The organism is Halorussus marinus (assembly GCF_004765795.1).
Classification (GTDB): domain Archaea; phylum Halobacteriota; class Halobacteria; order Halobacteriales; family Haladaptataceae; genus Halorussus; species Halorussus marinus.
This window is the reverse complement of the sequence record NZ_SBIV01000005.1, coordinates 110,792-310,881: the sequence shown is the minus strand read 5'-3', so window position 1 is coordinate 310,881 and position 200,090 is coordinate 110,792. Positions and strand designations below refer to the sequence as shown.

Here is a 200,090-nt window from a genome sequence, read left to right as displayed (position 1 = left end):
AGTTCGATAGACTCGGGATGTACGCGCCGAGGCAACGAGGCGTTGAGTCCGCGAGCACTAACAGGTCGAAGCCACACACTCATTTGACTCGCACTGGGATCCGGATTACTCGGATCCAGGCGTAAACTGGATTGCACGTACCATACGGTTGTTAGGAATCGTCGAATCACCGACTGTGGTCAGTTGGTCGCGGTTCGATTCCGCGAGTCGGCGTTAAGGCGGCCAGAGCGGCGGGGCGACACCCGTACCCATCCCGAACACGGAAGTTAAGCCCGCCTGCGTATCGAGGAGTACTGGAGTGGGCGACCCTCTGGGAAATTCGATTCGCCGCCTGCCATTCATAGGTGTTAAGCCCGCACGGACACGGTGTCCGTGCGGGCTTTTTTCATATCGATCGCGAGCCACAGCAGCCGTCACACAAGCAGATCGTACGACGTTTCAATCGCGAATTTCCGGCCGGGAATCACTCACGACCCAGTCGGATCGCGAAACACAGCACGCTCACGAGCAACAGCGCGACCGCGAGGCGTGCCCGCCACGCCGGTACCGAGATCGACACCGATCCCATGACGAACCCGGTCAGCGTCGCGACCGCGACGCCGGCCGCACCGACCAGCAGGCTTCCGACGGCGTGGGTCGCCTCGCCCGCCCGCGTCTCGGCGACGGGCCCGATCTGGGTACCGAGCGCGACCGCGTTCGAGCCGACGTCGAGCACTGCGAGCGCGCCGGCTACCGCCGTGAACACTGCGAGCGCGGACGCACCGCCGTGCGCCGCGAGGAGCGCGGCGACGACGAGCGCGGCCGCGGCGGCCGCAAACCCGGCGGCCGCGTCGCTCTCGATCCACGGCCGGACGAGTCGGCCGATGACGGCCTGTCCGACCGCGACGGCGAACAGCGTGACCGCGACCCCGCCGGTCAAAATCGGCGTGACGCCGACGGCGGCGATTGGCTCGCTCCATGCCGGGCCTGCGGCCGCGGCGACGACGTCCGCGAGCGGAGACGCGCCCACGATCGCGGCCCCGACGAGCGCACCGACGCCGCCGGCGGCGTGCGAGAGCGCCCGGGGCGGATCGCGACCCGCCCACGCGACGAACAGCCGCTGGAGCCCCCGCCCGACCAGCACCGCGGCCGAGAGCGCCACCAGCACGCCGGCCGCCCCGTGCAGGACGCCCGACCGGAGCACCAGTCGGACGCCCGCCCCGAGCGTCGACAGCGATTCGAGAAAGCGGTCGAACCACCGCGGTCCCCACGCGGTGAGCGCGAGCGCGAACTGGAGTCCGAGAAACAGCCAGTAGCCTCGCGGCAGGTCGGCGATCCGGTACTCGAGGCGCCCGAGGGTCGCCGCTCGGTGTTCGCGCCGGTCGGGGAGCCAGTCGTCGAGCACCGGCACCGCCCAGTGGAGGAGTCCGAGACCGACCAGCAACTCGATCTGGAAGGCGAGCAGACGCGCGAGGTCGTGAGCGGTGGTGAGCGCCCAGACGTGTCCGGCGAGCATCCGCCCGAACGCGCCGAACGCTCCGGTCGAGAGGCCGGCCGCGAGCATCGACCCCGCCACGAGCACGGACGCCGATCGCGCGACCGTTCGACCGATGGGACGGGCGACGTCGGCGTCGAGCGAGACCGTCGCGTTGACCGCGGCCGCTCCGACGGCGAGGCCCGCGAGGAGCGCGACCGCGCTCTCGCCGACCGCCGCGACCCCGGCGACGACGAGCGCGCCGGCGACGATGCCCGCGCTCCCGGCCGCCCGCCGGTCGTTCGATCGGGCCTGAGATGCCCGGACGCCGAGCGCGGCGATCCCGGCGCCGAGCAGGCTCGCGACCGTCGCCCACCGGGCGCCGGCGGCCGCTCCGACCCCGAGGCCCGCGAGCGCCGCGACGAGGACGGCGACCGTCGCGCTGAACGCGGTCGCGCGCCGCGCCGGAGCGCTCACCGTGACCACCTCGCGGTCGCAGTCGAGACGGCCGTCCGGATCGGCTCGTCGGGCGACCAGCTAACGACCCGGACGTCGCCGCCCCGGACGGTTGCGACGCGGTCGTCGCGCTCGATGCGCTCGACCGCGCCGCCGGGGGTGTCGGTCTCCGTCACGTCGGGGCTGACGACGGTCACCGCGTGGCCGTACGCCCGGAACCGCCTCGCGACGTCGGCGGCCCGATCGTCGGCCAGCGGCGAGAGGAAGACGATCTGTGCCGAGTCGGGGAGGCGCCTGCGCAGGGCGTCGAACCGCGCGTCGTTGGCGCGTTCGCGCCGCTGTTCGCTGAACAGGCCGACCTCGCGTTCGCGGGACTCGGGGGTCGAGTCGAGCGCCGCCCGGATTCGGGCGGCCTGCTCGTCGCCGCCGGCCGGCCGGAGGTACCGCTCTGACGGGCCGTAGAACCCGAGTCCGACCCGGTCGTTCCGATCCAACAGCGCGGCGGCGAGTCGCTCGGCGGCGTACTCGCTCAGGATCACCGCGTCGGGCTCGCCGTCCCGCCGCGCGACGTGGGCCGCGGTCCGGGCATCGACCACGAGCACGACCGTCGCCGCCCGCGTCTCGCGGAACTCCACGGTACTGAGTTCGCGGGTACGTGCGTAGCGCTTCCAGTCGATCCGGCTCAGCGGGTCCGAGGGGTGGAACTCACGGGTGGCGTAGAACTCCACGCCCTCGCCGCCCGAGTCGGTGGTGACGTGGCCCGGATACGACGACGTGTCGGCCGGGAGCGCGAGCGTCTCGGTCAGAGTCTCGCACGCGATCGAGTCGTCGACGCGGACCTCGAAGCGACGCTCTGTGGCGCCCGCGAGCGACCGGACGACGAGCGTCGTCGGCCCGAACTCGTGGCTTCCGCGCCGGGCGCGGACGGCGTAGGAGAACGAGACCGTCTCGCCGGGTCGGACGCTCGTACAGTGGCGCGGCGACCCCGACACGACCGCGAGGCGCTCGGGGACGCCGTCGACGATCCGGAGGTCGGGCAGCGACTCCTCGCCCTCGTTGTGGATCGTGACGGTCACGGTCGCCGTCCGACTCGGGAGCGGCGAGCGGTCGTCGATCTCGCGGTCGACGGCCAGCGCGGTGTCGGGCGCACGCGAGGCGTACCGGTACGCGGCGTAGGTGAACCCGACCGCGCCGGCGAGAAACGCCGCGGTGGTTCCGGTGAGCACGCCGACCGCGCCCGCGAGCAGCGCCACGGTGACCCCCGGGTCCCACCGCGACCCGGCGGCGACGCTTTCGTCCTCGCCGGACGCGGCGCGGTCGGCGTCGGCCGCGTCGGGAGCCGACTCGCGATCTGACTCGCGGTCCGGGCCGTCGGCCGATCGGTTCCGGCCCAGCGCCGGCTCGAAGTCGACGATCCGGTCGCTCATCGGCGACCCTCCCCGTCGGCCAGCGACTCGGTCTCCGCGACCGCCCGGGTCGCCCACCGCTCGAAGCGCTCGCCGCTCGCCCAGTCCCGGATTCGGAGCCCGAGCGGGGCGTGTGTCGCCCCCCCGAGGAACGCCGCGGCTCGCGGGTCGTCTGTCCACGTCCCGGCGTCGACCCGTTCGGCGGCTCGCTCGCGATCACACCGCTCGGCGGCCGCGATCGCTTCGATGGCTCGCTCGCGGATGCGTCCGCGCGCGACGGTCCGCTGGTGGGCGAGTCGCTCTCGCTCGTCGGCGTCTGCCTCCGGGTCGACCGCCAGCGCCGAATCGATCGCACTGCCGGTGGTCCGGTGGTCGTCGTAGTGGGCGCGCTCGGGAACGCGTTCGGGGACCCACGTCTCGGCGCGGCTCTCGCCGGTCGCCTCCCGCCCGAGCGCGAGCGCGCCCAGCCCTCCGGCGGCGAGGCCGAACAGGGCGACGAGCGCCGGGGCGGCCGCGACGTCCGCGACCGGCCGGAACACCGACGCGACGAACAGTCCGGGGAGAAAGACCACCCCGAGCGCCAGCGCCAGCGCGAGACCCCCGACCAGCGAGAGCGTCCGCGGTCGGCCGAGACGAGCGCTCGCGCGCCCGAGCAGTCGCGGAATCATTCGTCGTCGCCCTCCCGGTGGCTCCGGATGCGGTCGAGCGCCGATCGGGCGATGGACGTGCGGTCGGTCCGCGCCAGGTCGCCGTACCGCACCTCGCGGAAGGCGTCGGTCAGTCGCCCGACCGCGTCGTCGGGGTAGCCCCGCTCGACCGCGGCGCGGGCGAACTCGCCGGGCGTCCGGGCGTCCGGGTTCCGAAGTCGGACTCGCTCGGCCATGGCGAGCCACGCCTCCTCTACCGACGGCGGGCCGGCGTCCCCGCCGTCGGCCTCGGAACTGGCGACCGTCCGTGCGGTGTCGTCGCGCTCGCGGCGGTCGAGACCGAGGCTCCCCAGCCCCGATCCGCCGATCCGCGAGAGGAGGCTCGCGCCGCCCCCGAGGCCCGCGAGCGCACGCGGGACGGCGACGGCGATCGCGGCTAGCCCCGCGGCGCCGACCCGGAGCGCGCCGGCGGTCGTGCGAGCGAGCGCGCCCGTCGCGGTCGAGAGGCCGCGGGCGACCTCGCGGCTCAGCGCGGCGGCGTCGTCGACGATTCGGGGCACCGACGCCGAGAAACCGACCACGAGCGCCATCGTCCGAGCGGGGATCGCGCCGATCAGCGAGCCGATCGGAGTGTCGCCGACGGTGATCGTGATCGGGATCGCGCCCGCGGTCGTCGCGGTGACCGCGAGCGCGCCGGTCCAGAGCCCGACCGCGGTGATCGCGCCGAAAAGCGCGAACACCGCGCCGAAGAGGGCGCCCGCACCGGGACCGCTGGCTCCGTTCGCGGGGTCGGTGGCGGCCGCGGCGGTCGTCGTCTCGGTCGCGGTCGGTTCGGCCGTCGTCGCGGGCTCCGAGTCGGCGGTGGTCGTCGTCGAATCGGCCGGGGCGCTCGCGGTCGGCGAATCACTCGCGGGGTCGGGGGCCGGCCCGCCGGCGGGCGCGTCGGGGCTCTCGCCGACTCCGACGCCCGCGGGCTGGCTTCCGAACCCGCCCGCGGGGAACAGCGAGGCGGCGAGGGCGACCGCGAACACGCAGAGGGTGGCGAGGGCGGCGCGGCGGCGTGCGCGTTTCACGCCTAACATGATAAACCGTTCACCAAATATATCTTGGCTCTCCACGTAGCCCGCCACGTCTCCGCGACTATGATACGAACCTCCGCTCGGTCTCGGCGCGTCGCTCTCACGCTCGCGGGGTTGCTCGCCGCCGACGCCGCCCTTGTCGCGGTCCTCGCGTACCTCCTCCGACCGTGGCTCGGGCCCGTCGTCGGCGATCGGGCCGGCCTCGTCGCCGCCGCGGCGGTCGTTCCCGCGACGGCCGCGCTCGCGGCGGGTCAGCTCCGGTACGCCAGACGCGAGACGCTGGCCGCCGCGGACGCCAGACCGCTCGACGACGGCGAGCGCCCGGAGCTTCGCGCGCGACTGGCTCGACTGGCCCGGACAGCCGACGCCCGGGTGCCCGAGCTCGCGATCGCCGAGACCGACGCGCCGAACAGCCTCACCGTCGGCGGCCTCGGGCGGGCCACGGTGGTCGTCTCCACCGGCCTGCTCGATCGGCTCGACGGCGACGAACTCGACGCGGTGTTGGCCCACGAGATCGCCCACCTCCGGAACCGCGACGCGACCGTGATGACGCTTGCGACCTTCCTGCCGGCGCTCGCCAGCGAGGACCGCTCGACGCTCTCGGCCCTCGGCGGGCCGGTCGAGCGCCGGCTGGCGGTCGGTCTCGCGCTGGTCGTCGGCTACGCGGTCAGCAGTTCGCTCGCGTCGGCGCCGCCGTTCAGCCCCGCCTCGGTGCTCGCGTTCGGCGGACTGGTCGCGTTCACCGCGCTGTTCGGCGGCGTCGCGCTCGGGGTGCTCGCGATCCCCGCGGTCGTCCTGAGCGGTCGGCTCTCGCGCGAGCGGGAGTTCGCCGCCGACCGGGCGGGGGCGCTCATCTCGGGCGAGCCCGCGGCGATGGCGTCGGCGCTGGAGCGACTCGACGCCGGGGCGGACGGTCGGCCGTCGGTCGATCTCCGGGCCGCGGGGATCCGCGAGCTCTGCTTTCTGCCCCACGGCCTCGGCGACCGCCGGCGGGAAGCCGACGACGGCGGCGGCCTCGGCGCGGGCGACCCGCTGGCGGAACTACCGCTGGCCGTGGGGACCCATCCGCCGACCGAGGAGCGAGTGGCTCGACTCCGAGACGTAGCGGCGCGAGGAGAAGCGGCGTATCAGCGTTCGTGAGTCGGTTCGGAGCGGCGCTCGATCACTTCGGCGTCGGGCGGTCGGGATCGCGGCCGAACAGTAACGCCGCGAACGCGATGGGCGACAGCAGTCCGAGCAGGATGCTACCGCCCGCGGCCGCCGTCCACGGGTCGCCGAGCACCGAGCCGAGGAGTCCGCCCGACTCCGACGCGCCGCCGATCTCGACGTCACCGACCACGAGCGCGCCCTTCATCCCCATGGTCTTGTGGGGCGAACAGGCGTACGTGACGATCCCCGACTCTTCGGGCGTATGCTCGAAGGTGTGGCCCGTCTCGTCGGTCAGCTCGCTCTCGAAGTCGCCGTTCTCGGCGACGACGTTGTGGCTACCGCCGTCGCCGGTCCACTCCCAGACGACCGTCGTTCCGGGGTCGACCCGAACCGCCGCGGGGCCGAACGCGAACCCGCCGCCGTTGCCCTGCGCGCCGACCGAAATCGTCACCTCGTCGGAGCCGGTCTCGTCGACGACGCCGTCGTAGTTGCCGACGTCCTCGAACCACGCCGAGAGGTCGGCGTCCGACTGGGCGGTCGCTCCGCCCGCGGCCGCGCCGGCGCCGACGGTCGCCGCGGTCGCCGTCGCCGCGCCTTTCAGGAAGTCGCGTCTCGTGGTGTCTGACATCGTCGATTAGCCCTCGTAGCCGGCGTAGTCCATCAGCTGTGCGAAGATGTCGGTGTCCATCACCGACTCGTAGACGATGCCGGTGAGCATCCCGCCGGGGTACGACCGGCCGTTCATGACGTGATTGACCTTGTGGCAGTGCATCAGGTAGGCGCCGGGGTCGGCGTCGGCCGTGAACTCGATGGTGTGGCGCTCGGCGGGCGCGATGTTGGTCACGTCCTCGGGGTAGCGGGCCGCCTCGGGGATCGTCCCCCCGTCCTTCGCGGTCAGCTGGAACCGGTGGTTGTGGATGTGCATCGGGTGGGACATGTAGCCGGCGTTCACGAGGTGGAGCCGGACGTCGTCGCCCTCCTGGACGATGATCGGCGAGCCCTTCTCGGGGTGGAGCGTGCGGGGCGCGCTCTTGCCGTTGACCGTGAACACGTCGGGGCGGCGGTTCCGCGGGTTGTAGTTGACGTCCTCGCCGGCCATCTGGCGGGGGAGTCGCGAGTCCCAGTCTTTGAACGTCAGGAAGTGCTCTTTGTCGGCCTCCTCGTAGCCTTCGGGGTCGACTCGGAGGATGCCGTACATCCCCATGTCGATGTGACGCTGGGTCTGGAAGTGGCAGTGATAGAGGTGCGTGCCGGCCACGTTGGCGGGGATGTCGTAGGTGTGTTTCTCGCCGGGCTTGACGGTGATCCCGGTCGTGGTCGGGACGCCATCGTTCTTCCACGTCTTCGTGACGCCGTGGAAGTGGATGGTGTGGGCCCGCTTGCCCTCGGTGTTGTCGAGCGTTACCTCCATGTCCTCGCCCTTCGTGGTTCGGAGGATGGGACCGGGGACGCTCGGGTCCAGATCGTCGGCCTGGAACGCCCACACTCGCGGCAGTTCGACGGGACCGCCCATCGACTCGCCGGGGTGGACGTCGTGGCGCGCGGGGAGGGTCTTCATCGTCACCTGTCCGCCCTGTTCGTCGACGTTGACGATCTGGGGCGGGCTCGTGGTCGGAAGCGAGTCGTCGCTCTGCATCGCTTCCTGTCGGGTCGTCTGTGCGGTCTGTTCGTTCTGACTCGGGGCTGCACAGCCTGCGGTCGCCGCGAGGCCGCCAGCACCGGTCGCCTTCAGAAAGTCGCGTCGAGACGGTCCGTTTCCGGGGGCGCCGAAAGTGGTCATGATGCAATTGAACCTTGGACACCACCACTTAAACGTTGGCGAAGCGATTCCCACGAAATGAAAACGGATCCGAACGGGTTCGCCCGCGCTCCGGACCCGAACCGGTTCGGTCGTTAGCGCCTCGCTCCGGGGTCGGCCCAGGTCGAACGTATTATGTGTCGGGTGGGGCAAGGTCAACTTGGATGGTACGAGACCCGGTGGGAGCCGAGGAGGACCCGGATCTCCAGGCGGTCCTCGACGCACTCGACGACCCGGACTGCCGGGCCATCGTCAAACAGCTAGACGAACCCATGACAGCCAGCGAACTCGCGGAGGCGACCGACATCCCGCTCTCGACGGTGTACCGGAAGCTGGACCTGCTGAGCGACGCCTCGCTTCTCAGAGAGCTCACCGAGGTCCGGAGCGACGGTCACCATACCACCCGGTACGACCTCGATTTCGAGGACGTGACGCTGGCGGTCACCGACGCCCGGGAGTTCGACGTCACGGTCTCCAGACCCTCTCGGTCGGCCGAAGAGCGACTCGCGGACATGTGGTCGGAGGTGCGCAAACAGACATGACTCACGAGGCTACTCCACTCGTCGCCACGCTCGTCGTCGTCCTCAAGACCGTCACGCTCATGCTGGGCGGCCTCATCAGCTACTTCGCGTTCAAAGCCTACCGCCGGACGGCGTCGCCCGCGCTCCGGGCTCTCTCGATCGGGTTCGCCGTCGTGACCCTCGGGGCGTTCCTCGCCGGCCTCGCGGATCAGGCGGTCGGACTCGACCGGAGTTTCGTCTTGGTCATCGAGAGCGGGCTGACCGCGGTCGGGTTCGCGGTCATCACCTACTCGATGTACGTCGACTGAGCGGCCCGTCCCGCGCGCTCTTTATATCGTGGCGCTCCGCTCGGCGACGACGAGCGTCTCGCCGCCTTTGACCGCGACGACGGTGACCGCCACCCGGTCGCCGTCGTCGAGGTTCGGATCGTCCCACGCGCGGACCGCCCCCGAGTTCACGGTCACGCCGCCGTGGTCGACGACGACGCTGTCGCCGACCGCCTGCAGACTCACCGTCCGGCGGTCGTCGCCGACCCGGACCGTCACCCGGAGGCGATCGGCGTTCGCGTTCGCCATCCAGGTCGCGCTCACTCTGTCTTCGGCGGGTTCGTGGCTGACCGAGGCGCTGGCGAACGCGCCCTGGGTCGCGCTGTCGGCGAGGCTGAACATGCCGGTGCCGGCGGCGGTCGCCAGCAGGACCGTGACGCCGACCAGTAGCGTCGCGCCGATCGCCGGGGACGTGGCGCGCTCGTCGGGGAGGGCGGCCGCGAGTCGTCTCATTACTCGGCCGGAACGTCGGATTTCCACTTTGTTATACGCGGAATGTCTCGGCTCAGCCCGCGACTGTCCCGATTCTCGGGCCGACTACGCGACGGTAACAGCGACCTACTATCACTGTGAGACGATAACGAACCCCACAATTATTCGGCGCCCGACGCCCGGCGTTCGAACGTCGACGACATCGCCCGCAGGCCGCCAGAACCCACTTGTATTCGAGCGGTGTACGCCAAACACGCACGAGTGCTGTCTAGTTTTACCAATCACCATGTCCTACACGATAAATAATTAGATACAAATGTGCGTTCGTCGTCTCTTCGTTGGGATGTCAGAGAAATCCAACATGTCCCGCCGTCGCTTCCTCGAAGCGACGGGCGGGGTCGCGACGGCGACAGCGCTCACGGGCACCGCCGCGGGCCAAGAGACCACGACCGAAGGGGGCGACGGGCAAGACGGGGGTGGGGACGGCGGCCAGCTCGATCTCATCAACCGATCGATGACGACGATGGACCCGGTCGCCGCGACCGACACCGCCTCGGGGACGGTGATCCAGCAGGTCTTCGACCCGCTGATGAACTATCCGGACGCCGCGCTCGAAGTCGAACCGCTACTCGCGGCCGACTATCAGCAGTCCGAGGACTTCACGACGTACACGTTTACCGTTCGGGAGGGCGCGACCTTCCACAACGGCGAGGAGGTCACCGCACAGGACTTCGTGTACGCGTGGGAGCGGCTCGCGGCCTCCGAGAGCTCCCGGCGCGCGTACTTCATCCTCGATTCGATCGGCATCGAACACGAGACCGACGACGAGGGCAACTACGTCCCCGGGAGCATGGCGGTCGAGGCCGTCGACGACTACACCATCGAGATGACGCTCTCGGAGCCGTTCCACGCGACGCTCCCGATGCTCGCGTACACGTCGTTCGCCGCGGTCCCCGAGGGGCTGGTCGGCGACATCGAGGGCTACGACGGCGAGATCACTCAACAGGAGTTCGGGACGAACGACCCCGTCGGCGCCGGCCCGTTCGAGTTCGAACTCTGGACGACCAACGACGAGGCCGCCGTCACCCGGTACGACGACTACTACGGTGAGACCGCGAACGTCGAGCGGGTCCACTGGGCCATCATCTCGGACCCAAACGCCCACTGGACGTACGCGATGAACCAGAACGCCGACTACTTCAGCATCCCGACGCAGTTCTACGACCCGGCCAACCTCAGCGTCGAGAACACCGACGACAGCGGGGTCCAGACCGGGACGTACGGTCCGGTCCGGAACGGCGAGACGCTCAACTACGTCGGGGTCCCGACGATCAACGCCTTCTACGTCGGATTCAACACCGATCAGGTCGAGAAGGCCGTCCGGCAGGCCGCCGCGTACGCGATGAACCAACAGCAGGTCGTCGAGCAGATCTTCAAGGAGCGCGGCGAGGCCGCCTACCACTTCACGCCGCCCGCCATCTACCCCGGCGGCCCCGACGCCTACCAGCAACACGCCGAGGAGAACTACCCGTACGGTTACAACGAGACTCGCCTGGATCAGGCCCGACAGGTGATGGAAGAAGCCGGCTACGGGCCGAACAACCGCTACGAGTTCACGTTCACTGCCTACCAGTCATCTGACACTTGGGCGAGCGTCGGACGACTCCTGCGCGACCAGCTCGCGAGCGCGCACATCGACATGAACATAGAGCGCGCGCCGTTCTCGACGCTGCTCCAGCGCGGCCGGAACGGCAACCTCGAAGCCTACACCCTCGGGTGGGTGATGGACTGGCCCGCACCGGACAACTTCCTCCAGTTGCTCAATCCGCCCCAGACCGACACGTCCCAGCCCGCGCCGATCTCGTACGTGAACTGGTCCGAGACCGACGCGGCCAACCGGGCCGAGGAAGCGTGGCAGACCGTCGAACAGAACGCCGCGCCGACCGACGAGGCCGAGCAGGCCCGCAACGAGGCGTACGTCGAGATCGAGGAGGCGAACTGGGAGGACGTAGTGTTCCTCAACACGTACCACGAACTCGACGAGCGGTTCTGGTACCAGGGTCTCGACATCCCGGCGTACGGTGCGGCCGGCCCGAGCCGACAGATGTACAACGGCGCTCGGCTCGAATAGCGCGCGTCGGTACGCGATCGCATCCTTTTTTCCCGGTGGTCGCCGACCGCCGAGAAACGAAACGAATATTGATACAATAACCGGTTTATTTAAGTCCGAGACGGGTCTTGGCCGGCACATGGACCGAGCACTCGCGGTCGTCGACGCCAAAGAGTCCACCAAAGCACTCGTTCGAGAGGCGGGCGAACTCGTCGCCGCAGTCGGCGGGGAGCTCGTACTGTTGCACGTCACCACCGACGAGGAGTACGAGAGCAAGCGCCAGGCGATGGAACAGATCCCCGAGAGCGGGGTCCAGTACTCCGCCCAGCAGGTCGAGGGCGGCGCCGAGCAGTTCGCGGCCGACGTGGGTCGGGAGGCCCTCGACGGGATCGACGTCTCCTACGAAGCGGTCGGCGCGCTCGGCGACGAGCAAGAGCAGATCCTCAAGACGGCCGACCGACACGACTGCGATCACCTGTTCATCGCGGGCGAGAAGCGCTCGCCAACCGGGAAGGCGCTGTTTGGCGACCTCACCCAGTCGGTCATCCTCAACTTCGACGGGCCGGTGACGGTCGTCACCGAGTGAGCGCGCGGTACCTTTTCGTCCCCCGCCCGCGAACGATCGGCCATGAGTTACTACGATCGACTCGCGGACCTGCCGGTGACCGTCGACGCCGTCGACTACGAGCGTCGCGAGCGCGAGACGCCGGCGTTCACCCGGGCGACCACCGCGGTCTCGCTGTCGGGCGACGGCGAGGTCGGCCGGGGCGAAGACGTGACGTACGACGCCGACGAGCACCCGATCTCCGACCGATTCGACCTCGTGGGCGAGTACACCGTCGACTCCTTCTCGGAGACGCTGGCCGACCGCGATCTGTTTCCGGATAGCGACCCCGACCACGCGGTGTTTCGAAACTACCGCCGGTGGGCGTTCGAGAGCGCCGCGCTCGATCTGGCGCTCCGGCAGGCCGACACCCACCTCGGGGCCGCGCTCGACCGGAGCTACGACCCGGTTCGGTTCGTGATCAGCCCCTCGCTTGGCGACCCGCCGAGCGCCGACGCGCTCGATCGGTTCCGCGAGCGCGACCCCGACGCGGCGTTCAAACTCGACGTCGGCGACGACTGGACCGACGAACTGCTGGCGGCGCTGGCCGACGCGGGCGTGCGGACCGTCGACTTCAAGGCCCACTACGAGGACAGCGAGGTCGCGGGGAGCGTCGACCCCGACCGATACCGACGGGTGGCCGAGGCGTTCCCGGACGCCGTCCTCGAAGATCCGGCGTGGACCGACGAGACCAGCGCCGCGCTCGACGCCGCCCGCGATCGCGTCTCGTGGGATTACCCGATCACCGACCTCGCGAGCGTCCGGGACCTCCCGTTCGAGCCCGCGTGGCTCAACGTCAAGCCCTCGCGGTTCGGGTCGATCGAGTCGCTGCTCGCGGTCGTCGAGCACTGCGAGGAGCGCGACGTTCGGATGTACGGCGGGGGTCAGTTCGAACTCGACGCGGGTCGGCGACAGATCCAACTGATCGCGTCGGTGTTCTACCCCGACGCGCCGAACGACGTCGCCCCCGGCGGCTACAACGACCCCGAGCCGCCCGCCGACCTGCCGACCAGCCCGCTCTCGATCTCGGACGTCGAGGGCTTCCGGTAGCTACCCCGTCGTTATCTCGAACCGGACGCCGCCGGCGTCGCCGTCGCGGACCGCGACGTCCCAGCCGTGGGCGTTGACGATGTCGTCGACGATGGCGAGCCCGAACCCCGAGCCGTCCTCGGCGGTGGTGTAGCCCCGCTCGAACACCAGTTCGCGCTCGGACTCGGTGATCCCCGGCCCGTCGTCGACGACGTAGAAGCCCTCGGCCGGCCGGTCGGCGGCCGCGGGCCCGCAGAGCGGTCCGACCTCGACGGTGACGTCGCGGCCGGCGTGGTCGATCGAGTTGCGAAACAGGTTCTCGAACAGCTCGCGGAGGCGGTTCTCGTCGGCGTCGAGCCGGCCGAGTCCGTCCGCCACGACGAGGTCGGCCTCGCCGGTCGAGACTACCGCCCACGCGCGCCGAACCACCGATTCGAGGTCGAGGCGCTCGGTCTCGTCGACGTCGTGGCCCTGTCGGGCGAGTTCCAACAGCTCCCCGGTGAGCGACTCCATCCGGTCGAGCGCCCGCTCGGCCTTCTCGAAGTGCTCGGGGTCGCCGGTCTCGCGCGCGAGGTCGAGGTAGCCCTGCGCGACGTTGAGCGGGTTCCGGAGGTCGTGGCTGACGACGCTGGTGAACTCCCGGAGCTGTTCGTTTTGGCGCTTGACGGTTCGCTCGCGCTCGCGGCGGTCGGTCACGTCCCGAGCCGATCCGAGGTACGCCGTGTCGTCGCCGTAGCTGATCGTCTGAACGCTCACGTCGAGGTGTCGGACCTCGCCGCGGTCGGTTCGGATCCGAATCTCCTCGTGGGGCGCCCCGTCCTCGCTCTCGGTGCCCTCGAAGAACTCGCGGGCCCGCTCGCGGTCGTCCTCGTGGACGAGCTCCCAGACCGACAGCCCGAGCAGTTCCTCGCGGTCGTAGCCGGTGAGCTCGGCCACCCGGTCGTTGACGAACTCGAACGACCCGTCGCCGTGGATGAAGATCGCGTCGTGGCTCCCCTCGACTAGCGTCCGGTACTTCTGTTCGCTCTCGCGTAACGCCGCCTGAGACTCGATCCGGTCGACCCCTTCGCCGACGTGGGACATCAGCAGTTCCGCGAGCCTTACGTCGTCCTCGTCGAACGCGTCGGTCTCCCGGGACCCGGCCTGAAAGACCCCGCGGTCGCCGACCGGGACGCTCAGGATCGAGCGGTACTCGTCTTGGATCGGCTCGGCCGCGTCCATGGCTCGCACGTCGGGGATGGAAAACGACTCGCCGCGCCGGTACGTCCGGCCGGCCAGCCCGGTATCGGTATCGATCGTGTCGTACCCGTCGGCCGGCATCTCGGTCGACGTCGCCTGCGGGACGAGCGAGCCGTCTTCGACCTCGTCGATCCCGCAGATGTCGAACTCCAGGATCTCCTCGGCGGCCTCGACGCCGAGGCGGTACGCCTCGGGCTTGGAGTCGCAGGCCTGCATCCGGGAGGCGACCTCGTGTAGCTCCTCTATCTTCCGGTTTTCGTCGCGTAGCTCGTCGGTCATACCTTCGTGTCGTGTTGTGCGGCGGCGGTCTCGGTCGACTGACTCTTCGCGGCCCGCGGTACGCTCTGGGTCCGGGCTGGCGGTCATCCCGCAGAGGTCCCGCGGGTCGGAACGCTCGGATCGGCCCGGCGTGCGAATGATGTTTTGATTAACATATATTCGAAGTTATTTAAATCTGCATGTCGCCCCGGCGATCGCCGGCTCTACGTGTCGGTGCGCGGGGATGCGATGTCGACTCGAACGGCGTTGAACTCCGTGGTCGACCGTACGGGGTCGACGACGAAAGCATCTACGGTGTGGGCGGCCGACTGATCGGGCCGTCGGTTCGACCGCGATCGCGGCGTCGGGCCCAGAAACAGAGGGGCAACCGCGTCCTGCCGGCTCACCGCAGCAGGTGACCGGCGACCCGGTCGAGGGTCCACAGCGCGCCGAACACCGCGCCGGTGACGACGAGGTGGTTGCCGAGCAGGCTCGTCACGAACCCGATTCCGCGGGCCGCGCTCACCAGTTCGGGGCTCGGCAACGCCCCGAGCGCCCACTTGCGGCCGTACCACGCCGCCATCGCGAGCGCGCCGACGTGGGGCGCGTGCCGGACCGCGGCCGCCAGTCGCGTCGATCCGTCGAAGTCGGCGAACGCCTCGGCGCCGAACACGAAGGGCACGTAGATGAACACCAGCGCGTACACGAAACTCGACCCGAGGACGTGTTCGGCCCCCTCGGCGTACCGGCTGGCGATGACGAGCACCACCGAGACGGTCAGCGTGACGAACGAGTACATGAACACCGCGTAGCCGAACACGAGCAGGTACTCGCCGTGCTCGCGGGCCCGCTCGGTGCACCGATAGGAGTTCCTGACGGCGAGGCCCGACGAGACCAAAAAGAGCAACAGCACCGCGCCGACCGAGCCGCGGGCGGTCGACGCCGACGCCTGAAACTCCATCAGGTACACCGAGAGCGCCCCGAACATCCCGATGATGGTGAACAACTGGTGGTTCGACTCGATGAACGCCTCCAGCGACGGCGGTCCTCGGTCGGCGTCGCGGTCGTCGTCGCCCGCCCGTCCGGCGAGCGCACCCCATCGTCCCATGGCGGGAAACGCCGAGGCCACCGCATAAAGCCGGCGCAACCGACGGGTGACAGGTCGGCGCGCCGACCGGTGGGAGTCGCCGGCCGCGCCCGTGGGGCCGCCGAGTCGGTCGCGCGCCGGATTTAAGCCGTCCGGAGTGCCATCTGGTAGCATGTCATCCCCCACCGACGTCGGACCGGTCGGCCTCGACGACTACCGGGAGTCGCTCGGGATCGACGCGCCCGACGACCCCGTCAACGCCGCGCTGGCCGACGACCTGCGGGCGGCCTGCGACGGCGCGGTCCGCTTCGACGAGTACACCCAGATCCTCTACGCGACCGACGGGAGCGTCTATCAGGCCCGGCCCGCCGGCGTCGTCTTTCCGACCGACGCCGGCGACGTGCGGGCCGCGATGTCGGTCGCGGCCGACCACGGAGCGCCGGTCCTGCCCCGCGGCGCGGGGTCGTCGCTCGCGGGCCAGTCGGTCGGTCCGGGCTGTGTGGTACTCGACTGCTCGCGGCACATGGACGCGATCCTCGACGTCGATCCAGACGCCGAGCGCGCGACGGTCCAGCCCGGAGTCGTTCAGGACGACCTCGACGCCCGCCTCGCCGAGCACGGACTGAAGTTCGCGCCCGACCCAGCCTCCTCGAACCGCGCCACGGTCGGCGGCGGAATCGGCAACAACTCCACCGGCGCTCACTCGGTCCGGTACGGCATCACCGACGCGTACGTCGAGTCCTGCGAGGCGGTGCTGGCCGACGGCACCCGGATCCGGGCCCGCGAGGTGGTCCTCGACGGCCCCGAGTGGGAGGCGATCGTCGCCCGCGACGACCGGGAGGCCCGCGTCTACCGCACCGTCCGGGGGCTCGTCGAGGACAACGCCGAGGAGATCGACGCCCGCTATCCCGAACTCAAGCGGTCGGTGTCGGGGTACAACCTCCACAAGTGCGTCTACGAGAACGACGCGGGCGAGCGGTGTCTGAACCTCGCGAAGCTGTTCGTCGGCGCGGAGGGGACGCTGGGCGTGGTCGTCGAAGCGACCCTCTCGCTGGTGTCGGTGCCCGAGGAGACCGCCCTCGGGCTCTACTGCTTCTCGGATCTGGTCGAGGCGATGGCGGCGGTGCCCGACGCGCTCGATCTCGACCCCAGCGCGGTCGAACTCATGGACGAGGCGGTGTTCCGGCTCGCCCGCGAGTCGAGCGAGTACGCCGCGTACGCCGAGCCGATCCCGGCGGACGCGGCCGCGGCGCTGATGGTGGAGTTCGACTCGGAGGGCCACGACGACCTCGAGGCCGCGGTCGCGGACGCCGCCGCCGAGTTCGTCGACTCCGGGGCGGCGTTCGACGCGCTGGCGGCCCACGACGACGCCCAGCAGGCCCGGCTCTGGAAGCTCCGGAAGGCCGCCATCCCGCTGTTGATGAGCATGGAGGGCGACCCAAAACCCTACCCGTTCATCGAGGACGCGTCGGTCCCGCCAGAGGAACTCGCCGAGTACGTGCAGGGCTTTATGGGCGTGCTGGAGGCCCACGACACCTCGGCGGCGTACTTCGCCCACGCCGGGAGCGGCACCCTCCACATCCGCCCCGTGTTGAACCTCAAAGACGACGAGGGGATCCAGAAGATGCAGTCGATCGCCGAGGACGTGACCTCGCTCGTGCTCGACCACCGCGGATCCTTTTCGGGCGAGCACGGCGACGGCCTCGCCCGGACCCAGTTCAACCCGAAGCTGTACGGCCCGGAGCTCTGGACGGCGTTCAAGGAGCTCAAGACCGCGTTCGACCCCGACTGGCGGCTCAACCCCGGCAAGGTGGTGTTCCGCGAGTCGCCGGCGGACGTCGGCCCGGACGCCGACCGCGGGGTCGGGGCCGATATGCGCGAACACCTCCGGTACGGGCCCGCCTACGCCTCGCTCGAACCGTCGACCGAGCAGGAGTTCTCCGAGGAGGGCGGCTTCTCGCACCTCGTGGAGCTGTGTAACGGCTGTGGCACCTGTCGCCAGACCGATTCGGACGTGATGTGTCCCTCCTACCGGGGGATGGACGAGGAGATCGCGACCACCCGGGGCCGGGCGAACATGCTTCGGGCGGCCATCTCGGGAGAACTCCCGCCCGAGGAGATCTTCACCGAGCGCTTCCAGCGGGAGGTGTTAGACCTCTGCCTTGGCTGTAAGGGGTGTCAGAGCGACTGCCCGACTGGCGTCGACCTCGCGAAGCTCAAGGCCGAGGTCAAACACCGCTACCACGAGCGGGAGGGCGCGGGGCTCCGCGAGCGGCTGTTCGCCGAGGCCGACCGGCTGTTGCGGGTCGGGTCGGCGCTCGCGCCCGTCTCGAACTGGCTGGCGAACGCGCCGGGGACGGGGCTGATCGCCGAGAAGGTCGCCGGGGTGGCCCGCGAGCGCGACCTCCCCGAGTTCGCCGACCAGTCGTTCGCGTCGTGGTTCGGGTCCCGGGGCGGCCCCCGAATCGCGCCCGAGGACGCCGTCGACCGGGTGGTGCTCGTCCCCGACACGTTCACCAATTACGTCTACCCCGAGACCGGGCGGGCCGCGGTCGCGGTCCTCGAAGCCGCCGGCGTCCGAGTCGCGGTCCCAGACCTCGCCCCGAGCGGTCGGGCGGCCTACTCGGAGGGGTTTCTGGACCTCGCTCGCGAGCGCGCCGAGGCCAACGTGGGGGCGCTCGCACCTCGTGTCCGGGAGGGCTGGTCGGTCTGTTACGTCGAGCCCTCCGACGCCGCGATGACCCGCGACGAGTACCTCGATCTGATCGACGACCCGGACGCGGACCGGCTCGCCCGGAACGCCTACGGGGTCTGTGAGTACCTCGATCGCGAGTCGGCCCTCGACCGACTCGATTTCGAGGCGCCCGACGACCGGCTGGCCTACCACGGCCACTGCAACCAGAAGGCGCTCGGCACCGACGGCCACGCCGCCGAGGTCCTCCGGCGGGCGGGCTACGAGGTCGAGGCCGTCGACTCGGGGTGTTGCGGGATGGCCGGGAGCTTCGGCTACCGCGCCGAGCACTACGACCTCTCGCAGTCGATCGCGGGACTATTGAGCGATCAGCTCCGGGACGCCGACGCCGACGCGGTGGTCGCGCCCGGCGCGTCGTGTCGGACTCAGCTCGCCGACCGGCGGCCGGCCCACCCGATCGAGCGGCTGGCGACCGCGCTCGATCGCTGATTATCCTCGCTGATACCGCCGGATAGCTTTAACAGGCTGTGTTGAGTAGGCTCAGGGGACCGAATGCAACCGATGGAAATCGTCTACGTCGCTCTCAGCGCCGCCCTCGTCGTCGTCGGGCTCACGCTCGTCGCGAAGGCGGCCCGCGCGTACGTCGAGACCGAGCGCCGGTCGATGTTGCTGCTGATGGTCGGCTTCTCGCTCGTCGTCGCCGCCGCGGCCGCCACCACGTTCAGCGCGTTTCTCACGGACTTCTCGAACAGCAAAATCCTGCTGACGGTCAACTACGCGGTCACTACGGTCGGGTACCTGTTCATCGTCGCCAGCGTCCGGGCCGACTGACCGCTGTCGCCTGCCGGCTCGCAAACCTACTTGCCGCGGGCCCGCGACGATAGGTCCGTGACAGAGTTCAAACGCCGGCTCCGGCGGGGCGACCCCGTCACGGGCCAGTGGCTCTCGATCGGCGATCCCACCGTCGCGGAGCTCTGCGGTCGGGACGCCGACTTCGTCGTGATCGACACCGAACACGCCCAGACCGACGTCGAAGCCGTCGCCGACGCGGCCCGCGCGGTCGAGGCCGCCAGCGACGGCGCGGCCGCGACGCTCGCCCGCGTGGCGTGGAACGACCCGGTCCGGGTCAAGCGCGTGCTAGACACCGGCGTTTCCGGTGTCCTCGTCCCGATGGTCGAGACCGCAGAGGAGGCTCGCGAGGCCGTCGAGGCGGTCCGGTATCCACCCGAGGGCGTCCGGGGAATCGCCGGCTCGCGCGCGAACGACTACGGCCGAGACCTCGCCGCGGCGGTCGAGGACGGCGGCGAGGAACTGGTGACGGTGGTGCAGGTCGAGACCGAGCGCGCGGTCGGGAACGCCCGCGACATCGCGGCGGTCGAGGGGATCGACGCCCTGCTCGTGGGTCCGGCGGACCTCTCGGCGTCGCTCGACGTGTTCGGGGCCTACGAGTCCGCCCGGTTCCGCGAGGCGGTGACCGAGGTGCTCGATGCGGCCCACGGCGTCGACACCCCGGTCGGGACGCTCGCGACGACCGTCGAGGAGATCGACCTATGGGCCGACTACGGCTACGACTACCAGCTCGTGGGCGTCGACGCCGGTTACGTCGCGGCGGGCGTCGAACGCGCGACCGACGCGTACGAAGACGCGATGGGTGAATGACGCGGCTCGTCTGCTATCGCTGCGGCGAGACCGCCGCGTTCCCCGAGCGCAAGCGGTGTGGGTGTGGCGAACCGCTGTGGTTCGACACCGACGGCGCGGCCGCGGGCTTCGCGTGGCCAGACGAGGACGCCCCGGGACGGACCGGCGGGCCGTGGCGCTACGCAGACCTGCTACCGGTCGAGCGCCGCGACGGCGTCGGCGCCGGCGCGGGCGACACCCCGCTGGTCCGGGCCGCCGGCCTCGACGACGACGCGGGCTGTCGGCTCTGGCTGAAAGACGAGAGCCAGAATCCGACGGGGAGCTTCAAGGACCGCGGGAGCGCTGTCGGGGTCGCGTGGGCCGCCGCGAACGACCGCCCGTGGGTCGGCACGGTCTCGCACGGCAACATGGCGATCAGCACCGCGGCCCACGCCGCGGGCACCGACGCCGACTGCGTCGTGTTGGTCCCCGACGACATCTCGGCCGAGCGACTCGCCGCGATCGCGCAGTACGACCCCCGAATCCTGCGGGTCTCGGGCGACTACGGCCGGCTCTACTACGACGCGCTCGACGCCGACGTCCCGGTCGAGTTCGTCAACTCCGACACCCCGCTCCGGGTTGCGGGCCAGAAGACAACCGCGCTCGAAATTTGTGCGGCGTTCGCGGCCGGCGCGGGCGACCCCGACCGGACGGCGCCCGACGCGATCGTGTTACCGACCAGCAGTGGCGGCCACGCCAGCGCGTCGTGGAAAGCGCTTCGGGAGCTCGAAGCCGCGGGCCTGCTCGACGCCGACTCGCTCCCGCGGCTCTGTCTCGTGCAGGCGGCGGCCTGCGACCCCATCGCCGAAGCCTACCGCGAGGGCCGCGAGGAAGTGACCGCCGTCGACGCCGGCGAGACGGTCGCCTACTCGATTGCCAACGCCGACCCCCCGAGCGGAACTCGGGCGCTCGCCGCGGTCCGCGCGACGGGCGGGGCGGTCGTCTCGGTCCCCGACGAGGAGATACTCGACGCTCAGTCGACGCTCGCGGCCGAGGCCGGCTTCTGCGCGGAGGTCGCCTCCGCGACGACGCTCGCGGGGATCCGGCGGCTCTCGGCGGCGGGCGAACTCGCGGCCGACGACGCGGTGGTCGCGGTGCTGACCGGGACCGGGTTCAGGGAGCTCGACGCCGACGGCGAGACGCCCGCGGCGGTCGATCTCGGGGCCCTCCCCGAGCGCCTCCGGGCGCTCGCGGGGTAGCTCGCCCGGAGACGAGTCGGCCGCTTCTCCTCACTCGTCGGCGAAGACGATCTCCTCGATCTCGCGGCGCTCGCCGTCGGCGTCGTCGCCGTCGTACTTGTAGACGGTCTCGGCCGCCTCGTCGTCGGTCGCGCGGTGCGAGCCGTCACAGAAGGGGTACTCCCCCGACAGGCCGCACAGACAGACCGCGACGTCTCCTTTCTCCTCGTCGAGGTCGCTCTCGTCGAGCTTGAGCGGGCCGGTCGCCTCGTGGGTGATCTCGCGGGCCATGGCGGCGATTGGACCGCCCGTCACCTAACGCTGGCGTCCTCTCGCCTACGGGTCGCCTCCGGGGCGAGCGCGTCGCTCCCGTCGGCCTCGACCGCCGACCGGTTCGTGCGCTCACTCCTCGCGCGCGCCGGTCTCGGCGTCGCCCGGCAGTTCGTACGCGCCCGCCCGATCGAGTTCGCCCCGCTCGGCCAGCACCGCGGGGGTCCGACAGACGCCGCGGGCGCCGGTCGCCTGCGGGACGGTGCAGTTGTTGCAGTTCTCGCAGACCGCGCCGGCGTCGTCGCTGTCGAGGATGCGGGCGGGGAGTCGCGGCTCGGCGTAGAAGGGCCGGCCCATCCCGACCGCGTCGCAGGCCTCGCCCACCAGCCGGTCGATCTGCTCGCGGTCGCGGATCCCGCCTTCGAGCAACACCGGGATCGAGACGCGCTCGCGCACCCGTCGAGCGAGGTCGGCGTTCCACCCGGGCTCGAAGTCGTAGGCGAGCGCTTCGAGCCGGTTTGCCGCGGCCACCGCCGCGGCCCGCCACCGGCCGCCGAACGCCGCGGCGTACCCCGACCGGAAGCGGTCGTCGCGCCACGCTCGCTCGGGGAACTCCCCGCGGACGATGCTCATGTCCCAGAACGTCGAGGCCGTCACGGGCACCACGGCGTCGTAGCCGATCTCGTCGAGGCGGGCGCAGATCTCGACCGCGTCGTCGGCGCCGAGTCGCCTGCGGACGAACGGCGGCGCCTCGGTCTCGGCGGGCACCTTCGCCATCAGCGCCACGTCGCCGGCCCGCGCCCGGATCTCGTCGTGGACGACCGACAGGAACCGGACGCCGTCGGCGAACTCGTCGTCCCGACGGTTGTAGAACGGCGAGAGGAACTGCTGGACCAGCCCCATGTTCGCGCCCGCGATGTGGACCCCGTCGTAGCCCGCCTCGACCGCGGACGCCGCCGCGCGCCCGAAGTCGGCGGCGAGGTCGTACACCGCCTCCGTGGTGAGCACTTCCGGGTCGTAGCTGAGAAACCCGAGCCGGTCGAGCGCCCGGAGGACTCGGGGCGGCCGCGAGACCGCGAGCTGGCGCAGTTCGGGGTGTTCGCGGCGGTACTCGGCGTGCCACGTCTCCATGCTCCGGAGCCCGCCGTGTTCGAGCTGGACGAAGATCCGGCCGCCGTGGTCGTGGATCGCGTCGGTCAGCCGGGCGAGCCGGGCGACGAACTCGGGATCGGCGACGCTGGTCATCCCCGGGGCGGCACAGCCGCCCTCCTCGCGGACGATGGTCGCGCCCTGACAGACGAGGCCGGCGCCGGCCGCCGCGGCGGGTTCGAGCTCCCGGATCAGGGTGTCGACCGCGTCCGGACCGTTGCCCGCACATTCGAGCAGTGGCGCGCGGTAGAGCCGGTTCGGCAGGCGGAGTCCCCCGATTTCGAGGGGGTCTTCGAGCGCTGACACGACGAGGCGTTCGACGGCCGGTGAGGAAAGCGTTGTCCCCCCGCGTCGGGTATCCGGCGTGACAGCCGCCCTCGCTGGCGGGGTCGGCTCCTCGCGGGACGTTCTCGCTGGCCGCCGCGGCGTCGGCGGGCGGCGCCGGGACTCGCCCGCGCCCGACTCCGAACGCTTGGTCTCACTTCCACTTGATCGAACAGCCCCGCGAGGGCATGAACTCCAGGTCCACGTCCCCGCCCGCCAGCACCGCGTCGATGGCGTCCCGGACGTACACTTCGGTCGCCTCGTCGTCGGGGTTGAGCGCGTCGTCGAGCCGGCCGTGGTACGCTAGCGTGAAGGTGTCGCCCTCGTTGCGCAGGACGAACGGATCGGGAGTACAGACCGCGCCGTAGGCGTCGGCGACCGCCTGTGTCTCGTCGCGGAGGTAGGCGTCGTACCGGATCGTACCGTCCTCGACGTATTCGACCATCTTCTCGAACGAGTCGTCGGGGTACTCCTCGGCGTCGTTGGGGTTGACCCCGACGACCGCGGCGTCGTCGTACTCGGCGGCCACGTCGTTGAGCAGTTCGAACTTCGCCTGCGCGTACGGGCAGTGGTTGCAGGTGAACACCAGCAAGACCGCCTCGTAGTCGGCGAACGACTCCAGCGTGTACGTCTCGCCGTCGGTCCCCTCCAGTTCGAAGTTCGGCACCGGATCCTCGCGCTCCAGTTCCGTCTCGGACTCTTTCATCACCATGCGCGGCGTTTGGGTGGCCGTCCCAAAGTAAATTGCTCTACTCGGCCCGCCAGTCGGCGCGCAACAGCCCGTACCACAGCATATCGCGGTACTCCCCGCGGAACCACGCGGCCTCGCGCAACCGGCCCTCGCGCTCGAAGCCGAGCGACTCCAGCAGGCCGATCGAGGCGTCGTTGAACGCCCCGACCCGCGCGCTCGCCCGCCGGAGGTTCAGATCCTCGAACGCGTACCGGACCAGTTCGGCGACCGCGTCCGAGCCGTACCCGTTTCCGTGGTGTTCCGGGGCGACGTAGTAGCCGATCTCGGCGGCCCGCGACCGATCGGTCGCGCCCGGCCCGTACTCGGTGCCGGTCAGCGAGACGACCCCGACCGGCGCGTCGTCGTCCCAGATCAGACAGTGGACGTGATCCTCGTCCGAGAGCACGTCCTCGAAGAACTCCGTTCCCTGTTCGCGGTTCATCGGGGTCGCGTCGAGCGCGGGCCGCCAGACGCGGGGGTCGTTCATGCAACGCTGGACGAACTCGACGTCCGCGGCCTCGACGGGCCGAAGCGTCACCGCGTCGGCCTCCAGAAAGACGGGTCCCGGCATGGCCCGGGCTTGTCCGGCGGCCGAAAAAAAGCCACCGCGAGCCGAGCCGCGGCGGGGCCGCCGGCTCCCACGACCGGGGATTCTAAGCCCCGCTCTCCCGATACGTGTGCTGGATGAGCGGTAGCGACGACCCAGAGGCGGTCGACGGCGCGTCGGAGCTCGAACGCACCATCGGTCTCCCCGGCGCGATCACCATCGGCGTCGGGACGATGATCGGGGCGGGAATCTTCGTCTTCCCGGGGCTGGCCGCCGGTCGGGCCGGCCCCGCGGCGACCGTCTCGTTCGCCATCGGGGCGGGCGTCGCGCTCCTCGTCGCGCTCCCGACGGCCGAGTTGGCGACCGCGATGCCCGAGAGCGGCGGCGGCTACTACTTCGTCTCCCGCGGGCTCGGCGGCGTCTTCGGGGGGACGGTCGGCGTCTCGCTGACTTTCGGACTCGTGTTCGCCGCGGCGTTCTATCTAGTCGGGTTCGGCGAGTACGCGGTGGCGGCGCTCGCGGAGGCTGGCCTTCGGGTGGCGATCCCGGCGGCGATCGGACCGCTCTCGGACGTCTACGCGCTCGCCATCGGGGCCGGACTCGCGCTCACGGCGCTGGGGATCGTGGGAACCGAGAACGCCGAATCGCTCCAGAACGCCCTCGTCGGACTACTGGTGGCGATCCTGCTCGTCGTTCTGGCTCGGAGCGCGCTCGACGTGTTCGGACTCCTGGGCGGCTCCCGGGTTCCGGAGGAGTTCGTCCCGTACGGCTACGGGGCGGTGTTCTCGACGGCCGCGCTGGTGTTCACCTCGTATCTCGGGTTCGCGCAGATCGCCACGGTCGCGGGCGAAATCGTCGAGCCCGACCGGACCCTCCCGGTGGCGCTGGTGGGTTCGGTCCTGTTCGTAGGGGCGCTGTACGTCGTCACCGTGTTCGTCGCGGCCAGCACCTTCGAACCGGCCGCGCTCGTCGAACTGGGCGAGACCGCGACCGCCGAGATCGCCCGCGCGTATCTGGGGCCGGTCGGCGCGATCGCGGCGCTGGTCGCGGGGTTTCTCGCGACGCTTTCGAGCGCGAACGCCTCGCTGTTGAGCGGTTCGCGGACCGTCCACGCGCTCAGCCGGGACGGACTCGCGCCCGAGCGAACCGCCCGCGTGAGCCAGCGGTACGGCACGCCCCACTTCGCGCTGTCGCTCGTCGGCGGGCTCGCCGTCGCGCTGGTCGTCGTCGGCCCCATCGAGACGCTCGCGGAGGTGGCGTCCTTTCTCCACCTCCTGATGTACGGGCTGATGTGCGTGACCCAGATCCGCCTGCGGCGCTCGGACCCGGCGTGGTACGAGCCGACGTTTCGGTGTCCGGCGACCCCGTGGGTTTCGATCGGCGGTGCGGTCGCGAGCGCCGGACTGCTGGCGTTCATGCAGCCCCTCTCGCAGGTCGTCGGCCTCGCCGTCACCGGCTTCGGAACCGCGTGGTACTACGTATACGGCTCGCCTCCGGAGATGTGAGCGGACTGTGAGTAATGAGACCGCCCCTCAAAGCGGTCGTTCCGGTTGCGGTTCTCGAAGGCGAGAGCGTTCCGGACGCGCTCGTCGAGGTGCTGGTCGTTCGTCGACCTCGCGACGCGTGGGCCTCCGAGTGAGCGCGCCGAACTCCTCCGACCCGGGGCCGCTCACCGTCCGGGGTCGACGAGCTGGACGGGGTGGCGCGACGGTCGCGAGAGCAGCGAGTCGAGCTGTTCGAGACACGAGGTGCCGCTGGCGACCACCGTCCGGTCGCGGGCGTCTGGCTCGCGGAACTGCTCGCCGAGGTCCTCGCCGACCGCCCGGCTCAGATCGTAGTATTCGGACTTGTAGCCGAAGCTCCCGGCCATCCCGCAACACTCCACGTCGGAGGTGAGCACGTCGTAGTCGAGCGCCTCCAGCACCGCTTCGGTGTGGCCCGCCAGCCCGAGGGTGCGCTGCTGGCAGTGGCTGTGGTAGGCGACTCGCTCGCCGTCCCCGCCCGCCAGCGCGTCGCCGGGCGCGCCGTTCTCCAGCAGGCCGTAGACGTACTCCATCACCTCGTAGCTGGCGTCGGCGAGTCGCTCGTGGGCGGCCTCGGGGAGCAGTCGCTCGTACTCGCGGTGGAACATCGCGAGGTCGCTCGGCTCGATCACCACGACGTCCCGACCCGCGTCGACGTGCTCGGCAAGCGCCGCGTAGGTCTCGCTCGCCAGCTCGTCGGCGGTCGCGACCATCCCCTGCGAGAGCGGTGCGCGCCCGCTCTCGGGGGCTTCTGGCACCCGGACCCGGACGCCCAGCGCCTCCAGGGTCCGGACCGCGGCCTTCCCGCGCTCGGTCTGGATGTGGTTGGTGTACACGTCGGGGTACAGCACCGCCTCCCGGTCGGCCGCCTCGGGGCCGACCCGCGGGCCGCGGTCGGCGAACCACTCGACGAGCGTCTCGCGCTCGAACGACGGGAGCTCGCGCCGGCTGTCGATCCCGACGAACCGCTCTAACAGCCGACGCGAGGCGTCGGCGCTCGCCAGCCAGTTCGAGAGCGGCGCGGTCGCGCTCCCGAGCTTCGCGAGGGTGCCGAAGTTGCCGAAAAAGCGCTTCTGGATGTCCAGCCCCGACGGCTCCGCGTCGGGCGAGAGCCCGTCGACGAGGAACTCGAACTCGCTGGGGGCGCCCTCGCGGTTGAGCCGGTCGCGCACCACCGTGTTGATCCACGGGATGTCGATCTTCACCGGACACTGGTTCACACAGCGCGAACAGCCCGTACAGAGGTCGTTGAACTCGCTGGCGCTGTCCTCGCCGTGGACGCCGGCCTCCCACCCGGTGGCGATGCCGCCCGAGTAGGTCTCGCCGCCGAAGGCGTGGCCGCCGACCTGCTGGAAGTTCGCACACGAGTTCGCACAGGCGCTACACCGGATGCAGTACAGCGTCTCGCGGAGCTGGTCGTCCTCGCGCATCGCCATCCGGCCGTTGTCGAGCAACACGAGGTGGAACTCCCGGTCGGCGTCCTGCTCGGAGAGGGGCGCCTCGCCGTCGAACTCGACGGTCGGCGACTCGCCGGGCGGCGAGAACAGCGAGATGTAGGAGGTGATGTCCTGGCCGGTCCCCGACCGGCCGATGAGTTCGACGAACGGGTGGAGGTCCCGGAGGTTCGGCACCAGCTTCTCGACGCCCGCGACCGCGACGTGGGTGTCGGTCGCCTGAACGGTCTTGCGGGCGTTGCCCTCGCTCGTGACGAGCGCGAGGGTGCCGGTGTCGGCCGCGACGAAGTTCGCGCCGGTCATCCCGACCTCGGCCTCCTCGATGCGCTCGCCGAGGTACTCGCGGGCGAACTGGGTCAGCTCCTCGGCGGTTTCGAGGGGCTCGTCGGGCTCGAAGTGGGCGTTGAACAGCTCGGCGATCCCCTCCCGGGACTTGTGGATGGCGGGCGCGACGATGTGGCTCGGGGCCTCGTCGGCGACTTGAAGGACGAACTCCCCGAGGTCGGTCTCCCAGACGTCGGTCCCCCTCGCCTCGAGGTGGTCGTTGACCTCGATCTCCTCGGTGGTCATCGACTTGCTCTTGACCAGCGTGTCGGCGTCGCGGTCCGCGACGACCTCCGCGATGTAGCGGTTGGCGTCCGCGGCGTCGTCGGCGAGGTAGACCGTCCCGCCGTTGGCCTCGACGCTCGCTCGGACCTGCTCGATCAGCTCCGGGAGCCGTTCGATGGCGTCCTCCTTGATCGCCCGCGCTCGCTCTTTCAGCCCCTCGTAGTCGTCGAGGCCCCCGACCGACTCGTACCGGCCCTCGTTGAACCCCTTGGTGTTCGCGGCGACCGCCTCGCCCTCCGCGGCGAGGGTCTGGCGGATCTTCGCGGCCTTGGCCGCCCGTGACTCGGAGCTCATCGGTCCTCCAGCACGACGACGTGGACGTCTTTCGGCCCGTGGGCGCCCTTCACGAGCGAGCCCATGTCGGCGGTCGCGCTCGGCCCGGTCGCGATGATGGCGTCGCCGGCCTCGTCGGTCATCGCGTCGGCGAGCCGCCCGAAGGCGGTCTCCATGTCGGGCACTACGTCGCTCTCGGCGAGCACCGCGACGTGGCGCTCGGGGTAGAGTGCGACCGGCTCGGTGCCGGGCGCGTCCGGTCGCAGGACGACCGACCCGTAGTCGGCGATGGCGAACTCGGCGGCGGTCACGCCCGTCGCGGCCGCGTCGAGTTCGGCCGGCGTCGGGTCGCTGGTCACGTCGGTCCCGGCCAGCGAGACGCCCTCGAACGGGAGGCCGACACCGACCGCCGGCCCGGTGACGGCGTCCGCGAGCGTCGCCTCGAAGGCCGCGGCCGTCGTCCGCGACCACGTCACCCCGAGTCCCTCCAGCGATTCCTCGAACTCGTCGGTCGCCTTCGCGCTCATGGCCGGATCTTGTGAGGGGATCCAATTAGGTATTGTGTCACCGACCGCCCCTCGTCGGCGGCTCGACGGCTCGAACGGCAGGAACGCTCCGGGAAAATAATTATTTTTAATTAGCTTTATGTAGAAAGTTACTTACCGACATTATCGATCGGTTAAAACATGGAGGCACGCCAATGGTAAGCGTCGCTGTGCTCGCGCTCGCTGGAGCAGTGCCCATCGGTGCCGCGTTCGCCCTGCTCGTCGGCCTCAGGTGGTCGGCGGCCCGGGCGATGGGCGTCGGATGGGTGCTCGCGACGGTACTGGGTCTGACCCTCTGGGGGATGGAGCCGACGTGGTGGGCCGCGTCGGCGATCTACGGCGCGCTCCAGGCGGTCAGCATCATCCTCATCGTCTTCGGGGCGATACTCCTGATGAACTACCTCGACGGGAGCGGGGCCATCTCGACGATCAGGTGGTACTTCACCCAGATCGCCGAGGACCGCCGCATCCAGTTGCTCCTGATCGGGATCGGCTTCGAGACGATCATCGAGGGCGCGGCGGGCTTCGGGACGCCCGGCGCGCTGGCCGCGCCGCTGTTCATCGGTCTGGGCTTCCCGCCGCTGGCCGCCGCGGTGTTCGGCCTGCTGTTCAACGCCCCGAGTCCGCCGTTCGGCGCCGCGGGGACCCCCGTCCTCGGCGGCGTCGGGTCGGTCATCGGCGCGGAGTCGCTCCCGGCCGGGATGTCCCAGATCGAGTTTCTGAATCTGGTGTCTGCGTGGACCGGCGTCGTCACCGGGCTCACCTTCGCGTTCTGGGGCGTTCTCGCGGTCGTGTTGCTCGGCTACTGGTTCGGCGACGAGGACGAGCGCTCGTTCGCGGGCGCGCTCCGAGTCGCGCTCCCGGCGGTGCCGTTCGCGCTCGTGCTCGGCGTCGTCGCGGGCGTCTCGCAGGCCGCGGTCGCGTGGTTCCTCGGCCCGGCACTGCCCGACATCGCCTCCGGGTTCGTCGCGCTCGGCGTCGGGGTGCTCATGGCCAACCGCGGAGTGCTGGTGCCCGACGACGACTGGGAGTTCCCCGACGAGGAGTCGTGGACCGACTCGTGGCGCGGCGGCCTCGACCTCGACGAGATACAGACCGACAGCCCGCGCAAGGAGATGTCGGTGGTGCTCGCGTGGACGCCCTACCTGCTCGTGGCGGGGGTCCTGCTCGTCACGCGGTGGCCCGGCCTCGGCCTGCTCGACGCCATCCAGCAGTACACGGTCGGGATCGACAGCATCCTCGGCACCGAGCTCTCGTTCTCGATCCGGTATCTCTACCTGCCGGGGACGATGCCGTTCATCCCGGTCGCGATCCTGACCGGGGCGCTTCACCGGATGGACGCCGACGAGATGGTCGACGCGTGGCGCGACTCCATCTCGCAGGTCTCCTCGGCGGCGGTCACGCTCGTGGTCGCGGTGTCGATGAGCCAGGTCATGATTCAGTCGGCGACCAACCCCAAGGGCGTGATCGGGATGATGGAGGCGCTCTCGCGGGTGCTCGCGCTGGGCGCGGGCGAACTCCTGCCGATGGTCTCGCCGTGGATCGGCGCGCTCGGATCGTTCATGACCGGGAGCAACACCTCCTCGGACATCCTGTTCAGCGCGCTCCAGTTCGACGCCGCGGGCGACGTGGGCATCTCGCGGGTCGTCGTCGTCGCGCTCCAGAACGTCGGCGGCGGCATCGGTAACATGGTGTCGGTGCTGAACGTCGCCGCGATCTGCGGGGTCGTCGGTATCACGGGCCGGGAGGGCGACATGCTCCGCAAGACCGTCGTCCCGACCGCGATCTTCGCGGTGGTCGCCGGCCTGCTCGGGATGGCGTTCGCCTACGTGCTCGTTCCGGGGCTGTTCTGAGCCCGCCGGCCCTCGTCGCCGGCCCCGAGCCGGCAAACCGGTTCGGGATCGCGGCGTTTTATCCCTCTCAACTCCCAATACTCCGACATGGCCAGCAGACCGACCGGCTCCCGCGACCCCGCAGACGGCGGGGACTACGACTACCGTAGCGACGACGTCGATCGCCCCGGCTTGGTCTCGGATCTCGACGCCCGCGTGGCGGGCGACGTGCGCTTCGATTCGTACACCCGCCAGCTGTACGCGACCGACGCCAGCATCTACGAGCAGACTCCGATCGGCGTCGTGTTCCCGACCTCGACCGACGACGTGGCCGCGGTGATGACCTACTGCGCCGAGCGGGAGATACCGGTCCTCCCGCGGGGCGGGGGCACCAGCCTCGCGGGCCAGACCGTCAACGAGGCGGTCGTGCTCGATTTCACCCGCCACATGGACGGGCTGGTCTCGTTCGACCCCGACGAGGCGCTCGCGGTCGCCCAGCCGGGCATCACGCTCGGCGAACTCAACGCCGCGCTCGCACCCGACGGCCTGAAGTTCGCGCCCGACCCGGCGTGGGGCGACAAGAGCGTCCTCGGCGGCGCGATCGGGAACAACTCGACGGGGGCTCACTCGCTGAAGTACGGCAAGACCGACGCGTACGTCGAGTCGTGCGAGGTCGTCTTGGCGGACGGCACCGTGACGACGTTCGGCGAGGTCTCGCTCGACGAACTCCGAGCCCGGGCCGACCCGGAGGCCGTGGACCTCGAAGCCCGCATCTACGCCGAACTCGTCCGTCTCATCGACGAGGAGGCCGACGAGATCGAGGCCCGGTTCCCCGACATGAAGCGCAACGTCTCGGGGTACAACCTCGACGTGCTCGTCGAGGAGGCCCGCGAGGCCCAGCGCGGCTCGGAACGTGCGAGCGGTGGCGCCGCGAGCGACGGTGGCTCGATCAACCTCGCCAAACTGCTCGCCGGGAGCGAGGGCACCCTCGGAATCGTCACCGAGGCGACGGTCTCGCTCGAACCCGTCCCCGAGACCAAGGCGGTCGCGCTCCTCGCCTACGACGACGTGATCGACGCGATGGAGGACGTCGCCCCGATCCTCGAACACGACCCGGCGGCCGTCGAGGTGATGGACGACGTGTTGCTCGACCTCGCGGCCGAGACCGACGAGTTCGCGGACGTGGTCGCGATGCTCCCCGACGGGACCGACTCGGTGTTGCTCGTGGAGTTCTACGCCGAGGACGACGCCCACGGCCGCGAGCAGGTCGCGGACCTCGTCGCCGATCGGGTGCCGGACGCGACCACCGCGGCCGCCCCGAGCGACGGCGCGGCGGCGACCACCGACGCGGCCCGGCGGGCGGTCGCGGCGATGGAGGCCCACGCCGACGACGAGCGCGCCCGCTTCTGGAAGATGCGCAAGTCCGGGCTCCCCATCCTGCTGTCCCGGACCGGCGACGAGAAGCACTTCGCGTTCCTCGAAGACACCGCGATCCCGCCCGAGAACCTCCCGGAGTACGTCGCGGAGTTTCAGGGAATCCTCGACGACCACGACACGTTCGCGAGCTACTACGCCCACGCCGGGCCGGGCGTGCTCCACATCCGACCGCTGGTCAACACCAAGACCGACGACGGGGTCGAGACGATGCGCTCGATCGCCGACGCGGTGACCGACCTCGTGGTGAAATACGACGGGAGCGTCTCGGGCGAGCACGGCGACGGCCGCGCCCGGACCCAGTGGAACCGCAAGCTCTACGGCGAGCGCCTCTGGCAGTCGTTCCGCGATCTCAAGACCGCGTTCGACCCCGACTGGCTTCTCAACCCCGGGCAGGTGTGTGGCGACGTCGACATGACCGAGAATCTGCGATTCGACCCCGACTACGAGTTCGACGCGCCGTTCGACCCGGCGCTCGACTGGGACAACGAGAACGGCTTTCAGGGGATGGTCGAGCTCTGTCACGGCTGTGCGGGCTGTCGGGGCGAGCAGGAGACCACCGGCGGCGTGATGTGTCCGACTTACCGGGCCGCCGACGAGGAGATCACCTCGACCCGGGGCCGGGCGAACATGCTCCGGCGCGCGATGACCGGCGACCTGCCCGACGAGGAACTGTTCTCCGAGGAGTTCGCCGACGAGGTGCTGGACCTCTGCATCGGCTGTAAGGGCTGTAAACACGACTGTCCGAGCGGGGTCGACATGGCGAAGCTCAAAGCCGAGATCGAACACGAGAACCACCGCCGGGACGGCGTCTCGATCCGCGACCGGCTGTTCGGCGACCCCGAGACGCTGCTGTCGCTGGGGAGCGCGTTCGCGCCCCTCTCGAACTGGGCGACGAAGCTCCCGGGCGCCCGGACGCTCGTCGAGAAGACGGTGGGCATCGCGCGCGACCGGACGCTCCCGTCGTTCGAGCGCGAGACGTTCCGCGAGTGGTTCGCCGACCGCGGCCCGCGGGTCGACCCCGAGGCGGCCGACCGGAAGGCGCTGCTCGTCGCCGACCCCTACACCAACTACAGCCACCCCGAGGTCGGGAAGGCGGCGGTCAGGGCGCTCGAAGCCGCGAACGTCCACGTCCGCGTCCCCGACGACGTCACCGATAGCGGTCGCCCCGCGTTCTCGAAGAGCCTCCTCGACCGGGCGCGCGAGACCGCCCGCGAGAACGTCGCCGCGCTCGCGCCCCGCGTCGCGGACGGCTGGGACGTGGTCGTCGCCGAGCCCTCCGACGCCGTGATGTTCCAGTCGGACTACTTCGACCTGCTCGGCGACGACCCCGCGGTCTCGGGGTCGGACCTCGACGCCGTCGCCGCCAGCGCGTACGGCGTCTGTGAGTATCTCGACGCGTTCGGGCTCGACGAGAACGCCGCGTTCGAGGCCCCCGGCGAGTCGCTTTCCTACCACGGTCACTGCCACCAGAAGGCGACCAAGAAAGACCACCACGCGGTCGGGGTCCTCCGGCGGGCGGGCTACGAGGTGGACCCGCTGGACTCGGGGTGTTGCGGGATGGCCGGGAGCTTCGGCTACGAGGCCGAACACTTCTCGATGAGCGAGGCCATCGGCGAGATCCTGTTCGAGCAGGTCGAGGACAGCGACGGCGACGTGGTGGTCGCGCCCGGCGCGTCGTGTCGGACCCAGCTCGGCGACCGGGATGGCGACGCCCCCGAGCCGCCCCACCCGATCGAGAAGGTCGCCGAGGCCGTCGCGGAGTGACTCCGCGACCGGCGCCGTCGCGCGCCGGACGGCCGACCGCGGGGCCGGGCTCGGGGTGTTCGAGCGATACAGTTATCCGGACGCCGCCCAATCGCAATCGCGAGCCATGAACCGGAGCGAGCTCGACGAGTTGCTCTCGTCGCTGACGCCCCACGAGTCGGCCGACACCGTGAACACGTACCGGAACACGGTCAGCATCGCGTGTCCGGCCTGCGAGGAGCCGTTCGACGATCTGGTCGTCTGCGAGGGCGAGTACGACAGCCTCGAACTGAGTCAGGTGCTCGACCTCTGCGTGACGACCGCCGACGACGACGTGTTGCTGTTCACCCACCAGCACTGACCGCGTTCGGCCCCGGCCCTCGTCGGATGCGGCCGGCGGTCACGCGCCGTACCGCGCGATCACGTCGTCGAGGTCGGCGTCGATCCGCTCGATCTCGCCGGCCGCCCGCATCGCGCTCGCGGCGTCTTTCAGCCCGTTGCCGGTGAGGACCGCCACCACCGACTCGCCGGCCTCGACGATACCCTTCCGGCGGGCCTTCCGAAGCCCCGCGATCGGGGCCGCTCCCGCGGGCTCGGCGTACAGGCCCTCGGTCCGACCGAGCGTCGCTTCGGCCGCCAGTATCTCCTCGTCGGTCACGAGCACCGAGTCACCGCCGCTGTCTTCGAGCGCCCGGCACGCCTTGACCGTGTTCCGGGGGCGCCCGACCGCGATGCTGTCGGCCACCGTGTCGGCGACTTCGTCGGCGTCGTCGGTCTCGCGGAACGCGTCGTGGATGGCGCTTGCGCCCTCGGCCTGGACGCCGAGCATTTTCGGCGTCTCGGCCACCAGATCGAGCTCCGCGAACTCCCGGAACCCCTTCCAGCCGCCGGCGATCGTACAGCCGTCGCCCATCGAGAAGACGAGCCAGTCGGGACAGTCGCCCCGAGTCTGCTCGGCGAGTTCGTGGCCGACCGTCCGCTTGCCCTCGACCTGAAACGGATTGATCGCGGCGTTGCGGTTGTACCACCCGAACTCCTCGGTCGCGTCGAGCGAGAGGTCGTAGGCCTCGTCGTAGCTTCCCGCGACCCCGAGCACGTCGGCGCCGTAGACGAGCGGCTGGGCGAGCTTTCCCTCCGGGGCGTCCTCGGGGACGAAGATCCGACAGTCGAGCCCCGCCCGGGCGGCGTACCCGCCGAGCGACGCCGCCGCGTTCCCGGTCGACGCGCAGGTGACGACCTCGCGGCCGGCGGCCTTCGCCTTCGTGACCGCGACGCTGGTCGCGCGGTCTTTCAGCACGCCCGTGGGGTTGCGCCCGTCGTCTTTGATCCGCAGGTCGACGCTCAGTTCCGCGCCCAGCCGGGGTGCCTCGAGCAGGTCGGTGCCGCCCTCGCCGAGCGACACCGGGTCGACGTCGTCGGCGACCGGCAAGAACGCGCGATACTTCCACTGGTCGGGAATCGCGCCGTCGAGGTCGGCGTCGAACCGCTCGCGGACGACGTCGTAGTCGTAGGTCACTTCGAGGATCCCGCGGACTCCCTCGTGGTTCGGGCAGGTGTAGACGACCCGTTCGGGGTCGTAGGTCTCGCCGCACAGCGTACATTCGAGCGCCGTGACGTGGTCCATGTGGGACCACTCCGCCTCGCGGGATATAATAGCACGCCCCGATCGCCGCCGGATTCATGACGTTCGACTCCTAAGCACCGCTAATGAGCTCCTCACCGCCGGGGCCGAGCGGAGAACCGCTGTTCGGCAGTAGCCGCCGATACGCCCGCGATCCGTTTCGCTTCCTCTCGGCGTGCGAACGGGCCTACGGGAGCGTCGTGCAGTTCGACCTCGGGCCGCTGAACACCTACCTCCTGACCGACCCCGCCGACGTCGAGCGGGTGCTGGTCTCGGAGGCCGACCAGTTCCGCAAGCCCGACTTCCAGAGCGACGCGCTCGGCGACCTGCTCGGGAAGGGGCTGTTGCTCAGCGAGGGCCAGACGTGGCGGAAACAGCGCCAGCTCGCCAACCCCGCGTTCGACATGGGTCGGCTGATGGGGTTCGCCGACCGGATCGTCGACCACCACGACGACCTGCTCGCCGACTGGGCCGACGGCGCCGGCGTCGACGTCGAACAGGAGATGACGCAGGTGACCCTCGCGGTCATCGTCGACCTGATGCTCGGCACCGACCTCGACGACGAGCGGGTCCGGACCATCCGGGAGTCGCTGGTACCGCTGGGCGCGCGGTTCGAGCCCGACCCCGTCCGGTTCGCCGCCCCGCGGTGGCTACCGATGCCCGGCGACGGCGAGTACGACGCCGCCGTCGGGACGATGGAGTCGGTCATCGACGACATCGTGACCGAGCGACGCGGGACCCACGGCGACGCCGCCGCCGACGAGGGCCCCGACGACCTGCTGTCGATCCTCCTGCGCGCGCAGGATCGGGGCGAGCAGTCGAGCCGCCAGATCCGCGACGAGGTGATGACGATGCTGTTGGCGGGCCACGACACCACCGCGCTGACCCTGACCTACGCGTGGTATCTCCTCTCCCAACACCCCGAGGCCGAGCGCCGGGTCCACGCCGAGGTCGACGAGGTGCTCGGCGACGACCGGCCCACGATAGACGACGTGGGCGACCTCGCGTTCGTCGAGCAGGTGGTCGACGAGTCGATGCGGCTGTACCCGCCGGTGTACACCATGTTCCGCGAGCCGAAGTCGGCCGTCGAACTGGGCGGGTATCGCGTCCCCGAGGACGCCGCGATCATGCTCTCTCAGTGGGCGATGCACCGCTCGGAGCGCTACTGGGACGAACCGGACGCGTTCGACCCCGACCGGTGGGACCGCGACGTCGACCGCCCGCGGTTCGCGTACTTCCCGTTCGGGGGCGGTCCCCGCCACTGCATCGGCAAGCACCTCGCCAAACTCGAGGCCAAGCTCATCCTCGCACGCACCGCCCAGCGGTACAGCCTCGAGTACACCGGCGAGGAGGGTCTCGACCTCCTGCCGTCGCTGACGATGCACCCGCGAAACGGGATGCCGATGCGCGTCCGCGAGCGGTGAGCCCCCGACTGTCGCCCGATCAGTAGTCGCCGAGGACCCCGAGCCGCCGGGCCCGCCGGGTCGCGTACTCGAACACCAGATAGCCAAGCGCCACGTAGCCGACCGCGACCCCGACCAGCACCGCCAGATCGGCCGCGGGGAACTCCCACAGCCGGGTTCCGTCGATCATCGCGCGCTGGAGGAGCGCGCTACCCTGCGCGAGCGGGAGGTACTTCGTCCACCCGAGGTCGAACGCCGGCGCCGAGATGAGCACGATGAACCCGAACTGGAGCAGATTGAGCCAGTTGCCCACCCGCTTGTAGAGGACGGTGATCCCGCCGGCCGCAAAGCCGAGCCCCAGCACCGAGGCGATGCTGAGCACCGTGACCGGGACGACGGTGAGGACGTTCAGTTCGAGGGTGGTCCCGGTGAGCACGAGCATGACCGCCAGAATGATCGCGGAGGTAACGAAGGTCCGGATCACCTTCGCGACGCCCTTGAGGAAGGCGACGGGCGCGAACCCGAACGGCGTCATGACGTGGCGTTCGAGGGTCCCCCACTGGACTTCGCTCCCGATGTCGTTGGAGATGGCGCTGTAGGCGCCGACCGACAGCGTCCAGAGGAAGTATCCGACCACGATCCCCTCGATCGAGTCGGTCAGCGCCCGGCCCGCGAGCATCCGGCCGCCGTAGAACAACAGCCCGAAGAAAAACAGCGAGACCACGATGCCGCCGATCGCGTTCGCGGGGTAGCGCACGAAGATCAGATACTCTCGGTAGAGGACCGCCTTCGCGAGCTGGCGGTAGCCCGCGCGTCGCCGATCGGTCGCGTCGCCGGCCTCGCCCGGGTCGGTGGCGACCGGGTCCGATCGGCGGGCGGTCACGGCTCACCTCCGCCGGCCGCCCCGGCGTCGCCCGTCATCTCGACGAACGCCTCCTCCAGATCGGGCTCGACCGTCTCGACCGAATCCAGCGCCACGTCGCGCTCCCGGAGGTGGGCGGCCAGCGCGTAGAAACCGTCGCTGTCGGTCGCGACCTCGATCTCGGTCTTCTCGCCGACGCGCTCGCGGTCGGTCACCTCGAACCGCTCGCGGACGCCGGCCACCACCTCGTCGGTGAGATCCGGGCTCGCGAGCCGGTAGCCCCGCGTCTCGAAGCCGTCGAGGAGCGCCGGGACGGTGTCGTCGGCGACGATCCGGCCCTCGCTCATGATGATCACTCGGTCACAGACCGCCTCGATGACGTCCATGTCGTGACTGCTGACGACCGCGGTCAGGTCACGCTCGTCGACGATCCGGCGGAGTTCGCGCCGGAGCGTCCGGGAGCTCTCGACGTCGAGGCCAAGCGTCGGCTCGTCGAGAAAGACCACGTCGGCGTCGCTCGCGAGCACGCTGGCGAGCGAGACCTTCTGTTTCATCCCCCGCGAGAGGCTCCGGACCGGCTCGTCGGCCTTCGCCGCGAGGTCGAGCTTCTCAAGCAGTCGGTCGTGGCGGTCGGCGACCGAGTCGGGATCGACCCCGCCGATCGTCGCGAAGTACCGGAGGTTCTCCCGGACGGTGAGCCGCCAGTAGTCGTTGCGTGCGCCCTCCAGCATCGCGTCGACGCGGGCGTAGGCCTCGCGCGGGGCCTCGGCCACGTCGTGGCCGTGAATCCGGACCGTGCCCGCGTCGGGGAGCACCATCCCGAGAATCGACTTGATGGTCGTCGTCTTGCCCGCGCCGTTCGGCCCGAGCAGTCCGACGACAGATCCCGGCTCGATCTCGAACGAGAGGCCGTCGACCGCGGTGACCGCGTCGGGGCCGGTCCCGAACCGCTTGACCAGCCCGTCGACCGCGATCGCGGCCGGCGGCGCGTCGTCGTCGGTCGCGCCGCCGGCCGCGTCGGCTCGACCCGACCCCTCCCGATGTCGCTGGGCAGTCATCACTCGCCGTAGGGGTTTGACGCGTAAAAACACAGCTACCGTCGCCGTCCGGACAGTCGGGCCGGCGCGCTGACGAAGTACTTCGGCGCGGTCGCCGGCGAGGACGCGTACAAGTACCGCGCCATCGAGTGTCGCCAGCGACCCACCCCGGCGTTCGTGACCGACGTCCAGCGCGCGCTGATCGCGACGTTCGACGAGGCTCGCTCGCCCGAGGCGGTCTGCGATCGGCTCGGGCGGGCGCTCGACCGACTCCGAGCCGGCGAGGTCGACCCCGTCGCGCTCGCGCGACCGGGTGGCGTTGGCCGACGAACTCATCCGGGCGGCCGAGAGCGTGCTCTCGCCGGTCGGCTGGCGCGAGCGCCGGATCCGGCGCTATCTGGCCGACCGAACGAACGCGAGCCTCCGGCGGTACGCTGACACCGTGCCCGAGTAGCGCGCGACGATCATCGGCCCGCGAGCGCCGCCGCCCGAGGAGTTTTCCGCGTCGGCGTCGTCCCGGGCAACCGCGCATGGCGACCGACGAACGGTGGTACGACGACGCGGTGTTCTACGCCGTCGACGTCGAGGCGTTCGCAGACGGGAACGGTGACGGCGTCGGCGACTTCCCGGGACTGATCGACCGACTCGACCACCTCGACGCCCTCGGGGTCGACTGCGTGTGGCTCCTCCCGTTCTACCCGTCGCCGAACCGGGACAACGGCTACGACGTGGCCGACTACTACGGCGTCGACGACCGCCACGGCACGCTCGGGGACTTCGTGGCGTTCGTTCGCGCGGCCGACCGTCTGGGGATCCGGGTCCTCGTCGACCTCGTGGTCAACCACACCTCCGACCAGCACCCGTGGTTTCGGCGCGCCCGCGAGGACCCAGACTCGCCGTACCGAGACTACTACGTCTGGGTCGACGACCCGCCCGAGTGGCCCGACCCCGACCGCGGCCCGGTGTTCCCCGGCGAGGAGGACACCGTCTGGAGCTACGACGAGGCGGCCGAGGCGTTCTACTACCACCGGTTCTACCACTTCCAGCCCGACCTCAACGTCGCCAACCCCGACGTGCGCGCGGAGATCCGCAACGTCATGGACTTCTGGCTCCGGCTCGGCGTCGACGGCTTCCGGGTCGACGCCGCCACGCTCATGATCGACAACAAGGGCGGGCTCGAATCGACGCGGCTCGACGACCCTCACGGCGTCATCCGGGACCTGCGGCGGTTCGTCGCGCGCCGGGGCGACGACGCCGTGCTCCTCGCGGAGGCCGACGACGAGCCCGATCGGCTCGCCGACTACTTCGGCGACGGCGACGAGTGCAACGTCCTGCTGAACTTCCTGCTCGACGCGTACCTCGTGGCCGCGCTGGCCGAGCGCCGGGCCGACCCCCTCCGGCGGGTCCTCGACCTCCTCCCGGCGATCCCCGAGGAGGGCCAGTGGGCGAACTTCCTGCGCAACTACGACGAACTCAACCTCGGGCGCCTGCCGACGGCCGATCGGGAGGCCGTCTTCGAGGCGTTCGCGCCCGACGAGGCGATGGGCATCTACGGCCGGGGGATTCGGCGGCGGCTCGCGCCGATGCTCGGCGACCGCGACCGGATCGAACTCGCGTACAGCCTGCTGTTCTCGCTCCCCGGCGCGCCCCTGTTGGTGTACGGCGACGAGATCGGGATGGGAGAGGACCTCTCGTTGCCCGGGCGAGACGCCGTCCGGACGCCGATGCAGTGGGCCGACGAGCCCAACGGCGGCTTCTCGCCGGCCGACGCCGACGACCTCGTCCGGCCGGTGATCGCCGGCGGCGGGTACGGCTACGAGGCGGTCAACGTCGCCGACCAACGTGAGGACCCCGACTCGTTGCTCCGGTGGTTCGGCCGGCTGATCCGGACCCGCCACGCGTGTCCGGCGATCGGCACCGGCGCCTGCGAGGTGCTCGACGTCGACGATCCCGCGGTGTTCGCCCACCGGATCGCCGGCGACGACGGCGCGGTCGTCGCGGTCCACAACCTCGACGACTCGCCGACGGCGGTCTCGATCGCGCTCGACGGCGACCCGACCGTGGCGTTCGGTCGGGACGGAGCGTCGGTCCGGCCGGCCGACGACGCGACCGACGGGAGCGAACGAGCGCGCGCGTGGCGGTTCGACCTCGACGGCTACGGTTACTGCTGGGTGCGCCCCGACTGAGCGTCACTCGCTGGCGCCGAATTCCTCTTCGAGAATCGAGACGTTTCGCTTGTTGGCCTTGAACACCGCGTCGAAGATCGTGCCGATCGCCGGGATCGAGCCGACGGCCGCGTCGACGCCGATGTTGACGAGCATCTTCGCGAGCGTCTCCCGGGAGGCGCCCATCTGGGCGGCCTCGGCGACGATGTACAGCGAGATGGCCGCCGAGACGCTGTCACCGCCGACCGGCAGGATCCCCAGAATCGGGTCGAGTCCGATCTCGTACCCGATCCCCGGGATCTCGAACGCCTCGTCGAGCAGGTCGCTGATCGCTCGGACTCGCTCCATCCCCGGCGGTTCGGCCGCGACCGATACGTCGACCGGCTCTCCGTCGATGTCTGTACCCATACGACGACGTAGCACGTCGGCGGCCAAAAGGTCGCTGGCCCGCCGGCTCGGAGGTGTCGAGGGCGGTCGGCGGGGCGGTCGCTCGGGTGGGCGCTCAGACCTCGCCGTTTACCGCGGCGGCGACGCGGTCGCGGTCGAACAACTGCTCGTCGGCGGGGATTTCGGGGTAGGGCTCGCCGTCGGTGTACCCGGGCCACTCGCCGAACGCCTCGGGGTAGAGCTGTTTGGCGGTCATCTCCAACTGGAAGAGGTTCATGATCGGGCCCTGATACCGCATTCCGTGGGCGTACACGCGGTCGTTCCTGACCGCCGAGAGCTGGCTCCCCACAGGGTGGTCTCGCAAGGTCCGGCGGGCCTCGCTGGTCGCGTACCGCGGGGTCATCCCCCAGAGGTGGAGGATGACGTCCGGGTCGGCCTCGGCCATCGCCTCGTGGCCGACCGTACCCCAGAGATTCGACCACTCCTCGTCGGCGAAGGCGTCGGTCGCGCCGAGCGGCCGGGTGTCCGCGAGCCAGTACCCCGGCTCGTTGAGGTGATAGGTGTAAAACTGGTCCTCGCTCACCGTCACCCGCACGGCGGTCGGCCGGTCGTCCTCGGGCGGGAGCCGCTCTTCGATCGTCGCCAGCAGGTCGGCGTGGACCGATTCGAGCGCCCGATAGCGCTCTCCTTCTCGGAACACCGCGGCGACCTTCTCGAACAGGTCCCACAGGTCGTAGTACTCGTAGACGTCCCGATAGCCCGGCGGCTCGGCCCGGGTCCCGCTGTAGAAGTTCCCGAACCACGGCCCAACGTCCTCGGCGACGTCCTCGACGTCGCTCTCTGCCCAGTTCGAGTCGCTGACGGCGTAGGCGGGGTCGAGGAAGTGGACGTCGCTGTCGAGGTCGTAGAGCTCCTCTTTGTTCAGCCCGTCCGCCAGCGGGTCGACGAGCCCCTCCCACTCGAAGGAGACGCCGTCGAGGTGGTGGTAGTAGTGGTTCATCGTCGTCCCGGACATCTCCGGGACGTAGACCGTGTTGACGGCGTCGCCGTGGCCGAGCGCCACCGCCATGTCGGCGTACTGAGGGAACGCGACGAACGCGCTCTCGGGCGGCGCGTCGAACGTCACCTCGCCCATCGGCGCCATCGTCACCGAGTGAGATTCGTCCGCGGTCGTGGTCGTCTCGTCGGTCGTCGTCTCGGTCGCCTCCGACTCGGTCGCGGTCGACTCAGCGTCCGTCTCGCCCGTACAGCCGGCGAGCAGTCCCGTCCCGAGGAGCGTGGCGCCGCCTTTCAGGTACTCGCGCCGCGTCGCCGGATCCAATCTCGCTCCGTCCATGTTTTAGGCAAACCTAAACAATGGGTTATTCCTTTCGGTACGCCGCGAGCGGACGGGGCCCGCCGACGGCCTGCCGGCGAACCCACCTTTATACGCCCCGCGAGCGACCGTTCGCGCATGGAGTACACCACGCTCGGCGACACGGGGACGACGGTGAGCCGGCTCTGTCTGGGCTGTATGAGCTTCGGATCGAGCGACTGGCGGCCGTGGGTGCTCGACCCCGAGGAGGGCGAAGAGATCATCGACCGCGCGATCGAACTGGGGATCAACTTCTTCGACACCGCCAACATGTACTCGAACGGCGAGAGCGAGCGCGTGCTCGGCGACGCGCTGGAGGGGCGCCGCGAGGAGAACGTCGTCGCCACCAAGGTGTACTTCCAGATGGACGACGACGACCCCAACTCCGGCGGGCTCTCGCGGAAGGCGATCGAACAGGAACTCGACAACTCCCTCGACCGGCTCGGGATGGACGCCGTCGACCTGCTCCAGATCCACCGGCTCGACCACGAGACGCCCATCGAGGAGACGTTGAAGGCGTTAGACGACGCCGTCCGCCGCGGCAAGACCCGGTACGTCGGGGCGTCGTCGATGTGGGCCCACGAGTTCGCCGACGCGTTGCACGCCAGCGATCGGCTCGGGCTCGAACGGTTCGCCACCATGCAGAACCACTACAACCTCGCGTACCGCGAGGAAGAACGCGAGATGCTCCCGCTCTGTGAGAACGAGGGGATCGGGGTGATCCCGTGGAGCCCGCTCGCGCGGGGGTACCTCACCCGGCCCCACGAGGAGATCGACGCGACCACCCGGGGAGACACCGAGGAACACATGTACGAACACCCCTACCGGGAGGGCGGCGGCACGGAGATCAACGAGCGGGTCCAGGAGCTCGCGGCCGACAAGGGGGTCACGATGGCCCAGATCGCGCTGTCGTGGCTCCTCCACAAGGACTGGGTCGACGCGCCGATCGTCGGCACCACCAGCGTCGAGCACCTCGAAGACGCGGTCGAGGCGCTCGACATCGACCTCACGTCGGGCGATCTCGCGTACCTCGAAGAGCCCTACGAGCCCGTTCGGGTGTCGGGCCACGAGTAGCGACGCCGACCGATCGGGTCGACCGCGTTGGCGAATCCTGATACGTCGGGCGCCCCAACGCCTCGGCATGAAGCCACACGCGGACGCGTTTCCGGCGCGAGTCGGCCCGGATTCGCTCTCGGCGCTGTCGGCGACCGTCCCCGCCGGCGACGACCGGCCCGGAATCGAGGTCGAGGCCCCCTACTCGGGCGCGCCGATCGGCGAGATCCCGGCCTGCTCGCGCGCGGACGTCGACGCGGCGGTCGAGCGCGCTCGCGACGCCCAGCCGTCGTGGGCCGACCGCTCGGCGGCCGAGCGCGCCGAGGTCGTCTCGCGGTTCCACGACCTCGTGCTGGATCGCCGGGACGAACTGCTCGACGTGATCCAACTCGAAAGCGCCAAGGCCCGGATCGACGCCTTCGAGGAGGTCGCTGACGTGGCCTCGACCGCGCGCCACTACGCCGACCGGGCGCCCGAGTACCTCGCGTCCGAGCGCCGGAAGGGCGCCTTTCCGCTGATGACTCGCACCGTCGAGCACCGCCGTCCGGTCGGGGTGGTCGGCGTCGTCTCGCCGTGGAACTACCCCCTCACGCTCGCGGTGTCGGACGCGATCCCCGCACTGCTCGCGGGCAACGCGGTCGTCCTCAAGCCCGCGAGCGAGACGCCGTTCGCCGCGCTGTCGATCCGCGATCTGCTCCGGACGGCGGGCGTCCCCGAGGCCGCCTTCGAGGTGGTGACCGGCACCGGGAGCGAGGCCGGCGGGGCGCTCGTCGACGCGGTCGACTACGTCTGTTTCACCGGTAGCACCGAGACCGGCAGGGCGGTCGCGCGCCGGGCGGGCGAGAACCTCGTCGACTGCTCGCTCGAACTCGGCGGCAAGAACCCCCTCCTCGTGCTCGGCGACGCCGACCTCGACGCGGCCGCGGCGGGGGCGGTCAGGGGGTGTTTCGCGAACGCCGGCCAGCTCTGTCTCTCCATGGAGCGCCTCTACGTCCACCGCGACGTGCGCGACCCGTTCCTCGATCGGTTCGTCCGGCGGACCCGCGCGCTCGACCTCGCGGCGGGCTACGACTGGACGCCGGACGTGGGCAGTCTCGTCGGGTCGGATCAGCTGGAAAAAGTCGAGGCCCACGTCGACGACGCCGTCGAGAAGGGCGCCGACGTGGTCACCGGCGGCCGGGCGCGCCCCGATATCGGGCCGTACTTCTACGAGCCGACGGTGCTGACCGGGGTGACCGAGGAGATGGCCCTCGCCCGCGAGGAGACGTTCGGGCCGGTGGTCGCGGTCACGGCGGTCGACTCGGCCGACGAGGCGATCGAGCGCGCCAACGACTCCGAGTACGGGCTCAACGCGAGCGTCTGGACCGAGGACGCCGAGCGCGGCCGGCGGCTGGCCCGCCGGATCGACTGCGGGACGGTCAACGTCAACGACGCCTACGCCGCGGCGTGGGCCTCGACCGACGCCCCGATGGGCGGGATGAAGGACTCGGGACTCGGTCGACGCCACGGTCGGCAGGGCCTGCTCCGGTACACCGAGTCCCAGACGGTCGCCGAACAGCGCGCCGGGTCGCTCCACCCGCCCGAGGGCGTCCCCAAGGGGTGGTACGCCAAGGGGATGACGCTGGCGCTCCGGGCGATGGCGCGCCTGCCGGGGGTCCGGTGATGGGGTCGGTTTTCCTCACGGGCTTCCCGGGGTTTCTGGGCTCGGCGCTAGTCGAGCGCCTCCTCGATCGGTTCCCCGCGGACGCCCGGATTCGGTGTCTGGTCCAGCCGAAGTACCGCGCCGCCGCCGAGTCCCGGGCGGTCGAGATCGCCGGCGACGACGTCGACCGGATCGACCTCCACGAGGGCGACGTTACCGACCCGGACCTCGGGCTCGGCGACGACTACGAGGACCTCCGAGCCGACGCGACCGAGGTGTACCACCTCGCGGCGGTGTACGACCTCGGGGTCGCCCGCGAGGTCGGGATGGCGGTCAACGTCGCGGGGACCCGGCACGTCCTCGACTTCGCCGAGGGCGTTCCGGATCTGGATGGGTTCCACTACGTCAGCACCTGCTACGTCAGCGGCCGCCACGACGGCGTGTTCACCCACGAGGACCTCGACGTGGGCCAGTCGTTCAACAACCGCTACGAGGAGACCAAGTACCTCGCGGAGGTCGAGGTCCAGCGCCGGATGGACGAGGGGCTCCCGGCGACGGTCTACCGCCCGGCGATCACCGTCGGCGACAGCCGGACCGGCGCGACCCAAAAGTACGACGGGCCGTACAACGTCTTGAGACTGCTAGCGCGCCAGCCCCGCCTCGCGGTGGTGCCGCGGTTCGGCGACCTCGACGCCGCGGAGGTGAACGTCGTCCCGCGAGACTTCGTGATCGACGCGATCGACCACCTGAGCGCCCGCGAGGACTCGGCGGGCGAGGTGTACCAGCTCTGTGACCCGAATCCGCCGACGGCCGGCGGGATGCTCCGGGCGTTCGGCTCGGCGCTCGACAAACGCGTCCTCACGGTGCCGGCTTCCCGGCGGGTCGCCCGCCGGGCGCTCGACTCGCTCCCGGGGGTCGCCGACGCGCTGGGCGTCGAACCCGCGGTGCTCGATTACTTCGTCCACCCGACGAGCTACACCGCCGCGAACGCGATCCGGGACCTCCGGGGATCGGGGGTCGCGTGCCCGCCGTTCGAGAGCTACGTCGAGGAACTGGTGGCGTACTTCCGCGAACACCCGTCGGTCTCGGCCGAGGCGATGGTCTGAGTCGCCGGCGGTCGCACCGTCGGCTCCGGGGATCGCCGACTCGCAGAATCGGGCGTCGGGCGGGCGGCCGGCTACGCTTCGACCTCGTCCCACTCGGACGCGTCGTCGTCTTTCAGCAGTTCTGGCTTCCCGAGCGGGAGCGATCCGAACAGGGCGTAGTGGACCGCGAACCCGACCGCGAGCAGTCCGACGAGACCGTACAGGCCGCGTTTGAGCGTGGAGGCCATACTCGAATCTACGCGCTACGGGCAAATGAGGACACCGATTCGGCCGACCCGCGCGTGCGACCGAAACCATTTGGGAGCCTCTCCCGTACTCGCACGCATGTCCGACGACGACACCGCTCTCCAGCGAGCGAGCGACGCGCTCACCGAGGCCCGCGAGACGACCGACGACCCGGCGGCGAGCGAGCGGTTGGCGACCTACGCCGAGCAGGTCGAGTCGATGGCCGCGGCCGCCCGGGGCCCGGACCACGGCCGACTGGCGCGCTTCGAGCACGGCCTGCACGACGTTCGCGAGGGCCTCGACGCCGAGGCGGCGTCGCTGGTCGACGAGGCACTCGCGCGCGTCAGGGCGTACCGCGAGACCGTCGAGGGCGTATAGCGGTCCGGGGTCGTCCGGCCCCGGGGCGGCGACTGCCCGAGGCCGAACTATCAGATTCGCTACAATCGAGAACCACGCGGCGGGGCGGCGCCGTCACGGAAACTACCCCCGGCTTCGAAGGTTTCATTATCCATTATGACAACCTGTCGGTGTGTCTTTCGTACCCGGCGTCCCGACCTGGGTCCTGCTCGCGGTCTCGGTGCTGAATCTGGGACTCGCGACCATCGCCGTTCGGCGTCGCGAGGTCCGGGGGGCGATCCCGTTCGCGGCGATCCTCGTCTGCGTCTCGCTGTACGCGCTGGGCAACGCCGTCCGGGCGGGCAGCACGACTCTCGCGACCTACCGGATCGGCTCTCTCATCAACTACGTCGGCTTTCTCGGGCTCCCGCCGACGCAGTTGTGGTTCGTGCTCGGGTATTCGGGGCGCGACTCGCTTCTCGACCGGCGGTTCGCCGCCCTCCTGCTCGTCGAACCGCTCGTCGTCTTCGCGGTCGTCCTGACCGCGCCGGCCCACGACCTGATGTGGACCCTCGACGGGTTCACGCGAGCGGCGCCGCTCGCGATCGCCGACCGCACGAACGGCCCGGTGTTCTGGCTCAACCTCGCGTACACGTACGGGATGATACTCGCGAGCTACTTCCTCCTCGCGCTCGTCGGGATCAGACGCCACCGCCGGTATCGGGTCCAGGTCGGGCTGATGCTGATCGGCGGGCTCGTGCCGCTGGTGTCGAGCCTGCTCCTCGTGTTCGGGTTCGCGCCGCTCGATGCGCTCGACCTCTGGATGCTCGACGTCGCACCCCGGGGGTCGGCGGACCCGACGTCGTTCGCGTTTACGGTCTCCGGCATCGTCTTCGTGATCGCGCTGTTCCGGTTCGACCTCCTCGATCTGATGCCCGTCGCGAGACACACGCTCGTCGACGAAATCACAGACCCGATCTTCGTCGTCGATCTCGACGGACGGCTCGTCGACGTGAACCCGGCCGCGACCGACCTGCTCGACGCCGAGGAGGCCGCGATCGGCCGGCCCGCTTCGGAGGTCGTCCCGTCGTACGGCTCGGTCGCGGACGACGGGAGCGGGTCGGGCTCGGACGTGGTCGTCGAGACCGACGACGGCGAACGCTACTTCGACTCCAGCCGAACCACGCTGACCGACCGGGCCGGGTCGGCGGTCGGATCGCTGCTCATCTATCGCGACGTGACCGACCGCCACATCGTCGAGGAGCGGTTCCAGCGACTCATCGAGCGGTCCTCGGACCTCGTGACCGTGCTGGACGAAGACGGCACCATCACGTACGTCAGTCCGTCGGTCGAGAAGGTGCTCGGCTACGAGCCCGAGGAGCTGATCGGCGTGAACCTCGTCGAGCACGTCCACCCCGACGACCGGGAGGACATCCTCGCCGAACTGTCCGAGCACGTCGACGACTACAGCTACGCGGGGAGCCACGCCGCGAGGATCCTCGACGCGGCCGGCGACTGGCGGATCATGGAGGCCCGCGCGGCGAACTTGCTCGACGACCCGTACGTCGAGGGGATCGTCCTCAACTCCCGAGACGTGACCGAGCGCCGGCGGCGCGAACGCCGACTGGAACACCAGAACGAGCGCCTCGACCGGTTCGCCGGCATCGTCGCCCACGACCTCCGGAACCCCCTGAACGTCGCGATCGGCCGGGCCGACCTCCTCGAGGCGAGCATCGACGACGAGCACGCGGAGTCGGTCGAAAACGTCAGCCACCAGCTCGAACGGATGGAGGCGATCATCGAGGACGCCCTCACGCTGGCCCGGTCGGGCGAGACGATCACCGAGACCACCGAAATCAGGCTCGAAACCGTCGCCCGCGACGCCTGGGAGAGCGTCGACACCGGCGAGGGGATCCCCGAAGACGAGCGCGAGAAGGTGCTCGAACAGGGGTACACCACCAATCAGGAAGGGACAGGTTTCGGTCTCGCCATCGTCGAAGACATCGTCAGAGCCCACGGCTGGCGGCTCTCGGTCGCGGAAAGCGACGAGGGCGGCGCCCGGTTCGAGGTCGAGTGTTACGAGACGCCGGTCGAGAAGCAACCCGGCGCGGTGTGAGCGTCGACCGCCGTCGCGTGCGGCCGTCGTAGCAGTCGGTGACGGCTACGCGACCGGCCGGAGCGACGCGCTGAAGTGGCGGAGCTCGGCCATCTCGGGCTCGTCGACGATTTCGAGGCCGGAGATCTCGCCGGCGTCGCGGCGCTCGGCGACCGCCCCGAACGTCTCGGCGACGTGTTCGAGGTGGTCGGCGCCGTAGGTCCGCCGGGGCAGGGCCAGCCGGACGAGTTCGGGGCGGTCGGTGTCGGGGAACGCGAGGCTCCCGAGTTCGACCGCGCGTACGCCGCCCTCCCGGTAGAGTTCACAGACCAGCGCCTGCCCGGGGAACCGCTCGGCGGGAATCTCGGGCAGGAAGGCCCCGGCGTCGACGTACACCGCGTGGCCGCCGGTCGGTCGGACGACCGGCACGTCCCTGTCGGCCAGCATGTCGCCCAGCCGCCGGACCTGCCCGATGCGGTCGTCGAGGTACGACGATTCGACGGCCTCTCGGAGCCCGACCGCCATCGCGGCCACGTCCCGGCCAGCCATCCCGCCGTAGGTGGTAAAGCCCTCGTAGAGGATCGCCCGCTCGCGGGCGCGTTCGAAGAGGTCGTCGTCGCCCGGTCGCAGGCCGACGAACCCGCCGACGTTGACCAGTCCGTCTTTCTTGCCGCTCATGACGACAGCGTCGGCGTACGAGAGTTGCTCGCGCGCGATCTCGGCGATCGAGGCGTCGGCGAACTCGGGTTCGCGCTCTCGGACGAAGTAGGCGTTCTCGGCGAACCGGCAGGCGTCGACGACGAGCGTCGCGTCGAGGTCGTCGGCCGCGTCGCGGGCCGCCCGGAGGTTCTCGACGCTCACCGGCTGGCCCGCCAGCGAGTTGTTGGTGATCGTCACGACGATCGCGGGGATCCGGTCGGCGCCGACGTCGTCGGCGAGATCCCGGACCTTCCCCACGTCGAGGTTCCCCGCGAACGTTCGGTCGCCCGAGAGCGCGCCCTCGACCGGACAGTCGACTGGCTCGGCGCCCGCGTTCGCGATGTGGGCCCGCGTGGTGTCGAAGTGGGTGTTGTTCGGGACGTAGTCGCCCTCCGAGACCAGCGCGCCGTAGAGGACGTTCTCGGCGCCCCGGCCCTGATGGGCGGGGAGGATGCGATCGAAGCCCATCACGTCCGAGACCGCCGCTTCCAGTTCGTCGAAGCTCTCGGAGCCGGCGTACGCCTCGTCGCCCCGCATCATCGCGGCCCACTGGTCCTGGCTCATCGTTCCCGTCCCGCTGTCGGTCAGCAGGTCGACGAACACGTCGGCCGAGTCGAGTTCGAAGGCGTTGTACCCTGCTCGTTCGAGGTTGGCCGCCCGCTCCTCGCGGTCGGGGAGTCGGATCGGCGCGACGACTTTCGACTTGTAGGCTCGCATGGTCGGACCGTCGGCGCCCCGCGACATATCGCTGTCGCGACAGTTCGGGGGGATGGTGGCCGCTCGCGGGGGATTCGGGACGGAACTGCACAGCGACGGACGAGGCTGTCGGCGGGCCGCTCGGAACGCCGTTTGCGTTTACGTAAACGAAAATGGGTGGTCCAGCCACGCCGGCTTCGCCGGATCGGCGCGGCTCTACCCCCGCCGGATCGGGGTCGTCATGCAGTGGATGCCGCCGGCGCCGTTGGTGAGCGCGTCCCGGGGCAGGCCCTCGCCGTCGGGCAACACCGTCACGCCCACCTCCTTCATCGCCTCGATCGTGGGGTTGTCCTCCGGGCGGTACGCGCCGTCCTCGTCGGGTTCGTACAGCGGGACGACGACGCCGTCGTCGACCGCGAGGAAGTTGGTCGGCCAGCGTTCGCCCCACGAGACGTCGATCACGTCGAACCCCTTCTCGTCGCGGACGTATTCGAGGGTGTTCGTCGAGTGGTCGAACTCGTAGCCGTCGCCGCGTCTCGCGTACACGTCGACCTCGGCCGCCCGCGCGAGGTCCTCGTCGAGGATCGCCAGCCCCTCGGCGGCGATGTTGAACCACCCGAGCAGGTGCATTACCCGCGAGCCGGCGTCGTGCTTTTCGCGGAGCCGGCGGTCGGCCTCTAGTGGCGCCCGCACCAGCCCGAACTCCTCGTAGCCCACGGCGCCGTCCGCCATGAGGCGCTCGCCCGCGCCGTAGCTCGTTCGAATCACCTTCTCCTCGCCGTCGACCTCCGCGGAGACGCCGAGCAACGCGAACTCGCCGGCGGGCATGAACTCCCCGCCCTCGACGGGCTCGCCCGTCATCTCGTAGTGGATGTCGGCGCCGACGCCGTCCCACGCCTCCCGGACGATGGGGATCTCGGGCCGGCGGACCGGCTCGTACATCTCACAGAGTATCGGGCCGCGGTCGCCGAGGATGGTGGTGTCGCGCTGGAAGTAGACGTTCGAGATCGGCCGGTCGATCCGCAGTGAGGTCGCGGGACTGCGGTCGCGGTCGGCGGCGCCGCCCGGCACGCCGTCGCCGGACGCGCCGGTCTCGGCGTGGGGCTCCATCGTGACCCGCGCGAGCGCGAGCTGGAGCTTCTCGCGGGCGTCGAACGACGACAGGACGCCCTCGACGTCGCCCGGCTCCTCGCCGTCGTCGGTCCGGACCGACACCGACTCGCGGACGAGGTCCTCGAGCGCGTCGGCGGCCGCGAGGTCGTCCGCGAGCTGGTGGACCTCCACGCCGGCGTCCTCCAGCGTGGCGACGATGCGCTCGTGCTCGGCCCGGGCCTGATCCGGCGGGACGTGGTTCTCGAAGAGGTTCGGTCCCGGGTCGAGGCTCCCGCTCCACAGTTCGATGCCGGGAGTGTGGACCCGGACGGACTCTAGGGGCTCCCACTCGGCGCGCACGGCGTTGTCGGTCATCGAGTCGGGGGTCTCCCGCGGCCGACTAATAGCTGTCGGGCCGACAGGTCGCGGCCGTCGGATCGACGCGGCGCCGGCTTGCCGGTCCCGCGACACTGATTACCCGTGGCTCCGTGGGCCTGCGCATGAACGTCGACAGCGAGCGACTCCGCGCCGACATCGAAGCCAACGCCGAGTTCGGCGACATCGACGCCGAGGAGGGCCGGGGCCGGACGGTCCTGACGGGGACCGAACCGAACCGCCGGGCCCGCGAGCACTTCGTCGAGCGACTCGAAGACGCCGGGCTGGACGTCCGGATCGACGCGGTCGGAAACGTCTCGGGGCGGTGGACCCCCGACAGCGCCGACCCCGACGCCGCGCCGGTCGCGGCCGGGAGCCACCTCGACTCGGTGCCCGAAGGCGGCATCTTCGACGGGCCGCTCGGCGTGTACGCCGCGCTCGAATCGGTCCGGGCGATGCAGGACGCCGGCCTCGACCCCGAGCGACCGATCGAGGTCGTCTCGTTCACCGAGGAGGAGGGCCAGCAGTTCGCGGGCGGACTGCTCGGCTCGTCGGTCGCGGTCGGCGACCGGTCGGTCGAGGAAGCGCTCGCGCTCGAAAACGACGCGGGGACCACGCTTGAGTCTGCGCTGGACTCGATGGGCTTTCGGGGCGAGGGCCGCCTCGACGCCCGCGAGTGGGACGCGTGGTTCGAACTCCACGTCGAGCAGAGCGAGCGCCTCGAAGACGCCGGCGTCCCGGCGGGCGTCGTGACCGCCATCACGGGCATCACCCACTGCGAGGTGACGATCCGGGGCGAGGCCGACCACGCCGGCGCGACCCCGATGGACGACCGGACCGACGCGCTGGCAGCCGCGAGCGAGTTCGTCCTCGACGTAGAGCGGGCCGCCAACGAGGTCGTCGCCGACGCCAGCGACACCGCGGTCGGAACGGTCGGCAAGCTCGACGTCCGGCCGAACGCGACCAACGTCGTCCCCGGACGGGTCGAGACGGGCGTCGACGTCCGGGACGTCGAGTACGAGTCGATGGAGGAGATCGTCGCCCGCGCGCGCCGGAGCCTCGCGCGCCTCGAACGCGAACGCGGGGTCGAGACCGACTTCGACCGGCCGTTCGACCTCGAACCCTCGCCGATGACCGAGCGCACCCGGCGGGCGGCCCACGAGGCCGGCGACCGGGCGGGTATCGAGACGATGGACCTCCACTCCGGGGCGGCCCACGACACCCAGCGCATCGCGGGCGTGACCGACGCGTCGCTCCTCTTTGCGCCCTCCCGGGACGGTATCTCGCACAACCCCCGAGAGTGGACCGACTGGGACGACTGCGCCGCCGCGACGCGGGTGATGGCGGGCGCGCTCGCCGATCTGGCGGGCGCTCGGTGAGGACGGGGCCGATAAGCCGGGCTTACGTCCGCAGTTGTCGGGCGTTACGCGGGTGAAACGCTCAGAACGGTTTGGTTCGTTTATCCGGCGTCGCACCGACTGTCCGGCCGAGAATGTCACGAAACGAGACGCTCGGCGCCGTCGCGGTCGCACTGCTCGTCGCGCTGGCCGGGCTGGCCGGGCTCGCCGTCGGGGCCGACGGCGTCGCAGAATCGAACGACGGAGCGCCGCTCGCCCAGGAGACGACGACCGCCGGAACGACGACCGACGCGTCCGACGATTCTCCCACCGGGACCGCGTCGGTCGCGTTCGGCGATCAGACCTCGAACGGATCGACGGTAGTCGTCGACGAGGCGAACCTCTCTTCGGGCGGATTCGTCGTGCTCTACTCGCAGGGGGGCACCGTGCTGGGCAACTCCTCGTACCTCGATCCCGGGACGAGCCAGAACGTGACGGTCGACCTCTCCGAGCCGCTGAACGGCTCGCAGGTCGTCGTCGCGGTCCCGCACATGGACACCAACGAAAACGAGACGTTCGACTTCAACACGAGCGCCGCCCAGGAGGCCGCCACCACGATCGAGGAGGGCGGAGACGTCTCGGTGACCAACGTCACCGACGCTCCGTACACCCAGAACGATCTCCCGGTGAGCGCCATCGCGTTCGTCACCGTCGAGGCCGACGCCACCGAGACCACGGCCGCCGATCGGTCGGCGGTCCGGCCGTAGCCGGCTCGGACGAGTCCGCCCCGACGCCAACGGTTAACTGCCTCTCGTGCGTTCGATTCGCCATGTTCGAGCTACTGCCCGACGAGACCGAGCGGTTCGTGACCGCGATGGTCGGCGACCGCGACGAGACCCTCGCCGAGATGGCGGCCCACGGCGACGAGATCGGCTTCCCGACCGTGGGACCGGAGGTGGGCGCGTTCCTCCGGCTCGCGGCCCAGATGGTCGACGCCCGACGGATCTTCGAGTTCGGCTCGGGGTTCGGCTACTCGGCGTACTGGTTCGCCGAGGCCCTGCCCGCCGACGGCGAGATCGTGCTGACCGAACACGACGACGACGAGCTCGAATCGGCCCGCGAGTACCTCGAACGCGGCGGCTACGCCGACCGCGCGGCCTTCGAGTCGGGCGACGCCCTCGACACCGTCGAGCGCTACGACGGCCCGTTCGACGTGGTGCTGATCGACTGCCACAAGAGCGGCTACCCCGACGCCCTCGACGCGGTCCGGGAGAAAGTCGCCGACGGCGGCGTGGTGATCGCCGACAACGCGATGGAGAGCGGCGCGCAGGACTTCGAGGCGATCCTCGACGCCGTCGAAGGCGCCGACCAAGCGGCCCTCGACGCCGATACCCGCGGGGTCGCCGACTACCTCCTCGAGGTGCGGGACAGCGACGACTTCGAGACCGCGGCGGTCCCGCTCGGACAGGGACTGACGGTCAGCTACAAGCGGGCGTGACGCTCGGAAACGAGACAGATGTCCGAGCAGTTCGGCACAATAAGATATTTGGGGTACTCGGCGCAACGGCGTGATGAACGGTCCCCGCCGTTCCTCCGCTGCGGGCGACCGCCTCAAAGATGTCTCACACGCCCTCCAGACCGTCCGGCCATCCCGATCTCACGCCCTCGATCGACGCCAGTTCGGAGGGGATCCTGGCGCGATGAGCCTCGGCGGCATGCTCTCGTCGGCGTTCTTGCGGCCGCTTGGCCTCGCCGCGCTGGCCGCCGCTGTTCCCCTCTTGCTCTTGTATCTCCGCAAGCCCGACCCCACCAGAGTCGCGTTTCCCGCCGTCGAATTCCTGCTGGGCGACCGCGAGGAGCGGCGGTCGCGGCCGGCGTTCCGCCGCTTCCGTCGCAACGCGGTGCTAGTCATTCAACTGTTCGCGATCGGCGCGCTCGCGGTGACGCTCGCGGCGCCGTACGTCCCGGTCTCGGAGCAACGGACCGTCGAAGAGACCGTCCTCGTCGTCGACCGGAGCGCGAGCATGGCGACCCAGTCCGAGGGCGCGACCAGATTCGACCGGGCGGTCGACGCCGCGAGAGACGACGTCTCGGCGGAGACCTCAGTAGTCCTCTCGGGGGCCGCGACCGAGATCACCGTCCGGCGGGCGCCCGCCACAGCGGCTCGAGAAGCGCTTGGCGACCTCGCCGTCACGGGCGCGCCCGGCGACCTCTCGGAAGCGATCGAACGCGCGGTCGCGGTCGCGGGCGAGGACGCCCGCATCGTGGTCGTGAGCGACTTCGCCGACGCGGGCTGGCGGACCGCGGTGTCGGCGGCCCGCGCTCGGGGTTACTCGGTCGACCTCCGCCAGTTCGACGGCGGCGGGTCGACCAACGTCGGTGTCGTCGACCGGTCGTTTGCCGACGGGGCGATGTCGGTGCGAATCCGGAACTTCGGCGACTCGCGGACCGAGCGCCGCATCGAACTCGGCGACGCCTCGCGCTCGCTGACCCTCGCGCCCGGTGACGCGGCCGAGATCGCGCTCCCGGTTCCGGTGGGCGGCGGACGACTCCGGCTCGCGCCGAGTGACGACTTCGCGCTCGACGACTCGGTTCCGATCGCGGCGCCAGACGATCCCGAGATCGACGTACTGGTCGTGACCAACCGCGAGCGCCGTCCGCTGGTGGCCGCGCTCTCGGTGATCCGTGGCACCGACGTGACGGTCACGCGCCCGCCGGCATCGGTGTCGGGCGAGTACGACGCGGTGGTGTTCAGCGTGGTCGAACCGGGCCGGCTCCTCGACGGCACGCTCCGGGTCGCTCGCGAGACGCTCTCGCGGGGCGGCGGCGTCGTAATACAGGCTCAGCCGAACCTCTCGGCCGTCGGTTACGGCGATCTGCTCCCGATCGAACCGAATGGAACCGCGACCGACCCCGCGGTCGGTCGGGCCGCCGAGAGTCGCCTCACCGAGGGCGTGACGTTCCCTGCCCCCGAATCGTACGTGACGGCCGACCTCCGGGCCGGGCGGGCGCTCCTCCGGACGGCTAACGGTACGCCGCTGCTCGCAACCGCGAGTATCGACGGCGGACGGGTGCTCTACTACGGCTATCCCGCAAACGGCTCGGCGTTCGCGCACAACTACCGGTATCCGGTGTTCTGGAAGCGCGCGCTCTTCGATCTCACCGGCCGACGGCCCCTCGCCGACCTGAACCGCGAAACCGGCGACAGGCTCCAGTTCGAATCGGTGACGACCGTCGGGACGCCCACCGGAACGATCGAGGCCGAGTCGGTCACGCTCCGGCGGGTCGGCGTCTACGCGGCCGGCGGGGAGCGCTACGCCGCATCGCTGGCGAGCCGCGCGGAGTCGAATGTGAGTGCGCCGCCGGTTTCGGGCGGCTCGCCGGGCGCGGGTACGGAAACCGAGTCCCGGACCGTACCGCTCGAACTCACGCCGGTCGCGGCCGGAATCGCCGCGCTGGCGGCGCTCGCCGAGCTCGCGTTCCTACGCTATCGAGGTGATCTGTGATGCTTCCAGGAACCGACGCATCGGTCTCGTTTGCCCGTCCCGCCGTCCTGGCGGGGCTGCCGATCGCGGTGGCCGCCCTCTGGATCCTGATCTTTCACCGGCGAGACGGCGACGCCGGCCGGCGCGCTCGCGCCGTCCTGTTTGCGACCCGGTTCGCGGTCGTCGCGTGCCTCGTGGTCGCCGCCGCCGGACCGGTGGCGGTCACGACCGCGCGCACGCCAAGCGACCCGCGGGTCACGCTGATCGAGGACGAGTCGATCAGCATGGAGGTCTACGAGTCGGTCGCCGACGACCTCGCGGCCGGTATCGAAGCGGAAGGCGTCGCTGTCGAGCGGGTGGCGGTCGGCGCCGGGAACCGATCGCGGCTCGGCGACGGACTGCTCGCCAACCTCCGATCGAACGGAAGCGTCCTCGTTGTCTCGGACGGGCAGGTGACCGGCGGCGCGTCGATCGGCCGGGCGGCCGACCTCGCCCGGTCACTGAACGCGACTGTCAACCGGGTCTCGCTCTCGTCCGCCCGGAGCGACGCCAGAATCTCGGTTTCGGGACCCGCGAAGGCGAGCGTCGGGGTCGAAACCGAGTTCGGCGTCCGGGTCGCGGGCGTCGAATCGGTGCCCGACGGCGTCGAGGTGACAGTGACCGTCGACGGCTCGACGGTCGCGAGTCGGGCGGTCCCCGACGACGGGACGGTCGCGGTCTCGCACACCTTCTCGTCGGTCGGCCCCCACCGGGTGACCGCCCAGCTCTCGGGGGAGGACGCGTTCGCGGTCAACGACGTCTCTCGCCGGACCGTCCGGGCGGTCGAACAGCCGGAGGTGCTCTACGTTGCTCGCGGGGACTACGCTCTCGAATCGTCGCTTCGGGAGCTGTACGACGTGACTCGCGCTGAATCGGTGCCAGAGGATCTCGACGACTACTACGCAGTCGTCGTTCAGGACGTGGCGGCCGACGATCTCGGGGCGGTCAGTGCGCTCCAGGACCACGTCATCGACGGCGGCGGTCTGGTGGTCGCCGGCGGCGAGAACGCCTTCGAGAAGGGGGGCTACGAGAACTCTCGGCTCTCGTCGCTGCTCCCGGTGCGGGTCGGCGGCTCGACCGGCCGGAAGTCGAACGTCGCGCTCGCGGTCGACGTCTCGGGGAGCGCCGAGTCCGGGATGTCCGTCCAGAAGGCACTGGCGCTCGACGTGCTCGCCCAGCTCGGGGACCGCAACCGGGTCGGGCTAGTCGGGTTCAACGAAAACGCCTACCGGGTGGCCGACCTCGCGGCGCTCGGCGACTCGCGGGGTGACCTGAAGACCAAAATCCGGCGCCTCGAAAGTGGCGGCGGCACCGACCTCTCGGCCGGTCTGCTCGGGGCGGCTGAGACGCTGGGCGAGGGGGGCGGCACCGTGGTCCTGCTCAGCGACGGCCGGGACGACCCTCAGTCGTCGCTCGCCGCGGCCGACCGCCTCGCCGAGCGCGACGTTCGGGTCGTGACGGTCGGGGTCGGGAGCCTGAACGCCGAGGTGCTCCGGGGAATCGCCGAGCGGACCGGCGGGTCGTACCTTCCGGCCGACGAGACCGACCGGCTCCGGGTCCGGTTTGGCGGCCCCGATCGCCAGTACAGCGGCGACGGCGCGGTCGTCGTCGACGACGGTCACTTCGTCACCCGCGGGATCGACCTCGCGGCCTCGCTTCCGGGTGCCAACGACGTCGGCGTCAAGTCCGGCGCCGACCTGCTGGTCGCCACCGGATCCGGCGCGCCCGCGCTCGCGACGTGGCGGTTTGGCCTCGGACGAGTCGCCACGATCACCGCCTACGGCGCTGATGGGGGACTCGGGGACCTCCTGACTCGCCCGGACTCGCGGTTGATCTCGCAGTCGGTGAACTGGGCGATCGGAGATCCCCGCCGGAAAGAGACCGGGATCGTGGCGGCGCCCGACACCCGAGTCGGCGAGCCCACCACGATCGTCTACGCGGGCGAGCGCCGGCCCACCGTCGACGGTTTGTCGTTCTCGGCGGTCGGCGACGCACGGTACGAGGCCCGGACGGTCCCCACCGAGCCGGGCTTCCGGGAGGTGCTCGGCAGTTCGTACGCGGTCGACTACCGCGCGGAGTACACCGCCCTCGGTGTTTCTCCGGAACTGGAACGGGCGGTCGAACGAACGGGCGGCCGGACGTTCCAACCCGACCAGCCAGCCGCCGTCGCGTCGGCGGTCGCGCGCCAGACGACCCATCGCCGGGAAATCCAGCGGCCGTGGGACTGGGCGTTCGTCTTCGCGGCGCTGGTCGTCTACGTCGCCGAGGTCTGTGCCCGGCGGCTCCGTCGCCACCGCGGTCAGGGAGTGATACCATGAGCCAGATCGGAACCACGATCAACGTCGCGCTGGCCCTGTTCGTCGGACTGTCGGGGATCGGCCTCGTCGGCACGACGCTGTACTATCAGGAGTCCGTGGAGGAGTTGCGCTCGCAAAACCAGGCGCTCGCCGACCGCGGCGAGCGACTGGAATCGGAGCTCGCCGACCGCGACCGCCGGATCGAGGAGCTCAACGAGACGCTCGCGGCGCTCAACGAGTCGCTCCAGACCCGACGCTCGGACGTCGCGGCGGTCTCCGACCGGCTCCGGAAGACCGAGCGCGAACTCAACGCTACGCGCCGCGAGCTAAACGAGACCGAGCGAGAACTCGGGCGCGCGAACGACCGGGTCGAAGCGCTGCGCGAGCGGGTTGCCGAACTCGAAACCCGTCGCGACGAGCTCGAAGCCCGTAAGACGGAACTGGAAGCCGAGCTCGAACGCGCCCGCGAGCTCGGTGACGAACTCAACGAGACCCTCGACCGTCGGGCGGAGTTGCTGGAACGGAAAAACGAGACGCTGGCCGACCGGAAGCGACTGCTCGACAAGAAGAACCGGACGATCGAACGGCTCCGCGAGCGGATCGCGGCACTCGAAGGCGACTCGGAGGTCCAATGAGCCAAGAGAGTCCCGACGAGGTTCGACGGGCGCTCGCGGCCGTCCGTCGCGAGCAGTACAAGGCCGCGTTCGTCCACGCGAGCCTCGAAGCCGTGACCGTCGCGCTCGGGGTCCACCTGCTCGCCGGCGTCGCCGGGCTCCCGACTCTGGACGCTGAGGTGTTCACCGCGGCGTTCAAGCCGACCCAGATTCCGGCACCGGACGTCGGCGCGGTGCTTGCGGTGGTCGCGGGGCTCATCACCGCCCTCACGGGGTTCGGAATCCGGGCGCGCCGCCCCGCCGCAGAGGCCTTCGAGACCGCCAACCCCGAGGTCGCGACGGCGCTCCGAACCGCCCGCGACGCCGTCGGCGACGACCGGGACGATCCGATGGCACGGGCGCTGTACGGCGACGTGCTCGACTCCCTGACCGAGACTTCCAGTGTCAGACTGTTGGACCGCACCCGGATCGTCGCGGCGGTGGCGGTCGCGTTCGCGCTCAGCCTCGCGTCGGTCCAGACCGCGGTCGTCGGTCTTGACCTCGCGGGTCCGCCGTCGGACGCGACCGGCGTCGGTGACGGCTCGGTGACCGACCGGACGGCCGTCGACGACCCGTCGTCGACGGTGCTCCGTGACGGCGACGAACTGCTCGGGGAGCCGACCGACGTCGAGGCCGGGTCGGAGAACCTGACGGCCTCCGTCGGTTCCAGCCCTGGCGGTGAGGGCGAGTCGGTCCGCGACTACGACCGCGACGCTGGAGCCGATCCCGACGCCGGCTCGGTCGACGCTGTACGCGCCGACTACGCCGCGCCCGAGCGCGTCGAGGAGGCGGAGCTCGTGCGCCGCTACGCTCGCGAACTCGGAGGCAACGATACCGATGTCTGATAGAACACCTTCCATCGACGACGTGACGAACCGCGTGCAGGCGATTCGCTCGGCGGTCCGACGCCGGATCGTCGGTCAGGAGCGGGTGGTCGACGACGTGCTCGCTTGCATGCTCTGTGACGGCAACGCCCTGTTGGAGAGTACGCCCGGGCTCGGCAAGACCCTGCTGGTCCGGACGCTGGCGGAGGCGACGGGCCTTTCGTTCTCCCGTATCCAGAACACCCCCGATCTGATGCCCTCGGACGTTATCGGGACCGAGATGGTCCGTGAGACTGATTCCGGCCGGCGATTCAGCTTCGAGAAGGGGCCGGTGTTCGCCAACCTCGTGCTCTCCGACGAGATCAACCGCGCGACCCCGAAGACCCAGTCGGCTCTACTCGAAGCTATGGAGGAGGGACAGGTGACCGCCGGCAACGAGACATACGACCTGCCCGAGCCGTTCTTCGTGCTCGCGACCCAGAACCCGATCGACCAGGAGGGGACCTACCCGCTCCCGGAGGCCCAGTCGGATCGCTTTCTTCTGAAAGTCGTCGTCGACTACCCGTCGGCCGACGCCGAGCGCGAGATCGTCGACCGGTACACCGGCGACGTCGACGCCTCGGTCTCGGTCGACGAGCAGGTCTCGGCCCGCGAGCTCCGCCGGATGCAGCGGCTCACCCATAGGGTCCCGATCGCGGACGACGTTCGGGATCTGGCTGTCGGCCTCGTTCGAGCGACCCGGGCTCACGAGGATCTCGAATACGGCGCCAGCCCGCGCGCGAGCATGTCACTGGTGCGAGCGGCGAAGGCTCGGGCGCTCATGGAGGGTCGGACTCACGTCGACGCCGCCGACGTGACCGCGATGGCGAAGCCGGTGTTGCGCCACCGGATCGTGGTCGACTTCCGGGCCGAGCGCGAGGGAGCGACTCCCGACGACGTGATCGAGCGACTCGTCACAGAGAGATGATCACACCGGAGTTTCTCGCCGAACTCGACCGGTTCGAGGCGGGACGAGACCGGCGGCCCCGGTCCGAACGCCCCGGCGAGCGCACGACCGAGGCGGTCGGCGAGGGACTGACGTTCGCGGACTACCGCCGGTACGAGCCCGGCGACGAGCCCCGGTTCATCGACTGGAATCTCTACGCCCGGACCGACGAGCTCTACGTCAAGCAGTTCGAGGCCGAGCGCAACTTCACCGTCCATGTCCTGATCGACGCCAGCGCGTCGATGGACTTCGGCAACGGCGACGCCCACAAGTTCGAGTACGCCGCCAAACTCGGACTCGGGTTCGCCTATCTCACCGCTCGCGAGCACAACGACTTCCGGTTCGCGGTGTTCGACTCGGCGGTTCGTCGGCTCGACCGCGGGCGCTCGAATCGCGGTGAGGTGCTCGGGCTGGTCGAGGAGTGCAACGCGGTCGATCCCGACGGCGTGGCCGCGTTCGAAACCGCGCTGACTGACTACGCCGCAACAATCGACTCGAAGGCTTTGGTAGTCGTCTGCAGCGACTTCCTTGAGGACGCCGACGCCGTCGGGGCGGGGCTGGAAGCGCTCGCGTCGAACCAGCTCGTGGTCGCCCGCGTCGTCGCGCCCGGCGAGCGCGACCTGCCGACCGCAGGCGACACGCTGTTCGAGGCACTCGAGTCCGAGGAGTCTCTCCGTGCGTACGTCGGGGAGCGGTTCGAGCGCGGCTACCGGGAACGATTCGACGACCACGCCGACGCCGTCGAGGAGGTCGCCCGAGACCGCCGGGCGCGCTACGAGCGCGTCGACACCGACGCGCCCGTCTTCGACTCCTTCGGCGACCTCTGGTTCGAGTGAGCCGTTGGGCCGGTATCGGAGCCCCGCTGTGTGGCCCGCCTAGGCGTGCGATTCGTCCGTCTTGCTCACCGCGCCCACTCGACCAGCCACGCCACGACGCCCGCGCCCATCAGGAAGATGCCGATCGCCGAGGTGGCGGGCTCGGGGAACAGAAAGAGGACGAGACCGACGACGAGCGCCAGCGAGGCCAGCTCTCGTTCCCACCAGCTCTCGTCGGCGTCGGCGGTTCCCGCCTCGCCGTACACGCCCCCGTCGAACTCGTCGTCGCGCCGTCGGTCGGCGGCGCCGGCGCGGTCGCGGTTCGGATCGTGGCTCATGCCCACCCGATCGACGGCGGAGAGGGTATGCGTTGGGGCCGAGGCCGGCGCTACCGCCGGCTCCCGGGCTGGGGGTCGACGTGGGGCTTGGCCATCAGGTCCTCGAACTGCCGGTCGTCGATCCACGCCAGCAACTGGGCCAACTGGTCGCTGGCGGCCTCGAAGAGGCGCTCGCCCTTCTCGGGAGTGGCGTCGGTCTGGTCGCCGAGCACGCCGTTGTCGGTGTTGTCGATCGAGTCGTAGAAGTTGCGCGCGCCGTGGACGTACGTCTCGGAGTCGGGCCAGTCGGCGGCCCCGCCGTCGCGGGCGTCGGTCAGTTTCTCCTCGCGCACGAGGTCGGGGTCGATGTGCATCATCATCGCGGTCTCCTTCGGGCCGCCGTGGGGGCCGTTGGTCTCGAAGACCTCGTCGACGAGGTCCGGAATCGACTCGTCCCACATCCACTCGATCGCGTAGGCGACCTCCTCGCGCCGGAGGCGCCGGCCCACCTCCCGGAGGTGGGTCTGGTTGCCGCCGTGGGCGTTGACGTAGACGATGCGGTCGATCCCGTGGTACGCGAGGTTCCGCGAGAAGCTCTCGACGTAGTCGCGGAACTCTGGCGGGTCGGCCCACATCGTGCCGTGGAACTGCTTGTGGTGGGGGCTGACTCCGACGTCGACCGTCGGGGTGCAGAGATAGCCCGTCCGGTCGGCGGCCTCGCGGGCCAGCGACTCGGCGATGCGGTGGTCGGTCGACAGCGGGAGGTGCGGGCCGTGCTGTTCGGTCGAGCCAAGCGGGACGATCGCGAGCGACTCCTCGGCGACGTAGTCGCCCAACTCGGGCCACGTCTGGTCGGCAAGGTACATATCGGATAACCGGGACGAACCCGCTTAGTTCTTCTCAAGCCGGAACTGCCTTCGATTCGGCGGCGTCGCGAACTCGCCCGCCACTGCCGTCACGGGGTTACCTCGCGGTAACCTCGTTTCACCAGGGTTAGCAAACGTATAATTGGGTGGCGCGTCACGTTGGAGACGAATGACTGAGTGTCTCGATCCCGAAGCGCCGCCCAGCGCAAAGCTCATCGTCAAGGTACTGGAGTACGCCGACGATCCGCTGACACAGCAACAGATCGCCGATCGGACGCGGCTCTCTCCGCGAACGGTCCGGAGTTCGATCAAGCGACTCAAAGACGACGACGTGATCGAGGAGCGCGTCTACATCCCCGACGCGCGCAAACAGCTCTATCTCCTCTCCGAATCGGTCGAGGAGTGCCTGCAGGCCGGCGAGGCCGGCGTCGAGGGCGTCGAAGCGGTCTGATCGCGGCCGACCGTCGGCGCCGCGGTCGCCCCGTCGATCAGTCGTCGGCCGAGGGGTACTCCACGTCGAGATCCAGATCGACCTCGTGGGCGCCGGTCGGCGGCCGGTTCGCCTCGGCCGCCCCGGAGCCATCGAGGTCGGTCTCGTCGCTGATCGCGTTCATCTCGCCGTCGGCCTCGCGGGCGTCCTGATCGATGCGCATCGAGCAGAACTCGGCGCCGCACATCGAGCAAAAGCGGGCCTCCTTGTAGTTGTCGCCCGGGAGCGTCTGGTCGTGGTACGACCGGGCGCGCTCGGGGTCGAGCGCCAACTCGAACTGGCGCTCCCAGTCGAAGTCGTACCGGGCCTCCGAGAGGGCGTCGTCCCAGTCGCGTGCGCCCGGCCGGTCGTTCGCCACGTCGGCGGCGTGGGCCGCGATGCGGTAGGCGGCAAGCCCCTCCCGAACGTCCTCGGCGTCCGGAAGCCCGAGATGTTCTTTCGGCGTGACGTAACAGAGCATCGCCGCGCCCGCCCGGGCGGCTTCGGTCGCGCCGATGGCGCTGGTGATGTGGTCGTAGCCGGGCGCGACGTCGGTCACCAGCGGCCCGAGCACGTAGAACGGCGCGCCGTCACAGACCTCCTGTTGGCGCTCGACGTTCGCCGCGATCTGGTCCATCGGGACGTGGCCCGGCCCCTCGACCATCACCTGCACGCCGCGGTCCTGTGCGACCCGAGTGAGTTCGCCCAGCGTCTCCAGTTCGGCGAACTGCGCCTCGTCGCTGGCGTCGGCCAGACAGCCGGGCCGGAGCCCGTCGCCGAGCGAGAACGTCACGTCGTACTCCGCGAAAATCTCGCAGATGTCCTCGAAGTGGACGTACAGCGGGTTCTGCTCGCCGTTCTCCTCCATCCACTCCGCGAGGATCGACCCGCCCCGCGAGACGATGCCGGTCTTGCGGCCGTCGGTCAGCGGGAGGTGTTCGGCCAGCACGCCGGCGTGGATCGTCTGATAGTCGACGCCCTGTTTGGCCTGCTTTTCGATCACGTCGAGGAGCAACTCCGGGGTGATGTCGGCGACGCTCTCGGCGCGCTTGACCGCCTCGTAGATCGGGACGGTGCCGATCGGTACCGGCGACCGGTCGACGTTGGCCGTCCGGATGCGATCGAGGTCGCCGCCGGTCGAGAGGTCCATCACGGTGTCGGCGCCGTAGTGGACCGCGGTGTGGAGCTTCTCTACCTCCTCGTCGACTCCGCTGTCGGTCTCGCTGTTGCCGATGTTGGCGTTGACCTTCGTGGCGAACTCCCGGCCGATCACCATCGGATCGAGCCGGTCGTGGTTGACGTTGGCCGGGATCACGGCCCGCCCGTCCGCGACCGCCTCGCGGACGAACTCGGGGCTCACTCGTTCGCGCTCGGCGATCCGCTCCATGGCTTCGGTCACTGTTCCGCGTCTGGCGGCACGTAGTTGCGTCATCAATTACCTAGTAATACTACTTGGTAATAACTCTGTGGGCGTCGAGTCTCGTCCCGAACACGTTTAACGGGGGACTGAAAACCCAAACCCGATGAACTCGTGGCAGCGCAGAACCGCCTCTTATCTCGCCACGCTCGTGGTGATCATCCTGAGCTTCGCTGTCGTGTACGACTACGGGATGGCCGCCTTCGAGGGGCGGCCCCAGCCGTTCTATCACTCGCTTCAGGTCGTCGTCGAGACGTTCACGACGACCGGCTACGGCTCGAACGCGCCGTGGACGAGCCCGGAGATGACCGCGCTCGTGGTGGTGATGGACCTCACCGGCGTCGTGCTCATCTTCATGGCGTTGCCCGTCTTCGTCGTGCCGCTGTTCGAGGAAGCCGTCTCGACAACGGTCCCGACCGCCGTCGAGGACCTCGAAGACCACGTCGTCGTCTGCACGTTCTCCCCGCGAGTCGAGACCCTCGTCGAGGAGTTTCGCTCGTGGGGCGTCGACTACGTCGTGATCGAGGCCGACCGCGAGCGCGCGATCGACCTCTACGAGTCGGGCTACGAGGTGATCTACGGCGACCCCCAATCGGTCGAGACGCTACGGGCGGCCGGCGTCGGGGAGGCGACCGCGGTGGTCGCCGACGCGAGCGACGAGGAGGACGTCGGGATCGTGCTCACGGCCCGCGAGGCGTCCGCCGACGTCCGGGTGGTCAGCGTGGTCGAGGACCCCGACCTCTCGGCGTACCACGAACTCGCCGGCGTCGACGCGGTGCTGTCGCCCCGCGAACTCCTCGGCGAGAGCCTCGCCGACAAGGTGACGACCGGAGTCAACGCGGAGATCGACGGCGGCGTCGAGATCGGCGAGGACTTCGAGGTGGCCGAACTCCCGGTCCAGCGCGGTAGCGACCTCGTGGGCCGGACGCTCGCCGAGAGCGGGATCCGCGAGCGGGCGGGCGCGAACGTGATCGGCGCGTGGGTCCGCGGGGAGTTCGAGACGCCCCCGCCGCCCGACGCCGAGATCGACGCCGGGACCATCCTGCTGGTCGCGGGCCGAGAGGACAGGCTCGAACGGCTCAAGGCGCTGACGCGCTCGTCGGTCCGACCGTCCCGCCGGGGCAACGTGCTCGTGGTCGGCTACGGCGAGGTCGGCTCGACGGTCGCCGCCGAACTGGCCGCCGCCGACGTGCCCTACACCACCGTCGACGTCGAGGACAACCCCGGCGTCGACGTGGTCGGCGACGCGACCGACCCCGAGACGCTTCGGGCGGCCGGCATCGAGAACGCTCGGACGGTCGTGCTGTCGCTGGCCGACGACACCCTCACCAGCTTCGCCACGCTGGTGGTCCGGGACCTCGACGCCGACGTCGAGATCCTCGCGCGCGCCGAGGAGACCGAGAGCGTCCGGAAGATCTATCGGGCGGGCGCCGACTACGTCCTCGCGCTCTCGCGGATCTCTGGCCGGATGCTGGCCTCGACCATCCTCGAAGAAGAGGAGGTCATCTCGATGGACAAACAGATCGAGGTCGTCCGGACCACCGCGCCCGCGCTCGCCGGCCAGACCCTCGCGGGGGCCGACGTGCGCGCCCGGACCGGGTGTACGGTGGTCGCCGTCGAGCGCGACGGCGCGGTCATCACCGACCTCGACCCGGACTTCCGTCTGCGGGACGGCGACGACGTCGTGGTGGCGGGCACCGACGAGGGGGTAAACAGGTTCACGACGCTCGCGAACTGATCCCCAGAAGTTAGGAGCCTCTCGGTCGAACGCGGACGTATGACCGACGAGTCCGCGATTCGGAACCGGGCGGCGCTCGCGGGAACGCCCGCCCGAGCGCTCGCGCTCGAGTGCCTCGACGCCGGGATCGCGGCGGCCGACCCCCGTCGAGTCGTCCGCGAGGCGGTCGGGATCGACGGCGATGTCCTGACGGTCGCCGGGACGCGCTACGATCTGGGCGACTACGAGGAACTCGTCGTCCTCGGCGGCGGGAAGGCCGCCCGGGGCGTCGCGGCGGCCCTCGAAGCCGCCCTCGGCGACCGGATCGACCGGGGCGCGGTGGTGACCGACGGCGCCGACGACGCCGACCCCCTAGAACGCGTCGACGCGCTCGCCGGCGACCACCCCGTGCCGAGCGAGCGCGGCGTCGAGAGCGCGCGCCGCGTGCTCGAACTCGCCGACGGCGCCGCCGACGAGACCCTCGTGCTGGCGCCGATCACCGGCGGCGCGAGCGCGCTGTTGCCCGCGCCCGCCGACGGAATCTCGCTCGCCGACCTCCGAGCGACCACGGACGCCCTGCTGGACAGCGGCGCGGCCATCGGCGAGATAAACGCCGTCCGCAAACACCTCTCGGCGCTGAAGGGCGGCCGGCTCGCCGCCCGGGCGGCCCCGGCGACCGTCGTCGGACTGGTCCTGAGCGACGTGGTCGGCGACGACTTCGGCGTCGTCGCCAGCGGTCCCGTCGTGGCCGACGACTCGACGTACGAGGACGCGCTCGGCGTGCTGGACCGGTACGACCTCGACGCCCCAGCGAGCGTTCGCGATCGGCTGACCGCGGGCGCGCGCGGCGAGGTCGCCGAGACGCCTTCCGTGGGCGATCCGGTCTTCGAGCGCGTGTCGGTCCACCTCCTCGCGAGCGCGCGGACCGCACTCGACGCCGCGGCCGAGACCGCCCGGGAGGCGGGCTACGAGCCGCTGATCTTGTCCTCGCGGGTTCGCGGGGAGGCCCGAGAGGCCGCAAAGACCCACGTCGCGGTCGCCGAGGAGAGCCTCCTGACCGGCGATCCCGTCGCTCCGCCCGCGGTCGTGCTCTCGGGCGGCGAGACGACGGTGACAGTCACCGGCGACGGCGAGGGCGGGCCGAACCTCGAGTTCGCGCTGTCGGCCGCCGCGTCGATAGACGCCTCGGGGGTCGCGATCGCCAGCCTCGACACCGACGGCCGCGACGGGGGGACCGACGCGGCGGGCGGCATCGTCGACGCCGAGACGGTCGGCGACCGGCTCTCGGCCGACGACGCCCGCGACGCGCTCGCGGACAACGACGCGCTCGCGGCGTTGGACGCCGCCGACTGCGCGGTCCGGACCGGCCCGACCGGAACGAACGTCAACGACCTGCGCGTGCTCGCGATCGCGGACCCGAGCGAGCCCTCGGAGTAGTCCGCGGTCGGCGGTCGGCGCTACCGCGCGCCGCGGACGATTATCTCGGCGCCACAGTCGGGACACCGTCCGCGGCTCGCCTCGAAGTCCGAGCCACAGAAGTCACAGACGTGTTCGTCGTCGCGGTCGGTCGCGTGCGAATCGCGTTCGGGGTCTCTCGTCGGGGGCTGGTCGTCGGGTGCCGATTCGGGAGCCGGACGGTCGGTGTCGTTCGGCGCCTCGCGGTCGCCGCGACCGCCCAGTCCCTCGGTGATGCCGTTCAGGAAGTCCATGCGTCACCGTACCGTCCGGTCGGCCTATCTATTGTTATGTCGGGCCTTCGGACGCGTACGGAGCGCCTATAGTCGTCTCGCCCCGCGGGCCGCGGGTCGACTTACTCGACCGCGACGAGCGCTCGGCTCGCACCCCGAACCGCGGCGAGTGCGAGCGCGAACGGCGCGACGACGCCGGCGGCCGTCAGGACGACCACCGCCAGCGGGTGAGCGGAGGCGACGGCGAGCGCCGCGGCGGCGCCGACGGCGAACGCGACCAGACCCGCGACCGTCCCGGCCAGCGCGCCGATGACGGCCGCGGCGCTGGCGGTCAGTCGTCGGGTGGTCTCGGCGGTGAGTCGGGTCGATGCGTGGCGTCGCGTGGATTCGGTGTGTCGCATGGTCTGGTGTCAGTGGGCGACGGTGGGTCGTCGCCCGTTCGCGTCGGTCGTCGGCTGTGCGTTCGGGTCGCGGCCGTCTCAGGCCGAGCGCGCGGGTTCGATCTCGGTCACCTCGCGGACGCCGAACTGGTCGGTGACGGCGTCCCGGACCGCGGCCCGCGCGTCCTCGTCGGCGTCGGCGCGGACGCGCAGTCGGACCGAGGCGTCGACCCGGAGGTCGTTCAGCGTGGGCCTAACGCCCGAGATGGCCACGACTTCGGTTCGGTCGACCGCGGCGCTTCGGGCGAGGACGGCGGCGATGCCCTCCTGTAAGGTACCGTCGCCGCCGCGGGGAACGTGCAGTTCGAGGTCGGCGGTCGCGTCGATTGTGGAGTCCGTCATTGGTGGCTGTGGTGCCCCCCGCGGGTCGGTGCCCGCGTCGGGAGCGGAGCGTCTGCTGGTCGGTTCGAACCGCGAGACGCCGCGCCTCGCCGGGAGATGCGCCGGAGAAGTGGTCGCTCGGACCGCCTCGACCGGCACACGCCGCCGGCTTCCGGGTGTGGTGACACGCAGGAAACGAGCGGCCCCGGCGTCCGCCGAGGGGCGAACCCCGTCGGCGTCGGCGGACGCCTTACGCGGCCGGAGCGGTCCGAGTGAGGTGATAGATACTCTCACCCATGGCGTCCACCCGCCCGGCGAGCGCACACCGAGCAGAACTCCCGGAGCCGACGCTGTCGGACTGGGCGCCGACCGCGTCGAACCGGTTGCGTGGACGTTTCATGGGGTTCACCTCGCGCCCGGTCGTGCCGGGCGACTGACGTACCCGTCCGTTCAGCGGGTTGAGTATTAAAATTGGTTGAGCAGTGATACCGTTCGTCACACTCTCGACGAGCCAACCTTTATGGTTGTTAATATCTAACACGACTGCGTCACGGAGTGGCTCAGATGGTCGAATCCGCATACGTCGCGAGCGCGCTCGCGACCGGCGCCCTCCTCGTCGCGGTCTGGGTGGGGCTGGCACGGACGGGCGAACGCCCCCGGTACGAGGTGGGCGACGACCACGACTACGAGCGCGACGCGACCGACGGCGACTCGATCGCGGCGTGGGCGGCCGGATTCTTCGGGCTGTTGCTCGCCGGTGGCGGCGTCGCGGTGGCGTCGGTCAGCGACGTGTCGGTGCCCGCCGCGATCGGTCCGGCCGCGTTCGTCGGCCTGTTCGGCGCGTTGCTGGTCGGCTACCTGCTGTGGGGGACCTACCAGTCGGCGCGGGTCCGCGGGCTCCGGAGTTCCCAGGCCGCGCTCCTGAGCGCGTGGCTGTTCGGGACGCTCGTCCTCGCGGCGATCGTCGCCGACCTCGTAGTGGGGTGGTGAGCGTGGCCGTCTCCGAACGCGACCTCCGGGTTCCCGACGCCGAGACGCCCGCCAGATGTCCCCACTGCGGCCGACCCTTCCGGAGCGAGCGCCTCCGGGCGCTCCACCTCGGCGAGTCCCATCCCGAACGCTGTTCGGCCGACGAGCGGGCGGCGTACGAAACCGCCCGCGAGGCCGAGGCCGACGACCTGTTCGTCTACCACCTCAAGGTGGTCGGCGCGCTGGTGGGGCTGTACGCCTTTTTCGTGTTCTCGTACATGGCGGTGGCCGCGGTCCAGGCGCCGGGGTGAGCGCCCCGCGTGCTACGTGATCGAGTACGACGACGCGACCGTCAGCGCGAGCGCCGCCAGCAGTCCGACCAGCAACACGAACGAGATCGACCGGGGTTCCCACCGGAGGTGCTGGTAGTAGCCCGCGACGATCGCGGCCTTCAGGAACGACAGGCCGACGATCGTCCAGAGGCCGACCCAGTAGTCGAGGCCCGCGAACTCCACGAGCGTCTGGGCGGTCGCGAGCCCGAACAGCACCACGTAGATCGCCGTGTAGAGTCTGAGCTTGCTCATTGTCACAGGATGTAGAACAGCGGGAACAGGAACAGCCACACGATGTCGACGAAGTGCCAGTACAGCCCGAAGTACTCGATGGAGCGCTCGTCGTCGAGGTACGCCCCGTTCCACGCCCGGGCGACGAGGTACAGCGCGATACACAGCCCGCCGATTACGTGGAGGCCGTGGAGCCCGGTCGTCAGGTAGAACGTCGAGGCGGCGACGTTCGTGCTGGGCACCCAGCCGTTCGCGAACGTCTCGCCGTGGACGTGGAACAGGTGTTGCCACTCCATCGCCTTGTTGACGAGGAACGCGACCCCGAGCCCGAACGTGAGCCCGAGGCTCCCGACAAGCCCCCATCGGCTCTCGCGCTCGGCGGCCACCAGCGCGACCACGACCGCGAAGCTACTGGTGAGAAGCAGGTAGGTGTTGACCAGTCCGGGCGTGACGACGTGGGCTTCGGGGACGAGCTCGTGCCAGTCGGTCCAGCCGTGGGCGACCCGGATGAACACGTACGAGCCGATGAACGCCCCGAACAGCACCACGTCGGACGCGAGGAAGATCCAGACGCCGAGCTTGGTGTTCTCGACCGCCTCGAACGGCCAGCTCTCGCCGAACGGCCCCGACGGGCCGACGAACCGCTCGCGGGCGAGCCGGACCAGCGTCCACCCGAGCGCCGCGAGCCCGACCCCGGTCGTCGCGACGTAGAACCCGCCCTCGACGCCCGACGGGAAGCCGCCGCGCTGGAGCCCAGAGAGCCCGAGCAACAGGACGAACGACGCGACGCCGACCGCGAGGGGCCACGGGCTGGCGTGGTCCTCCTCGTGGTCGGCGGCGTCGGTCCCGGCCGCGTGGGCCGGCCCGCCGTCGGGCGCGGGCTCCCCGCCGCCGTCGGCGATCTCGACGGCCGACCGGTCGCCCGCTTCCGCGGATCGGAACTCCAACGCGCCGCTGGCGAACGTCGGGACGCCGGGGAAGTTCTCGATCGGCGGCGGGGAGGGGAGCGCCCACTCGGTGGTCGTCGAGAACGCCCACGGGTTGTCGTCGGCCGCCTCGCCCGCGACCAGGCTCTTCGCGAGGTTGTAGAACATCACCAGAAACGAGATCCCGAGCACGAATCCGCCGACCGTCGAGAGCTGGTGCCACGAGACGAACGCCTCGGGGTAGACGAAGTCCCGGCGAGGAGTCTCCCACGAGAGGAACATCGGGAAGTACAGCAGATTGAACCCGACGAAGTAGAGCCCGAAGTGGAGTTTGCCCAGAAACTCGTCGTACATCTTCCCGGTCATCTTCGGGAACCAGTAGTAGAGGCCGCCAAACAGCGCGGTCACGCCCCCCACCATCACGTAGTGGAAGTGTGCGACCACCCAGTAGGTCCCCCGGAACTCGTAGTCGAGGACGACCGCCCCGAGGAAGACGCCGGTGATCCCTCCGATGATGAAAAGCACCAGCGCGCCGAACGAAAACAGGAAGGGAGTGGTGAACCGGATCCGACCCTTGATGAGGGTGTAGATGAGCGCGAACACCATCAGATCGAACGGCAAGGAGATGCCGATGGTGGTCGCCATGAACAGCGTCTTGATCTCGAGGTTGATCGAGGTCAGGAACATGTGGTGCATCCAGACGACGAAGCTCTGGAGGGCCACCAGCACCATCGCCGCGATGAACCACTTCCGGCCGACGAGCCGCTGGCCGGTGAACGTCTGGAAGCACTCGGCCATCACGCCAAGCGCCGGGAAGAAGACGATGTACACCTCCGGGTGGCCGAAGAACCAGAACAGGTGGGCCCACAGTAGCGACCCGCCCGCGCCCGTCGCGGCGAAGTACTGGGTGCCGAGCAGTCGGTCCGACGAGAGGATGAGCAGGGCGGCCAGCAGCGCCGCGAACGCGAACAGCATCATCCACACCGTGAGCAGGATGGTCCACGAGAAGATCGGCATCCGCCGGAGCGTCAGCCCCTCGGCGCGCATCCGGTGCATCGAGGTGAGGAAGTTGACCGACGACACCGTCACGGAGACGACGAAAAGCACCAGCGCCAGCACCGCGGTGCTCGCGCCGATGTCGGGGGTGTAGACCGGGACGTTCAGCGGCGCGTACATCGTCCACCCGCCCGCGAAGGTGGCGCCCTGGAAGAACGACACCGCGAACAACAGCCCCGAGAAGAGATAGAGCCAGTACGACAGCGCGTTGAGTCGCGGGAACGCGAGGTCTCGGGCGCCGATCTGGAGCGGGACGACGTAGTTCGCGAACCCGAACGCGAACGGCGAGAGGAACCAGAACACCATGATGAGCCCGTGGGCCGAGACGGCCTGATTGTACGAGACGGCTTCGAGAAAGCCCGCGCCCGGCGTCCAGAGCTGGATCCGCATCAACAGCGCCAGCACGCCCCCGAACACGAGGAAAAACAGGGCCGTGACCGTATAGAGGATGCCGACGTCCTTGTGGTTGGTCGTGACGAGCCACCGCGTTATCGTCGAGGAGTCCGGCAGGCCGTGATCGCCGCCGGAGTCGGTTTCGGCGCTCATCCGACCACCCCTCGGGCGGCGACCGTCGCGGGCCCGCCGGGCGTCGCGGGCGCGCCGATTCGGTCTTCGTCCCGGGCGCCGATCGCCTCGCTACCGGCCTCTCCGGTCGTGTTCGCGTACCACGCCTCGTACTCGGCGGGCTCCATCACGATCACCTCGGCGGTCATGTACGAGTGGCCGGCCCCGCAGAGTTCGAAACACCGCGCCCGGTAGGTGGCGGTCTCCTCGGCCCGGAACCACGAACTCGTGTACTGGCCGGGGATGCTGTCGGTCTTCACCCGTAGCTCGGGGATCCCGAACGTGTGGAACACGTCCCGTGAGGTCACGGACAACTGAACGGTCTCGTTGCGCGGGACACGGAGCGCGTTCGCGGTGTGGCCGTTCGGGTAGACGAAGTCCCACCCGAAGCGGTAGCCGACGACCTCGACCTCGATGCCCTCCGCCTCGGAGGGAACGTCCTGTTCGACGTACAACAGCGTTCCGTACGACCACGCCACAAGCGAGATCACGATGAGGGTACTCGCGCCGAACGAGTAGAACAGCTTCCGCCCGCCGTCGCCGCCCCCGGGGAGTTCGCCGACTCGCGTCGACCGGTCGGGATCGGCCCGCGCGTCGCCGTCGCGATACTTGTAGGCGTTGTACAGCATGTACCCGATGACGACCGCGCCCACCAGCGTCCCCAACGCGAGAAACAGCCAGAAGATCTGCTCGAACACGTCGACGCGGGTGCCCCGCGGGACGAGCCCGCCCCCGGACTGGGCGAGGCCGACGGCGCGGGCGAACTGCTCGACCCCCCAATTCATGCTACGCGTCAACAACGCCCACACACTTATCCGTTGTGCAGAATTACCCGGGCGCTGTGGCGAACGTTTTTACCTCGTTGAGTGGTACCAATAAACATGGATGGGGAGGAACGGGACGTCACAGTCGAGATGCCCGAGGAGCGGGCCGAACCGGCCGAACCGGACTTCGACCACCTGAGCGGGATCGTCACCGACGGGCTCATCGGCGCGGTGGGCGGTCTCGTCGGGACGGGCGCGCTGACCGTGGGGTTGCTCATCGCGACCTCGTTCGGCGCGTTCCGGCTCAGCAGTTTCGGGACGCTGACCGAACTCACGGGGCTGGACTTCCTGTTGCCGCTGAGTCCGACCGCCGTCGGGTACATCCTGTTTTTGCTGACCGGGATGGTGATGTGGCCGCTGTTGTTCGCGTCCATCGGGTCGTACCTGCCGGGCGAGAAGTACGCCACCAAGGGAGTCCCGTTCGGGTTCGCCCTCTGGACCGGGTTCGCGCCCGCCTTCTACGAGGGCTACACCGGACTGGCGCTGGTGCTTTACCTCGTGGTGACGCTGGGCGCGCACTTCTCGTACGGGTTCACGCTCGGGGCGGTGTTCGACTACCTCGGGAACCGGCCGTCGACGCTGGTGTAGCGCGTCCCGATCGGGACCGGCTACTCGGCGGCGACCGAACCCAAGCATTAACGTAGTGTTGTTCGCCTGTCTCGAACATGGTCCCGCTGACGCGACGACGCCTCCTCCAGGGAGCGACGGCCGCGATGGCCGGACTCGCCGGCTGTGGCGAGTCGGTGACCGACACCGCGACCGACAGCGCGTCGGTCCCGCCCGAGGACGGCGATCGAACGATCCCCGACCACCGCACGGTGCGCAACGCCGAGAACCGACCGCCCGTCTGGTTTCGCGACGTGGACGCTACGACCGAGACCGCGTCGGACGACGACCCGCCGACCCACCGCGACGGACGCGGCTTCGTCGCCGGCACCGAGGACGCCGACCGACTCCGATACGCCGACGTGGAGGGCGCCGAGGCGGCCCGGCAGTTCGTCGCGGACACCGACTTCGGCGAGGCGACGGTGTACGTCCTCGCCCGGCCGGTCCGGGAGTGTCTCACGCTCGAACTGTGTAACGTCTCGTGGTCCGAGCGCGACGTCGAAGTCGACTTCGGGAGCCGCCACCGCGACGCCGACGTGTCGTGTCGCGCCGACGCCCACGACGGCGTCTCGGTGCTGATCCGGATCCCCGAGGCCCTCGACCCCGACGAGGTCAACAGCTACGGCTCCTCGTGGGGCTCCGGGCCGTGTCGTGTGAGGCGGCGACCGCCCGACGGCGACGGAACGACGACCGAGGCGCCGGACTACGGGCCAAAGACCCGGACGAACGCGACCGAGACGACGGAGGCCGAGCGATGAGCCCCGAGGCCACCGACCGGACCCGGCGAGGCGCTCGCGCCCGGACGACGAGGCGGGGATTCCTCGCGCTCGCGGCGAGCGCCGGGCTCGCGGGCTGTAACGGGTTCGGCTACTTCTCGGACGACAGGGGCCCGACGGTCGAGGGCGCGGCGCTCTCGGAGGTGGCCTCGACCGACCCGCCGACGGTGACCGAGCGGTTCCCGGTCGAGGTCGAGCAGTCGTACCTCGACGAGGCGGCCGCGACAGCCCGCGAGCACCTCTCGGCGGTGCCGGCGCCGCTCGACGAGAGCGACGTGCCCAACGGCGTGATACGACAGGAGGTGAGTCGGCTCTACGAGGAGGCGACCGAGGCGCTCGCCGACGCCGCCGAGGCGACCACGACCGCCGACGCGATGGGCCGGCTCCGGGACGCCCGCGAGGACGCCAGGGCGGCCGCGGCGGCGTGGGCCGCCATCGACGGCGACCTCGATCGCGAGGCGGTTCGGGCGTCGATTCCGACGGTCCGTCGGGCCCTCGAGGAGTTCCAGTTCCGGTGGCGCTACGTGGGACAGGCGCCGGTGCGCGCGGTGCTCGCCCACGCCCAGATCGAAGAGCGGGTGGGGTTCGCGGGCCGTCGGCTCCGGGGCGCCGGCGAACACCACCGCCGGTATCGTCGGCGTCCGGACAACCCGCTCGCGATCGGCGAGTTCGCGGGCGAGGTCGAGTCCGCCCGGGCCGCGATCGACGACGCCGCGTACGTCTACGATCGGTACGTGGCGTCGCTGGGCGACCCGCGGCCGATCGGCGAGGGGCTCCGGGCTGTCGGCGAGTCGCTGGTCGAGACGCTCGACGAGCGCCGCGAGGCGCTACCGGGCGAACCCCACGCCGAGGCCTCGTCGCTGGTCGACCGAGACGTCGAGGGGACGCCGATCGCCGAGGCGCTGACGGGGCTCCGGGACGCGGAGTACGCCGACGGACTCGACGACGAACTGGCGACCGGGCGGCGGGCGAGCGTCGTCCTCTCGGTCCACGACACGCTGGCGCAGGTCCGCGCGTTCGAACGGTTGCGCGAGCGGGTCGCCGACGGCGAGTTCGTCAGGGTCGAGACGATCGAGGACGTGCGAACGATCCGGGACGCGGCCGTCGACGCCGTCGCGGCGGCCGCCGACTCGGAGCGCCACTCCCGTCTCGACCGCCGCCTGTTGGCGTCGCTCGGCGACTTCGGGTATGCGGACCGCCAGATAGAAGAGTACGCCGACAGGGACCAAGTGCCGGTCGACTGGCTCGTCCCGGACCTCAGTTACTACGTGGCCATCGAGGCGAGGGCCCGCGAAGTTCCGGCCGCGAGCGCGACGGTCGCGGAGGCGATCGGGTCAGAGCTCTGAGTTCCGGGATCGGAGGCCGCTCTCACTCCGCGTCGGCGGGCGTGTCGAAGTCGTGGTAGTGTTCGCCCTTCTCGTTGCTCAGGATGTCGAGCGCGGCCGCGCCACCGTCGCCGGCGGAGATGACCGCCTGCCACTCCTGATTCCGGATCAGCGCGCCGGTGGCGTAGGCGTTCTCGACGCTGGTCTCCATCGAGAGGTCGACGTCCACGAGGTCCTCGTCGGTGAACGCCGCGCCGAGGTCTTCGAGCAGGTCGGCGTCGGTTCCGGTGGCGAAGATCACGTACTCGGCGTCGTACTCGCCGTCGTCGGTGGTGACCGCAAAGCCCTCGCCGTCGGCCTCGACGGCGGTGACTTCCTCGCCGACCCGGAGGTCCGCGCCGAACCCCTCGACCTGCTCGCGGCTCTGTTCGGTGAACTCGGTGCCGTCGATCGACTCGATCCCGAGGTAGTTGAACAGGTGGGCCTTGTGCATCCACGTCTCGTCGGTGTCGAACACGACGGTGTCGAGGTCGTTTTTCGCGGTGAACAGTCCGGCGCTCAGTCCGGCGGGGCCGCCGCCGATGATTGCGACTTTCGGCATACCACCGCTTTCGCCGACCAGTCAGGTAAGTGTTCGCCGGGCCGGCCGGTCCTGCCGCTTTCTCTCAGGCTCCGGCCGGCGTCCCCGATTTCCGTCTCCAGCCACACCGCCGTTTCCGGTGTCTTCCCCGGTCGGCGACGGGGTTTTGGGCGTCGGCCGCGTCGACGGAGACGGATGCTCAGACTCCCAGTCCGGCGGTGTCCCGACTGCTGGTACGTCGGTCCGACCCGGCGGTTCGCGGCGGGCGACGGCCGTCGGTACGTCTGTCCCCGGTGTGGAACCGAGATCGAGCCCCCGGACCCGCGGCTCGCGTGACCCCGGCGTTTCCGCTGTCTCGCGCCCGGACCCGGAACGGGTAAACGATCGCGGTCCGAACGGTCGTGCATGACGTTCGCCGACGAGTGGACGCTCGTGGTCGCCCACGCCGGCGGCGGGCCGTCGCCGGAACTGATCGTCCTGCTCGGCCTCGCGGCGCTCGGGTCGACGCTGGTGCTCGCGCTGGCGCTGGCCGCGCTCGTCCGGCGGCGCTCGCGGTCGTACCTGCTGGTCGCGCTCGCGCTCTCGACGCTCCTCGCTCGGACCGGGGTGGCCGCGCTGTCGGCCGCCGGCGCGGTCGGCGCCGAGTCCCACCACGTCCTCGAACACGGTCTCGACGCCGCGATGGCCGCGCTCGTGATCGCCGCGGTGTACGACGCCCGGAGCGTCCGGAAGGCGGCCCGCGACGACGGCTCGCGGGGTGGGGAGTCGTGAACGCGACCCGCCGGACGATCGCCGACCACGTCCGAGCCAACCCCGGCGTCCACTTCAACGCGGTGGTCCGCGGCCTCGACCTCGCGCCGGGACAGGTCCAGTACCACCTCCGCCGGCTCCGGGACGCCGAGTCGGTCGTCGCCGAGGAGATCAACGGCCGGACCCACTACTACCCGCCGGGGTACGGCGACTGGGAGCGGACCGCGCTCGCGATGTTCCGCCGGGAGACCGCCCGGGACGTGCTCGCGCACCTGCTCGCGGCGGGCGAGACGACGCCCGCGGCTCTCGCGGCCGACCTCGACCTCGCCCGGAGCACCGTCGAGTGGCACCTCGACAACCTCGTCGCGGCCGATCTGGTCGAGAAGCGCCGCGAGAACGGCCGCGTGTTCCTCGAACTCGCCCGGCCCGGGGCGACCGCCGACCTGCTCGCCGAGATCACGCCCTCGCTACCGGAGCGACTGGTCGATCGGTTCACCCGTCTGGTCGACGGCTTCGTCGAGGAGTGAGTCCCGAGGCGGGCCCCGCCGGCGACCGGCCGGCCGAACCGCCTCGCCGAAGCAGTTACCACTCGGGTTGTTGTCGCTGTCCCCATGTCGAACTCGGACGTGCTCAGAGTCGGCGCTATCGGCGGCGGCTACATCGGCACCACGGTGGGACGGCAGTTCAATCAGCATCCGCGCGCGGCGGTGACCGCGCTGGCCGACATCGACCCGGAGACCCGCCACACCGCGGGCGAGAGCCTCCACGTCGGCGAGGGATCGCAGTACCACGACTACGCCGAGATGCTCGACACCGAGCGCCTCGACGCGGTGCTCGTCGGCACGCCCCACACGCTCCACTACGAGCAGGTCACGGCGGCGATGGACCGGGGACTCCACGTCTTCTGTGACAAGCCGCTCGCGACCGACCTCGACGACGCCCGCGAACTCGCCGACCGCGCCGAGTCGAGCGACCGCGTGCTGATGGTCGGCTACCAGCGCCACCTCAACCCCGCGTTCATCCGGGCCCGCGAGCGGTGGGCGGGCGATCTCGACCCCGACTACGTGAGCGCCGAGATCACTCAGGACTGGATCTCCCGGTTCGCCGACGAGTGGCGGACCGATCCGGACCTCTCGGGCGGCGGGAACCTCTACGACACCGGAAGCCACCTCGTCGACGGCGTGCTCTGGACGACGGGGCTGGTCCCCGAGGCGGTCAGCGCCGAGATGGTGTTCGCCGACGAGGCCTCGCGGATCGACGAGCGGGCCATCCTGACCGTGGAGTTTCACAACGGCGCCCACGGCACCATCGCGGTCCACAGCGACGCGCCCTGCGTCCGAGAGCACGTCCACGTCTGGGACGAGGAGGGCGCGGTGTACCTCGAAGGCCGCCAGTGGGAGCCCCGCGAGATCAGCCGCGTCGAGTCCGACAGCACGACGGTGCTCCCGTACGTCGACCGCGACCAGCGCCGCGACAAGGCCGAGGCGTTCGTCGACTGCGTCGAGACCGGCGAGACGCCGCCCGCGACCGCCCGGGACGCGCTGGCGGTGACCGCGCTGACCGAGGCCGCCTACGAGTCGGCGCGGAGGGGCGAACGCGTCGCGGTCGAACTGGAGTGACCCGATTTCGGCCGCGATCGGGGCTCAGCCCGTCCGGTTCGGATCGAACGCGTAGTAGACGACGGTCATCGTCGCGCCCAGCGTGACGGCCTCGACCGCCGTCGGTTCGCCGAGCACCGCGCCGACCGCCAGCGCCGTCATCGCGGTGATGACGCCGGCCAGCAGGGCGTACTCGAGGCGCGACCGGGCGCGGGTCCACTCGTCGAGGCGGCGGTAGAGCCCAGACATGTCGTTCGTCTCTCAGGCTGTGGGGGAGGCCCATTACGTTTCCGACCGCCCGGGAAGCGGCCGATTCAGTCGGCCGAGAGGTCGCCGACGACCGACCGGACCGCGCGCTTGGCCTCGACTCTGCCGTCGAGGCGCCCGCGTTCGCCCCGCACGTCGAAGACGTCCCGCCGGACGCTCCCGTCCATCTCCTCGGGGACCGGCACGTCGAGTAGCGAACAGGCCGTCGGCGCGAAGTCGGGGAGCTCGACCGTCACGCCCGACTCGTCTCTGGCGGGCCCGCCCCACGCGTAGAAGATCCCCTGCATCTCGTTCATCGAGGTGTGCGAGCCGGTCTTTGGCGGCTCGCCGAACACCCGGTCGGTCTTCATCGTCTGGGGATACTGGATCTGGTAGCCCGGCGCGGGCATGCAGACCAGATCGGGCCGGGTGGCGTCGTACTCGTCGCCGTAGACGTCCTCGCCGTACAGCACCGAGTCGATCACCCGGTCGCCGCGCTCGGGGTGTTCGATCGCGAGCAGTTCCTCCCGCAGACGCTCGCGCACCGCCTCGTACCGTCCCGGCGGGATCGCGCCCTCGTCGTGGTCGTCGGTGTTGAGGTAGATCTGGCCGCCGCTGGCGACGGTGAACGCCGCCGTCTGGCTCCAGTCGACGTCCTTCCGAGAGATGGTGAGCAACTCGGCGAGGTCCGGGCCGGCGCCGTCGCCGCTGGTCCGAGCGACCCCCATCTTGAGCTTCGAGAAGAGGTTGAGGTCGCTCATCACCGACTCGACCGCGTCGTAGACGTGGTTGTAGCCGAACTGCTTGAGCCGGGTCCACGGCCGCGATTCGAGGTCGAGGTAGCCGGCCTGATAGAGCCAGGAGTTGAGGTTGATCGTCCGGTAGATCGGGCCGTGACCGTGGTCCGAAAGCACCATCAGGGCGTCCTCCTCGTCGATCCGGTCCATCACCCACCCGACGAACTCGTCGTACAGCTCGAGCAGTTCCATCGGCTTGTCGCCGTAGCGCTCGGCGAGTTCGGGATCGTGCTTGGGGTGGGTTTCGTCGAGGACGTGGCCGAGGACGTGGAGGACGTTGTCCGGGCCCTGAAACACCAGCGAGTAGAACTCACAGGGGTACTCGGCGACCAGTAGCTTCGCCACCTCGATCCGGTTGCGCTCGATCTCGAAGAAGTTGTCGAGCAGTCCCCGGAGGCTGTCCTCGTCGGTGCCGTCGTCGTACCCCTCGTAGGGGTCGATGTCGTAGCCGCCGACCCGCTCTTCGATGTCGGTCTGCAACTCCTCGGGGAACGCGTACGACCCCGTCGAGGGCGTGGTGATGTTGTCCGAGATGTGGAACCCGGCGGTCTCGGAGGGCGGGTACCCCGGCATCACGTTCATCACGCCCGACCGTCGGCCCTCGGCGTCGAGGTACTCCCAGACGGGGACCGACTGCTCGCGGAGGGTGTCGGCGTTGACGAACTCGGTGCCGTACTCGCCCTCGCCCTTGAGCATGAAGTTGTAGACGCCGTGGTTGCCGGGGTTGCGCCCGGTGGCGAACGAGCTCCACGCGATCATCGACAGCGGCGGCACCGTCGAGCGCGTGGTGCCGTCGGTGCCCTCCTCGGCCATCCGCGCGAAGCTCGGCAGTCGGCCGGCGTCGATGCCGCGCTCGACCAGTTCGGGGGGCACGCCGTCGAGCCCGAAGACGTAGACCGAGCCGGTCATTTTTCGAGGTAGCCAAGCTGTTCGAGGCGGTCTTCGACCACGCCGTCGTCGGCGCTGTCGGCGGCGTCGCCGACGCCGTCGCCCCGTTCGAGCTCGGCGGCCGCGCCGTCAAGGACGTATCGGGCGAGCGACTCGGCGTCGTCGAAGCCATCGAGGTCGTCGGCGAGCAGTTCGTAGCGGTCGCTGATGTCGGTGGGGAGTTCCAGAGTCATGGTATCAGTTCCTCCCCGAGCGGGAGGCGCTGGGACGGCGTCGCCGCGCGAGGCGCGCGAGAAACACCATCACGGCGAGGCCGTGCTTGACGGGGTTGTACGTCTGTCCTTCGAGGTCCTCGTAGCGGGCGTCGATTGCGCGCTCGGTCATCGCCAGCCCCTCGCTGGTCGCGGAGTCGATCATCTCGGACTCGACGCCCATCCCGTCGGTCGTCAGCGAGAGGCGCTCGAGGGCCTCGGGCGAGAACGCTCGAAAGCCGCTCTGGGTGTCGGTCAGCTCGGTGCCGGTCACCTGCGTGGTACAGTAGTCGAGGACGACCTGCCCGACCCGGCGGTAGACCGGCGTCTCGTCGACGTCCTCCGGGGCGAGATACCGGCTCCCGATCACCATGTCGGCCTCGCCCTCGACCACCGGCTCGGCGAGCGACGGGATGTCGGCGGGGTCGTGCTGGCCGTCGGCGTCGAGCACGACCAGCACGTCGCATTCGAGGGACCCGACGTGTTCGAACAGCGTCCGGATCGCGGCTCCCTTCCCGCGATTCCGGTCGTGGCGGAGCACCGTCGCGTCGGTCTGGTCGAGAAGTTCGGGCGTCCGATCCGTGCTTCCGTCGTCGACGACCACCACGTCGTCGGCGTATCGCTGGACGCCGAGGACGGTGCTTCCGACCGCGTTCTCCTCGTTGTACGCCGGCACGCCGACGACCACTCGGTCGGTAGCGAGGGAGTCGGCGGCGTCGGCGGCCGGCGCCACGCGCCCGTCCTCCGGGACCTGGAAACTCATGATTTGTTCGCGTTATTGGTCCGTTTCCGGTCCCTTTGTTCTCCATCCCCTATACGTCGGGTAGACGGCGTCTGTGCCGGTATAAGCCGACCGTGCGGCTTGGGTGCGGCTCACCCTACGGGGACAGCGTCGGCTCGTCGAGCAAAGGAGTCGGTTCGTCGACCGCGGTTGGTGGCGCGTACGCCGCCCACAATCCCGGGCTAACGGCTACTCGTCGGCGGGTTCGACCCCGGAGAACTCGAAGCGCGCGCCGCCGTCGGTGCTGTCGGTCAGCGAGATGTCCCAGCCGTGAGCCGCGGCGATCTGCTTGACGATCGCGAGCCCGAACCCGGTGCCTGACTCGCCGGTCGAGTACCCCGACTCGAACACGGCCTCGCGGTCGTCGGCCGGGATTCCGCGGCCGTCGTCGGCGACGTAGAACCCCCGACCGACCGGAGCGGGCGCGTCGTCGCACCGCCCGGTCCCGGCGTCGAGCAGTCCCACTCGGACCGTCACGTCGCCGTCGTCGGCGGCGTGCTCGATCGCGTTCGAAAAGAGATTTTCGAGTAGCTGTTGGGTCCGGCTCTCGTCGGCTTCGAGGCCGGCCGACTCCTCGATCCGGAGGTCGGCGTCGCCGGTGTCGACCATCTCCCACGCCGACTCCGCGACCGACGTGAGCGACACCGCCTCGGTCTCGGGGTCGTCCCGGCTCTGGCGGGCCAGCGTGAGCACGTCGTCGATGATCTCGTCGATCCGCCGGAGCGATCGGTCGATCCGGTCGAAGTGGTCGTCGTCGCCCGTCTCGCGCGCCATGTCGAGCGACCCTTGGGCCACGTTCAGGGGGTTGCGGAGGTCGTGGGAGATGACGCTCGTGATCTCCTCTAACTGCTCGTTGTGGCGCTGGAGCTCCTCCTCGCGTCGCTTGCGCTCGGTGATGTCCCGGCTGTTGACCACGAACCCCTCGATGTGGGGGTCGTCGAGGAGGTTCCGACCCCGGGATTCGAGCACCGGCCACGAGCCGTCGGGGTGTTTGAACCGAAACTGGACCACCGGGCGCTGGTCGGGGTCCTGGACCGACTCGAAGAACCGCTCCATCGCCTGCTGGCGGTCCTCCGGGTGGGCGTAGTCGAAGATGTACTCGCCGACCATCTCCTCGGGGTCGTAGCCCAGGATTCGCTCGGCCGACGGCGAGAGGTACTCGAACCGGGCGTCGGCGCTGATGATCGAGATGACGTCGGTGGAGTTGTGCACCAGCTTGTCGAACCGCTTGCGGGTGTGTTCGACCGCCCGCTTCGCCCGGTACTGCTCGACGGCGTTGGCGATGCGGTTCGCCAGCACCGAGTACTGACCGGTGTCCGACCCCTTCTGGAGGTAGTCGGTCACGCCGGCCGAGATGGCTTCCGAGGCGATCTCCTCGTTTCCCTTGCCCGTGAACAGCACGAACGGGAGGTCGGGGTATCGGTCCCGGACCGCGTCGAGGAACGTCAGCCCGTCCATCCCGGGCATGTCGTAGTCGCTGACCACGCAGTCGATCCGGTCGTCTTCGAGTCGATCGAGCGCCGGAGCGACCCCGGTCTCGGTCCCGACGTCGAAGTCGTCTCGGGCGCGTTCGAGGTACGTCGCGGTCAGCTCCGCGAGGTCTTCGTCGTCGTCGACCACGAGGATCGCGATCGGGTCGTCCTGGGCCGACGGCTCGGCGCCGTCCGTATCGCGCTCGCCCGGCGAGGACGTGAACTCAGACATCGTCGTGGCCCCTCAGTATCCGCTCGAAGTACGGCACCATCGTCCGCTTTGCCTGTCTCCAGCGGTCCGCCGAGTGCATGTCGTGGAGTTCGACAGCCAGCGCGTACCGGCTGGGTTCTGGACCGAACCCCGACTGGCCGTGGCGTGGCTTGTGGGGGTACTCGGGGTCTCCGATCGCCGCCCGGAGCTCGTACATCTGGGCGCGCTGGATCGGCGTCCAGTAGTCGCCGCCGATCTTGTGGTTCTTCCAGGCGCGCGTGCTCGCGTCGGCGTACGTCGGGTCGATCCCGGCGATCGAGGCCCGATCGCGAAATCGCGAGTAGACCGGCTGCCAGTCGGCGTCGGCCAGCGACGACCGGTCTATCGCTTCGCCGTCTGAGTGGGCGCGTTCGATCTCGTCTTTCGCCCAGAGGGCGTCGACGTACGCGACCGCGGCGCGGCGGGCGGTCTCTCTGTCGAGGTGCGGGAACTGTCGCGAGTCGACCGTCCAGAAGGCCTCGATCGCCTCCTCGCGGTCCCCGCGATCGTGCGCCCGAAACCCCGCACAGAGTTGATCGGCCATGCGCGTGGCCGCTTCGTCGGGAGTCCAGTCGTCGAGTAGCTCGGTCATAGTGGGTCGAACAGCGTGTCGGTCGGCGAACGGTCCGTGTCTCGCTTCGTTTCAGTCGTCCCAAGAATACCATTTACGGTATAAATATGTTCGGTAGAACGGTCGGCGGCGTCGCCGCGGCGCTCGTCGAGGCCCGGGGGGCGTCCGCCCGGCTACAGCACCGACTCGTAGACGGTCTCGATGCGCTCGCCCATGCGTTCGAGGCTGATCTCGCGCGCCGCCGCTCGGCCGTCGGAGGGCCGCGGGTTCGCGAGGACGTCGGCCAGTCCCGCGATCAGTTCCTCGTCTGCGTCGCTGACCGTCGCCGGCGAGACGCCGTCGAGGCGCTCGCGCACGTCGCCCACGTCGGTCGAGACGACCGGGAGGTTACAGCTCATCGCCTCCTTGACCGCGTTGGGCGAGCCCTCGCGCTTCGAGGTCAACAGCAGGGCGTCGGCGGCGTTCATGTAGGTCGCCACCTCCGCGTGGGGGACGCCGTACACCACCTGCAACTCCACGGGGGCGTCGACCCGGTCGCTCGCGCGCTCGACGACGCGCTCGGCGCGGGGCAGATCCTTCACGTCGTCGGAGGGCGGGTACGGGAAGAGGACGTGTCGGGCGTCCCGGTCCCAGCCGACCGCCTCGCGCGCCGCCGCGGTCGGTTCGGGGGCGAACCGGTCGGTGTCGACGCCGTGGGGGATCACGTAGCACGGCGCCTCGAGCTCCCGGGCCATCTCGTCGGTCATCACGATGACCGCGTCGCAGAACCGCGCACAGGCCTTCGAGAGCCAGCCGTACTCGCCCATCAGGTCCGTGCCCCACAGCGAGAGCACCACCGGGAGACGGACCTGCGCGAGCGCCATCGGCGCGGTCAGCCCGTAGTTCGCGTGGACGAGGTCGTAGCCGTCGAGCGACTCCCGGACCGCCAGCGGGACGAACCGGAGGTAGTCGGCCGGCGACCGCTCGGTCACGTCCTCGCGTGCGCGGTGGTCGCCCGGCGGCGTCGTCACCTCGCAGTCGACGCCCCGGGCTTCGAGCGCCGCGGTCTGCTGTTCGAAAAACCGGGCGTCGGCGTTCGAGACGAGGTTGAGGACGTTCATCGCTCGCCACCGTCGCTTCGGACCCGCTCGGGGTCGAACGGGAGCGGGCTCTCGCGGGCGCCGCCGCGGTGGGTCAGGTCCCCGACCCGCTCCAGTCCGCCGACCGCGGCCGTCTCGAGCCGATCGAGGTTCTCGGCGACGCCGACCACGATCGCGGTGAGGTTCACCTTGTCTTCGAGGTAGTCGTCGCGGATCCGCCGCCAGCGCGCGGCCGTGTCGGGGTCGTCGAGCAGGTCGGTGGCGGCCGCCAGCACCGCGTCGAACTCCCGGAGGTTGTAGACGAGCCCGTGGCGTTCGAGGTCGACGAAGTTCCCCATGTCGTCGTCGCCGACGAAGGAGTTCGATCGGATCGCCGGCGTCCCGAGCAGGGCGGCCTCGGTCACCATCGTCTGGGTGTCGGCGACCAGCAGGTCGGCCTCCGCGAGCGCGTCGTGGAGCAGGGCTGGGTGGAGGTCGTACGGGCGGGCCGGAGTCTCGGCGAGGTCCATCTCGCCGCCCTCGTCGGAGACGAACACCGTCGCGCGCTCGGCGAGCGCCTCGACGAGTCGCCGGCGCTGGTCGGGGCCGAACCCCTCGCGGCCCACGTCGTGGTGCGAGCCGAAGGCGTTGAGCCGGACGAGGACGTACGGCTCGTCGTCGCCGACCCCGAGCGCCTCGCGGATGTCGGTCTGGGGCTCGTAGGTCTCGGGGTGGAGGTAGGCGAGCTCTTTGAACCCGCGGAACTCGTAGTGGTTCTCGCCGAGGTCCTTCTCGAAGGTGTGGGGCGTGAGGAAGGCGTCGGTGAACGGCTTCGAGACGGCGTGGTCGAGGTCGGTCGTCTCCGAGTCGTCGACGAGGACGACCGGGGCGCGGGCGACCGCCCCCGCCAGCGCGGCGTACGACCCGCGACCGAAGACGCAGTCGGGGTCGTACCGCCGCGCCGCGACCGCGATCCGGGCGTAGTGTTTCGGGAGCTGGCGCAACAGCGAGAACTTCGCGGTCTCGGCGCTCCCGTAGCGCTCGTAGGGCACGTCGTAGTAGTCGAGAAGCGATTCGGTACAGCCGTACTCCCGCGCGAGGACCAGCACCTCGTGGCCGCGGTCCCGGAGCTCCGCGACCGCGTTGCGGTACTGGTGGACCTGCGCCGGCGTGTTCGTGAAGAACAGGTACTTCATGGTGGACTCGTGAGTGGTCGCCGGACGTTCCGGCTCCGGCAGTTCCTACCAGCGACGACACCACAGCGGGGTATTGTTATACGGTGCCTGAACGCTCGGCCCGCTCCCGGTCGCGGCCGTCGGGCGCGCGCCGCGGTCGGCGTCGCTCCCCTTCGTCGAGCCGACTCGAACAACAGATTTTAACGGCCGTCAGGTTTATAATTATACGATTACTAATACGAATTGAGACATCATGTACGACCTGACGGGCTTCCAGCGCGACCTGTTGTTCGCCGTCGTCGGCAAAGACGAACCGCACGGGCTCGCGATCAAAGAGGAACTCGAGACCTACTACGAGAAAGAAATTCACCACGGCCGGCTCTACCCCAACCTCGACACGTTAGTCGACAAGGGACTGGTCGAGAAGGGCCAGCGCGACCGCCGCACCAACTACTATGCGCTGACCGAACGCGGCCACCGCGAGATCGAGGCCCGCCGCGAGTGGGAAGACGACCACCTCGAAACCGCCTCGTCGGTCTCCGCCTAGGGCGGTCAGATCCGTTCGCGCGCCCGTGAAGCCTAATGTGTTCCGGGCCGATTACCTCGTATGGCATATCAGACGACGGTCGGCTGGTCGTTGCTCTCCTCGGGCATCGTCACCCTCCTGCTCAAGGTGCTCCCGTACGACTCGCTGTACTGGGGGCTCCTCTTCCTCGTGGCCGGGATCGCGATCCTGTACGTCCGCCAGTAGCGTTACTCGACGTGGACCCGCGTGACGTGGCCGCCACAGCCACACTGCTCGACGTACTCCCAGTCGAGATCGGCCTCGGCCGCGTCGAGGGCCTCGTAGAGGTACGTCTCGGGGTGGCCGTGGTCGCCGTGGGTCACGAGGTTGACGTGGTGGCCCGGCGCGGTGTGCTCGATCGCCGACAGCGCCTGCTCGACGAGCAGGCCCCGGCTCTCGGCGTGGCGGGGATGCTCCAAGTTGGCCGACCACGAGTTGTCGTGGACCGTCTGGGTTATCGGTTCGACGCCGTCGTGGTCGTGCTCGGTCGTTCCCATACGTCCCCTACGAGCGCCGTCCCCGAAAGCACACGCCCGAACACGTTCGGTCGGTCGCGGGCGCGCCGGCGGCGAAAGCGCTACCCGTCCCAGTAGATGCCGGCGGCCTCCTCGCCGCCGTCCGACCGGGCAAGCGCCTTCACCTTTCGGCGGTCGATCTCCTCGACCAGATCGAGCGCCTCCGCGACCCACGCGTAGAGACCGACGGTGAGGCGTTCTCGCACCTCCTCGACCTCGACCGGCGAGTAGACGTGGACGTAGCCGCCGCCGGTCAGCAGTCGCTGGCGCTTGTCCAACAGGCCGATCTCGACTAGGTGGTTGAGCTGTCTCGCGACGGTACTGCGATCGAGATCGAGCCGATCGGCCAGTTCGGCGGCGGTCGAGTCGCCCGCCTCCATCAGGCAGACACAGATCGTGAGGCCGGTCCGCGAGACGCCGAACACCTCCCGGAGCACGACCGCGAGCTCCGGGTGCTCGACCGGCGTCGCGTCGGCCGAGACCATCTCGGCGCCACAGCAGGTCGTCTCCGAGTCGCCCAGCGACACCGACCCGCACTCGCGGCATTCGAACACCGTCGCGTTCGTGGTACTCTTCCCCATGGATTGGGGTTCGGCCCGGACCTACAAGACCGTTCGGTGAGCCAACCGAGCCGACCCCGGCGTGAATCGGGCGCTCGGAGACGCGGCGGTCAGCGCCGGCCGACGAGCGCCGCGACGACGAGCGCGAGCGCGCCCGCGATCACGAGGGCCACGGGACCGAACCCGGGCGTCGACGCGCTGGCGACCTCCTCCTCGGTGGTCGTCTCCTCGGCGGCGTCGGCTTCGGTCGTTTCTTCTGCTTCGTCATCGGCTTCGGTCGTCTCGTCTTCCGGTTCGGTCGTCGCCTCAGCTTCGGCGTCGGCTTCAGTCGTCTCGTCTTCCGCTTCCTCTGCTTCGGTCGTTTCCTCTGCTTCGGTCGTTTCCTCTGCTTCGGTCGTTTCCTCTGCTTCGGTCGTCTCGTCTTCCTCACCGTCGGCCGCGGTCGTCTCCGTCGCGTCTTCGTCTTCGGCCTCGGTGGTCGTCTCCTCGGCGTCGGCGTCAGCGTCGGTCACGACGACACCGGTCGCGTTTGCGGCCGGCTCGTCGATCGTCGCGGTGAACTCGGTGGCGTTCGCGACCCCCGAGAGATCGAAGGCGGCCTCCCACGCGCCGTCCGGGCCGACCTCGACGGTCTGGCGGTCGAAGAAGGGCTCGGCGCCGACGCTCTCGACCGCGACGGTCAGCTCGGTGCCCGGTGCGACCGTGCTACTACCGGTGACGGCGGCGTCGCTCGACGCCGACACTCGGACGGGCTCGTCGAACGAGGCGGTCCGCTCGACGACGCTGAAGTTGGCGGTGTACGAACTCGCGTTCTCCGCGGAGACGTACGGGTTCCGCTCGGTCACCGTGAAGTTCGCCGTGTAGCTGGCGCCCTCTTCGAGCCGGGTCGTGTCGAACACCAGGAACAGCTGATCGGTGTCCTCGTCCCGGATCAGGGTCGCCCGATCGAGCGACACCTCGGTCTCGGGGACGTTCATCTCGACGCCGCGCGTGAGCGCCATCGAGAGCCCCGTCTCCTCGTTGTTGAGGTCCGAGACGTTCTCGACGTACCCCCCGATCCCGGAGGCCCGGAGCTCCACGATCGCAAAGTCCTGATAGGCGATGTCGTCGTCTTCGGCCACGACGTCGGTCAGCTGTGAGGCGCTCTCGATCTCGCCCACGTCCGGAGCGGTCCACACCCGCACGCCGTCGACCGACGCGGTTTCGAGGATCATCGTCCCGACACCGGTCTGCTGGCCGCCGACGTACGTCCGGATCGGATACGTCGCGGCGTCGAGCCGGCCGGGGATCGGATCGGTCTGAAGCTCGTAGCCGGTCACGTTGTCTTCGCCGACCGCCGAGACGCCAGACTGGTTCTGCTGGCCCGCGAGATAGGTGTTGAGGTCGACCGCGACCTCCCCGTCGTCGTCCTCGTCGACGACGCCGAACCGAGCGAGGTAACCGAGGTCGCGCGAGCCGACCGTGACGGTCGCCTCGTCGGTACCGTCGAGCGTGACGTTGAACCGGGCCACGTCGCCGCGCTGTTCGACGACGGTCGCGTTCGCGAGCGACGCCGAGCCCTCGACCGGCTCGGAGACGACGATGCCGGCGGTGTCGCGCGCCGAGGCGTCGGCCGCCGCCACCGTCACGTTGTACGTGCCGGCCTCGACGCCGCTGAAGTTCGCGTCGAAGGCGGTGTCGTCGCCGACCGTCCGGGTGGCGACCGCCTGTCCGTCCCGCACTTCGACGTTGGCGAACACGTCAGCGAGCTCCTCGGCGCTCATGTCCTCGGAGAAAAACCGGAGCGGGTACTCCGCCCGGTTGGACTCGATCTGCAGGTCGGCTCTGGCGTCGTCGCTGTCGTCGTTGCGGACCGTCGTCTCGTCGAAGGTGGCGTTGAGCGTCTGGACCGCGACCTCCCAGTCGGCGCCGCTCACGTCCGTCCGTCCGACGGCGGTGCCGTTCTTGAAGGCGACGGGCTCGCCCTGCTCGTCGACGACCACGTACTGGCCGTCGAGCCCGCTGGTGCCGAACGTCGCCGAGCCCGAGTCGTCGAGCAAGACCTGCGTGACGAGTCCGCCGACCTCGCCGTCGTCGACGTTCCGCACGGACCACACTTCGCTGGCGTTCGCCTCCCCGGCGCTCAGCTCCAGGAACTGGCCCTGCCAGAACACTTCGTCGGATTCGACGGCCACCTCGTCGGCGTCGTCGTCCTGCGCCTGATACCCGATTCCGGCACTCGTTACTCCCGCCGTCAGCGACGCACCGACGAGAAGCACCGTCAACAGTACACTCGTTCGTGTTCGTGTCATGAAATTCCCCACTCCCCCGCGCGACCCCCCGCGCGGAATCTCGTGGGAACGTTCGGCGAAATCGGCTAAGTATCTTTTGACGGTAGTGACGGCTTGCGACCCGACAAAGAGTGCCTATCACCCGAGTCCGCGGAGAAACGTCGGCCACCGAGCGCGGTCCCGACGCCGCCGCAGTTCCCGATCGGCCGGCAGTCGCCCCAACGCTTATCCCGGTCACCCGACAACACTGTGACAGGTCGTATGAAGACCGTTCTCCTCTCGCAGTGACCGGGTGCATCCGTGGCTCCGAGGCCCGAGCGCCGCGTCCGTGACTTCCGTCGAGTCGCTCGCGTGGCGCCGTCGCCTCCCCTCGCGGACCCCGGTCTGAGTCCGCAGGTCCAGTCGGTCGTAGCGAACTGTCGGGGTAGCGACGAGCGAACGCCACCGCACACCACACATCCATGCAATCACGAGACGCAGTCGTCGCGAAGCGCGCAGACGCCGGCACCATCGACACCGACGAGATCCGCGGGCTCGCCCGGACGGCGGGCTACGCGGTCGTCGCCGAACTGACCCAGCGCCGCGGGTCGGACTCGACCTACGAGTTCGGGCGCGGCAAGGCCGAGCGGTTGGCCGAGACGGTCGCGGCGACGGGCGCCGACACCGTCGTCTTCGACAACGAACTCACGCCGACCCAGACGGTCGAACTCGCCGCGCTGTGCCCCGAGGGCACGCGGGTGCTCGACCGCCATCGGCTCGTGCTCGACATCTTCGAGGCGCGGGCCGGCGACAGGCGTTCGACCCTGCAGGTCGAGCGCGCCAAACTGGCGTGGCGGCTCCCGCGCATCCGCGAGCGAAGCGACGAACAGGCGATGAACCGACGCACCGAGTCGGGCACCCGGTACTACGACGTGCTCGACCGACTCGACGAACTGACCCGGAAGATCGAGGCGCTCGGAGACGAGGCGGCCGCGCGCCGCGACCGGCGCCGCGAGGCGGGGTTCGAGTACGTCGCGCTGGCGGGCTACACCAACGCCGGCAAGTCGACGCTGTTCCACCGGCTCGCCGACGACCTCGATTTTTCGGCCCGCGACCCCGACCACGCCGACCTCGACGCCACGGCCGAGATCGAAGACCGGCTGTTCGAGACGCTCGACACCACGACCCGGCGGGCGACGATCGACGGCCGCCCGACGCTGGTGACCGACACCGTGGGGTTCGTCGAGGGACTGAGCCACGAGCTGGTCGAGTCGTTTCACGGGACGCTGTCGGTGACCGCGAGCGCCGAGTGCGTCGCGGTCGTCGCCGACGCCGGCGACCCGCCCGCCCGGCTCCGCACGAAATTAGCGACGACCTGCGACCGCCTCGCCGACGCCGACGGCGAACTCGTCGCGGTGCTGAACAAGGCCGACCTGCTCGATCCCGACGAGCTGGCCGCGCGCCGCGAGGCGGTCGCCGAGGTGGCGGCCGCGTCCGACGCTCCGCTCCCGGCCGACCCGGTCGCGGTGAGCGCAATCGAGGGCCAGAACCTCGACGCGCTCGGGGCCCGGATCTCCGAAGCGCTCTCCGAGCGCCGATCGGTCGAGATCGCGGCGCCGAGCGGCGACGACGCGATGCGACTCGTGTCGTGGCTCTACGAGCGGGCGTCGGTCGACGACGTCGACTACCGCGGCGACGAGGTCCGGATCGCGTTCACGGCGCCGGCGTCGATCGCCGCGACCGCCGAGTCGCGGGCGGCCGCGCTGGACGCCGACCGCTGACTCACTTGAGGGGCACCTCGATCAGGGTCGTCTCGTCGCCCTCGACCCCGGCTCCGAGGGCCGCGGTCAGCCCCGGCCAGTCGTCGGGGCGGTAGACCTCGACGCCGAAGCTCTCGGCGAACGTCCGGAAGTCGGGGTTGGCGATCCGGGTGCCAAAGTGCTCGCCGCGGTGGGCCTCCTGCTCGGGGCTCGAACGGCCGACGGAGCTTTACCCGGATCTGTAATACACTGAGAGAAAAATGGCCACCTACGCAATCGTCCAGATACTCGTAGGGCTCGCGGTCCTCGGCGCCGTCGTGTTGCCGCGGCTCGTCTCCGACAAGCCGCTGTCGTTCCCGATCCTCTACGTGATCGCCGGGATGGTGCTGTTCGCGCTCCCGATCGGGGTCCCGGCGCCCGACCCGGTCGCGAACCCGGCGGTGACCGAGCGGCTCACCGAACTCGTGGTCATCGTCGCGCTCATGGGGGCCGGGCTGAAGCTCGATCGGCCGTTCAGCTTCCGGTCGTGGGGGCTGACCTGGCGGCTCCTCCTGATCGTGATGCCGCTGACGATCTTCGTCACGGCCGCGCTCGGGCTGTGGGTCGTCGGAACTCTCCCCGCGACCGCGGTCCTGCTCGGGGCGATCGTCGCACCCACCGACCCCGTGCTGGCCTCCGACGTGGGCGCGACCGAGCCGACCGAGGAGACCGACGACGAGATCGATCCGGGGAACCAAGAAGACGAGGTCCGGTTCGCGCTCTCCTCGGAGGCGGGGCTCAACGACGGGCTCGCGTTCCCGTTCACCTACCTCGCCATCGCGATGGCGGGCGCATCGGGCACCGCGTCGCTGGGGTGGCTGGTCGACTGGGCGGTGCTGGCGGTCGCCTACGAGATCCTCGTCGGCGTCGTGATGGGCTACGTGCTGGGACAGCTACTGGCCCGGGTCGTCTTCGGGACCCAGACGGACCTCGAACTCACCACGACCACCGACCTCGCGGACGTGATGGCCGGCGCCGAGGCGCTCACCGCGACGCTGGTGACCTACGGCGTCACCGAGATCCTCGGCGGATACGGCTTCATCGCGGTGTTCGTCGCGGCCCTCGAACTGCGCCACTACGAGTGGGAACACGACTACTACGTCGATCTCCACGACTTCGGCGTGATGATCGAGCGACTGCTGATGGCGGTGGTGTTGGTGCTGTTCGGCGGGGCGATCGTCGGCGGACTGCTCGACCCCCTGACGCTCACCGACGCCGGGGTCGGGCTGGCGATCCTGTTCGTGGTCCGGCCGCTCGCGGGGCTCGTGGGCCTGCTCGGCGCGTCGGTCCCGTGGAGCGAACGGCTGGTCATCTCGTCGTTCGGCATCCGGGGGATCGGGTCGTTCTACTACCTCGCGTACGCGCTGAACGAGGCGTCGTTCGGCGAGATTCAGCTCCTCATCGCCCAGGAGAAGCTCTGGGCGATTCTGGGGTTCGTCGTGCTCACGTCGGTGTTCGTCCACGGCATCGCGGCTTACCCCGTGATGGAGTTTCTCGACCGGCGCCAGTCCGAGCCGGCGTCCGAGGAGCCGGCCGAGCCCGCGACCGACTGACCGCCGGCGACCGACCCGGGCGACAGAGCTACGGCCGGGGCCGGCGTAGCGGTCGCATGCCAGAACTGTACGGCGCCTTCGACGGGGAGGCCGATTCGCAGTACGCCGCCTGCGTGGGGTGCGGCGAACTCACCGATCTGTTCGAGGCCCACCCGATGTTCCGCGAGGACGCGGTGAACGAGTTCGGCGACGTGACGGCGACGACGTACCACTTCTGTAGCGACGGCTGTCTCGACTCGTGGCTTCGACAGCGAAATACGGGGGAGTAACGACCCGCCGGCGGGCGGCTACGCGAGCCGCTCGCGAACGCCGTTCGTGATGCGATTACGGTTGTAGAGCAGTTCGGCCAGCCCCCAGCCGACCAGCAGGAGGGCCGCGCCGACCACGCCCACGAAGTCCCACGGTCCCATCCAGACCGGCCGGATCCACGGCGCGATCTTCGACCAGCGGTTCGCGAACGCGTCGACCGGGCCGCTGACGGCGGTGCCGGCGAACGAACTGCTCATCCACTGTGAGAAGGTCAGCCGGTCGCCGGTGCCGGGGGTCAGTCCCGCGCTCCCGTTGACGGTGTACTCGCCTTCGGCGTCCTGATCGGCGATGGTCGGGCCGTCGGGCTCGTCGCCCAGATGCATGCGCTCGGCGTCGTAGGGGGCCCACGGCGCGTAGAACTCCCAGACGACCTCGCCGGTCGGCGTGACCTCGATGATGCGTTGGTTGTTCGAGTCGACGACCAGCGTGTTCCCGTTCGGGAGCCGGTCGGCGTCGCGGGGCCAGTTGAACACTTGACTCGACCCCAGCTTCCAGGTCTCTTTCCACTCGCCGTCGCGCTTGGCGTACTCGACGATCCGGTCGTTCTCGCTGTCGGCGACGGTGATGGTCGGCGTCCCGTTCTCGCTTTCGAGGTACTTGGGGTTGTGCTGTTCGTGCATCACGTCGTAGTCGTCGTCGCTCCCGAGGCGCATGTCGATCGCCTTGGTGGAGCGGTTGATCACCATCACCTGATCCATGTTGCGCGGCGAGATCAGATACTGGCCGTCGTCGATCTTGTCGACGTCGTTGACGTGGGTCCAGTCGTTGTTCGGGGCCTCGGCGGCGTACGTCCCGCCCTGATCTTCGGTCCAGTCGGTGTGGTCGTCGAACTGCCACTCCCACGTAATCTCTCCTTGCTCGCGGTCGTAGATGAAGATCCGATCCTCGTTGGTCTCGCTGGTCGTGTTGTAGTTGCGCATGTTCGCGACCAGCAACTCGGTGCCGTTGTTGATGAGGTCGGCGTCGTGGGTGTCGTGAACGTCGTCGAAGCGCTCGGCCCAGACCCGCTCGTCGGTCTCGGGGTTGTACTCGTAGATGGTGGTTCCGCCTTTTCTGGTGCCGGTGACCAGCAGGTTCCCGTTGTCGAGCGGGTCGACGTCGTAGAACCACGTCACGTCGTTGTTCGACCCGTTGTGGATCCACTCGACGTCGCCCTGCGGCCCCACCCCGACGAGGCGAGCGGGCTTCTTGCCGTTCGACTGCCCGGCGAACTTGAATCCCTGTATCGAGATGACGGTCGTTCCGTCGGCCGGCGATTCGATCGTTCCTTTCTGGAGGTTCGTCGGTTCGTAGGTGAACGCGGAGACCGCGGAGGGGGCGATCAGCGACACGATGAGAACCAACACCACGCCGCGTACCAACCACGCCCGCGAGAACCCGGTCTGGTCAGACGCCATGCACTCGTGTACATCGAATTAGGTTATATGGGTTTTGTCCTCTCGACGGCCACCAGCGTCGCCAGCACGCTCAGATTTATGCGAATCGGTACCGCGACACACGATAGGATGTTCCAGAACCGAACCGACGCTGGACGGCGACTCGCAGACGCGCTCGCCGACCGCGGCGTGACCGCTGACGTGGTGCTCGGAATCCCGCGGGGCGGCGTCCCGGTCGCGCGCGCCGTGGCCGACGCGCTCGGGGCGCCCCTCGATGTGGTGGTCGCCTCGAAGATCGGCGCCCCGGACGACCCCGAGGTCGCGCTCGGCGCGGTGGCGAGCGACGGCACCGCGTGGCGCAACGACGATCTCGTGGCGGCGGCCGGCGCGACCGACGCGTACTTCGAGCGCGAGCGCCGCCGGGAAGCCGAGCTCGCCCGCGAGAAGCTCTCTCGCTATCGGGGAACCGACGAACTCCCGGATCTGGACGGCCGGCGCGTCCTCGTGGTCGACGACGGCCTCGCGACGGGGGCGACCGCGATCGCGGCGCTCGGGCAGGTCCGGGCGGCGGGGGCCGACCGCGTGACCCTCGCGGTTCCGGTCGCGTCGCCGCGCTCGCTGGCGACGGTCCGGGCGGAAGCCGACGAGGTCGTCTGCGTCGAGTCGCCGCCGGAGTTCGACGCCGTCGGTCGGTTCTACCGGTCGTTCGAGCAGGTCTCGGACGAGGCCGCGATGGCGTCGCTCCGCGACGAGGGGTAGTTTTGCAAAAATATTGCACAACTGCGTTCGGGATTCCGAGGACGGCCGACTCAGAGATACCGGCCTGAACTGCCTCTAAATCCCGAAGTAATCCGCCACGACGCCGGCGTCTCGCGGGTCCGATACTGTGCGCCACTCACACACATGGGCGAAATCTTTAAGTAGTTGTCGCCCTTACTGAGAGTTAGGAAGCAGGACTCCCGGAGATTCTTCAGGGTTTCTCCTCCTCCCGGTAGTCCCCGCCCACCCATCACCACCATGACGAGTACACGCATCCAGAGCTACAGCGAGCAGACCGACGTATCGAACGAGGAACGAACCGACGAGGAGCGGGCCCCCGAGCGCGAGGACACCTGTCCGGAGTGTGGCGGCGATCTCGTCGCCGACAGCGAGCACGGCGAGACCGTCTGTGGGGCCTGCGGCCTCGTCGTCGAAGAGGACTCCGTCGACCGCGGCCCCGAGTGGCGGGCGTTCGACGCGGCCGAGAAAGACCAGAAGAGCCGGGTCGGCGCCCCGACCACGAAGATGATGCACGACAAGGGGCTGTCGACCAACATCGGCTGGCAGGACAAAGACGCCTACGGCAACTCGCTGGGGAGTCGCCAGCGCGAGAAGATGCAACGGCTCCGCAAGTGGAACGAGCGGTTCCGGACCCGCGACTCCAAAGAGCGCAACCTCAAGCAGGCGCTCGGCGAGATCGACCGGATGGCCTCCGCGCTCGGCCTTCCCGAGGACGTTCGGGAGACCGCCTCGGTCATCTACCGGCGCGCGCTCGACGAGGATCTCCTGCCCGGCCGCTCGATCGAGGGCGTCGCCACCGCGTCGCTGTACGCCGCCGCCCGACAGACCGGGACGCCTCGGTCGATCGACGAGGTCGCGAACGTCAGCCGGATCGACGAGATGGAGTTCAAGCGGACCTACCGCTACATCGTCCGCGAACTCAACCTCCAGATCCAGCCGGCCGACCCCGAAGACTACGTCGCGCGGTTCGCCAGCGACCTCGGCATCTCCGACGAGAGCGAGCGCCGGGCCCGCGAGCTCCTGCGCAACGCGAAGCGAAAGGGGCTCCACAGCGGGAAGTCGCCGGTCGGGCTCGCCGCGGCCGCCATCTACGCGGGGCCGCTCCTGACCAACGAGAAGGTCACCCAGGCCGAGGTCAGCGAGGTCGCGCAGGTCAGCGAGGTCACGATCCGAAACCGCTACCACGAACTGCTCGAAGCCGACGACGACGCCTACGCGGCGGCCTGAGCTGTTCTCTCGACGGTGGTCGGCGGTCGGCGGCGCTGTCCGTTTTTTTCGAACGATAGTCCGCGAGCGACCGCTCCGTTCCGGAAGGTCCTAACCGACCGTGCCCGAATCGCGGGTATGCGAGTGGTCCTCATCACGGGCGCCGCGTCGGGCATCGGGCGAGCGACCGCGCGGGCGTTCCGCGAGGCGGGCTGGCGGGTGTACGCGACCGACGTCGACGCCGAGGGGCTGGCGGGCCTCCCGGACTGCGAGACGTTCCGGCTCGACGTCTCCGACCCCGAGGCGTGTCGCGACGGCGTCGAGCGCGTGGTCGAGGCCGCCGGTCGGCTCGACTGTCTGGTCAACAACGCGGGCTACGCCGCGCCGGGGCCGATCGAGGACGTCCCGGAGGCCGCCGCCGTCCGGCAGGTCGACGTGGTGCTCCACGGCCCGCGCCGGATGGCCCGGGCGGCGTTGCCCCACCTCCGGGCGACCGGCGGGACGATCGTGAACGTCTCCAGCGTGGTCTCGCGGTCGGCGTTCCCCGGGCTCGGCGCGTACAGCGCCGCCAAGTTCGGGCTTCGGGGGCTGACCGACGCGCTCCGGATGGAGACCGACGCGGTCGGCGTGGCGGCGGTCGAACCGGCGTGGGTGTCGAGCGACTTCGCGGCGGCCGCCCGCGACCGGCTCCCCGACCCCGACGACCGCACCGCGGAGTACGCCGGGACGTACGCCGTGCTCGAACGCGGCGTCGGGGTCGGTAGCGAGCGGTTCGCGGTGACCCCCGAGCGGGTCGCCGCCGAGATCCTCCGGGCGGCGACCGACGCCGACCCGAGGGCCCGGTACCCCGTGGGTCCGATCGCGCGCTTCGTCGCCTCGGCCCGGTACTTCCCCGATCCGATCGAGGACCGGCTCAAGCTCCTGTTCGGGCGGCTCTCGGTGGGGATCGGTCGGCTGGCGCGGTGGCTCTCCGGACGCGGCGGTGACCGGCGATAGCTATTATGTCCTGTGGGTGGTAGTACCTGTCACTATGTCCGGCAAGCGGCTACTGATGATCGTCGGCGACTACGGCGAGGACTACGAGATAATGGTGCCGTTTCAGGCGCTTCAGGCGGTCGGCCACGAGGTCGAGGCGGTCTGCCCCCAGAAAGACGCGGGCGACACGGTCAAGACCGCGGTCCACGACTTCCGGGGCGACCAGACGTATGTCGAGTCGCGGGGTCACGACTTTCGGGTGACCGCCGCGATGGACGAGATCGACCCGGCGGCGTACGACGGACTGGTGTTGCCCGGCGGGCGCGCGCCCGAGTACCTCCGGACCCACGACGAGGTGCTGGGGACCGTCCGCCACTTCTTCGAGGCCGACAAGCCGGTCGCGGCCATCTGTCACGCCGCCCAGATCCTCGCGGCGGCCGACGTGATCGAGGGTCGGACCTGCTCGGCGTACTCCGCGCTCGAAGCCGACGTGGAGGGCGCGGGCGGCGAGTACTACGACGGCGTGACCACCGACGGTAACCTCGTCACCGGCCGGGACTGGAGCGACCACGTCGAGTGGCTCTCGCAGTTCCTCGACGTGCTCGGCACCGACGTCGAACACGGCGAGCCCGCGGTCGCCGAGGCCGCCGAGGACTGAGCCGGCGGGTCGGCCCCGGCGCCGAGACGGCGGGCTACTCCTCGGTCGACTCGCTCGTTCGCACCGTCAGGACGGGCACGTCGGCGGTCCGAACCACCTTCTCGGTCACGCTTCCGAGGAGGTAGCGATTCAGCCCCGACCGGCCGTGAGTCCCCATCACGATCATGTCGACGTCGTGGTCGTCGGCGTAGTCGAGGATCGTCCGGTGTGGCGTGCCGTGGATCACTTCGGTCGCCACGTCCTCGACGCCGGCGTCGGCCGCCCGTTCGGCGATAGCCTCGACCGCCACTTCGCCCTGTTCTTCGAACGACTCGATGACCGCCGGCGTGTGTATCTCGGTCGACAGCGACGCGAGGTTCACGACGTTCACCGCGTGGAGCTCCGCGTCGTACGTCGACGCGAGGTCGATGGCTCGCTCGACGGCGGGGTCGACCGCGTCGCTTCCGTCGGTCGGAATGAGTATGCGTTCGTACATACTAGATCGTTCGTCTCCCGCTCGGGAAAACGATTCGGGCGTTCTCGGTCGTCGAGAGCCGTAACCGGGCTTTATACCGGTTTACCGTCGCCGTCCCGACCTCGACCTGCCGCCACGCCTTTCACCCCGACAGTGGTACCGGGACGCATGCAGTACAACGAGTTCATGGGGCAGGTCCAGAACCGCCTCGAACTGCCCGAGCAGAGCCGAGCCGTTCGGGCGACGCGAGCCGTGCTGACCACGCTGGGCGAGCGCCTCCAACCGGGCGAAGCCACCGACCTCGCGGGCCCGCTCCCGATGGAGGTCGACTACTACCTCGAAGCCGCCGACTCGGGCCAGCGCTTCGACTACGGCGAGTTCGTCGAGCGGGTCGCCGACCGCGCGAACGTCGACGAGTCCGACGCGGCTTACTACGGCCGCGTGGTGGTCGGGCTGGTGAGCGAGCTCGTGGCCCGCAGCGAGCTCGAACAGGTCCGGGCCCAGCTCCCCGACGACTACGACGATCTGTTCCAGTTGGTCGACGCCGAGGAAGTCGAGGAATGATCGTCCGGACCGACCGGCGCGAAACAGTCAAAAGGCTATCACCCGAATGACCCTCCATGTACGAGACAGTTCTGTTCCCGACCGACGGTAGCGAGGGGACCGAGGCCGCCCTCGAAAACGCGCTCAACATCGCGTCGACGTACGACGCGTCGGTCCACGCGCTGTACGTCGCCGACACAAACCAGTACAGCACGACCACGCTCGACGACGGTGCTCGCGACGTGCTGGTCGAGGAAGGCGAGGACATCGTCGGCGACGTCGTCGAGCGAGCCCAGGCACGGGGCGTCGACGTCGAGGACGTGGTGTTGCAGGGCGACCCCTACGAGACGATCCTCGACTACATCGAGGAGTACGGCGTCGATCTGGTCGTGATGGGGACCCACGGCCGCCGCGGGGTCGAGCGGTATCTCATCGGGAGCGTGACCGAGAAGGTGGTTCGGACCGCCGACGTACCCGTCCTGACGGTGCCGCTGGCCGACGAGTGAGTTCGGTCGGCCGGGCTCACAGCACCGTCTCGATCGACGCGAGCGAGTCGAGCACGTAGTCCGGTTCGACCGTCGCCTCCCGGAGGTCGGCCTCGTCGGTCACGCCGGTCAGCACGAGGACCGTCGTCATGCCGGCGCGCTCGCCCATCTCGATGTCGGTTTCGAGCCGGTCGCCCACCAGCAGGCAGTCGCCCGGGTCGGCCTCGAGCAGGTTCGTCGCGGCGGTCATCGCAGTCGGCGAGGGTTTGCCCGCGACCGCGTCGAGTTCGCGGCCGGTGACGCCCTCGATCGCGCCGATCATGCCCGCGGCGTCCGGGATCTCGCCGTCCGCGACCGGGCAGGTCCGGTCGGGGTTGGTCGCGACGAACGCGGCGTCGCCGTCGAGGGCGTTCATCGCCGCGGTCAGCGTCTCGTAGTCGAACGACCGATCCATCGAGGCGACCACGACCCCCGCGTCGGCTGGCGTCTCGGTGACCCGGACGCCGGCGGCTTCGAGGTCGGCGACCAGCGGCGCCTCGCCGACCACCAGCGCCGCGCGGTCGGGGTACTCCCGGGCGAGCAGGTCGGCGGTCATCGCGCCGGAGTTGAGCACCTCTCCGGGCTCGGTCGGGACGCCGAGGTCGGTGAGCTTCCGGGCGTAGTCCGCGCGCCGCTCGATCGCCTTGTTCGAGACGAACGCGACGGCGGTCCGGCGCCGCAACGCCTCGATACCGATGTCGGCCCCGGCGAGCAGGTCGCCGCCCCGGTACACCGTGCCGTCGAGGTCGATCACCGCACCGTCGTAGGTCATGGGGAACTCCCGTCCGTCCCCGAGTGGTCGCTCATTCGTTGGGCCACCGGTACGGGTCGCGAGTGGATAAGCGTTCGGCGCGCCGGTCCCGACCGCGCTCCGCGTCCGGGGTTAGATTCGGCCCGGTCACGAAACTATGAATTAATAATTACTTTTATCGGCGACGGCGTAGCTCGGGCGTCATGCTGGGGAAAATACAAGAACTGTCCCGACGGACGTTCCTCAAAGTGACGGGTGCATCTCTCGTGGGTGGAGCGGCGAGCGCTACGAGCGGGGCCGACGAGTCGACGGACGCCGAGCGACGGCCGCCGACCCAAGGCGGCGCGGACGCCGCGTCGCTCGTCGCCCACCGCGGGTTCGCCGGGCTCTACCCGGAGAACACCCTCGGGGCGATCCGAGGGTCGGTCGCCGGCCAGTCGCCGCCGACCGCCGACCGGGTGAAGGCCGACATGATCGAGATCGACATCATGCCGTCGGCCGACGGCGACGTGATGGTGTTTCACGACGACACGCTCGGGCGGCTCACCGATGCCCCCGAGAGGATGGCCGACCAGTACGTCTGGGAGACCCCGACCGATCGGCTCCGCGAGCTCCGGGTACTGGGAACCGACGAGCCCATCCCCAGACTCGGGGAGGCGATGCGGGCGATCCCGTCGGAGGTGGGCGTGAACATCGAGTTCAAGAACCCCGGCTCTGCGGATATCCGCTTCGCGGAGAACCTCGACGGCGAGGCGCTCGAGACCCAGACGGAACTGTGGATGGACCTCGCCGAGGACGCGCTCGCGATCGCCGCGGACCACGACAACGAGGTGCTCGTCTCGTCGTTCCAGGAGGGCGCGCTGGCGGCGGTCCGGGAGGTCGACGACGGCGTCCCGATCGCGTTTCTGTTCTGGGACTCCATCGAGGAGGGGCTGGCGATCACCGAGGAGTACGACTGCGAGGCGCTTCACCCGCCGCGCAACATGATCCGGGGTACCGACTTCTTCGGGAACGAATACTACGACGGTCAGGAGCCCGAGACGTTCGCCGACGTCGACCTGATCGCGGAGGCCCACGACGCCGGCCGGGCGGTCAACGTCTGGACGGTCCAGACGTGGCGGCAGGCCGAGCAGTTACAGGAGGCCGGGGTCGACGGGCTCATCGCCGACTACGACGGGCTTCAGCGATACGGCGCGGGCGCGGTCTGAGTTCCGCCGGCCCGCGAGGGGCCGGGGACCGAGTCCGGGGCGGTCTCGCTATCGGACCTTCCGGCGCATGTACGCCGAGAAGACCTCGCTGAAGACGACCACGCCGAGGATCGCGATCAGGATCGTCAGCACGTTGTCCCACGCGAAGGAGTTGATGCTGGTCGTGAGCGCTACTCCGATGCCGCCGGCGCCCACGAACCCGATGATGGTCGAGGCCCGGACGTTGATGTCCCACCGGTAGGTCGAGACGCCGACGAACGCGGGCTTGATCTGGGGCGCGATGGCGTACATCAGCACCTGAAACGGGCTCGCGCCGGTGGCCCGGATCGCCTCGACCTGCCCGTGGTCGATCTCCTCGATTCCCTCTGCGATGAGCTTCGCGGTGAACCCGATCGACCGGACCGCGATCGCCAGCACGCCCGCGAGCGCGCCCGACCCGAACAGCACCACGAAGATGAGCGCCCAGATGATGACGTTCACCGACCGGGTGAACGACACGATGAACTTCCCCAGGTAGTAGGTCGCCCGGTTCGGCGAGGTGTTCTCGGCCGCGAGGAACGCGATCGGGAGCGAGATCAGGACCGCGAACGCGGTCCCGAGGATCGAGATGTGGATCGTCTCGATCAGCGGCGGGAGGATCTCGGTGACGTACCCGAGGTCGGGCGGGTACATCCGGCTGAGCAGATCGTAGGTCTCCCGCGGCGCGGTCGCGGCGTACTCGTAGTTGATGTCAAGCGCCCGCCACGAGACCACGAAGGCGGCGACGGCGAGTCCGACCCCGAGCGCGCGGAGCGCCCGCTGGGTCGGCGAGAACCGCCGCCACTCGCGGTCGTCTGATTCTGCGGCCATCACTGGACCCTCCTGCGGACGATCGCGCTGACGGCCTCGCCAACGAGGACGATCGCGACGATCGCGAGGATGATCGTGAGGCTGAAGTCGTAATCGTACTTCTGGAAGGAGTTGAGCAGGGTCACGCCGATCCCGCCCGCCCCGACGATGCCGACCACGGTGCTGTGGCGGATGTTGATGTCCCACCGGTAGATGCTGAGTCCGACGATCCGCGGCAACACCTGCGGGAGGACGCCGTACAGCAACACCTGAAACCGGCTCCCGCCGACCGCCCGTATCGCGTCGAGTTGGCCACTGTCGATGTCTTCGAGCTCCTCGGCGAGCAGTTTCCCGAAGAACCCGATGGTCTTGAACGACAGCGCGATCACGCCCGCCAGCGGGCCGAACCCGACCGCCTTGACCGCGACGATGGCGACGATGAGCTCGTGGAACGACCGCGAAATCGAGATCACCCCGCGGCTAGCGTAGTACACCGACGACGGCATCAGGTTCTCGGCCGCGAGAAACCCCACGGGGAGGCTGATTAGGATGCCGATGACCGTCGCCACGATCGACATGTTGATGCTCTCGACGAGCCCCTCGACGAGGAGTTCGCGCTTGCGGGGCGTGAGCTCGGGCGGCACCATGTTCTGGACCAGATCCACCGCGGCGTCGATCCCCGCGACGAACCGGGCGAACGAGATCCGGATGTCCCACATGCTCCAGACCACGAACACCACGATGAGTCCGTAGATGACCCACTTGATGTACTTGTTGTAGAAGGCGCTCGGACGCTCCCACGAGCCGTACTCGGTCGACGTTTGCTCTTCGAGCGACATCCCATCACTCCCGTTTCTCGGTGGTGAGCGAGTCGGTCGTCTCGTCGGGCGCCGCCCGGCCGACTCGCGACTCCCCGCCGCGGTAGATCACGTCCCGACCCTCCTCGTCGAGCGCCTCGGGCGGCCCCTCGAAGACGATCTCGCCGTCCGAGAGCCCGACGATCCGGTCGGCGTAGTCGATCGCGAGATCGATCTCGTGGATGTTGATCAGTACGGGGATGTCGTCGTCGGTCGCGATGTCGGTCAGTAGCTCCATCACCGACCGGGAGGTCTCGGGGTCGAGACTGCTGGTGGGCTCGTCGACCAGCAGTATCTTGGGGCGCTGGATCACCGCCCGCGCGATGCCGACCCGCTGGCGCTGGCCCCCCGACAGCTCGTCGGCGCGGCTGTTGTCGTACCCCCCGAGCCCGACTCGATCGAGGATCTCGTAGGCGCGCTGGACGTCCTCGCCCGCGAACTTCCGACGGAGCGCCTTCCAGTTGCTGGTGTAGCCGAGTCGCCCCGAGAGGACGTTCTCCATCACGGTGAGCCGCTCGACGAGGTTGAACTCCTGAAAGATCATCCCCATGTCCCGCCGTGCCTTCCGGAGTTCGGCGGTGTCGAGGCCCGTGATCTCGGTGTCGTCGAGCCACACCTCCCCGGCGGTCGGCTCGGTCAAACGGTTGATACACCTGATGAGCGTGCTCTTTCCGGCGCCGCTCGGGCCGACGATGGCGACGATCTCGTTTCCCGACACCTCCATCGAGACGCCCCCGAGCGCCTCGTCGCCGGTCTCGTAGGTCTTGTGTAAGTCACTGACAGTAAGCATGCGTCCACTCCCCCGCTCCCGATACGGCTCTCGGCAGCTACCGAAACGTAATGCTCTTCTATGATAAATAAGTTGCATCCGTCGCGGCCGGGCCTCGGCCCCGACCGCGGTGGCCGCCCGGCGGTCACTCGCCGATCTCGCCCTCCTCGTACTCGACCTCGTTGGCCTCCTGGATCGTGAGGATCACGTCCCACGCGCTGGCGTAGTCGACGTCGATCCACTGGCCCCGGCCCTCGAACTGCTCGGCGATCGAGGTATCGGAGTAGTCGTACTCGAGGAACGCCGCCCGGATCCCCTCCTGAAGCTCCGGCGTGAGGTTGTACCGGTAACAGAACCCCGTGGTCGGGAACGGCCGGCTCGCGAACACGCACTTGATCTGGGTCGGATCGATCTGGTCGGCGTCGACCACGCGGGCGTAGCAGGTGCTACACACCGGCGCGCCGGCGTAGTCGTCGTTCGCGACCCCGAGCGCGCTCTGCTGGTGACCCCCGGAGAACTCGACCTCGTAGTCCTCGCCCGGCACGACGCCGAACTGGTCCTCGAAGATCGCCCGCGGCGCGAGGTTGCCCGAGTTCGATGTGGGTTCGGTGTGGGCGATGGTGTTGCCCGCGTAGTCCTCGACGCTGTTTATCTCGTCGTTGTCGGCCTGCGTGATGGCCCAGAGCCGATAGCCGAAGTCGCCCTCGTCGGACACCTGGATCGAGAACGGCACCGCGCCCGCGAGGTTCACCGCGAACGGCACCGTCCCGGTCGAGAACCCGCCGATGTGGAGCCGTTCGGACCGCATCGCCTCCACCTGTGCGGCGTAGGAGTTCAGCGGGAAGAACTCGACGGTCTTCCCGGTCTCCTCGGCGATGTTGTCGAGCAGCGGTTGCATCGTGTCCTGATACACCGCCGGGTCCTCGGTCGGCGCGAGCGAGAACGTCAGCCGGTCGGGATCGATGAGATCGCCTTCGGACTCGGGCGTCTCCTCGACCGGCCCGCCGTATCGCGGCTCCTCGCGCTCTTCCATCCGTTCGAGATCCTCGATGTTCCCGGTCTCGAACCCCTCGTCGAGAAGCACGTCTGTCGTCACCGGGAAGTCGAACTGCTGGTCGGCGCCGTCGCCGGTGGTGGTCTCTTGGCCCCCGGCGGTGGTAGTCTCTTGGCTCGTTGTCGCCCCGGCACGCCCCGTCAGAAACGCCGTCGCCGCGGTCCCCGTCCCCACGAGGAACGCGCGGCGCGTGGTGTCGTTTGGCATCGGAACCCCCACCGGGGTTGCAATGAATGTGCAATTTCTTCTTTTCTTATAGGCAAATATTGCCTATTTATTGGCGCCCGTCCGAGCCGAGACCGCCGGCGTCGCCGCGCCCGGGTCGGTTCGGCCATCGACGCCGGCGCGAGACGCGGTCATATCCAGAGACGACTACGCCGAACGCCTACCGATCAGGCTTCGAGCGTCAGGTCCATCTCGGGCATGTCGATGAACGCGGTCTCGTAGCCCTCGTGGCGCGCGACTCCCGGCGGGGTGTTGACCGCCAGCGCGAGCGAGTCGCCCGACTCGACGGCCTCGACGCCCGCGCCGTAGTGATAGCCGATCTCGGGACCGACCGCGGGTTCGAATCTGTCCTCGAACAGGGTCTCGCCGCCCCGCGAGAGGGTCCCCGCCAACCCCATGAACGGCAGCGGATAGCGGTTGTACGGCGTCCGGGGCGACACCGCGAGGTACGCCCCGCCGTCGACGAACTCGGGGGCGTCGTCCGGGCGGAACGCGACGAACTCGGCGTCGCCGCTGGTCGCCGATCCGAGCACCGTCCCGGGGAGCGCGTCGGGTTCGGGGACCTGCGCGATCGGGGCGTCCATCTCCGCGGGATCGAGCGCCCCGGCGTTCCCCTTCTCGTCGGGGAACTCCTCGTAGGGCAGGTCGCCGATCGTCGAGCGCTCGTGGTCGAACTCGACCTCGATCGTCGCCCCCTCGTCGAAAGCGTCCCGGAGCGCGCCCAGTCGGCGGGCCTGCATCGCGCCCACCTCGATCCGGGCGGTGTAGGTGCCGTCGCCGTCGAGGACCATGTTGTCCCCGAAGTGATACCCCATGTTCTGCGAGAGCATCGGCCAGAGGCTCCGCGAGTCGACGGTCTCGCCCCCCTTCAGCACCTCCGCGGAGACGTTCGCGCTCGGCAGGACGGTGCCGGTCTCGTCGTCCCAGACGGTCGCCATCAGGTGGACGGTCTCCTCGTCGCCCACGTCGGCGCGGTTGGTGTCCGAGCCGGTAATCGTCCAGAAGGCGTGGGCGTAGCTGTACATCAGCCCGAGCCGATACCGGCCGTTGGTGCCCGATCCGATCATCGTCATGCCGTCGCTGTGGGTGGGATGATACACCTGCGGCCCGCGGTCCTCGACGGTCGTGAACTGCCCGCGCCGGGCCGATTGGGTCTCGAAGAGCCCGGCACAGCCGGCGAGCCCCGCTGTCCCGAGCGCCGCGCCGGCGGCCAGTAGGTCGCGTCTGTCCATCATCCGAGCGTAGCGGCCTCGGGGAAATACGGATTCTGGTACGCGCGTCGAAACCGGATGAGTTCGGGAAGTTACTTGGGCGCCCGACCACCGTCGTTCGAACGTGCCCGCCGAACGCCGCCTCTCGACCCTCCAGCGAGACGCGCTCCTCGCGATCCTCGCGCTCGCGTTACTGACGGCGCCGCTGTGGCTCACCGCGACGAGCCTCGGCGCGGAGACGTACGTCTACGAGCGCGCCGAGGTCGTGATCGACGACGAAAGTGGAATCGCGTACGCGAACGACACGGGCGTCCCGCTCGGGGCGTCTGTCAGCGACGAGATCGCCTGCACGACCGCGTGGGCGGTCCGACCCTGCGTGTTCGAGCAGTACCTCGCGTCGAACAACACGGTCCCCTCCGAGATCTACACCAGCAATCCGGGGACGAGCCACTCGGTCCCGATAGAGCCATACGGCTACGCGCAGGCCGACGGCGTCGTCTACGAGACCGCCTACGTCGCCAACCGGTCGGCGCGCAACGAGGACGGGATGTATCGGCTCGACCTCGCGCTCGAACCGGTCGGAGCCGAGGAGGCGCTCCGGAGCGTCTCGATCGACGCCTCGACCGAGCGCCCGGACGCCCCCTCGGTCGCGGTCGAGGCCGCGCAGGAGGGACGCGCCGTCGCCCCCCGTGAGATCGAAGTCCCGCAGACGCCGATCCGGGTCGACGACGGGCGCTACTATCGGGTCTACGGGGCGCGGACGACCGAGCCGAACCCGTTCGGGCGACTGCTCCGGACCGGGCTCTCGTGGCTCGGTCCGCTGGTCGGCCTGCTTCTGAGCTACCGGCTCTGGGGACGAATCGAGGTGTCCTACGCGGGGAGTCGGCGCTGACCGACGGGCGTGGGTCGCCGGCTCACTCCGAGCGCACGCCGTGGCGCAAGGTCCCGACGCCCTCGACTTCGACCTCGACCTCGTCGCCGTCCGACAGCGGCGCGACCCCGGCGGGCGTCCCGGTCGAGACCACGTCGCCGGGTTCGAGCGTGAGGTAGGTCGTGATCTCTTCGAGGAGTTCCGGGACCGACCAGATGAACTCCGCCCGCGAGGACGACTGGCGGGTCTCGCCGTTCACCCGGAGCTCGACGCTCGCGTCGTCGGGCACCTCGTCGGGGGTCGCGAGGACGGGGCCGAGCGGCGCGGAGTTGTCGAACGCCTTCCCGCGAACCCAGTTTTGCTCGCGGTCCTGATCGTCGCGGTTCGAGACGTCGTTCATGCAGGTGAACCCCTCGACGTACGACATCGCCTCGTCGGCGTCGACGTTCCGGGCCTGCTCGCCGACGACGACCGCGAGCTCGGCCTCGTGGTCGACGCGCTCTTTCCCGTCGGGGAGCGAGACGGTGTCGCCGTGGCCCGACAGCGCGCTCGGCGGCTTGAGAAAGAGCAGGGGCCGGTCGGGCACGTCCTTGCCGCGCTCGTCGGCGTGGTCGTGGTAGTTCAGCCCGACGCAGACGATCTTCGAGGGCTCGCAGGGCGGGAGGATCTCGACCTCGCTCTCGTCGTACGTTCGGCTTCCGAACGCGACGCCGTCGTCGGTCCGCTCGCCGGTCCGGACGCTCCCGGCCGGGTCGCGAAATCGCACTTTGCGCATGAGGGTGCGTGGGAAGTCCGGGGATAAAGAGGTTCGGCGTGCGGCCAATGTGTCCGGATGGTGGGGACGCCGGACGGCTCACGCCGGTCGCGCCGGCGGCAACGCACGCAGTTGTCGGGGCGGGACGAGGTAGTTCCCGCGTCGGAGCACCTCCATGTACTGGAGGATGCCGTTGTTGTTCTTCTGGCCGACCGCCGACTCGTCGGCGATGTCGGTGCCGTTCATCGCCTCGCGGGTGTCCACGAAGTCGGCGATCGAGCGGTGGAGCGAGACGAAGTGGAGACCGGCCTCGTCGTCGTCGGTCGAGTCGAAGTCCCGCCGGAGGATGATCGGGTCGCCGTCCTCACGGGCGCGGGCGGACTTCTGGGAGTGGCCGACCATCCCCTTCTCGCGGGCGTGGTCGGTGGCGTGGGCGGGACAGCCCCGCTCGTCCATCCCGGCGGAGGTACCGAGGTTGTCGCCCGGCCCCTCCACGAGGCCCTCCTCGGCGTGGACCGGGCAGAACATCTTGCCCACGCGCTGGTCCCGGCTGTCTTGCTCGTACCACTGCTGGAGCTGGAGCCGGATCCGGGAGGCGTGCATCGTCGTCCCGCCGGCGAACGGCCCGGACTCGATCGTGACCCGGTCCTCGGAGGCCTGAGACTTCTCGAACCCCGACTTGAACCCCATGTAGAGCGGCGAGTCCTCGGGCACCGGCTCGGAGTCGGGGACGCCCCGGACGTCCTGATTGTCGGCGGGCAGGCCGTCGCCGACGAACCCCGTCCGGCGGTCGCCCCGGTCGAACACCCCCGAGAGGTCGGCGGCCATCTCGACGCCGTTGGCCGACGACGCCTCGCCGACCAGCGCCTCCTCGGCCGCCAGCACGACCGACGGGTGGTCGCTGGCGAGGTGGACCGCGGCGTCGCGGGTGTCTGGTTCGGGGTCCTCGAACGGGGCGAGCGGTCCCGGTTCGGGGAGGTCGACCGACTCGGGGAGGTCGGTGTCGAACCGCTCGAAGTACGACGGCGAGTAGCCGACGGTGAAAAGCAGGCCGTCGTGGCGCCGGGCGTAGGCGCGTTCGAGGCTCTCGAACGCCGACGCGGCCGTCTCGCGGTCGGCGTCGGTCGGCTCGCCGTCGCCGGCGTAGTCCAGCAACAGCAGGACGTGGTGGCGCGGCGGGCGGTCGTTGCCGTGGTCGTCGGTCGCCAGCGCGTCGCTCCACGCGTGCTGGCGGGCGGGCACCGACGAGAGGTCCTCGGGGCCGGCCGGCACGTCGGGCGAGTCCGAACGGCTCAGACACGCCGAGAGCGCCGACGCGCCGCCGATGGCGACCGCGGCCTTGGCGAACTGCCGCCGGGAGAGGCGTCCGGTGTCGTCCATCGCCCGACCCTAGGGACCGGAGGTGAAAGGGGATTCTGGTTCGTGCGTCGAAAGGTCGACCCCAACGCTTTCCCCGCCGGGGCGGGAACGTGTTAGCATGGAGTCACGAAATGCGGTCGGGATCGCGCCCCTCCTCACCGGCCTCGCGCTCCTCGGGACGACGGGCGAGTCGGCGCTCGACGCGCTCGGGACCGGCGTCGGATCGGTCGCCGACCTCGCGGCGCTCGCCGGCGCGGTCGGGTCGCTCGCCGCGATCGGGATCGGCGCGGGGATCCTGCTCGGGTGGCGGTCGTTCGGGACGGACGGCGACCGCGAGCCGAGTCGCGACGGTGCGAACGCCCGCCTCGTCGCGCTCGCGGCGGTCGCGTTCGCGCTCGGCGTCGCGGGTGCGATGCTGTAGCCCGCCCGCCAACGCCCTCAGAACGGGAAGCCGCCGTACCGGAGATACACCATATCGAGGATGAGAAGCAACTGGAAGAGCCCCTGGACACCCCCGAGCATCGCGTTTTGCTTGCCGATAGCGGCGATGATCGAGGGGTCGGGGTTCGCCGACTTCATCTCCCGGTACATCCGGAGTTCGCCCGGCATCAGGAAGCCAAAGCCCTGAACCGAGAGGATCGTCACGATGCCGAGCGCGACCGCGATCGTCGGGGTGGTCATCTGGAGGTCGCCGACGGTGACCCCGACCCACGAGAGCGATCCGACCGCCGCGAGCGCGAACGCCGCCTGCCACCGCCGGTCGCCGTAGGCGTCGAGGCGCCGGCCGAGCAGTAGCAGGATCGGGAGGAGGTTCGCGGCGGTGAACAGCGCGAGCCACGGCTCGGCGTGGGGGAACATTCCGATGCGCTGGGCCAGCGTGATGCCGCCCGCGATGGTGACGAACGCCAGCGACGGGAGCAAGAACGCGGTCTTTGGAGTGAGCCGCCGGAACACCGCGGCGCTTTGCTCGTCGTCGAGGCCGCCGACGACCGGACCCAGCACCGCGCCGATGAAGATGTCGATGCCGGTCCAGAGCACGCCCGTCATGACGTGGACGTAGGTGTGTTGTTGGATCGATGCGACCGTCACGGCGTAGCCGAGCGCCGCCAGCGGGACGAAGACCACCGCCACCGCAAAGGCGGGGTTCGCCCGCCGGCCGAGCCCGGAGATGGTACCGCGGATCGTCGCCGTCGACATGTATCCCACCAGTTGTATTTACAACTTAGATATGTATCTTCCGGCAAGCGAGGCCGCTTTGCGGGTCTGCAGGCGTCGGATCGATCGCCGTCCGGCAGGTCCCCGATCCGGACGACGGTCCCGCAAGCCGGACGGTCGGCAACAACGCACTTGCCCGACGCCGACGAACGGGTCTGTATGGCTACGATTCTCGGCGTCGAAGTGGACGGGGGCGCGGTCCTCGCGGGCGACCGGCTCCGGAGCGAGGGCGGCACCGTCGAGACCGAAAACGAGCGCTACGTCTTCGACTTCGACGAGGTCGGGGCGGCGGCCGTCGGCGACGGCGGTGACGTCGAGGAGTTCGAGCGCCGGCTCCGGTCGGAGGTACGCGACCACGAGACCCGGGACGGCGACCCCATGGCTCTCACCCGCCTCGCCAGCGTCGCGTCCGACCTCGCCGGCGAACTCGGCGTCGAGGCGGTCGTCGCGGCCCGCGACGAGGACGGCGTCCCCCGGATCCGGGCGATCGGCGCCGACGGCGGCGTCCGCACCGATCCGACGGCGGCGCTCGGGAGCGGCGCGCAGTTCGCGGTCGGCATCCTCGACGGCGCGGACCGGAACGTCGATCTCGACGCGGGCGAACGACTCCTTCGGGACGCGCTCGACACCGCGGCCGAGCGCGACACGGGGACGGGCGAGGAAGTCGACGCGTACCGACTCGGCGACGGATAAGCCCCGCCTACGTCCGATCCGAGGTCCCACTGGCGGGCGCAACGCGAAGCCGGCGGTCGGGCGGCCGGGGCGAGCCGCGGCGTCGGTCGACCGTCGGCCGACCCTACTCGGGTTACGTCGGACCTGTGAGACGGCGCCCCGGCTCGCGGGGCAAAACCGTACTGAGGATTTATACCGCGGGGCGTGGTCCCGGAGTTCGGGGGCTACGGAATGAGTATCACTCAGTACGGGGCGCGTGTATCGACCGCAGGCGGCGTCCACCCGATCGACAGGAGTCCGTTGACCGCGCGGGGGTGGTCGGCGTGAAACTCGCGATGATCGGCTTCGGGCAGGCCGGCGGGAAGATCGTCGACAAGTTCATCGAGTACGACCGACGGACCGGGAGTCAGGCCGTCCGTTCGGCGGTCGCGGTCAACACCGCGAAGGCCGACCTGATGGGACTGGAGTACGTCCCCGAGGACAATCAGGTCCTGATCGGCCAGTCGCGGGTGAAAGGCCACGGCGTCGGCGCCGACAACGAACTCGGCGCCGAACTGGCCGAAGAGGACATCGACGAGGTCCAGAGCGCCATCGACAACGTCCCGATCCACGACATCGACGCGTTCCTGATCGTCGCGGGGATGGGCGGGGGCACCGGGTCGGGCGGCGCGCCCGTCCTCGCGAAGTACCTCAAACGGATCTACACCGAACCTGTGTACGGGCTGGGCGTCCTGCCGGCCCGCGACGAGGGCGGCATCTACACCCTGAACGCCGCCCGGTCGTTCCAGACGTTCACCCGCGAGGTCGACAATCTGCTGGTGTTCGACAACGACGCGTGGCGCGAGTCCGGCGAGAGCATGGGGTCGGGCTACGACCGGATCAACGAGGAGATCGTCCGACGGTTCGGCATCCTGTTCGGCGCGGGCGAAGTCGGCGACGGCGGCGAGGTCGGCGAGAGCGTCGTCGATTCGAGCGAGATCATCAACACGCTCTCGACCGGCGGCGTCTCGACCGTCGGCTACGCCGCCGAGGCGGTCGACAACGACACCGGCCTGCTCTCGCGGTTCACGAGCGACGACGGCGTCGACGCGACCCACGCCACCAACCGGCTCACCAGCCTCGTCCGGAAGGCGGCGCTCGGTCGGCTCACCCTACCCTGCGAGATCGAGAGCGCCGAGCGGTCGCTGTTCGTCGCCAGCGGCCCCTCTCGGTACCTCAATCGGAAGGGGATCGAGAAGAGCCGCAAGTGGCTCGAACGCGAGACCGAGTCGATGGAGGTCCGGGGCGGCGACTACCCGGTCGGAGACGCCGACCACGTCGCGGGCGTCGTCTTGCTGTCGGGCGTCTCGGAGGTGCCGCGGGTCGACGAACTCCAGTCGGTCGCGATCGAGGCCCAGGACAACATCGACGAGCTCCGGGCCGAGAGCGACGAGCAGACGACCGACCTCATCGAAGACGAGGACGGCGAACTCGACCCGCTGTTCTGAGCGCGGCCGCGCGCCGCCGTCACGCCGGGCCGCCGCCGTCGGCGTCGTCCAGCGTCTCGAAGACGATGACGCCGTCGTTCTCGAAGACGATCTCGTAGCGCGGCGAGAGATGCATCGACATCGCCAGCTGGCTCGTTCGCTGGAACTCCATCCCACGGACCGTAAACCGGCCCTTCGGGAGGTAGACGTAGTCGGGGCTCACCCCCGCGGTCGACAGCGTCGCGGTCATACACTGGGCGCTGTTGCACGAGGAGACGTCCCGAAACAGCTCCAGCTGTCGGGTGTAGGGCTCGTCGCCCTTCCACTCGACGCCCCACGGCCCGACGAGCATCGTCCGGTGTGTCTGCTGGGGGAACCACTCGGCGGCGTCGCCCTGCACGACGAAGGTGGCGTCGGGGGCGGTCGAGCGCTCGACCCACGCCATCGCCGCCTCGTCGGTCCCGTCGACGAACTGGGGGAGCGAGGGACTGCCCGAGTGAGCGTTCACCTCGCCGGAGACGTACATCGCGCCGGACGCGACCCCGACCGCCGCGAGCACGACGAGCGCGACCGTGACGACGCTCCGACTCCCGACCGCGGGTCCGGAGCCGCGAGCCAGCCATCCGCCGACGCCCTCGATCAGGAGCACCGCCACGACGAACGCGCCGACGAGTAACGAGAACCGGGGCTTACCGAGCGTCACGGTGACCCCGAGGAACCACGCCGGCAGGAAGTACCGACGCTCCCGGAGCAGGTAGAAGAGCCCCGCGAGCGGAATCGCCTGCCAGAGCATCTCCACCATCGATATGTCGACGCTCATGAAGTCCGACACCGTCGGCAGGCCGCCGCCGATGCCGCCGTGGGTGCCCGCCGCGCCGGTGAACACCCCGACGCCGTGGGCGGCCATCACCTGCGTCCACCACGGGGCGGCGAGGGCGACGCCGCCGACTCCGACGATTAGCCCGCGCTTGAGCCCCCACGCGGTCCGGTCGAACCGCAGGTACAGCAGGACGTACGACAGCGCGAAGAACACGGTGTAGACGGGATGGGTCAGCGCGGTCAGCGCGAACAGCGCCAGCGACGGGACCGCCCACCGACTGTCGCGGTCGCGGTAGAGGCGCAGTCCCGCGTAGAGTCCCGACAGCGCGAACAGGAAGGCGGGCGCGCGGACGATGCCGCCCGCCGAGATGTGCCACCGGAGCACCGGCGGGCTGACCGCGACGATCAGCGTGGTGACCGCCGCCTGCGGCCGCGACTCGAGCAGGTCTCGGGCCAGCAGATACAGCGGCACGAGATACGCGACGGTCACCACGCCCGGGATCACCCGGCTGATCGCGAACGGACCGGCGCCCGACAGCTCCCGGATCACCGCGGTCACGTAGAACATCAGCGGCGGGTACGCGAACGGGACGCCCTCGTCGGTGTAGTAGGGGATGGTCTCGGGCAGTGCGTACCCGTTCTCGGCGATCCGTTCGGCGATGAGCATGTAGAGCCCTGCCCCGAACGAGGGGTACGGGTGGGTCTCCAGATAGACGACGACGAGACAGACCGCCGACAGCACCGCGGGCGCGAGCCAGAACAGCTCGCTCGCGACGCCGCGCTCTCGCACCGTCGTCTCGCCTGCGAGGTTCTGTTCGGTCATGGGAGGTGGTCCTGCGTCCGAGTCGGACGCGCGCTCTCGGTGGCGATTGGTCGCGGCCGGTCTTTGTTATCCAGTGGTTACGCCGACCGTTCGGCGTCGCGTCGTAAACGGTTGGTGACCGTTCGGGGTCGGGTCACTCGTAGCGGAGCGCGTCGATTGGGTCTGTTTTCGAGGCGTCCCACGCGGGGTAGAGCCCGGCGAGCACGCCGACGACGATGCCGACGAGGACGGCCGCCGCGAACCACACCGGCTGGAACGACAGCGGCAGTCCGATGGCGCGCGCGCCCAGATACCCGCCGAGGAGGCCGACCGCCGCCCCGAGCGCGGACCCGAGCACGCCGAGCAACACCGCCTCCAGCAAGAACAGCTGGAGGACGTCGCGCTTCTGGGCGCCGACCGCCTTCATGATCCCGATCTCGCGGGTCCGCTCGGTCACGCTCACCAGCATGATGTTGGCGATCCCGATCGAGCCGACGATCAGCGAAATGAGCGCGATCCCGGTGATGTAGGCGGTGAAGGTGCTGGTGAGCTGTTCGACCTGCTTGATGATCTGGTCCTGTGTCGTGACTCGGAACTCGTAGGTGTCGGGCTTGTGGCTCCGGGCGTCGGAGCTCTGGCCGAGGTAGCTGTACACGCGTCCCTGAACGGCCTCGACGCGTCGCGTCGAGTCGGCCATCACGAGGATCCGGCCGAACACCTGCTGTTGGTCGCGGACGTTCGGGCTGTACGCCGTCCGGATGTAGTAGGGATCGCTCGGCGCGAAGATCTGGGGCTGGGGCCCCTGTTGAATTCCGAGCACGCTCCCGCCGCCGGTCGGCTCGATGATCCCGGCCACGGTCGCGTTGAGCACTTCGCCGTTGGCGGCGCGCGTGAAGCTGACGTTCTCGCCGACCGAGACGTTGCCGCCGCCGAACATCCGGGCGGCGGGGCGGTTCAAAACGACCTCGCGCTCGCCCTGCCTGAACGGCCGGCCCGCGACGAAGTCGAGGCCCCGGACCCGGAAGTAGCCCGGCGAGGTGACCGTCACCCACTGGCGGGCGACCGAGGAGTTGTTGTAGCTCATCGAGGCGGCCGCGATGCCGCTCTCCGGGACCGCGACGGCGACGCCGTCGAGCGACGAGATCCGTTCGACGTCGTGTTCGGTGAACACTACCTGTCCGGCGCCCCCGAGCGAGGGCACCTGACTGTCGCCGGGCGACTGGGCGCTCACGTACATCGTCGCGGCGTTCCCGCCGGCGACGGTGCTCACGATGTCCTGCTGGAGGCTCGCCCCCAGCGTGACGAACGTGATGACGGCCGCGACGCCGATGATGACCCCGAGCGTGGTCAGCGTCGAGCGGAGTTTGTGCTCGCGGATGTTGCGCCAACTGATTCGAAAGCTCTCCAAGACGTTCATCTACGTCCCCGTCCCCGTTGGCCGGAGTACCGCGTCCAGCGACAAAAACCCACGAGCCGAAACGCGTCGTTACCGGGGTCGTTCGGGCGCCCTCGGCGGGGTTTGTCGGCGTCCCGCCCCGAAGCTACAAGCCGGCGGGAGGCGTACCACCGTGGCTCATGGACAGAATCAACCCCGCGACCGGCGAGGCGCTCGACCCGGTCGCGAACGACGACGCCGAGGCCGTTGACGATGCCCTCGATCGCGCGGTCGAGACGTTCGCGGAGTGGCGGACCGTCCCGATCGGCGAGCGCCAGCAGTTGCTCGCGGCCGCCGGCGAGGTGCTCCGGGAGAACGTCGACGAGTACGCCGAACTGATGACCACCGAGATGGGAAAGCCCGTCGCGTCGGCCCGGTCGGAGGTCCAGAAGTGCGCGTGGGTCTGTGACTACTACGCCGAGCGCGCGGCCGAACACCTCCAAGACGAGCGGCTGGGGAGCGAGCCGTTCGCCGAGACGTACGTCTCCTACGAGCCGCTGGGACCGATTCTGGCGGTGATGCCGTGGAACTTTCCGTTCTGGCAGGTGTTCCGGTTCGCCGCGCCCCACCTCACCGCGGGCAACGTCGGCCTGCTCAAGCACGCCTCGAACGTGCCGGGGTGTGCCGAGGCGATCCAGGACGTGTTCGAGAAAGCGGGCTACCCCGCGGGGGTCTTTCAGTCGTTGCTCGTCGACTCCGAGCGCGCCGAGGGCGTGATCGAGGACGACCGCGTGGTCGCGGTGACGCTGACCGGGAGCGCCGCCGCGGGCCGATCGGTGGCCGAGACCGCGGGTGCGGACCTCAAGAAGTCGGTGCTCGAACTCGGCGGCTCGGACCCGTTCGTCGTGCTGGAGGACGCCGACCTCGATCGGGCGGCCGAGACCGCCGCGGTCGCCCGGACCATCAACGGGGGCCAGTCGTGTATCGCGGCCAAGCGATTCGTCGTCCACGCAGACGTCTACGACGAGTTCGTCGACCGGTTCGTCGACGAGATGGAGTCGCTGACGGTCGGCGACCCGACCGACGAGGACACCGACCTCGGGCCCCAGGCCCGCGAGGACCTCATGGCGGGCGTCCACGAGCAGGTCGAAGCCACCGTCGAGGCGGGCGCGACCCTCGAGCTGGGGGGCGAGCCGCTCGACCGCGAGGGGTTCTACTACCCGCCGACCGTGCTGACCGAGGTCCCCCGCGACTCGCCGGCCGCGACCGAGGAGGTGTTCGGCCCGGCGGCGGCGGTGTTCGAGGTCGCCGACGAGGACGAGGCGGTCGAACTCGCCAACGATCACCACCTCGGGCTCGGGGCCTCGGTCTGGACCGACGACCTCGACCGGGGCAAGCGGGTCGCCCACCGCCTCGAAGCCGGGATGACGTTCGTCAACGAACTGGTCAAGTCGGACCCGCGGCTCCCGTTCGGCGGCGTGGGCGACTCGGGGTACGGTCGAGAGCTCTCCCGACACGGCATCCGGGAGTTCGTCAACGCGAAGACGGTCTGGGCCCAAGAGGCCGGCGCGAGCGAGGGCGACGTCGACGACGTGACCGAGTGAACACCCACCGCGTGGCGGTGGCCCGCCCCGAGTTACGCGAGTCCTACCCGGCCCGTAACCCCGATTGCCGACGTTCGGGCGGGGACGACTGGCCGGTCGCTCGCCACACGGCCGCGCTTCCCGACTCGCCGATGACCCGCCTACGGCGAGTGACAGGTCAGTACAGCGTCCCGCCGACCGGAACCGCCTCGTCGGGTCCGACGAGCACCGGGTGGCCGTCCGCGTCGGGGACGCCGACGGTCAGCACCTCCGATTCGAACCCCGCGATCCGGACCGAGCCCAGATCGGTCGCACAGAGCACTTGCCGGCCGACGAGGTCGGCCGGCTCGTAGTTGTAGCCCGTCTGGGCGACCGACCCGACCGTCTCGTCGCCGAGGTCGATCCGGAGCTTCGCCATCTCGGGCTTGTTCGTCTCGGGGAACGATTCGGCGTCGACCACTTCGCCGACCCGGAACGTGGTGTCGAAGGGACTCTCGACCATACCGGGCGTACGCCGGTCGGCGTGATAAGCTTCGAGACCGATTCCGAAGACGGATGCGTTTTCGTAAACGTATACGTAAACGAAAATGAGTCCGGTCGGACGCCTGTCTCCGTCGGCGCCCCCGGCTTCAGGCCGGCGCTATCGCCGCGAGCGCCCGAACAGGTGGCGCGTAACAAAGACCGCCAAGCGAGTGTGACCTCTCATGTTAGCCCGTAGCGGCGACCTGACCGAAAAGTGGTACGAGTACGCGTACCGCGACCGGTCGGACGTGCGGCGCTTCGTGTCGGCGTACCCCGACCGGCGCTCGCTGTCGGTGAGCTGTGACCGTGTGGGCCACGACTACCAGTTCGTCCGGCCGCTGCTGGCCGACCCCGACGAGGTGTTGTGCGCGGGGAAGGCGGCGCTCCGCCGCGTGGCCGGCCACGACCACAACCGGGACCTCGAAGATGTCTACCTGCGGCTCACCGATCTCCCTGCCGAGAGCGAACTCGCGCTCGCGGACCTCGGTGCCGACCACCTCAACGAACTCCGGACGCTTCGGGGGATCGTCGCCGAGACGGCGCCGATCCGACCCAAGGTGATCCGGGCGGGCTTCCGATGTGGCAAGTGCGAGGCGGTCACCAAACACGTCGCCCAACCGGGCCGGCGGCTTCGCGCCCACGAGAAGTGTCCGCGGTGTAACTCGGTCGGCTACCTCTCGTTCGCGCCGGAGGCAAGCGAGTACGTCGACGCCCAAGAGGTCGTCTTCCGCGATCCCGACCGCCCCGACGAGACGACGACCGCACTGCTCGAACACGATCTCGCCGGGTCGGTGTCGACGGGCGAGACCGTCCGGGTCGTCGGCATCCCTCGGGCGAACCGGTCGGGCGATTCGACGGTCGCCGACGTCTGGATCGAATCCGTGAGTATGGAACGCTTAACCGATCCGGGCCGATAGCGTCCCGCGATTTTCGAGTTGTTCGGCCGTGACACGTTCGGCGGAACGAAACGGCCACCAGTATTATGTCGGTTCGATGACTTCCATGTAGCAGGGGAAACGATGTACGACCTCACAGGGTTCCAGCGCGACCTGCTGTACGTCATCGCGGGGTTGGACGAACCGCACGGGCTCGCGATCAAAGACGAACTCGAAACCTACTACGAGAAGGAGATTCACCACGGCCGACTCTACCCGAACCTCGACACGTTAGTCGACAAGGGGTTCGTCGAGAAGGGCCAGCGCGACCGCCGCACCAACTACTACACGCTCACCCGCCGGGGGACCCGGGAGATCGAGGCCCGCCGCGAGTGGGAAGCCCAGTACGTCGATCCGGACGGCCAGCAGGCGCCCGCGGAACACTAGGGGTGTGACGGCGCCAGCGCCGCGCCGACCACCGCGGCGTCGAGCGCCTGAACTCGACGGAGCACCGTGCTGTCCGTGACGAGTTCGTACTCGTCGCCGGTCGCGCGCAGTACCGTGAGGTCGACCAGTTTCTCGACGTGTACCCACACCGCCTTCCGCGAGACGCCGGTCAGGCGGTGGATGTCCTCCTGCGTGAGCGTCTGGTCCGGGCTCGCGCCGAGCAGGGCGTCGACCATCACCCGGACCGCGTCGCGGTCCGCGAGATATCGGAGGCCCGACTCGTCGTCGGGGGCGCCGGTCGACTCGACGGCCGACGAGAGGGCCCGGACCGCGTCGAACACCACGCCGCAGTCGTTGACCCGGTAGGTCCCCTCCTCGGCGATCAGCACGCCGAGCGAGATGAGCGACTCGACCGCCTCGTCGACCGCGTCGGGGTCGCAGTCGGCCATCGACGCGAGGTCGTCGGTGCCGTATCTGGCGTCGGAGTCGGCCCCAGCGAGGGCATCGACCAGCGCGGTGACCGTCCCCTGCCCGGTCAGCCAGAGCCAGCCGCTCGGGTACGCCCGCCGCGCCGTCGACACGTCCGACTCCTCGGCGAGGTCCCACATGTTCGACTCGGTGTCGACCGTCCGGAGCTGGCAGTCGTCGTCGGTGGTCGGGAGGCTCATTACGTTTGAGCAGCCGGGGAGCCGACAAAAAGGTACCGCGAGGTCAGCCCGACGACGTCTCGCAGTCGACCCGCCAGCCGACGTCGCTCGCGTCCCGGAGCCGGCCGTGGAGCGCTTCGAGGGCGGCCGACGCCGTCTCGGGCAGGACGTGAAACTCCACGGTGCCGTACCGGACCACGACCCGGAACGCCGTCCCGTGGCGCTCGTCGTGGACCAGATAGACCGGCGCGGGGAGCTCGAACCAGTCGCCGTACGTGTACCGGTCGGCGCCCAGCACCCGCTCGACTAGCGTCGCGAGCTCGTCGTTCGAGCGCTCGGCGTCGGGCGTGAGCTGAAACACCGTCCCGCCCTCGTACTCGACGCCGCCCTCCTGCGGGAAGCGTCGCTCCGGGCGGCGAGGAATGTCGAAGCTCGGCGGGTCGTCGGTCATCGGCCGTCGAACGATACGCCGTCATCGGTTATTAATCGCGGGGAACAGTATTTACGAATCCGTTTCCAGAATTATTTTCGTTTGCGTTTGCGTTTGTGTTTGCGTTCTCGTTTACGATTTCGTTTAGTGGTTGCGACGGATTGTAAGCGCGTTGATCCGACGGACGATCAGAAACGAGCGCGGGCGGGGCTGGGAACGGTGTCGAGAACTCAGACGGTGCGGCGGGCGTGTTCGGCCGACGCGTCGGCGAGCAGTTCGAGGTACTCCGGGGCGGCCTCCCGGAGCCCGAGCCGGACCGCGAGCCGGACGAGTTCGCTACGATCGAGCGCCTCGGGGTCGACGTCTCGGCCGAGCGCCTCCTGAAGCGACGTGCCGACGTCGGCGAGTTCGTCCTCGCGGTCGGCCAGCATCGTGAGTAGCGCGGTCACCGACTCGTCGCGGGCCGCGAACGTCTTGGCCTGCTCGCCCGACTCGATGGCCGCCAGCGCGTCGACGAGGTCCTCGACCAGATCGCCGTCGTCGACGGTCGTCGACTGGTCGAGGCGGTCGGTGCGCTGGGTCTGCTGGCGGAGCTCTTCGAGGTCGGGGTCGCTCACGCGCGCTCACCCCCGACGGGCGCCGCGGGCTCGGCGTCGAGGCGCTCGAGAAGCGCGTCGGCGTTTTCGAGGAACGCCTCGCGGGCACGCTCGGCCGTGGTCGAGGGCTCGTCGAGGGCGAACGCCGTCTGGCCCCGATCGGCCGCGTTCCGGATGTCCTGGCTCACCGGGACGTGGGCCGGCGCGACCGCGTCGGGGTAGGCCTCGGCGAACGCGTCGAGGTACTCCTCGGCGAGTTTCGTCCGGCTGTCGACCTTGTTCGGGAGCACCATCGCGAGGTCGACGTCCACGTCGAAGTTGGTCGCGATCTTGTCGAGGTCCGCCCGGAGCGCCTCGGCCTGCTCGGACTCGAACGGTCCCATCTCGACCGGGACGATCACGTTCCGGGCGGCCCAGAGGCCGTTGTAGCTGACGTTGTTGGTCAGCCCCGGCAGGTCGATGAGGATCGCGTCGTAGCCCAGCGGTTCGATGTACTCGTCGAGGAACGCGTCGAACCGGGAGTAGCGGTCCTGTGCGTCGTCGACGTTGCCCAGTTCGGCGTCGAGGCTGTCGAGTCCCGGGTGGGCCGGGATCAGGTCCACGCCCTCCTCGGTGTCGAGGATCAGATCCTCGACCGCGGCCTCGCCCAGTTTCTCGGCGATGGCGTCCCACTGGTCCTGGAACACCGTCGAGATGTTCGGCCAGTCGTCCTCGGCGGCGATCTGGTCTTCGACCGCCGCCCAGCGGCCGAAGTGCTTGACGAGGTCGCCCTGCTTGCCCGCGAGATCCACGAGCAACACGTCTTTGCCGCGTTCGGCGAGCGCGACCCCGAGGTGGGCCGCCGTGGTCGTCTTCCCGGTGCCGCCCTTGTCGAGGAAGGTACAGGCGCGAATGGACCGAGACATGATTTGCGTTTGCGCAAACGCAAACACCTCACTTAATCCTTCGTCAGACATCTCCGCGGAAGCTGATAGTTTCTGATAGCGTAAACGAAAACGCAAACGTATGCGTGATTGATGGCGGTTTTGCGGAACCGCTAACGGTCGCCACCCCCTACGTGACACCATGGACTTCCTGCTCGTCGTGGCGGTCGCGCTATTGCTCGCGGGCGTGGTCGGGAGCGTCGTCCCGATGGTCCCCGGCGCGGGGCTATCGCTGGTGGGAATCTACCTCTACTGGTGGTCGACCGGGTACGCGACACCCGGCCCGCTCGCGCTGGTCGCGTTCACGCTCGTCGGCGTCGGCGCGATGGTCGCGGATCACTTCGCCGGCGCGTTCGCGGCGAAGGCGGGCGGCGCCTCGACCAAGACCACCGTGCTGGCCGCGGTCGCCGGCCTCCCGCTCGCGGTGGTCGCCGGCCCCGCGGGGCTCGTCGTCGGCGTCACCGTCGTGGTGTTTCTCGCCGAGTTCTACCGCACTCGCGAGCCGACCCGGAGCGTCAGGGCCGGGCTGTTCGCGACCGCGGGCGTGCTCGGCTCCGCGGCGGTCCAGCTGCTCGTCACCGTCTCGCTGGTCGTCGGGTTCGCGCTGGTCGCGATTTGAGGTGCAGTTTTTTGGTCGCACGGGCGAATTCGTGGGTATGAGACTGCTCGGCGCGATCGCGCTCGGAGCGCTCGTGGTGCTTGGAGGCTGTCTGGGTCTCGGGATCGGCGAGTCGTTCGGGGGCGAGGCGTCGCTCCCCGAGGCCACGACGACCGACGGCGGCAACGTCACCGGAACCTTCGTCACCGACCGCGGGAACGTCACGGTGAGCCTCGAAGTCGCCGCCACGAAGCCAGAGCGCCGCGAGGGGCTCATGAACCGAGAGTCGCTCCCGGACCACCACGGCATGGTGTTCGTCTACGACGGCGCCGACCGACGTTCGTTCTGGATGAAAAACACGCTCGTCGCCCTCGACATCATCTTCGTCGCGCCCGACGGCACGGTGTTGAACGTCGAGCACGCGACGCCCGGGCCGGAAGACGAGGGTGAACTCGATCGGTACCGGAGCGACGGCGACGCCCGATACGTAGTCGAACTCGAACGCGGGTTCGCCAACGAGACCGGCGTCGGGCCCGGGACCGAGTTCGTCTTCGACGGGCGGACTCAGACCGCCGTCGAGGCCGTCGAGGGCCCGCAATCGGCTCGGTAAGCACAAAACATATACGTAGGGGGTGAGTGGCTAAAATTACCTCGGGTAGGGGTACACGAGGTACATTCTTTCGAAGCAACGTCGCCAGAGAGAACGCCGCGGGCGCCGGTGTTTACGAACACGTCTACGGAACCGTAAACGCAAACGTTTGCGTCCGGGAGCAAACTCCAAGGCGGTCGGGCGCTCACGCGAACGCATGTGTCTGTTGCTCACCGGGTACGAACCGTTCGGCGACAACGATCGGAATCCGAGCGCCGCGATCGCGCGCCGACTCGACGGCGAGCGGATCGGCGATCGGGAGATCGCGGGTCGGGTCCTGCCCGTCGCGTTCGACCGCGCCGGCGACGAGATGATCGAGTTGATCGAGACGCTCGACCCCGACGCCATCGTCGCGACGGGGCTGGCCGCGGGGCGCTCGGCGATCAGCGTCGAGCGGGTGGGCCTCAACGTCGCCGACTGCGCGGGTGTCCCCGACAACGCCGACGCCGCGCCCAGAAACGAGCGCGTGGCGGCCGGCGGGCCGGCGGCGTACTTCGCGACCCTCCCCGTCGTCGAGACGGTCGAGGCGCTGGTGGCCGACGGGATCCCCGCCCGGCTATCGAACACCGCCGGAACCCACCTCTGCAACAACGTCCTCTACCGGACGCGGGCGTATCTGGAAGCCGAGGACAGACGCGTGCCGGCCGGGTTCGTCCACCTGCCGCTGACGCCCGAAGCGGCCGCGGCGCGCGCCCGCGAAGACGCCCCGAGCGGCGGCGACGTGGAACCGAGCGTGGCGCTGGAAACACAGGAAACGGCGATACGGCGAACGTTCGAGATCGTGCGAGGCGAGTGATCCGGGCGGCTCAGAGGTCTTCGAACGCGCCCACGAAGTCGTCGTGGTCGGTGAGTTCGTCGCGGCTGGCGTCGACTTCCTCTCGCAACTGGTCGACGTTCTCGCGGAGTTCGACGTACTCGTCGTTGGCTTCGAGCGCCTGCTCGTCTTTTTCGGCTTCGAGGACCGCCTTCTTCGAGACGAGCGAGTAGTACTCTTGGAGTTTCGAGTCGTAGTCGACGCGCGCAAGCATCGTCGAGACCGTCTCGTGGAGTTCGTCGGCCGAGACGGGCTTGACGAGGTAGTCGTCGAACCCCATTTCGAGGATGTCGAAGTCGGGCTTTACTGCCGTCACCATCACCACCCGACAGTTGAGTTCGCGCTCGCGGATTCGTTCGAGGACTTCGTCGCCGGACTGGCCCGGCATCCGCCGGTCGAGGAGGACGACGTCGACAGATTCGTCGAGGATGTCGAGCGCCTCCTGACCCTGATAGGCGTTCTGGACGTGGTAGTCGTCCTGAAGCCACATCGCGTACAGGTCTGCAACGTCTTGCTCGTCGTCGACGACGAGAACAGTCGATTGGTTGGGGGACATGGTCAGGCGCCGTTCTTGTGGCCTCGCTGGTGCTGAATGAATCATGTGATATGATACACTTATAGATTTTGGTTAGCGTAGGAAACCGACGCCGCGGTCGACGACGGAGAGTATTAAAAGAGCCGTATTATCATGCAACACCTCTATCCGTGTCTCCGTCCCACTGAATATACGCCTGGGCGATTCGTACATTCGACGCGCAGGCGTTGCGGTGAAACAACTGTGCCTCTGACAAGACGGGCGGTCAACGCCTCGCCGCCCTGATTCGAACTCGACAGCGCCGGCGCCGCGGGACGCGAGCGACGACCGGACGAGCAGATCACCCTCGGTAGGTCGAGCTACTCGGACGTCGACAGCCCCTCGACGTTCTGCTGGAGTCGGATCGTCGCGGTAGTGAGAAAGCCCGCGACCAGCACGACGAACACGCTCCGGACGCCGTCGACGACGACCGGCGGGACCCCCGCGGCCGTCCCGAGGTCCACCACGCCGATGGCGCCCAGACAGACCACCACCGGGAGCAGGTGGCGCCGGAGGGTGTCGAGCGGCGTCCCGCGGGTCACGGATTCGAGTTTCTCGGCGAACACCGCCCCGTAAGTCGCGAATGCGAGGCTCCCGCCGGCCTTGACGAACCGGGCGATCGCGACCTGATCGAGGAGCGCGACCGCGACCCACTCGACGACGACCACCGCGACGAACCCCGCCTCGATCCGACGCAGGGACCCCAGCGACACCCGACTCTCCCCGGACGGGGGTGCGAGCGCGGAGTTGTAGTACACCTCCCGCATCGAGAACGCCAGAAAGACCGTACAGAGCAACAGCGCGCCGTGGCCGAACGCGGTCAGGAGTCGAGCCCGGACGATCGTCTCGGCGACGCCGACCACCCCGTAGACCGCGGCCGCCGCCCCGGCGAAGACGAGGTAGCCCCAGAACACGTCTTGGGATTCGAGGCGGTTGAGTCGGCGGTTCAGCCCGGCGTAGAACGCGAAAAACGACGCCGCGACCGCGATCAGAACCGCCCCGAGGAAGTCGACGACAACGGTGTCGGCGGCCGACGCGGCGGCCGCGAACGGGGCGAGAGTCATTCGTCCGGACCGATCGCACCGGGGTCACTTAAAACAACGCGACCGCGCACGTCGCGTTCCCAGCGGCGCCGACACGCGAACGCAATCGTCACGACCGGGTCGGGAAGAGCTCGAATAATAAGTTCTAATATATCGAGGGCCGCGAGTTAATACATGACCGTCGTCAGCATCTCGATGCCGGACGAACTGCTCGAACGCGTAGACGGGTTCGCGGACGAACACGGGTACACGGGCCGAAGCGAGGTGTTTCGAGAGGCCGCCCGCAACCTCCTCGGGGAGTTCGAGGACAGGAAGCTCGAAGACCGCGAGCTGATGGGCGTCGTGACCGTCCTGTTCAACTACGAGAACACCACGGTCGAAGAGCGGATGATGCACCTCCGCCACGAGTACGAGGGACTCGTCGCCTCGAACGTCCACAACCACGTCGGCGACCACTACTGCATGGAGCTTTTCACCCTCGAAGGGTCGCTGGAGGACATCTCGACGTTCGTCGGTAAGATCCGCGCGACCCAGGACACGCTCACGGTCGATTACTCCGTGATCCCGGTCGACGGGGTCGGCCCGTTCTCGCCCGACGAGTGAGTCACTCCCCGGCGTCTGGGCCCTCGGGTTCCCCGCCGTCGGCGATCGCGTCGTCGCCGCCGTCGGTGGCGACGGCGGTCTCGCGCTTGCGCTCGAACCACGTCCACTCGCGGGTCTTGAGCCCGTCGTCTTCGAGGGCCCACGGGTCGCCCGACTCCACGCGAGGGCCTTCGAGCCACGACGTGACGAGGTTCCAGACGAAGACCAACTGGCCGAACGCGAGGATGAAGGTGCCGACGCCCGCGACGACGTGGAGGTCCTGAAACTGCGGGAGGTAGGTGGCGTACCGCCGGGGCATCCCGTCGTACCCGAGGAGGATCAGGGCGAAAAACACCATGTTCGTCCCGATCATGGTGGTCCAGAAGTGTATCTTCGCGAGGGTCTTCTGGTACATCCGGCCGGTGAAAAGCGGGAACCAGTAGTAGATACCCGCGAACCCGGCGACAGCGATCGCGCCCATCACGATGAAGTGGAAGTGTCCGACCACGTAGTAGGTGTCGTGAACGAGCAGGTCGACGGGGACCGACGCGAGGAAGACGCCGGTCACCCCGCCGATGATGAAGTTCTGGACGAACCCGATACTGAACAGCATCGGGGCGGTCAACCGCAGGGTTCCGTTCCACATGGTGGTGATCCAGTTGAAGGTCTTGACCGCCGACGGCACCGCGATCGCCAACGACACCGCCATGAACGACCCGCGAATGCGGGGATCCATCCCGGTCGAGAACATGTGGTGGGCCCACACCCCGAACGAGAGGACGCCGATCGCCAGCGTCGAGTAGACCACGAACTTGAACCCGAACAGCTTTCGCCCGGAGAACCGCGGGAGGATCAGGCTCACCAGTCCCATCGGCGGTAACACGAGGATGTACACCTCGGGGTGGCCGAAGAACCAGAACAGGTGTTGCCACAGCAACGGACTCCCGCCCTCGACCGCGAAGAACATCGTCCCGAAGTTCCGGTCGAGGAGCAACATCACCAGTGCGCTCCCCAGCAACGGGAACGCGAACAGAATGATTCCGGACTGGGTCAGCATCGTCCACGAGAAGATGTCGAGGCGCTCCCAGCCGACCTCATCGCCGCGCTCGGTGAAGATAGTCGCGATGAAGTTGATCGCACCCATCGTCGCCGAGACGCCCGTGAGATGGAGTCCGAGCAACATCAGGTCGACCCCGGGGTTGGCCTGCTCGACCGACAGCGGCGTGTACATCGTCCAACTCGTCTGGGAGGGCTCGATACCGATGCCCAGCGGCGCGGCGAAGAATCCGAACCAGATGAGGATCGCTCCGGGCGGGAGCAACCAGAACGCGATGGCGTTGATCCGGGGAAACGCCATGTCGTCGGCTCCGATCAAAAGCGGAATGAAGTAGTTGCCGAACGCCGCGATGATCGGCGTCCCGAACAGGAACAGCATCGTGATCCCGTGGGAGGTCAGAAGCGAGTTGTAGAAGTTCGCGCCGATGACCGCGGTCTCGGGCGTCAGCAGTTCGGTCCGCATCAGTACGATGTTGATCCCGCCCCACGCGAACGCGGTGAGGCCGTAGAGCCCGTAGAGGAGCCCGATGTCCTTGTGGTCGACCGTGGTTAGCCACCGGATCAGTCCGCCGGGTTTCTCCCGGTGTGTGACCGGTTCGCCAGCCCCGTACCCCCCGCCGGCGGCGGCGTACGACCGCCAGTTCTCCGCGCGGAGGATGTACGCGGCCACGCCCAACAAGAGCAGCCCCATCACGACGGTGAGCACGAGCAGTCCGACTTGGACCATACCCCGACCGTCGACGGAAACGCACCTGTGTCCTCGGTTGGCGCACGCCGAAATCCCCCTCGGTCGGGACCGTTCGGCGCGAATCCGCCCGCAAGCGAGGCGCCGCTCGGTTCAGTTTCGGCGACAGATCGACGGAGTCGGTCGTGCGTCCGTCGAGCACCTCGGGCCGCCGACACTAACTCCGTGGAGGTCGATACCCGATCGTATGCGCGCGTTCGCGCTCAGGCTCGACTACGAACCGGGAGTCGATCCGGTCGCCGACGCCTTTCGCGAGGAGCCGGACCTCTCGGCCCACTCGCTGGCGTGTGCGGTCACGCCCGACCACTGGTGGCGCGTGGACCGGCTGGTCGGGCCGAAGGGGTCGGTCGAGGAGGCGGCCGCCACGCTCGACGCCCACGGCCACGCCGCCGACTGTCTGGGGCCGGGCGACTGCGCGCGCGACTACCGGACCGACGTCCTCTACCGGGACCCGACCAGCCGGATCCTGTTCAGGTCGTGGCGCCGGACCGCCCGGTGCGTGTCGATCCCGCACCTCGCGCTCGCGCACCTCGGGCCCGGCGTGCTGTTCGCGACGGAGCGACGGGCCGACGAGTACACATGGCGAGTTCTGGTGCCCAGCGACGAGTCGCTCGGTCGACTCTACGACGACCTGCGAGCCCGCGGCGACGACGACGTGGGGCTCACCCTCCGGCGAGTCACCGACGCGTCGGCGTGGCTCACGGCGTACAGCGGTCGGCCCGGCCTGCCGTACGAGCAGTACGAGACGCTTCGGGCGGCGGTCGAGCGGGGCTACTACGAGACGCCCCGGGATATCAGCGTCGAGGAGTTAGCCGCGGAACTCGGTGTGCCCCGGTCGACGCTCTCGTACCGCCTCCGGCGCGCGGAGGCCGAACTGGCGACCGGATTCGTCCGGGAGTAACGGTCGAGTCGACCGCGAGGCGTAGGCCTTTACGCCGCGCGCGCCTACTCGGAGCCATGAACATGCTCGTCGACGGCGAGTGGCGGACCGACGCGTACGAGAGCACGAACGAGGACGGCGAGTTCGATCGCCAGGAGACGTCGTTTCGCGACTGGGTCGAGGCCGATCCCGACGCCCGGTTCCCGGCCGAGGCCGGACGGTACCACCTCTACGTCTCGCTGGCGTGTCCGTGGGCCCACCGGACGCTCCTCACCCGGAGCCTGAAGGGGCTGGAGGACGCGATCTCGGTGTCGGTCGTCGACCCGTTCCGGGAGAACGACGGCTGGGAGTTCTCGCCCGACCGCGAGGGCTGTACCGAGGACCACGTTCACGGCTCTGACTACCTCCGGGAGGTGTACACCGCGGCCGACCCCGAGTTCACGGGCCGGGTGACGGTGCCGGTGCTGTGGGACCGCGAGCGCGAGACGATCGTCAACAACGAGTCCGAGGAGATCATGCGGATGCTCGACACCGCGTTCCACGGGATCGGGAACGGCGCGACCCTCTACCCCGAGGGCTACCGCGAGGAGATCGACGCGACCATCGAGGACATCTACGAGCCCATCAACAACGGGGTGTATCGCGCGGGGTTCGCGGGCGGACAGGCGGCCTACGACGAGGCGGTCACGGAACTGTTCGACGCGCTCGATCGCTACGACGACCTGCTCGAAGACCGCCGATACCTCTGTGGACCGGTGGTCACCGAGGCCGACGTGGCGATGTTCACCACGCTGGTCCGGTTCGACGCGGTCTATCACACGCACTTCAAGTGTAACGTGCGCCGGATCGCCGACTACGAGAACCTCGGACCGTACCTCCGGGACCTCTACCAGACGCCCGGCGTGGCAGAGACGGTGAACATGGATCACATCACCGAGCACTACTACCGGAGCCACGCCGACCTGAACCCGAAGCGGATCGTGCCGAAGGGCCCGGACCTCGACTTCGAGGCGGCCCACGACCGCGATGCGCTCCCGGGCGGTCCGCCCGAGGAACTCGACGCTATCGCGCGCTGAGAACGCAGAGAGAACGCGAGTCGACCGCGACCGAGATCAGCTCTCGGCCGACGGCGCCGTCGCGTCGGTCCGGTCGTACTTGGTCTCGAACTCCTGGATGAGCTGGCCCATCTTGGCGTACCAGTCGTTGAGCATCCGCTGCATGTCGTTTGCGATCTTGGTCGGGTCGGTCGGCGAGTAGACGTGGTAGTAGCCGCCCTGATCGTAGTTGACCTGTTCTTTCTGGATGAATCCGGTCTGGAGCAGGCGCTGGACCGCCCGGTAGGCGGTCGAGCGCTCGCGGTCGACGGCCTCGGCGATCTCGTCGACGGTCAGGGGCTCGTCGGCGTCGACGAGCGACTGGAAACACTCCTTGTCGAGCTGTTTGAGGCCGTGGAAGCACTCTAACAGCCCCTCACACTCCATGTCTTGCTGGAGTTGTTCGGACATCGAGTCTGGCATTTGTCTCACCAGAACGTAGACACCACGCGGTTAAAAGACTTGTGTAGAAAACGCACAATCGCGCGCCAGTCCGGGCGGCGGCGAGCGCGGACCCGGACCGAGCCGACGGTCGGTCGGACGGCGCGCCGAACGGGCCGAACGCGAACGAACGGGCCGAACGGGGTCGTCAGATCCGGCCGGAGTGGCGCGTCGACCGGCGTCACGGAGGCCGTGTCGGCGATCGCCAGACCTCGGCGACCGAGCGGGTTCTCGACGCCAAACGCGCGAAATCGAGCGGCGTTCCGAGACCGCGAGGCCCTCGATCGGGCGGCGTAGCGCCGACGGAGCCGACCCCACCGGTATTGCCCGAATATTACAAACCTATCTGGGAGGGACTCGCCCGAGCGAATCGTTCGCTCGACGGGACAGACCGCCGGGTCGGACTCCGAACCGAGTGCCGGTCGGCGACTCGCCCGATCCCGACCGAGCGGGATCGTCGCGCCGCGCCGTGGCGCGACCGGCGCCTCCCCGGTGCCTGCGAGACGGACGGCCGGCAATGTATTGTGCCTTCATCCCACTAATACGAAAGATACGGTCGACGCGGGCCGGGCGGGGCGAGACCGTCGTCGATCTCAGGCCGTCTCGCCGAGCCGCCAGAGCGCGCGGTAGAGCGTCCACGCGTCGACGCCCAAGCGGTCGGCCAGATCGGCGGTGGTCCGGTGGTACGCGAGATACTCCTCGGCCGAAACCGCCTCCGGATAGGGTCGGTCGACCTCGCCGGCCGCCCGGAGCGCGGCCCACTCCCGGCGGCCGATCGAGACGCAGGTATCGGGGAACAGAAAGAACAGGAACGCAGAGGCGACCGGCGCGTCGACGCCCGCCAGCGCCGTGAGGTGATCGAGTCGGTCGGCGACCGACTCGGCTCCGGTGACTGCGTCGAGCGCGTCGGCGATCGCCCCGAAGTCGTTGTCCCGAAACGCCGACTCGGTCGCCCGGCGCTCGGCGTCGGGGTAGCCCCCGAGGTGGCGCCGGAAGTACCACTGGACCACCCACTCGACGTCGCGCCAGCCGTACTCGTCGCCACGGAACGTCCCGGGGAGCATCTCGACGTGCTCGCGCTCGACCGCGTACAGCGGCTCGGCGTCACGGTACTCGGCGGCCGTCGACTCGACGAGCGAGGGGGTCAGCTCCATGACCGGCGAGTAGACCGGCCGCCGAGGTGAAAGTTTCCCCCCGGGAACGGGCGTTCGGCCGAGGGCGCCGGGGCGAGGCCCCGCTGTCGGGGGAAGATACATTATCGTGGCGGGAGCATCCTCCAACTATAGGCTCGCGACCGAGCGAGCGATCCAATTATGTCAGGTGAAAGCAAAGACCCCGTCAAGACTATCTGCCCGTACTGCGGCGTCGGTTGCGGCATTCAGGTCGCGCCGGGCGAGGAACCGGGCGACATGCAGTTCCGACCGTGGGCCGACGCGCCGGTCAACGAGGGCCGCGTCTGCATCAAGGGCGGTGCGGCGACCGAGGTCGTCGACCACGAGGACCGGCTGACCGAGCCCCTGCTCAAAGAAGACGGCGAGTTCCGGGAGGCGACGTGGGAGGAGGCCTACGAGCTGATCGTCGAGGAGATGGAGCGGATCCGCGAGGAGCACGGCCCCGACGCGATGGGGTTTTTCGGCTCGTCGAAGACGATGAACGAGGAGAACTACCTCCTCCAGAAGCTCGCGCGCCGGTACGGCACCAACAACGTCGACAACTGCACGCGGATGTGTCACGCCTCGACCGTCTGGGCGCTCCGGACCTCGCTCGGCGCGGGCGCGATGACCAACAGCATGGCCGACCTGGAGCAAGCGGCCGACGTGTTCTGGATTCAGGGCGCGAACCCCGGCGAGCAACACCCCATCGCCAACAGCCAGTACTTCCGGCAGGCCGTCCTCGAGGGCGCGACCGTGATCCAGGTCGACCCCCACGCCAACAAGACCACGCGGTCGTTCGAGATCGAGGACACCGACCGCCACATGCACCTCCAGCTGAACCCCGGGACCGACATCCCGCTGTTGAACGTCGTCCTCAAGACGGTGCTCGAGAACGGCTGGGTCGACGAGGAGTTCGTCGCCGAGCGCACTGAAGGCTTCGAACACCTCGAAGCGACGCTCGAAGACTTCGACAAGGAAGCGGCCGCCGAGGAGTGTGGCGTCCCGCTCGAAGACATCGAGCTCGCCGCCCGGAAGTACGCGAAGGCGAACAACGCCGCCATCTTCACCGGGATGGGGATGAGCCAGCACGCCTGCGGGGTCGACAACGTCCAGAACGAGATCAACCTCGCGCTCGCGACCGGCAACCTCGGCCGACCCGGGACCGGCGTGAACCCGCTCCGGGGCCAGAACAACGTTCAGGGGACCTGCGACGTGGGCGCGATGCCGAACGTCCTGCCGGGCTACCAGCTCGTCGACGACGACGAGGCCCGCGAGAGCGTCGAGGAGGTCTGGGGCTTCGAGATCCCCGACGAGCCGGGGCTGACGAACGTCGAGATCTCTCACGCCGCCGGCGACTCGGTCCACGGCCTCTACGTCATGGGCGAGAACCCGGTGATGTCCGAGCCCGACGGCAACCGCGTCGAGGAGCGCCTCGAAGAGCTCGAGTTCATGGTCGCTCAGGACATCTTCATGACCGAGACCGCCAAGTACGCCGACGTGGTCCTTCCCGCGACCAGTTGGGCCGAACGGGGCGGCACCGTCACCAACACCGACCGGCGCGTCCAGCGGATGCGGCCGGTCCAGAAGGTCCACGACAACACCAAACACGACCTCGACATCCTCTCGGAGGTCGGCACCCGGCTGTTCGGCGAGGGGTTCGACTTCGAGGACCCCGAGGCGGTCTTCGAGGAACTGCGACAGGTCTGTCCGAGCTACCACGGGATGAGCTACGACGTGCTCGGCGAGGAGGGCGTCCACTGGCCCTGCTACGAGCCCGGCGACGAAGGCGATCCGTTCCTCTACGAGGAGTCGTTCGACACCGAAAACGGCCTCGGGAAGATCGAGGGCGTGACCCACCAGCCCCCGAAGGAGGTGCCCGACGAGGAGTACCCGCTGGTGCTGACGACCGCCCGGCTCGAAGAACACTACAACACGGGGACGATGAGCCGGCGGTCGCCGACGCTGAACCGCCAGCACCCCGAGAACTTCGTCGACGTCCACCCCGCCGACGCCGAGCGCTACGGGATCGAGGACGGAGAGACGGTGCGGCTCCGGTCGCGGCGCGGCGAGATCGAGGTCCGGGCGGAGGTCACCGACGACATCAAGGAAGGCGTCGTCTGGACCACGCCCCACTTCGCGGCGGCGTCCGCGAACCGGCTCACGAACGACGTGCTCGACGAGCGCGCGAAGATTCCCGAGTACAAGGCCGCGGCCGCCGAGATAGACGTCGGGATCGAGCCCGCCGATCGCGGCGCCGCCGACGACTGACGCCGCGTCGGTGCGGACCGACCCCGCGGGCCTTCTCAGCCCGCCGCAATCGGCGCATCCTTCATTAGCCGTCGCGCCGAAGCCCGAGCCGTTATGACATCGTCTGACACCGGCGAGCCCGAGATTCCGTCCGACGACGAGATCGCTCGCTCGATCGAACTCGACCCCATCGAGGAAGTGGTCGAGCCGTTCGGCCTCGCCCCCGAGGACCTCGAACGCTACGGCGACCACAAGGCCAAGATCGGGACCGACGCCGTCGAGCGACTCACCGACCGCGGGGACCGGGATTCGAAGCTCGTACTGGTGACCGGGATGACGCCGACCCCGATGGGCGAGGGCAAGACCGTGACCTCCGTCGGGCTCGGGCAGGCGTTCAACCGGACCGGGCGGGACGCGATCGTCGCGATCCGCGAGCCGTCGCTCGGGCCGGTGTTCGGCGTCAAGGGCGGCGCCGCGGGCGGGGGCTACTCGCAGGTGCTTCCGATGGAGGACATCAACCTCCACTTCACCGGCGACATCCACGCGCTGACCGCCGCCCACAACCTGATCGCCGCGATGGTCGACAACCACATCAAGACGGGCGCCGACCCCGAGATCGACGTCAACCGCGTCGAGTGGCCCCGTGCCATCGACATGAACGACCGCGCGCTCCGGGAGACGGTGGTCGGGCTCGGGGGCGCCGGCGGCGTCCCCCGCGAGGACGGCTTCAGACTGACCGCGGCCTCGGAGCTGATGGCGGTCCTGTCGCTCGCCGAGGACCTCGCCGACCTCCGCGAGCGGATCGGCCGGATCATCGTCGGCTACGACGACGCCGGCGACCCCGTCACCGCGGCGGACATCGAGGCCGCGGGCGCGGCGAGCGCCCTGCTCCGGGACGCGCTCAAGCCCAACGTGGTCCAGACCACCGAGGGCACGCCCGCGCTCGTCCACGGCGGGCCGTTCGCCAACATCGCTCACGGGACGAACTCGCTGATCGCCGACGAGGCGGCGTTCGGCATGGCCGACTGGGTGGTCACCGAGGCCGGGTTCGGGTCGGACCTCGGCGCCGAGAAGTTCCTCGACGTGGTGTGTCGGTTCGGCGACGTCGAGCCCGCGGCGGCCGTCCTCGTCGCCTCCGTCAGGGCGCTCAAACACCACGGCAAGGAGATGTGGCCGGTCGAGATGGAGGCGCTCGAAGCCCCCGACGTCGCGGCCGTCGAGGCCGGGCTCGCGAACCTCGACAAACACGTCGAGAACCTCCGGAAGTTCGGCGTCCCCGTCGTCGTCGCGCTCAACCGCTTCCCGCAGGACACCGACGCAGAGGTGCAGGCGGTCCTCGACCACTGCGAGGACCGCGGGATCAGGGCGGCCGCCTCGACCGTGTTCGCCGACGGGGGCGCGGGCGGCGTCGACCTCGCCGAGCAGGTCGTCGACGCCGCCGACGACGACCCCGACGTCCAGCACCTCTACGAGCTGTCCGACCCCATCGACGAGAAGATCGAGGCCATCGCCACCGAGATCTACGGCGCCGACGGCGTCGAGTTCAGCGCGAGCGCCCGCGACGACATCGAGCGCATGGCGGCGCTCGGGATGGACGAGACGCCGGTGGTCGTCTCGAAGACGTTCCACTCGCTCAGCGACGATCCGAGCGAGAAGGGCGTCCCCGAAGACTGGACGCTCGATGTGCGGGAGATCTACCCGTCGGCGGGCGCGGGGTTCCTCGTCGCGCTGACCGGCGACGTGCTGACCCTGCCGGGCCTGCCCGAGCGCCCGTCGGCCGCCGACATGGACGTCGACGGCGACGGCAACGTCTCGGGGCTGTTTTAGGAACCGAAACGATTAGCCTCGCGGGGCGACATCACCCGGCATGGACGTTCTCACCGCGCTGCGGGCCGACTCGGGCGTCGCCTGTGCGGTCGGGGCCGGCGGGAAGAAAACCACACTCTACGCGCTCGCCGACCGCGCCGCGGACCGGCGCGACGGGACCCTGCCGGTGGTGATCGCGACGGTCCGGATCCCGATCTTCGATCCGCAGGTCGACCGCGTCGAGGTGACCGAGGACCCGGCCGCGGCCGTCGAGGCGGCCGCGAGTGCCGGCGACACCGGCCCGCTCGGCGTGGTGCCCGAGCGCGAGGGCTCGGACCGCTACCGGGGCTACGACCCGAGCGTCGTCGGCGAGGTCGCCGACGTTGACGGCGTCGATCCGGTCCTCGTCAAGGCCGACGGGGCCCGGACCAGACTGTTCAAGGCTCCCGGCGACCGCGAGCCCCAGATTCCGACCTGCGCGGACACCGTGGTCCCGATCGCGAGCGCGAGAGCCGTCGGGAAACCGCTGGCCGACGACCACGTCCACCGGCCCGAGCGCGTCGCGGAGCTCACGGGCCTGCGACCCGGCGACCGCATCCGCGCCGACGACGTCGCGAGCGTCCTCGCGAGTCGGCGGGGCGGACTGAGCGGCGTCCCCGACGGCGCGACCCCGGTCCCGCTGGTCAACATGGTCGACGACGAGTCGCTCCGGGCGGTCGGCGAGGAGATCGCGGCGGGCGTCCTCGACCGGACCGACGCCGTCTCGCGGGTGGTGCTCGCCCGGATGAACGCCCCGGACCCAGTGGTCGACGTCGTCGAGTGACCCCCGCCAGCCGCCCGGTCAGCGTCGGGGGTCGCCGGCGGGCGTCGCCGCGTCTCGGACCGACCCGAGCCCGAGCCGATCGAGCGTCTCGGGGGTCGGCCGTCCCGCCGGGCTCCACCCGCGGCGGGCGTAGTAGGCGTCGAGCATCGCCTCGAACCGATCGGACGACACCCCGTCCGGGCCGGCGAGCGCCGGCGGGAGCGCGTCGTCGTCCCGATCGAGCCCCTCCCGGACGTTGAACAGTCGGACGAGGTTCCAGACGCGCTCGCCGGCGGTGTCGAGGTCGTCGTGGTCGACGCCCGCGGCGTCGAGCCACGCTCCGACCGCGACCGACTCGCCGGCGAAGTCGTCGGCGACGAGGCTCCACCGGACCGACCGGGCGTTCTGGGCCGCCGCGACCGCCGCGGCGGCGCGCTCGGGGCGCCACTCCCCGTCGAAGACCTCGCGTTCGACCGGCCGGGCCCGGCGGTGACACCCGCCCCGGTCGCTGGTCGCGTAGGCCAGCGCCATGCTCGGGGCGCCCCGGGGGTCGTAGGCGGGGAGCGACAGCGCCTTGACCGCCGGGACAAGTCGGTCGGCGTCGAGCCGGTCGGCGCCGGCCTCGACGCCGTCGGCCAGCGCGTCGCCGAGGGCGGTCTCCCGGGTCGCGATCTCGTCGAGAAGCCGTCGGGCGCCGTCGGGGTCGCCGAAGGATAGCTCGCGGTCGAGCGTGGCGTCGTCGGCCGCCCGGATCGCCAGCGAGACGGCGTTGCCCGCCCCGATGAGATCGAGTCCGAGCCGGTTGCACCGCTCGCCGAGCGCGGCGACCGCGTCGAAGTCCTCGATCCCCAGCCCCGCGCCGAGGTTCATGCCGGTCGCGCCTCGGGGGACAGTCTCGCCCTCGTCGGTCTCGACACGGAACCCGCCGGGGAGCGGCCCGTCGTTCTCGCGGCCGGCGGCGGCCTCGCGGGCCGCCTCGACGCCGACCTCCTCGGCGCCCTCGAAGCCCCGCTCGCGCCACCCGCGTGCGGCCAGCACCCCCGTCTCGTCGGCGAATTCGACCGTTTCGAGCGTCCCGGAGGCCGCGAGCCACCGGCCGGTGTCGCCCGCGGCGTGGCGGCGCTCGTCGCGCTCGCGGAGCGCCGCGAGGGCTCCGTCGGGAGACGGCGGGTCTCCCCGTGCGAGGACCGCCTTCAGGCGCTTTGAGCCCATCACTGCGCCCGCGCCGCCGCGACCGGCGTGGTGGTCTGCCTCGTCGGAGGCGACGGTCGCGTACGAGACGCGGTGCTCGCCCGCGGGACCGACGCACGCGACGGCGGCGTCGGGGAACGCCCGGGCGGTCTCGACCGCGTCCTCGCCCCACGTCTCGGCCGGCTCGATGCGGGCGTCGCCGTCCTCGACGACGAGCCGGACCGGCTCCGGGGCCCGACCGACGACGAGCACGCCGAGGTGGTCGCCGAGCGCGCCCGCCAGCGCCCCCGGAAACGCCCCGCCGGCGTACGAATCGAGAAACGTTCCGGTGAGTGGGGACTTGGTGATCGCGGCGTAGCGTTGCTCTCCGGGGAGGAGGCCGGTGAGCGGCCCGAGCACGAAAAGCAAGGCGTTGTCGGGCCCGAGGGGATCGACCCCCGGGTCGAGTTCCTCGTAGAGATACCGCGCGCCCAGCCCCTTTCCGCCGAGATACCGGCGGCGCCACCGGTCGGGGATCGGCTCGGAGACGACGCTTCCGGCCGAGAGGTCGACGCGGAGCAGTCGATCCGGAGGGCGACGTGACATCACCGGAAGGAAGCGAGGCCGGGACAAAAACGTTTCCCGAGGGCGAACGGACAGCGCTTTGAGCGAGCCCCGCCCAGCGTCTGTATGCGCCGACTGAAACTGGCGGTCGTCGTGGTGCTGGCGGTGGTACTCGTCGGCGCCGTCGGCGCGGTCGCCTACCTCTCGACGCCGTTCCACGCGACGCCCGCCTCGATCCAGTCGGTCGAGGACGACCCGCGGGTGTCGGTCTCGACCGACGGCGACGTGGCGGTGTTGGCCCCGGCCGACCGAAACGCGAGCGTCGGCGTCGTCTTCTACCCCGGCGCCCGGGTCGCGCCCGACGCCTACTTCGAGACGCTCGCGCCGCTGGTGGCCCGGACCGGGGCCGTGGTGTTCGTCCCGAAGATGCCGCTCAACGTCGCGCTCCTCGACGCCGACGCCGCGGGCGAGATCCGGGCCCGGAACCCGGACGTTCGGACGTGGGTCGTCGGCGGGCACTCGCTTGGCGGCGTCGCGGCGTGTCGGTACGCCGCGTCCCACGACGTCCGGGGGCTCGTCCTGTTCGCCTCGTACTGCGACGGCGACGTGAGCGACCGCGGGCTGGCGGTCCTCAGCGTGACCGGGAGCGCCGACGCCGTCCTCGACCGCGACGCGTACCGCGCGGCCCGGAGCCGCCTGCCGCCCGACGCGACCGTCCGGGAGGTTCCGGGGATCAACCACACGCAGTTCGGCGCCTATCGGGGCCAGCGCGGCGACGCGTCCGCCCCGCTCTCGTACGAGGCGGCCCATCGACGGCTGGCCGAGGTCGTCGTCCCGTGGTTCGCGAACGCCACGACCGAGACGCCCCGCCCCGACACGTCGGCGGCGGGGGCGTGAGCGCCGGCGAGCCGACGGGTCACTCGGCCGCGACGAACTCGAAGCGGGCGCCGCCGTCCGAGCCGTCTGTCACCGACACCGTCCAGCCGTGGGCCGCCGCGATGTCGGCGACGATCGAGAGCCCGAAGCCGGTCCCGCCCTCGGTGGACGTGACGCCGTAGTCGAATATCTCGTCGCGTTTCTCTGGCGCGATCCCCTCGCCGTCGTCCTCGACGTAGAACCCCTCCGCCGCGTCGAGCGGGCCCACGGTGATCGTGACGGCCGCCCCGCCGTGTTCGACCGCGTTTCTGAAGAGGTTCTCGAACAGCTGTGTCAGCCGACTGCCGTCCCCGACCACCGTGGGAACGCCATCTGCGACCGTGAGCGTCGCTTCGTCGGTGTCGACGTACCCCCACGCCTCGGTCGTCACGCTCCGGAGGTCGACGCGCTCGGGGTCCGTGACCGTCGACTCGCCGCGAGCCAGCGTGAGGAGGTCCTCGATGAGCCGCTCCATGCGGTCGTGTGCCGATTCGATCCGATCGAGATGCTCCAGCTCGCCCGTCTCGCCGACCACGTCGAGAAAGCCCTTGGCGACCGAGAGGGGGTTTCGGAGGTCGTGGGCCACGACGCTCGCGAACTCGTCGAGCCGTTCGTTCTGGCGCTGGAGTTGGACCTCCCGGCTCGCCCGCGCGAACGCCGCCTCGACGGTCGCGCCCAGTATCCGGAAGAGATCGGCGTCGGTCTCGGAGAACGCGTCTTTCTCCGGCGTCCCGACCCCGAGGAGCCCGAACTCGCCGAGGGGAACGAACAGGCCGCTCACGAGATCCGAAGCGGACTCATCGAGGGCGGGCTCGGCCTGCAGGTCGTCGTACACCCGGAGATCGGACTGCTCGAACGCGTCCCACGCGAGGCTCTCGCCGGCCTCCAATCGCGGCAACTCGTCGATCGCGTCTTCCGTGGCGTCGCTGGCCGCCAGCGGGACGAGCGCGTCCGACTGGTCGGCCGACTCCCAGATCGCGGTGAGGTCGAATCCGAGAATCTCGACGGCGGCGTCGATGGCGATGGCGCCGATCTCGTCGCTCGACTGGGCGCCGCTGAGCCGCTGGGCGGTCTCCTGAAGCGAGCGGAGCTTCGCTTCTAGTTGCTTCTGTTCGGTGATGTCTTCGAGGACCGCGAGGATGCTCGAAATCTCGCCGTCCGGGTCGGTGATCGGGGCGACCGACAGGAGTAGATTAAGCTCCTCGCCGTCTTTGGTCTCCCGTCGTATCTCTTTGCCCCGAATTCGCTCGCCGTTCAGGGCGCGCTGTCGGTGGGACGCGAACTCCGCTTGGCGCTCGTCCGGGACGATCGGATTGAGTTCGCCGAGCACCTCCTCGCGCGACCAGCCGAACATCTGTTCGGCCTCGTCGTTCCACCGGACGACGGTTCCGTCGGTGTCGATCTCCATCACGGTCAGCGGCGTCGCCTCGATGAGCGACTCCAGTCGCTCGTTGGTCGTCTCGAGGTCGCGCTCTCGCTCGACCTGTTCGGTCACGTTCCGAGCGATGCCGACGATACGGACGATCTCGCCGTCGACGACGACCGGCGCGAGGCTGGTGTCCCAGAACCGCGCGTCGTCGTCGATGTCGAGCTCTTCGCGATACGAGATCGGGCCGCCCTGTTCGACACACGCGGTGTAGTTCGACGCGAGCTCGGCGCCCCGTTCGTCGCCGAACACCTCTCGGGGCGACTGGCCCCGGACCTGCTCGGTCGTGAGCCCGGTCTGGGTCTCGTAGCCCGGACTGAGCCGAGCGAACTCAAAGGACGGGTCCCCCTCGGTCTCGTCGACGTCGAGCAGGAAGATCGCGTCCCCGGAGGTGTCGAGCAGCGCCTCGTACTCCTCGGCGAGTTCCTGATGGCCGCGCTTGCGGGCCTTTCGCTCGGTGATGTCTTGAAACACTCCGCGAAGCACGACGTCGCCGCGTGCGGTGGCATCGACACACTCGCCCCACGCGCGGACGTCGCGCACCTCGCCGTCGGTCCGGACCACCCGGAGGTCGAGATCGTACGACTCGCCCTCCTCGATCGCCCGGTCGACCGCCGCCGATATCGTCTCCCTGTCGGCGGGGTGGTAGAACTCGATGGCGTCGTCCAGCGTGGGCTCGTACTCGGGGTCGACGCCGTGGATCTCTCGGACGCCCGCCGACCACCGGACGTCGCCCGTCGACGGGAAGTACTCCCAGACGCCGATGTCCGCGATGTCCTGGACGCGTTCGAACAGGAACTCCTGGCGTTCGAGTTCGGTGCGGTCCCGCCCTCGCGAGATCTCCGCGCTGACGAGTTCGGACAGCAGTTCGACGAACGTCCGTTCGAGCCGCCCGAACTCGGCGTCCCGCACGGTCGGACTCGAGAAGTTGACCGTCCCGTAGCGCTCGCCGTCGACGACGAGGGGCGCGCCGATGTACGACGCCAGTTCGAACTCGCGATAGGCGGGATGGGTCTCCTTTCCGTCTGCGACCGCGTCGGCGAACGAACAGACCGCGTCGGTCCCGACGACCTCCTCGCAGTACGTCGATTCGAGGTCGAACCGATCCCCGGCCTCGATCTCGGCGTCGGGCGCGTGAACCGCCCTGACCGCGTAGTCGTCGCCCCGGACGTGCGAGACTATCCCGATTTCGAGATCGAGGGTCCGACAGCCGACTTCCAACAGCCTGCGGAGGCGGGTCTCGGCGGCGACGTCGCTCTCGGCCATGACCGACTGGAGTTCCCTGAGCGAGTCGCGTTCGCGCTCTAACCGTCGGTTGGCCTCGCGCTGTTCGGTGACGTCTCGGGCGACGACGAGCACGCGTTTGGTCTCTCGGCTCCGGAACGGCGTAAAGCGGACGTCGAACGAGCGGTCGCGGCCGCCGACTTCGAGGTCGAGTTTGAGGTCCGAATCGTACAGGCCGGTGACCCCGCCGTCGCTCTCGATCTCGTTCAGCGTCGACTCGACGGCGGCCGAGAACCGCTCGGCGTCCGACTCAGCCAGCCGGTCGCCGACGACCACCTCGAGCGCTCGGCCCTCGAGTTGGGTCGACTGCTCGCCGGTGACAAGCCGTTCGGCGGCCGCGTTCGTGAACTGCACGACCCCCTCGTCGTCGAGGACGAGCACGGCGTCGTGGATGTTCCGGAGGATCGTCTCGCTCCGCTCCAGATCGAGTTCTCGCTCGCGCTCGGCCGTTATCTCCCGGGAGAAGACGGTCAGGCCGTCGTCGTCGGGAAACACCCGTATCTCGACCCAGTAGTCGAACGGGGCTCCGATCCGGTGTTCGAACGTCCGGGATTCGCCGGTCTGCATCGCGGTTCGGTATCGGCGTTCGAGCTCCGTGCCCACGATCGACGGGAACGACTCCCAGAGCGTCGTCCCGACGACGGCGTCCGGGTCGCAGTCGACGCGGTCGGCCATCTTCTCGTTCATGTACTCGATGCGCCACTCGTCGTCGACGGCGTAGATCGCGTCGGTCGCGCGTTCGAGCGTCCGCTCGAAGCGGTCGGAGATCCGTTCGGCGACCGCTTCCTTCCGGGCGGCCTCGACGAGCGTCCGGACGCGGCGCGCGAGCAACTCGAAGCTGTCGTGGTCGGACCGGATCGGGATGTAATCGGAGACGCCCGCCTGTGTCGCCTCGCCCGCGATCCGCTCGCTTCCACGACCGGTAAACAGGATCGTCGGAAGCTCGTAGCCGTCGGCTCCCAGTCGTTCGAGGAGGTCGATCCCTGTCCCGTCCGCCAGCGAGTAGGAGGTCACCACGCAGTCGACTGCGGCCGAGTCGACCCGGTCGATGGCCGCGGCCGCGGTGTCGACGGTCGTGACTTCGAAGGACGACGAGAGACTCAGGAGTTTCGTCTCGGTCAACTCCGCGAACCCCTCGTCGTCGTTCACGTACAGAACGTGAATGGAGTCAGGGATCCCGACATCTGTACGAGCCATTACCCCGAGTAAAGAGCCGAGTGTTATCAATCGTTTGTCTTAGTTCTGTTCGGTGACAAGACGGCTGAATTTCGGTTGTCGTCGTCCCGGATGAATCGGCTCAGTCGGCGTCGAACCCGGAGCGGCGCATCTCACCCCACGACGTCTCGCCGCGGAGATACTCGTAGAGCCCCCGCCACGCGATCAGGGTCTTCCACTGTCTGAACCCGAAGTTCTCCAGAACGCCGTGGCCAAGCAGACGGAGGACCTGCATCGGTCGGTCGTACCGCCTGAAGCTCCAGACTTCGCTGAGGATTCCGAACCACGACAGGAGCACGCCCACCCCGACCGTGAGCCCGAAGTACAGGAGCATGAACGACGCGTCCGCGGCCCCGACCGCGAACGCCAGGGGCACGATCACGTACCCGAACCCCTCGACCAGCGGTCCGAAGACCTCCGCGAGCAGGAAGGCGGGGTAGCCGAACACGCCGGGCGAGCCGTACCGTCGACGACCGATCATCCGCCGGTGGCGAGCCATCGTGTCGAGGAGTCCTCGATACCACCGGCGTCGCTGTCGGCTGAACGCGGCCCGCGACTCTGGGACTTCGGTCCAGACGACCGGCTCGGGCACGAACTCGACGTTGTACTCCCGGTCTCGCTCCCGGAGGTACCGGTGCAGACGCAGGGTCAGCTCGAAGTCCTCGGTCACGCTCGCGGTCTCGTACCCGCCGACCTCGCGGACGAGGTCGGTCCGGAACACGCCGAACGCGCCCGAAATCAACATCAGGGCGTTCAGCCGATCGAGTCCCAGTCGCCCGGAGTAAAACGCCCGCAGGTACTCCATCGTCTGAAGGCCCGCCAGCCTGCTTTCCGGGAGGTCGACCGATTCGATCGTCCCGTTATCGATCGAACAGCCGTTCGCGACGCGGATCGTCCCGCCGGTCGCGACGGTCTCCTCCGGGCGATCCAAGAACGGTTCGACCGCCTGCAAGAGCCCGTCCCTGTCGATGATCGAGTCGGCGTCGATCGTACAGAAAAGCGGCTGGTCGGCGAGCCAGATTCCCGCGTTCACCGCGTCGGCCCGACCGCCGTTTACCTTATCGACGACCCGGAGGGTGGGGGCGTCGTCGGACCGATACACCGCTTCGATCGGCTCGCTGGGGACGTCGAACGGGACCGGGGCGTCGATCCGCCGGAGGTCGAACGCCGAACGGAGCTCCGAGAGCGTCGCGTCGTCCGAGCCGTCGTTGACGACCACGATCTCGAGCTCCGGGTAGTTGAGGTTCAACAGCGACTGGACGTTCTCGACGATGACTGCCTCCTCGTTGTACGCCGGAACGACGACGGTCACGCCGGGGAAGAAAGGCGAGGCGAACCGCTGGTACATCGTCCCCGCGGCACGCTTTTTTAGGTCGGTCCGGACGCCGTACAGCGCCGCGATATGCACGATCAGATAGACGCCGTTGACCACCAGGTAGTACCCCAGAACCACCCACCCGATCAGGAGTAGCGCGTCGCCGACGGACGTCATCGCACCGCCTCGGTCTTTGTCGGTTCGGTCGACGCCAGCACCCACTCTCTGGCGGCGGCGCTGGCGGCGCTCAGTTCGGTCTCGTCGAGGTCTCTCGCACGCTCGCCCAGCGCCGAAATCGCGTCGATCGCCGACCGCGGGTCCGTCTCGGTGCCGACGGCCGCGAGGAGCGCCGCCGTCGACGCCTCGTCCTGCCAGGTGCCGAGCATCCGGTAGATCGCCCCTCGGACCCGCGGCGACTCGTCGGTTCGGATCCGCTCGACGTCGACCGCGGCCCGAACGTCCTCGTGCCAGCCGTATCCGACGAGCGACTCGGCCGCCGCCGCTCTGACGGCCGGTGAACTGCTCACGAACAGAAAGCCGATCCACCCCAGCGACGTGTCGGGGTTCGCCGGGCCCGCTTCGCCGATCACCCTGAGTACCTGGATGAGTCGCGACTCGGACCACTCGTCGTACGAGCTCGTCGCGCGTTCGAACAGCGGCGCGGGCGAGAGCTTGTTGAGCTGGTAGAGCGAGTCCACGCCGAGCACTGACAGCGGCCGGGACCCGCGTAGCAACAGCTCTGTCCCGATGCGCGCCGCCTCCGGGCGGTCCTGTTCGTAGAGCACCCGGGCCACCGGGGCGCTCGCGTCCGGATGCTTCTCACACGTCCGCTCGAGCGACGCCGTCGGGACATCGACGTCGAGGCGGGCGATCCAGTTGAGCGCCCACCGCCGTTCGAACCGGTCTCCCTCGCGGAGTTTGCGCCGGGCCCGCCGATCGAGGCCGAGCGCGTAGCCGAGGCGCTGAAGCGACTGCCGATCGCGCCCGCGTACCCGTTCGAGGTACTCCCGTAAGAGATCCTGTGCGACGCGTCGTTCGGTCTCGTTCAGCTCTGTCACCCAGTCGTCCCACGCCGGGTCGGTCGCCTCCATCCGTTCGAGGAACGCCCGACGAATCTGCCCGCGCGCTTGCGCGGTTCGTCGGTCGCGTCGAGCGGTCAGGACGGATCGACCGATCGTGATCAGGCCGACGACGGCGAGGAGGCTGGTCACGACGGCGCCGATCAGAGAGAGCGTCTCGACGGAGACGGCCGAGGTACCGTTCATTCGAGTACTCTCTTTATTCGCGCGAGGAGTTCGTTCGCCGAGAACGGTTTCGTCATGTAGTCGGTCGCGCCGGCTTCGAGCGCGCGGACGATGTCGTCTTCTTTCCCGCGGGAGGTGAGCATGATGACTTCGAGGTCGTCGAACCGATCGTCGCCGTCCATCCGGTCGAGGACCCGATACCCGTTCAGTCCGGGCATCATGACGTCGAGCACCACCAGATCGGGGAGGTCGTCGGCGGCCGTATCCAGCCGGTTCCAGCACTCGGCGCCGTCGGAGACGGCCGTCACGTCGTATCCGTTCTGCAGTTTGAAGGTGAGAAGTTCGCGCATCTCCTCGTCGTCGTCGGCGATCAGGACAGAATGCATCCGTAGTGTATTTCTGAGGGTAGTTACTCGCCGATCAAATGCGTTTGGATAGTTCGCGACGACCTCGAACGCGACGCGTCGACCCGACCCGGAGCCCCGAGAACCGCGGCCGACCGGCGTTCGACTTCGGCCAGAGCGGTGACCCCCGAGGCTCACTCGCCGGTGATGTCGAACGGCGGTTCGGCGTCGGACGGGAGCGGTGTCTCGTAGCTCCGGTCGCCGGTCACCTCGTCGAACTCCTCGTTCGCGCGCTCGGCGATGCTCGGATCGTCGAGCAACGCGTACGCGGTCCCGCCGAGCACCTTCGCGGCGTACACCGCGCCCTCCTCGCCGAAGTCGCCGTTGGCGGCGGTCGCCTGCCAGGTGTGGGCGGGCGTGCCGACCGCCCACGTCGCCCCGCGGAACTGGCCGGTCGGCGCGATCCAGCTCACGTCGCCCACCTCGGTCGAGCCGCCGCCGACCTCGCCCTCGCCGTGGGGCGGGATCGGCTCGTCGTAGAGGCTCGCCTCGCGCATCGCGTCGGCGTGGTCGGTCGGCATCCCCTCGACGCTCGCCTCGATCTGCTCGGGGTCGAGCGTCTCGCGGAGGTCGGCGGCGAACGAGCGGTCGGCCTCGTCGTAGCCGACCGCGCCGAGTTCCTCCATCGTCTCCCAGATCGCGTCGGTCACCGTCCGGTTCGGGAGGTAGTCGTAACAGCCGGTGACGTACCGCCGGTCGACCTCGGTCCGGGTCATCGCGGCGGCCGCGCCCGCGATGTCGCCCACCCAGTCGCTGATGCGCTCGACCTCGGGGCGGGTGGGCGCCCGGACGTAGTACCAGACGGTCGCCTCCGCGGGCACCACGTTCGGCGCCTCGCCGCCGTCGGTGATGACGTAGTGGATCCGGGCCTCCTCGGGGACGTGCTCGCGCATGTACTCGACCCCGGCGTTGAGGAGTTCGACCGCGTCGAGCGCCGACCGACCCGATTCGGGGGAGGCGGCGGCGTGAGCCGAGACGCCCTCGAAGGTGAACTGCATCGAGTCGAGCGCGAGCGACCGCTTGAGCGTGGGCGTGGTGTGGTCGGCGGGGTGCCACGTAATCGCGGCGTCGAGGTGGTCGAACGCGCCGTCGCGGGCCATAAACACCTTCCCGACCAGCGTCTCCTCGGCCGGACAGCCGAAGAACTCGATCGTCCCCTCGACGTCGCCGCGCTCGATGGCGCGCTTGACCGCGATCGCGCCGCCGACGCCCGCGACTCCGAAGAGGTTGTGTCCACAGCCGTGGCCCGGGCCGCCCTCCTCGACGGGGTCGCGCTCGGCGGTCGTGGTCTGGGAGAGGTCCGGAAGCGCGTCGTACTCGCCCAGAATTCCGATCGTCGGGTCGCCTTCGCCGTACGACGCCACGAACGCGGTCGGCATCCCGCCGACGCCGACCTCGACGTCGAACCCCGCCTCCTCGAGGCGGTCGATCAGGACCTGCGAGGACTCTTCCTCGTGGAGCCCGAGTTCGGGCGTCTCCCAGATACGGCGGGCCATCGAGGTCAGCCGGTCGCGCTGTTCGGCTACGTCCTGAAACACGGTATCTTTTGACACGGTCGTGGAGTCGCAGGGCCCGACCATCAACGTTCGGCTCACCGACCGCGCTCGCCGGTTCCGCCGGCGACCCCCACCGGACGATGCGGTCGGTCAGCGCGCGTCCGCGAGTACCGCCGCGAGCGACTCGGCCCACGCGAGCAGGCGCTCGTCGTCCCCGAACGCCGTCGCGCACTGGAGCCCGACCGGCAGGCCGTCCGCGCGGTCGCCCGGGAGCGAAATCGCGGGCACCCCGGCGTGAGTCCACGGGAGGTTCATGACCGGGTCGCCCGTGTCGCCGATCCCTGCCGGCGCCGGCCCGGGCGCGGACGGACTGAGCCAGACGTCGATCCCCTCCTCGTTCATCACGTCCGCCAGCCGTGCCCGGAGGTCGCGCCGACTCGCTCGGGCGTCGGCCAGTTCGCCGACCCCGACCGACCGGCCCTCGCGGACGAGTTCGGCGGTGCCCTCGGCGTACCTGTCCTCGTAGTCGCGGAACCACTCGGCGTGCGCGAGCGCGGCCTCCGCGGCGACGAGTCGCTCGTGGCGCTCGTTGAGCGCGTCGATATCCTCGAACGGGTCGGCGCGTCTGACCTCGTAGCCCGCCCGTTCGAGCGCGTCGACCTGCGCGTCGAATCGCTCGCGGCCGACCGTCGACGCCTGCGCGAGGTACGGGTCGCCCGGGACCCCGAAGACCGGCTCGTCGGGGGTCTCGACGGGCTCCCACGTCTCGCACAGCACCGGCGCGGCCGCCCGGACGTCGGCCACGTCGCGGGCGAACGCGCCGACGTGGTCGACCGACTCGGCCAGCGGGATCACGCCGTCGATCGGGACGCGGCCGTAGCTCGGCTTGAATCCGACGATCCCGCAGAATGCGGCGGGACGGATCACCGAGCCGATGGTCTGGCTCCCGAGCGCGAGCGGCGTCTCGCCCGCCGCGACCGCGGCCGCCGAGCCGCTGCTGGAGCCGCCGGGCGTTCGGTCGGGGTCGTGGGGGTTCCGGGTCGGCCCCGGCTCGAAGTGGGCGAACTCCGTCGTCACCGTCTTCCCCAGCACGATCGCGCCGGCGTCCCGGAGCGCGGAGACGACGCCGGCCTCCGCGCCGGTCAGCTCGGCGATCGGGAGCTCCGAGCCCGCGCGCGTCGGGAACCCGTCGACGTGGAAGATGTCTTTGACCCCGACCGGGACGCCGTACAGCGGCGGCCGGTCGTTCGGATCGGGGTACCGATCGCGGAGCGCCGCGGCGGCGGCGGTCACGCGCTCGCGGCGGTCGGACTCGGCCACCAGCGCCCGAACCGTCGGCTCGACGGCCTCGGCGCGGTCGACCAGCCCGTCGACGTACGCCAGCGGGTCGCGGTCGCCGGTTCGCAACGCGCTCGCGGCGTCGGTCAGGCCCGCGGCGTCGGTCGCTGTCAGAGTCGGCTCGGCGGATTCGTCGCTCATGGGTTCGTCGTGGGAGCCACAACGCGGACGACCGAATTGAAGGTTGTGCTACCGGGTGTCAGGAGCCGCCGGGGCGGCCCGCCGCGAGGGACAATCGGACTCGCCCGCCGGCGCCGTCGCCGATTCGAGCGAAACCGGCTTGTGGCCGGGGCGCACAGCCACGGACGTGAGTTCGAATCTAACGGCCCACCACTACGGAATCACCGTCGCCGACCTCGACCGCGCGATCGAGTTCTACCGGGACGTCCTCGGACTCGACGTGCTCGACCGATTCGCCGTCTCGGGACCGGCGTTCGCCGACGCGGTCGGCGTCGACGGCGCGACCGGCGGGTTCGCGCACCTCGACGCCGGATCGGCCCGCGTCGAACTCGTCGAGTACGAGCCGGAAGGCGACGACGCCGACGCCGGCGCCGTCAATCGGCCGGGCGCCACGCACCTCGGGCTCGCGGTCGAGGACGTCGAGGCGTTCCACGAGGGGCTCCCGAGCGACGTCGAGACGATCAGCGACCCACGAACGACCGAGAGCGGAGCCACGATCCTGTTCGTCCGCGATCCGGAGGGCAATCTGATCGAACTGATCGAAGCGTAGCGGGCGTCTATTTATACGGTCCCGCGGGCCGAGCGGCAAGTACGGATCGTCGACTAACCAGAAAGCACTCTTGTTCACACTTTCATCATGCGCGTGACGATGGATAGAAGCGAATTGGTCCAAGTCCTCACGCTCTGGTTCGTAGTTATGACCTTTATTGTTACAGCTCCCGGGGCTGATAATCCGATATTTAGCGCAATCGAGATCGGCTCCCTCCTGCTAATGTATCTCCTTCCGTTGTGGATCGTCGTAGAACTCACCTCCGACTTCGTTGGGGGCCAGTGAATCGGCGACAGTGTTCAATTCGCGCCGTGTACACGTCGCGACACTTCGTGTGCTATGCTGAAACGGAGGTCGTAGACGCTGTAGAGAATATCACGAATCGACTCCTACGAGTAGCGAAACGCGCGGTCTCTGACGATCCTGCACCAACGGGTTAGAGGGGTAGCGGCGCCTATGCTGACCGGGAACTTATCGTAAACCGTAGCCTCCGCGAGTACTTAGACTTCTGGACGCACTCCGAATACCGATTCGGTGTTTGTAAAGCGCGTCGTGGAAACAGGACGTCCCACACTCAAGGGGCGAGCGGTGTCAGCCGTGAGCGAGTAGGGTGGGGTAGTTCACACGTCTCCGTCCCGAATATCGGCGATTCGTTGGCGACTGTACAGTTGCTCGTCTTGGCCGAAAACGTCGGGGAACAACTGCTTCGCGGCACGTTCGGTCTTTGCGAGGTTGATAATCGGGCCTTGGTACATCCCGCCTGCCGGATAAACCTCACCGTTCTGAACTGCGCGTAGTTGGCTCGCTACGTCGTGGTCTTGGAGGAACGTGAGGTACGTCTCGCGGAACTCTGAGCGCGTCCAGTGCTCGTCGGTGTAGAACAGTATGATCTCGGGATCGACGTCCAGCAGCGTCTCGTAATCGATAGTGCCGCGATCGGACGTAAAGCTCTGGATGTCTGAGCCTTCAAACGCATCGCTTACACCGAGGTCGTGCCAGTGTTTGTACGCAGTCGTCTCACCGAGCCGATAGGGGTAGTACTTTTCCGGTTGCGTCGATGCTGGCGAGAGAAGCCCGATTGCCGGGCGCTCGCTCTCGGGTGGCAGTCGTTCCTGTATGCTCGAAACGGTCTCGTCGTGGAGCGCCTGAAGCGCCTCGAAACGGTCCATTCGCTGGAATACCTGTGCGACCTTCTCGGTGGCCTCGTACAGCGAGTAGTACGGGTAGTCCTCGTGCCACGAATACGTCGAGAAGCTCGTGTTGCCACAGAACGGAGAGAGACGCTCGGCCATCTCCGTGACATCCGCGCGCTTCCAGTTGGGGATGAGGTTGGTCATATAGTTCGGGTCGATAAAGTGTACGTCGGCGTCAATTTCTAACAAGGTCTCCTTGGAAATCCCGTCTTGCCAGAGCGAAATCATATCCTCCTTGCCAGTGGAGAGCCCCGGAATGTCCTCGTATGCCCACGTCCGGTACTCGCCTGTGAGGACGATTGCACTCGGCTTCTCCAATCCGAGTGAAACACCCATGTCCCCCCAACTGGCATTTTCTGCGACCCACGTTTGGGGAACAGACTCGAAGGTGACGTCGCCAACAGGTTCTATCGTCACGGAGTACGAACTGTCTTCCGTGGTTGTCTCGGTCGGTGTGGCGGTCGTCGTCTCCGTCGCAGTCGGCGTGGAATCCGATTCTGTTACGGTGTTTTGGGAATCGTCTCCACCGGTACAACCGGCAAGCAACCCGCTACCAACGAGAGCGCCGCCATACTTCATGTAGTTACGCCGCGTGGTAGATCGTCGTTCGTTGACTTCGTCTGCCATATTGTTTAGGCCAGCCTAAAAATTGAAAAGGGTTTCGGAACGCAGCGGTTGATTCGTAGTACCACCAGCGACGGGAGCGATTTGACTCACGTCAGACCGAGATCAATAGGGTGATACGACTGCCAGCCACCGGGAGCAGGCGACGGTCGGCTCGCGACCGTTCGGTCCGGCGACGCACCCGTCACACCGATGGTTGTTAGGTGTTGGAATTGGTATGCGCTTCCAAGACATGGATTCGACTGGCGACGCCGACTCGTTCGACGTGCTCGAAGCGACGATCGGCGACATCCGCGCCGCCATCGAGGCGGGCGAGGTCACCGCCGCAGAGCTCGTCGAACGCTACCGGGCCCGGATCGACGAGTACGACGGCGACCTGAACGCGATACTGACGCTGAACGACGCCGCCCGCGAGCGCGCCCGGGAACTCGACGCCCAGTTCGAGGACTCGGGGTTCGTCGGCCCGCTCCACGGCGTCCCGATCCTGCTGAAGGACAACCACGACACCCGCGACATGCCGACCACCGCGGGGTCGACCGCGCTGGCGGAGTCGGTCCCCGACGAGGACGCGTTCGTCGTCCGCCGGCTCCGGGAGGCCGGCGGCGTGATCGTCGGGAAGACGAACCTCCAGGAGTTCTCGTACGGCGTCGACACCATCAGCTCGCTCGGCGGGGAGACTCACAACGCCTACGACCTCGACCGGCGGCCGTCTGGCTCCAGCGGGGGGACCGCCGCGGCGGTCGCCGCGAACCTCGGGGCGGTCGGGACCGGCTCGGACACCTGCTCGTCGGTCAGGTCTCCGCCCGCGTTCAATGATCTGGTCGGAGTCCGACCGACCCGCGGGCTGGTCAGCCGCACCGGCGTCGTCCCGCTGAGCGAGTCCCAGGACACCGCGGGGCCCATCGCCCGGCGCGTCGCCGACGCCGCCCGACTGCTCGACGCGATGGCCGGCTACGACCCCGAGGACCCCGTCACCGCGCGGGGCGTCGGCCGCGTCCCCGACGGCGGCTACGTCTCGCACCTCGACGCGGACGGCCTCGACGGCGCTCGGATCGGCGTCGTCCGGGAGTTCTTCGGTCTACAAGACGAGGAGAGCGCGCCCGCCGAGGCGGCCGAGAAGGTGACCGAGGTCGTCGACTCCGCGATCGCGGAGATGGCGGCGGCGGGCGCGACGATCGTCGACTCCGTGACAGTCGCCGACACGGACGAACTCGGGTCGGCTCGCGTCATCCCGTACGAGTTCAAACGCGACTTCGACGCGTATCTGGCGGGGCTCGACGACGCGGTGGCGTACGACTCGCTCGCGGAGATCGTCGCGTCCGGGGAGGTCGCGCCGGCGGTCGCCTCCCGACTGGAGGGTAGCGACATCCTCGACACCGACGTGGAGTCGCTCGACCGAAACCTCGGCTACCTCCGGCGACTCGACCGGCGGCGCCGGCTCAAGATCGACACCGAGCGCCGGATGGTCGAACGGGACCTCGACGCCCTGCTGTACCCGCCGTCGACGATCCCGCCGGTCGAGATTCCCGACCACCAGCCGTTCGAGGAGCTGAACTGCGAGCTGTCGGCCCACACGGGTCTGCCCTCGATGGTCGTGCCGGCCGGGTTCACCGACGACGGTCTCCCGGTGGGCGTCGAACTGCTCGGCCGGGAGTTCGCCGAGCCGCGACTCTTCGAACTCGCCTACGCGTACGAGCAGGCGACCGACCACCGGCGACCGCCGGCCGGGTTCGGCGCGCTCGACTCGGAGTAGCCGGGGCAGGCGGGGCGGTAGTATTTTATTATTTGAGCAATTCTATATCCCGTCACGGCGGCGGTAGTGAACCAAACAAGACGGGCGGTAGCCAAGAGACAGTATATATTGCACTCGATAATTCGCAAGAAATAGTTTAAAATACGATTGTTTCTATTTTTGGCACTTTTAACAACAGAGTTAAATTAGTCGATAGATCCGCGAGTCGTATCGCACACAGAGTAAGTAGATAGTAAGCATATAGTAGTGCTTTATACACACAATAATACACAATTATACTATCGCCCGACGAGAGGCTTCAGTCAGGCAAACCGAGACGCGCCGGGTCGAGCGGGCGCCGAACGCGACCGTCTACTCAGTGGTCCGGCATGAAGTCGTGTTCGACCTCCCCGGAGAACTCCTCGGCGACGAACTCGTTGCGGAGCGTCCCCACGCCCTCGATCTCGATCTCGACAGAATCGCCGTCGCTGATCGGACTCACGCCCGAGGTCGTCCCGGTCGCGATCACGTCGCCCTCCTCTAAGGTCACCAGCGTGGTGATCTCCTCGATCAGTTCCGGGACCGAGAAGATGAGGTTGTCGATGGTCGACTCTTGTTGGATCTCGCCGTTCTTCCGGAGCCTGATCGAGGCGTCCTCGGGGACGCGGTCAGGCGACGCGACCACCGGCCCGATCGGGGCGGCGTTGTCGAACGACTTCCCCCGAACCCAGTTTTGCTCTTGGCGCTGGTCGTCCCGGTTCGAGAGGTCGTTGACGCAGGTGTAGCCCGCGATGACCTCCTCGGCCCGGTCGGCCGGGACGTTCCGACACTGCTCGCCGATGACGACCCCCAGTTCGGCCTCGTGGTCGATGCGCTCTTTGTCGTCCGGGAGCGCGATGGTGTCACCGTGGGCCGCGAGCGTGTTCGGCGCTTTCAGGAACAACAGCGGGCGTTCCGGAATCTCGGAGTCGGTCTCCTCGGCGTGGTCGGCGTAGTTCAGCCCGACGCAGACGATCTTGCTCGGCTCGACCGGCGACAGTACCGTCACCTCGTCGAGGTCGAACTGCCGGGTGGCGAAGGCGACCCCCTCGTCGGTCCACTCGCCGACCCGCACGGAGCCGGCCGGGTCGCGAAATCGAACTCGTTGCATAGCGACATGAAGTGGTGCGGGAATACGTAAAAAGATTTTTGCTCCGGAAACCGTGGCGGTCAGCGACTGACGCGCCGGTGAGTGTAATTCTCTCGCAGATTTCAGACCGAGACGGACGAGCAAAGCAGTCAGCTCCCGCCGGCCGCGAGCGGCCTCACGGACCGAGCGTGTGATCGTCCGGTCCGTCCCGAATACTGAATACTCTCAGTGATGTGTGACACCTATGGGCAAACAGCGTCGCGTGAGTCACCTGCTCGACGAACAGGGGCCGATCCTCGGCGCCCGGGCCGCGACGACGTCGCCGTCGGTCGTCGAAGTGTACGGCGAGATGGGACTGGACTTCGCGTGGATCGACCTCGAACACGCCGGGGCGAGCCCGTTCGACAGCCGAGTCCTCGACCGACTGGCGCGGGCGGCCGACGCGGCCGAGATCGACCTCGTGGTACGGCTCCCGTCCGGCGATCCCGCGGCCGTCCGGAAGGTGCTCGACACCGGCGTCAAGACGCTCCTGATTCCGCGCGTAGAGTCGGCCGACGAGATCAGGCAGGCGATCGAGGCCGCCCGGTTCGCCTACGACGGTCGTCCGGGCAGTTACGGCGCCGGCGCCGGACGCGACAGCGGGTGGGGCGACGCCTCGTCGATCGATCCGTCCGCCCACGACGAGGCGGTGTCGGTGGGCTGTATGATCGAGACACGGACCGCGGTCGAGAACCTCGACGCCATCGCAGCGGTGCCGGAGCTCGGCTTCGCGTTCGTCGGGCCCGCGGACCTCTCGGTTTCGATCGGTCGTCCATTCGAGAAGGATCATCCCGATGTTCGGCGGGCGATCGCGGAGATACGGGAGGCGTGTCTCGACGCCGGCGTCCCCCTCGGGTGGGTCACCGACGACGCGGCGGACGCCGAGGCCGCGATCGATCGGGGGTACCGACTGCTCCGACTCGGCGACGAGGTCGCGTCGGCGCGGGTCGTGCTGGGGTCGCGGCTCGACTCGCTGCGCGCCGACTCGGAGTGATCGCCATCGAGCGATCTGAGAGACCGACCGAGATCGAGCGATCGGACGGTCACCACGCCGGCGCGTAGTCCGGATCGTACTGGCGGTCTTCCTGCTCGATGCCGTCGATCGCCGCGATCTCGGGCTCGTCGAGGTCGAACTCCAGGGACGACCAGTTGTCGCGAATGTGCTCGTCGGTGCTCGCCTTCGGGATCGTCGCGACGCCCTTCTCGCGGAGCCACGCCAGGCTCACCCGCGCCTCGCTGACGCCGCGCTCCTCGGCGATCTCCCCGATCACCCGATTCTCGAACACCGCGCCGTAGCCGAGCGGGGCGTACGCCACGAGCGTGATGTCGTGGGTCTCGCAGTACTCCCGGAGCCGTTCTTGCTGTAGGAGCGGATGCATCTCGACCTGCAACGCCTGGATCGGCGCCTCGGAGGCCGCCCGGGCCTCGTCCAACAGCTCGGGGGTGAGGTTGCAGACCCCGATGTGGTCGACGACGCCCTCCTCGCGGAGCTCCGCGCACGCCTCGAACGTCGCCTCGGAGTCGTAGTCGCCGCCCGGCCAGTGGACGCCGTAGAGCAGGTCGACCCGCTCGAGGCCGAGCCGGTCGAGGCAGTCTCGCGCGCTGTCGAGGACGTCGTCGGTTGCGTACCCGTCGGCGAACTTCGGGTGGAGCACTTTCGTCGCGAGGAACACGTCCTCGCGGTCGACGTCGGCCGCCGCGACTCCTTCGCCGACCGCCTCCTCGTTGCCGTACGCCTCTGCGGTGTCGACGTGCCTGTATCCCACGTCCAGCGCGGTTCGGACGTTGTCCCGGCACCGCTCGGGGTCGGTGTTCCGGTACGTGCCCAGCCCGAGCGCCGGGATCTGTGTGCGCGCGGTCATAGCCGTGGTAATCGGTAACAGGTCAAAAAAGCGTTTCCCCGCCGCGGCCTCGGCGGCGGGGCACAGCGAAGCGCGCGACCGGGGTTCGCGGTCTAAACGGTCAGCCGGGACCGCCGGAACCGCACGGCCCCCACGCCGGCCGCGGAGGTTTTATGACCGTGCAGACCGCCGATAAATGCGTGAGATGTCATCAAATAGCGTGCTATTCGACGCCGGCGTACTGACCGTCGACGGCGAAGCCGCGACGACGACCGGGGAGTTCGAGGAGGCTGTCACAGATTACACCGCCGAGTTCGCGGGTCGGGACGCCGACGACCTCCTCCCCGCGGTTCGCCGCCGGGTCGACGAGGAGACGGTGGTCGAGCCGCTCGCGGCGCTCGGCGCGACCGATCCACGGACGGTGGCCGAGCTGTGCGCGCTCGCCGACCGCCTGGAGCCGGCGGCCGACGACGAGTGGCTCCAGTTGCTCCCCCCGCTGTGGCTGTTTCGGGGCGACGACTACGACGTCAGGACCGACGGGGTCCCGGCGGCGTTCGTCCCGGTGCCGGCGACTCATCTGTCGCACCTGACGCGGGTGTACTCGCCGGCGGTGGTCTACGTCTGGCTGGACGACTCGGAGAGCTGTGAACTGGCCCGGCGGGACCTCGAAGCGGTTTTCGAGGAGCCCCGGGGCGTGATGCCGTTCGCCGTGTACGGGCCGGCCGACTGGGAGTTTCTCGACCGGGAGTACGACCTCACCGCGGGACCGGCACTGCTTTTCGTGCGCGACGGGGCGGTCGAGGCGCGGCTCTACGGCGCTCACGGGCCCGCCACGGTCGAGGCGGAGCTGGAGCGCCACCGCGCATGAACCCCCGGGCGCGGATCGGGACCGACTCCCGTGGGGAATCCGGACGGGGACGGCCCCAGCACAATCTTTTTACCAGTTGCGGTGTGTTTACACATGGCAAATCATGACCGTCGACGGAGAGTGTGATTACTGCGCCGTGGGGCCGTGGGGGTACCGATGAGCGTCGCGGAGCGGGTCCGAGCGTACCGGGACAGCGACTTCGCGATCATCGCTCGGCGGACGCTCCGAAATCTCCTCTCCGAGCGCATCACCCGGTTCGCGTTCGGGGTGTTGCTAGTGGTTCTGATCCTCGGAGTGGTCGGACCGATGATCGCGCCGTACCCGTACAACGAGCAACAGACGACCGCGAGCGGGGAGCTGATGCGGTACGAGCCGCCGTCGCTCGAACACCCGCTGGGGACCAACGATCGGGGAGAAGACGTGCTCTCGCGGCTTCTGATCGGGGCCCGGACGACTCTGATCACCGGGCTTCTCGCGGGGGGGCTGATGATGACGGTCGGGCTGTCGGTGGGAATGACCGCCGGCTACGTCGGGGGGAAGACCGAGAGCCTCCTCATGCGGCTGGTCGACTTCATGTACGGTATCCCGTTCATCCCGTTCGCGATCGTCCTCATCACGTTCTTCGGCGCGGGCTTTTACACCACGATCGCGATCCTCGGGCTCGTGCTCTGGCGGTTCATCGCTCGGGTGATACGCTCGCAGGTGCTTCAGATCAAACAACGGCCATACATCATGGCCGCGCGGGCCTCCGGCGCGAGTACGCCGTGGATCATGCGCAAGCACATCCTGCCGAACATCGCCAACATGGCCGGGCTGTTTTTCGCGATGGGCGTCGGGTTGGCGATCCTAGAGCAGGCGGGCCTGTCGTTCATCGGCGTCACCGACCCGTTCACGCCGACGTGGGGGATCATGATCCGCAACGCCAATCAGGCCGGGCGGGTCGCGGACGCGTGGTGGTGGTCGTTCCCGCCGGGAATCATGATCGCGCTGACCGTCCTGTCGCTGTACCTGCTCGGGCGGGGCTACGAGGGCGGCGGCGACGACGAGGTGGTGGTCTGAGATGGCCGAACCGATACTCGAATTCGACGACGTCGACATCCGCTACCGGACCGACGGCGACGACGTCCGCGCGGTCAACGGCGCCTCGTTCGCGATCGACGAGGGCGACTACTTCGGGCTGGTCGGCGAGAGCGGGTGCGGCAAGAGCACCATCGCCGACTCGATCGTCGGCGGCCTCGACGACAACGGGGAAGTCGTCTCCGGGGAGATCCGGTTCAAGGGCGAGCAGATTCAGGACTACTCCGAGTCGGAGTTCAACGAGAACGTCCGCTGGAAGGAGGTCTCGGTGATCCCCCAGTCGTCGATGAACAGTCTCGATCCCGTGATGAAACTGAGCGAGCAGGCCGTCGAGATGGCGAAGTACCACACCGACCTCTCGAGGCCGGCGGCGCTCGACCGCCTCCGGGAGCTGTTCGACGTGGTCGGGCTTTCGGAGTCCCGGATAAGCGACTACCCCCACCAGTTCTCCGGCGGGATGCAACAGCGGGCGATCATCGCGTTCGCGCTGTTTCTGCAGCCGAGTCTGATCATCGCCGACGAGCCGACGACCGCGCTCGACGTGATCATGCAGGATCAGATCATGGACTATATCAACGGCCTGAAAGACGACTGGGACGTCAGCATGCTGTTGATCACCCACGACATCTCGCTGGTGTTCGAGAACTGCGACTCGATGGCGGTGATGCACGGGGGCCAGATCGCCGAGACCGGCACCGTCGACGACGTGTTCGACCGGCCGCGCCACCCGTACGCGATCTTGCTCCAGAACGCGTTTCCCGACGTGCGCTTCCCGGACCGAGAGCTGGCCGTGATCGACGGCCACCCGCCCCAACTGCGCGACGAAGTTGACTTCTGTACGTTCGCCGATCGGTGTCCGTGGGCCGAGCCCGCCTGCCGGGAGGGCGCGCCGCCGGCCACCCCGGTCGCCGGCGACGACGACCACCTCGCGTGGTGCGTCCGAGCCGGCGAGATGTCGGAGCTCGCCGCGAACCACCTCGAACGCTCGACCGAGTCGACGAGCATTCTGGAGGGAGGACAGTGAGCGACGGGGCGCCGGTCCTCGAACTGCGGTCGCTCGAAAAGCACTTCGACACGACCTCGGGGATCACCGAGACCATCAGAAATCGGCTCGTCGGCGAGGGGCCCAAGCTGGTGCGGGCGGTCGACGACCTGAACCTGACGCTGGCGGAAAATCAGGTCCAGGGCGTGATCGGCGAGAGCGGCTGTGGGAAGACGACGCTGCTGCGGACGATCATCGGGCTCTACGATCCGACCGGCGGCGAGATGCGGTTCCACGGCCGACCGACCTCGGAGTTCACCAAAGACGAGTGGAAGGAGTTCCGCCGGCACGTCCAGATCGTCTTCCAGGATCCGTTCAACTCGCTCGACCCGAAGTTCAGCGTGCGCCGCACGCTGGCAGAGCCCCTGGAGATCCACGGCATCGACTACGACCGGACCGACATCGAGGAGATGCTAGAGAGCGTCGGACTGACGCCCGCGAGCCAGTACATCCAGCAGTTCCCGAACCAGCTCTCGGGCGGGGAGAAACAGCGGGTCGCCATCGCGCGGGCGCTGATCACCGAGCCCGACGTGATCCTCGCCGACGAGCCCGCGTCGATGCTCGACGTGTCGACCCAGGCCGAGATCCTGAACCTGTTGAACGAGCTGACAGACGAGTTCGGGGTGTCGATGGTGTACATTTCTCACGATCTGTCGACGGTGTCGTACATCTGCGACCACATCAACGTGATGTACCTCGGGCGGATCGTCGAGAAGGCCCCGACCAGGGCGCTGCTCGCCGACCCGAAACACCCCTACACGCAGGCGCTGATCCGATCTATTCCGATTCCCGACCCGCACTACGACCGCGAGCAGGCGACCATCGGCGGCGAGCCCGGTGACCCGATAGACATGCCGGAGGGGTGCCGGTTCAAGAACCGGTGTCCCGAACGGATGGACGTCTGCGACGAGACGCCCCTCGACGTCGCGCCGGACGGCGACGGGGACCGCGAGGTCGCCTGTCACCTCTACTACGACCACGAGGAGCGGGCGGGCGCCGAACCCAAGCCGGCCGCGAGCGACGGGGGTGAGCGCCCGTGAGCCGCCTGCGGTACTTCGCCCGGCGGACGGCGGTGACGGCGGTGCTGATCTTCCTCGTCGCCTCCGCGCTGTTCCTGTTCTTCCGGCTGATGCCGGGCGATTACACCTCGCTTTTGATCCAGCAAGGGATGGATCCCCAGCAGATCGAGGCCCTGCGACGCAAGTGGGGACTCGCCGCGCCGCTTCACGTCCAGTACGTCCGGTACATCGTGAACCTCCTGACGGCCGACGTCGGCCAGTCGTTTCGCTACGGGGAGCCGGTCTGGGATCTGGTCGCGCCCCGGATCCTCAACTCGTTCGTGCTTGTCGCGCCTGCGATCACCGCGACGTACATCATCGGCGGGCTGTTCGGCGCGATCATGGGCCGGCGCCGCGGCGGCTACCTCGAGAAATCGGGGATCATCACCGTCTCGGCGTTCCACTCGATCCCCGACTTCTTCCTGGGTATCATCCTGATCGCGGTGTTCTCCTCGACGCTGGGGATCTTCCCCACGTCGGGGATGCTCTCGACGCCGACGTCGATCATGATCCAGGACCAGCCCTACTGGCGCCGGTTCCTCCTGCCGGAGTTCTGGAAGCACTACGCGCTCCCGTTCGCGACGGTGATGCTGTACTTCATGCAGTACCCCGCCCTGATCATGCGCAACAGCGTCGTCGAGGTCAGCGACCAGGAGTTTCTCCACTACCACCGATTGAAGGGCCTGCCGGAGTCGACGCTGCTGCGCAAGATCATTCGCCACGCCTCCCTCCCGGTCGTCACGCTCTACCCCATCTCGCTCGCGGCCTCGATCAGCGGGCTCGTCCTGATCGAGATCGTGTTCAACTGGCCCGGAATCGGCTCGCTTCTGGTCAGTTCGGTCCTCGCGCGGGACTTCCCGGTCATCCAGTTCGTGTTCCTCGTCGCCGCCGTCTGGGTGATCCTCGGGAACTTCCTCGTCGACCTGCTCTACGGGGTGCTCGACCCGCGGGTCTCGGTCAGCGGCAGCGACGGCGAGTAGCCCCGTCCGAGACCTCCCGGTTCCGGTCGCCTTTGGTCCGGGAGACGCGACTGGGGAGACCGCCGAGATCGCGATCGCCATCGAGACGGGCCGGCACGGACCGCCGAGCGTCGGAGTTACTTTGGAAAAGATCGAAATTAACTATATAATTGATAATTAAACAGAATGTAGTTTCTACCGTCCCCGGAAAATAAGCGAGGAGATATGTTCAATGTCACCGGTATTCTTTTAGCTATCCGTGGAGACTTACGCCCCATGCCAACAGATGGCAAACGGGAGAGTGTCGACAGACGGAGAGTCCTGCAGGCGATCGGCGCCGCCTCGGCCGCGGGGCTGGCGGGCTGTAGCGGCAGCGGTCGCCAGGAGACGACGACCGAGGGGGGCGGTCAGGAGACCGGGACGGCGGCGGATGACGGCGAACTAGGCGAACGGGTACCGACGCTAACGTTCCAGTACTGGTCCGACCAGGGGCCGCCGACGGTCCTGTTCGAGGAGACCATCTCGAACATCCAGTCGGTGGCCTCCGACCTCGGTATCCAGATCGAGACCCAGCCGATGACCACGGCCCAAGGGATCACCGCGGTCGGCGACGACGTGCGCGACTTTCACGTCGCGGTCAACAGCCACGGCCCGGACCCGGGCCGGCTCGATCCCAACAACCTCCTGCAGTCGTACAGCATCGACCGGGCGGGGGCGAACGGTGAGTACAACCCCTCGAACTACGCCAACGCGGAGTTCTCGGAGCTGGTGGACCAGCAGGCCACGATCGGGGTCCCGGAGGAGCGCCGGCAGGTCGTCGGCGAGGCGATGAGCATCTACTCGGAGGACATGCCGTTCGTGCCGACGATCGAACGGCCGACGACCGCCGCGCTCAACACCGACATGGTCCAGCCGATCGAAGCCGGCGGCGCCGGGCTCTCGGCCGTCAACTGGTCGGCGCTGGTCGAGAGCGGGGCCCAGACCCAGTCGGGGACCGACACCATCCTGGCGAACCTGCCCGGCGAGTTCCTCACCAGCAGCTTCTACCCGACGGTCGGCGACACCGACTCGCTGGGGCTGTACACGCAACTGACCCACTCGCCGCTGATGCTGTACAACTCCGACTACGAGCGGGTGCCCGTGCTGGCCGAGGACTGGGAGGTGTCCGACGACGGGACGGAGGTGACGTTCAACCTCCGTGACGCGACCTTCCACAACGGCGACCCGGTGACGGCCGGGGACGTGAAGTGGACCTACGAGTTCCTGAGCGAACAGTACCACGCGGGCAACTACCAGTGGACGGCGCTGCCCGAGGAGCTGACCGTCGAGGCCGTCGACGACAGCACGGCACGGTTCGTCACGCCGGACCCGGCCCCGACGCTGGTGACGGCCCAGCTGCCGACGTTCGGCGTGCTACCGCGCGATCCCTACGTCGAGGCGGGCATCGAGGAGAACCCGACCGACTTCGAGGATCCGATGATCGGGGCCGGCCCGTACCGGATCTCGACGTACAACAATCAGGAGAACATCGCGCTGGAGCCCCACGACGGGAATCCCCAGTTCCAGGTGGAGACGCCGATCGTCATGCAGATCTACGACAGCGTCTCCGCGGTCCGCCGAGCGTTCGAGAACGGCGAACTGAGCATCGCGGTGACGCTGACTCCGGACGCGGGCCGCCAGATCGCCGACAGCATGGGCGACACAGCCCAGATCGTCAACGGGGCGGCGTTCCTCCCGTTCGGGATGATGCCCCAGATGTCGTTCGCGCCCGGGATGTTCCGAGAGTTCCGTCAGGCGCTGTCGTACGCGGTCGACCGCCAGGGCCTCAACGAGACCTACGCATTCGGCGAGTCCGAAGAGGTCACCTACTGCACCTTCAACTCCCAGCAACACCCCTGGTACGACGAACAGTACCTAACCGAAGTGGGCGAGGAGACTCGCAACGTCGAGGCCGCCCGCCAGGCCCTCTCGGACGCGGGCTGGGGCTGGGACGACCAGGGCAGGCTCCACTACCCGCCGGGCGCCGAGCTGGAGGCCTGGCCGGAAGGGGAGACGCCCAACCCGGAGAACTTCTGAGAACTTCGCTCTCTTTCCGATCTCTCCTGGACGGCGACTGCGGACGACCGGTCGGCGAGAGCCGCGCCGACCGACCGACACCCCATCGTGGACGATCCGTTACGGTTCGGGAATGACGCCGTCTTCGATGAGTTCGACGATTCGGGACTCGTCGTAGCCGAGTCCGAGCAACACGTCGACGGTGTGCTCGCCGAGCAGGGGCGGCGCCCGGTCGAAGCCGGCGTCGGCCCGGTCGTAGTTGAGCGGGTGTTCGACGACGGGAATCTCGCCGACCGCGGGGTGCTCGACCGCGTCGACGACGCCGCGGGCCTCGACCTGCTCGTTGTCGAGCGCCGCCCCGACGTCGAAGACCGGGCCGACCGGGAGGCCGCGCTCCTCGGCGAGCAGGTCGACCCATTCGTCGGTTGGGCGGCGTTCGAGCACCGCCGAGAGTTCGGCTTCGAGTTCGTCCATGTGCGCCACCCGGTCGGCGTTGGTGGCGAACCGGTCGTCGTCGAGCAGGTCCTCGCGATCGATCGCCTCGCAGAACTCCTCCCAGAGGCTCTGGTTGCCGCAGGCGACGGTGACGTGACCGTCGGCGGTGGGGAACATCTGGTACGGGGCGAGCACGGGGTCTTTGGTCCCCATGCGTTCGGGCTCCTCGCCGACGAACGTCTTGCCGGCCTGCTTGGTGAGCCACGGGAGCGCGGCGTCGAGCATCCCGAGTTCGACGCGTTCGCCCTCGCCGGTCCGTTCGCGGTCGTACAGCGCGGTGACCGTGCCGAACGCCGCCCACATCGCGGTGATGAGGTCGGTCTGTGGGAGCCCGACCTTGGCCGGCGGGCCGTCGGCCTCGCCGGTCACGCTCATGATCCCGCTGAGCCCCTGGACCAGCAGATCGTAGCCGGCGCGGTCGCGCCACGGCCCCGTCTCGCCGAACGCCGAGATCGAGCAGTAGACGAGCCCCTCGTTGCGCTCGCGGAGCGTCTCGTAGTCGACGCCGAGTTTCGCGGCGGTCCCGGGCCGGAAGTTCTCGACGACCACGTCGGCCTCCGAGACGAGGTCGTACAGCGCCCCGCGGCCGTCGGCGTCCGTGAGGTCGAGTTCGATGCTCCGCTTGCCGTAGTTGACCGTCCAGAAGTACGGCGACTCTCCCTCGGCGGCCGCGGCCCGCCCGGGCCCGTCGTAGTCCTCGGCGTCGACGAACGGCGGTCCGGCGTAGCGGGAGGCGTCGCCGACCCCCGGGCGCTCGACCTTGATCACGTCCGCGCCCTGATTGGCCAACATCATGGTCGCGAACCCGCCGGTGACGAACGTGGTCAGATCGACGACGAGGACGTCTTCGAGCGGTCGGTGTCGTCCCGTTTCGTCGGTCTTCATATCCAACACTTCGCGGATTACTTGATAAGTCTACTGGTCACTCGGGGCCGAGCGCGCGACCCCCGTCGCGGGATCTTGGCCGGTCGGCCGACCGTTCGGGCCGAGAGGCGAGTCACATCGAGTGTTCGATGTGTAGTTCCAGCTCGTTGACGGCTTCGAGGATGCGCTCGGGGAGCGCCTCGGTGAAGGCCTCGCCGGTCAGTCGATTGGCAGGCCCCGAGACGCTGAGCGCGCCCACGACCTCGCCCGCACCGTCCGTGACCGCCGCGCCGACGGCGTGGACGCCGGCGGTCGTCTCCTCCCGATTGAACGCGTACCCCCGATCGCGGACCCGGTCGAGCTCGTCGAACAGCGACTCGCGGTCGGCGATGGTGTTCGTCCCGGGTTCGGGGAGTCCGCGACAGTCGACGATCTCCTCGACCCGCTCGCGACCGAGGTTCGCGAGGATCGCCTTGCCCGCGGCGCTCGCGTGGAGCACGCCCCGCTTGCCGACGTGCGCGCCGGTCTGGACCGAGCTCTGGCCGACCTCGGTGTAGAGGTACACCCGCCAGCCGTGCTCCTCAACGATGAACTGGGCTCGCTCGCCGGTCTCCTCGGCGAGCGCGTCGACTTTCTCCTTGATCATCGGGTACGCGGTGACTCGGCGCTGGGCGTAACCCCCGAGCGTGAGGAACTGAAAGCCGACGCGGTACTCGCCCGCGTCTCTGGTGACGTAGCTGTGTTTGCGCAGGGTCGCGAGATGGCGGTGGACCGTGCTCGGCGCCAGTTCGAGATGCTCGGAGAGCTCCTCGGCCGTGGCCCCGTCGAGCGTCCGGATAGCCTCGACGACCGCGAACGACGTTTCGGTGGTCGTCGCCACCGATTCGGGGTCGCATTCCATACGCCCCGGTCGCCGCCCGACGGCTTAAATCCCGGATATTCGGACAGTGTTTCCGACATCCGAAAGACGCCGTCTCGACGGGATACAGCCCGACCGCAAGGGTCGGAAGCGCGCGAGAGGCCCGGAGCTGAGCCGAGTGGTCCGAACAGTCCGGACCGACACGAGCGAGCCGACCCCGGCGGCCTTACGACTCCTGTCGGCACGAACAGCCGCCCTGCTCGAACAGCTCCTCGATCGAGTATCGAGTGAGACACGACTCACAGAGGACGTTCACGTCGACGAAGACCCGAAACTCGTCGAGGTCGAGTCGGCCGGTGTTCCGGAGCGACGCGATCCGATCCTCCGTGATCGTCGCCGTCTTGGTCCGGAGCCCGCGGATCCGGTCGCGGTCCTTCCGGACCTGTTCCTCGTCGGTCGGCTGTTCGTACTCCGCACCTCGGCGCTGTAGGTAGGTTCGGATCGCCTGATAGGTGACGAAGTCCTCGCGGAGCGCCTCGACGTCGATCCCGGCGCGTTCGAGGCGGTTCTCGGCCTCGGTCCGGTCGCCCGCGCTCGCGTCGTCGCCGGTCAACAGCGCGTAGAGGTTCTCGACCTCGCCCGCGACCGACGACAGGTCCGCGTCGGCCATCGCCGCCTCCAGGAGCCGGCGGTTGAACAGGTCCGCGAGGTCCCGGAGGCTCAGCCGCTCGGTCTCATCGCCGGTCCAGCGGGCTTCGAGTCGGGCGCCGAACTCCGCGGGCAGGTCGTACTCCGCGATGAGCCGCCCCACCTTCGTCCGCGAGAGAGACTCGTCCAGGGGTTCTTCGCTCATACCCGGTATTGGGGGGTTCGACCTGATAAATCCCCGCGATCAGGTGGCCGACACGGCCCGAGTCGATAACAGATGATACTATGTTATATATTCGACCGCCGCGGTAGCGCGACCGAGAGAGCGTTCCACGAAGTCCGGGTCAGCTACGCGGTTTCGAGCCGCTCGTGGGGCTATCGCGACGGGAACGCGTCGGCCAGTCGCTCGCGCATGTGTTCGCGCCGGAGCTTGCGGGCCCGCTCCGCAGAGAGGTAGTTCCGGAGGACGACCTCGGGGCTCGAACTTCCCTGTTCGGCCGCGACGGCTTCGAGCCCGTCGGTGACGATTTCGAGCGACGACGAGTAGGCGTCGTACCAGAACCGCCGACCCATCTGAGGGATCGGCTTCCGGCCGTCGATCTCGTCGGGAAGCGACGCCCTCGACGCGAGCGCGTCGAATCGGTTGCGGACGGTCTGGGTGCTCACATGGCCCGTCTCGGACTGGTCAGACGGGAAGAGGTAGCCGTTCCACTCGGGGCGGTCGGCGAGGGTCGCGATCCGGGTCCGGAGCGACGCGACGCCGAACAGCAACGACACCTGCCCGGGCCCGTTCTTCCGGTCGTCGAAGTCGAGGTACGGAACCTCCGCGCCGTCGTCGTCGAGCACCGCGTTCGACCGGTGGAGCGCGGCCACTTCGCCCGAACGGAGTCCCCACGCACACAGCGCGACCACGAGCAGGCGGTCGCGCTCGGCGTCCGCGGCGTCGTAGAGTGCCCGGACGTGGTCGGCAGACAGCCGCGAGGGATCGCCGTCCGAAACCTCCCAGCGGTACTCCTCGTCGAGGCCGTCCGCGGGGTTGACCGCGGCGCGCTTGCGCCTGAGCAGGTGGGCGTACCAGCCGTCGACCACTCGGTGGATCCGACGCTTGGTCCGGCCGCTGTCGAAGTCCGCGTGGATGCGGTCGAAGGCCGCCCAGCACGCGTCGACGGCCTCGTGGGGGGCCACGTCGCCGTCGCGAGCGACCGGCGCCAAGAGATCATCCGTATCGCGCTCTTTGGTGTATGCCCGGACGTACGTCGCGAGCCGGTAGCGGAGCGTGTCGATCGACGACTCCGAGAGGCCCCCCCGGGACCGCTTCGAGTCGAGAAACCCCTCCAGCGCCGCGATCGTGGGTTCGTGGTCGATTCCCCAGTCGTAGCCGTCGGTCCCGGAGTCGACGCCGAGTTCCCCGTGCCAGAACTCCCCGACCGTCCGGTCGTGGTGCTCGCGAAGAGCGTAGATCAGCTGTCGAAAGCCGTGTTCGCGGAGCCACTCGTAGCTCGGCGGGCCGGCCTCGGGATCGAGTCCGTCCGCGCGCATCGCGGGCGCGAGGACCGCCCGGTAGGCGTCGACGAGCCCGTCGAGGCCCAGTAGCGTCCACGGGACGTCGTCGGGCGCCGACCAGTTTTCGGGCTCAAGGTGCGCCTCAGCCATGCCGGATTGCCGGGGGAAGGACGGTCGCCGTGTCGAACACCGATTTCAAGCCGTTCATACTCGGACAGTAGGGCCGTTTACTCAGCGATCGTATAAGTCTTGATGTTTGGGTGACTGGTAGAGTCACCTCAACTCCAAGCCTGACGCGGGTTCTGCGCGCGAGAATCTATAAATCAAATATTGCTATACAAAATACCCCCGAGTTCGAGCCAGAAATTGGCAGTTCGGGATCACAACAGGGCTCGTTCGACATCGGCGAGTCTACACCGCCCAGATCGACCGACTCGCCGTGCGAGGACGTACCTCGGGTCGCCGGACTGATCGGGGTGTTCGTCCTCCGAGCGACTCCACTCGACCAGACAGATCCGGCGATCGCGTCTTGTCCCTGGCCGAAGCCTCGGTGTCCTCGTAGAGATCGAGTACGCGGGCGCGTGGAGTGTTTCGAAATTCATATCGGATACTAACGTATTTCGATATTTGTGGGTAATGAACACACACGGAGGGCCTATCTCGGTACCCTCGGGACGGCTGGGATAGCGGGACTCGCCGGGTGTTCCTCGCTGATGAGCGTCCAACGGGAGTTAGCGGGGCGAGGTAGCGACCTCTGGACGTTCGCGGCCGACACCGACGCGACACTGTTCCCGGCATCGGCCGACTCGACCGTCTATGCCGGGAGTACTTCAGGTACGCTCTATGCGGTGGAATCGGGCTCCGAACAGTGGACGTTCGAGACCGGTGGACCGATACAGTCGACGCCGGCCATCGGCGAGAAAACCGTCTTTGTAGGAGATACCGAACGAACCCTGTACGCGGTGGACGCGGAGACAGGCGACGAGAAGTGGACGTACTCCACCGCCGGTCCCGTTTCGTCATCGCCAGTAGCGCGTGGCAAAACCGTGTACGTCGGCGCGAAGGAATTGTACGCGGTCGATGCGACGGATGGCACCGAGCGGTGGACGTTCTCCGGCGACGCCTCGATCGACTCGTCGCCAGCCCTCGGAGCTACGAATACGGTCTACGCCGGGAGCACCGAAGGAAACATCTACGCGGTCGACACCGGTGAGGGAAGCGAAACGTGGACGCACGAGACGGAGGGACCCGTATCACTCACGCCGAACGTGAAGCCGGAGGAGGGGCTGGTGGGTGCGACAGAGTCGTCGGTATTCGCGATAAACTTGAGAACCGGGCAACGAGACTGGGAGCGCGCGATCGACGTCCCGAACCAGTATCCGATATATATGGACGGCTACGTCTACGTGGCGGGAGACGGAACTAATCTGTACAACATCAGTAAGGAGGACGGAGCGTGGCCGTACGAGCTGACCGCTGAAGTCTCATCACAGATTTCGGGGATGGTTACGCACGGCGCGATCTACATCGGGGACGAAAGTGGACGGATATTCTCGGTTAACTTTATCGAGGGCACGGAGCGATGGACGTTCGACACCAACGGCGTCGTCCGATCAGCGCCGGCAGTCGGGTCGGGGACCGTGTACGTCGGGACAGATACGGGCAAGCTGTACGCGCTCGTGGAGAAAGACTGACTACGTGGACAGCCATTTGCGCCAGACGCTTCCGATGTGTAGCAACGCGTCCCGATCCTATCAGCGATCCTACCGAGTGCGGACGCTCGCCCGAGGACGCCAACTACCCCCCTTCCGTCGACATCCTAAATCGGATAGCTTTGGATCGCTCCCGAAAGGGCGGGTGACGAACTCGTCCACCGAGACGGTGAACAGACGAATCGCCACCGAACCGGTCCGAACGCGAGGTCACCGTCCGGGCGCCGGTGATCCGACCCGGACGGCCGAAAGCGGTCGGGTCAAGCGGACTCGGACTGACCCAACGTCGGATCGGCCGGTGTGGCATCGTGGGGCTCGCTTTCGGGAGCCGCCTCGATCCGGTCGGCGAGCGCCCGGAGCGTCGAGCGCTCGAATCGAATCTCTTCGGGCGGCGTCTCGCCGAACCGGGTGATCGCGACCGCGTCGCCGTCGGCCGCGATCCGGTGGTCCAGGAACTCGGCGGCTTCGAACCCGCTCTCGAAGAACGACAGCGCGTGGTCGAGCGCGTACAGGACCTCCGAGACGAGGACGTCGTCGCGAAGCGCCGCCGCCAGTCGATCGAGGGCGTCGGGGTCGGTCCCGTCGAACACGTCGGCGTCGACGCGGACGACCGGCTGTCGCCAGCCGGTGTAACACGTCGAATCACAGAAGACGCCGTCAGCCGCCGAGACGTCGGCCACCGGCTCGCGCAGGCGGGTCGCACACGCGTCACACCGCGCGACCAGGACGGCTACGCCGTCGTCGACGACGAGACCTGCCGCGTCGAGGGCGCTCTGCCACGACCCGAAGCGGTTGTAGTAGGTCATCCCGGAGTAGGGTCCCCGGTCGTCCATGGTCTTGCGGTACGGCCGCGAGCCGACCTCGGCCGCGAGCGCCCGGAGCTCTCGGACCAGCTCGCGCGTCGGGATCTTCTCGCGCCGGGAGGTCCGACGGTCGTAGCCGGCGGCCTCGAGCGCGTCGTTCCACGTTCCGAACCGATCGAGGTACGTCGCGCCGGCGTAGCGTCCGTCGGACTCGACCTCCTGATAGGTCGGCGGCCGGCCGTTCTCGTCGGCGAGCCGACGAATCTCCGCGAGCAACAGCTCCTCGGAGATCCGGCGTTTCGCCGTGGCTCGCTCGCCGGCGTCCGGATCGAAGCCGGCCTCCGCGAGGGCGTCGCGCCACGACCCGAAGCGTCGGCGATAGGTCCCGGGACTGTACTCGCCGAGCCGTTCCATCTCGGTGTGGGTCGGGGCCCGGCCAAGCACTTCGCCGAGCCGCGAGAGCTCTTCGAGGAGTTCCGCGGTCGCGTGCTGGGTCGACGGCGCCGACTCGTACCGATCGGCGACGCCGGCCCGTTCGAGCGCGTCGTCCCACGAGTCGAACCGCCGGAAGTACGTCGAGTCGCTGAACCGACCGTGCTCGTCGTACTCCTCGGAGGTGGGCCGGCGGTCGAGTCGGTCGGCGACCCGTCGGAGGTCGGCCAAGAGGTCCTCCACCGAGATGCCGGTGGCGGCCGTCTCGGGTTCGAAGCCCGCGGCTTCGAGCGCCGCGGTCCACGATCCGAACCGGGAGGCGTACGTCGACGGCGCGTGAGGGCCGTATTCTCGCATCTGGGCCTTCGACGGCGTGGCGTCGATCTCGTCGCCGAACGCGCACAGTCGGTCGAGCAACTCCGCTTTCGAGTACCGGACGGTCCGGGTCGGCTCGATGCCCGCCTCGGCTTTCGCCTCGTTCCAGGAGTCGAAGCGCTTGCGGTACGTCCGCGAGGAGTACGCGCCGTGTTCGTCCATCTGATCGACGCTCGGCGACGTATCGAGCTCGTCGGCCAGACGCCGGAGCTCCGCGAGCAGCTCCGACTTCGAGATAGTCGGATCCGTCCCGTTCCGAGGCGAATCAGAGGACATGGCCCACCCGATCGAGCGCCCCGCCGTCTCGCCGTATCCGCGCCCTAATTGAACCGTGCATACGTGTTTACAGCGTTATAGTATCTATGCCATTAGTTCACAACCTACTGCATTTACTCTTAGCCATACACCGATACTTGCCGGATGTTTCGAGTGACCCGGAGTTGATAGTTGTTATAAGTTTATTTATGTGTAAGGCGCCGTGTCCCGATGGTAAGCAGAACTTACCGGAGCGTGACTCGCGATCGACCGACGGCGGCGCACGATCGCCCGGAGACCGTCGATCTGGACGGGCGTGGGCGGCAACAGCGTTCATCACCGTCGGCGCGGTACGGGCCGTATGGAGGAGTACGATTTTCTCGTCGTCGGTTCGGGGTCGGGGCTCGACGTGGCGAACGTGGCGGCCGACCGAGGGGAGTCGGTCGCGGTGGTCGAGAAGGGCCGACTCGGCGGGACCTGTCTGAATCGGGGGTGTATCCCGTCGAAGCAGTTGCTCTACCGCGCCGACGTGGTCGAGACGATCGAACGCGCCGAGGAGTTCGGTATCTCGGCGGAGATCACCGACGTGGCGTTCGCCGACATCGTCCGGACGGTCACCGAGGACGTCCGAACCGACGCCGAATCGATTCGCGGGGGGCTGGAATCGTCGTCGCGCCACGACCTGTACGACGGCGAGGCCCGATTTGTGGGCGAACGGACGGTCGAGATCTCGGGCGGTGACGACGACGGCGCCCGGCTCCGGGCCGACACCGTGCTGATCGCGGCCGGCTCCAGACCCGCGATCCCGCCGATCGACGGGATCGATGCGGTCGAGTATCTCACCAGCAGAGAGGCCCTCCGACTCGAATCGCCCCCGAACCGCCTCGTCGTGGTCGGCGGCGGGTACATCGCGGCGGAGTTGAGCCACTTCTTCGGGACGTTCGGGAGCGAGGTCGCGGTCGTCGGCCGACGGCCGAATCTGCTCCCGGCGGCCGACGAGGCGGTCGCCGAGGCGTTCACCGACCGGTACCGGGACCGCTTCGAGGTCCACACCGGGTACGAAGCGACCGCGGTCTCGGAGGCCGACGGCCGACTCACCGTCGAGGCCGACCCGTACTCGGACGAGGGGACGGTCGAGGAGGACGCCGCGACCGTGACCGTCACCGGCGACGAACTGCTAGTCGCGGCGGGACGGCGCCCGAACTCCGACACCCTGAACCTCGACGCCGCGGGGGTCGAGACCGACGCCGACGGCTTCGTCGAGACCGACGAGTACCTGCGGACCACCGCCGACGGCGTGTGGGCGCTCGGGGACATCGTCGGCGAGTACCTCCTGAAACACGCCGCCAACCACGAGGCCCGGGCGGTCGCCCGGAACGCGTTTGGCGAGGGGCTCGAACCGGTCGACTACGACGCGATGCCGTTCGCGGTGTTCGGATCGCCGGAGGTCGCCGGCGTCGGCGCCCGCGAGGCCGACCTCCGGGCGGCCGACCGCGAGTACGCGACGAACACCTACCGGTACGAGGAGACCGCCCGAGGCGACGCGATGCACGCCGAGGGGTTCGTGAAGGCGATCGTCGACCTCGACGCCGAGATTCTGGGGTGTCACATCCTCGGACCCGACGCCTCGGCCCTGATTCAGGAGGTCGTGGTGGCGATGAAAGCCGGGTCCGGGACCGTCGGGGACATCCGCGAATCGGTCCACGTCCACCCCGCGCTCCCCGAGATCGTCCAGCGCGCGTTCGCGGGGCAGTTCTCCCGCGGAGGCGACGACCACCACCATCACCACCACTGACGCGTCGGTCACCTCTCGGCGCCCCGATCGGCGTCGAAGCGCTCGCCCGGAGTCGGGACGCGCCGGGGTCGGCTTTTTCATCCCCCGCCCACCACGGAGGGTATGGAGAAAGTCCGGATCGACGACGTCGACAACGACGTCCAGCCCGCCGCGGTGATGCGAGGCCTGACCGAACCGCTCGGCGCGACCGACCTCGCGATCAACTACTACGAACTCGAACCCGGCGACAGCTTCGCCTTCGCGTACCACAGCCACGAGATCCAAGAGGAACTGTTCTACGTCCAGTCGGGGACCGCCACCTTCGAGACCGAATCGGGCGACATCGCGGTCGAGGCCGGCGAGATCGTCCGGTTCCCGCCGGGCGAACTCCAGCGAGGCTGGAACCGCGGCGACGAGCGAGTGGTCGCGCTCGCGCTCGGCGCGCCCCTCTCGTACGGCGAGCAGACGACCCTTCGCGAGTGCCCGGAGTGTGGCGAGCGGACCGACCACGATCTCACGCGGCGCGCCGGAGCGTCGTCGAGCGACGAGGCGGTGGTCGCGATCTGCGCGGCGTGCGGGACGGAGACGGGCGAGTGGACTCGGGGCTCGACGCCGGGAGAGGTCCCGTAGAGCCGGCGCCGGGAACCGCGCGATTCTACTTATTTATGGTAGGAGAACTAACACTCGAACATGGGGGGAGTTAGCATGGCTTCGTTCGAGATGCTGTTTCAGGTGTCACAGGCGGACGCGTACTCGCAGATACAGGACGACGTCCTGTTGAGTTCGTCGCTGTGGATCAACATCGCGCTCGCGGGCGTCGCGATCCTGCTGTTCGTGTACATGGGACGGAACGTCGTCGATCGGCGCGCGCGGCTCATCTGGAGCGCGACGCTCATGATCCCGCTGGTGTCGATTTCGAGCTACGTCGGCCTGCTCTCGGGACTGACAGTCGGGTTCGTCGAGATGCCGGCGGGCCACGCGCTGGCCGGAGAGGAGGTCATGAGCCAGTGGGGACGGTATCTGACGTGGGCGCTCTCGACGCCGATGATCCTGCTCGCGCTCGGCCTGCTCGCGGACGTCGACACCGGGAGCCTGTTCACCGTCGTCGCGGCCGACATCGGGATGTGCGTGACCGGGCTCGCGGCCGCTCTCACGACCTCCTCGTACCTGTTTCGGTGGGTGTTCTACCTCATCAGTTGCGCGTTCTTCGTGGTGGTCATCTACGCGCTTGCCAGCGAGTGGCCCGCGTCGGCGACCGAGGCGGGAACCGACGAGATATTCGGGACGCTTCGGGCGCTGACGCTCGTGTTGTGGCTCGGCTATCCGATCATCTGGGCCGTCGGCATCGAGGGGTTCGCCCTGATCGAGTCGGTCGGGGTCACCTCGTGGGGGTACTCGCTTCTCGACGTGTTCGCGAAGTACGTGTTCTCGTTCCTGCTCCTGCGGTGGGTCGCCGAGAACGAACGGACGGTAGCGACGCGGACGGGCGCCGAAGCCGCCGCGCCCGCCGACGACTGACCGGGCCGCGAGTGGCCCCGAACGCCGACTCCCGGAGCCGTCCGGTCGCGACGCCCGACCGGGCCCGCCAGACGGTCGGTCTCGATCGCGAGAGCCGCCGGCGTCAGGCGCCGAGTTCGTCGGCGAGATCGTGGAACGTCTCGATGACGAGGTCGGGCCGGCCGTCGAACGGCTCCCACGGCGATCCCTTCCGGTCGGCCCAGACTCCCTGCATGCCGGCGTGTTTGGCGCCGAGAACGTCGAACCACCCGGCGGTGACGTGGGCGATCTCGTCGATCGGGGTCCCGGTCCGGCCGGCCGCGTGGCGGTAGAGCGCCGCGTCGGGCTTGAACGTCCGGACCTCGTCGGCGCTGATGGTGTCGGCGAGCAGGTCGCCGAGTCCCGCGTGTTCGACCATCGAGGACAGCATCTCGGGGTTCCCGTTCGAGACGACGTAGCAGTCGTAGCCGGCGTCGCGGAGTCGCTCGATACCGTCTCGGACGTCGTCGAACACGTCGAGTTCGTGGTACACCGCGAGTATCTCGTCGCGCTCGTCGGGCGGGAGGTCGACGCCGTGGGCGTCGAGCGCGTACTGGAGGGCGTCGCGGTTCATCTCGTAGAACGGCTGGTAGGCGTCGACGTGGTTGGCGACGAAGGTGTACTCGAGCGAGCGCGAGCGCCACAGCTTCGAGACCGGTTCGGGGTCCTCGACGCGAGCGTCGAGCGCGCGCTCGGCCGCGTCGACGTCGACCAGCGTGCTGTAAGAGTCGAACGTGACCGTCCTCACGGCGTCGGAGTCGAACGTCATCGGTCGACGGTACCACGCCCGAACGCATAACCCTCCGGGCACCGGGAGAGCGGGCTCGTTCGCGCGGGCGAGGGCGAGTGGGAGAACGGCCGGCGATCACAGCCGGTGGCCACACGCGCAGTTACCGATGCAGTAGGTCGTCCCGCCGTCGTCGAGGTCGATCCCGAGCGACGCCATCGTACCCCGGACGTTCGCCGCGGCGTCGCCGTCGGGCCGGGCCGTCGCGGCGGTCGCGCCGTAGGGCCTGGAGCCGACCGGGATCGTCTCGACGACCTCGCGGTCGGCGTGGTCGATCACCGCCACCTCGTCGGCCGTCTGGACGGGGGCGTAGAGGCGCTCGCGGCTCGGACCCCACGTCCCGACGAACGCCGACCCGCCGACGTCGAGTCGGTCGGCCACCGTCCCGGCGTCGAGGTCGAGCACCGTGACGTCGTTCGAGCCGGGGGTGAACACGTAGCCGAACGCCGAGTCGGGGCCGATCTCGCTGGTGAGCGGCCGGCGACCGAGCCCGTCGTCGGCGGTCAGCCGAGCGCGCTCGACGGGGGCGGCCGGGTCGCTCACGTCCCAGACGCTCTCGGTCCCGGTCGCACCTTCGTCGTGCTCGACGAGCAGGGTCTCGCCGTCGGGGGCCGCGGTCCCCATCCACGGCCGGGCGGCGTCGGCGCCGTCGGTCGGCGACACCGCGACCTGTTCGGCGAGTTCGAACGCCTCGACGTCGATCACCGAGAGGGTGTCGCCGAAGATGTCGGGGACGTAGGCGTACGCGCCGTCGGGGTGGATCGTCACGTCGCAGGGACCGGGGCCGTCCCGGTCGCCGATTCCGCCCTCGTCGGCCCGGTCGATCTCGGCGGTGACCTCGCCGAACGACCTCGACTCGCGGTCGGCGTCGATGCGGTACTGGGTGTGGGCCGGCTCCCGGGCGCTCACCACGAGGTGGGCGCCGTCGGGAGTCAGCTCCTGCCAGTTGGCGCCCGAGCCGGTCTCGACCGCGGCGACCGACGAGAGCGAGCCAACCTCGATCGCCCGCACGCCCCGGTCGACGTTGAGCCACAGCGGGTCGGTCGGCTCGTCGGTCAGCCCCGGCGCGTACTGGTTCGAGGGGAACGATGCGGTCGCGCCGAGGTGGGGCGTCGCGACCACCTCGTGGGTCGCGGCGTCGATGACGCTGACCGTCTTCTCGTCTGTGTTGAACACGAAGATCGTCCCCTCGGCGTCGCCGTCGCCGCCCGAATCGTCGGTCGTAGAGCCCATACAGCCCGCCGTCACCGCCGCGCCGGCGGCCGCCGACCCCGAGAGGAGCCGTCGTCGGGACACCCCGGTCGGTCGCGTCGCTCGGCCGCGGTTCGGGTAGAGCGCCTCGTCGTCGGTGTCGTCGCTCATCGTGGTGTCGAGTCGTCGGTCATCTCGGGATCACCCGCCGTCTCGGCGCCCGTGGACGGCTCCGTCGCGGACTCGCTCGGAGCCGGGAGAGTCGTTCGGACGGCGAATCGTGTCGCACGCTCACATGTATGGTGGGTCGGGCAAAAATGTGATCCCCGGACCGAGCGCGTCGACCGAGTCCGGCGCCGCCGCGGTGGGCACATCGCCGGACTTATGGCTCGATTCCGTCTCTACTCGAAAGCAATGAGCGATCGGGGGCGGGAAGCCGAGGACAGCCCGCGAGCCGACCTCGAGGACGCGCTCCAGGGGCTCTTTCGGGACGGGACGATCAACGCCGCGCTCGCGTGGGTGGTAGTCGGCGTCCTCGCGGTCGTGTTCGCCGACAGCGTGCTCGAAGTCGACTACCAGTGGATACTGTTCGTCGGCTTCGTCGGGGCCGTCGTCCTCTTGCCGCCGGTCGCGTACCGCGACTGGCGGGTGATGCTCCCGTGGGAACTGCTCGTGGTCGCGACGCTGCCGATTCTGGTCCGCGGGCTCGTCGGCGGGAGCGTCGGCACCTTCGCCACCTACCTCGCGCTCGCGGCGCTCGCGTTGCTCGTCATCGTCGAACTCCACATGTTCACCGCGCTGGAGGTCACCCACTGGTTCGCCGTCGTGCTCGTGGTGATGACGACGATGGCGGCGGTCGCGGCCTGGACGGTGTTCCGGTGGAACGCAGACCGGTTTCTCGGGACGGCGTACCTCGCCGACAACGAGGCGCTGATGACCGAGTGGCTGTACGTCACGCTGGCCGGCGTCGCCGCGGGCGTGCTGTTCGACGGCTACTTCAGACGGCGCGACCGGCGGCTCTGGCGGGCGATCAAACGGACGGTGAGACGGTGACCCCGTTACCGCGACCGTCGCTCCGGAACCAGCGGCGACTCACTCGCGGGATGCAGGTCGTGCTGGTCGGACTCGTCGGCTACGGCGGCCTGACCGGCCAGCCCAAGCCGATCGTCAACGGCCTCCTCGCCCTGGTGGTCACGTTCCTGCCCGCGGCGTTCGAGCGCAACTACGACCTCCCGCTGGACCCGTGGCTCGGCCTCTGGATCACGACCGCGGTGCTGTTGCACACGCTCGGGTCGGCCGGCTTCTACGCCCGGATCGGCTGGTGGGACCACCTCACCCACGCGATGTCGGCCTCGCTCCTCGCGGCGGTCGGGTACACGACCGCCAGAGCCATCGACCTCCACAGCGACGACATCCACATCCCGCGGCGGTTCTTCTCGGTCTACATCTTCGTGGTGGTGCTTTCGTTCGGCGTCGCCTGGGAGTTGTTCGAGTTCGGCCTCGACGCCCTCGCCGACGCGACCGGGCGCACCATGCCGCTGGCCCAGCACGGGCTCGACGATACGGTTCGGGACGCGATGTTCAACTCGCTCGGCGCCCTGCTGGTCGCGGTCTTCGGACAGGCCCACTTGACCGGGGTCGCCGAGTCGGTTCGCGAGCGATTTTTCCCCGCCGACCGGTAGACCGACGACCGGCGAGGTCGACCCGCCGACGGACTCAGTACCAGTCGGGGTAGTCGTCGGCGGCCATCTCGTCGAGGGGGAACACCGGCCGGTCGATGCGCCGGTAGTCGTACTGGTGGGGGTCGAACGCCGCCACGCCCGGGCTGTTGACCGTGATGATCTCGCTCGCGAACGGCTCGTAGCTCGCCCGGTAGTGGTTGTTCGACTTGACCGCGATCACGTCGAGGCGCTCGGGCGCGACCCCGACGTGGCGCCAGATTTCGGCGTCGAGGGGCTGGATCCGCTTTTCGGTCAGGACGACCGAGACGCCGTCCTCGCGGCCACACCGGAACAGCACGGTCCGCCCGAGGTGGTTCTCGGTGCCGGTCGCCATCGGGCCGGTGTTGCGGAACTCGCCGTCGGTGATCGCCGCGACGTAGCCGTCGACGTCGCCGATCGGCGGGGTGAACGAGCCGTCGGCCCGGCCCCCGAGCGAGACGGTGACTCGCTCGCCGACGCCCGCGTCGAGGCAGGCCGCGACCGCCTCGGGGTCGGCCAGCAGCGCCATGCCGGCGTTGGTCGCGCCGCGGTCGACGAGTTCGCGCAGGATCGCGGTCTCGTCGCCGGTGCCGCCGCCGCCGGGGTTGTCGCCGCTGTCCGCGAGCACGACCGGGCCGGCCTCGGGGTCGGCGACCGCCTCGCTCCGGAGCGCCCGTCCGACCGCGTCGTGGGGGTCGGGGAACTCGCCGACGAACGCCTCGCGCATCTCCCAGAGCTCGGCCGCGAGGTCGCGGGCGGCCCACTCGGCGGCCGAGGCGTCGTCGGCGACCGACACGACCGAACACCCCATCGCGGGCACGTCGGCCTTGTGGAAGCCGGGGAAGACGTTGACCTTCGCGACGCCGTCCCGGCCCTCGAACCGGCGGGCGGTCGCCATCACCTCCGCCATCGGCCCCGACCGGGTGTTCTGGAGCGGGCCGTACGGCAACATCGGGGGGCGCTCGATCCGCATCGAGAGCTCGCGGTCGTCCCGAAGCAGGTCGACGAGCAGTTCGGTCGCGCGCCGGCCGGTCTCGGCGGTGTCGACGTGGGGGTAGGTCTCGAACGCGACCAGCGCGTCGGCGGCGGCCACCATCTCGTCGGTGACGTTGGCGTGGAGGTCGAGGGTGGCGACCACCGGCACATCGGGGCCGACCGCCTCCCGGACCGCCGAGAGGAGCGGCCCCTCGCCGTCGGTGCCGTCCTCGGGGACCATCGCGCCGTGGAGCGAGAGCACGACGCCGTCGAGGTCCGCGGCGTTCGACCGGACCGTCGAGAGGATCTCCTCGACGTAGAAGTCGTAGGCGTCGGCGGTGACGATCCCGCCCGGCGTGGCGGCCGCCGCGACGCTCGCCACGAGGTCGAGATCGCGATCCTCGGCGGCGTCCACGACGCCGCCGACCGTCGTGTTGGTCCCGCGGAGCGCGTCAAGTAGCGCCGCGCCGACGTACTCTCGGCGGTCGGCGAACGCCGCCCGGTCGGTCGGCCGGGCCGCGAACGTGTTGGTCTCGTGGGAGAACTCCCCCACGACGACCGTCTCGTCGGTCATGCACGTCAGTTAGACGGGCGGCGACATAAGTCCGGAGAAAGGCGAACTTTGATACGCGAGGCCCCGGAATCCCGGGGTATGGACGACCGTCGGGTGCCCCGGCAGGGATGGGCGAAGATGACGCTCGGGCTCTCGATTCTGTTCGCCGTCGGCGCGTTCGCCTACTTCTCGCTGGCCGGGACGCCGCTCAGAGGCGCGGCCCTCGGGGTGCTCGTCATCGTGGCCGGCTACTGGGAGTACAAGCGAAAGCTCCAGGACGAGCGGACCGCCCGCAAGTACGAGGCCGAGGCCGAAGAGCAGCGACGAAAGAACCAGCGGTAGCGCCGGGTCACCGCGCGACGGCGACCGAAGCGGCCGGAGACGTTACGCCGAGCCGTCGGGGCCGGCGCGTCCGAGGGGATCGCGTTCGAACGCCGCCAGCACCGCGTCGGTCAGCACGTCGACAGCGATCGGGATGGTGGCCTCGTCGACGTCGAACGTCGCGGTGTGGTGACCGGTCGGGTGGTCGGTGCCCACGATGGCGTAGGCGGCCGCCCCGCCGTTCTGCTGGACCGCGTCCATCAGGAAGGTGGCGTCCTCGCTCGCGCCGAAGGGGGCCGACTCGATCGGGTCGGTGACGTCGGCGTGGCCCGACGCGGCCTCGTGGACCAGCCCCGCGAGTTCGGGGTCGCTGTCGGCCCGGGGCGCCTGTCCCTCGACGGTGATCTCGACCTCGCAGTCGTGCATCTCGGCGGCGCCCCGAACCGCCCGCTCGAAGCGCTCGCGGGTGTACTCCATCAGTTCGGTGGTCTCCCCGCGGACCTCGGCCTCGGCGTCGACGCGCTCGGCGACGATGTTCGAGGCGGTCCCGCCCGCGACCTTCCCGATGTTCATCCGGGTCGCGCCGTCCTCGTGGCGCGGGATCGCGTAGGCGTTCTCGATGGCGGTGCCGAGCGCCTGCATCGCGTTGCGGCCCTCGTTTGGCGCGAGACCGGCGTGGGCCGACTCGCCCCGGAACTCGAGGTCGAAGCTGGTGACCGCGAGCGGCTCGACCATCCCGGCCACCACCTCGCCGGTGGGATGGTTGAGCCCGACGTGGAGCGCGAACAGGTAGTCGACGTCCGCGATATGGGGGCCTTTGGCCATCGGGCGCGCGCCGCCGGCCTTCTCCTCGGCGGGCTGGAAGAACACCTTGAACGTCCCCGAAAAGTCGCTGTCTTTGATCGCTTCGAGCACCGCGAGCCCGACCGTCATGTGGGCGTCGTGACCGCAGGCGTGCATCACGCCCTCGTTCTCCGATCGGAACCCCTCGGCGGCCGGGACGTGGTCGTCGGCGGTCGATTCGGCCCGGATCAGCCCGTCGATGTCGACCCGGAGCGCGACCGTCGGGCCCTCGCCCCGATCGAGCACCGCGACCGCGCCGGTACAGTCGTCCAGCCGGTCGAGGCGGTCGGGGTCCGCGCCCCGGTCGCGGGCCGCCTCGCGCCACTCGGCGAGTTCGTCGTCGTCGGGGACCGCGATGCGCTCGTCGGGCGCCATCGCGTCGCGGCCGACGAACAGGTCGTCGACGCCGATCCCCTCGATCTCCTCGACGAGCTTGCAGGTGGTGTGAAACTCCCGCCACGCGGGCTCGGGGTAGCGGTGGAACTCCCGTCGGAGCGCCGAGAGGCGTTCGCGGACGGGCGTCCGGCCGGCCGCGGAGTCGGGGTCGGCGGCGTCGCTCATCGATCCCCCTCCAGCGCCGCGACCAGTTTGTCCGCCGCGACGTTCCGGCCCGTGACCGGAATCACGACCGTCTGGCCCGCGAGATCCTCGCCGGCCCGGAGCGCGGCGGCGATGCCCGCGCCCGTCGCGCCCTCGACGGTGAGGTTGTCCTCGCGGAACGTCGCCCTCACGGCGTCCCAGATCTCCTCGTCGGTGACGGTTTCGAGGTCGTCGAGTCGGTCGCACATCACGTCCATCGTGAGCGCGAACGGGACGTGGGAGGCGATCCCCTCGGCGGTCGTGTCGGTGCCGTCGCCGGGTTCGAGGTGGCCCTCGTGGAACCCACGGTAGACCGCGTCGGCGCCCGCGGCCTGCACGCCCACGATTCGAGCGTCGGCGATCGCGCCGAGCGTGAGACAGTAGCCCGCCGCGCCGCTCCCGCCGCCGACCGGGCAGTACACCGCGTCGACGTCGGGGAGTTCGTCGAGCACTTCGAGGCCGGCGGTGCCGACGCCCGCGATCAGGTCGGGCTCGTTCGCCGAGTGAACGTAGCGGTAGCCCTCCTCGGCGGCTCGCTGTTCGGCCCACTCGCGGGCGACGTCGTAGCTCGCGCCCCGCTCGAGGACGGTCGCGCCGAGCCGCTCCATCGACCGGACCTTGCCCGGGTTGGGGTCGTCGGGGACCGCGATGGTGACCGGCACGTCGAAGGTCCGGCCGGCGTAGGCGACCGACTGGCCGTGGTTGCCCGTGCTGGCCGCGATGAGCCCGCGCTCGCGAAACTCCTCGTCGAGGCGGGCGCCGAGCGTCACCCCGCCCCGGACCTTGAACGCGCCGGTCGGGAGGGTGTCCTCGCGCTTGAGGTACACGTCGGCGTCGAGCTCCGCCGAGAGGTACTCGCTGCGGACCAGCGGCGTCTTCGGCAGGTGGTCTCGCACGGTCGGGCGGGCCTCGTAGACGTCTCTCGTCGTCGGCGGCGTGAGGTCGTGGTACGGAAACACCGTCGTGGCGTCGGGCGATTCGACGGGTTCGTATGCGGCCTGTGTCATAGTACCACATCTGTCGCACGGGGCCATGAAGGTTGACCTTGGGGGCCCGGACTGCCGGGGCCCGCCGTCCCGTCGGCCGGAGGATCGCGATCGACGGTCTCAGAGCCCGACTGCGTTGAACAACAGCCCGACCCCGATCCCGGTGGCGACGACCGTCGCGGCGTAGGCGGCCAGCAGGGTCCGGTCGAACAGCTTGTTGAGCAACACGAGGTTCGGGACGCTGACGCCCGCGCTCCCGACCACGAACGCCAGCACGGTGCCGATGGGGATGCCCTGCGCGGCGAACGACGCCGCGATCGGGAGCATCGCGCTCATGCTCACGTAGATCGGCGCCCCCGCGACCGCCGCGATGGGGACCGCCACGGGGTTGTCGGGGCCGATGACGCTCCGGAGGAGTTCGGCCGGCACGAACCCGTGGACGATGGCTCCGAGCGTCATCCCGAGCAGGAGGTACGGGAGCAGGTCGACGAAGAACTCCCGGGCGCCGGTCGCGGCCCGCCGGACCCGCTCGCGGTGAGACGCCGGGGCGGGCCGGTCGGCGCCACAGCCACAGGTCTCGCAGTCGGCGGCCGCCTCGCCCGTCGAGACCCCACCGTCGGTCGCGGCCCGCGGGGAGTCGGCCGCGAGCAGATCGACGTCCTTGAGGTGGTCCTCGAGCCCGAGACGACCGATTGCGAGCCCGAAGACGATCGCCGCGACCAGCGTGACCGCGACGTAGACGGCCGCGATCCGGAGTCCGAACAGCCCGACCAACAGCAGGACCGCGAGTTCGTTGACGAGCGGCGAGGCGAGCAGAAAGGAGAACGCCAGCCCGAGCGGCGCGCCCGCGCTCAGCAGGCCGGCGAGTACCGGCACCGTCGAACACGAACAGAACGGCGTGACCGCGCCGATGCCGGCCGCCGCGACGTTCCCCGCCCCGCCGTCGTGGCGCCCGAGGATGGCCTCGACTCGCTCGGGGGGCAGGTACTCCTGTAGCAGGCCGACCAGAAACGCGCCGCCGACGAACAGCGGGACGAGCACCACCCCGAGGTGGACGAAAAAGTCCCACGCGGCCGCGAGGTCGCCCGCGAGCGCCCCGGTCATCCCTCACCCCGGAGCACGACCGCCAGATCGAGCACGTCCATCACCGCGGCGTCGGCGATGCGGTAGTAGTTCCACTTGCCCTTCTTGCGACTCGTGACCAGCCCGTCGTCCCGGAGCTTCCGGAGGTGAGTCGCGACCGTCGACTGGGGCGCCTCGACCAGCACCATCAGCTCGCAGCCACACCGCTCGCCGTCCCGGAGCGCGTCGAGGATCCGGAGTCGGTCCTCGTTGGCGAGCGCCCGGAACACGGGGTACTGGGCCTCGACGGCGGCCTCGTCGGGACCGTTCGCCAACAGCGCTCGGATCTCTTCGTCGGGGTCGTCGTACAGCCGTTCGAGCGTCTCGCGGGCTTCGCCGGTCGGCGCCGAGTCGCCGGTTTCACTCATATCGAGCTAGCACGATTCGTGTTCGGATAAGGGTTTGCCACGACCACGTTCTAGTTCCTAATATTCCGATTTCGATCCTAGAACCGCTAGCACACGCCAAACTTTTATATCGTATCAGATCGATTCGTTCTGCATGGCGACCGACATCTGCATCCGGCCGGCCGACCCCGCCGAGCGCGGGTACGCCGAGTCGCTGCTGGCGGCCAATGACCTGCCAGTCGAAGACCTCCCCGAAGACCTCGAGTGGCTCTACTGCTGTGAGGTCGACGGCGAGCGCGTCGGCGTCGGCGGCCTCCAGCGTCGGGGCGACCACGCGCTGGTGCGCTCGGTGGCGATCGCGGAGTCGGCCCGCGGCGAGGGGTACGGCCGCGCGCTCTGGGACCGACTGCTCGCCGAGGCCGCCGACGAGGGCGTCGAGAGCGTCTACTTGCTCACGACCACGGCGTCGGGGTTTTTCTCGTCGCTGGGTTTCGAGCGCGTCGAACGCGAGTCGGCGCCCGAGTCGCTGAGAGAGACCCCCGAGTTCGACGACCTCTGTCCCGACGCCGCGGTCTGCATGCGCCGGGAGGTCGACCCGTGAGACTCCGGTTCGCGACCCCCGACGACGCGGCGGCGGTCCGGGCGATCTACGCCCCCGTCGTCCGCGAGACCGCGATTTCGTTCGCCGAGACGCCCCCGAGCGTCGCCGACCTCCGAGCGCAGATCGCGGACGGTCAGTACCCGTGGCTGGTCTGCGAAGCCGAGGAAGGCGACGCCGAGCCGAACGCCGTGGTCGGGTTCGCCAAGGCCGGCCCGCACAAAGACAGGGCGGCCTACCGGTGGGCGGTCGACGTCTCTGCGTACGTCCGGGAGGGCTGGCGCGGTCGGGGCGTCGGGACTGGACTCTACGAGGCGCTGTTAGAGACGCTGGCCGCCCAGCGGTTCCACCTCGCGGTGGCGGTGATCGCGCTCCCGAACCCCGCGAGCGTCGGACTCCACGAGTCGAAGGGGTTCGAGCGAGTCGGGACCTTCGAAGCGGTCGGGTACAAGCGCGGAGAGTGGCGCGACGTGGGGTGGTGGCAACTGTCGCTCGCCGACCGGCCGGCCGACCCCGACGAGCCGCGTCCGGTGTCGGCGGTGTGCGACGTCGACCGGGTCGGGGCCGCGCTCGACCGCGGCGCCGCGAGCGTCGACCGGTGAGCCCGACCGATATCGTCGCCCCGTAGCGGGGGTTTCATGTGTGGTGGTTCCGTACCACGCGTCTATGACCGACGAACGGGAAGCCGCGTTGGACGCGATGGACTGGCTGTTGGACTACCTCGAAAGCGACGAGCGAGTGGCGTACGCCGAGGTCGGGGGCGTCTACAAGGAGAAGACCGACGCCGTCGTGACCGGCGACGGCCCCCGAGAAACCGTCGCGTTCACCGAGACCGGCGCGTGGGTCCGGGTGTTCGCCGACGGCGCGGCCGACTACCGGTACACGACGAGCCTCGACGAGGAGAGCCTGCAGGACGAGGCCGACCGCGCGATCCGGAGCGGCGAGGTGCTCGCCCAAGAGGACCCCGGCCGCTTCGACGCCTACACGACCCATCGGGGCGTTCACGGCGGCTGGGCGACCGAGGGAATCGGCGGCGTCGACCTCGACACCAAGGTCGGCGTCGTTCAGGACGGGCTGGCGGCCGCCGACGACCTCGATCTCAGCCGGACGTGGGTCAACTACGCCGACGCCCACCTCGAGGAGTCGGTCGGCACCACCACCGGGAGCACGATCCGGACGACCCTCGACCGAGCGCAGGTGACCGCCAGCCTCACGCTCGAAGACGGACCGAAGGTACGCCGCCACGCCGGCTCGACCGACGGCACGGCGTTCCTCGACGAACTCCCCGAGGTGTTCGCGGCGGCCGCCGACGACGCCCGGGCGCTGGCAGTCGCCGAGCCGGCCGATCCGCCGACCGGCCAGACGACGCTCGCGCTGAGCCCGCAGGCCGCCGGCCAGCTGTTCCACTTCGTCTCTCACTACCTCGAAGCCGACACCGACTACATGGGGATGAGTCCCTACGCGGTCGGCGACGAAATCGGGCCGGAAGGCCTCGACATCGAGGACACCGTCCACGCCGGCGGGTGGGGCTCGCGGGCCTACGACGCCGAGGTCCGGCCCACCACGCCGACCCGACTCGTGCGGGACGGCCGGGTCGAGCGCCGGCTCCACAACACGACCAGCGCGGCAGAACAGGAGACGTATCCGACCGGCAACGCGGTCCCGAGTCTGGGTCGCCAACAGCCCCCTCGCATCCACGCCCGCCACCTCGAAGTCGGGGCCGGTGACGCCGACCCGGCGCAGTTGCGAGCCGACGCGGACGTGTACGTAGAGCGGTTCGGCGCCCCGTACCTGCGCGACGAGTACGAGCGCGTCCAGCGGTCGGGGGTGTTCCCCGCGAGCGTCTCGTACGCCAGAGACGTCGAGCGGAAAGTCGACGAACGGCCCGACTGTGGCTCCGCGGAGTTCCCGCTCGCGGAGGCCTACCGGCTCGAAGACGGCGAGCGCGCCGGGCGGGTCGAGAGCGCGGCGCTCGACTACGTCCCCGAGGCGCTCGAAACGATCTCGGCGCTCGGCGCGGCCCGGGAGACGGTCACCGGAGTCTGTGAGAAACACAAGTCTCAGCTTCCGTTCTCGGTGACGGCGCCGGGGGTCCGGCTGGAAGCGACGGTCGGGGAGAAGAACTAGTCGTCGGCGGGCGCCGACTCGGTGTCGTCGCTCGCGTCGCTCGCCGCCGAGCGGCCCTCTAACTCCTCGTAGGGGTCGTAACCCTCCGCGCTCTCGAAGAGGTGACAGGCGATGTCCTGATCGGCGTCGACGTCGGCCTTCTGTTCGAGCGGCGGGACGACCTTGTCACAGACCTCGCCCATGTGCTTGGGACACCGGTCTTTGAACCGACAGCCGGTCGGAATGTCGATCACGTCGCCGACCTCGCCCTGAAGCTCGACGCGCTCGCGGCCCACGTCCGGGTCCGGGACCGGCACCGCGTTGATGAGCGCCTGCGTGTAGGGGTGTTGGGGGTTCTCGATGATCTGATCGGTCGGCCCCTTCTCGACGATCTTGCCCATGTACATGATCGCGAGCCGGTCGCACATGTGCCGGAGCAACGAGAGGTCGTGGCTGATGTAGACGACCGAGAGGCCGAACTCCTCGGTCATCCGGTCGAGCAGCGACAGCACGCCCGCCCGGAGGCTCACGTCGAGCATCGACACCGGCTCGTCGGCGACGATGAAGTCGGGATCGAGCACGAGCGCCCGAGCGATCGCGACCCGCTGGCGCTGACCGCCCGACAGCTCGTGGGGGTACTGGTCGAAGTACTGCTCGGCGGGTTCGAGCTCCGCGAACTCGAGGGCGCGCTGGACCCGGGCGGTCTCGTTGCGGATGTCGTGGATCCGGAGCGGCTCGGCGACGATGTCGTACACCGTCATCCGAGGATTCAGGCTCTCGAACGGGTCCTGGAAGATCATCTGGGCGTTCTGTCGGAACTCCTTGAGCTCCGCGTCGCTGGCCTCCGAGAGCCGCTTGTCGTCGTACTCGATGTCGCCGGCAGTCGGCTCGTGGAGCTTCACCAGCGACATGCCGGTCGTGGTCTTGCCACAGCCCGACTCGCCGGCCAGTCCGAGGGTCTCGCCCTCTCGGAGCTCGAAGCTGACGCCGTCGACCGCGTGGACGTAGTCGGGCTCGCCGCCCGAGACCGACTGGAGCAGGCTCGCGATCCAGCCCTCGTTGACCTTGAAGTGTTTCTTGAGGTTGTCGACCTCGAGGAGCACGTCGTCGTCGCTCATCTCAGTCACCTCCGGCCTCCTGTGCCGCGGCGGTCTGGTTCCACGTCTTGGGATCGTCGGCGTACGGCCGGAGCTCGCTGTCGATCTCGTCGGCGTAGTGGCAGTACGAGCGGAGACCGTTGTTGTGGTGGGCCTCGGGCTCTTCCTCGCGGCACTTGTCGGTCGCCATCGGACACCGTTCGGCGAACCGACAGCCCTGGGGCGGGTCGATCAGTTCGGGCGGGTAGCCCGAGATCGACAGCAGGTCCTGATCCTGCATCCGGATGTTGGGGAACGCCCGCTTGAGCCCGATGGTGTAGGGGTGGTACGGCTGATTGAAGATCTCCTCGACCGGACCCTCCTCGGCGATCTTCCCGGCGTACATCACGATGACGCGGTCGCACGTCTCGGCGACGACGCTCACGTCGTGGGTGATGACCAGCATCGAGGAGTTGATCTCCTCTTGGATCGAGCCGATGCGCTTGAGGATCTGGTCCTGCATGATCACGTCGAGGGCGGTCGTCGGCTCGTCGGCCAGCATCAGCGACGGTTCGAGCGCGAGCGCCATCGCGATCATGGCGCGCTGGCGCATCCCGCCCGAGAACTGGTGGGGGTAGTCGTCGGCCCGGTCGGGGTCCAGTCCCACGAGTTCGAACATCTCGGTCACGATCTCGTTGGACTCGACCCGGCCGGTGCCGGGCCGGTGGGTCTCGATGGCCTCCACGATCTGCTCGCGGATGGTGTACACCGGGTCGAGCGAGTTCATCGCCGACTGGGCGATCATCGAGATCTCCTCCCACTTGAGGCGGCGACGCTCCGGACCGGACAGCTCCGTGAGGTCGTCGCCCTTGAAGTTGATGCTGCCGCCGTTGACGTAGCCGGCGTCGGGCAGGATGCCGATGATCGCCTTGGCGAGGGTGGTCTTCCCGCACCCGGACTCGCCGACGATGCCGAGGTTCTCGCCCTGTTCGAGTTCGAACGAGACGCCGTCGACTGCCTGTGCCGGACCGTCTTCGGTTTCGTAGTAGACTTCGAGGTCTTCGACTTCGAGTTGACTCATTGTAGCTTGGGGTTGGTTATCTCTTCGTAGCCGCGGCCGATGAGGAAGCCGCTAATCACCAGCAGTCCGATGCAGATGCCCGGCGGCACGAACCACCACCAGGCGCCGAACTGCAGCGCCGAGTACGCCCGCGAGGCCTGGAGCATCGTGCCCCACGAGACCGTGTTGGGGTCGCCCAGTCCGATGAACGAGACGCCCGCTTCCGCCAGAATCGCCCACGCGATGCCGAACGAACCGTACAGGAACGTCAGCGGCAGGACGTTGGGCGCCAGATGTCTGCTGATGATGTGCCAGTCGCCCGCGCCCGCGACTTCTGCGGCCTTCACGAACGGCCGCTCGCGAAGCGACAGCGATTGGGACCGGATGACGCGGGCGGTCGAGCGCCACTGGAGGATGATCAGCGCAAAGATGATGTTCCAGAGGTTCGGGCCCAGCACCGCGACGAGCACGATGACCGTCGGGAGCAGGGGCATCCCGTACAGGAAGTCGACCAGCCGCATCAGCGCGTCGTCGACCTTCCCGCCGTAGTAGCCCGCGACCAGCCCGACGAGCGTCCCGATGCCCGCGGTGAACACCGCCGCGATGAGTCCGACCATCAGCGCCGCGCGCGTCCCGTAGACGAGCTGGCTGAAGATGTCGAACCCTTCGGCGGTCGTCCCGAGGATGTAGCCGCTATCGGCCCCGAGGATCGACGGCTCGGCCCACTTGTCGATGAGGATCTCGGCCTCGCCCTGGTACTGGCGGGTGAGCGGTTCGTGAGTCGCGATGAACGGCGCGAAGATGCCGATGAGCACGAACGCCGCGACGGTAATCAGCGAGAGCTTGACCGACAGCTCGTCGGTCAGTTTCCCCCAGTGGTCGCGAAGCGTCTCGCGCCAGAGCCGAAACGTGCGTTGCCACTTGTTGATCTCCTCGTCGGACGTGCCGTCGTCGAGGTCGGTGAATATCGACCGACCGGTTTGTTCTTCTTGTGCCATTGTTCTAGTCGTAGGTCACCCGCGGATCGAGGTAGCCGTAGGCCAGGTCCGCGAGGAAGTTCAGGATGATGATGGTCGCCGCCAGCACCATGAACGTCCCCTGGGCGACCGGGAAGTCCCGGCGCAGGACCGCCCGGACCATCTCGCGGCCGATCCCGGGCCACGCGAACACCGTCTCGATCAGGACGCTCCCGCCGACCGCGTAGCCCAGCGCGATGGCCGCGGCGGTCACGATCGGGAGCAGGGCGTTGCGCGCGGCGTGCTTGAACATGATGGTGCGTTCTTTGAGCCCCTTGGCCCGGCACACGTCGATGAAGTCCTCCGAGAGGACTTCGAGCATGCTCGACCGCATGATCAACAGCGGGTAGCCCATGTAGTAGAACCCGAGCACTGCGGCCGGTGCCGCGAGGTGGTGGAGGAAGTCCAGCGAGAACACCATCTGCCAGAAGCCGGCGTTTTGCGTCCCGAGGCTGGTCATCCCGCTCATCGGGATGACGCCCAGGCCCGCCCCGAAGATCCAGAGCACGATCAGTCCGACGTAGAACGTCGGGACGCTCCGGGCGGTCAGCGCGGTGATGACGGTACTGCGTTCGAACCGGGAGCCGCGGTACCAGCCCGACAACACGCCGAGGGTGATACCGATGGCGTAGGCGACGATGAACGCCGTGAGCATGAGCACGAGCGTGTTCGGAAGATACGTCGCGATGACCTGCTTGACCGGCTGGTTCGAGTGGAACGACTGGCCGAACTCCAGTTGGACCAAGTTCTCCATGAACTTGATGTACTGGACGTGCATCGGCTCGTCGAGCCCGTAGCTCGCGATGATTTTCTGGCGAGCTTCCTGAGTCATCTGCGACGAAACGACGTACGACGTCGGGTCCCCGGGCATCAGCCGGAACAGGCTAAACAGCACCGTCCCGACCGCCCAGAACGTCACGACGAGCTGGAGCGAGCGCCGTATAACAAAGCTAGCTTTTCCCATGTTACTAAGTCACGTTATTCTCTGTGTTTCTGCTTAAAAACTCTATCGGGAGCGCGGTGCTCCTCGGTTATTCGCTGGGCGCCTGGATGAGGCCGTCGTCGTTCCAGGTGTAGCCGGCCTCTTCGAGTCGACTCCGCGCGGCGTCGGTGCTCTCCTCGTAGCGGGTCACGTCCTCGGTGTGGAGCGGACCGAACGCCTCGGAGACGATGTTGAAGCCGACGTCCGGGAAGCCAAACAGGATCTGCTCGACGATGGGCGTCCGCGGGATAGCCTCGACCAGCGCCTTCCGCATCTGCTTGTCGTCGAGACCGTCCTGGCGCACGTTCGACGTGAACATCCAGAACGTCGAGGCGACCTGGAACGTAGTCCCGATGTTCTCGTTGTCCTGGTTCTCGTTGAGACTGCGGTCGATCCGGCCGAACGGCTCGTAGTTGAGGTCGCCGTTGATGAGGTTCTCCCACACCGTCGACGCCTCGGGGATGACCCGCCAGAAGCGCTTCTCGAAGCTGACGGGCGCGAAGTGGTCGTCGAACTTCGCGAGCCCGAACTCGCTGCCCTGCTCCCAGTAGTCGAACTTCATGGGACCGCTGCCGACCGGCTCCTGGATGTTCGCCTGACTCGGGTTCTCCCGGCCCTCCCACTTGTGCTTGGGGATGATCGGGACGAGATTCGCGACCGCGAGGTTGAACGGACCGAGCGGCTCGGACATGTTGATCCGGACCGTCTCCTCGTCGACGACCTCGGCGTTGTCGATGTACTGGGACTGCGTGGAGTACAGCGGCACCTCGTTGTCGTTGATGTAGTTGTACGTGAACGCGACGTCCTCGGCGGTGAGGTCCTCGCCGTCGTGCCACGAGTGGTCCGTCCGGATGGTGTACTCCATCGTGGTCTCGTCGACGCGCTCCCAGTCCGTCGCCAGGCTGACCTCGGGGTCAGGCTCGGCGTTGTTGTTGAGTTGGACCAGGTAGTCGTACATCATGTTGAACTGGTAGACGTGCTTGTTCTCGTCGTTGTGACCAAGCACGTTCATCGTCGAGAGCGTCTCGGGCCAGTAGCCCTTGAGGGTGTCCTCGCCGTTCTTCATCTCCAGGTTGATCATCGTCCAGTAGGAGTTGAAGCCGTTGGCGAGGTCGGCCTGCCAGTTGCCCACCTGGTTGTTGTTGTAGATCGCCGCCTGGGGCATGTGGGTGATGGGCATCGTCGGCACGTCGTCCATCAGCGTCTTCTGGATCTCGTGTGCCTGGTCGATCCGGGTGTCGGCGTCGGGCTCGGCGAGGTAGCTCGCCATCATGTCGTCGAGCTCGGAGTTCTCGTAGCCCGAGTAGTTGCCCTGACCCGGATCGGTGTTGCTGGAGTTGAACAGGTTGTTCAGCTCGGTCACCGGCTCCGAGACGAAGAAGGTGTGCCACGTCGCGAAGCTGTAGTCGTACTCCTCGGAGACGCGGCTGTACAGCGTCCCCCACTCGAGCACGTCGACCTCCATGTCCAGCCCGAGCTCGTCGCCGAACTGGCTCGCGATGAGGTTGATCGCGTCGTGTCTCGGGGGATTGTACGCCTGAGCGTTGTTGACGTACGTGTACGTGGGGAGGGTCTCGCCTTCGCCGCCACCGGATTCCTCGGTGGTCTCGGTGTCCATCCCGCCGGAGTCTTCGGTGGTCTCTTCGGTCGTGGTCTCTTCCTGACCGCCGCCGGAACAGCCCGCGAGCGCGGTCATACCGACCACGCCGGCCCCGGTCGTTGCCTTCAGGAAGTCGCGCCGTTTCACATCATTGCCTGGCTTCGCCATGGAACATGGCATCGTTAAACAAGCGAGTATATAAAACTACTGTTAATCCCAGATTGAGGCTGTTTAATGGAAACAGAACTTACAGTTTAGGTGACATATCGGTCGTAAATTCCGATAGCGGGGACCGGTTTAATCGAGTGCGTTCCGACCGGGTGACAATCCGGACACAGTTCGGTTCGCCGACAGGCGGCGGGGATTCTTATGCGGGGCTCGGCCGCCCCGGTCGCTACCCGGGTCGGGCTTCCGGAAACCAAACCCCCATGTAGATGGTCCGCAAATCGGCGATTGAACTCGCACGATGCCAACAGTACCCACAGATCTCGTCGGCGACGCGTACACAAGCACCCACTCGTGGGACCTGCTCTGTGATCTCGTCGACATCGACAACAGGATGGCCGGACAGCGAGGCGAGGCGGAGGGAGCCGAACTCGTCCGGGACGCCTTCGAGAGCCACGGCCTCCGCGAGGCCGAGATAACCGAGTTCGACATTCCCGGATGGTGGCGCGGGGAGTGTTCGCTCACCGCCGAACCCGACCGGACCCACACCTTCGACGAGCGCTACCAGTTGGTCGAACTCCCCGGCACGCCCAGCGGCGAGATCGAAGCCGAGATCGTCGACGTGGGCCACGGCCTCCCCGCGGACTTCGCGGAGGCGGACCTCGAAGGGAAGATCGCGATGGCGTCGAGTCTGACGCCGGACGACCACGACCGGTGGATCCACCGGGCAGAGAAGTACTACGCGGCCGCCGAGGCCGGCGCCGCCGGCTTCCTCTTCAGGAACCACATCGAGGGGTGTCTCCCGCCGACCGGTTCGATCGGCGAGGACGACGGTCCCGGCCCGATCCCGGCGGTCGGCGTCTCGAAGGAGGTCGGCGACCGGCTCGTCCGGTACTGCGAGGACGGCCCGATCGAGGCCAGCCTCTCCGTCGAGTGTCGAAACGAGCCCGCCCAGTCGCGGAACGTCGAAGCGGTGATCGGTCCGGACACCGACGAGGAGGTGCTTTTCACCGCGCACGTCGACGCCCACGACGTGGGCGAGGGCGCGAACGACAACGGCGTCGGCACGGTCCTCGTCTCGGAGGTCGGCCGGCTCCTCTCCCGGATCGAAGACGACCTCGAAACCAAGGTCAGGCTCCTGGTCTTCGGCGCCGAGGAGGTCGGACTGTTCGGCGCCTACCACTGGGTCGAGACCCACGACGCCGACCGGGTGAAGTGCATCGTCAACGTCGACGGCGCGGGCTACTCCCGGAACCTCGCGGTGTACACCCACGGCTTCGACCCCATCGGCGAGGCCTTCCGGGAGGTCAGCGACGAGCTCGCGGTGCCGATAGAGGTCCACGACGACATCCGACCCCACAGCGACCACTGGCCGTTCGTGCAGGAGGGGATCGCGGGCTCGCAGGCCCGCTCGACCTCCGAGGGAAGCGGGCGGGGGTGGGGCCACACCCACGGCGACACCCTCGATAAGCTCGACCTGCGGGACCTCCGAGACCTCGCGGTCGGGCTCGCGGGCGGCGTCTGCAAGCTCGCGGAGGCAGACCGCGAGGTCGACCACAAGCCCGTCTCGGAGATTCGGGAGGCGACGATCGAACAGGGCTACGAGGAGGGGATGCGAAACACCGGCGACTGGCCGTTCGACGACGCGAAATAAGCCCACGCTCGCCGACTCACTCGTTCTGGAACGACCGACAAGCAAAAGTTGCCGGGACCTGTCGGTTTCAGCAGTGATACCGATTCCCACGCCACCGCGAACAGTCCCGCGAGCCGGGAGGCGTCGCCGGTGACCGAGACCAGCGAGGCGCTGGTCGCCCACCTCGAATCGCTCGGCGTCGAGTACGTCTTTGGCTACCCCGGCGGCCGGGTCATCGAACTGTTCGACGCGCTCCCCGAGACCGACGTGGACGTGGTCCGGCCGCGCGACGAGCGCGAGGCCAGCGTGATGGCGGAGATGTACGGCCGGCTCACCCAGCGGCCGGGCGTACTCGCGGGCCAGGGGCCGTGGATCGGGAGTCTCGGCGCCATCGGCCAGATGGAGGCCCGGCTGTCGTCGTCGCCGATGGTCGTGCTGACCGAGGCCTCCGAGCGCGGAGACTACTCGACGCTGGCGCCCTACCAGCAGGCCCGCGGCGACTACGGCGGGCTGAACCTCCCGAAGATCCTCGACGGCGTGACCAAAGAACACTGGTTCCCCCGGTCGCCGACCGAGACGCTCCGGAGCGTCCAGTTGGCGTTCAAGCACGCCACCGCGGGCCGACCCGGGCCGACCGCGGTGATCCTCGACGGCACCGCGATCACCGAGGAGGTACCCGAGGATCCGGTCCCGCCCGTCTGGGACGCCGACGAGCAGGTCCGCAACTGGGACGCCGCGCCGACCGACGGCGACGTAACGACCGCGGCGCGCGCGCTCGCCGACGCCGACCGGCCGGTGATCGTGTCGGGCAACGGCGTTCACGCCGCACAGGCGTACGACGAACTCCGGGCCGCGGCGGCGGCCTACGGCGCCCCGGTCGTCACCTCCTATCTCGGCAAGTCGACGATCCCGGAGACACACGACCTCGCGGCTGGGGTCATCGGCTCGTTCGGCCACGAGGGGGCGAACCGAGTGGTGAGCGACGCCGACGCCCTGCTCGTGGTCGGCTGTCGGTTGAACCCGATGGATACGAACTGGCAGGCGCCGTCGTTCGTCCGGCCCGACGAGCAGACCATCGTCCACGCCGACGTCGACACCCGCAACGCCGGGTGGGTCTACCCCGCGGACGTCGGACTCATCGGCGACGCCTCCGAAAGTCTTCGCGCGCTCGCGAACGCGTGCGGGCGCGAAGGCGTAGCGGCGGGCGGCGACGACTGGGCGCGCGAACGGGCCGCGACGGCCCGCGAGTCGTTCTCGGCGCCGGCCTGCGAGAGCGACGCCTCGCCGATCAAGCCCCAGCGCGCCGTCAAGGAGATCGAGGCGGTGGTCGACGAGGAGACCATCGTGACCGCCGACTCGGGCAACAACCGGTTCTGGCTGTTGAACTACCTCCGGACGCCCGGCGTCCGGACGTACTTCGGGTCGGGCGGAGTCGGCGGGATGGGGTGGGCGACGCCCGCGGCCGTCTCGGCCGCGATCACGACCGACCGGGACGTGATCGGCGTCGCGGGCGACGGCGGGTTCGCGATGACGATGACGAACGTCGAGGTCGCGGTCGAACAGGGGGTCGCGCCAACGTTCGTCGTGCTCAATGACACCAGCCTCGGGATGGTCCGCCAGATGCAGGCCGCCGAGGGCGACATCGCGGGCGTGGAGTTCCACGACACCGACTTCGTGACGGTCGCGGCGGGGTTCGGCGCGGACGGGATCCGGGCGACCACGCCCGAGGAACTGGCGACGGCGCTCCGCGACGCGAAGGCGAACGACGTGCCGACGGTCGTCGACGTTCGGATCGACCGCGAGGTCGAGATGGCCGACCGGCTCCGGTCGTCGTTCTACGAGGAGGTCGGCGGCCTCCACGAGTGACGCCCGAAACCGTCAGTCCCTTCACCACGCCCTGTCTCGGATCGGAGTAATGGACTCGGAGTTCCCCTCGCCGATCCACCTCGTCGCGGGACACCTCGCGCTCGTGACGGCGGTGATCCACGTCTCGCTCGGGCTGTACAACTGGTTCCGGTGGGCGCGGGCGGGCTTTCTGCTCCCGCGCGATCTCCGGTGGCCGCTGTTTGCGGTGTCCGGGATCGCGATCGTCGCCGGGATGGTCCTCGCCGCCCAGGGGTGGCCCCGCCGGCCGCTGTACCTCGGGGGCATCGGCCTGATGGTGGTGTACGTGCTCGGCTACTTCGGCTGGCATCTGAGCGGCCACCGGCCGCTCTTTTTCCTCGGACAGGGCTCGACCCACGACGTGGCGGTCGTTCCGTTCGTCGTCGAGCACCTGTTCGCCGGACCGCTGGAGTTTCTCGCCATCGTCTCGGAGGTCGGGCTCGCAATCGTGTTGACCTACCTCCTGTTCGCCGAATCGGAGTGAGTCGGCCGGCGCGCTCTCACTCGGCCTCGACCGGGCCGGCCGCCGCGGGGTCGGTCCCGTCGCCGTGGCGCCGGAGCACGAACAGCGTCACCCCGACCCCGAGCGCCGCGACAGCCGCGATGGCCCAGAAGGTCGCGCCGAGCCCCCGGTTCTCGATGAGCGCGCCGAACACCGGCGGCGCGATCGAGCTTCCGGTCATGATGCCGACGGTGATGAGCGCGAAGTTGCGCCCGAGGTCCGACCGGGCCGACACCGCGTCGGCGAGCTTCGACCGGGCCGGGCCGCCGAGGCTCCGGACCCCGCCGACCACGAGCAGGCAGGCCACCGCGGCCAGCGGCGGCAGTGTCATGGTCGCGACCAGCGCCACGAAGACGACGACCGCGCCGTAGCTGGCGACGATGACCGGCCCGGGCGAGAACCGGTCCGAGAGGTCGCCGCCGACCAGCACCATCACGGCGCCGACCGCGAACATCGCCGAGAGCGTGAGGTTCGCCACGTCGAGGCCGACCCCGTAGCCGTCCTGCAACAGGACGGCGGCGTAGGAGGTGATGCCCCAGCTGGCGGTCGAGACCACGAGCGCGAGCACCGCCAGCGCGAGGATGGCGGGCGAGCCGAGGATCGCCCGGACCTCCCGGCGGGCCGCGGCCCGGATCGCTCCCAGCGTGCGCTCGCCGTCGGCGGACTCGTGTGCGTCCTCGGCGTCGTCGACGTCCGGCGCGGTCACCGCCGGATCGACGTACCGGTAGAGGACGAACAGCATCGAGACGGCGTAGACGGCGCCGAACGCCCCGACAAGCCCGACCGCGTGGCGCCACGTCAGCCCCGGGAGTGCGATGACCGCCGTGAGCGCGACCGGCGGCGCGGCGAACCCGAGGTTCCCGAGGAACGCCCGGATCGAGAACGCCCGGCCGCGGTGGCGCTCGGGGGAGGCCGCCGCCAGCAACGGGAAGTGGACCGGGTGGTGGCCCGCGATGCCGATCCCGAGCAGGGCTTGGCCCACGAGCAGTATCTCGAAGGTGGGCGCGGCCGCGACCACGAACACGCTCGCGGTCGCGAGTCCGAGCGACAGCCCGAGCGTGAGCCGCCGGTCGTAGTTGTCCGAGAGATACCCCCACGGGAGCTGGAACGCGGTGTTGGTGAACCCCTGCACTCCCATCGCGACCCCGAGCAGTGCGAGCGACGCGTCGAACTCCGCCGACAGGATACCGAGGATGGGCGGAAACAGCACGAGGTAGGTGTGGTTGACGAACTCGGCGCCGCCGACGAGTCCGACGACGACGGCGGTCTCGCGGGGCACGTCGGCCAGCGACGGGAGTCGATCCATCGACTCCCTGAATCTGGGAGGAGCCGAGCCAAGTATCCTGCGCTCGCGGTAATCCGTCGCACACGCTTTTGGGGCTGCCGGTGGTGGGTCGAGACATGGCCGATCCAGAGACGGTGCTGGTCACCGGCGGGACCGGGTTCATCGGGTCGTACGTTGCACGAGACCTCGCGGACGCGGGCCACGACGTGGTCGCGTACGACCTCGCGACCGACGCGCGGATCCTTGAGAAGCTCGGGGTCGCCGACGCCGTCGAGGTCGTCCGCGGCGACGTGACCGACCCGACGAGCGTGATCCGGGCGATCCGAGAGACCGGCGCGACCCGCGTCGTCCACCTCGCGGCGCTTTTGACCTCGCTGGCGCGCGAGAACCCGCGGGACGCCGCCCGGGTGAACGTGCTCGGCACGAACAACGTGTTCGAGGCCGCCCGGACGCTCGACGACCAGATCGAGCGCGTGGCGTGGGCGTCGTCGGCGGCGGTGTACGCCCCCCCGGCCAACTACGACGGCGAGTGGGTCGACGAGGACGAGCTGGTGTACCCTGACACCCTCTACGG

191 protein-coding genes, 1 rRNA gene and 1 pseudogene (1 of these 193 cut by a window edge) are annotated in these 200,090 nt (G+C 69.2%); 97 read left to right on the top strand and 96 right to left on the bottom strand.

The genetic code is table 11. The annotated features are described in order from the left end of the window. Positions 1 to 214 precede the first annotated feature (214 nt). Positions 215 to 336: ribosomal RNA gene (rrf, locus tag EPY72_RS12345) — 5S ribosomal RNA — on the top strand. 127 nt (positions 337 to 463) lie between these two features. Here the strand turns inward: rrf and EPY72_RS12340 are convergent. Genes EPY72_RS12340 through EPY72_RS12320 form a run of 4 tightly spaced genes read right to left on the bottom strand, consistent with a single transcriptional unit; the run spans position 464 to position 5,035 of the window. After that, complete coding sequence (locus EPY72_RS12340) at positions 464 to 1,930, bottom strand: hypothetical protein (protein ID WP_168216034.1); 1,467 nt, start codon at positions 1,928 to 1,930, stop codon at positions 464 to 466. Beyond that, positions 1,927 to 3,336, bottom strand: coding sequence for a DUF58 domain-containing protein (locus EPY72_RS12330; protein WP_135806618.1), 1,410 nt, complete (start codon positions 3,334 to 3,336; stop codon positions 1,927 to 1,929). Before EPY72_RS12330 ends, EPY72_RS12340 begins: the two co-directional genes overlap by 4 nt. Next, the gene (locus EPY72_RS12325; RefSeq protein WP_134671445.1) at positions 3,333 to 3,983 is read right to left on the bottom strand and encodes a DUF7269 family protein; all 651 of its coding nucleotides are present in this window, start codon (positions 3,981 to 3,983) and stop codon (positions 3,333 to 3,335) included. Before EPY72_RS12325 ends, EPY72_RS12330 begins: the two co-directional genes overlap by 4 nt. Then, positions 3,980 to 5,035: a DUF4129 domain-containing protein gene (locus EPY72_RS12320; protein ID WP_135806617.1), complete on the bottom strand. Its 1,056-nt coding sequence runs from the start codon at positions 5,033 to 5,035 to the stop codon at positions 3,980 to 3,982. The genes EPY72_RS12325 and EPY72_RS12320 overlap by 4 nt, the downstream gene beginning before the upstream one ends. Positions 5,036 to 5,104: 69 nt before the next feature. Here EPY72_RS12320 and EPY72_RS12315 point away from each other — a divergent pair, with 69 nt between their 5' ends. Next, on the top strand, positions 5,105 to 6,181 hold the full coding sequence (locus EPY72_RS12315) for a M48 family metallopeptidase (RefSeq protein WP_135806616.1): 1,077 nt from the start codon (positions 5,105 to 5,107) through the stop codon (positions 6,179 to 6,181). A gap of 166 nt (positions 6,182 to 6,347) precedes the next feature. Here EPY72_RS12315 and EPY72_RS12310 read toward each other — a convergent pair. Both EPY72_RS12310 and EPY72_RS12305 read right to left on the bottom strand, forming a co-directional pair. Beyond that, positions 6,348 to 6,818 (bottom strand): annotated as a pseudogene (locus EPY72_RS12310) (halocyanin domain-containing protein); the annotation flags it as partial. Between the two features lie 6 nt (positions 6,819 to 6,824). Next, positions 6,825 to 7,970, bottom strand: a complete 1,146-nt coding sequence (locus EPY72_RS12305; RefSeq protein WP_134671449.1) for a multicopper oxidase domain-containing protein — start codon at positions 7,968 to 7,970, stop codon at positions 6,825 to 6,827. Between the two features lie 182 nt (positions 7,971 to 8,152). On the opposite strand from EPY72_RS12305, the gene EPY72_RS12300 reads away from it, so the two are divergent. Then, entirely contained in the window at positions 8,153 to 8,530 is a 378-nt protein-coding gene (locus EPY72_RS12300; protein WP_134671450.1) for a winged helix-turn-helix domain-containing protein, read from the top strand. Next, entirely contained in the window at positions 8,527 to 8,817 is a 291-nt protein-coding gene (locus EPY72_RS12295) for a DUF7521 family protein (RefSeq protein WP_134671451.1), read from the top strand. Before EPY72_RS12300 ends, EPY72_RS12295 begins: the two co-directional genes overlap by 4 nt. A gap of 21 nt (positions 8,818 to 8,838) precedes the next feature. Here EPY72_RS12295 and EPY72_RS12290 read toward each other — a convergent pair whose 3' ends face one another. Then, the gene (locus tag EPY72_RS12290; RefSeq protein WP_135806614.1) at positions 8,839 to 9,288 is read right to left on the bottom strand and encodes a type IV pilin domain-containing protein; all 450 of its coding nucleotides are present in this window, start codon (positions 9,286 to 9,288) and stop codon (positions 8,839 to 8,841) included. Between the two features lie 322 nt (positions 9,289 to 9,610). On the opposite strand from EPY72_RS12290, the gene EPY72_RS12285 reads away from it, so the two are divergent. From EPY72_RS12285 to EPY72_RS12275, 3 genes are all read left to right on the top strand, one after another. Beyond that, complete coding sequence (locus tag EPY72_RS12285; protein WP_134671453.1) at positions 9,611 to 11,398, top strand: ABC transporter substrate-binding protein; 1,788 nt, start codon at positions 9,611 to 9,613, stop codon at positions 11,396 to 11,398. Between the two features lie 118 nt (positions 11,399 to 11,516). After that, positions 11,517 to 11,963, top strand: a complete 447-nt coding sequence (locus tag EPY72_RS12280; protein WP_134671454.1) for a universal stress protein — start codon at positions 11,517 to 11,519, stop codon at positions 11,961 to 11,963. A 42-nt stretch (positions 11,964 to 12,005) separates the two neighbouring features. After that, the gene (locus EPY72_RS12275) at positions 12,006 to 13,031 is read left to right on the top strand and encodes an enolase-like domain-containing protein (protein WP_135806613.1); all 1,026 of its coding nucleotides are present in this window, start codon (positions 12,006 to 12,008) and stop codon (positions 13,029 to 13,031) included. Here EPY72_RS12275 and EPY72_RS12270 read toward each other — a convergent pair whose 3' ends face one another. Next, positions 13,032 to 14,528 (bottom strand): PAS domain S-box protein, encoded by a 1,497-nt coding sequence (locus EPY72_RS12270; protein WP_168216033.1) that lies wholly within the window; start codon positions 14,526 to 14,528, stop codon positions 13,032 to 13,034. A gap of 382 nt (positions 14,529 to 14,910) precedes the next feature. Beyond that, entirely contained in the window at positions 14,911 to 15,615 is a 705-nt protein-coding gene (locus EPY72_RS12265; RefSeq protein WP_134671457.1) for a hypothetical protein, read from the bottom strand. 151 nt (positions 15,616 to 15,766) lie between these two features. On the opposite strand from EPY72_RS12265, the gene EPY72_RS12260 reads away from it, so the two are divergent. From EPY72_RS12260 to EPY72_RS12245, 4 genes are all read left to right on the top strand, one after another. Next, complete coding sequence (locus EPY72_RS12260; protein WP_135806611.1) at positions 15,767 to 18,775, top strand: FAD-binding and (Fe-S)-binding domain-containing protein; 3,009 nt, start codon at positions 15,767 to 15,769, stop codon at positions 18,773 to 18,775. A 63-nt stretch (positions 18,776 to 18,838) separates the two neighbouring features. After that, on the top strand, positions 18,839 to 19,117 hold the full coding sequence (locus EPY72_RS12255) for a DUF7521 family protein (protein ID WP_134671459.1): 279 nt from the start codon (positions 18,839 to 18,841) through the stop codon (positions 19,115 to 19,117). A gap of 57 nt (positions 19,118 to 19,174) precedes the next feature. After that, complete coding sequence (locus EPY72_RS12250) at positions 19,175 to 19,945, top strand: HpcH/HpaI aldolase family protein (protein ID WP_134671460.1); 771 nt, start codon at positions 19,175 to 19,177, stop codon at positions 19,943 to 19,945. Beyond that, entirely contained in the window at positions 19,942 to 21,162 is a 1,221-nt protein-coding gene (locus tag EPY72_RS12245) for a threonine synthase (protein WP_135806610.1), read from the top strand. Before EPY72_RS12250 ends, EPY72_RS12245 begins: the two co-directional genes overlap by 4 nt. 30 nt (positions 21,163 to 21,192) lie before the next feature. On the opposite strand, the gene EPY72_RS12240 is transcribed toward EPY72_RS12245, so the two are convergent. The 4 genes from EPY72_RS12240 to EPY72_RS12225 form a co-directional block, all read right to left on the bottom strand. Then, the gene (locus EPY72_RS12240) at positions 21,193 to 21,432 is read right to left on the bottom strand and encodes a CDGSH iron-sulfur domain-containing protein (RefSeq protein ID WP_135806628.1); all 240 of its coding nucleotides are present in this window, start codon (positions 21,430 to 21,432) and stop codon (positions 21,193 to 21,195) included. A gap of 111 nt (positions 21,433 to 21,543) precedes the next feature. Continuing rightward, the gene (locus EPY72_RS12235; RefSeq protein ID WP_135806609.1) at positions 21,544 to 22,866 is read right to left on the bottom strand and encodes an oxidoreductase; all 1,323 of its coding nucleotides are present in this window, start codon (positions 22,864 to 22,866) and stop codon (positions 21,544 to 21,546) included. Positions 22,867 to 23,038: 172 nt separating this feature from the next. Beyond that, positions 23,039 to 23,596: a thioredoxin family protein gene (locus tag EPY72_RS12230; protein WP_135806608.1), complete on the bottom strand. Its 558-nt coding sequence runs from the start codon at positions 23,594 to 23,596 to the stop codon at positions 23,039 to 23,041. A 37-nt stretch (positions 23,597 to 23,633) separates the two neighbouring features. Further along, entirely contained in the window at positions 23,634 to 24,185 is a 552-nt protein-coding gene (locus EPY72_RS12225) for a GNAT family N-acetyltransferase (RefSeq protein WP_135806607.1), read from the bottom strand. A gap of 113 nt (positions 24,186 to 24,298) precedes the next feature. On the opposite strand from EPY72_RS12225, the gene EPY72_RS12220 reads away from it, so the two are divergent. Next, on the top strand, positions 24,299 to 25,666 hold the full coding sequence (locus tag EPY72_RS12220) for an APC family permease (RefSeq protein ID WP_135806606.1): 1,368 nt from the start codon (positions 24,299 to 24,301) through the stop codon (positions 25,664 to 25,666). A gap of 164 nt (positions 25,667 to 25,830) precedes the next feature. On the opposite strand, the gene EPY72_RS12215 is transcribed toward EPY72_RS12220, so the two are convergent. Further along, a complete protein-coding gene (locus EPY72_RS12215) occupies positions 25,831 to 28,041 on the bottom strand; it encodes an LUD domain-containing protein (protein WP_135806605.1) in 2,211 nt (736 codons plus the stop codon). Next, positions 28,038 to 28,547, bottom strand: a complete 510-nt coding sequence (locus EPY72_RS12210) for an LUD domain-containing protein (RefSeq protein WP_135806604.1) — start codon at positions 28,545 to 28,547, stop codon at positions 28,038 to 28,040. The genes EPY72_RS12215 and EPY72_RS12210 overlap by 4 nt, the downstream gene beginning before the upstream one ends. A gap of 173 nt (positions 28,548 to 28,720) precedes the next feature. Between EPY72_RS12210 and EPY72_RS12205 the strand changes: the two genes are divergently transcribed. The 3 genes from EPY72_RS12205 (at position 28,721) to EPY72_RS12195 (ending at position 33,938) form a co-directional block, all read left to right on the top strand. Further along, the gene (locus EPY72_RS12205; RefSeq protein ID WP_135806603.1) at positions 28,721 to 30,418 is read left to right on the top strand and encodes an L-lactate permease; all 1,698 of its coding nucleotides are present in this window, start codon (positions 28,721 to 28,723) and stop codon (positions 30,416 to 30,418) included. Positions 30,419 to 30,505: 87 nt separating this feature from the next. After that, on the top strand, positions 30,506 to 33,598 hold the full coding sequence (locus EPY72_RS12200; RefSeq protein WP_135806602.1) for an FAD-binding and (Fe-S)-binding domain-containing protein: 3,093 nt from the start codon (positions 30,506 to 30,508) through the stop codon (positions 33,596 to 33,598). Positions 33,599 to 33,704: 106 nt separating this feature from the next. After that, positions 33,705 to 33,938, top strand: coding sequence for a DUF7385 family protein (locus tag EPY72_RS12195; protein WP_134671470.1), 234 nt, complete (start codon positions 33,705 to 33,707; stop codon positions 33,936 to 33,938). Positions 33,939 to 33,977: 39 nt separating this feature from the next. Here EPY72_RS12195 and thrC read toward each other — a convergent pair whose 3' ends face one another. Continuing rightward, positions 33,978 to 35,201, bottom strand: a complete 1,224-nt coding sequence (gene thrC / locus EPY72_RS12190) for a threonine synthase (RefSeq protein WP_134671471.1) — start codon at positions 35,199 to 35,201, stop codon at positions 33,978 to 33,980. A gap of 83 nt (positions 35,202 to 35,284) precedes the next feature. Here thrC and EPY72_RS12185 point away from each other — a divergent pair, with 83 nt between their 5' ends. After that, on the top strand, positions 35,285 to 36,622 hold the full coding sequence (locus EPY72_RS12185) for a cytochrome P450 (RefSeq protein ID WP_134671472.1): 1,338 nt from the start codon (positions 35,285 to 35,287) through the stop codon (positions 36,620 to 36,622). A gap of 19 nt (positions 36,623 to 36,641) precedes the next feature. Here EPY72_RS12185 and EPY72_RS12180 read toward each other — a convergent pair whose 3' ends face one another. Continuing rightward, positions 36,642 to 37,484 (bottom strand): ABC transporter permease, encoded by an 843-nt coding sequence (locus EPY72_RS12180; protein ID WP_135806601.1) that lies wholly within the window; start codon positions 37,482 to 37,484, stop codon positions 36,642 to 36,644. Further along, positions 37,481 to 38,521 (bottom strand): ABC transporter ATP-binding protein, encoded by a 1,041-nt coding sequence (locus EPY72_RS12175; protein WP_135806600.1) that lies wholly within the window; start codon positions 38,519 to 38,521, stop codon positions 37,481 to 37,483. Before EPY72_RS12175 ends, EPY72_RS12180 begins: the two co-directional genes overlap by 4 nt. Before the next feature lie 298 nt (positions 38,522 to 38,819). On the opposite strand from EPY72_RS12175, the gene EPY72_RS19980 reads away from it, so the two are divergent. Together EPY72_RS19980 and EPY72_RS12170 are read left to right on the top strand one after the other, a co-directional pair. Next, on the top strand, positions 38,820 to 38,954 hold the full coding sequence (locus tag EPY72_RS19980; RefSeq protein ID WP_280177987.1) for a hypothetical protein: 135 nt from the start codon (positions 38,820 to 38,822) through the stop codon (positions 38,952 to 38,954). Positions 38,955 to 39,030: 76 nt separating this feature from the next. Next, positions 39,031 to 40,686 carry an alpha-amylase family protein gene (locus tag EPY72_RS12170; RefSeq protein WP_135806599.1) on the top strand — a complete coding sequence of 552 codons (1,656 nt, stop codon included), beginning with the start codon at positions 39,031 to 39,033 and terminating at the stop codon, positions 40,684 to 40,686. 3 nt (positions 40,687 to 40,689) lie between these two features. On the opposite strand, the gene EPY72_RS12165 is transcribed toward EPY72_RS12170, so the two are convergent. Beyond that, positions 40,690 to 41,073, bottom strand: a complete 384-nt coding sequence (locus EPY72_RS12165; protein ID WP_134671477.1) for a DUF4112 domain-containing protein — start codon at positions 41,071 to 41,073, stop codon at positions 40,690 to 40,692. Between the two features lie 94 nt (positions 41,074 to 41,167). Further along, positions 41,168 to 42,388, bottom strand: a complete 1,221-nt coding sequence (locus EPY72_RS12160; protein ID WP_135806598.1) for an ABC transporter substrate-binding protein — start codon at positions 42,386 to 42,388, stop codon at positions 41,168 to 41,170. Between the two features lie 117 nt (positions 42,389 to 42,505). On the opposite strand from EPY72_RS12160, the gene EPY72_RS12155 reads away from it, so the two are divergent. The 3 genes from EPY72_RS12155 to EPY72_RS12145 all read left to right on the top strand — a co-directional run bounded on the left by EPY72_RS12155 (position 42,506) and on the right by EPY72_RS12145 (position 46,207). Next, on the top strand, positions 42,506 to 43,480 hold the full coding sequence (locus EPY72_RS12155) for an aldo/keto reductase (protein ID WP_134671479.1): 975 nt from the start codon (positions 42,506 to 42,508) through the stop codon (positions 43,478 to 43,480). 67 nt (positions 43,481 to 43,547) lie between these two features. Next, positions 43,548 to 45,122: a succinic semialdehyde dehydrogenase gene (locus EPY72_RS12150; RefSeq protein WP_135806597.1), complete on the top strand. Its 1,575-nt coding sequence runs from the start codon at positions 43,548 to 43,550 to the stop codon at positions 45,120 to 45,122. Next, on the top strand, positions 45,122 to 46,207 hold the full coding sequence (locus tag EPY72_RS12145) for an SDR family oxidoreductase (RefSeq protein WP_135806596.1): 1,086 nt from the start codon (positions 45,122 to 45,124) through the stop codon (positions 46,205 to 46,207). The genes EPY72_RS12150 and EPY72_RS12145 overlap by 1 nt, the downstream gene beginning before the upstream one ends. Before the next feature lie 71 nt (positions 46,208 to 46,278). On the opposite strand, the gene EPY72_RS19465 is transcribed toward EPY72_RS12145, so the two are convergent. Continuing rightward, a complete protein-coding gene (locus EPY72_RS19465; RefSeq protein WP_167599462.1) occupies positions 46,279 to 46,434 on the bottom strand; it encodes a hypothetical protein in 156 nt (51 codons plus the stop codon). Between the two features lie 97 nt (positions 46,435 to 46,531). On the opposite strand from EPY72_RS19465, the gene EPY72_RS12140 reads away from it, so the two are divergent. Both EPY72_RS12140 and EPY72_RS12135 read left to right on the top strand, forming a co-directional pair. After that, the gene (locus tag EPY72_RS12140) at positions 46,532 to 46,810 is read left to right on the top strand and encodes a DUF7553 family protein (RefSeq protein WP_134671482.1); all 279 of its coding nucleotides are present in this window, start codon (positions 46,532 to 46,534) and stop codon (positions 46,808 to 46,810) included. Positions 46,811 to 46,961: 151 nt separating this feature from the next. Continuing rightward, positions 46,962 to 48,884, top strand: a complete 1,923-nt coding sequence (locus tag EPY72_RS12135) for a histidine kinase N-terminal 7TM domain-containing protein (protein ID WP_135806595.1) — start codon at positions 46,962 to 46,964, stop codon at positions 48,882 to 48,884. 45 nt (positions 48,885 to 48,929) lie between these two features. Here EPY72_RS12135 and EPY72_RS12130 read toward each other — a convergent pair whose 3' ends face one another. Both EPY72_RS12130 and EPY72_RS12125 read right to left on the bottom strand, forming a co-directional pair. Beyond that, positions 48,930 to 50,279, bottom strand: a complete 1,350-nt coding sequence (locus tag EPY72_RS12130) for a tryptophanase (RefSeq protein WP_134671484.1) — start codon at positions 50,277 to 50,279, stop codon at positions 48,930 to 48,932. A gap of 195 nt (positions 50,280 to 50,474) precedes the next feature. Next, positions 50,475 to 51,725: an arginine deiminase family protein gene (locus tag EPY72_RS12125; RefSeq protein WP_135806594.1), complete on the bottom strand. Its 1,251-nt coding sequence runs from the start codon at positions 51,723 to 51,725 to the stop codon at positions 50,475 to 50,477. Between the two features lie 125 nt (positions 51,726 to 51,850). Here EPY72_RS12125 and EPY72_RS12120 point away from each other — a divergent pair, with 125 nt between their 5' ends. The 9 genes from EPY72_RS12120 to EPY72_RS12080 all read left to right on the top strand — a co-directional run bounded on the left by EPY72_RS12120 (position 51,851) and on the right by EPY72_RS12080 (position 62,181). Further along, on the top strand, positions 51,851 to 53,104 hold the full coding sequence (locus EPY72_RS12120) for a M20 family metallo-hydrolase (protein ID WP_134671486.1): 1,254 nt from the start codon (positions 51,851 to 51,853) through the stop codon (positions 53,102 to 53,104). A gap of 113 nt (positions 53,105 to 53,217) precedes the next feature. Continuing rightward, on the top strand, positions 53,218 to 53,829 hold the full coding sequence (locus tag EPY72_RS12115) for a DUF7282 domain-containing protein (protein WP_134671487.1): 612 nt from the start codon (positions 53,218 to 53,220) through the stop codon (positions 53,827 to 53,829). A gap of 62 nt (positions 53,830 to 53,891) precedes the next feature. Continuing rightward, complete coding sequence (locus tag EPY72_RS12110) at positions 53,892 to 54,560, top strand: O-methyltransferase (protein ID WP_135806593.1); 669 nt, start codon at positions 53,892 to 53,894, stop codon at positions 54,558 to 54,560. A gap of 202 nt (positions 54,561 to 54,762) precedes the next feature. Next, entirely contained in the window at positions 54,763 to 56,568 is a 1,806-nt protein-coding gene (locus EPY72_RS12105) for a vWA domain-containing protein (protein WP_168216032.1), read from the top strand. Then, the gene (locus tag EPY72_RS12100; protein ID WP_135806591.1) at positions 56,568 to 58,904 is read left to right on the top strand and encodes a VWA domain-containing protein; all 2,337 of its coding nucleotides are present in this window, start codon (positions 56,568 to 56,570) and stop codon (positions 58,902 to 58,904) included. The genes EPY72_RS12105 and EPY72_RS12100 overlap by 1 nt, the downstream gene beginning before the upstream one ends. Next, complete coding sequence (locus EPY72_RS12095; protein WP_135806590.1) at positions 58,901 to 59,518, top strand: hypothetical protein; 618 nt, start codon at positions 58,901 to 58,903, stop codon at positions 59,516 to 59,518. Before EPY72_RS12100 ends, EPY72_RS12095 begins: the two co-directional genes overlap by 4 nt. After that, positions 59,515 to 60,381 carry a DUF7502 family protein gene (locus EPY72_RS12090; RefSeq protein WP_135806589.1) on the top strand — a complete coding sequence of 289 codons (867 nt, stop codon included), beginning with the start codon at positions 59,515 to 59,517 and terminating at the stop codon, positions 60,379 to 60,381. The genes EPY72_RS12095 and EPY72_RS12090 overlap by 4 nt, the downstream gene beginning before the upstream one ends. Next, positions 60,374 to 61,327, top strand: coding sequence for an AAA family ATPase (locus tag EPY72_RS12085; RefSeq protein WP_135806588.1), 954 nt, complete (start codon positions 60,374 to 60,376; stop codon positions 61,325 to 61,327). The genes EPY72_RS12090 and EPY72_RS12085 overlap by 8 nt, the downstream gene beginning before the upstream one ends. Beyond that, the gene (locus EPY72_RS12080) at positions 61,324 to 62,181 is read left to right on the top strand and encodes a DUF58 domain-containing protein (protein ID WP_135806587.1); all 858 of its coding nucleotides are present in this window, start codon (positions 61,324 to 61,326) and stop codon (positions 62,179 to 62,181) included. Before EPY72_RS12085 ends, EPY72_RS12080 begins: the two co-directional genes overlap by 4 nt. A 65-nt stretch (positions 62,182 to 62,246) precedes the next feature. On the opposite strand, the gene EPY72_RS12075 is transcribed toward EPY72_RS12080, so the two are convergent. Both EPY72_RS12075 and EPY72_RS12070 read right to left on the bottom strand, forming a co-directional pair. Next, on the bottom strand, positions 62,247 to 62,498 hold the full coding sequence (locus EPY72_RS12075) for a hypothetical protein (RefSeq protein ID WP_135806586.1): 252 nt from the start codon (positions 62,496 to 62,498) through the stop codon (positions 62,247 to 62,249). Positions 62,499 to 62,548: 50 nt separating this feature from the next. Beyond that, positions 62,549 to 63,343: a creatininase family protein gene (locus EPY72_RS12070; RefSeq protein ID WP_135806585.1), complete on the bottom strand. Its 795-nt coding sequence runs from the start codon at positions 63,341 to 63,343 to the stop codon at positions 62,549 to 62,551. Positions 63,344 to 63,512: 169 nt separating this feature from the next. Here EPY72_RS12070 and EPY72_RS12065 point away from each other — a divergent pair, with 169 nt between their 5' ends. After that, the gene (locus tag EPY72_RS12065) at positions 63,513 to 63,794 is read left to right on the top strand and encodes a winged helix-turn-helix domain-containing protein (RefSeq protein ID WP_134671491.1); all 282 of its coding nucleotides are present in this window, start codon (positions 63,513 to 63,515) and stop codon (positions 63,792 to 63,794) included. Positions 63,795 to 63,831: 37 nt separating this feature from the next. Here the strand turns inward: EPY72_RS12065 and thiC are convergent, their stop codons facing one another. Next, positions 63,832 to 65,244: a phosphomethylpyrimidine synthase ThiC gene (thiC, locus tag EPY72_RS12060; RefSeq protein ID WP_134671492.1), complete on the bottom strand. Its 1,413-nt coding sequence runs from the start codon at positions 65,242 to 65,244 to the stop codon at positions 63,832 to 63,834. Positions 65,245 to 65,335: 91 nt separating this feature from the next. Here thiC and EPY72_RS12055 point away from each other — a divergent pair, with 91 nt between their 5' ends. Together EPY72_RS12055 and EPY72_RS12050 are read left to right on the top strand one after the other, a co-directional pair. Continuing rightward, entirely contained in the window at positions 65,336 to 66,967 is a 1,632-nt protein-coding gene (locus EPY72_RS12055; protein WP_135806584.1) for a potassium channel family protein, read from the top strand. A gap of 39 nt (positions 66,968 to 67,006) precedes the next feature. Then, the gene (locus tag EPY72_RS12050) at positions 67,007 to 68,383 is read left to right on the top strand and encodes a glycerate kinase type-2 family protein (RefSeq protein WP_135806583.1); all 1,377 of its coding nucleotides are present in this window, start codon (positions 67,007 to 67,009) and stop codon (positions 68,381 to 68,383) included. A 20-nt stretch (positions 68,384 to 68,403) separates the two neighbouring features. Here the strand turns inward: EPY72_RS12050 and EPY72_RS12045 are convergent, their stop codons facing one another. From EPY72_RS12045 to EPY72_RS19460, 4 genes are all read right to left on the bottom strand, one after another. Then, entirely contained in the window at positions 68,404 to 68,655 is a 252-nt protein-coding gene (locus tag EPY72_RS12045) for a hypothetical protein (protein ID WP_135806582.1), read from the bottom strand. Positions 68,656 to 68,756: 101 nt separating this feature from the next. Continuing rightward, entirely contained in the window at positions 68,757 to 69,035 is a 279-nt protein-coding gene (locus tag EPY72_RS12040; protein ID WP_135806581.1) for a hypothetical protein, read from the bottom strand. Between the two features lie 78 nt (positions 69,036 to 69,113). After that, positions 69,114 to 69,416 (bottom strand): hypothetical protein, encoded by a 303-nt coding sequence (locus EPY72_RS12035; protein WP_135806580.1) that lies wholly within the window; start codon positions 69,414 to 69,416, stop codon positions 69,114 to 69,116. Positions 69,417 to 69,645: 229 nt separating this feature from the next. Further along, complete coding sequence (locus tag EPY72_RS19460) at positions 69,646 to 69,795, bottom strand: hypothetical protein (protein ID WP_168216031.1); 150 nt, start codon at positions 69,793 to 69,795, stop codon at positions 69,646 to 69,648. A 164-nt stretch (positions 69,796 to 69,959) separates the two neighbouring features. Between EPY72_RS19460 and EPY72_RS12030 the strand changes: the two genes are divergently transcribed. Together EPY72_RS12030 and EPY72_RS12025 are read left to right on the top strand one after the other, a co-directional pair. Then, positions 69,960 to 70,385: a hypothetical protein gene (locus EPY72_RS12030; RefSeq protein ID WP_135806579.1), complete on the top strand. Its 426-nt coding sequence runs from the start codon at positions 69,960 to 69,962 to the stop codon at positions 70,383 to 70,385. Then, on the top strand, positions 70,382 to 70,675 hold the full coding sequence (locus tag EPY72_RS12025) for a DUF7410 domain-containing protein (protein WP_245154558.1): 294 nt from the start codon (positions 70,382 to 70,384) through the stop codon (positions 70,673 to 70,675). The genes EPY72_RS12030 and EPY72_RS12025 overlap by 4 nt, the downstream gene beginning before the upstream one ends. 12 nt (positions 70,676 to 70,687) lie before the next feature. Here EPY72_RS12025 and EPY72_RS12020 read toward each other — a convergent pair whose 3' ends face one another. The 3 genes from EPY72_RS12020 to coxB are packed head-to-tail and all read right to left on the bottom strand — an operon-like array spanning position 70,688 to position 74,258. Beyond that, on the bottom strand, positions 70,688 to 70,948 hold the full coding sequence (locus EPY72_RS12020) for a cytochrome C oxidase subunit IV family protein (protein WP_134671500.1): 261 nt from the start codon (positions 70,946 to 70,948) through the stop codon (positions 70,688 to 70,690). Positions 70,949 to 70,950: 2 nt separating this feature from the next. Continuing rightward, positions 70,951 to 73,455, bottom strand: coding sequence for a cbb3-type cytochrome c oxidase subunit I (locus tag EPY72_RS12015; protein WP_135806578.1), 2,505 nt, complete (start codon positions 73,453 to 73,455; stop codon positions 70,951 to 70,953). Beyond that, the gene (coxB, locus tag EPY72_RS12010) at positions 73,452 to 74,258 is read right to left on the bottom strand and encodes a cytochrome c oxidase subunit II (RefSeq protein ID WP_134671502.1); all 807 of its coding nucleotides are present in this window, start codon (positions 74,256 to 74,258) and stop codon (positions 73,452 to 73,454) included. The genes EPY72_RS12015 and coxB overlap by 4 nt, the downstream gene beginning before the upstream one ends. Before the next feature lie 96 nt (positions 74,259 to 74,354). Between coxB and EPY72_RS12005 the strand changes: the two genes are divergently transcribed. From EPY72_RS12005 to EPY72_RS11995, 3 genes are all read left to right on the top strand, one after another. Next, on the top strand, positions 74,355 to 74,885 hold the full coding sequence (locus EPY72_RS12005; RefSeq protein WP_135806577.1) for a DUF6789 family protein: 531 nt from the start codon (positions 74,355 to 74,357) through the stop codon (positions 74,883 to 74,885). Positions 74,886 to 74,962: 77 nt separating this feature from the next. Then, positions 74,963 to 75,661, top strand: coding sequence for a hypothetical protein (locus EPY72_RS12000; RefSeq protein WP_135806576.1), 699 nt, complete (start codon positions 74,963 to 74,965; stop codon positions 75,659 to 75,661). Further along, positions 75,658 to 77,025 (top strand): hypothetical protein, encoded by a 1,368-nt coding sequence (locus EPY72_RS11995; RefSeq protein ID WP_135806575.1) that lies wholly within the window; start codon positions 75,658 to 75,660, stop codon positions 77,023 to 77,025. The genes EPY72_RS12000 and EPY72_RS11995 overlap by 4 nt, the downstream gene beginning before the upstream one ends. A gap of 22 nt (positions 77,026 to 77,047) precedes the next feature. Here EPY72_RS11995 and EPY72_RS11990 read toward each other — a convergent pair whose 3' ends face one another. After that, a complete protein-coding gene (locus tag EPY72_RS11990; RefSeq protein WP_134671506.1) occupies positions 77,048 to 77,605 on the bottom strand; it encodes an NAD(P)/FAD-dependent oxidoreductase in 558 nt (185 codons plus the stop codon). Positions 77,606 to 77,779: 174 nt separating this feature from the next. Here EPY72_RS11990 and EPY72_RS19455 point away from each other — a divergent pair, with 174 nt between their 5' ends. The 4 genes from EPY72_RS19455 to EPY72_RS11975 all read left to right on the top strand — a co-directional run bounded on the left by EPY72_RS19455 (position 77,780) and on the right by EPY72_RS11975 (position 79,953). After that, positions 77,780 to 77,920 carry a hypothetical protein gene (locus EPY72_RS19455; protein WP_167599464.1) on the top strand — a complete coding sequence of 47 codons (141 nt, stop codon included), beginning with the start codon at positions 77,780 to 77,782 and terminating at the stop codon, positions 77,918 to 77,920. A 69-nt stretch (positions 77,921 to 77,989) separates the two neighbouring features. Then, positions 77,990 to 78,355 carry a DUF7471 family protein gene (locus EPY72_RS11985; protein ID WP_135806574.1) on the top strand — a complete coding sequence of 122 codons (366 nt, stop codon included), beginning with the start codon at positions 77,990 to 77,992 and terminating at the stop codon, positions 78,353 to 78,355. Beyond that, positions 78,352 to 78,861: a winged helix-turn-helix transcriptional regulator gene (locus tag EPY72_RS11980; RefSeq protein WP_134671627.1), complete on the top strand. Its 510-nt coding sequence runs from the start codon at positions 78,352 to 78,354 to the stop codon at positions 78,859 to 78,861. Before EPY72_RS11985 ends, EPY72_RS11980 begins: the two co-directional genes overlap by 4 nt. Before the next feature lie 84 nt (positions 78,862 to 78,945). Beyond that, complete coding sequence (locus EPY72_RS11975; protein WP_134671507.1) at positions 78,946 to 79,953, top strand: Gfo/Idh/MocA family protein; 1,008 nt, start codon at positions 78,946 to 78,948, stop codon at positions 79,951 to 79,953. A 24-nt stretch (positions 79,954 to 79,977) separates the two neighbouring features. On the opposite strand, the gene EPY72_RS11970 is transcribed toward EPY72_RS11975, so the two are convergent. The 8 genes from EPY72_RS11970 to EPY72_RS11935 all read right to left on the bottom strand — a co-directional run bounded on the left by EPY72_RS11970 (position 79,978) and on the right by EPY72_RS11935 (position 87,442). Further along, entirely contained in the window at positions 79,978 to 80,181 is a 204-nt protein-coding gene (locus EPY72_RS11970) for a hypothetical protein (RefSeq protein ID WP_135806573.1), read from the bottom strand. A gap of 65 nt (positions 80,182 to 80,246) precedes the next feature. Next, complete coding sequence (locus EPY72_RS11965; protein WP_135806572.1) at positions 80,247 to 81,884, bottom strand: alkaline phosphatase family protein; 1,638 nt, start codon at positions 81,882 to 81,884, stop codon at positions 80,247 to 80,249. Further along, a complete protein-coding gene (locus EPY72_RS11960; protein ID WP_135806571.1) occupies positions 81,881 to 82,096 on the bottom strand; it encodes a hypothetical protein in 216 nt (71 codons plus the stop codon). The genes EPY72_RS11965 and EPY72_RS11960 overlap by 4 nt, the downstream gene beginning before the upstream one ends. Positions 82,097 to 82,100: 4 nt before the next feature. Next, on the bottom strand, positions 82,101 to 82,877 hold the full coding sequence (locus EPY72_RS11955) for a glycosyltransferase family 2 protein (protein ID WP_135806570.1): 777 nt from the start codon (positions 82,875 to 82,877) through the stop codon (positions 82,101 to 82,103). Between the two features lie 207 nt (positions 82,878 to 83,084). Continuing rightward, a complete protein-coding gene (locus EPY72_RS11950; RefSeq protein WP_135806569.1) occupies positions 83,085 to 84,599 on the bottom strand; it encodes a hybrid sensor histidine kinase/response regulator in 1,515 nt (504 codons plus the stop codon). After that, positions 84,592 to 85,209: a hypothetical protein gene (locus EPY72_RS11945; protein ID WP_134671513.1), complete on the bottom strand. Its 618-nt coding sequence runs from the start codon at positions 85,207 to 85,209 to the stop codon at positions 84,592 to 84,594. The genes EPY72_RS11950 and EPY72_RS11945 overlap by 8 nt, the downstream gene beginning before the upstream one ends. 152 nt (positions 85,210 to 85,361) lie before the next feature. Next, entirely contained in the window at positions 85,362 to 86,288 is a 927-nt protein-coding gene (locus EPY72_RS11940) for a glycosyltransferase (RefSeq protein WP_135806568.1), read from the bottom strand. Then, positions 86,285 to 87,442, bottom strand: a complete 1,158-nt coding sequence (locus tag EPY72_RS11935; protein ID WP_135806567.1) for a DUF354 domain-containing protein — start codon at positions 87,440 to 87,442, stop codon at positions 86,285 to 86,287. The genes EPY72_RS11940 and EPY72_RS11935 overlap by 4 nt, the downstream gene beginning before the upstream one ends. A gap of 232 nt (positions 87,443 to 87,674) precedes the next feature. Between EPY72_RS11935 and EPY72_RS11930 the strand changes: the two genes are divergently transcribed. Both EPY72_RS11930 and EPY72_RS19450 read left to right on the top strand, forming a co-directional pair. Further along, complete coding sequence (locus tag EPY72_RS11930; RefSeq protein WP_134671516.1) at positions 87,675 to 87,968, top strand: PadR family transcriptional regulator; 294 nt, start codon at positions 87,675 to 87,677, stop codon at positions 87,966 to 87,968. Between the two features lie 60 nt (positions 87,969 to 88,028). Then, entirely contained in the window at positions 88,029 to 88,172 is a 144-nt protein-coding gene (locus EPY72_RS19450) for a hypothetical protein (RefSeq protein WP_167599465.1), read from the top strand. Positions 88,173 to 88,174: 2 nt separating this feature from the next. Here EPY72_RS19450 and EPY72_RS11925 read toward each other — a convergent pair whose 3' ends face one another. The 3 genes from EPY72_RS11925 to EPY72_RS11915 all read right to left on the bottom strand — a co-directional run bounded on the left by EPY72_RS11925 (position 88,175) and on the right by EPY72_RS11915 (position 91,352). Further along, positions 88,175 to 88,483 (bottom strand): CGCGG family putative rSAM-modified RiPP protein, encoded by a 309-nt coding sequence (locus EPY72_RS11925; protein ID WP_134671517.1) that lies wholly within the window; start codon positions 88,481 to 88,483, stop codon positions 88,175 to 88,177. 80 nt (positions 88,484 to 88,563) lie between these two features. Further along, entirely contained in the window at positions 88,564 to 89,082 is a 519-nt protein-coding gene (locus tag EPY72_RS11920; RefSeq protein ID WP_135806566.1) for a helix-turn-helix domain-containing protein, read from the bottom strand. Between the two features lie 89 nt (positions 89,083 to 89,171). Further along, a complete protein-coding gene (locus EPY72_RS11915) occupies positions 89,172 to 91,352 on the bottom strand; it encodes a DUF7827 domain-containing protein (protein WP_135806565.1) in 2,181 nt (726 codons plus the stop codon). Between the two features lie 440 nt (positions 91,353 to 91,792). Here EPY72_RS11915 and hflX point away from each other — a divergent pair, with 440 nt between their 5' ends. The 3 genes from hflX to EPY72_RS11900 all read left to right on the top strand — a co-directional run bounded on the left by hflX (position 91,793) and on the right by EPY72_RS11900 (position 94,931). Then, a complete protein-coding gene (hflX, locus tag EPY72_RS11910) occupies positions 91,793 to 93,091 on the top strand; it encodes a GTPase HflX (protein WP_135806564.1) in 1,299 nt (432 codons plus the stop codon). 239 nt (positions 93,092 to 93,330) lie between these two features. Beyond that, positions 93,331 to 94,662 carry a cation:proton antiporter gene (locus EPY72_RS11905; RefSeq protein WP_135806563.1) on the top strand — a complete coding sequence of 444 codons (1,332 nt, stop codon included), beginning with the start codon at positions 93,331 to 93,333 and terminating at the stop codon, positions 94,660 to 94,662. 56 nt (positions 94,663 to 94,718) lie between these two features. Further along, a complete protein-coding gene (locus EPY72_RS11900) occupies positions 94,719 to 94,931 on the top strand; it encodes a DUF7576 family protein (protein ID WP_134671521.1) in 213 nt (70 codons plus the stop codon). Positions 94,932 to 94,949: 18 nt separating this feature from the next. Here the strand turns inward: EPY72_RS11900 and EPY72_RS11895 are convergent, their stop codons facing one another. Continuing rightward, positions 94,950 to 96,368: an aryl-sulfate sulfotransferase gene (locus tag EPY72_RS11895; RefSeq protein WP_135806562.1), complete on the bottom strand. Its 1,419-nt coding sequence runs from the start codon at positions 96,366 to 96,368 to the stop codon at positions 94,950 to 94,952. A gap of 108 nt (positions 96,369 to 96,476) precedes the next feature. Between EPY72_RS11895 and EPY72_RS11890 the strand changes: the two genes are divergently transcribed. The 4 genes from EPY72_RS11890 (at position 96,477) to EPY72_RS11875 (ending at position 99,966) form a co-directional block, all read left to right on the top strand. Next, the gene (locus tag EPY72_RS11890; protein ID WP_135806561.1) at positions 96,477 to 97,106 is read left to right on the top strand and encodes a phosphoribosyltransferase; all 630 of its coding nucleotides are present in this window, start codon (positions 96,477 to 96,479) and stop codon (positions 97,104 to 97,106) included. Between the two features lie 258 nt (positions 97,107 to 97,364). Then, positions 97,365 to 98,354, top strand: coding sequence for a transcription initiation factor IIB (locus tag EPY72_RS11885; protein WP_135806560.1), 990 nt, complete (start codon positions 97,365 to 97,367; stop codon positions 98,352 to 98,354). Between the two features lie 117 nt (positions 98,355 to 98,471). After that, the gene (locus EPY72_RS11880; RefSeq protein ID WP_135806559.1) at positions 98,472 to 99,329 is read left to right on the top strand and encodes an SDR family NAD(P)-dependent oxidoreductase; all 858 of its coding nucleotides are present in this window, start codon (positions 98,472 to 98,474) and stop codon (positions 99,327 to 99,329) included. A gap of 34 nt (positions 99,330 to 99,363) precedes the next feature. Beyond that, positions 99,364 to 99,966, top strand: a complete 603-nt coding sequence (locus EPY72_RS11875; RefSeq protein ID WP_135806558.1) for a DJ-1/PfpI family protein — start codon at positions 99,364 to 99,366, stop codon at positions 99,964 to 99,966. 34 nt (positions 99,967 to 100,000) lie between these two features. Here the strand turns inward: EPY72_RS11875 and EPY72_RS11870 are convergent, their stop codons facing one another. After that, positions 100,001 to 100,441, bottom strand: coding sequence for a universal stress protein (locus tag EPY72_RS11870; RefSeq protein ID WP_135806557.1), 441 nt, complete (start codon positions 100,439 to 100,441; stop codon positions 100,001 to 100,003). 147 nt (positions 100,442 to 100,588) lie between these two features. Here EPY72_RS11870 and EPY72_RS11865 point away from each other — a divergent pair, with 147 nt between their 5' ends. Together EPY72_RS11865 and EPY72_RS11860 are read left to right on the top strand one after the other, a co-directional pair. After that, on the top strand, positions 100,589 to 100,984 hold the full coding sequence (locus EPY72_RS11865; RefSeq protein WP_135806556.1) for a DUF2267 domain-containing protein: 396 nt from the start codon (positions 100,589 to 100,591) through the stop codon (positions 100,982 to 100,984). A 56-nt stretch (positions 100,985 to 101,040) separates the two neighbouring features. After that, positions 101,041 to 101,469 (top strand): universal stress protein, encoded by a 429-nt coding sequence (locus EPY72_RS11860; protein ID WP_134671529.1) that lies wholly within the window; start codon positions 101,041 to 101,043, stop codon positions 101,467 to 101,469. 16 nt (positions 101,470 to 101,485) lie between these two features. On the opposite strand, the gene EPY72_RS11855 is transcribed toward EPY72_RS11860, so the two are convergent. Beyond that, a complete protein-coding gene (locus tag EPY72_RS11855) occupies positions 101,486 to 102,259 on the bottom strand; it encodes an HAD-IIA family hydrolase (protein ID WP_135806555.1) in 774 nt (257 codons plus the stop codon). Positions 102,260 to 102,441: 182 nt separating this feature from the next. Between EPY72_RS11855 and EPY72_RS11850 the strand changes: the two genes are divergently transcribed. Then, complete coding sequence (locus tag EPY72_RS11850; protein ID WP_134671531.1) at positions 102,442 to 103,446, top strand: glycerophosphodiester phosphodiesterase; 1,005 nt, start codon at positions 102,442 to 102,444, stop codon at positions 103,444 to 103,446. 48 nt (positions 103,447 to 103,494) lie between these two features. On the opposite strand, the gene phnE (EPY72_RS11845) is transcribed toward EPY72_RS11850, so the two are convergent. From phnE (EPY72_RS11845) to EPY72_RS11825, 5 genes are all read right to left on the bottom strand, one after another. Then, entirely contained in the window at positions 103,495 to 104,295 is an 801-nt protein-coding gene (gene phnE, locus EPY72_RS11845) for a phosphonate ABC transporter, permease protein PhnE (protein WP_135806554.1), read from the bottom strand. After that, positions 104,295 to 105,113, bottom strand: coding sequence for a phosphonate ABC transporter, permease protein PhnE (gene phnE / locus EPY72_RS11840; RefSeq protein ID WP_134671533.1), 819 nt, complete (start codon positions 105,111 to 105,113; stop codon positions 104,295 to 104,297). Before phnE (EPY72_RS11840) ends, phnE (EPY72_RS11845) begins: the two co-directional genes overlap by 1 nt. A gap of 4 nt (positions 105,114 to 105,117) precedes the next feature. Continuing rightward, positions 105,118 to 105,921 carry a phosphonate ABC transporter ATP-binding protein gene (gene phnC / locus EPY72_RS11835; protein WP_135806553.1) on the bottom strand — a complete coding sequence of 268 codons (804 nt, stop codon included), beginning with the start codon at positions 105,919 to 105,921 and terminating at the stop codon, positions 105,118 to 105,120. Positions 105,922 to 106,045: 124 nt separating this feature from the next. Continuing rightward, positions 106,046 to 107,161 (bottom strand): phosphate/phosphite/phosphonate ABC transporter substrate-binding protein, encoded by a 1,116-nt coding sequence (phnD, locus tag EPY72_RS11830; protein WP_134671535.1) that lies wholly within the window; start codon positions 107,159 to 107,161, stop codon positions 106,046 to 106,048. Between the two features lie 185 nt (positions 107,162 to 107,346). Next, positions 107,347 to 108,411, bottom strand: coding sequence for an iron transporter (locus EPY72_RS11825; RefSeq protein ID WP_135806552.1), 1,065 nt, complete (start codon positions 108,409 to 108,411; stop codon positions 107,347 to 107,349). A 103-nt stretch (positions 108,412 to 108,514) separates the two neighbouring features. On the opposite strand from EPY72_RS11825, the gene EPY72_RS11820 reads away from it, so the two are divergent. Continuing rightward, positions 108,515 to 109,282, top strand: a complete 768-nt coding sequence (locus EPY72_RS11820; RefSeq protein WP_135806551.1) for a hypothetical protein — start codon at positions 108,515 to 108,517, stop codon at positions 109,280 to 109,282. 22 nt (positions 109,283 to 109,304) lie between these two features. On the opposite strand, the gene EPY72_RS11815 is transcribed toward EPY72_RS11820, so the two are convergent. Together EPY72_RS11815 and EPY72_RS11810 are read right to left on the bottom strand one after the other, a co-directional pair. After that, entirely contained in the window at positions 109,305 to 110,036 is a 732-nt protein-coding gene (locus EPY72_RS11815) for a fumarylacetoacetate hydrolase family protein (RefSeq protein WP_135806550.1), read from the bottom strand. Between the two features lie 78 nt (positions 110,037 to 110,114). Beyond that, a complete protein-coding gene (locus EPY72_RS11810; RefSeq protein WP_135806549.1) occupies positions 110,115 to 111,395 on the bottom strand; it encodes a DUF7405 family protein in 1,281 nt (426 codons plus the stop codon). Between the two features lie 97 nt (positions 111,396 to 111,492). Here EPY72_RS11810 and EPY72_RS11805 point away from each other — a divergent pair, with 97 nt between their 5' ends. Beyond that, positions 111,493 to 111,795 carry a hypothetical protein gene (locus EPY72_RS11805; protein WP_135806548.1) on the top strand — a complete coding sequence of 101 codons (303 nt, stop codon included), beginning with the start codon at positions 111,493 to 111,495 and terminating at the stop codon, positions 111,793 to 111,795. Positions 111,796 to 111,812: 17 nt separating this feature from the next. On the opposite strand, the gene EPY72_RS11800 is transcribed toward EPY72_RS11805, so the two are convergent. Then, positions 111,813 to 112,571, bottom strand: coding sequence for a hypothetical protein (locus EPY72_RS11800; protein WP_134671541.1), 759 nt, complete (start codon positions 112,569 to 112,571; stop codon positions 111,813 to 111,815). Between the two features lie 177 nt (positions 112,572 to 112,748). On the opposite strand from EPY72_RS11800, the gene EPY72_RS11795 reads away from it, so the two are divergent. Together EPY72_RS11795 and EPY72_RS11790 are read left to right on the top strand one after the other, a co-directional pair. Beyond that, positions 112,749 to 113,282 (top strand): Ntn hydrolase family protein, encoded by a 534-nt coding sequence (locus EPY72_RS11795; RefSeq protein ID WP_135806547.1) that lies wholly within the window; start codon positions 112,749 to 112,751, stop codon positions 113,280 to 113,282. A 302-nt stretch (positions 113,283 to 113,584) separates the two neighbouring features. Beyond that, positions 113,585 to 114,748 (top strand): tubulin/FtsZ family protein, encoded by a 1,164-nt coding sequence (locus EPY72_RS11790; RefSeq protein WP_134671543.1) that lies wholly within the window; start codon positions 113,585 to 113,587, stop codon positions 114,746 to 114,748. 19 nt (positions 114,749 to 114,767) lie between these two features. Here the strand turns inward: EPY72_RS11790 and EPY72_RS11785 are convergent, their stop codons facing one another. Further along, the gene (locus EPY72_RS11785) at positions 114,768 to 116,369 is read right to left on the bottom strand and encodes an ArnT family glycosyltransferase (protein ID WP_135806546.1); all 1,602 of its coding nucleotides are present in this window, start codon (positions 116,367 to 116,369) and stop codon (positions 114,768 to 114,770) included. Positions 116,370 to 116,502: 133 nt separating this feature from the next. Next, positions 116,503 to 117,765, bottom strand: coding sequence for an ABC transporter permease (locus EPY72_RS11780; protein WP_135806545.1), 1,263 nt, complete (start codon positions 117,763 to 117,765; stop codon positions 116,503 to 116,505). A 158-nt stretch (positions 117,766 to 117,923) separates the two neighbouring features. Here EPY72_RS11780 and EPY72_RS11775 point away from each other — a divergent pair, with 158 nt between their 5' ends. After that, the gene (locus EPY72_RS11775; RefSeq protein ID WP_135806544.1) at positions 117,924 to 119,327 is read left to right on the top strand and encodes an NAD-dependent succinate-semialdehyde dehydrogenase; all 1,404 of its coding nucleotides are present in this window, start codon (positions 117,924 to 117,926) and stop codon (positions 119,325 to 119,327) included. Positions 119,328 to 119,484: 157 nt separating this feature from the next. Here the strand turns inward: EPY72_RS11775 and EPY72_RS11770 are convergent, their stop codons facing one another. Beyond that, on the bottom strand, positions 119,485 to 119,808 hold the full coding sequence (locus tag EPY72_RS11770) for a tRNA-binding protein (RefSeq protein ID WP_134671547.1): 324 nt from the start codon (positions 119,806 to 119,808) through the stop codon (positions 119,485 to 119,487). 202 nt (positions 119,809 to 120,010) lie between these two features. Between EPY72_RS11770 and EPY72_RS11765 the strand changes: the two genes are divergently transcribed. Both EPY72_RS11765 and EPY72_RS11760 read left to right on the top strand, forming a co-directional pair. Beyond that, a complete protein-coding gene (locus EPY72_RS11765) occupies positions 120,011 to 120,745 on the top strand; it encodes a minichromosome maintenance protein MCM (RefSeq protein ID WP_135806543.1) in 735 nt (244 codons plus the stop codon). A gap of 102 nt (positions 120,746 to 120,847) precedes the next feature. Continuing rightward, positions 120,848 to 121,150, top strand: a complete 303-nt coding sequence (locus EPY72_RS11760) for a PadR family transcriptional regulator (RefSeq protein WP_134671549.1) — start codon at positions 120,848 to 120,850, stop codon at positions 121,148 to 121,150. On the opposite strand, the gene EPY72_RS11755 is transcribed toward EPY72_RS11760, so the two are convergent. From EPY72_RS11755 to EPY72_RS11740, 4 genes are all read right to left on the bottom strand, one after another. Beyond that, on the bottom strand, positions 121,147 to 121,818 hold the full coding sequence (locus EPY72_RS11755; protein ID WP_134671550.1) for a hypothetical protein: 672 nt from the start codon (positions 121,816 to 121,818) through the stop codon (positions 121,147 to 121,149). The genes EPY72_RS11760 and EPY72_RS11755 overlap by 4 nt on opposite strands. 43 nt (positions 121,819 to 121,861) lie before the next feature. Further along, on the bottom strand, positions 121,862 to 122,248 hold the full coding sequence (locus EPY72_RS11750; protein WP_134671551.1) for a hypothetical protein: 387 nt from the start codon (positions 122,246 to 122,248) through the stop codon (positions 121,862 to 121,864). A 209-nt stretch (positions 122,249 to 122,457) separates the two neighbouring features. Further along, the gene (locus EPY72_RS11745) at positions 122,458 to 122,844 is read right to left on the bottom strand and encodes a DUF8115 family protein (RefSeq protein ID WP_134671552.1); all 387 of its coding nucleotides are present in this window, start codon (positions 122,842 to 122,844) and stop codon (positions 122,458 to 122,460) included. Further along, on the bottom strand, positions 122,841 to 123,728 hold the full coding sequence (locus EPY72_RS11740) for a ParA family protein (protein ID WP_134671553.1): 888 nt from the start codon (positions 123,726 to 123,728) through the stop codon (positions 122,841 to 122,843). Before EPY72_RS11740 ends, EPY72_RS11745 begins: the two co-directional genes overlap by 4 nt. A gap of 160 nt (positions 123,729 to 123,888) precedes the next feature. Here EPY72_RS11740 and EPY72_RS11735 point away from each other — a divergent pair, with 160 nt between their 5' ends. The 3 genes from EPY72_RS11735 (at position 123,889) to EPY72_RS11725 (ending at position 125,789) form a co-directional block, all read left to right on the top strand. Then, entirely contained in the window at positions 123,889 to 124,365 is a 477-nt protein-coding gene (locus EPY72_RS11735) for a DUF456 domain-containing protein (protein WP_135806542.1), read from the top strand. Positions 124,366 to 124,402: 37 nt separating this feature from the next. Further along, on the top strand, positions 124,403 to 124,954 hold the full coding sequence (locus tag EPY72_RS11730; RefSeq protein ID WP_135806541.1) for a DUF192 domain-containing protein: 552 nt from the start codon (positions 124,403 to 124,405) through the stop codon (positions 124,952 to 124,954). A 196-nt stretch (positions 124,955 to 125,150) separates the two neighbouring features. Next, a complete protein-coding gene (locus EPY72_RS11725; RefSeq protein ID WP_135806540.1) occupies positions 125,151 to 125,789 on the top strand; it encodes a pyroglutamyl-peptidase I in 639 nt (212 codons plus the stop codon). Positions 125,790 to 125,799: 10 nt separating this feature from the next. On the opposite strand, the gene EPY72_RS11720 is transcribed toward EPY72_RS11725, so the two are convergent. Then, a complete protein-coding gene (locus EPY72_RS11720; protein WP_134671557.1) occupies positions 125,800 to 126,363 on the bottom strand; it encodes a response regulator in 564 nt (187 codons plus the stop codon). A gap of 338 nt (positions 126,364 to 126,701) precedes the next feature. Further along, positions 126,702 to 127,445: a hypothetical protein gene (locus tag EPY72_RS11715; RefSeq protein ID WP_135806539.1), complete on the bottom strand. Its 744-nt coding sequence runs from the start codon at positions 127,443 to 127,445 to the stop codon at positions 126,702 to 126,704. Positions 127,446 to 127,598: 153 nt separating this feature from the next. On the opposite strand from EPY72_RS11715, the gene EPY72_RS11710 reads away from it, so the two are divergent. After that, positions 127,599 to 128,027 (top strand): CopG family ribbon-helix-helix protein, encoded by a 429-nt coding sequence (locus EPY72_RS11710; RefSeq protein WP_134671559.1) that lies wholly within the window; start codon positions 127,599 to 127,601, stop codon positions 128,025 to 128,027. Between the two features lies 1 nt (position 128,028). On the opposite strand, the gene ctaD is transcribed toward EPY72_RS11710, so the two are convergent. Then, complete coding sequence (gene ctaD, locus EPY72_RS11705) at positions 128,029 to 129,789, bottom strand: cytochrome c oxidase subunit I (protein WP_134671560.1); 1,761 nt, start codon at positions 129,787 to 129,789, stop codon at positions 128,029 to 128,031. 205 nt (positions 129,790 to 129,994) lie between these two features. On the opposite strand from ctaD, the gene EPY72_RS11700 reads away from it, so the two are divergent. Both EPY72_RS11700 and EPY72_RS11695 read left to right on the top strand, forming a co-directional pair. Next, positions 129,995 to 130,708, top strand: a complete 714-nt coding sequence (locus EPY72_RS11700) for a helix-turn-helix domain-containing protein (RefSeq protein ID WP_168216030.1) — start codon at positions 129,995 to 129,997, stop codon at positions 130,706 to 130,708. A 56-nt stretch (positions 130,709 to 130,764) separates the two neighbouring features. After that, positions 130,765 to 131,763 carry a glutathione S-transferase family protein gene (locus tag EPY72_RS11695; RefSeq protein WP_135806537.1) on the top strand — a complete coding sequence of 333 codons (999 nt, stop codon included), beginning with the start codon at positions 130,765 to 130,767 and terminating at the stop codon, positions 131,761 to 131,763. Positions 131,764 to 131,799: 36 nt separating this feature from the next. Here the strand turns inward: EPY72_RS11695 and EPY72_RS11690 are convergent, their stop codons facing one another. After that, positions 131,800 to 132,204, bottom strand: a complete 405-nt coding sequence (locus tag EPY72_RS11690) for a helix-turn-helix domain-containing protein (RefSeq protein ID WP_134671563.1) — start codon at positions 132,202 to 132,204, stop codon at positions 131,800 to 131,802. A 611-nt stretch (positions 132,205 to 132,815) separates the two neighbouring features. Then, positions 132,816 to 133,376 (bottom strand): hypothetical protein, encoded by a 561-nt coding sequence (locus tag EPY72_RS11685; RefSeq protein ID WP_135806536.1) that lies wholly within the window; start codon positions 133,374 to 133,376, stop codon positions 132,816 to 132,818. A gap of 159 nt (positions 133,377 to 133,535) precedes the next feature. Between EPY72_RS11685 and fdhF the strand changes: the two genes are divergently transcribed. From fdhF to yqeC, 3 genes are all read left to right on the top strand, one after another. Further along, positions 133,536 to 135,644 (top strand): formate dehydrogenase subunit alpha, encoded by a 2,109-nt coding sequence (gene fdhF / locus EPY72_RS11680; protein WP_134671565.1) that lies wholly within the window; start codon positions 133,536 to 133,538, stop codon positions 135,642 to 135,644. A gap of 93 nt (positions 135,645 to 135,737) precedes the next feature. Further along, positions 135,738 to 137,450, top strand: a complete 1,713-nt coding sequence (locus EPY72_RS11675) for a formate--tetrahydrofolate ligase (RefSeq protein WP_135806535.1) — start codon at positions 135,738 to 135,740, stop codon at positions 137,448 to 137,450. A 40-nt stretch (positions 137,451 to 137,490) separates the two neighbouring features. After that, the gene (yqeC, locus tag EPY72_RS11670) at positions 137,491 to 138,252 is read left to right on the top strand and encodes a selenium cofactor biosynthesis protein YqeC (protein ID WP_135806534.1); all 762 of its coding nucleotides are present in this window, start codon (positions 137,491 to 137,493) and stop codon (positions 138,250 to 138,252) included. Positions 138,253 to 138,270: 18 nt separating this feature from the next. On the opposite strand, the gene EPY72_RS11665 is transcribed toward yqeC, so the two are convergent. Continuing rightward, complete coding sequence (locus EPY72_RS11665; protein WP_135806533.1) at positions 138,271 to 140,007, bottom strand: aldehyde ferredoxin oxidoreductase family protein; 1,737 nt, start codon at positions 140,005 to 140,007, stop codon at positions 138,271 to 138,273. Between the two features lie 84 nt (positions 140,008 to 140,091). Between EPY72_RS11665 and EPY72_RS11660 the strand changes: the two genes are divergently transcribed. After that, positions 140,092 to 140,862 carry an alpha/beta hydrolase gene (locus tag EPY72_RS11660; RefSeq protein ID WP_244605571.1) on the top strand — a complete coding sequence of 257 codons (771 nt, stop codon included), beginning with the start codon at positions 140,092 to 140,094 and terminating at the stop codon, positions 140,860 to 140,862. Positions 140,863 to 140,881: 19 nt separating this feature from the next. On the opposite strand, the gene EPY72_RS11655 is transcribed toward EPY72_RS11660, so the two are convergent. From EPY72_RS11655 to EPY72_RS11630, 6 genes are all read right to left on the bottom strand, one after another. Further along, positions 140,882 to 144,787, bottom strand: a complete 3,906-nt coding sequence (locus tag EPY72_RS11655) for a PAS domain-containing protein (RefSeq protein ID WP_135806532.1) — start codon at positions 144,785 to 144,787, stop codon at positions 140,882 to 140,884. A 100-nt stretch (positions 144,788 to 144,887) separates the two neighbouring features. Further along, the gene (locus EPY72_RS11650; protein ID WP_135806531.1) at positions 144,888 to 146,297 is read right to left on the bottom strand and encodes a glycosyltransferase family 2 protein; all 1,410 of its coding nucleotides are present in this window, start codon (positions 146,295 to 146,297) and stop codon (positions 144,888 to 144,890) included. Next, positions 146,294 to 147,385 carry a HEAT repeat domain-containing protein gene (locus EPY72_RS11645; RefSeq protein WP_135806530.1) on the bottom strand — a complete coding sequence of 364 codons (1,092 nt, stop codon included), beginning with the start codon at positions 147,383 to 147,385 and terminating at the stop codon, positions 146,294 to 146,296. The genes EPY72_RS11650 and EPY72_RS11645 overlap by 4 nt, the downstream gene beginning before the upstream one ends. After that, the gene (locus tag EPY72_RS11640; protein WP_134671572.1) at positions 147,382 to 147,750 is read right to left on the bottom strand and encodes a response regulator transcription factor; all 369 of its coding nucleotides are present in this window, start codon (positions 147,748 to 147,750) and stop codon (positions 147,382 to 147,384) included. Before EPY72_RS11640 ends, EPY72_RS11645 begins: the two co-directional genes overlap by 4 nt. A 152-nt stretch (positions 147,751 to 147,902) precedes the next feature. After that, positions 147,903 to 149,321, bottom strand: a complete 1,419-nt coding sequence (locus EPY72_RS11635) for an amidohydrolase (RefSeq protein WP_135806529.1) — start codon at positions 149,319 to 149,321, stop codon at positions 147,903 to 147,905. Between the two features lie 93 nt (positions 149,322 to 149,414). Continuing rightward, positions 149,415 to 150,743: an amidase gene (locus EPY72_RS11630; RefSeq protein WP_135806528.1), complete on the bottom strand. Its 1,329-nt coding sequence runs from the start codon at positions 150,741 to 150,743 to the stop codon at positions 149,415 to 149,417. Between the two features lie 166 nt (positions 150,744 to 150,909). On the opposite strand from EPY72_RS11630, the gene EPY72_RS11625 reads away from it, so the two are divergent. Beyond that, positions 150,910 to 151,332, top strand: a complete 423-nt coding sequence (locus EPY72_RS11625; protein WP_135806527.1) for a VOC family protein — start codon at positions 150,910 to 150,912, stop codon at positions 151,330 to 151,332. Positions 151,333 to 151,431: 99 nt separating this feature from the next. Beyond that, a complete protein-coding gene (locus tag EPY72_RS11620; protein WP_134671576.1) occupies positions 151,432 to 151,617 on the top strand; it encodes a hypothetical protein in 186 nt (61 codons plus the stop codon). Positions 151,618 to 151,952: 335 nt separating this feature from the next. Here the strand turns inward: EPY72_RS11620 and EPY72_RS11615 are convergent, their stop codons facing one another. Continuing rightward, the gene (locus EPY72_RS11615) at positions 151,953 to 153,152 is read right to left on the bottom strand and encodes an ABC transporter substrate-binding protein (protein ID WP_134671577.1); all 1,200 of its coding nucleotides are present in this window, start codon (positions 153,150 to 153,152) and stop codon (positions 151,953 to 151,955) included. A gap of 214 nt (positions 153,153 to 153,366) precedes the next feature. Between EPY72_RS11615 and EPY72_RS11610 the strand changes: the two genes are divergently transcribed. Beyond that, the gene (locus EPY72_RS11610; RefSeq protein WP_244605570.1) at positions 153,367 to 154,902 is read left to right on the top strand and encodes an amidase; all 1,536 of its coding nucleotides are present in this window, start codon (positions 153,367 to 153,369) and stop codon (positions 154,900 to 154,902) included. A gap of 355 nt (positions 154,903 to 155,257) precedes the next feature. Here EPY72_RS11610 and EPY72_RS11605 read toward each other — a convergent pair whose 3' ends face one another. Then, complete coding sequence (locus tag EPY72_RS11605) at positions 155,258 to 156,031, bottom strand: fumarylacetoacetate hydrolase family protein (protein ID WP_134671578.1); 774 nt, start codon at positions 156,029 to 156,031, stop codon at positions 155,258 to 155,260. A gap of 223 nt (positions 156,032 to 156,254) precedes the next feature. Between EPY72_RS11605 and EPY72_RS11600 the strand changes: the two genes are divergently transcribed. Next, on the top strand, positions 156,255 to 157,043 hold the full coding sequence (locus EPY72_RS11600) for an HpcH/HpaI aldolase family protein (protein ID WP_135806526.1): 789 nt from the start codon (positions 156,255 to 156,257) through the stop codon (positions 157,041 to 157,043). 49 nt (positions 157,044 to 157,092) lie between these two features. On the opposite strand, the gene EPY72_RS11595 is transcribed toward EPY72_RS11600, so the two are convergent. Continuing rightward, positions 157,093 to 157,911 (bottom strand): aldo/keto reductase, encoded by an 819-nt coding sequence (locus tag EPY72_RS11595; RefSeq protein WP_135806525.1) that lies wholly within the window; start codon positions 157,909 to 157,911, stop codon positions 157,093 to 157,095. A 184-nt stretch (positions 157,912 to 158,095) separates the two neighbouring features. Between EPY72_RS11595 and EPY72_RS11590 the strand changes: the two genes are divergently transcribed. From EPY72_RS11590 to EPY72_RS11565, 6 genes are all read left to right on the top strand, one after another. Next, positions 158,096 to 158,758 carry a YbbN family protein gene (locus EPY72_RS11590; RefSeq protein ID WP_135806524.1) on the top strand — a complete coding sequence of 221 codons (663 nt, stop codon included), beginning with the start codon at positions 158,096 to 158,098 and terminating at the stop codon, positions 158,756 to 158,758. A 156-nt stretch (positions 158,759 to 158,914) separates the two neighbouring features. Then, positions 158,915 to 159,817 (top strand): ABC transporter permease, encoded by a 903-nt coding sequence (locus tag EPY72_RS11585; RefSeq protein ID WP_135806523.1) that lies wholly within the window; start codon positions 158,915 to 158,917, stop codon positions 159,815 to 159,817. A gap of 1 nt (position 159,818) precedes the next feature. Continuing rightward, positions 159,819 to 160,859: an ABC transporter ATP-binding protein gene (locus EPY72_RS11580; RefSeq protein ID WP_135806522.1), complete on the top strand. Its 1,041-nt coding sequence runs from the start codon at positions 159,819 to 159,821 to the stop codon at positions 160,857 to 160,859. After that, positions 160,856 to 161,917 carry an ABC transporter ATP-binding protein gene (locus tag EPY72_RS11575; RefSeq protein ID WP_135806521.1) on the top strand — a complete coding sequence of 354 codons (1,062 nt, stop codon included), beginning with the start codon at positions 160,856 to 160,858 and terminating at the stop codon, positions 161,915 to 161,917. Before EPY72_RS11580 ends, EPY72_RS11575 begins: the two co-directional genes overlap by 4 nt. Continuing rightward, positions 161,914 to 162,915: an ABC transporter permease gene (locus EPY72_RS11570; protein ID WP_134671585.1), complete on the top strand. Its 1,002-nt coding sequence runs from the start codon at positions 161,914 to 161,916 to the stop codon at positions 162,913 to 162,915. Before EPY72_RS11575 ends, EPY72_RS11570 begins: the two co-directional genes overlap by 4 nt. 255 nt (positions 162,916 to 163,170) lie before the next feature. Beyond that, complete coding sequence (locus EPY72_RS11565; RefSeq protein WP_134671586.1) at positions 163,171 to 164,970, top strand: ABC transporter substrate-binding protein; 1,800 nt, start codon at positions 163,171 to 163,173, stop codon at positions 164,968 to 164,970. 99 nt (positions 164,971 to 165,069) lie between these two features. Here EPY72_RS11565 and EPY72_RS11560 read toward each other — a convergent pair whose 3' ends face one another. The 4 genes from EPY72_RS11560 to EPY72_RS11545 form a co-directional block, all read right to left on the bottom strand. Beyond that, complete coding sequence (locus tag EPY72_RS11560) at positions 165,070 to 166,329, bottom strand: CaiB/BaiF CoA transferase family protein (RefSeq protein ID WP_135806520.1); 1,260 nt, start codon at positions 166,327 to 166,329, stop codon at positions 165,070 to 165,072. Between the two features lie 112 nt (positions 166,330 to 166,441). Beyond that, a complete protein-coding gene (locus EPY72_RS11555) occupies positions 166,442 to 167,209 on the bottom strand; it encodes an IclR family transcriptional regulator (RefSeq protein WP_135806519.1) in 768 nt (255 codons plus the stop codon). Between the two features lie 184 nt (positions 167,210 to 167,393). After that, positions 167,394 to 168,020 (bottom strand): rod-determining factor RdfA, encoded by a 627-nt coding sequence (rdfA, locus tag EPY72_RS11550; protein ID WP_135806518.1) that lies wholly within the window; start codon positions 168,018 to 168,020, stop codon positions 167,394 to 167,396. Positions 168,021 to 168,190: 170 nt separating this feature from the next. After that, positions 168,191 to 169,468: a tyrosine-type recombinase/integrase gene (locus tag EPY72_RS11545; RefSeq protein ID WP_135806517.1), complete on the bottom strand. Its 1,278-nt coding sequence runs from the start codon at positions 169,466 to 169,468 to the stop codon at positions 168,191 to 168,193. 563 nt (positions 169,469 to 170,031) lie between these two features. Between EPY72_RS11545 and EPY72_RS11540 the strand changes: the two genes are divergently transcribed. Then, on the top strand, positions 170,032 to 171,012 hold the full coding sequence (locus EPY72_RS11540) for an outer membrane protein assembly factor BamB family protein (RefSeq protein ID WP_135806516.1): 981 nt from the start codon (positions 170,032 to 170,034) through the stop codon (positions 171,010 to 171,012). 278 nt (positions 171,013 to 171,290) lie between these two features. Here the strand turns inward: EPY72_RS11540 and EPY72_RS11535 are convergent, their stop codons facing one another. Continuing rightward, entirely contained in the window at positions 171,291 to 172,916 is a 1,626-nt protein-coding gene (locus EPY72_RS11535; RefSeq protein WP_135806515.1) for a homing endonuclease associated repeat-containing protein, read from the bottom strand. A gap of 340 nt (positions 172,917 to 173,256) precedes the next feature. On the opposite strand from EPY72_RS11535, the gene EPY72_RS11530 reads away from it, so the two are divergent. The 3 genes from EPY72_RS11530 (at position 173,257) to EPY72_RS11520 (ending at position 176,187) form a co-directional block, all read left to right on the top strand. Further along, on the top strand, positions 173,257 to 174,690 hold the full coding sequence (locus EPY72_RS11530) for a dihydrolipoyl dehydrogenase (RefSeq protein ID WP_135806514.1): 1,434 nt from the start codon (positions 173,257 to 173,259) through the stop codon (positions 174,688 to 174,690). Positions 174,691 to 174,792: 102 nt separating this feature from the next. Continuing rightward, positions 174,793 to 175,299 (top strand): cupin domain-containing protein, encoded by a 507-nt coding sequence (locus EPY72_RS11525; protein ID WP_134671594.1) that lies wholly within the window; start codon positions 174,793 to 174,795, stop codon positions 175,297 to 175,299. Between the two features lie 90 nt (positions 175,300 to 175,389). Further along, positions 175,390 to 176,187 (top strand): bacteriorhodopsin, encoded by a 798-nt coding sequence (locus EPY72_RS11520; RefSeq protein WP_394346148.1) that lies wholly within the window; start codon positions 175,390 to 175,392, stop codon positions 176,185 to 176,187. Between the two features lie 103 nt (positions 176,188 to 176,290). Here EPY72_RS11520 and EPY72_RS11515 read toward each other — a convergent pair whose 3' ends face one another. Both EPY72_RS11515 and EPY72_RS11510 read right to left on the bottom strand, forming a co-directional pair. Then, complete coding sequence (locus EPY72_RS11515) at positions 176,291 to 176,974, bottom strand: haloacid dehalogenase type II (RefSeq protein WP_135806513.1); 684 nt, start codon at positions 176,972 to 176,974, stop codon at positions 176,291 to 176,293. A gap of 96 nt (positions 176,975 to 177,070) precedes the next feature. Further along, complete coding sequence (locus tag EPY72_RS11510) at positions 177,071 to 178,354, bottom strand: beta-propeller fold lactonase family protein (RefSeq protein WP_210423533.1); 1,284 nt, start codon at positions 178,352 to 178,354, stop codon at positions 177,071 to 177,073. Between the two features lie 243 nt (positions 178,355 to 178,597). On the opposite strand from EPY72_RS11510, the gene EPY72_RS11505 reads away from it, so the two are divergent. Then, positions 178,598 to 179,236 (top strand): hypothetical protein, encoded by a 639-nt coding sequence (locus EPY72_RS11505; RefSeq protein ID WP_135806512.1) that lies wholly within the window; start codon positions 178,598 to 178,600, stop codon positions 179,234 to 179,236. Positions 179,237 to 179,286: 50 nt separating this feature from the next. Next, positions 179,287 to 179,865, top strand: coding sequence for a DUF2238 domain-containing protein (locus tag EPY72_RS11500; RefSeq protein ID WP_135806623.1), 579 nt, complete (start codon positions 179,287 to 179,289; stop codon positions 179,863 to 179,865). A 34-nt stretch (positions 179,866 to 179,899) separates the two neighbouring features. On the opposite strand, the gene EPY72_RS11495 is transcribed toward EPY72_RS11500, so the two are convergent. Then, positions 179,900 to 181,432: a M81 family metallopeptidase gene (locus EPY72_RS11495; protein ID WP_134671599.1), complete on the bottom strand. Its 1,533-nt coding sequence runs from the start codon at positions 181,430 to 181,432 to the stop codon at positions 179,900 to 179,902. Positions 181,433 to 181,510: 78 nt separating this feature from the next. On the opposite strand from EPY72_RS11495, the gene EPY72_RS11490 reads away from it, so the two are divergent. After that, the gene (locus EPY72_RS11490; protein WP_134671600.1) at positions 181,511 to 181,753 is read left to right on the top strand and encodes a hypothetical protein; all 243 of its coding nucleotides are present in this window, start codon (positions 181,511 to 181,513) and stop codon (positions 181,751 to 181,753) included. A gap of 42 nt (positions 181,754 to 181,795) precedes the next feature. Here the strand turns inward: EPY72_RS11490 and EPY72_RS11485 are convergent, their stop codons facing one another. The 4 genes from EPY72_RS11485 to EPY72_RS11470 form a co-directional block, all read right to left on the bottom strand. Beyond that, on the bottom strand, positions 181,796 to 183,136 hold the full coding sequence (locus tag EPY72_RS11485; RefSeq protein ID WP_135806511.1) for an amidohydrolase: 1,341 nt from the start codon (positions 183,134 to 183,136) through the stop codon (positions 181,796 to 181,798). Beyond that, a complete protein-coding gene (locus tag EPY72_RS11480; RefSeq protein WP_134671602.1) occupies positions 183,133 to 184,161 on the bottom strand; it encodes a threonine ammonia-lyase in 1,029 nt (342 codons plus the stop codon). The genes EPY72_RS11485 and EPY72_RS11480 overlap by 4 nt, the downstream gene beginning before the upstream one ends. Before the next feature lie 99 nt (positions 184,162 to 184,260). Beyond that, on the bottom strand, positions 184,261 to 185,244 hold the full coding sequence (locus EPY72_RS11475; RefSeq protein WP_135806510.1) for a permease: 984 nt from the start codon (positions 185,242 to 185,244) through the stop codon (positions 184,261 to 184,263). Beyond that, positions 185,241 to 185,630: an ArsR/SmtB family transcription factor gene (locus EPY72_RS11470; RefSeq protein ID WP_135806509.1), complete on the bottom strand. Its 390-nt coding sequence runs from the start codon at positions 185,628 to 185,630 to the stop codon at positions 185,241 to 185,243. Before EPY72_RS11470 ends, EPY72_RS11475 begins: the two co-directional genes overlap by 4 nt. A 133-nt stretch (positions 185,631 to 185,763) precedes the next feature. Between EPY72_RS11470 and arsN2 the strand changes: the two genes are divergently transcribed. The 3 genes from arsN2 to EPY72_RS11455 all read left to right on the top strand — a co-directional run bounded on the left by arsN2 (position 185,764) and on the right by EPY72_RS11455 (position 188,334). Then, positions 185,764 to 186,210, top strand: a complete 447-nt coding sequence (gene arsN2 / locus EPY72_RS11465; protein WP_135806508.1) for an arsenic resistance N-acetyltransferase ArsN2 — start codon at positions 185,764 to 185,766, stop codon at positions 186,208 to 186,210. After that, the gene (locus EPY72_RS11460; protein WP_135806507.1) at positions 186,207 to 186,809 is read left to right on the top strand and encodes a GNAT family N-acetyltransferase; all 603 of its coding nucleotides are present in this window, start codon (positions 186,207 to 186,209) and stop codon (positions 186,807 to 186,809) included. Before arsN2 ends, EPY72_RS11460 begins: the two co-directional genes overlap by 4 nt. Positions 186,810 to 186,873: 64 nt before the next feature. Next, positions 186,874 to 188,334, top strand: a complete 1,461-nt coding sequence (locus tag EPY72_RS11455) for a metallopeptidase TldD-related protein (protein WP_135806506.1) — start codon at positions 186,874 to 186,876, stop codon at positions 188,332 to 188,334. Here EPY72_RS11455 and EPY72_RS11450 read toward each other — a convergent pair. From EPY72_RS11450 to EPY72_RS11430, 5 genes are all read right to left on the bottom strand, one after another. Next, positions 188,331 to 189,431, bottom strand: coding sequence for an ABC transporter ATP-binding protein (locus EPY72_RS11450; protein ID WP_135806505.1), 1,101 nt, complete (start codon positions 189,429 to 189,431; stop codon positions 188,331 to 188,333). The genes EPY72_RS11455 and EPY72_RS11450 overlap by 4 nt on opposite strands. Before the next feature lies 1 nt (position 189,432). After that, positions 189,433 to 190,470 (bottom strand): ABC transporter ATP-binding protein, encoded by a 1,038-nt coding sequence (locus EPY72_RS11445; protein WP_134671609.1) that lies wholly within the window; start codon positions 190,468 to 190,470, stop codon positions 189,433 to 189,435. Beyond that, the gene (locus EPY72_RS11440; protein ID WP_134671610.1) at positions 190,467 to 191,447 is read right to left on the bottom strand and encodes an ABC transporter permease; all 981 of its coding nucleotides are present in this window, start codon (positions 191,445 to 191,447) and stop codon (positions 190,467 to 190,469) included. Before EPY72_RS11440 ends, EPY72_RS11445 begins: the two co-directional genes overlap by 4 nt. A gap of 4 nt (positions 191,448 to 191,451) precedes the next feature. After that, positions 191,452 to 192,429 carry an ABC transporter permease gene (locus EPY72_RS11435; RefSeq protein ID WP_135806504.1) on the bottom strand — a complete coding sequence of 326 codons (978 nt, stop codon included), beginning with the start codon at positions 192,427 to 192,429 and terminating at the stop codon, positions 191,452 to 191,454. A gap of 67 nt (positions 192,430 to 192,496) precedes the next feature. Beyond that, positions 192,497 to 194,215 (bottom strand): ABC transporter substrate-binding protein, encoded by a 1,719-nt coding sequence (locus tag EPY72_RS11430; protein WP_210423532.1) that lies wholly within the window; start codon positions 194,213 to 194,215, stop codon positions 192,497 to 192,499. Positions 194,216 to 194,513: 298 nt separating this feature from the next. On the opposite strand from EPY72_RS11430, the gene EPY72_RS11425 reads away from it, so the two are divergent. The 3 genes from EPY72_RS11425 to EPY72_RS11415 all read left to right on the top strand — a co-directional run bounded on the left by EPY72_RS11425 (position 194,514) and on the right by EPY72_RS11415 (position 198,213). Beyond that, positions 194,514 to 195,866, top strand: coding sequence for a M28 family metallopeptidase (locus EPY72_RS11425; RefSeq protein WP_135806503.1), 1,353 nt, complete (start codon positions 194,514 to 194,516; stop codon positions 195,864 to 195,866). 129 nt (positions 195,867 to 195,995) lie between these two features. Next, complete coding sequence (locus EPY72_RS11420) at positions 195,996 to 197,711, top strand: thiamine pyrophosphate-binding protein (RefSeq protein ID WP_135806502.1); 1,716 nt, start codon at positions 195,996 to 195,998, stop codon at positions 197,709 to 197,711. 49 nt (positions 197,712 to 197,760) lie between these two features. Then, on the top strand, positions 197,761 to 198,213 hold the full coding sequence (locus EPY72_RS11415; protein WP_134671614.1) for a hypothetical protein: 453 nt from the start codon (positions 197,761 to 197,763) through the stop codon (positions 198,211 to 198,213). A gap of 16 nt (positions 198,214 to 198,229) precedes the next feature. Here EPY72_RS11415 and EPY72_RS11410 read toward each other — a convergent pair whose 3' ends face one another. Beyond that, positions 198,230 to 199,537, bottom strand: coding sequence for an MFS transporter (locus tag EPY72_RS11410; protein WP_135806501.1), 1,308 nt, complete (start codon positions 199,535 to 199,537; stop codon positions 198,230 to 198,232). A gap of 95 nt (positions 199,538 to 199,632) precedes the next feature. On the opposite strand from EPY72_RS11410, the gene EPY72_RS11405 reads away from it, so the two are divergent. After that, positions 199,633 to 200,090, top strand: partial view of an NAD-dependent epimerase/dehydratase family protein gene (locus EPY72_RS11405; RefSeq protein WP_135806500.1) — the beginning only. Its footprint extends 511 nt past the window's final position; only the first 458 of its 969 coding nucleotides appear in the window; its start codon is at positions 199,633 to 199,635; its stop codon lies off the right edge, out of view.

Coding starts and splice junctions, on each gene's coding strand:
- EPY72_RS11525 (WP_134671594.1), top strand. CDS start 174,793: ATGGAGAAAGTCCGGATCGACGACGTCGACAACGACGTCCAGCCCGCC.
- EPY72_RS12130 (WP_134671484.1), bottom strand. CDS start 50,279: ATGCGAGCCTACAAGTCGAAAGTCGTCGCGCCGATCCGACTCCCCGAC.
- EPY72_RS11975 (WP_134671507.1), top strand. CDS start 78,946: ATGTCGAACTCGGACGTGCTCAGAGTCGGCGCTATCGGCGGCGGCTAC.
- EPY72_RS12220 (WP_135806606.1), top strand. CDS start 24,299: ATGAGCGGTAGCGACGACCCAGAGGCGGTCGACGGCGCGTCGGAGCTC.
- EPY72_RS11620 (WP_134671576.1), top strand. CDS start 151,432: ATGGATAGAAGCGAATTGGTCCAAGTCCTCACGCTCTGGTTCGTAGTT.
- EPY72_RS11930 (WP_134671516.1), top strand. CDS start 87,675: ATGTACGACCTGACGGGCTTCCAGCGCGACCTGTTGTTCGCCGTCGTC.
- EPY72_RS11865 (WP_135806556.1), top strand. CDS start 100,589: ATGCAGTACAACGAGTTCATGGGGCAGGTCCAGAACCGCCTCGAACTG.
- EPY72_RS12045 (WP_135806582.1), bottom strand. CDS start 68,655: ATGGACTTCCTGAACGGCATCACCGAGGGACTGGGCGGTCGCGGCGAC.
- EPY72_RS11755 (WP_134671550.1), bottom strand. CDS start 121,818: ATGAGCCTCCCGACCACCGACGACGACTGCCAGCTCCGGACGGTCGAC.
- EPY72_RS11410 (WP_135806501.1), bottom strand. CDS start 199,537: ATGGATCGACTCCCGTCGCTGGCCGACGTGCCCCGCGAGACCGCCGTC.
- EPY72_RS12015 (WP_135806578.1), bottom strand. CDS start 73,455: ATGAGCGCCGAAACCGACTCCGGCGGCGATCACGGCCTGCCGGACTCC.
- EPY72_RS12330 (WP_135806618.1), bottom strand. CDS start 3,336: ATGAGCGACCGGATCGTCGACTTCGAGCCGGCGCTGGGCCGGAACCGA.
- EPY72_RS11485 (WP_135806511.1), bottom strand. CDS start 183,136: ATGAGCGACGCCGCCGACCCCGACTCCGCGGCCGGCCGGACGCCCGTC.
- EPY72_RS12305 (WP_134671449.1), bottom strand. CDS start 7,970: ATGACCACTTTCGGCGCCCCCGGAAACGGACCGTCTCGACGCGACTTT.
- EPY72_RS11495 (WP_134671599.1), bottom strand. CDS start 181,432: ATGACCGACGAGACGGTCGTCGTGGGGGAGTTCTCCCACGAGACCAAC.
- EPY72_RS19455 (WP_167599464.1), top strand. CDS start 77,780: ATGCTCAGACTCCCAGTCCGGCGGTGTCCCGACTGCTGGTACGTCGGT.
- EPY72_RS11545 (WP_135806517.1), bottom strand. CDS start 169,468: ATGGCTGAGGCGCACCTTGAGCCCGAAAACTGGTCGGCGCCCGACGAC.
- EPY72_RS11565 (WP_134671586.1), top strand. CDS start 163,171: ATGCCAACAGATGGCAAACGGGAGAGTGTCGACAGACGGAGAGTCCTG.
- hflX (WP_135806564.1), top strand. CDS start 91,793: ATGCAATCACGAGACGCAGTCGTCGCGAAGCGCGCAGACGCCGGCACC.
- EPY72_RS11795 (WP_135806547.1), top strand. CDS start 112,749: ATGGCTACGATTCTCGGCGTCGAAGTGGACGGGGGCGCGGTCCTCGCG.
- EPY72_RS11600 (WP_135806526.1), top strand. CDS start 156,255: ATGGGCAAACAGCGTCGCGTGAGTCACCTGCTCGACGAACAGGGGCCG.
- EPY72_RS11560 (WP_135806520.1), bottom strand. CDS start 166,329: ATGAAGACCGACGAAACGGGACGACACCGACCGCTCGAAGACGTCCTC.
- phnC (WP_135806553.1), bottom strand. CDS start 105,921: ATGCTTACTGTCAGTGACTTACACAAGACCTACGAGACCGGCGACGAG.
- EPY72_RS11685 (WP_135806536.1), bottom strand. CDS start 133,376: ATGGAGCTGACCCCCTCGCTCGTCGAGTCGACGGCCGCCGAGTACCGT.
- EPY72_RS11990 (WP_134671506.1), bottom strand. CDS start 77,605: ATGCCGAAAGTCGCAATCATCGGCGGCGGCCCCGCCGGACTGAGCGCC.
- EPY72_RS11455 (WP_135806506.1), top strand. CDS start 186,874: ATGACCGACGAACGGGAAGCCGCGTTGGACGCGATGGACTGGCTGTTG.
- EPY72_RS11475 (WP_135806510.1), bottom strand. CDS start 185,244: ATGACCGGGGCGCTCGCGGGCGACCTCGCGGCCGCGTGGGACTTTTTC.
- yqeC (WP_135806534.1), top strand. CDS start 137,491: ATGGACGTTCTCACCGCGCTGCGGGCCGACTCGGGCGTCGCCTGTGCG.
- EPY72_RS11770 (WP_134671547.1), bottom strand. CDS start 119,808: ATGGTCGAGAGTCCCTTCGACACCACGTTCCGGGTCGGCGAAGTGGTC.
- EPY72_RS12205 (WP_135806603.1), top strand. CDS start 28,721: ATGGTAAGCGTCGCTGTGCTCGCGCTCGCTGGAGCAGTGCCCATCGGT.
- EPY72_RS11760 (WP_134671549.1), top strand. CDS start 120,848: ATGTACGACCTCACAGGGTTCCAGCGCGACCTGCTGTACGTCATCGCG.
- EPY72_RS11500 (WP_135806623.1), top strand. CDS start 179,287: ATGCAGGTCGTGCTGGTCGGACTCGTCGGCTACGGCGGCCTGACCGGC.
- EPY72_RS11960 (WP_135806571.1), bottom strand. CDS start 82,096: ATGACTCTGGAACTCCCCACCGACATCAGCGACCGCTACGAACTGCTC.
- EPY72_RS11995 (WP_135806575.1), top strand. CDS start 75,658: ATGAGCCCCGAGGCCACCGACCGGACCCGGCGAGGCGCTCGCGCCCGG.
- EPY72_RS11815 (WP_135806550.1), bottom strand. CDS start 110,036: ATGCGCAAAGTGCGATTTCGCGACCCGGCCGGGAGCGTCCGGACCGGC.
- EPY72_RS11765 (WP_135806543.1), top strand. CDS start 120,011: ATGTTAGCCCGTAGCGGCGACCTGACCGAAAAGTGGTACGAGTACGCG.
- EPY72_RS11470 (WP_135806509.1), bottom strand. CDS start 185,630: ATGAGTGAAACCGGCGACTCGGCGCCGACCGGCGAAGCCCGCGAGACG.
- EPY72_RS19450 (WP_167599465.1), top strand. CDS start 88,029: ATGGCATATCAGACGACGGTCGGCTGGTCGTTGCTCTCCTCGGGCATC.
- EPY72_RS11695 (WP_135806537.1), top strand. CDS start 130,765: ATGAACATGCTCGTCGACGGCGAGTGGCGGACCGACGCGTACGAGAGC.
- rdfA (WP_135806518.1), bottom strand. CDS start 168,020: ATGAGCGAAGAACCCCTGGACGAGTCTCTCTCGCGGACGAAGGTGGGG.
- EPY72_RS11690 (WP_134671563.1), bottom strand. CDS start 132,204: ATGCCAGACTCGATGTCCGAACAACTCCAGCAAGACATGGAGTGTGAG.
- EPY72_RS12300 (WP_134671450.1), top strand. CDS start 8,153: ATGGTACGAGACCCGGTGGGAGCCGAGGAGGACCCGGATCTCCAGGCG.
- EPY72_RS12240 (WP_135806628.1), bottom strand. CDS start 21,432: ATGGCCCGCGAGATCACCCACGAGGCGACCGGCCCGCTCAAGCTCGAC.
- EPY72_RS12215 (WP_135806605.1), bottom strand. CDS start 28,041: ATGAGCTCCGAGTCACGGGCGGCCAAGGCCGCGAAGATCCGCCAGACC.
- EPY72_RS12275 (WP_135806613.1), top strand. CDS start 12,006: ATGAGTTACTACGATCGACTCGCGGACCTGCCGGTGACCGTCGACGCC.
- EPY72_RS11660 (WP_244605571.1), top strand. CDS start 140,092: ATGCGCCGACTGAAACTGGCGGTCGTCGTGGTGCTGGCGGTGGTACTC.
- EPY72_RS11955 (WP_135806570.1), bottom strand. CDS start 82,877: ATGAGTTTCCAGGTCCCGGAGGACGGGCGCGTGGCGCCGGCCGCCGAC.
- EPY72_RS11645 (WP_135806530.1), bottom strand. CDS start 147,385: ATGAACGGTACCTCGGCCGTCTCCGTCGAGACGCTCTCTCTGATCGGC.
- EPY72_RS11805 (WP_135806548.1), top strand. CDS start 111,493: ATGGAGTCACGAAATGCGGTCGGGATCGCGCCCCTCCTCACCGGCCTC.
- EPY72_RS11595 (WP_135806525.1), bottom strand. CDS start 157,911: ATGACCGCGCGCACACAGATCCCGGCGCTCGGGCTGGGCACGTACCGG.
- EPY72_RS12155 (WP_134671479.1), top strand. CDS start 42,506: ATGGAGTACACCACGCTCGGCGACACGGGGACGACGGTGAGCCGGCTC.
- ctaD (WP_134671560.1), bottom strand. CDS start 129,789: ATGGTCCAAGTCGGACTGCTCGTGCTCACCGTCGTGATGGGGCTGCTC.
- EPY72_RS11655 (WP_135806532.1), bottom strand. CDS start 144,787: ATGGCTCGTACAGATGTCGGGATCCCTGACTCCATTCACGTTCTGTAC.
- EPY72_RS11435 (WP_135806504.1), bottom strand. CDS start 192,429: ATGGGAAAAGCTAGCTTTGTTATACGGCGCTCGCTCCAGCTCGTCGTG.
- EPY72_RS11965 (WP_135806572.1), bottom strand. CDS start 81,884: ATGACCGGCTCGGTCTACGTCTTCGGGCTCGACGGCGTGCCCCCCGAA.
- EPY72_RS11715 (WP_135806539.1), bottom strand. CDS start 127,445: ATGACTCTCGCCCCGTTCGCGGCCGCCGCGTCGGCCGCCGACACCGTT.
- EPY72_RS12080 (WP_135806587.1), top strand. CDS start 61,324: ATGATCACACCGGAGTTTCTCGCCGAACTCGACCGGTTCGAGGCGGGA.
- EPY72_RS12230 (WP_135806608.1), bottom strand. CDS start 23,596: ATGGTGATGAAAGAGTCCGAGACGGAACTGGAGCGCGAGGATCCGGTG.
- EPY72_RS11580 (WP_135806522.1), top strand. CDS start 159,819: ATGGCCGAACCGATACTCGAATTCGACGACGTCGACATCCGCTACCGG.
- EPY72_RS12110 (WP_135806593.1), top strand. CDS start 53,892: ATGTTCGAGCTACTGCCCGACGAGACCGAGCGGTTCGTGACCGCGATG.
- EPY72_RS12005 (WP_135806577.1), top strand. CDS start 74,355: ATGGATGGGGAGGAACGGGACGTCACAGTCGAGATGCCCGAGGAGCGG.
- thrC (WP_134671471.1), bottom strand. CDS start 35,201: ATGGACCACGTCACGGCGCTCGAATGTACGCTGTGCGGCGAGACCTAC.
- EPY72_RS12105 (WP_168216032.1), top strand. CDS start 54,763: ATGAGCCTCGGCGGCATGCTCTCGTCGGCGTTCTTGCGGCCGCTTGGC.
- EPY72_RS12090 (WP_135806589.1), top strand. CDS start 59,515: ATGAGCCAAGAGAGTCCCGACGAGGTTCGACGGGCGCTCGCGGCCGTC.
- EPY72_RS12225 (WP_135806607.1), bottom strand. CDS start 24,185: ATGCCGGGACCCGTCTTTCTGGAGGCCGACGCGGTGACGCTTCGGCCC.
- EPY72_RS11730 (WP_135806541.1), top strand. CDS start 124,403: ATGAGACTGCTCGGCGCGATCGCGCTCGGAGCGCTCGTGGTGCTTGGA.
- EPY72_RS12020 (WP_134671500.1), bottom strand. CDS start 70,948: ATGAGCAAGCTCAGACTCTACACGGCGATCTACGTGGTGCTGTTCGGG.
- EPY72_RS11970 (WP_135806573.1), bottom strand. CDS start 80,181: ATGTCTGGGCTCTACCGCCGCCTCGACGAGTGGACCCGCGCCCGGTCG.
- EPY72_RS12325 (WP_134671445.1), bottom strand. CDS start 3,983: ATGATTCCGCGACTGCTCGGGCGCGCGAGCGCTCGTCTCGGCCGACCG.
- EPY72_RS11630 (WP_135806528.1), bottom strand. CDS start 150,743: ATGAGCGACGAATCCGCCGAGCCGACTCTGACAGCGACCGACGCCGCG.
- EPY72_RS11935 (WP_135806567.1), bottom strand. CDS start 87,442: ATGAAGTACCTGTTCTTCACGAACACGCCGGCGCAGGTCCACCAGTAC.
- EPY72_RS19460 (WP_168216031.1), bottom strand. CDS start 69,795: ATGAAACGTCCACGCAACCGGTTCGACGCGGTCGGCGCCCAGTCCGAC.
- EPY72_RS19465 (WP_167599462.1), bottom strand. CDS start 46,434: ATGGCCTCCACGCTCAAACGCGGCCTGTACGGTCTCGTCGGACTGCTC.
- EPY72_RS11450 (WP_135806505.1), bottom strand. CDS start 189,431: ATGAGCGACGACGACGTGCTCCTCGAGGTCGACAACCTCAAGAAACAC.
- EPY72_RS12280 (WP_134671454.1), top strand. CDS start 11,517: ATGGACCGAGCACTCGCGGTCGTCGACGCCAAAGAGTCCACCAAAGCA.
- EPY72_RS12050 (WP_135806583.1), top strand. CDS start 67,007: ATGACCGACGAGTCCGCGATTCGGAACCGGGCGGCGCTCGCGGGAACG.
- EPY72_RS11585 (WP_135806523.1), top strand. CDS start 158,915: ATGAGCGTCGCGGAGCGGGTCCGAGCGTACCGGGACAGCGACTTCGCG.
- EPY72_RS12145 (WP_135806596.1), top strand. CDS start 45,122: ATGGGGTCGGTTTTCCTCACGGGCTTCCCGGGGTTTCTGGGCTCGGCG.
- EPY72_RS11870 (WP_135806557.1), bottom strand. CDS start 100,441: ATGTACGAACGCATACTCATTCCGACCGACGGAAGCGACGCGGTCGAC.
- EPY72_RS12265 (WP_134671457.1), bottom strand. CDS start 15,615: ATGGGACGATGGGGTGCGCTCGCCGGACGGGCGGGCGACGACGACCGC.
- EPY72_RS12170 (WP_135806599.1), top strand. CDS start 39,031: ATGGCGACCGACGAACGGTGGTACGACGACGCGGTGTTCTACGCCGTC.
- EPY72_RS12195 (WP_134671470.1), top strand. CDS start 33,705: ATGAACCGGAGCGAGCTCGACGAGTTGCTCTCGTCGCTGACGCCCCAC.
- EPY72_RS12150 (WP_135806597.1), top strand. CDS start 43,548: ATGAAGCCACACGCGGACGCGTTTCCGGCGCGAGTCGGCCCGGATTCG.
- EPY72_RS11940 (WP_135806568.1), bottom strand. CDS start 86,288: ATGAACGTCCTCAACCTCGTCTCGAACGCCGACGCCCGGTTTTTCGAA.
- EPY72_RS11895 (WP_135806562.1), bottom strand. CDS start 96,368: ATGGCGTCTGACCAGACCGGGTTCTCGCGGGCGTGGTTGGTACGCGGC.
- EPY72_RS11985 (WP_135806574.1), top strand. CDS start 77,990: ATGACGTTCGCCGACGAGTGGACGCTCGTGGTCGCCCACGCCGGCGGC.
- EPY72_RS12070 (WP_135806585.1), bottom strand. CDS start 63,343: ATGTACCTTGCCGACCAGACGTGGCCCGAGTTGGGCGACTACGTCGCC.
- EPY72_RS12315 (WP_135806616.1), top strand. CDS start 5,105: ATGATACGAACCTCCGCTCGGTCTCGGCGCGTCGCTCTCACGCTCGCG.
- phnD (WP_134671535.1), bottom strand. CDS start 107,161: ATGCCAAACGACACCACGCGCCGCGCGTTCCTCGTGGGGACGGGGACC.
- EPY72_RS12185 (WP_134671472.1), top strand. CDS start 35,285: ATGAGCTCCTCACCGCCGGGGCCGAGCGGAGAACCGCTGTTCGGCAGT.
- EPY72_RS11880 (WP_135806559.1), top strand. CDS start 98,472: ATGCGAGTGGTCCTCATCACGGGCGCCGCGTCGGGCATCGGGCGAGCG.
- EPY72_RS11720 (WP_134671557.1), bottom strand. CDS start 126,363: ATGTCCCCCAACCAATCGACTGTTCTCGTCGTCGACGACGAGCAAGAC.
- EPY72_RS12255 (WP_134671459.1), top strand. CDS start 18,839: ATGCAACCGATGGAAATCGTCTACGTCGCTCTCAGCGCCGCCCTCGTC.
- EPY72_RS11415 (WP_134671614.1), top strand. CDS start 197,761: ATGGACTCGGAGTTCCCCTCGCCGATCCACCTCGTCGCGGGACACCTC.
- EPY72_RS12290 (WP_135806614.1), bottom strand. CDS start 9,288: ATGAGACGACTCGCGGCCGCCCTCCCCGACGAGCGCGCCACGTCCCCG.
- EPY72_RS11610 (WP_244605570.1), top strand. CDS start 153,367: ATGCGCTTCCAAGACATGGATTCGACTGGCGACGCCGACTCGTTCGAC.
- EPY72_RS12065 (WP_134671491.1), top strand. CDS start 63,513: ATGACTGAGTGTCTCGATCCCGAAGCGCCGCCCAGCGCAAAGCTCATC.
- EPY72_RS11505 (WP_135806512.1), top strand. CDS start 178,598: ATGAGCGATCGGGGGCGGGAAGCCGAGGACAGCCCGCGAGCCGACCTC.
- EPY72_RS11860 (WP_134671529.1), top strand. CDS start 101,041: ATGTACGAGACAGTTCTGTTCCCGACCGACGGTAGCGAGGGGACCGAG.
- EPY72_RS12085 (WP_135806588.1), top strand. CDS start 60,374: ATGTCTGATAGAACACCTTCCATCGACGACGTGACGAACCGCGTGCAG.
- EPY72_RS12115 (WP_134671487.1), top strand. CDS start 53,218: ATGTCACGAAACGAGACGCTCGGCGCCGTCGCGGTCGCACTGCTCGTC.
- EPY72_RS12075 (WP_135806586.1), bottom strand. CDS start 62,498: ATGAGCCACGATCCGAACCGCGACCGCGCCGGCGCCGCCGACCGACGG.
- EPY72_RS12165 (WP_134671477.1), bottom strand. CDS start 41,073: ATGGGTACAGACATCGACGGAGAGCCGGTCGACGTATCGGTCGCGGCC.
- EPY72_RS11700 (WP_168216030.1), top strand. CDS start 129,995: ATGCGCGCGTTCGCGCTCAGGCTCGACTACGAACCGGGAGTCGATCCG.
- EPY72_RS11885 (WP_135806560.1), top strand. CDS start 97,365: ATGACGAGTACACGCATCCAGAGCTACAGCGAGCAGACCGACGTATCG.
- EPY72_RS11515 (WP_135806513.1), bottom strand. CDS start 176,974: ATGACGTTCGACTCCGACGCCGTGAGGACGGTCACGTTCGACTCTTAC.
- EPY72_RS11615 (WP_134671577.1), bottom strand. CDS start 153,152: ATGGCAGACGAAGTCAACGAACGACGATCTACCACGCGGCGTAACTAC.
- EPY72_RS11590 (WP_135806524.1), top strand. CDS start 158,096: ATGTCATCAAATAGCGTGCTATTCGACGCCGGCGTACTGACCGTCGAC.
- phnE (WP_135806554.1), bottom strand. CDS start 104,295: ATGGCCGCAGAATCAGACGACCGCGAGTGGCGGCGGTTCTCGCCGACC.
- EPY72_RS11950 (WP_135806569.1), bottom strand. CDS start 84,599: ATGTCTGAGTTCACGTCCTCGCCGGGCGAGCGCGATACGGACGGCGCC.
- EPY72_RS11650 (WP_135806531.1), bottom strand. CDS start 146,297: ATGACGTCCGTCGGCGACGCGCTACTCCTGATCGGGTGGGTGGTTCTG.
- EPY72_RS11530 (WP_135806514.1), top strand. CDS start 173,257: ATGGAGGAGTACGATTTTCTCGTCGTCGGTTCGGGGTCGGGGCTCGAC.
- EPY72_RS11710 (WP_134671559.1), top strand. CDS start 127,599: ATGACCGTCGTCAGCATCTCGATGCCGGACGAACTGCTCGAACGCGTA.
- EPY72_RS11725 (WP_135806540.1), top strand. CDS start 125,151: ATGTGTCTGTTGCTCACCGGGTACGAACCGTTCGGCGACAACGATCGG.
- EPY72_RS12210 (WP_135806604.1), bottom strand. CDS start 28,547: ATGAGCGCGAAGGCGACCGACGAGTTCGAGGAATCGCTGGAGGGACTC.
- EPY72_RS12160 (WP_135806598.1), bottom strand. CDS start 42,388: ATGGACGGAGCGAGATTGGATCCGGCGACGCGGCGCGAGTACCTGAAA.
- EPY72_RS12295 (WP_134671451.1), top strand. CDS start 8,527: ATGACTCACGAGGCTACTCCACTCGTCGCCACGCTCGTCGTCGTCCTC.
- EPY72_RS12030 (WP_135806579.1), top strand. CDS start 69,960: ATGGTCGAATCCGCATACGTCGCGAGCGCGCTCGCGACCGGCGCCCTC.
- EPY72_RS12125 (WP_135806594.1), bottom strand. CDS start 51,725: ATGACCGACAACGCCGTGCGCGCCGAGTGGGAGCCCCTAGAGTCCGTC.
- EPY72_RS11480 (WP_134671602.1), bottom strand. CDS start 184,161: ATGACACAGGCCGCATACGAACCCGTCGAATCGCCCGACGCCACGACG.
- phnE (WP_134671533.1), bottom strand. CDS start 105,113: ATGTCGCTCGAAGAGCAAACGTCGACCGAGTACGGCTCGTGGGAGCGT.
- EPY72_RS11785 (WP_135806546.1), bottom strand. CDS start 116,369: ATGACCGAACAGAACCTCGCAGGCGAGACGACGGTGCGAGAGCGCGGC.
- EPY72_RS12035 (WP_135806580.1), bottom strand. CDS start 69,416: ATGACGGACTCCACAATCGACGCGACCGCCGACCTCGAACTGCACGTT.
- EPY72_RS11920 (WP_135806566.1), bottom strand. CDS start 89,082: ATGGGGAAGAGTACCACGAACGCGACGGTGTTCGAATGCCGCGAGTGC.
- EPY72_RS11875 (WP_135806558.1), top strand. CDS start 99,364: ATGTCCGGCAAGCGGCTACTGATGATCGTCGGCGACTACGGCGAGGAC.
- EPY72_RS12120 (WP_134671486.1), top strand. CDS start 51,851: ATGAACGTCGACAGCGAGCGACTCCGCGCCGACATCGAAGCCAACGCC.
- EPY72_RS11780 (WP_135806545.1), bottom strand. CDS start 117,765: ATGAACGTCTTGGAGAGCTTTCGAATCAGTTGGCGCAACATCCGCGAG.
- thiC (WP_134671492.1), bottom strand. CDS start 65,244: ATGACGCAACTACGTGCCGCCAGACGCGGAACAGTGACCGAAGCCATG.
- EPY72_RS12260 (WP_135806611.1), top strand. CDS start 15,767: ATGTCATCCCCCACCGACGTCGGACCGGTCGGCCTCGACGACTACCGG.
- EPY72_RS11775 (WP_135806544.1), top strand. CDS start 117,924: ATGGACAGAATCAACCCCGCGACCGGCGAGGCGCTCGACCCGGTCGCG.
- EPY72_RS11740 (WP_134671553.1), bottom strand. CDS start 123,728: ATGTCTCGGTCCATTCGCGCCTGTACCTTCCTCGACAAGGGCGGCACC.
- EPY72_RS11605 (WP_134671578.1), bottom strand. CDS start 156,031: ATGCAACGAGTTCGATTTCGCGACCCGGCCGGCTCCGTGCGGGTCGGC.
- EPY72_RS11750 (WP_134671551.1), bottom strand. CDS start 122,248: ATGACCGACGACCCGCCGAGCTTCGACATTCCTCGCCGCCCGGAGCGA.
- EPY72_RS11510 (WP_210423533.1), bottom strand. CDS start 178,354: ATGAGCGACGACACCGACGACGAGGCGCTCTACCCGAACCGCGGCCGA.
- EPY72_RS11735 (WP_135806542.1), top strand. CDS start 123,889: ATGGACTTCCTGCTCGTCGTGGCGGTCGCGCTATTGCTCGCGGGCGTG.
- EPY72_RS12140 (WP_134671482.1), top strand. CDS start 46,532: ATGTCCGACGACGACACCGCTCTCCAGCGAGCGAGCGACGCGCTCACC.
- EPY72_RS12285 (WP_134671453.1), top strand. CDS start 9,611: ATGTCAGAGAAATCCAACATGTCCCGCCGTCGCTTCCTCGAAGCGACG.
- EPY72_RS12055 (WP_135806584.1), top strand. CDS start 65,336: ATGAACTCGTGGCAGCGCAGAACCGCCTCTTATCTCGCCACGCTCGTG.
- EPY72_RS11440 (WP_134671610.1), bottom strand. CDS start 191,447: ATGGCACAAGAAGAACAAACCGGTCGGTCGATATTCACCGACCTCGAC.
- EPY72_RS12100 (WP_135806591.1), top strand. CDS start 56,568: ATGCTTCCAGGAACCGACGCATCGGTCTCGTTTGCCCGTCCCGCCGTC.
- EPY72_RS11665 (WP_135806533.1), bottom strand. CDS start 140,007: ATGTCACGTCGCCCTCCGGATCGACTGCTCCGCGTCGACCTCTCGGCC.
- EPY72_RS12175 (WP_135806600.1), bottom strand. CDS start 38,521: ATGACTGCCCAGCGACATCGGGAGGGGTCGGGTCGAGCCGACGCGGCC.
- EPY72_RS12270 (WP_168216033.1), bottom strand. CDS start 14,528: ATGACCGACGAGCTACGCGACGAAAACCGGAAGATAGAGGAGCTACAC.
- EPY72_RS12040 (WP_135806581.1), bottom strand. CDS start 69,035: ATGCGACACACCGAATCCACGCGACGCCACGCATCGACCCGACTCACC.
- EPY72_RS11825 (WP_135806552.1), bottom strand. CDS start 108,411: ATGGACAGACGCGACCTACTGGCCGCCGGCGCGGCGCTCGGGACAGCG.
- EPY72_RS11490 (WP_134671600.1), top strand. CDS start 181,511: ATGGACGACCGTCGGGTGCCCCGGCAGGGATGGGCGAAGATGACGCTC.
- EPY72_RS11905 (WP_135806563.1), top strand. CDS start 93,331: ATGGCCACCTACGCAATCGTCCAGATACTCGTAGGGCTCGCGGTCCTC.
- EPY72_RS11445 (WP_134671609.1), bottom strand. CDS start 190,470: ATGAGTCAACTCGAAGTCGAAGACCTCGAAGTCTACTACGAAACCGAA.
- EPY72_RS11850 (WP_134671531.1), top strand. CDS start 102,442: ATGCTGGGGAAAATACAAGAACTGTCCCGACGGACGTTCCTCAAAGTG.
- EPY72_RS12245 (WP_135806610.1), top strand. CDS start 19,942: ATGACGCGGCTCGTCTGCTATCGCTGCGGCGAGACCGCCGCGTTCCCC.
- EPY72_RS11925 (WP_134671517.1), bottom strand. CDS start 88,483: ATGGGAACGACCGAGCACGACCACGACGGCGTCGAACCGATAACCCAG.
- EPY72_RS11945 (WP_134671513.1), bottom strand. CDS start 85,209: ATGACCGAGCTACTCGACGACTGGACTCCCGACGAAGCGGCCACGCGC.
- EPY72_RS12200 (WP_135806602.1), top strand. CDS start 30,506: ATGGCCAGCAGACCGACCGGCTCCCGCGACCCCGCAGACGGCGGGGAC.
- EPY72_RS11855 (WP_135806555.1), bottom strand. CDS start 102,259: ATGACCTACGACGGTGCGGTGATCGACCTCGACGGCACGGTGTACCGG.
- EPY72_RS11810 (WP_135806549.1), bottom strand. CDS start 111,395: ATGGACGACACCGGACGCCTCTCCCGGCGGCAGTTCGCCAAGGCCGCG.
- EPY72_RS11520 (WP_394346148.1), top strand. CDS start 175,390: ATGCTGTTTCAGGTGTCACAGGCGGACGCGTACTCGCAGATACAGGAC.
- EPY72_RS11430 (WP_210423532.1), bottom strand. CDS start 194,215: ATGGCGAAGCCAGGCAATGATGTGAAACGGCGCGACTTCCTGAAGGCA.
- EPY72_RS11540 (WP_135806516.1), top strand. CDS start 170,032: ATGAGCGTCCAACGGGAGTTAGCGGGGCGAGGTAGCGACCTCTGGACG.
- EPY72_RS12000 (WP_135806576.1), top strand. CDS start 74,963: ATGGTCCCGCTGACGCGACGACGCCTCCTCCAGGGAGCGACGGCCGCG.
- EPY72_RS11800 (WP_134671541.1), bottom strand. CDS start 112,571: ATGTCGACGGCGACGATCCGCGGTACCATCTCCGGGCTCGGCCGGCGG.
- coxB (WP_134671502.1), bottom strand. CDS start 74,258: ATGAATTGGGGGGTCGAGCAGTTCGCCCGCGCCGTCGGCCTCGCCCAG.
- EPY72_RS12095 (WP_135806590.1), top strand. CDS start 58,901: ATGAGCCAGATCGGAACCACGATCAACGTCGCGCTGGCCCTGTTCGTC.
- arsN2 (WP_135806508.1), top strand. CDS start 185,764: ATGGCGACCGACATCTGCATCCGGCCGGCCGACCCCGCCGAGCGCGGG.
- EPY72_RS11555 (WP_135806519.1), bottom strand. CDS start 167,209: ATGGAATGCGACCCCGAATCGGTGGCGACGACCACCGAAACGTCGTTC.
- EPY72_RS11640 (WP_134671572.1), bottom strand. CDS start 147,750: ATGCATTCTGTCCTGATCGCCGACGACGACGAGGAGATGCGCGAACTT.
- EPY72_RS11425 (WP_135806503.1), top strand. CDS start 194,514: ATGCCAACAGTACCCACAGATCTCGTCGGCGACGCGTACACAAGCACC.
- EPY72_RS11535 (WP_135806515.1), bottom strand. CDS start 172,916: ATGTCCTCTGATTCGCCTCGGAACGGGACGGATCCGACTATCTCGAAG.
- EPY72_RS11915 (WP_135806565.1), bottom strand. CDS start 91,352: ATGACACGAACACGAACGAGTGTACTGTTGACGGTGCTTCTCGTCGGT.
- EPY72_RS11890 (WP_135806561.1), top strand. CDS start 96,477: ATGTTCCAGAACCGAACCGACGCTGGACGGCGACTCGCAGACGCGCTC.
- EPY72_RS11675 (WP_135806535.1), top strand. CDS start 135,738: ATGACATCGTCTGACACCGGCGAGCCCGAGATTCCGTCCGACGACGAG.
- EPY72_RS11900 (WP_134671521.1), top strand. CDS start 94,719: ATGCCAGAACTGTACGGCGCCTTCGACGGGGAGGCCGATTCGCAGTAC.
- fdhF (WP_134671565.1), top strand. CDS start 133,536: ATGTCAGGTGAAAGCAAAGACCCCGTCAAGACTATCTGCCCGTACTGC.